Here is a 179,910-nt window from a genome sequence, read left to right as displayed (position 1 = left end):
GCCCCTTGGTCGCTTACGACATCCTGGGGCTGACCGATTGCGACAAGCACCGCGTATGAACGGGCCACAACGGCGACGGCCCGGTTACCTCTTGAGGTCACCGGGCCGACGTTCTTTCCGTTCTTCAGTACGAGGTGTACGAGGTGTACGAGGTCAGCGGACGGGCTGCAGCTCGCGCTCCCCGTCGGCGTCCGGCACCTCGCCGGGCCCGTTGCCGGTCCCCGCGTTGTCGCCGAGCTGCTGGTGCAGCTTCTCGCCCTCGACGTCCACGTTCGGCAGGACCTTGTCGAGCCAGCGCGGCAGCCACCAGGCGCCCTTGCCGAGCAGTGCGAGGACCGCCGGGACGATGGCCATGCGGACCACGAAGGCGTCGAAGAGGACGGCGATCGCGAGGCCGAAGCCCATCATCTTGACCATGTCGTTGTTCTCCATGATGAAGCCGGAGAAGACGCTGGTCATGATGATCGCGGCGGCGGCCACGACCCGGCCGCCGTGCGTGAAGCCGGTGACGACGGCCTCGCCGGGGCGCGCCCCGTGGACGTACGCCTCGCGCATCCGCGTCACGAGGAACACCTCGTAGTCCATGGCCAGGCCGAAGACCACACCGATCATGAAGATCGGCATCATGCTCATGATCGGGCCGGGCTGCTCCACGCCGAACACGTCGGCGAGCCAGCCCCACTGGAAGACCGCGACGACGGCGCCGAGCGCGGCGGCCACCGAGAGCAGGAAGCCGAGCGCCGCCTTGAGCGGCACCAGGACCGAGCGGAACACCAGCATCAGGAGCAGGAAGGCCAGGCCCACGACGAGCAGCAGATACGGGATGAGCGCGTCGTTGAGGGTCTGCGAGAAGTCGATGGTCATGGCCGTCTGGCCGGTGACCAGGATCTCCGCGTCGGTCTTCGCCTCCAGGCCGCCGACGGTCGAGCGGATCTCCTTGACCAGTTCCTCGGTCTTGTGGTCGCTCGGGCCCGTGCTCGGGGTGACGCTGAAGATGGCGGTGTCGCCCGCCTTGTTGGCCTGCGGCGGGGCGACGGCGACGACGCCGTCGACCTTCTTGAGCTCCTTGCCGACCGTGTCGGCCGCACCGGCGGCGTCCTTGCCGTCCACGGTGATGGTGAGCGGTCCGTTGAAGCCCTTGCCGAACGACTCGGACAGCATGTCGTACGCCTTGCGCTGCGTGCTGTCCGGCGCCGAGGTGCCCTCGTCGGGCAGGCCGAGCTCCAGGCTGGTGGCGGGCACGGCGACGGCGCCGAGGCCGACGACGGCGAGCAGCAGGACGGGCAGCGGGCGGCGCAGCACGAAGCGGGCCCAGCGGGTGCCGAGCTTCGGCTTGCCGTGCGTCGCGGCGGCGGCGAAATCGGCCGGGGACTTCTTGCGGTCCTTGCGGCGCAGCACCACGCGGCGCGCGAAGCCGAGCAGCGCGGGGATCATGGTGAGCGCGATGAGGACGGCGACGGCGACCGTGCCGGCGGCGGCCAGGCCCATCTTGGTGAGGATCGGGATGTTGACGATGGCGAGGCCGGAGAGGGCCACGATCACGGTGAGACCGGCGAAGACCACCGCAGAGCCAGCGGTTCCGGTGGCCCGGCCCGCCGCGTCCTCCGGTTCGCGGCCCTCGGCGATCTCCGCGCGGTAGCGGGAGACGATGAAGAGGGCGTAGTCGATGCCGACGGCGAGGCCGATCATCGTCGCGAGGGTGGAGGTGGTGCTGGAGAGCTCCAGGGCGCTGCCGAGGGCGGCGATGCCGGAGACGCCGATGCCGACGCCGATGATCGCGGTCAGCAGCGGCATGCCCGCGGCGACCAGGGAGCCGAAGGTGATGAGGAGGACGACCGCGGAGACGGCGATGCCGATGAGTTCGGCGCTGCCGCCCATCTCCTGCTCGGCCTCGACGGCGTCACCGCCGGCCTCGACTGTGAAGCCCGCCTTGCGGGTGTCGTCGATGGCCTTGGTCTGCGCGTCGTGCGCCTTGTCGGTCAGCTCCATGCCGGGGACCTTGTAGGTCACCGCCGCGTACGCCGTGGAGCCGTCCTTGGAGACCGCGCCCGCCTTGTAGGGGTCCGCGACCGAGGCGACCTGCGGGCCCTTGCCGAGGGCGCCGACCAGCTTCTCGACCTCGGCCTTCTGGGCGGCGGCCGTCAGCTTCTCGCCCTCGGGGGCGCGGATGACGACGCGCGCGCTGGCGCCGTCGGCGCTGGCGGCGGGGAACTTCTTCTCCAGCAGGTCGAACGCCTTCTGCGACTCCGTGCCGGGCATGGAGAAGCTGTCGGCGGGCGGCTTGGGCGCCATCGAGGAGGCGGCGCCGACCCCGACGAGCAGAGCCACCCATATCAGCGCGACGTACCAGCGTCGCCGGAAGGCGAGGCGGCCGAGTTTGTAGAGGAACGTAGCCACGGCGAAAGGGACCCCCGTCGGGAATTGGCAGGCAGGCGTGACCGCCCGGCGCAGGCTGTGCTTGGCGGGCGGTCGAACAAGAATCCCTTACATAATCGCCACTGTTCTGGCCGAGAAAGTCAGCCTCCAAGCTGGACTACGGGCCCGCGTTTGATGTACAGCCGCAGGCGTCGTCTCCTCCTGGGGGAGGAGACGACCCTGGTGCATGTAAGGCGCACTCACCTGCGGCGTTGTCGCGCCGGCGGCCGCTCATGTCCCGTTTGTCCGCAGGCCGCGCTCCCGCCACATGGCCGTGCGACCTCCTTGGTCCGCACCAACTCCTTGACGGCGCCGCACCCCCTCCCTTAAATCAAGTACTGAAGAAAGCGCGGGAGTTGAGCGCTCTCAGCGTTCACGTCTCGACGCCACATTGTCATGCGCACGACCGTCGCCCCCCCCACACGAAGTGACGTGATGACCATGCCCTCCGCTTCCCGCGCGGCCCGCTGCGCACTCGCCCTCGTCGCCTGCGCCGGCGTCCTCACCGCGATACCCGGCGGCGCGACCGCGGCCCCCGCTCCGGCCCCCGCCCCGGCTGCCGACCCCGCCGCCGCCCTCACCGCCGACGCCTTCACGGACACCTTCGACGGACCCGCCGGAGCCGCCGTCGACGGCTCCAAGTGGCAGATCGAGACCGGCGACAACGTCAACAACCACGAGCGGCAGTACTACACGCCCGGCAACGACAACGCCGCCCTCGACGGCCGGGGCAACCTGGTGATCACGGCGCGCAAGGAGAACCCCGGCAACTACCAGTGCTGGTACGGGCGGTGCGAGTACACCTCGGCCCGCCTCAACACGGCGGGCAAGTTCACGCGCGCGTACGGCCATGTCGAGGCGCGCATGAAGGTGCCGCGCGGGCAGGGCATGTGGCCCGCCTTCTGGATGCTCGGCGACGACATCGGCAGCGCGGGCTGGCCGGCCTGCGGCGAGGTCGACATCATGGAGAACGTCGGCTTCGAGCCGAGCACCGTGCACGGCACGCTGCACGGCCCCGGCTACTCCGGCTCGGGCGGCGTCGGCGCCGCCTACACCCTCCCGAACGGACAGCAGTTCGCGGACGACTTCCACACCTTCGCGGTGGACTGGGGCCCCGACTCCGTGAAGTGGTCGGTGGACGGGAACGTCTACCAGACCCGCACCCCGGCCGACGTCAACGGCAAGCAGTGGGTGTTCAACAAGCCGTTCTTCCTGATCCTCAACCTCGCCGTGGGCGGCTACTGGCCCGGCGACCCGGACGGCAGCACGAGCTTCCCGCAACAGCTCGTCGTCGACTACGTCCGGGTGACGACCAACGACGAGGCCGCGCCCAGCAGTTAGCCCTCCGCCGCGGGGCCCGCCTCGACCTGGCGCTCCACCTCCGCCGCCTCCTCGCGCAGCTGCCGCAGGCGCTCCTCCGCCTGGTCGGCCCGCGCCTGGAGGCGGGCGGTGTCGTCCGCGATGACCTGCAGGGCCGCCTCGACGGCGGCGTCCACACGCTGCGGATCGGCACCGTCCGCCTCGGTCAGCTCCTCCAGGGCACTCTTCACGGCGGGAATGCCGCCGCGCGCGTGGATCTCGGTCCAGTACTCGTAGTCCATCCCGGCATCTTCGCGCACACAGGAGCGTGCTCCGAATCCTTCACCCCATCGTCGACGTCTGCCCGGCCGGACGCAGATCCGCCCGTACCTCGATCAGCATCTTCAGGCGGCGGCCGGTCATGCCCTTCCCCGCGGTCACGCCGAACGCGTAGCGGTCGACGGTGGCCGAGGCGCGGGCCGTCAGGCGTCCGTCCGTCACGTCCACCGCGTCGACGGTCACCGTGACGGGGCGGGTCACGCCGCGCACCGTCAACTCGCCCGGCAGTGTGGCGAGTCCGGCCGGCGGGACCGTCGGGCCGCCGCCGGCGAAGGTGATGTCGGGGTACGTCGCCGCGTCGAGGTAGTCCGCGGACTTCACGTGCGCGTCGCGGCGCGCCATCCCCGATGCGAAGGTGTCCGCGCGGAGCGAGACGTCCACCGTCGAGGCCGGGAGCGAGTCGGAGACCGTGATCCGGCCGCCCGCGACGGCGAAGTCGCCCCGCACGGGGACGAGTCCGAGGAACGAGCTCATCCGGAACCGCACCGTCGACGCGGCCGCGTCGATGTCGTACGTGCCGCTCTCCGGCACCGTCCTGTCCCCCGTGACCACTGTCTCCATGAGCCCCGCACCTCCGGGTTCCGCTGCTTGCCTGCTTGCCTTCTTGCCTGTTCGCCTCGGCTTGTCGCGTCTCCCCTCATCGTCGGGGCGCGGGCCCGGGTCCGGCAGATCCACATGTCTCCGTCTCGCCCGTACAAATGTCACGGCCGCTTATGGTGGACAGGTGATCGAACTGCCTCTCTCCGCCCTGGAAGTCGCCATGGTCGAGGCCAGGACAACGGCCTCCGCCGCCCTCCGCAACGCCGAGGAGACCGCCCTCGCGCTCGACCGGCTCGGCTGGCACCGCCTGTGGTTCGCCGAGCACCACCGCTCCCCCTCCATCGGAGCCTTCCCGCCCGCCGTCCTGAGCGCGCACATCGGCTCCGCCACGACCGGACTGCGCGTCGGCTCCGGCGGGGTGCTCGCGCCCAACCACGCCCCGCTGATGGTGGCCGAGCAGTTCACGACGCTCGCCGCCCTCCACCCGGGACGCGTCGACCTCGGCATCGGGCGCGGGCCCGGCACCTTCCACGCGGAGACCGCGCGGGCGCTGCGCCGGGGCGCCGACCCCACCACGGACGAGGAGTACCACCGCGACGTCGCGGCCACGCTGGACTTCCTCGTCGAGGTCGGCTTCGGCGAGCTGCCCGAGCCCTGGCTGCTCGCGTCGAGCGCCACGGGCGCCACGCTGGCCGGTGAGCTCGGCCTGCCGGTCGCGGTGGCCCATCACATCCGGCCCGACAACACCCTTGAGGTGGTGGGGCGTTACCGCGACGCGTTCCGCCCGTCCCGGTGGTGCGCGGAGCCCCGCGTCCTCGTCTGTGTCGAGACCGTGTGCGCGGACACCGAGGAGCGGGCCGTCGAGCTGTCCCGGCCCATGGAGGTGGTGAAGGCAGGGCTGCTCAAGCGGCAGGGCGAACTGCCCTTCCCCAGCCCGGCCGCGGCGGCCGAGCACGTCTTCAGCCCCGAGGACGAGGCGGCACTCGCCGCGTACGGGGCCCAACAGGCCAAGGGCACTCCGGAGTCGGTGGAGGCGGCGCTGCACCGGATCGCGGAGGCGACGGGCGCCGACGAGCTGATGATGATCACGCCGGTGTACGAAGTCGCCGACCGGGTACGGTCGTTCGAGCTCGTGAGCGGGCTGAGGAAGGCGTAGCCTCGCGCGTCCACGCCGTGCCCCGACCCTCGCCTACGGAAAACGCGGTGGCCCGCGCGGCGATCACGGTATCCGTGGTGCCGCGCGGGCCGACTCACCTTTCACACCGGGCCATTGGCCTTCACGGGTTCACCAGATGCGGACGCGCTCCGTCGGGTCGAGCCACAGCCCGTCGCCCTCGGCGGTGCCGAACGCCTCGTGGAACTCGTCGAGGTTGCGCACGATGTTGGCGCGGAACTCCGGCGGCGAGTGCGGGTCGATGGTCAGGTACTGCTGCTCCTGCTCCTTGCGGCGCTTGGTGCGCCACACGTAGGCCCAGTTGAGGAAGAGCCGCTGGGAGCCGGTGAGTCCGTCGCTCTCGGGCAGCGGGGCGCCGTCGAGGGAGATCAGGTAGGCGGTGTGGCCGATGGTGAGGCCGCCGAGGTCGCCGATGTTCTCACCGACGGTGAGGGAGCCGTTGACGAACTCGCCGGGGAGGTTGCGCGGCGAGAACGCGTCGTACTGCTTGACGAGGGCCTTGGACTTGGCCTCGAAGGCGGTCTTGTCGGCGGCGGTCCACCAGTCGTTGAGGTTGCCCGCGCCGTCGTACTGCGCGCCCTGGTCGTCGAAGCCGTGGCCGATCTCGTGGCCGATGACGGCGCCGATGCCGCCGTAGTTCTCGGCCGCGTCGGCGTCGGGCGCGAAGAACGGCTTTTGCAGGATGCCCGCGGGGAAGCAGATCTCGTTGGTGCCCGGGTTGTAGTAGGCGTTGACGGTCTGCGGCAGCATGAACCACTCGTCGCGGTCGACCGGCGCGCCGATCTTGGCGAGCTGCCGGTCGGACTCGAAGGCGGCCGCGGCCTGGGCGTTGCCGAGCAGGTCGCCGGCGCCGGCCTGGAGGGCCGAGTAGTCCCGGAAGGTGTCCGGGTAGCCGATCTTGGGGCGGAAGGTGGCGAGCTTCTCGTACGCCCGCTCCTTCGTCTCGTCGGTCATCCAGTCGAGCCGGGCGATGGACTGCCGGTACGCCTCGAGGAGGTTGGCGACCAGGTCGTCCATCAGCGCCTTGGAGCTCGGCGGGAAGTGCCGGGCCACGTACACCTTGCCGACGGCCTCACCGATGGCGCCCTCGACGAACTGGACCCCGCGCTTCCAGCGGGCGCGCAGCTCCGGCGTGCCGTTCAGGGTGCGGCCGTAGAACTCGAAGTTGTTCTGCACGAACGCGTCGGTGAGGTAGGGCGCGCAGGCCCGCAGGACGCGGGTGAGGGTCCAGTCCCGCCACTGCTCGACGGGGGTCTCGGCGAGGACCGTCGACAGGTGGGCGAGGTAGGAGGGCTGGCGGACGCAGGTCTCGGCGATCGTCGCGTCCGTGCCGCCGAGGCCCTCGACGTAGCCGTGCCAGTCGAACTCGGGGGCGAGGGCGGTGAGTTCGTCGAGCGAGGTGAGGTTGTAGGTCTTCTGCACGTCGCGGGTCTCGGCGCGCTCCCAGTGCCCGGACGCGAGCTTCGTGTCGAGGGCGAGGACCGCGCGGGCGGCCGCCTCGGGCTCCGCGTGCTCGGCGAGGGTGAGGAGCTGGGTGAGGTAGCCGATGTACGCCTCGCGGATCTCGGCGAACTTCTCGTCCCGGTAGTACGACTCGTCGGGCAGGCCGAGGCCGCCCTGGAGGATGTTGAAGAGGTAGCGGTCGGAGTCGCGGTCGTCGGTGTCGATGTACGTGCCGAAGAGGCCGGTGCCGCCGACGCGCTCGAACCGGCCGAGGAAGGCCGCCAGGTCCTTCAGGTCGCGCAGCCCGGCGACCTCCTCGATGAGGGGCACCACCGGGGCGAGGCCGAGGTCGGCGATGCGCTCCTCGTCCATGAAGGAGGCGTACAGGGCGGCGATCTTGCGCGCGTCCTCCGAGTCCGGGCCCGAGGCGTCCGCCGCCAGCTCCTGGATGATCTCCTTGACCTGCTGCTCGGCGGTGTCGGCGAGCTCCACGAAGGGGCCCCAGCTGGAGCGGTCCTCGGGGATCGCGGCGGTGTCCAGCCAGTGGCCGTTCACATGACCGAAGAGGTCGTCCTGGGGTCGGGTCTCGGGGTTCATGCCCGCGCGGGCGTCATCCAGAATGCTCATTCATGCAGCCTATGCGAGCGATCAGCGGGACACGAAGGGGTTGTCCGCGGCTCCGCGCCGGGCCCGGCCGCTCTCCTCTCCGGCCCTGGTCGCACCGAGGTGGCGGCGCACGACGGGCGACTGGCGCGGCAGCGCGGAGAGGTGCGGTCCCTCCACGGGGACGGCCGGGCGCGGCTCGGCGCGCACGGGCTCGGTGCGGCCGATGCGCTCCGTGGTCAGCAGGATCAGTCCGCCCGCCGCGACGACGCCGCAGCCCAGGGCGAGGAGGGTGCCCGTCGTCCCGTACCGGAAGCTCTCGCCGAAGAGGGTGAGGCCGACGACGGCCGCGACCACCGGGTTCACGACGGTCACGACGGCGAGCGGCGCGGCGAGCCCGGCGCCGCGGTAGGACGCCTGCGACAGGAGCAGCCCGCAGGTGGCGAGCACCGCGATGACGGCGAGGCTGGGCAGCTGGCCGAGCAGCGCCGCCGAACTCCAGTCCAGGGCCACGCTCTTGGTGAAGACGGAGGCCATGCCGAAGGCGACCCCGGCGCCGCTCGCGAGGAGCGCGGCGCGCACCACGGGGTGCCGGTGCGCGGCGCGGGCGCACACCATGAGGGCCGCGACGACGGCGAAGGCGGTCAGCGCGACCACGATCCGGTCGGCGCCGCGCAGCGCGGCGGAGTCGGCGGCGCCGGTCAGTGCGAGCAGCCCGGCGAGGCCCACCGTGGCCATGACGGCGCCGCGCCAGGCGGTGGCCCCGGCGGGGCGGCGCAGGAAGAGCGCGGCGAGCGGCAGCGCGAAGACGATGGTGAGGGCGCCGAGCGGCTGGACCAGGCTGAGGGGCCCGCAGGCGAGCGCGGTCACGTGCAGCAGGGCGCCGATCCCGTTGAGCGCCACGGCGATCCACCAGCGCGGGCGGCGGACCGGGGCGTACGCGTGGTCGGCACTGGCCGCGGCCACCTGCTCCTGGAGGAGGGCGCCCGCCGCGTAGGCCACGGCGGAGACGAGGGAGAGCAGCACCGACAGCGCGAGGGCACTCATCGAGAGCTCCTTTCGGGCAGGGGCTGCGCGGTAACCGGACCGTACCCGGCAACCGGGAGGGCGGTCTCAGTTCCTTTCAGCGGTCCGTCAGCACCCGGCCCTGCACAGGCCCCTCAGTAATCGAATGTGAGGCACACGCGCCCGGTTCGCACCTCTTTACGCACCGCCACGGGCTCGTCACTCCCCTCCGGCACGGCGCGCAGCCATCGCGAGGGGCGCGCGGGCGGGGCGGCGTCGTCCCGTTCCGGCGTGCGGCCCTCGCCCTTGAGGACGGACAGGCGCGGGGCGTCGGCGGCGTCGCGGTCACGGAAGGTCGTCATCGCTGCTCCTTGGTCGGCGGCGTGGGGGCGCGCTGTCGCTCGGGGGTGAGCGTGCACGGAGCGTGCTGTCTCGAACACCGTACGGATCCCGTACGGTGTGCGCAATATCGCACGGCGTACATTCCCAAGTTCCCGAAAAAGTGGCTCGTTACGCCTGTGTACGGTCGTCCCCATGTCCCCTCACGACCCCAGCAGCACCGCCGAGTTCGACCTGGACGCCTATCTGGCCAGGGTCGGCCGGCCCGGCGGGCACGGTGCGGACGCCGCCGCCCTGCGCGACCTCAACGGCGCCCACCTGCACGCCATCCCGTTCGAGAACCTCGATCCGATCCGTGGCCGGGCGCCGTCCCTGGCCGTGCCGGACCTGACGGCCAAGCTCGTACGGAGCGCGCGTGGCGGCTACTGCTACGAGCACAACACCTTGTTCGCCACGGCACTTGAGGCCCTCGGCTTCGGCGTGACCCGGCTGACCGCACGCGTCCTGGTCGGGGCGCGCGGGGCGGTGCGGCCGCGTACGCACATGCTGCTCCTCGTCGACGTCCCCGGGGAGGAGCAGCCGTACGTCGCCGATGCCGGCTTCGGCTCGATCGGTTCGATCGTCGAGGCCATGCCGCTGGTCGCGGACGCGGAGGTGCGCGTCGGCGCGCGCCGCCACCGGCTCGTCCGGCGGCCGGACGGCGGGCCGTTGCCGCAGTGGGTGCTGCAGGCGTACGCGATCGAGGCCGAGGGGTCCGGCTGGCAGGATCAGTACGCCTTCACCGTCGAGCCGTTCCTCGCGCCCGACTTCGAGGTCATCAACTGGCACATCGCGACCAACCCCCGCTCCCCCTTCGCCACCGGTCTCCACGCCCAACGGCTGTTCGCCGACCGGCACGTGGCGCTGGCCGGGCGGAGCCTGGTGGAGACCGACATGGACAGCGGCGCGCGCAAGGAGCGGGAGCTGGCCGACGGGGACGAGGTGCGCCGTGTCCTCGCGGCCGAGTTCGGGATCGTGGCCCCGCAGGACACCCCGCTCGGCTAGAAGCTCGCACACGCACAGGCTCACACGGGGGTCGGGAATCCGTACCGGACCTCGGTGCGCCGTTCCGAGATCTCCCACAGGCGGCGGCCGTTCTCCGCGTCGGCCGCCGCCGGGGCGAGACGCACGCGGGTGGGGGCGCCGCGCAGCTCCGCCGGGCCGTCGGGCCCGATGAACTCCCCGCCCAGTACGCCTGGTTCGGTCGCCGCGTAGAGCTGGGGCAGGGCGCCGCGCTCCGGGCGCTGGGCGAGCAGCGGGTTGCCGATGCGGCCGAGGAGCACCCGCCACGGGCCGGTCGGGCCGTTCAGCTGGAGGTTGCTCGCGGTGTAGCCGGGGTGGGCGAGCACGCTGCGCACGGGGCTGGCCGCGGGGGTGAGGCGCCGGTGCAGCTCCTGGCCGAAGACGGCGTTGGCGAGCTTGGACTGGTTGTACGCGGCCATGGGCTTGTAGTGGCGCTCGCCGTCGAGGTCGTCGAAGCGCAGGGCGGCCTGGCGGTGGTTGACGGAACTGATCGTGACCACGCGCGGATCGCGCCCGGCGGCGAGCAGGTCGAGCAGCAGCCCGGTGAGCGCGAAGTGGCCCAGGTGGTTGGTCGCGAACTGCAGCTCGTGGCCCTGTGGGCTCAGCGTGCGGGGCAGGGCCATCACGCCCGCGTTGTTGATGAGCACGTCCAACCGGCCGCGTTCGGTGTGGAGTTGTGCGGCGAAGTCACGTATCGAGTCGAGGTCGGCCAGGTCCAGGCGGCGCACGTCGAGACGGGTGTCGAGGCGCGCGTCCGGCTGCTCGGCGGCGAGGGTCGCGACGGCCCGGCGGCCCTTCGCCTCGTCGCGCACCGCGAGGATCACGTGTCCGCCCGCGCGGGCTAGCTCCCTGGTGGTGGCGAGTCCGAGGCCACTGCTCGCCCCGGTGACCAGGAAGGTCCGGCCGCTCTGGTCCGGGATCTGTTCGGCTGTCCAGCGCTGCTGCTGCGTCATGCGGCACAGATTGCCTTTGGTGGCACTTGGTGTCAAGAAGGTCTTTGAGTGTCGCCAGCGGCATGACGTGTACGATGACGGCGTGACCCCACGCCCGGAAACCGGCCGCTCCCAGAGCAGCCTCGCCCAGCGCAAGCGCCAGCTCGTCTCGGACGAACTGACCGAAGCGGCCCTGCAGTTGATGGCGCTCAAGGGCTTCGACGTCGTCACCGTCGACGAGATCGTGGCCGCCGCCGGGGTCTCCAAGCGGACGTTCTTCCGGTACTTCGCGTCCAAGGAAGAGGTGGTCGTCCAGTTCCTGGCCGACCTGGGCACGGGGATCCCCACCGAGCTGGCCGCACGGCCCGCCGCCGAGCCGCCCTCGGCGGCGCTCCGCCACGCCGTCCAGGTGCCGCTCGCCGCCTGCGCCGCCGACCACTTTGAGCGCGCGCTGCCCGTGGTCCAACTGATCCTGCGCACGCCCGCGCTGCGCGCCCGCTTCCTGGAGCGCCAGGCACAGTGGCGCGACGAGCTGACGGCCGAGCTCGCACGCCGCCTCGGCCTCGATGCGGAGACGGACCTTTACCCCCAACTCGCCGCGGGAATGGCCCTGTCCGCCTTCGACGCCGTGCTCCAGCGGTGGAGCGGCAGCGACGGCGACGCGGACCCGGCCGGGCTCCTCGACCGGGCCTTCGCGGTCATCGCCCCGTCGCTGGACGCCGTCGGCCAGGACGGCACGGGTGGGGCCTAGCTCAACTCCTCGTCGGCCGCCAGGAGTTGGGTGAGGCGGCGCACCGCGAACTCCACCAGGGGACGCACCGGAAGCAGTCGGCACGCCGCGGCCCCGACCATGACCTCCTCGGTCCCCGCCCACTCCTCGAAGGCGCGGCCCACCGCGGGGAAGTGGCGGCCGTTGTCGTTGCCGACGTCGAGGGTCTCGGTCCAGACCCGCTCACCGTGCACGGACAGCGGGAAGCGGCGGACCTTGAGGCGGGGGCGGGGCGTGAGCGTCTCGGCGTAGTGGAGGAAGGTGTTGCGGTCGTGGCCGACACCGACCAGCAGGATGTGGCCGTCGAGGTCGTGCAGGGCGCCGAAGGGCGAGGTGCGGCCGATGGCGAAGCCCAGCGTCTGGCGGGCCACGATCTCGGCGGCCCGGGCGCCCACGGCGGCGACGGACGCCTGCGGGTGGGAGCTGCGCAGGCTCTCCGGCAGGGCGCGCACCAGCTCGGGCACGGCGCCCATGCTGGTGGTCTCCAGGTCCGGGTGGAACAGCGGCACCGCCGCACGCCGCTCGCGCACCCCGGCGTCCGGGACGCCCACGTGCCCGGGGTCGGGGTCGGCGACCTGCCAGGTGAAGGCGGGCGTGACGAGCGTGCCGGTGGGACCGAGCGCGGTGCGCAGGCTGTCGACGACCGTGGCGGCGCCGCCCTCGACGCGGCCGAGGCTCGACAGGGACGAGTGCACGATCAGGTCCATGCCCTCCGTGACCCCGGCCCTGCGCCAGCCCTCCACCAGATCGCCCCTGGTCAGCACGGCGCCCCTCGGCTCGGTCGTTCGCATGCTGAGGTCTCCTCGTTCGGTTCGTCGCGCGCCGCTCGCACGATATGCGGAACGCACCTCCGGACCCCCGTGATCTTCGCCACCGCCCGGGCGGTGGCTCCCGCTCCGCCCCCTTTTGCGCGCCGCCTATTCGATGTCGCCCGCCGGTATTCGATGTCGCCCGCCGGTCCACGGAATTAGCATCCCGGCATGCTCACCTCAGCCCTTGCCTTCGCCGGAGTCGCCGCGCTCATCAACGTCACTCCGGGGCTCGACACGATGCTCGTCCTGCGCACGGCCATCGCGCAGGGGAAAGCCGCGGGGCACGCGGCGGCGCTCGGCATCATCACGGGCTGCTTCGCCTGGGGCGTGGCCGCCGCGGTCGGCATCACCGCACTGCTCACCGCCTCGCACCTGGCGTACGACGCGCTGCGCATCGCCGGTGCGGCGTATCTGCTGTGGCTGGGCGGCTCGGCCCTGTGGCAGGCGCGGAGCCGGAAGGCGTTCGAGACGGCGACGGGCGACAGCGCGAAGGCAGAGGCCACGGCCGTGGCTCCGGCGGCGGGGGCACCCGCGGCGCCGAAGGTCGCGCCGGGGCGCGCGGCCGCCTTCCGGGCCGGGCTCGGCACCAACCTGCTGAACCCCAAGGCGGGCATCTTCTACATGAGCCTGATCCCGCAGTTCATCCCGCGCGGCGAGCCGGTCTTCGGCGCGACCATGCTCCTGACCGTGATCGACGTGGCCGAACTCGCCCTCTGGTACTGGGTGGTGTCCGGCGCCGCCGCCGCGCTCGGAGAGCGGATCCGCCGCCCCGCGTTCCGGCGCCGCATGGAGCAGGTCTGCGGCGTCGCGTTCATCGGCTTCGCGGCGAGCCTGCTGGTGCCGGAACGCCCCTGAGCGAGGCCGCTCCCCCATGCCGGGCGCGCGACCCCATGCCAGGATGAATGGGATAAATCCGGGCGAAATCCTAGAACGCCCGGAACGTCCTGGTGGGAGAGGAGAAGCGTCCATGTCCTCGAAGCGTCGCCGCAAGAAGAAGGCCCGCCGCAAGCACGCGGCCAACCACGGCAAGCGGCCCCAGTCCTGAGCAGCGCCTCCGTGGGGCGCTACGCCCGGTACACGGCCTTCGCCGCCGTGCTGCCACCGGCGGCGGCGGCCCTGGTCCTCGCCCTGGCCGTGTCGCCGTGGTGGTGGATCGCGGCCGCCCCCGCCCTGGCCCTGGCGGCGCTCGGCTGCTGGGACCTGCTCCAGCGCCGCCACTCGATCCTGCGCAACTACCCGCTCCTGGGGCACGCCCGCTTCCTTCTGGAGGACATCCGCCCCGAGCTCCAGCAGTACTTCATCGAGCGCAACCACGACGGCCGCCCCTACGACCGGGACGTCCGTTCCACCGTCTACCAGCGCGCCAAGGGCATCGAGGCGGAGGAGCCCTTCGGCAGCGAGCGCGATCTGTACGAGCGGGGATACGAGTACCTCGTCCCCTCCATCGCGCCCCGCCCCGTCCCCGAGGACCCGCCCACCGTGCGGGTCGGCGGCCCGGACTGCGACCGCCCCTACGACATGGCCCTCCTGAACGTCTCCGCGATGAGCTTCGGCGCGCTCTCCGCCAACGCGATCCTGGCGCTCAACAAGGGCGCGGCGCTCGGCGGTTTCGCGCACGACACCGGGGAGGGCGGGCTCTCCGAGTACCACCTGCGCCACGGCGGCGACCTCATCTGGGAGCTCGGCACGGGCTACTTCGGCTGCCGCACCGACGAGGGCGGCTTCGACGCCGCGCGGTTCGAGGCGAAAGTCGCCGCCCATCCCCAGGTCAAGTGCGTGTCCCTGAAGCTGTCGCAGGGCGCCAAGCCGGGCATCGGCGGAGTCCTGCCGGGGCCGAAGGTGAACGCCGAGATCGCCGCCGTCCGCGGGGTGCCCGAGGGCCGCGCGGTGATCTCACCCCCGTACCACCAGGTCTTCTCCACCCCGCGCGAACTCGTCCTGTTCATCGCCCGCCTGCGCGAACTCGCGGGCGGCAGGCCGGTCGGCATCAAGCTGTGCGTCGGCGCACGCCTGCAGGTCCTCGCGCTGTGCAAGGCCATGCTCGACGAGGGCGTCACCCCCGACTTCGTCGTGGTGGACGGCGCGGAGGGCGGCACCGGGGCGGCGCCCCTCGAGTTCGCCGACATCCTGGGCACGCCGCTCACCGAGGGCCTCATGACCGTGCACAACGCGCTGGTCGGCACCGGGCTGCGCGGACGGATCCGGATCGGCGCGAGCGGCAAGGTCGCCACCGGCTCCGACATCGTCAAACGCCTCACCCAGGGCGCGGACTTCACCAACGCCGCCCGCGCGATGATGTTCGCCGTCGGCTGTGTGCAGGCCCAGTCCTGCCACACCAACACCTGCCCCGTGGGCGTCGCCACCCAGGACCCGCGGCGCGCCCGCGCCCTGGACGTCGCCGACAAGTCGCTGCGCGTGCGCCGCTATCAGGCCGCGACGGTGCGCAGCGCACAGCAGATCATGGCGGCCATGGGCCTCGATGGACCGCAAGGGCTGCGCCCGCACCTGCTGCTGCGCCGCACCGGCGCGGCCGGCCAGGTCCTGTCGTACGCGGAGCTCTACGAGTGGCTGGAGCCGGGGCAGCTGCTGGCCGACCCACCCGCGTCGTGGGCCGCGGACTGGACGGCGGCGGACCCGGACCGCTTCACGGTGTGAGCGGCCGCTTCACGGGGTGAGCGGCCGCCCGGCACCCGCGTTCACCAGCGGCCCAACCGGTGCAGGCGCAGGGCGAGTTGGATCTCCAGGGCGCGCTCCGGGCAGTTCCAGTCGCAGCCGAGGAGCTGCGCGACCCGGTCCAGGCGCTGCACCACCGTGTTCACGTGGACGTGCAGGGTGTCCTTGGCCTGGGCGAGGCTGGCGCCGTGGGCGTAGTAGGCGTCCAGGGTGCGGATGAGGTCGGTGCCGCGCCGACTGTCGTAGTCGAGGACCGGGCCGAGCACCCGTCGCACATAGCTCGTGACGTCGGTGCGGTCCCCGAGGAGTACGCCGAGGAAGCCCAGGTCCTCGGGGCCCGCGCCGTCCCCGGTGCGGCCGAGGGCGTGCAGGGCGTCCAGACAGCGGTGGGCCTCGCGGTGCGTCGCCGGGAGCCGGGCGGCGTCCGTCGCGGGGCCCGCCGAGCCCACGGTCACCGGGCAGCCCACGCTGCGGCCCAGGTCGTGGGCGAGCTCACGGGCGAGGGCGCCGGGGTCGTCGGGGGCCGGGGCGAGCAGGACGACGCGGCTGTCGCGGGTGCCGGCCAGGCCGCCGAGTGCGCGGGCGCGGCGGGCGGTCTCGGCGGCGAGGCGGGGCCTGACGTCGGGGTCGCAGTCGAGGGCGAGGACGAGGTGGGGCCGCCCGAGGTGGACGCCGAGCCGGCGGGCGCGCAGGGCGAGGCTGCCGCTGTCGCGGGAGGCGCCGGGCGGCGCGGGGGTGAGCAGGTCGTCGAGGAGGTCGCCCCGCACCCGGTCCTCGGCCTCGGCGACGGAGCGGCGCAGCAGCAGGAGCAACGCCGCGACCAGACCGGCCCGTTCGAAGAGCCGGCGGTCGGCGGCGGTGAGTTCGGGCCGCCCGGTCAGGGCGAGGCTGCCGAGGAGCTCGGGCCCCGCGAGGACCGCGTACACCCAGGTGTCCCCGGCCTGCACGGCCTGCCCGCTGCGGCGCGAGACGGCGATGCCCTCGGCGCTGGGCGGCACCGCAGCAGTACGAGGGCCGGTACCGGTACTCGTACTACTGCCGCCACTGGTGCCGGCACGCGTCCCGCTGTCGCCGCTGGTACGGGCGAGTTCGGTGCCGTCGGCGTCGTGCAGGGCCAGACCGCCGCCGAGCAGCGCGGCGATCTCGCGCGCCACGTCCTCGACTCCCCCTCCCCGCAGCACGAGTTGGGTGAGCCGGTCGTGGGCGTCGGCGGCGCGGCGCAGGGCCTCGCTGTGGGCGCGGGCGGTGTCGTTGGCCGCGCCCCGCTCGACGAGCGCGGCGCGGGTCTCGTCGAGGAGGCGGGCGCCGTCGATGGCGACGGCGGCGTGGTCGGCGAGCGAGGAGAGCAGGGCGATGGCGTCGGGCGGGAAGTCGCGGTGGGTGCGGTCGGCGGCGAACAGCACCCCGATGACGCGGGGGCCCACGCGCAGCGGCACGCCGAGGATGGCGCGCAGCCCCTCCTCCCCCACCGCCGTGTCGATGGTCCCGGTGTGCTTGAAGCGGGTGTCGGTGCGGTAGTCGGCGGAGGCGTAGGGCCGGGCGGTCTGTGCGACGAGACCGCCGAGCCCCTCACCCATGCCGAGCCGCAGCTGCTGGAAGCGCGCGGACACCGAGCCGTCGGTGACGCTCATGAACGTGTCCTTGGCGACCGGGTCGTTGAGGGTGAGGTAGGCGACGTCGGTGCCCAGGAGCGTGCGGGCGCGATGGACGATGGCGCGCAGCACGGCGTCCAGATCGCTGAGCGCCGCCAGGTCCCCCGCCGTGTCGAACAGGGCGGACAGCTCGGCTTCGCGGCGGCGCCGCTGGGCGAGGGTGCGGCCGAGCTCCAGGGCGACGCGGGTCGCCTCCTCGACGACGGCGAGGTCCGCGGGCGGCGCCCCGTCCGCCCGCGCCTCGGCGGCCACGCGCGCGAACCGCTCGGCGGGCGCCTCCGCCGCCACCAGGTCGAGCAGCGAGCGGAGGGCGGCGACGGCGGGGGCGGGTCTGTCATCGGCGGGGGCCATGGGGACATCTTCTCCGGTGCGGGGGCGGTCAGTTCCGCACGGGATCGGCGCCCTGCCCGTCAACGGCGGCCGCCTCCGGTAGATCCGTGCCCAGGTCGCTGTCGCCGAGGTCGCGGCCCCGGGTCTCCTTGGCGACGACGACCGTGACGGTGGTGACGACCGCGGCCAGGGACACGTACAGGGCGACGGGCAGCGAGGAGTCGTAGTCCTTGAGGAGTTCGACGGCGATGATCGGCGCGAGCGCCCCGGCCACGATCGAGGCGAGCTGGGAGCCCATCGAGGCGCCGGAGTAGCGGACCTTCGTGTCGAACATCTCGGAGATGAAGGCGGCCTGCGGCCCGTACATGGCGCCGTGCAGCAGCAGCCCCACGGTGACCGAGAGCGTGATCACCGGGAAGGACTTGGAGTCGAGCAGCGCGAAGAACGCGAAGGCCCAGCCGGCCATGCCCACCGAGCCGATGAGCGACACGGGCCTGCGCCCGATCCGGTCGGAGAGCGCGCCCCACAGCGGGATGGTCACGAAGTGCACGGCGGAGCCGATGAGTACGGCGTTGAGGGCGGTGCCGCGTGGCAGGTCCAGATGCGTGGTGACGTACACGAGGAGGAAGGAGGTGAGGATGTAGTAGGAGATGTTCTCCCCGAACCGGGTCCCGATGGCGGCGAGCACCTCGCGCCAACTGCGCCGCCACACCTGCACGACGGGCGCTTCCTGCCGCAGCCCGGCGGCCGCCTCGCGCTCGGCCTTCGCCCGGGCCTCGAGAAAGACCGGCGACTCGGACACGGACACCCGGATCCACAGCCCGATGCCGACGAGCACCCCCGACAGCAGGAACGGAATGCGCCACCCCCACGCCTCGAAGGTCTTGTCGCTCTGCACGGCGGCGAGCAGCGCGAGCACACCGGTGGCCAGCAGGTTGCCGCCGGGGGCACCGGCCTGCGGCCAAGAGGCCCAGAAACCACGGTGCTTGGCGCCCCCGTGCTCGGACACGATGAGGACGGCACCGCCCCACTCGCCGCCCAGGGCGAAGCCCTGGATCAGCCGGAGCACGGTCAGCAGGACCGGCGCACCGACGCCGATCGAGTCGTACGTGGGCAGCAGCCCCATCGCGAAGGTGGCACCGCCCATCATCAACAGGCTCACCACCAGCAGCTTCTTGCGCCCGACCCGGTCCCCGAAGTGCCCGAACACCAGCCCGCCGAGCGGCCGGGCGGCGAAGCCGATGGCATAGGTGACGAAGGCGATCAGGGTGCCCGTGAGGGGGTCGCTCGCGGGGAAGAAGAGGGTGTTGAAGACGAGGGCGGCGGCGGAGCCGTAGAGGAAGAAGTCGTACCACTCCACGGTGGTACCGATGAGGCTGGCGCCGACGATGCGGGCGATGCGGCGCGGCGGTGTTTCGGTGGCGGACATGGGCACCACTTCCGGGCGGTTGGCGGGGACGTTGATGTGCCGTCACACCGTAGGAATCCGCTGGTCAGGGGCGTATGTGATGGAGCACCACAGTTACGGGTCGGCTCATGTCGACGGACGCCATGCAGCAGCGTGTTCGACGGCGAGCGTGTGGAGGCAGAACTCTTCGCAGAGACACCGGCGCAGACCGGCCCAACTGAAGGATTGCTCGTGGCCATTGCGGGAAAAGGGCTGACACGGAGCATGGCCGTCCGGCGATGGGACATCGTTCAAGAAATCAAATTGCTCCGGCCTCAATTCCCCATTTAATTCGCCTGATCAGAGCCGCTCGGCACCCCAGGAGGGGAAAAGGAAATCTATCAGAGAAGGGGTTTGTAAACCCTTCCTCTGATTGCGCTTCTTGTGCTTCGCTCTGTTTATGACTTCAAAGAATCCCGCACCGCCTCGGCCTCCACAGGTCGAAGTCCGCATCGGCGGCCTGCACTTGACTGTTCAGCGGGTGCCCGTTTGGCTGCTCACCCTTGTATCCGGCGCCAGTTGCACGGGGGCCGCCTGGTGGACGAGTCGCTAGTCCGTCGGCTTCCCTCCGGATTGCGAGATCCACAACGGGGTCCCGCCTGACGGCGGTCAGGGATCAGGTGGCCGTCCAGCCGCCGTCCAGGGGCAGGGACGTGCCCGTGAGGGAGCCGGAGTGCGGGCCGCACAGCCAGAGCGCCGCCGCGGCCACCTCCTCCGCCTCGAGGAGGCGTTTGACCGGGGAGCGGGTCAGGAGCACGTCGGAGAGGACCGCGTCGCGGGTGATGCCGTGGGCGGTGGCCTGGTCGTGGAGCTGGCCCTCGACGAGGGGGGTGCGGACGTAGCCGGGGCTGACGCAGTTGCTGGTGACGCCGTGCGGGGCACCCTCCACGGCGGCGACCTTGCTGAGCCCTTCGAGGGCGTGCTTGGCGGCGACGTACGCGCTCTTGTAGGCGCTGGCGCGCACGCCGTGGACGCTGGAGATGTTGATGACGCGGCCCCAGCCCGCCGCGTACATGTGCGGCAGGGTGTGGCGCAGGAGCAGGAACGGCGCGGTGACCATCACCCGCTGGATCAGGGTGAAGCGCTCCGGCGGGAAGTCCGTGAGCGGTGCGACGTGCTGGAATCCGGCGTTGTTGACCAAAATGTCGACGGCGGCGGGGAGTTGGCCGATGACGGCGGGGTCGGCGAGGTCGGCGACGTGGGCCTGGCCACCGGTCTCCTCGGCCACCGCCTTGGCCGCCGTCGCGTCCACGTCCACCACGTGCACCGTGGCGCCCGCTTTGGCGAGGGCCGCGGCACAGGCCCGGCCGATGCCGCTGCCGCCGCCGGTCACCAGGGCGGTGCGGCCGGTGAGGAAGCCGGCCTCGGGAAATGCGCTTGTCATGGCGGAAACCGTAGGGACGGCCGTACGCGGGTCCTATGGCACCGGAACCCACAAAGCGCGCCAGGGGTGTGGGGTTCACGCCCACCCCCCGGCACGGCTCTCGCTCGGCGCCGGGCACGCCCCCCTCGGCAGGGGACAGGACCCCGTGATAGAAACTGAGTCATTCGTTCAAGTTTCTCGTGATGCGCCGCGGAGGCCCTCATGCACCACTTCCCGCTGCCCACATTCGACCAGGGGACGGACGATGGCTGACCCCTACCGCCGGCTCTTCGCCGCACCCGGCACCCTCGGCTTCTCCGCCGCCGGTCTGCTCGCCCGGCTGCCGCTGCCGATGACCCACATGGGCATCCTCACGATGCTCTCCGAACTGCGCGGGCAGTACGCGCTCGCGGGCGCCGTCGCCGGGACGTTCACCCTGGCCATGGCGCTGATAGGCCCTCAGATCTCGCGTGTGGTGGACCGGTTGGGCCAAGGGCGGGTGCTGCTTCCCGCCACCGGTGTGAGCGTCGCCGCCCTCGGCGGGCTGCTGCTGTGCGCGTCCTACGACGCCCCCGTGTGGACCCTCTTCGTCTTCGCGTTCCTGGCCGGCTTCATGCCCAGCATGGGCGCGATGGTCAGGGCCCGCTGGACCCATCTGTACCGCGACTCGCCGCAGCTCAACGCCGCGTACTCGCTCGAGTCCGTGGTGGACGAACTCACGTACATCATCGGACCCGCCATCGCCGTGATGCTGGGCACCACCCTGTTCCCGGAGGCGGGGCCGATCGTGGCGATGGTCCTGCTCGCGGTCGGGGTGCTGCTCTTCGTGCCGCAGAAGCGCACCGAACCGCCGGTGCGCACGGACGGGCCCGCCACCGGGCGCTCGGTGATCAGGTCACGGGCCGTCCTGCTGCCCGCCCTCACTCTGATGTTCGGCGGTGCCATCGCCGGGACCGTCGACACGATGGGCCTGGCCTTCGCCGCCGACCAGGGGCAGAAGGGGGCGGCGGGGATCGTCTTCGCCGTGTACGCCGTCGGGTCCGCCCTGTCCGGACTGGCCTTCGGGGCGCTGAAGTTGAGCGTTCCGCTGCCCCGGCTGCTGCTGCTCGGCGTGACCGGCACCGCCCTGACGACGCTGCCGTTCCTCGTCGTGAACAGCATCGCGACCCTGTCCGTGGCGGTCTTCTTCGCGGGTGTGTTCTTCGCGCCCACCATGGTGACCGTCATGGGCATCGTGGCCAAGGTCGCCCCCGCCTCCCAGCTCACCGAGGGGATGACCTGGATGATCGCGGGACTCCAGGTCGGGGTGGCGCTCGGCGCCGCGGCCTCGGGACAGGTCGTCGACTCCTTCGGGACGCGGGCGGGATTCACGGTGGCCGTGACCGTGGGTGCGCTCGCCCTGCTCACGACGCTGCTCGGCCACCGGCACCTCACGACGGAGACCGCGCGCGCCGACGCCCAAGAGGCGGAACCGGCACAGGACACCCTCGCGGTCTGCGGCTGAGGACGAGGCCGAAGCCGTTGCTCCGCGCCGGTGTCACCTGCCCGACAGGTGACACCGGCGTCCGGGTATCGTCGCGGTGAGCACGACCGGACGGGAGATCCACACTGAACGAGCCGATCACCGACGGCCGCCGGGCCAAGGGCGAACGCCGTCGACGCGCACTCATCGAGGCCACCTTGCGCGTGATCGAACGCGACGGCGCCTCGGGCGTCAGCCATCGCACCGTCGGCCGCGAGGCGGGGCTCCCGGTCACCGCGAGCACCTACTACTTCGAGAGCATCGACGCCCTGCTGACCGCGGCCCTCACGACGTGCATGAACGAGGACGCGGAGCGGCTGCGCGCGCTCGCCGAGGCGCCCGCGGACGGCACCGACCGGCGCCGCAAGCTCGCCCTCCTGATGACGGACATCCTGTCGCGCCCCGGGCATCTGCTCGCCGAGTTCGAACTCTGCCTGCTCGCCTCCCGGCGGCCGGACCTGCGCGGCCCGACCCGCCTCTGGCACCGGACGCTCGACGACTTCGCCCGGCTCTTCACCGACGACCCGCTGCGGGCCAGGGTCTTCGTCAACGCCTACGACGGTCTGCTGCTGCAGGCCCTCATGGCCGACGAGCCGCCGACGACCGACGAGTTCGAGGCGATGCTGCGCCAGCTCCTGCCCGACGAACCCCGCACCTGAGCCGGTCCGTCGCTCGCTTGCTCACTCAGCCGGGCAGCGTGCGCAGCAGCGCGTTCCGCAGGCCCGTGCGGCGCACGCTCATGAAGCGGTGCAGGGTGCGTGACCCCAGCGCGACCCGCTGGGCGCTGCGGCGGCGTTCCTTGTCGTAGGCGCGCAGGGCGGCCGGCAGGCCCTCGGGGCCGTGGTCCGCGATCGCGCGCGTGAGCGCCTCCGCGTCGAGGAGCGCCGTGCAGGCGCCCTGGCCGAGGTTGGGGGTCATGGCGTGGGCCGCGTCGCCGACCAGGGCCACCGGGGCGGACGGCTCGGACGGGGAGACGACCGATTCGTACGCGACCTCCTGGACACCGTGTACCCGACGCCCTCCTGACGGTCGGCGGCCCATGGGCGAGTGGTCAGCCGGACGCCGAGACCAGCCCCGACTCGTACGCGATGATGACCAGTTGGACCCGGTCACGGGCCTCCAGCTTGGTGAACAGGCGGGCCACGTGCGCCTTGACCGTGGCGACGGTGATGAACAGCTCCGCGGCGATCTCGGAGTTGGACAGGCCGCGGCCGACGAGGGTCAGCACCTCGCGCTCCCTCTCCGTGACCAGCCCGCCGGGGCCGCCGGGGCCGCCGGGGCCGCGCCGCGGCGGCGCGGGCTCGGGGCGGGCCGCGAACTCCTCGATGAGGCGCCGCGTGACGCTCGGCGCGATGAGGCCGTCCCCGGCGGCGACCACGCGGATCGCGGCGAGGATGTCGTCGAGCGCCATGTCCTTGACGAGGAAGCCGCTGGCCCCGGCGCGCAGCGCCGCGTACACGTACTCGTCGTCGTCGAACGTCGTCAGGACGACGACGCGGGCCGGGGCCGGCCCCTCGGTGACCTGCCGGGTCGCCTCGATGCCGTCCATGCCGGGCATGCGGATGTCCATCACCACGACGTCGGGCGCGGTGTCCCGGACCAGCGCGACCGCCTCGCCGCCGGTCCCGGCCTCGCCCACCACCGTCAGGTCGGGGTGGTCGTTGATGAGCACGCGCAGGCCGTTGCGGACCAGGGGCTGGTCGTCGACGAGGAGGACGCGCACGGGCCGCCCCGCGCCCTCATCGGCCTCCATGTCCCTGCCGCTCATCGCGTCACCTCCACCGGTACGGGCAGCAGCGCCGCCACCCGGAAGCCGCCCTCGGGGCGCGGGCCCGCCGTGAACTCCCCGCCGTGCAGGGCGACTCGCTCGCGCATGCCGACCAGGCCGTAGCCCGAGCCGGAGACGACGCCGCCCCTGCCGTCGTCGGTGATCTCGATGCCGAGCTCCTTCTCCCGCCGGTCGACGGTGACGCGGCAGCGGCCGGTGCCCGCGTGCCGCACCACGTTGGTGACGGCTTCTTGGACGATGCGGTACGCGGACAGGTCCAGTTCCGCGGGGAGTCCGCGCTCCGGTCCGGCGCCCCACAGCCGCACGTCGACCTCGACCCCGGCGTCCCGCGCGGCGGCGACGAGGCGGTCCAGGTCGGCGAGGCCGGGCGTCGGGTCGAGGGGGACGGACTCCGCGCCGCCGCCGTCCGGTTCGGCGCGGCGCAGGGCGCCCAGCATCCGGCGCAGCCCGGACAGGGTGTCGCGGCTGGTGTCCTCGATGACCCGCAGGGAGGCGCGGGCCTCGGCGGGCTGGGTGTCGATGACCCGCCGCCCCACCCCCGCCTGGATCGCGATGATGCCGATGCTGTGCGCGACCATGTCGTGCAACTCCCGGGCGATGCGCAGCCGTTCGGCGGCGACGGCCTGGGCGCGCAGCGTCTCGGCGTGGTCCCGGCGCTGGCGCCGCGCGTCCCCGGCGAACCAGGACGTCGTCACGGCGAGGAGCAGCAACAGGGCGCTGCTGCCCTGCGCGTTGGGCCCATGGGCGTAGACGAGGGCGGTCCCGACCTGGCTCAGAAAGGTCAGGGCGGCCGCGGTGAGGGAGAGCCAGCGGCGCCGGGTGGCGGCGATGTGGGCCACGGCGAGGTCGGCGGCGAGGGCCAGCGGGTACGCGTACCACTCCGTCCGCTCCTGACGGACCATCTCGACCCCGTTGTAGTACGAGGGTTCCGGCACCAGGAGGGTCGCGGCGGCCGCCCCCACGAGCAGCAGGAGCAGGGCGGGCAGCGGGCGGCGGCGCAGCAGCGGGAAGGTCAGCACCGCGGCCAACGCGGGCCCCAGCAGCTGCAGTCCATTGGGGCTGTCCTCGCTGAGAATCGCGGCGAAGCCCGCCAGGACGGGGAAGGCGAGCGCGGCCAGCCAGGCGAGCGCCGTTCTGACGCCCGGTGGCGGCCGCGTGGATATCGGGGGACGGAGCGTGGCGGACATGCGCCGATCGTAGCCAAACCGCTGGTCAGAGGGGATAGACCAGGGGATTAAGCCCGTGGTCGTACGCGACCGCCCTCGGTTGTGGCCGACGGCCCGATGCCCGCGGGCCGCGCCGCGCGACACCGTGGAGCGCGTGATCGACGTCAGGGAACTCACCAAGCGCTACGGCCCGACCACCGCCGTCAGCGGGCTCACCTTCACCGTCCGCCCGGGGCAGGTCACCGGCTTCCTCGGGCCCAACGGGGCGGGCAAGAGCACCACGTTGCGGCTGCTCCTCGGGCTCAACGCGCCCACCGGCGGCTCCGCCACGGTCGACGGCCGCCCGTTCCGGGACCGGCCGCGCGGCCTGCGGCACGTCGGGGCGCTCCTCGACGCGCACGACGCGCACCAGGGACACACCGCGCGGGCCCACCTCACGGCCCTCGCCCGCACCAACGCCCTCCCGCGCCGCCGGGTGGACGAGGTGCTCGACGAGGTGGGGCTCGCCCACGCGGCGCGGCGCCGGATCGGGGGCTTCTCGCTCGGCATGAAGCAGCGGCTCGGGATCGCCGCCGCCCTGCTCGGCGACCCTCCGGTGCTCCTCTTCGACGAACCCGTCAACGGCCTCGACCCGGAAGGGGTGTTGTGGGTGCGCGGCCTGTTCCGGCGCCTCGCCGACGAGGGCCGCACGGTCTTCGTCTCCAGCCACCTCATGGCGGAGATGGAGCACACCGCGGACCGGCTCGTCGTGATCGGGCGCGGCGAGCTGATCGCCGCCGGGACGGTCGCGGAGTTCGCGGCGCGCGCCACGGGCACGCACGTCCTGGTGCGCTCGCCGGAGGCCACGGCCCTCGCGGGGGTGCTGTCCGGCGCGGGCGCGCAGGTGCGGGGCGCGGGCGAGGGGGCGCTGCGGGTGACGGGGCTCGGCGCCGCGCGGATCGGTGAGCTGGCCCTCGAGCACCGCCTGCCGCTGCATGAACTGACCTCTCGTACGGCCTCGTTGGAGGACGCCTTCATGCACCTGACCGCCGGGAGCGTCGAGTACACCGCCGGAGACCACCGATGACCGCCACGTCCGGTCTCACCTCGCCGACCGCCGCCGGCCGCGCCCAGGACTCGCGCCCCCGCTTCCGCGACCTCCTGGCCGCCGAGTGGATCAAGCTGTGGGCGCTGCGTTCGACGCCCTGGAGCCTCGGGCTCACCACCCTCGTGGTCGTCGCCCTCAACGCGAACGCCGGGTACGCCGACTACCTGAACTGGCCCCACTACGAGCCCGCCGTGCGTGCCGACTTCGTGCCGGCCGGGGCGCTGCGGGACGCGTTCACCGACGGGGCGACGGCCGTCCTCATGCTGGTCGCGTGCGGGGTCGGGGCCATGGTGCTGGTCGGCGAGTTCACGCAGGGCCTGGTGCGGACGACGTTCGCGGCGGTGCCCGCGCGCCGCTCGCTGGTCGCCGCGAAGGTCACCGTCGTCGCGGGGGTCATGACGGCGTACGGGGCGGTGTGCTCCTTCGCGTCCTTCTGGGCCACGCAGTCGATCCTCGCGCGGCGGGGCGCGGAGGTCTCGCTCGGCGAACCGGGGGCGCTGCGGGTCGTGCTCGCGTCGGCGCTGCTCGCTCCGGTGTGCGCGCTCGCGGGGCTCGGCGTCGGCTCGGTGGTGCGGCACGGGGCGGGGAGCGTGGCGGTGACGACGCTCGGCCTGATCATGCTGCCGTCGTTCATCGACGACAGGAAGTACCACTGGGCGGCCGTGGTGCGGCACGCGACACCGATGGGCGCCTGGGAGCAACTCGTCGCCGTACCCAACGAGTTCATGCGGCCCGACCCGTATCCGGCGACGATCGCCGGTTCGTGGACGGTGCTCGGGCTGTGGGCGCTCGGGGCGGCGGTCCTGGCGGTGGTGACGGTGGACCGCCGGGACGTGTGACGTCGCGCTCTCAGGCGGGCGGCAGCGGGGGCAGGCCCTCCTCCGGCTGGACTCCCAGCGAGTTCAGCGTGAAGGCGATCAGGTGGTAGTGGCCCACCAGCATGGGGAGTTCGATGAGCTGTTGCTCGGTGAGGAGCTGAGCCAGGCCCCGCCAGGTCCCCTCCGAGATGCGGGCCGCGGTGTGCAGCTCGTCCGCCGCCCGCAGCAGGAGCGCCTGCCGCTCGCTCCAGCCCGGGGCGTCCGGACCGTCCGCGATGCGGGCGATCTCGGCCGCCGAGAGCCCGACCCGCTCGGCGGTCCGCGCGTGGTGGCCCCACTCGTAGGGGGAGGCGCAGTTGTGAGCCGCCCGGAGAATGAGCAACTCGCGGTCGGCGGCGGGCAGTTCGCCGCCGGTCAGCTTCACCCCGAACGGCAGCCACACCTGGAAGAGCTCAGGGTGGCGGGCGAGCGTCGAGAAGATGCGGGCCTCACCGAGCGTGGCGAGGCCCAGGCCGAGCCCGCTGACATCGGCGGTGAGCGTCTCACGCAGCTCCTCGGCCCACTCCTGCGGGGGCTGCGGCGGGATGCGGGGCGTTGCGGGCGTCTCACGCTTCTCGGATGCCATCCGGTCACGCTACGCCGCACCCGTCCGGCGCGGTACGCACGCAACGCCCGTACGGAACCCGTACAGGGAAGGGCGGGCGCGCATACGGAAAAGGGGCCCGCGGCGACGCGGGCCCCTCTCTCGTCTCTCGCCCTTCGGCGCCGGACGCCGCTCAGTCCCCGGCCTCCGCCGCCACGGGCTTGGGGATCAGGAACGACGTGAGCAGGGCGATCAGGAGCAGGACTCCGCCCGCGATCATGCCCGCCGAGTAGCCCCCGACCGACGCCTTGTCCGCGGGCTGGGCCGCCGTCTGCACCGCGTACAGGAGCGCGAAGCTGAGGCCCGCGCCCAGGTTGAAGGCGCCCGCGTTCAGGCCGGGCAGGAAGCCCGGGTTGTCGCGCGGGGAGAGCACGATGCCGAGGCCGTTGAGGACGATGTTGCCGATGCCCGCGTACGTGACGCCGAGCAGCAGCGACGCGGCGAGCAGCAGCGCCCGGGAGTCGCCGTGCAGCATCACGATCATCAGGACCACGGTCGCGACGGAGCCCACGAGCCCCAGGCGCAGGATGCGGCCGTAGCCGTAGGTGGCGGCGAGCCGGCCCGCGAGCGGGCCCATCGCGAGGCCCGCGAGGGCGTACGGGGTGAGGGTCCACCACGCGGACTGCTCGGCGCTCATGCCGAACCCGATCCCGGCGTCCTGGGCGAACGCGGGGATCATGCCGTTCATGACCGCGAAGACACCGGTCATGGTGAGCACCGTGGTCAGGAGCAGTGCCCAGGTGGAGCGCTCGCGCAGGTGGCGGGTGGCGACCAGCGGGTGGCTGCTGCGGTCCTCGGTGCGCCAGAACAGGGCGAAGGCGAGCGCGGCGACCACCAACAGGCCCGCGACGAGCGGCCAGTTGGCCTTGCCGAGCTTGCCCGCCTCGTTGAGGGCGATCAGAGCGGCGCCCACGGAGACGACCAGGAGGGCGACGCCGGGCCAGTCCATGCGGCGCTCGCTCTCGGCGGTGCCGTCGGCGACGGACTCGCGGGTGAGCGTCGCGACGAGGACGGTGGCGAGCGCGGCGACGACGGCCATGACCCAGAACACCGAGTGGAAGCCGTAGTTGTCGGCGAGCTTGCCGCCCGCGATGGAGTCGACGCCCGCGATGCCGCCGTTGACGGCGGTGATGACGCCGAGCAGCGTCCCGTACTTCTTCGGCTCGTGCACCTCGTTGCGGAGCATGATCAGGCAGAGCGGCACGGTCGGCCCGGACACGCCCTGGATGACGCGGCCCGCGAACAGCACCGGCACGCTCTGCGCGAGCGCGGCGACGACGCAGCCGACGACCATCAGGGCGAGCATCCCGGTGAGCACCTTGCGGCGCCCGACGAGGTCGCCGAGGCGCGGCAGGAAGAGGGAGAACAGCGCCGCCGAGGTGAAGAACGCGGTCTGGGTGAGGCCGACTTCGGCGGTGGTGGCGCCGAGGGAGTCCTCGACGTTCTTGAGGGCCGGGCTGAGCATGCTCGCGTTCAGCTGGAAGGCGAAGCAGGCCGCGAGGAGCGCGGTGACCAGGACCCAGACGCGGGTGGGGCGCCCGCCGGTCCGCTGGGCGGGGGCGTCGGCGAGGGAGGCGTTCACGGGCGCACGTCACCGATCCGGACGAGGGCGTCCACGACGAGGTCCCAGAAGCGCTGGTGGTCCAGCTTGACGGCGACCTGGGTGCGGCAGTCGTCGGGGGCGGGCGCGCGGAAGTCGGCGACGGTCATGCCGAGGGTGAGCGTGCCGGTGAGCTCGATGTCGACGGGGGCCTTGCGCACGGTCATGACGGACGGGTCGATGACGTAGGCGACGGCGCACGGGTCGTGCACGGGCGGGGCCGTGAAGCCCTGGTTCTCCAGGTACATCGCGCCGAAGAAGTCGAGCAGTTCGCCCACGAAGACGGCCGGTCCGGTGCCGACCTTCGCGATGCGCTCGGTGACCTCGGGGGTGGCCAGGGCCTGGTGGGTGAGGTCGAGGCCGACCATGGTGACCGGCCAGCGCTCGTTGAAGACGATGTGCGCGGCCTCGGGGTCGATCTTGATGTTGAACTCGGCGACCGGGCTCCAGTTGCCCTCGTGGTAGCCGCCGCCCATGAGGACGACCTCGCGGACCCGCTCGGCGATGCGCGGCTCCTTGCGGACGGCGAGGGCGATGTTGGTGAGCCCGGCGGTGGGGACGATCGTGATCTCGCCGGGCTCGTGGGACATGACCGTGTCGATGATGAGGTCGACGGCGTGCCGGGGGTCGAGGCCGAGGGTCGGCTCGGGCATCACGGGGCCGTCGATGCCGCTCTCGCCGTGGATGTCCGGGGCCGTCTCGACCTCGCGCACGAGGGGCCGGGGGCAGCCCGCCGCGAAGGGGACGCCGGTGATGTTCGCGATGCGCGCCACGGAGAGGGCGTTGCGGGTGACCTTCTCCAGTGTCTGGTTGCCGACCACGGTGGTCACGGCGACCAGCTCGACGTCCGGGTTTCCGTGGGCCAGGAGCATGGCGATCGCGTCGTCATGGCCCGGGTCGCAGTCGAGAATGATCTTTCGGGGCATCGCGGAACCTCTTTGTTCGGCAGGGCGGCTGTGCGGTGGTGCGGTCATGCAGCTGTGCGGCAGCGCCACCCTCGGGAAAACGTTCTCCCGAGACTCTGTGCGCAGGTGCGAATTATGTCAATGGTCCACCGCACACCCGGACAGTGCGACCCGAGTTCTGTCCGTTCAGTACGGATACGCGGAGAAGGCCGCGGGAGAAATCAACCCTGGCCGAGCCCGACAGCCGCTGATAACGTTTGCCGAAACTTACCGAAGGGGTGTCCACCGCGTGGCGGACGTAACGCTCAGAGATGTCGCCCTGGCCTCCGGCTGCTCGGTCGCCACGGTCTCCCGGGTGCTCGCCGGGACCCGCCCCGTCGGCTCCGAGACCGCCGAGCGGGTGCGCGCGGCGGCCGAGCGGCTCGGCTACCGCCCCAACCACGCGGCCCGCGCCCTGCGCTCCAAGGCCACCGGCACGGTCGGCCTGGTCCTGCCGCAGATCACCAACCCCTTCTACCCCGCTCTCGTACGGGAGTTGACACACGCCCTGCACGCCGACGGGCGCGCGGTCCTGCTCGCCGACTGCGACGACGACCCGGCCGCCGAGGCCGAGCACCTCGCCGATCTGCTCGGCCGCCAGGTCGACGCGCTTCTGGTCATCCCGGCCGACGCGCGCCGCAGCCGCGAGGCGGTGGCCCTGGCTGCGGCCCGGGTGCCGCTGGTCCTGATGGACCGCGGCTGCGGCCCGGGCATCGCCGACTCCGTCGCCGTCGACAACGCGGCCGGCATGGCCCTCGTCCTCGACCACCTCGCCGCGGCCGGTCGCCGCCGGGTCTGTTTCCTCGGCGCCGCCGGGACCGCGTCGGCGGCCGCCGAGCGCCGGTCCGCGTACGAGGCGGGCGCGGGCGCGCTCGACCCGCAGGCGCCGGGCCGCATCGTGCTCGGGGACTTCTCCGTGGAGTGGGGCCGGGCCGCCGTCGACGCGGTGTGGCACCACCGGCCCGACGCCGTCGTCTGCGCCAACGACCTCATCGCGGCGGGCGCGCTGCAGCGGCTGCACGAGCTCGGCGCCCGGGTCCCCCACGACATCGCCGTCACAGGCTTCGACGACATCCCGCTCGCGGGCCTCGCGGCCCCCGGTCTCACCACGGTCCGCCAGCCCGTGGCCGAACTCGCCGCAGAGGCCGCCCGGTTGCTCGACCGGCGGCTGGCCGGGGAGGGCGGCACACCGGCGCAGCGGGCGATACGGCTGGCTCCCGAACTTGTCGTACGGGGTTCCAGCGCGCCCCGGCACGCGGCGGCGCCGGACGCGCCGGAGGCTCCGGCGCCCCTCGCCAACTCTCGGACCTCGCAGGACTCAAAGGAAGAAGCAGCAGAGTGATTACGGTCGTAGGAAGCCTCAATCTGGACCTGGTCGCGCCCGTCCCCCACCACCCCGTGCCCGGTGAGACGGTGCTCGGCGGCGACATCGCGCAGCACTCCGGCGGCAAGGGCGCCAACCAGGCCGTGGCGGCGGCCCGGCTCGGCGGCGCCGTCACCCTGGTGGGGCGTGTGGGCGACGACGACGCGGCGGACGTCCTCGTGGAGTCGGCCCGCGGCCAGGGCGTGGACACCACACACCTGCTGCGCACGCGGGACGTGCCCACCGGGCGCGCGCTGATCGCGGTCAACCTGAGCGGCGAGAACTCCATCATCGTCAGCCCGGGCGCCAACTCCCGTCTGACGGCGGCCGATTGCGAGGCGGCCGCGGAGGCGCTGCGCACGGCCCGGGTCACCGTGCTCCAGCAGGAGGTGCCGGACGCCGCCAACCACGCGGCGGCCCGGCTCGCGGGCGGCATGGTCCTCTACAACCCGGCCCCCGCCGTCACCGGCGCCGTGCCCCCGGCCCACGTCGACCTGCTCATCCCCAACCGCACCGAACTCGCCGCCCTCACCGGCTCGGCGGAGCCCGAGACCATCGACGAGGTCACCGCGGCGGCCCGCAAGCTCTCCGGCGCGGACGCCGTCCTGGTGACGCTCGGCGGCGACGGCGTCCTCCTCCTGGAGGGCTCGGCGAGCCTGCACATCCCGGCCTTCCCGGTCCGCCCCACGGACACGACGGGCGCGGGCGACGCCTTCTGCGGCGCCCTCGCGGTGGCCCTGGCCGAGGGCAACTCCCTGGAGCAGGCGGCGCGTTGGGCGTCCGCGGCGGCGGCCATCAGCACGACGCGGACCGGCGCGCAGGGCTCGTCCCCGCACCGGGACGAGGTGGCGGCGCTGCTCGCCGGGCACGCCTGAGGCACCGCGCCCGGCGTCACCGCCTCACGCCCCTGGAGGCGTACTGCGCCGCGGGCTCGCTCCGCCGCACCGCCGACCTGCTGCATCTCCACCACAGCAGCGTCGTCCGCCGCCTCGAACAGCTGGGAAGGGCCCTGGACTTCGAGCTCACCGAGCCGGACGGCCTGCTCCGGGCGCGGCTCGCGCTCACCGCGTGGCGGCTGCTCGACGACTGAGGGATCGTGCGGCGGGCGCGGGCAACCCCGGGCGGGAGCGGGGGATCCTGGGCAGGAGCGGGTGAATCCTGGGCGGGCGCAGGGGCGCTTGGCGCGCTATACACGCCCGGTGCGCCTCCGTACCGTACGAGAGGCAGGACCTACGAGAGACAGGACCGCACGAGAGACAGGACCGTTACGAGAGGCAGGGCCGCCCCGCAGCCACGGGCCGGGCCCTGGGCCCCGACCGACCTCGTCGATGAGGAGCGTGCCGATGCCGCCCGCCCCGCCGCCTTCGGGCTCTCCGCCGCCCCCGGGCTCCCCGCCGCCTTCGGGCTCTCCGCCGCCCCCGGGCTCCCCGCTGCCCGCACTGCTGCAGACCCTGATGTTCCTGGCCGCGCCGGGCGCCGCCACCCGGTCCGCGCGGCGCCGGTACGGTCCGGCCTTCACCGTGCGGCTGCTCGGCTTCCCGCCCGAAGTGATGGTCGCGAGCGCCGAGTTGGCGGAGCGGGTGTACTCCGTGGACGCGGGGACCGGGCGGGCCGGTGAGGTGCGGCGGCGGGTCCTGGAGCCGCTCGTCGGCAAGGGCTCGCTGCTCAGCCTGGACGGCGATCCGTGGTGGCGGCACCGGCGGCTGCTGAGCCCGCCGCTGCACGGCAGGGCCGTCGCGCGGTACCGCGACGAGATCGCCCGGATCGCGGCCGCCGAGATCGAACGCTGGCCGCGCGGGCGGCCGTTCGTGCTGCGCGACGCGATGCAGCACATCACCCTGGAGGTCATCCTCCGCCTCGTCTTCGGCATCCGCGACACCGACCGGCTGGCCCGGCTGCGGACCCTGATCCCCGAGCTGGTGCGGGTCGGCGGCTCGGCGGCGCTGCTCATGACGCCGCCACGGATCGGCGCCTGGCTGCGCGAGTCCCCGCTGCCGCTCCGCCTCGGCTTCCTGCCGACGACGCGCTTCATGCGGCTGCGCGACTCCGTGGACGCGCTTCTCTACGAGGAGATCGGGCGCCGCCGCGCACACCCCGTGCCCGGCGCCACCGACGTCCTGTCCCGGCTGATCGAGACGCGCGACGAGAGCAGCCGCCCGCTCAGCGACCAGGAGCTACGCGACGAACTGATCACCCTCCTGGAGGCCGGGCACGAGACCACCGCCACCGGTCTCGCCTGGGCCTTCGAGCGGCTCCTGCGCAGCCCGGACGTCCTCGCCAAGCTCCGCGCCGAGCTCGAACGCGGCGCGGAGGAGCGCTACTTGGAGGCCGTGGTGAAGGAGGTCCTCCGCGCCCGCCCCGTCGTGTACGACGCGCCGCGCCTCCTCGACGCCCCGCTGAAGCTCGGCCGCTACGAGGTCCCCGCGGGCTGGTACGCGGGACCGCTCATCTCCCTCGTCCACCGCGACCCGACGGCCTACCCCGACCCCGACGCGTTCCGCCCGGAGCGGTTCCTCGGTGCGGAGGCGGCGCGGGCCGGGCGGGCATGGATGCCGTTCGGGGGCGGGCGCCGCTACTGCGTGGGCGCCCAACTGGCCCTGCTGGAGATGAAGGTGATCATCCGTGAGGTGCTGACCCGCACGGATCTGACCGTCCCCGACCCGGCCCCGGAGAGCCCTCGCACCCACCACGTCACGCTGGTCCCCGCCCACGGCACGGTCGTCCTGGCCCGCCCCACCGACTCCCCGCACTCCCCCACGCCCGCCGCGGCCGCGCCCCGGCGCACGGTCACGGTGCGCACGGACATCGACGGCGTCACCCCACAGGCGGCCTGGGCGGCGGTCGCCGATGTGACGCGCATGGGTGAGTGGAGCCCCGAGTGCACGGGCGGCACCTGGCTCGGCGGCGCCACCCGGGCCGTGGCAGGCGCCCGCTTCACCGGCACCAACCGCACCGAGCACGGCCGCTGGACCACCCGCTGCACCATCACCCGCGCCCGCCCCGGCCACACCCTCGCCTGGGAGGTCAACTCCCTGCTCCCCGTGTCCCGTTGGACGTTCACGTTCACCCCGACCGAGCACGGCACCCGCGTCGAGCAGACCTGGCACGACCTGCGCGTGGGGCCTTTCGGGACGCTGCTCGGCCGGGCGTACGAGCGGCTCGGGCGCACGGGGCCGCGGGCGGATCACAACGAACGCACGATGCGGACGACGCTGGCGGCGATGAAGAGGGAGCTGGAGGCGGCGCCGGCCGACACCGTCGGCCCCTGAAGCCACCGTCAGCCAGCCGAAACACCCGTCCTCAGTGCCCGCCCCGCGGCTCCTCGCACCCCGTGCCCTCGACATAGACGCCGTGCGCCTCGACAGTGACCCCGGTGCCGACCGCGCCGTCCACGGAGCCCTCCAGGCAGACCGGGGACAGGTCGACGACATAGCTGACCCGGCCCTCGCCGAAGCCGCCGGTGGTGATCGCGGACGCCCGGTAGCCGAGCTTCTTCAGCGCGGCCCGCACCTGCTCCTGGGTCGCCTCCCGGGTCTGGGCGAGGGGCGCGAGGGCGCCGCGGATCCGCGCGGACTCGGCGAGCCCCGTGCAGCGGCTCTCGCCCTTGAGCTGCACCGTCGAGCGGTAGGCGTGGTTGTCGGCGTAGTTGGGCGGCATGTCGCCGGGGGTGTCGGGGGTGTCCGCGGTCGGGCGCGTGGGGCTCGGCGTGGGCGACGCCGGCTCGCCGGGGCAGGGGGCGTCGGTCGCGTCGGTTCCGGCCCGCTCCGGCGTACGGGCCCCGGGAGCCGCCGACGCCCCGGCGCTCCGGTCGCCGCCCGCCGCGTCCCGGTGCTCGTCGCCGCAGCCCGTGACGGCCAGGGCGAGGGGCAGCGCCACGAGCGCGGCCAGGGCGGTGTGTCTTCGTATGCGGGGGTGCGGGTGCGTGCGCGGAGTCATGCGGTGAGTATCGCCGACGCTCGGCGGGCCGGACCTGAGTAGGAGTACTCAGTGCTTCAGCACGCAGGACAGCGGAACCCGCCGCTCACGACGGCGGAACCCCGTTCGCTCAGGACAGCGGAGCCCCGCCGCTCAGGACAGCGGGGCCCCGTCCGGGACGCGGTCCGCGAGAACACGCCGGAAGTGCGGGCAAGGTGTCGAGGTCCTCGTGGTCGCAGTCCAGGGCGCAGTCGATCAGGTCGAGCGACGCCCGGGCCGCCGCGATGCGCCGCCGCAGGGCCGCCTGTTCCCGGCGGAGGACGGTGCGCCTGGCCTCCGGGTCCGTGGTGGCGAGCAGTTCGCGCAGCGCGGGCAGGCCGAGCCCGGCCTCCTTGCCGCGCAGGATGACGGCGACCCGTGTCAGGTGCGCGGCCCCGTACCGGCGCCGCCCCGCCGCGTCCCGCCCCGGCGTGAGCAGGCCCATCGCCTCCCAGTGCCGCAGTACGTGGGTGGCGAGCCCGAAGCGCTCCGCCAGCGCACCGATGGGAAGGGCCAACTCACCGCCCGGGTACGCTCGTTGAGCGTCTCGCGCGGTCTCCCTTGACTTCATGTCGGCATTAAGTCGCAGGCTCACCGGCATGGTCGACACACCGCACAACAGGACCGGCACCCACACCGGCAGCGACACCCCGGCCCGCCCGGGCGCCGCCGCCGTGGACGCGCTCGTCTCCGTCCTCGACGCCCTCGACACGACCCCCGAAGCGACTCTGCTGCGCCACCACTCGTACGAACTCCTGGGCGCGGGACCGGACTCGGCGGTCCTGGATGTGGGCTGCGGGGCGGGCGTGCCGTCGGGGAGCTCGCCGAGCGGGGCGTGCGGGCGCAGGGCGTCGACCTCGATGAGCGCATGGTCGCGATCGCACGGCGGCGCCGTCCCCGGCTCGCCTTCAGCACCGGCGATGCACTGCATCTCCCCTTCGAGGACGGCTCGTTCGGCGGGTATCGCGCCGACAAGGTCCTGCATGACTGCGCCGACCCCGCCGCCGTCGTGCGCGAGGCACGCCGCGTCCTCGCGCCCGGCGGCCGAGCCGTGCTCATCGGCCGGGACTGGGACGGCCTCCTCGTCGACGCGGACGACGCCGGCCTCACCCGGGCCCTCGTGCACGCCCGCGCCGACCTGGTCAAAGGACCGCGCACCGCCCGCCGTTACCGCGCGCTCCTGCTCGACGCGGGGTTCCGGGACGTCGCCGTGGAGGCCCATCTGGGCGTGTTCACCGATGCGGCCGCGCTGCCCGTGCTCACCGGGGTCGCCGAGGCGGTGCGGGCGGCGGGGCTCGCCGACCCGGACGACTGCCGGGAGTGGATCGGCGAGCAGGAGCGACGGGCCCGCGCGGACCGGCTGTTCCTGGCCGTTCCCCTGGTCGTCGCCCACGGTCAGCGCGGCGGCTGACGGCCCGGCTCCGCTCCCGAGAGCAGCCGCGCCCCCAGCGGAGTCACCGCGTGCCGCACGGAGTTGCGCACCCGGACGCTGGAGATCAGTCCGCCCTCACGCAGCACCGCCGCGTGCTCGCTGGCCGAGGAGACCGACAGGCCCGCCCGCCGGGCCAGCTCCGTGGTCGTCGCGCAGTGTTCGGCGAGGGCTTCGAGGGCCGCGGCCCTGCTGTGCCCGAGCAGTCGCGCGAGCTGCTCCTCGCGCCGTGCAGCAGCGCCCCCGGAAGGGGAGTTGACGCGCGTCGCGCCGAGGGGCGGAGCCGGGTAGACCAGCACCGGCGGCAGCGCCGGATCCGCGAGCATCACGGGGGTGCGGCGGCAGAAGTACGAGGGCGTGAGCAGCAGGCCGCGGCCGCCGAGGTGGACGTCCTTGTCGAACGGATAGTCCACCTCCAGGACCGGCGGGCGCCAGCGCATGGCGGGCCCGAAGCCGCTCAGCATGGCGTCCGCGCCGGACCACAGCTGGGTGTGCGCCCGCAGCGTGCGCTCCGCCTCGACGCGGGCGGCGACGCGCCACCAGGACGGGCGCAGGGCGGCCTCGTGATAGGCGCGCAGGGCGCTCGCGAGGCGGCGCAGCGCGGGCACCTCTCCGTCGGCCAGACCCCTGGTCCAGCCCGGCAGTCCGACCCCGGCGGCGAGCGCGGGCAGCTCCGCGCGCAGCCGCCGCCGGGGCGTCGACAGGACGGCCTCGAGGCCGTGCCCGAGCCCCGCCGCGCCCGCGGACGGCGTCAGGAAGTCCGGGAAGTAGCCGCGCGGCGGGACCAGCGGCAGCAGGACGCGCAGCGGCCCCGGACCGTACCGCGAGGCGTGGTGCCGCCAGGCCGTCAGGGCCGGTTCCGGCCCGCGCTCCTGCAGCCGGTGCAGGCTCAGGACCGTCTCCCAGAGCGGATCGGGGCCCTCACTGACCTTCGTACGGGCCAGGTCGTCGGCCTCGAAATGCACGCGCAGCACCACGTTCTCCCCCGGTTCTCGCCCGCCGCTCCCCCGAACGCCGGCGTCAACGACCTTGGCGCGGCCCACCGGCGGTGGCAACACGTCCGGCGTCCCGCTGGGACGGTGGGACGGCCGAGCGGATGTGAGCTGCTACGTTCAGGCGCAGTGGGACGACACTCGGGGGGTCGAACATGTCGGACGACGATGAACTGGCCGTTCTGTTACAGGCGTTGAAAGAGCGCAGCGGACGCAGCTACACCGCGCTCGCCCGCCGGACCGGACTCAGCCGCTCGTCGGTGCACCGCTACTGCCTGGGCCTCACCGTGCCCGGCAGCTTCGGCACCGTCGAGGCGGTGGCGCAGGCATGCGGAGCCGACCAGCGGGAGCGCGACCGGCTGTACCGGGCCTGGGCGAGAGCCGACGCGCAGCGGGAAGCCGACGCACAGCACGACGGTCCGGGGGCGCCGGACGACCCGGGGGAACCGGAGGGCCAACCCGCCACTTCCGTAACGGAGTCGGTGCCTCCTCCCGCGCCTCCCCGGCCCCGACGCGACCGCCCCTCCCGGCGACTGCTCGGGGCCGGTGTCGCCTTCCTCCTCGTGGTCGCCGCCCTCGCGGGCTCCGTCGCGTACCAGGCCGCGCACGACTCCCAGGGGGACGGCGCCGCCTCCGGGCACGCCACGGACTACTGGGCCGACGATCCCATCCCGGTCCCGGCCGCCTACGTCGGGATGACCATGAACAGCCACACCGGTGCCATGCCCGGGTTCGGTGTGGGCTCCGTGCGGCTGTGGGAGAGCGACACGCGGTGGGCCACCGTGGAGCCCGAGCGCGGCCGCCCGAAGTGGACGTACATGGAGGACCTGGTGACGGGCGCCCGCAAGGCCCGCCTCCCCGTCCTGTTCACCTTCGGAGGGACGCCGCGCTGGGCGGCGCCCGGCGGGCGCCGGTCGGCGTACGGCGACGCGCTGGCCTCGCCGCCGCGCCGGCTGGCCGACTGGGACCGCTTCGTGCGGGAGGTCGCCACCCGCTTCAAGGGGCGCATCGACGCCTACGAGTTGTGGGACAACGTCGCCTCGCCCTCGCACTACGCGGGCAGCCCGCGCACGCTCGCCACGATGGTGCGGCACGCCTCCGGCATCATCAAGACCATCGACCGGGACGCCACTGTGGTGTGTCCGTCGATCGGCAGGCTCTGGGAGGCGGCGGGACAGGACTTCCTGCGGGCGTTCATGCGCGCCGAGGGCTACCGCCACTGCGACGTCGCCGCCTTCAAGCTGCACCCGCACCGCGCGGACGGCCCGCCCGAGGAGATCATCGAACTCGCCGCCCGGGCCCGCAGGATCCTCTACGAGAAGGACCTCGGCATCCCGATCTGGAACACCGGCCCCGGCAAGGACGTCGCCACCGTCGGCCCGCTCGGCGCACGCCGGGCGGCGGACTACGGGGTCCGGTTCTATCTCGCGGGGCTCTACAGCCGCTTCTACGACGTCGAGCGGATGTACTTCTACAGCTGGGGCAGCACGGCCGTGCCCGTCGTGGTGCAGACCCCCGTCGGCCCGCCGACCGAGGCCGCGCGGCGCATCGGGCTGCTGCGGGACTGGCTGGCCGGGGCGGCGGTCACGGACTGCGGCCGCGGCGCGAAGGTGCGGCTGCCGGGGGACGCGTACGAGTGCCGCTTCGAGCGCGGCCAGGAGCGGTTCGCGATCCGGTGGACGGCGTCGGGCGGGAAGGACGCGGCGGCCGCGCCGCTCGGGGCGGGGGCCCGGCGGGTGCGCACCCTCGACGGCGCGGAGCGGGCGGCCCGTCCGGGGGAGCGGCTGCGCTTCGGCGAGGAGCCGGTCCTGGTCACGTACCGGAGGATCGGCAACCGATAGGCGACGGCGGCCCGTTGGGGTGGTCCCGGCTGTGCGCCGGGGCCGTGGCGGGGACGGGAACCCCTTGAGAGACTGCCGTCTCCCCGATCATCGCCACAGCCCCGACGTCGCGGACAGGTGGACCGGACCTGCCCTTCGGAGGAGCCGCCTGAGCGGCCGCGCCGGTCTCCCCTGAGGTCTCGCAGAGAACCTCGTGCCCGGCGCCGCCACGAGGAAGGTCCGCCTCTCGCTGGGCACCCGTCACAGGAACGGAAACGAGAGGCGGTCACGGGACGAACCGCCTCCGCGGGAGAGGAGACGCTCCGTCCGCGGGCCTCGCGGACTGCTCCTACAGTGCTCCGGCGCACGGCTCGGCAGCAGGGGACGAAGGGCCCCGGAAGGGGGCCGTTCGGCCCTCCTCCGTTTTCCCTTACGGGCCCGGCGCCCCGTGCCGTGCGGGCACGACCGTGCCGGGCCCTGCCGTCACCGCGCCGCGAAACCGTGCATGTCCCGCAGATCGGGCAGCGGCGCCGGTACGCGGTTGCAGAAGAACTCGGGCCTGCTGCCCGGCCCGTGGGCGGGCGCGTTGCGGATGGTGTTGTACGTGATGAGGGCGAGGTTGCGGGTGGCCGCCGAGGTGTTGGGGGACGAGCCGTGGACGATGTTGCCGTGGAAGAGGACCACGCTGCCCGCGGGGCCGGTGGCCGTGAACGTGCCGCGGGCGTCGGTGACTTGGGCGCGGGCCCCCTCGGGCAGCGCGTAGGTGAGGCGGGCGGAGACCATGCCCGACCAGCCCCGCCCGTCCGCCGGCTCGCGCCCCGCCCCCTGCCCCGTGGTCGCGAGCCGCCGCTCCTGCTCGCTGGTCACGGCGTGGCTGCCCGGCACCAGGCGCAACGGCCCGTTCTCGTACGTCACGTCGTCGAGGAACAGCGCGGCCGTCAGGACGTCGGGGCGGGCCATGCCGTCCCGCTCGCGCCAGAAGTCGAAGTCGCGGTGCCACTGCCAGCGGTCGCCGGTCCTGGCCGCCTTGGGGTTGAGCTTCCACTGGAAGACGTACATGTCCTCGTCGAGCAGCAGCCGCGCGACGGCGGTGAGCACGGAGTTCTCCGCCGCCTCCCGCCAGGGTCCGTCCTTGCGGTGCAGCCCGTACACGGCGCGCACGGTGCGGCCGTCGTCCTCGTAGAAGCGCTGCGGGCCGTCCTCGGCGAGCACGCGCGGCAACTCGCCGCGCAGGCGGCGCAGCAGACCGACCGGGAGCAGCGACGGCAGGAAGACGAAGCCGTCCCTCTCGTAGCCCTGCGCGAGTCCCGCCACGGCCCCGCCCCCCGCTCGCCCGGCATCGGTGTCGGTCACGGCACATCACCCCTCACGCCGGTCCCGGGGCCGTCATGTGGCGGCCCATGTACCGCGGGTACCCGGCGAGTTGAGCCCTGCCCCCGCAGATGTTCGGCGACTCCACGGCGTACGGCATCGGGCCGAAAACGACCGTGGTGATGTGCCGCTCGCGCTCCGTTCACGGGCCGCGCGGGACGCGGCCCGCGGCGGGCGCTGGCCGGTATCCGCCCCGTCCGGCCCGGGTGCGCCGGGCCGACCGGCCCACCGCGAGGGCCGTTCGACCGGGAACAGGGCCGCTCGGCCCCTGCCACCTCCGGGGCCCGCGGCAGAAGGTGGGGTAAGCCCACACCGGCGGGCGGCGCGCGGCTGTCAGGAATGCCGGAGGGGGACATTCCTGACAGCCGTCGCGCATTCGGGGGACAAGGAGGTAACGGGATGATCAGCACCGTCACCCTGACGCAGGGCCTGCCCGCTCGCCACCGCGCGCGGCTGCTGCGCTTCGCCCGGGACGCCGCGTTCACGCCCGGCACCCGACTGTTCGAGGAGGGGTGCCGTGCCGACCGTTTCTGGGTGCTCAAGTCGGGAACGGTGGCCCTGGACATGCGGATGCCCGGCCGTCGGGCCCCGGTCCTGGAGACCGTCGGCGCGGACGAACTGGTCGGCTGGTCCTGGCTGTTCAGCCCCTATGTGTGGCGGCTCGGCGCGGAAGCTCTCACGCCGGTGCGCGCCCATGAGTTCGACGCGATGGCGGTCCGCCTGATGTGCCAGGACGACCGGGATCTGGGCATGGAGGTGTGGCGCTGGGTCGGCAAGGTCCTCTGCCACCGCCTGGCCGCGACCCGTTCGCTGCTGCTCGATGTGTACGAGCCGTCCGGCGACGCCGAAACCCTGCGCGCCGGCTGACACGGGCGACGGCCCCCGCATCGACGGGGGCCGTTCGGCCCCTGGTGTCCGCCGGCCCCGACCCCGCACGATCTCCGGCAGGACGAGTGGCGTGGAGGCCCGCATGTCAGGCCAACGCGGCGCCTCGACACAGGCGCCCATCAGAGTGTTCCTCCTGGACGACCATGAGGTGGTGCGCCGGGGGGTGCGCGACCTGTTCGACGCCGAACCGGACATCGAGATCGTCGGCGAGGCGTCGACGGGGGGCCAGGCGCTGATCCGCGGTCCCGCGCTGCGGCCCGACGTCGCGGTGCTCGACGTGCGGCTCACGGACACGGACGGCGTCACGCTCTGTCGCGACCTGCGTTCGCTCATGCCGGAGTTGGCGTGTGTGATGCTCACGTCCTTCGATGACGACGACGCCCTGCTCGACGCGATCATGGCGGGCGCGGCCGGGTATGTGCTGAAGCAGATCAAGGGCGCCGACCTGGTCACGGCGGTGCGCACGGTGGCGGGGGGCCGGTCGCTGCTCGACCCGGCGTCGGCGTCGCGGCTGATGGGCAGTCTGCGCACGACCGGAAATGGGAGCGCTCCCGACCCGGACGACCCGCTCGCCGGGCTCACCCGGCGGGAGCGCGAGATCCTGCGGCTGATCGGCCGCGGGCTGACCAACCGGCAGATCGGCAGGCGGCTCGACCTGCCCGAGGAGACGGTCAAGACCGATGTCGGGCGGCTGCTCAGCAAGCTCGGCGTGACCCGGCGCATCCAGGCGGCGGTCCTGGCCACGCACTTCGAACCCCCGCCGGACAAACCCTTTTGAGGCCGACGCCTTCGGATCCGCCGTCATCGGGCGCAGCAGGGCTGCGCACTGGCCCGACGGCGTCACGGTGCCCTAGGGCCTGTCCGGCGGATCTTGCCGCGGTCGCGGGCTGTTCCACGCCGATCTGCGGCGTTGTCGCCCTCCTCCGCCTTGCATCTCGACGCACCACAGCCCGCTCACCAGCGACGGACGGCACAGCTCGGAATCATGCGGCCTGATCCGCCGGACAGGCCCTAGAGGGCTGCTTCCTGAACGGGATCCGGGGACTCCGGGTCCTCTGGATCGGCGGCCGGGGCGGCGGCCCGCAGCGCCGCCTCGACCCGGCGGTTGCTGGTCATGGACGCCGTGATGGCCGTCATCGTCAGGAGGAGGCCGGCTGCGGTGTAGAGCGGGGTGCGGACGTCGTAGGTGGTGGCCAGCCAGCCGCCGAGGAAGGCGCCGAACGGGGCGGCGCACATGGCGAGCATGCGGGAGGTGGAGGCGACCCGGCCCATCAGGTGGCCGGGGACGATCGCCTGCCGGAGGGAGGGGCCGAGCACCATGGTGGCGCCCATGCCCGCTCCGCAGACGGCGAGCGCGAGGCCGGCGACGTACGGGTTCGGGGCGGCGGCGAGCCCCAGGATGGCGAGTCCCTCGACCGTGGCCGTGGAGGTCAGCGCGGCGCCGGTGCCGAGTCGCCGGCCGAGGAAGGAGGCAATGCCCGCGCCGAGCAGTCCGCCGGTGGCCTCCGCCGTGAGGAGCAGGCCGAAGCCGTAGGTGTCGATGCCCAGACGGTCGTGCGCGAAGAGGGCGAGCACGGTCTCCACGGCGAGGAAGGCGATGTTCCCGACCGCCGGTCGCAGCGCGAGGCCGAGCAGCAGCCGGTCCCGGAAGACGTACGAGGCGCCGGCCCGCGCCTGCCGCAGCAGCGACTCGCGGACCTCCGGCACGGGCCGGGGCATGGCGGGCAGCGTCCGTACGAGCAGTGCGGAGAGCGCGAACGACACCGCGTCGGCGAGCAGCGGAACGGCTCGCCCGAGCGCGAGCAGGGCGCTGCCCGCAGGCGGCCCCGCGAAGCCGGACATGGCGGTCTGGGCGCCGCGCAGGCGGGAGTTGGCGCGCTCCAGGAGCGCCGGGTCGCGGCTGAGCAGGTCCGGCAGATAGGCCGTGGCGGCGGTGTCGAAGAAGAGTCCGCCGAGGCCGAGGAGGAAGGCGACGGCCGCGAGCAGCGGAATGCTCAGCACGTCGAGTGCGGCCGCCGCTGCCGGTATCGCGAGCAGCACCGCACGCGCCGTGTCCGCGACCCACATCGTGCGCCGGCGGTCCCAGCGGTCCACCAGCGCACCGCCGAGCACCCCGAAGAGCACCCACGGCAGCGTCCCGGCGGCCGTGACCACGGCGAGCGCCATCGGGTCCCGCGTCAGCGTCAGCGCGAGCAGCGGCAGGGCGGCGTGGGTCACCCCGTCACCGAGCGAGGAGATCGTCTGTGCGGTCCACAGCCGTCCGAACCCGGTCGGCAACTTCCGTATGTCCGAGGTCACTTGGCGTCCCCCTCGGCCGGTACGCGCGCTGCCGGGTGAAACAGCGCGAAGACGAGTGACGCGTCGGGCAGCGACGGGTCGGACAGCGTCCGGTACTCGTCCGCCAGCGCCTGCAGCCGCTCCCCCAGCTCCGCGAACTGCTCCTCGGTGAGCCGCAGATGCGCCATCCGTACGTGCCGCTCGCCGTCGGCCGGCGACGCCTCCAGGTCCGCCACGGCATGCCGCATCAGCACGTCCGGCCCGCCCTCGCCCGGGTCGGGCAGCACGATCGACCGCGCGGCCATCGCGTAGTACCGCTCGGTGACCCCCCGCACCTTCCGCGTCCGCACCACCTTCACCAGGCCGGCCCGCTCCAGGAGGCGCACGTGATAGCTGGAACTCCCCTTCGCGAGGCCCACTCGCGCGGCGATCTGCGTGATCGTGGCGGGCTCGAAGCGGAGGACGGCCATGATCCGGTGCCGCGTCAGATTGGAGACGGCGCGCAGCTGTTCGTCGGTGGTGACGTGAAACGTCTCGGGAAGGTCGTCGGTAGGCATGCGAGCAATGGTCAACGATTCTTGACCATTCAGCAAGAGGTTGAACAAGCAATGGGGCAAGGAAAGTTGAGCCAGGGGCCCCCTCCCGCGGCTCCTGGGGTCCTCGGGCTCTCAGCGCTCGCCGTTCGTCCGGTTCCGCAGCGGCACCGTCCACTCCAGACGGGTGCCGCCGCCGTCGGCCACCGAGAGCGCGAGGGCGCCGTCGAGGCCCGCGGCGCGCTCGGCGAGGTTGCGCAGGCCGCTGCGCGGGCCCTCCTCGGCCACGCCGACGCCGTCGTCGGTGACCGTGACGGTGAGCCGCCCCTCCTTCACGGCGAGGGAGACCTCGGCGGCGTGGGCGCGGGCGTGCCGTGCGGTGTTGGACAGGGCCTCGCCGAGCACCGCCACCACCTCGTCGGCCACGGTGCGCGGCACATCGGTGTCGATGAGCCCCTCCATGCGCAGGCCCGGCGTGAAGCCCAGCACCTGCACATACTCCTCGACGGTCTTGGCGGCGCGCATGCGCAGGCCCGAGCCGCTGTGGCTGCCCTCGTGGTCGCGGAGCCCGAAGACGGTCGACCGGATGATCTTGATGGTGGTGTCCAGGTCGTCGACGGCGCGGCGCAGCCGGTCGGCGGCCTCGGGGTGCTGCACGAACCGCTGGGCGCTCTGCAGGGTCATGCCGGTCGCGAACAGCCGCTGGATGGCGAGGTCGTGGAGGTCGCGGGCGATCCGGTCGCGGTCGGCGAGGACGCTCATGTGCTCGGCGTCGCGGCGCCGGTCGGTGAGTTCGAGCGCCAGGGCGGCCTGTCCGGCGAAACCCACGAGCGGCTCGGTCTCCCAGTCGCTGAACGGCGGCCGGCCCGCCCTGCGGGCGAGCAGCAGCACTCCCCGTACGCCGTCGCGCGTGCCCATCGGCACCGCCACGGCGGGCCCGAACCCCTTGAACCGCTCGGGCGCGTGGGTGACGCGCGGGTCCCGGGAGACGTCCTCGGTGGTGACGAGCGCCCCGGCGCGGATGGCGGCGCCCGCCATCGTGCCCTCCGTGGGCAGTATCCCGCCCCGGTGCGCCTCGGCCCCCTCCCCCAGGGCGAGCACGGCGTGCAGCTCGCCGGTGCTCTCCACCATGAGGTCGACGACGCCGAGTTCGGCCGAGGAGATCTGCCGGGCCTGTTCGACCATGGCTTCCAGGACCTCGGCCTCGGGGGTCCCGGACAGCAGGTCGCCGGTGAACTTGGCGCTCGCCTCGAGCCAGCGCTGGCGCAGCCGGGCCTCCTCGTAGAGGCGGGCGTTCTCGATGGCGACACCCGCGGCGACGGCGAGGGTGGAGAGCACGGACTGGTCCTCGGCGTCGAACTCGCCGCCACCGCGCTTCTCCGTCAGATACAGGTTCCCGAACACGGAGTCCCGCACCCGGATGGGCACCCCGAGGAAGGTGTGCATCGGCGGATGGCCCGGCGGGAAGCCGTAGCTCGCCGGGTGCTCGGAGAGCTCGCGCAGGCGCAGCGGCTCGGGGTGCCGGATCAGCTCCCCCAACAGGCCGTGCCCGGAGGGGAGATCACCGATGCGCCGGTGGACGTCGTCGCTGATCCCCACCGGCAGGAACTCGGAGAGCCGGTCGCCGCCGCCGATCACGCCGAGCGCGCCGTACTCGGCGTCGACCAGCACGACGGCCGACTCGACGATGCCGCGCAGGACTTGGGGGAGGTCGAGGCCGCGGCCCACGGAGAGGACGGCGCCGAGGAGGCGGTGCAGCCGGTCGCGGGTCTTGCGGACCGTCGCGATGCGCACCTGGAGCTCGTCGAGGAGGTCGTCCAGGGGCAGCCGGGCCAGCGGCTCGACTCCTTGCGTCACGTCCCCGCCCATGCCCGCCTCCGACCTGGCCCCCACCGGGAGGGAAGCCCCTCTCTCAGGGTAGCCAGGCACCGCTCTTCATGAGCCGCCCTCGCCTCAACTACGTGCCCCGGCAGGTGAGTTGACGACGCGTCCGGGACTCGCGCCCCGGAACGCGCGGAGCCCCCGGAGCCCTCGGGCGCCCCGGCGGCCCCTCACTCCCCGGGCGCCCCTTCCGCCCCTTCCGTGGCGGCACCGCCTCCGGCCCCCGTCGCCGTGAGCCGTTCGACGACCGCCGCGAGGGTGTCGACGACGTACCGCTCGGCGGCCGCCGCGTCGACGCCCGCCCGGGCGAGGACCCCGGCGCCGTCCTCGTGCTCCAGGAGGGCGAGCAGCAGGTGTTCGGTGCCGACGTAGTTGTGGCCGAGGCGCAGGGCGGCGCGGTAGGTGAGCTCCAGGCACTTGCGGGACGCGGCGTCGTACGGCGCGAGCTCGGGCACGTCCGCGGCCGCCGCCGGCAGCGCTTCGTGCGCCAACTGCCGTACGGAGTCCAGGAGTACGCCCTGCGCGACGATCGCCTGGGCGCCGATGCCGTCCCGGTCGGCGAGGAGCCCGAGCACCAGGTGCTCCGGGCGTACCTCGGCGTTGCGGGCGGCCTGCGCCTCGTTGGTGGCGGCGATCACCGCGTTCTTGGCGCGCTGCGTGAAGCGGCCGAAGCCCTGGCCGGGGTCGAGGTCGGCGAGGCCGCCGGCGGCCCCCTTCGGCACGAACCGCTTCTGGGCGGCCTGCCGGGTGACTCCCATGCTCTTGCCGATGTCCGTCCAGGAGGCGCCGGAGCGGCGGGCCTGGTCGACGAAGTGGCCGATGAGGTGATCGGCCACGTCGCCCAGGTGGTCGGCGGCGATGACGGCGTCGGTGAGCTGGTCGAGGGCGTCGGTGTGGGCGTACTTGATGGCGTCGATGAGGTCGTCCAGGCGGACGGAACGGGTCAAGCCAACTGGATTCGTCATGAGGCAACCTTAGGTTGACAGTCACCGACCGTCAACCATGAGTTGACACCTACGGAAATTCGGTTGCGGTCCCTCCCGGGGGCCCTGGCACCATGACCCGGCGGCCGGACCTCATGACCGGCGACCTGAACTGACGACACGAGTACGGGAGCGAAACGGAATGCGCCGACACCTCGGAACTCCCCAGCGCCCTGACCGGACGACAGTTCCCGAGGTCTCGACCACCCATGCCTTCCACGCCCACCGCACCCACGCTGAACATCGGCGTCCTGGCCCACGTAGACGCCGGTAAGACCAGCCTCACCGAGCGGCTCCTGTTCGACGCCGGCGCCATCGACCGGCTCGGCAGCGTCGACTCCGGCACCACCCGCACCGACACCGGCAGCATCGAACGACGGCGCGGCATCACCATCCGTACCGCCGTGGCGCCCTTCACCGCCCGAGGCGTCCAGATCAACCTGATCGACACCCCCGGGCACTCCGACTTCATCGCCGAAGTGGAGCGCGCGCTCGGCGTGCTCGACGCGGCCGTCCTGGTCCTGTCCGCCGTCGAAGGCGTGCAGGCGCAGACCCGCGTCCTGATGAAGACGCTGCGGCGGCTCGGCCTGCCCGCGCTGATCTTCGTCAACAAGACCGACCGGCCGGGCGCCCGCACCGAGGCCCTCCTCGACGACATCCGCCGCAAGCTCACCCCGTACGCGGCGCCGATGACGGCCGTCCACGACGCGGGCACCCCGGCGGCCCGCACCGTCGCCCTCCCCCTGGCGGACGTCGCCCAACGGCAGCGCCTCGCCGAGGTGTTGGCCGAGACGGACGAGACGGTCCTGGAGCACCTCGTCGAAGGCCGCACACCGACGGCCGGAGAACTGCGACGGCTGCTCTCCGCCGCGACCGCGCGCGGGCAGCTGCACCCGGTCCACTTCGGGTCCGCGCTCAGCGGGGCCGGGGTGGCGGAACTCGTCGACGGGATCGTGGAGTTGAGGCACGGCATGCCCACCCCGCCCCTGCCCGCCTCCCCGGCCCTGTTGGCCTCCCCGGACCTGCCCGCCTCCCCGGACCTCCGCACCTCCCCCGCACCCCACGCCTCCTCCGCGCCCCACGCCTCCCCCGCACCCCACGGCGTCGTCTTCGCCGTCGAGCGCGGACCGGGCGGGGCGAAGACCGCCTACCTCCGCCTGTACGAGGGAAAGTTGGCCGCCCGGCAACGGGTGACGTTCTGGCGGCGCGAGGCCGACGGGACGCGCACGGAGGAGTCGGGGCGGGTCACTGTCCTCGATGTCGTGGGCCGGGACGGGCCGTTGACCCCCGGCAACATCGCGCGGCTGCGCGGCCTGCCCGGCATCCAGGTCGGCGACCGCCTCGGCGGCGCGGGCGAGGGGGGCGAGGCGGGCACGGCGGGCGAGGCACCGGACGCCGCCGAGCCGTACTTCGCCCCGCCCACCCTGGAGACGGTGGTGCACCCCTGCGACCCGGCCCAGGCGGGGCGGCTGCACGCCGCGCTGCTCGCGCTCGCCGACCAGGACCCGCTCATCCACACCAGGACCGTGCCCGGCGGCGCCACCTCGGTGCTGCTCTACGGCGAGGTGCAGAAGGAGATCGTCGCGGACACGCTCGCCGAGGAGTTCGGCGTCGCGGCCCGCTTCGAGCCCAGCCGCACGGTCTGTGTGTCCCGGCCCGCCGGGGTGGGCGAGGCCGTGGAGGAGATGGCGTTCCGCGACCGGGGGCCGAGCGGGTTCTGGGCGACGGTCGGGCTGCGCGTCGATCCGCTCCCACCCGGCTCCGGAGTGGTCTTCCGCTACGAGACCGAACTGGGCGCCCTGCCCTATGCGTTCCACCACGCGATCGAGGAGACCGTGCAGCAGTCCCTCCGGTCGGGCCCGGACGGCTGGGCGGTGACGGACTGTCAAGTCACCCTGACCCGCTCGGCTTTCGTGGGTCCGCTCAGCACGGCCGCCGACTTCCGCGGCCTCACCCCGATCGTCCTCGCCCGCGCCCTGGAGCACGCCGGGACCCAGGTGTACGAGCCCTACCACGCCTTCGAGGTGGAGGCGCCCCTCGACTCCGTCGCCGGGGTCGGCCGGCGTCTCGCCGCGCTCGGGGCCGAGATCAGGGAGAGCTCGGGCGGGCGGGACTCGGGGCTGCTGTCCGGTGAGATCGCGGCCCACCGGGTGCATGAGTTCGAGCAGGCGCTGCCGGGCCTCTCGCACGGGGAGGGGGTGTGGTGGTCGCGGCCGGTGGGCTTCCGCCCGGCGATCGCGCCCCGTTGACGCTCACGTGGTGCGGGCCGGACTCACGTCACCTCACCTCACCTCACGCCACCTCGCCTCACCTGCGCAGCCAGGCGCTCGCCTCGTGCAGCCAGTCGGTGAGCACCCCGGCGTCGCCGTGGGCGGTGAGCGTCTCGCTGTCCGGGGTCCTGCGTCCGTAGAGGAGCAGGACCAGGTCGGCGAGCGGGCCGTGCACGGTGGCGGTGGGGGTGGCGGTGCCGTCGCGGTCCTGCTCGGTGGTGCGGCGCCAGGTGAAGGGGTCGGCGGAGAGGTCGACCAGCCAGTCGGCGGGGGCTTCCGGGGAGGTGTCCGTGGCGTACAGGCGCAGCGTGCGGCCGGGGGCGCGCAGGGCGGTGCGGGCCTCCTCGGAGGCGTACGCCTGCGGCAGCGCGCTGAATCCCAGCCACTCCTCGACCGCGTCGACGCCCACCTCGTCCTCGACGACGTACTCCGCGCCGACGGCCGAGGCCGCGTCCGCCCGGTGCACCAGCGTCTCGTACGTCATGCGGCGGGCCCAGAACAGCGGTGTGCCGCCCGGCGCGACCGTCCACACCGCGACGTCGGGCCCCGCCTCGCGCAAGGCGTCCGCCAGTTGTTCGGCGCCCTCGCCGAGCCAGGCGCCGAGCGCGGCCGCGTCCACGTCGGCGTAGACGGAGGGGTCGTCGATCTGGTCGTGGGCGACGGGTCCGGTCGCGCGGGTGCGCACGATCGTCTCGGTCCAGCGGTGGGCGCCGCCGAGGTGGCGCAGGAGGTGGGCGAGCGTCCAGCCGGGGACGGTGGGGACGGGGGCCGCCGGGTCCGCGCCCTTGATGTGGGCCCTCAACAGCTCGGTCTGCGTGACGATTTCGGAGCAGTAGCGGTCGTGGCTCAGGTGCTTCATGGCCTCACGCTAAACCAGGTGACAGATGGGGAGGGCGGATTAAAGTGCCGCCGTGACCGAATCCCGCGCCTCCCAGGACTCCCCCGCCGCCTCCGGCCCGCGCCCCAAGGGCGACGTCCCCCCGCCCGGCATCAACGCCGACGAGCGGGAGACGCTCCTCGCCTTCCTCAACTACCTTCGCGAAGCCATCATTTCGAAGGCCCAGGGCGTCGACGAGGAGCAGGCCCGCGCCGTCGGTGTGCCGTCCGGCACCAGCCTTCTCGGCCTGATCAAGCACCTCATCGAGGCCGAGTTCAACTGGTTCGTGTGGGCCTTCCGGGGCGCCGACACCGAGATGCGGACGAGCGGCATGGAGCTCGGCCCCGACGACACCGCCGAGTCACTGATCGCCGCCTACCGCGCGGCAGGCGAGCGCACCGACGCGCTGGTGCGGGCCTGCGCCGACCTGGAGACGCTGTGCGTCCGTGACACCGGCGGCACACCGCCGCGGCGCTCGCTGCGCTGGGTCCTGGTGCACACGGTCGAGGAGACCGCACGGCACGCGGGCCACGCCGACATCCTGCGCGAGCACATCGACGGCTCGGTGGGCCGCTGAGCGGGGCGCCCCGCCAGGGCTCGGCCAAGGGTCACGACGACGCCAGGAACTGCGTGGCCGCCAGCTCCCCGTAGAGGGGGTCCCGGGCGACCAGGTCCGCGTGGGTGCCCACCGCGCGGACCCGGCCCGCGTCCATGACCACGATCCGGTCGGCGAGCGTGACCGTGGACAGGCGGTGCGCCACCACGAGGACCGTCACCTCGCGGGCGACCTCGGCGACGACGTCGCGCAGCGCGAGTTCGTTGACCGCGTCGAGCTGGGACGTCGCCTCGTCCAGGAGCAGCAGGCGCGGCCCGCGCAGCAGCGCCCTGGCGATCGCCACCCGCTGCCGCTCGCCGCCCGAGAGCATCGAACCCCGGTGCCCCACCAGGGAGTCGAGGCCGTCCGGCAGCCGCTCCACCAGGCCGTCGAGGCGGGCCTGCTTGAGGACCCGGTGGACGTCGGCGTCGCTCGCGGCGGGCGCGGCGAAGAGGAGGTTGTCGCGCAGGGTGCCCGCCAGGACGGGCGCGTCCTGCTCCACATAGCCGATGGCGGCGCGGAGTCGGGCGAGCGGCCACTCCCGTACGTCCCTGCCGTCGACGAGGACCCGGCCGCCGCTCGCCTCGTAGAACCGCTCGATCAGCCCGAAGACGGTGGTCTTGCCCGCGCCGGACGGGCCCACGAAGGCCGTCATGCCGGGTCCGGGTATCGCGAAGCTCACGCCCCGGTGGACGGCCGACAGGCCCTCGCGGTAGCGGAACGTCACGTCCTCGAAGGCGACCGAGGCGGCTCCCACGGCCTGCGCCGACTCCGCGACTTGGGCAGCCTCTGCGGCGTCGGCAGATTCCACGGCTTCGGCAGACTCCGCGGCTTCGGCAGCTCGCCCGTCCACAGGCTCCTCGACTCGCCCGTCCGCGAGCTCCTCCGTCTCCAGCCGCTCCGCCGCCACGATCCGCGCGAGCGCCGCCGAGCCCACCTGGTACTGCGAGGCCGCCTCGACGAGCCGGGACACGGGGTCGATCAGATAGAAGAGGAACAGCAGGAACGCCACGAGCGTCGACACCGAGATCGCCCCGGACGCCACCCGCGCCCCGCCGATGCCCAGCACCGCGAGGAACGACACCTGCACCGCGAGCCCCACCGAACTCCACGCCACCGCCTGCCACTTCGCCGAGCGCACCCCGTGCCGCCACGCCTCGCGCGCGGCAGCCCGTACCGCCTCGGTCTCGCGCTCCTCGGCGCCGGACGCCTTGAGCGTGCGGAACGCGCCGAACGCCCGCTCCAGGGCGGCCGAGATCGAGCCGACCGCCTCCTGGGCGCGCCGCGTGGCCTGCGCGATCTTCGGCATCACCAGGCCCGTGGCGCCGCCGATCAGGACGATCACACCGAGCGTGACCGCGAGGAGCACCGGGTCCATGAGGCCCATGAACAGGATCGTGCCGAGGAAGGTGAGGCCGCCCGTGACCGCCGACACCACGGACTGCGTGGTGACCGCGCGCAGCAGCGTGGTGTCCGAGGTGATGCGTGACATCAGGTCGCCGGGCTGGGTGCGCTCGACCTCCGAGAGCCGCAGCCGCAGCAGGCGCCCGATGAGGGAGCCCCGGGCCGCGAGCACCACGGACTCGGCGGTGCGCTCCAGGACGTACGCGCCGACCGACTCGATCGCCGTCCCGCACACCACGAGCGCGGTGAGCAACAGCAGCACCCCGGCGATGGGTTCGTCGTCGCCGAGCCGGTCGACGAGGGTCTTCGCGGCGAGCGGCTGCACGAGTCCGCTCAGGGAGCCGATCAGGGTGAGCACGGCGCCGCACACCACGACGCCCCGGTGCGGGCGGAAGTGCCGGTACAGGGCGCGCCAGGTCTCCCCGGCGGACAGCTTCTCGGGGGCGGTCTCGGGGCCGGTATCGGGAACGGCGGGCGGAGCGTGTTCAGTGGTCACAGGGACAAGGACGCCGTCCGGGCTGATCCACCTGCCCGGCGTTCGACCTCACGTCCGCACGTACTGGTGTGCACGGGTTCGCCGCACCGCGTGATTCGCCGGGATCCGCGCGTACCCCGGCGTTCCAGCGGTAGTTAAGGCAGGTGCCGAACCCGCAGCAGAAACAATTCTGCACTGCGGGTGCGGCGCGTAGGGCGTTGGGGCGGGCGGCTTGGCTCGCGGTGGAGCGGGACGCGAGCGGAGTGGGAGATGACGGGTGGGCTCATCGGCCGGGCCGGTGAACTGGCGGCGCTGCGGCGCCTGTTGGCGCAGGGCCGCCTGGTGACGGTGGTGGGTGCGGCGGGCGTCGGCAAGAGCGCGCTCGCCGCGCACGCGGCCGCCGCCGTGAGCGGGCAGCTGCCGGACGGCGTGGTGCGGGTGCGCTGGTGGGACGGGGCTCCGGCGCGCCGGCAGTCCGCCGTGCAGGCGCTCGCGGAGGCGCTCGACGGCGGCACGGCCGAGCGCGCCGAGGATCCGAAGGGCGGCGCTCGACGGCCGGTCGACGGCTCCGATGTCGTGGCCCGTCTCGTCGGCCGCCGCGTCCTGATCCTGCTGGACGACATCGATCCGGTACGCCAGGAGTGCGCACGTCTCGTCCAGGCGGTCCTCCAACAGGCGCCGGGCGTACGGCTCCTGGTCACCGGGCGGCACCCGATGGGCCTGGGCCACGAGTCGGTGCTGCGGCTGCGGCCGCTCGCGACGACGGAGCCGGACGAGAAGGGAGCGGGCGGGCGGGCGGCGGCGCGGGGCCAGGAAGCCGAGGACGTAAGCCCCGGGCCTGCCCAGGATCCCGGGAACTCCGGGCTCGTGCGGGACTCCGGGAACACCGGGCCCGTACAGGACTCCGCGAGCACCGGGCCCGTACAGGACTCCGCGAGCACCGCAACCACACACGACCCCGGAAACCCCGAGCCCGTACAGGACCCCGAGAACTCCAGGCCCCTACAAGACTCCGCGAGCACCACAACCACACCGGGTCCCCGGAGGTCCGGAACTGCCGGGGCCCCGGGGAACACCCTGGACGCGGCGCTCGCCGGAGATGTCGCCGCAGGCCGGGCGGCGGGCGCCGAGTCCGCCGACCCTCCTGCCCCGCGCCCCGGTCCCGCCGTCGCCCTCTTCGTCGCCCGCGCCCTGGCCCTGCGCCGGGACCGGGACGACGCCCATCCCTTCAGCGCCGAGGCCGAGTCGCGCACCGTCCTCGATCTCTGCGCGGCCCTCGAAGGGGTGCCGCTGGCCATCGAACTGGCCGCCACCGAGTCGGCGTCGACGTCGGTGACGCAGGTGGCGGGGCTGCTCGGCCTCGGGCACGGGTGGCTGGGCGCGCCGGACGCGCCCTTGCGCCGGCATCGGTCGGTGCGGGCCGCCGTGGGGGCGAGCTATGCGCTGTGCGACCGGGCCGAGCGCTCGACGTGGGCGCGGCTCAGCGTCTTCGAGGGGGACTTCGATGAGGACGCGGCGACGTATGTGTGCGCGGGCGGCGGGCTCGGGGCGCACGAGGTGCCGTCGTGTCTGGCGCGGCTCGCGCTCGCCTCGGTCCTGGAGACGGTGCGGGGTCCCGGCGGGGTGCTGCCGCCGCGGTACCGGCTGTCCGCGGCGGCCCGGGGGTTCGCGGCCGAGCGCCTGGAGGCGGCCGGTGAGGTGGCCGCCGCCCGCGGCCGCCACCTCGGCTGGTACGCGCAGGTCGCGGCCGGCGCCCACCAGCTGTGGAGCACCGGGCGGCACGAGCGCGCGACCCGTCTCGTACGGGACGAGGAGCGGCAGTTGTACGCGGCCCTGGAGCACGGCCCCGACCACGGCGACCGGGGTGTCGCCGCCCTCGCGATGGTGCGGGACCTGTGGTTCTGGTGGGCCGTGTGCGGCCAACTCACCCGCGGGCGCGAGCAGTTGCGGCGACTGCTGCCGCTGGCGCGCGCGGACACGCGGCTGTGCGGGCAGGCGCTGTGGCTCGCGGGCTGGCTCGCGGTGTGCGCCGGGGACGCCGGGGCGGAGGAGCTGCTGCGGCAGGCGTGGCGGGTGGCGGTGCTGTCCGGGGACGACGCCACGGTGGGGCGGGTCGCGCACGCCGAGGGCACGCTCGCGCTGCGGGCCGGGCAGACCGAGCGGGCCATCGAGCGGCTGCGGGAGGCGGCCGACACGATCCCGGCCCACGCGGTGCACGGCCCGTCGGCGGCGGTCAGCCTCGCGGTGCTCACCGTGGCGCAGGCCGCGGTGCGCCCCGCCGAGGCGCTGCGCAGCGCCCGCCGCGCGACGGCCCGCCCACAGGCCCGCCACGACGCCTGGACGCACGCGATGACGCAGTACGCGCACGCCCTGGTCGAGTTGGCACGGGGGCGCCGCAGCCGGGCCTGGCGCCGCGCCCACCAGGCCCTCGCGGCGGTGACCGAGGTGCCGAGCGCGGCGGGCGCGGCCACCGTGCGGGCGCTGATCGCGGCGATCGAGGGGCGGTCGGGTCAGCGGGCCGGGGGCGAGGGTGGTGGCGGGGGCTGTGCCGCCGCCCGGGCCACGCGGGCCACTTGACGAGCCGAGGCGAGGCGGTAGGGGACGTCGATGACGACGACGCCCTTGGTGAACAGGAGGCGGGTCTTCAGGCGCAGCGCGGACTGGTTGTGCAGGGGCTGCTCCCACCAGTGGCCGACGACGTACTCGGGGATGACCACCGACATCACCATCTCGGGGTCCTCCTCGGTGACGCGGCGCACGTACCGCAGGACGGGCTGGACGACCGAGCGGTAGGGCGAGTCGAGGAGTTCGAGGGGGACCTGGATGCCGTGGGTCTCCCACTCCTCTTGCAGCCGGGCCGCGGCTTCCTGGTCCTCGACCACGGAGACGGCGGTCAGCGAGTGGGGGCGCAGCGCCTTGGCGTACGAAAGGGCGCGCAGGCTGGGCGCGTTGATGTGGGAGACGAGGACGATGACGTGGTGGCGGGCGGGGACGCGCGGGCGGGCGTCGGGGGCGACGGCGACTTCCGCGGCGACGGCGTCGTAGTGGCGGCGCACGCCCTTCATGCCGAGGAAGAGCAGCGGCATGGCGATGACGACGAGCCAGGCGCCGTGCGTGAACTTCGTGATGAGGACGATGACCAGGACGATGCCGGTGAGCACGGCGCCGAAGGCGTTGATGGCCATGGAGCGGTGGATGTGGCCCGAGCGCGCCGCGCCCTCGGGGGTGCGCAGCACCTTCTTCCAGTGCTTGACCATGCCGGCCTGGGAGAGCGTGAAGGAGACGAAGACGCCGAGGATGTAGAGCTGGATGAGGCGGTTGAGGTTGGCGTTGAACGCGACGATGAGGGAGATCGCGGCGAGCGCCAGGAGCAGGATGCCGTTGGAGTAGACGAGCCGGTCGCCGCGGTGGAAGAGCTGGCGCGGGGCGTAGCGGTCGCGGCCGAGGATCGAGGCGAGCATCGGGAAGCCGTTGAAGGCGGTGTTGGCGGCGAGGATGAGGACGCCCGCGGTGACGGCCTGGAGCAGATAGAAGAAGAAGTCCCAGCTGCCGAAGGTGGCCCGGCCGATCTGGGCGAGCGCCGTCGCGGTGGCCGTGCCGGGCGGCAGCCCCAACTCGGTCGGGTCGGCGGCGACATGGACCTGGTAGACCATGGCGAGCACGGTGATGCCGAAGAACATGGTCACCGACAGGGCGCCCATGACGGCGAGGGTGGTCGCGGCGTTGCGGGCCTTGGGCTTCTGGAAGGCGGGGACGCCGTTGCTGATCGCCTCCACCCCGGTGAGGGCCGTACAGCCGGAGGCGAAGGCGCGCATGGCGAGGAGCACGAGGGCCAGTCCGCTGTAGGTGGAGACCTCGCGGATGGGCAGGTCCGCGGACTCGGCGCGGATCGTCGTCCCGGTGGCCAGGCGCACCGCCGCGACGGCGAACATCAGGTACACGCAGCAGATGAACGCATAGGTGGGGACGGCGAAGAAGCGCCCCGACTCGCGTACGCCGCGCAGGTTCATCCAGGCGAGCAGCACCACGAAGAAGACCGCCATGGCGACGGCGTGCCCGTCGAGCCGGGGGACGGCGGAGGTGATCGCGGCGACGCCGGAGACGATGGAGACGGCCACCGTCATGACGTAGTCGATGAGCAGGGCGCTGGCGGCGGTGAGCGCCGCGGTCTGGCCGAGGTTCTCGGCGCTGACGACGTAGGCGCCGCCCCCGCCCGGATAGGCGTGGCAGGTCTGCCGGTAGGAGGCGACGACCACGACGAGCAGGACGACGATGGCGGCGGCCGCGTACCAGGCGAGGTGGAGCACGGCGATGCCGCCGAGCGCCAGGATGAGCAGGATCTCCTCGGTGGCGTAGGCGACCGAGGAGAGCGGGTCGCTGCAGAAGATCGGCAGGGCGAGCCGTTTCGGGAGGAGCTGCTCCCCCAGCCGCCGGGTGTCCAACGGGCGGCCGACCAACGCCCTCTTGAGCAAGTAACCACGCTTCATAAGCGGTGAAACTATGACTTACCGCCACGGCTTACGGGCTGCCACGCCACGGCCCCGCCGCCTTCACGCTCCACCCCCGCCCGCTTGAGCGCATCGGGTCAAGTTCAGGGAAAAACATGGTTTTGTCCGATTAGTTCCTCTCCTCGCCGTCAACAGATGGGGCGTCTGTGACGTGAGCGAAGGGAGAGGGCATGAGTGCGGTGAACCGTGCGATGGGCCGAAGGAGCGCTCTGGGCTGGGGACTTGCGGTGGCGGCGGGCGCGGGGCTCGCCGGGTGCGGGGACCAGGAGCCCGCCGCAGGACCGCCCGGACACGGCGGCGGACACGGCGGCGGCGCCCACCGCCCCGGGCGCCCCGCGCAGCCCGCCCGCAAGCAGCCCCGGCTGATCGGCGACGGCTCCACCTCGTTCACCGGCACCCAGCCGAACCAGCCGGAGCGGCCGCGTCCGCTCGAACCGGGCGAGACGCCACCGCAGTTCGTGGTGTTCTCTTGGGACGGCGCGGGCGAGGTCGGCAACGGTCTCTTCCCGCGCTTCCTCGAACTCGCCGAGAACCACGGCGCGCACATGACCTTCTTCCTCTCCGGGCTCTACCTCCTGCCCGAGTCGAAGAAGCGCCTCTACCGCCCGCCCGACAACCCCGTCGGCGCCTCCGACATCGGCTATCTCACCGACGCGCACATCAAGGAGACCCTCACGTACGTGCGCCGGGCGTGGCTCGCGGGGCACGAGATCGGCACGCACTTCAACGGGCACTTCTGCGCGGGCACCGGCAGCGTCGCCCGCTGGACGCCCGCGCAGTGGCGCGACGAGATCGAGCAGGCCACCGGCTTCGTCACGAAGTGGCGCACCCACACCGGCTTCCACGACCTGCCGTCGCTGCCCTTCGACTACGACAAGGAACTCGTCGGCGGCCGCACGCCCTGCCTGCTCGGCCAGGACAACCTGCTGCCCACCGCCCGCGCGCTCGGCTGGCGCTACGACGCCTCCTCGCCCGGCGGACTGCAGCGCTGGCCGGTCAAACGGCTCGGGATCTGGGACCTGCCGCTGCAGCAGATCCCGTTCCCCGGGCACCGGTTCGAGGTCCTGTCGATGGACTACAACATCCTCGCCAACCAGTCGAAGAACTCCACGCGGGCGCCTTCGTACAACTACCCGGGCTGGCGCGCTCAGGCGACACGGTCCTATCTCGCCGGGTTCCGGCGCGCGTACGAGACGAACCGGGCGCCCTACTTCATCGGCAACCACTTCGAGGAGTGGAACGGCGGCATCTACATGGACGCCGTCGAGGAGACCCTCAAGGCGGTGGCCGGCAAGAAGGACGTACGCCTGGTCTCCTTCCGGCAGTTCGTGGACTGGCTGGACGTGCAGGACCCGGCGGTCCTGGCCCGGCTGCGCACCCTGGGCGTCGGACAGCGGCCGGACGGCGGCTGGCGGCGCCACCTCAGCGCGGCCGGGGCGCCGTCCGCGGTGCGCTGACACCGAGTCCGGGGCGCGGGGCGAGCGCGAGGACACCGACCTTGCCGGTGTGCCGGTTGGTCTGCACGAGCCGGGCCGCCTCGGCGACCTCGGACAGGTCGTACGTCGTGGACAGGGCGGGGCGCAGCCGGCCGAGGTCGAACAGGCGGTGCACGGCGGCCTGCTCCTGGAGGTTGGCGCCGTGGCTGCCGATGACCCGCTTGAGCCGCATCCACAGATAGCGGTTGTCGAACTCGTGCCGGTAGCCGGTGCTCGACCCGCACGTCACCACCGTCCCGCCGCGCCGCACCACGAACACCGAGACCCCGAACGTGGCCCGGCCCACGTGCTCGAAGACGATGTGCGGGTCCTCCCCCACGGCCGCCCTGATGCGCTTGCCCAGCTTCTTGCCGATGACCGTCGGGTCGGCGGGCTCGGCGCCGGTCAGCCCGAGCTCCGTGCGGTCGATGACCGCGTGGCAGCCGAACGCGCGGGCCCGCTCGGCCTTCTCCTCGCCGCTCACCACGCCGACCGCGATGCCCCCGCCATGGCGGACGAGCTGCGCGGCGTACGCCCCGAGGCCGCCGGCCGCGCCCCAGATCAGCACGACGTCGCCCTGCGTCATGCGGGCACCCCGGTCGCTCACCAGCATGCGGTACGCCGTGCCCGCGCACAGCGGGTTGCTGGCGGCCTCCTCCCACGTCAACCCGCCCGGTTTGGACAGGAGTTGGCTGGCGCGGGCCACGCAGTAGTGGGCGAGGCCGCCGAAGTTGGTCTCGAAGCCCCAGGCGAGCTGGGCGTCGCCGAGCATGCCGTCGGCGTGCGTGGCGGGCTCCTCGTCGTCGACGTAGGCGGGCGTCACGACGACCCGGTCGCCCGCCTTCCAGCGACGCACCCCGGCGCCCGCCCGGACGACGACGCCCGCCGCGTCCGAGCCGATCACGTGGTGCGGCTGATCGTGCCGCGCGGCCCAGCCGCCCCTTTTCCCGAAATGGCGCAGGAAGGAAAAGGTGGACATCGGCTCAAACATCGCCGACCACACGGTGTTGTAATTGATGCCGCTCGCCATGACGGCCACCAGGACTTCGTCCGGGGCGAGTTCGGGCATCGGCACCTCGCCCACATGCAGGGATTTACGGACGTCCTTGTCCGCCACTCCGGAAAAGCTGTCGGCGTCCTCCGCCCGTAGATGCGCGGCGGTGAAGTGCGTGGGGACGGGCAGGCGCTCGAGCTCGTCGGCGGCGGCTCCCGCGACGACTGCCTCAGCGAGCACATCCATGACGGTCCTCCCTCGGCACGGCTTGGCCGCGGCCCGGGGGCGGGCCGCGGCGATTGACCCGAGACTGCGGCGGGCCGCCTTCCGCTCACAAGCGGATCGCCGGCATTTCGCCCGGATCGCTAATCGGCGGGAGCCCTTTCATCACTTCTCGACAGCCACCGCAATTCCCCTCTGCCCGCTGTCAGTTCCGTGATGAACGGACGTGCACGCATGCGCCTTCGGTGACTGGAGCCCCCGGCGCGGCCGTCAGTAACGTCCCGGTCGCCCGCACCGAGCGAGGGAAGTGAGCACCGCCATGACCCAGCCGCAGCCCACGACCGCCGACACCGCACCGGGAGCGCCCATGGGCAGAGCCGACCGGATCGTGGTCGGCGTCTTCGTCGGCGTCCCCTTCGTCGCGGTCCTCGCCTCCGTGGTGGTGCTGTGGGGCTGGGGCGTGGGCCTGCACGACCTGGTCATCGGCGCGGTGATGTACGCGGTCGCCGTGCACGGGATCACGGTCGGCTACCACCGTCTGTTCACGCACAAGGCATTCCGGGCCGCCCGCCCCCTGAAGATCGCCCTCGCCGTCGCCGGAACCCTGGCCGTCGAGGGCGACGCGCTCACCTGGTGCGCCGACCACCGCCGCCACCACCGGTTCGCCGACCGGCCGGGCGACCCGCACTCCCCCTGGCGCTTCGGCACCTCCGTGCGGGCGGTGGCCAAGGGCATGGTGTGGGCGCACATCGGCTGGACGCTGCACAACGAGAAGACCGACAAGGAGCGCTACGTTCCCGATCTGCTCGCCGACCGCGACCTGGTGCGCCTCGCCCGTCTGCAGCCCCTGATCGTCCTGTTCTCGTTCGGCGCGCCCGCCGTCGTGGGCGGGCTGTGGGGCGAGGGGGCCTGGGACCCGGGCGCGGCCTGGTCGGCGTTCTTCTGGGCGGGCCTCGTGCGGATCGGCCTGCTCCACCACGTCACGTGGTCGATCAACTCCATCTGCCATCTGACGGGCGCGCGCCCCTTCAGGGCTCGCGACCGCTCCGGCAACGTGTGGTGGCTCGCCCCCTTCTCCGGCGGCGAGTCCTGGCACAACCTCCACCACGCCGACCCCACCTCGGCCCGGCACGGCGTCCTGCCCGGCCAGCTCGACTCCAGCGCCCGCCTCATCCGCCTCTTCGAGCTCGCGGGCTGGGCGACACAGGTGCGCTGGCCGGACGAGCGGCGTCTGGCCGCCCGCCGCCGTCCCACGCCACCGGGGCCTGTCCGGGAGGCGCCATGATCCCGCGTAGACTCGGCGCCTGTGGCGAACACCCAGTACGAAGACCTGTTGCAGCTAGTCCTCACCTCCGGAACCCCCAAGGCCGACCGGACGGGCACCGGCACCCGAAGTGTCTTCGGGCACCAGCTGCGCTACGACCTCTCCGCGGGATTCCCCCTGGTCACCACCAAGAAGGTGCACCTCAGGTCGATCGTGTACGAGCTGCTGTGGTTCCTGAAGGGCGACTCGAACGTCCGCTGGCTGCAGGAGAACAACGTCACCATCTGGGACGAGTGGGCCGACGCCAACGGCGACCTCGGCCCGGTCTACGGCGCCCAGTGGCGCTCCTGGCCCGCCCCGGACGGGCGGCACATCGACCAGCTCAGCGAGGTCCTCGACACGCTGCGCCGCGACCCCGACTCCCGCCGCATGATCGTCTCCGCGTGGAACGTCGCCGAGCTCGACAAGATGGCGCTCGCCCCGTGCCACGCCTTCTTCCAGTTCTACGTCGCCGACGGCAAGCTCTCCTGCCAGCTGTACCAGCGCAGCGCGGACCTGTTCCTCGGCGTCCCGTTCAACATCGCCAGCTACGCCCTGCTCACGCACATGGTGGCGCAGCAGGTCGGCCTGGAGCCGGGTGACTTCATCTGGACCGGCGGCGACTGCCACATCTACGACAACCACGTCCAGCAGGTGACCGAGCAGCTCACCCGCACCCCGTACGCGTTCCCGGAGCTGCGGCTGCGCCGGGCCGACTCCCTCTTCGACTACGCGTACACCGACGTGGAGGTGGTCGGCTACGAGCACCACCCCGCGATCAAGGCCCCGGTCGCCGTATGACCACCGATGACCGCATGCACGCCGATGACCGCATGCACGCCGATGGCCGGATGACCGTCGGGCTGATCTGGGCGCAGAGCCTCGACGGCGTGATCGGCGCGGACAACGGCATCCCGTGGCGGCTGCCCGAGGACATGGCGCACTTCAAGGCCACCACCCACGGCCGTCCCGTGGTGATGGGGCGCAGGACGTGGGATTCGCTGCCCCCGCGCTTCCGGCCCCTGCCCGGCCGGCGCAACATCGTGGTGACCCGCGATGCGCACTGGACGGCCGAGGGCGCGCACCGCGCCGGGTCCATCGCCGCGGCCCTGGAGCGCGCCGCTGAGCCGTCGGGGTCGGGCGCCCCCGCCGAGGTGTGGGTGATGGGCGGCGGCGAGATCTACCGGGCGGCCCTGGAACACGCCACGACGCTCTCGGTGACCGAGGTCGACGCGCCGGTCGACGGCGACACCTACGCCCCGGACATCGACCCGACGTGGACCGTCGCCGAGGACGGCGACTGGCAGACCTCCACGTCGGGCCTGCGCTACCGCATCCGCACGTACACCAGGGCCTAGGGCCTGTCCGGCGGATCAGGCCGCATGATTCCGAGCTGTGCCGTCCGCCGCAGATCGGCGTGCCACAGCCCGCGACCGCGGCAAGATCCGCCGGACAGGTCCTAGCCGGCCCCGCGCAGCACCGCCTCCCGCCACAGATACCGGTCCCCTATCCCGTCGTACGCGATGTGGCCCGTGTCGAGGTCGACGAGGAGCGGCGGGCAGCCCAGGAGCATGTCGCGGGCGTCGCGGGAGGCGAGGTACTGGACCGCGTTGTACGGGACGACGAGGATCTGTCCTCGCCGCGTGATCAGTTCGGCGTCGACCGCCATGAGGGGCTCGCCCTCTTCCCAGCTGTGTGTCAGGAACGTCTGGGCGGCCTCGATGGCTTCAGTGAGCCGCATAGGAACCCCCTTTGCCTACGCAGGTCCCTCCCACTGTGCGCGGGGCCCCGGCGGACGTCCTTAGCAATCCGTGCCGGGTACTTCGCGGCGCGCGCCATCCCGGTAGGCGCGCGGGGAGACCCCGTACGCCGCGTGGAAGGCGCGGGTGAAGTCGCCGGGGCGGCGAAAGCCCGCGTGGGCGGCGATGGCGTGGATCGGGCGATGCGTCTGGAGGGGGTCGGCCAGGTCGCGGCGGCAGCGGTCGAGGCGCTGGGCGCGGATCCACGCGGCGGCGGTGACGCCGTGGGCCTGGCACAGGCGGTGCAGGGTGCGCAGCGAGATGTGGTGGGCGGCCGCCACCGCGGCGGCCGTCAGACCGGGGTCGCCGAGGTGCTCCTGGACGAAGTCCTGGATCTGCAGGAAGAGCGTGTTCTCCCGTGATTCCGGGGGCAGTTGGCCCTCGGCGTCCAGGACGTCCGCGACGAGGCCGCCGAACAGGTCGAGCAGCACCCGGGAGAGCCGCGGCGCGTCCTGCGCGCGGAAGGCGTCGGCGTGGGCGCTGGTGTGGGTGAGGAACTGGGCGAGCAGGGCGCCGAACCCCGCGTCACAGGGGAGGCGGCGGGCCACCAGGCGGTGCACCGCGTCGGGCGGCAGCGGCACCAGGGCCTTGGGGAACTGGGCCACGATCTGCTCGACCGGGGTGTTCCCGCCGTCCGCCGCGACGGCGCCGCCGTGGAACTCGCGCGCCGAGTCGTACAGGAGCAGCTCGCCGGGGACGGAGACCGCGTCGCGGCGGTCCTGGGACAGGGCGTGGCCGCCGCGCACCGTCAGGGACAGCTGGAAGTAGTCGGGGTCCCGTCTTCGGATGTGGCGCGGGGTGCGTGAGACCGTCACGGGCGCGTACGCCAGGGACGTCACCTGGATCCGGCCGAGGTCCAGGACCCGTGCCCGGGCGCGGAAGTCGGCGGCGTGCTCGCTCCCCATGCTGGTGGGGATCAGGGCCTGGGCCGTGAGGTCGTGCCACCACCCGAACCGCTCGGCCGCGGGCAGCTCCTCCGTCGTGTACCGGGTCACCATCATCACGCGTCCCCCTTGTGCGCTCGACCCTCCATGGACCGGGAGTGGTTGACCATTGAACCGGAGAGGCGGCGTTCCGGGGTGGCTTTGGGCGGGCCGTTCCGTGAACCGTTACCGAGCTGCCCGAGCAGAATCCCGCCCAACACCAGTATCAGACCGCCTCCTTGATGGAGCGTCAGAGTGTCGCCCGCGACCACCGTCCCGAGCAGCACCCCGGTCACGGGGTTGAGCAGCCCGACCAGACCGACCGTCGCGGCCGGGAGATGACGCAGTCCCGCGAACCAGGCCGCGAAGGCGAGGGCCGTCGCCACCACGGACACATAGCCGAAGCCGAGGACCGCGGCCCCGTCCAGGGCCGGGGGCGCGCCTTCCACGGCGACGGCGAGCGGCACCAACACCAGTCCGCCGGCGATGAGTTGCCAGGACGTGGAGGCGAGCACGGGCACCTCGCGGCCCCAGCGCTTGGCGAGCACATAGCCGAGCGAGGACAGCAGCATGGCGGCGACGGAGGCGAGCACGCCCAGCGGATCGGCCGCCACGTCCCCGGTCAGGAGCATGAGACAGACGCCCCCGACACCGACCGACGCCCCGGCCAGGAGCGGCAGTCGGGGCCGCTCCCCGAGCAGCGCCCAGGCGATCAGCGCCATGACGAGCGACGAGGTGGCCATCACCGTGGATGCCGCGCTGGTCGACAGGAGCTGGGCCGCGACATAGACGAGCGCGAAGAACCCGCCCATGTTCAGCACGCCCAGGACCAGGGACTTCCACCACCAAGCCCCGTACGGCCGGGCCCGGGCGACCGCGAGGAGCAGCAGCCCGGCGGGCAGCGCCCGGATCGCGGCGCCGTACAGCGGCCGGTCCGGGGGCAGGAATTCATGCGTGACGTAGTAGTTGGTGCCCCAGGCGACCGGGGCTACGGCGGTGATGAGACTCCAGCGCAGCGCACCGTGTCCGCCGCCGAGGCCCGGCGCGGAGCCGGAGCCGGGCCCGGGGGCCGAGCCAATATTAGCTTCCATGGAAGGTATTATGTCTTCCATGGAAGCTGAACGTCTCGACCACGTCGCCCGGATCCAGGCCGAGTGGGCCCAGGAGCGGCCCGACGTGGACGTGCGCCCGCAGGCGGTCATCGGCCGGCTGCACCGGCTGGCCGGGCTGCTCACGGATCAGCTGTGCCTGGTGTACCGGCGCCACGGCCTGAGCGAGGGCGAGTTCGACTGTCTGGCCGCGCTGCGGCGGGCGGGCGAGCCCTTCGAGCGGGCGCCGGGTGAGCTGGCGGCGCACACGATGGTCACCACGGGCGCGATGACCAAGCGGATCGACCGCCTGGAGCGCGCCGGGCTCGTCACGCGCCGCCGCTCGACGGCGGACGGGCGCGGCCGTGTGGTCGCTCTGACGTCCGCGGGCCGCGACCTCATCGACCGGGCCTTCACCGAGCACATGCACAACGAGCGCCGCCTCCTCGACGCTCTGGAGGCCGACGAGGCGCGGGAGTTGGAGCGGCTCCTGACGGCGTGGCTGGCGCGGGTCGAGCCTCCGACGGCTCCCTGAGAGCCGAGCCGGGCCGAGCCGGGCCGTCCCCGGCGGCGGCCCTCACCGACCCTCACCAGCCCTCACCGGCCTCTTTGCGCTCCCTCCAGGCCGAGCCCCGCAGCAAGCACCGGCCACGACGCCTTGAACTCCCGCTGCCAGGACGGCCACGCGTGGGAGCCGCCCTCGTAGAAGTGGACCGTGGCGGGGACGCCCACGCGCTCCAGTTCCCGCGTGAAGTCATGGGCCTGACCCCACAACGTGCCCTCCAGGACGGCGCCTTCGAGGTTGCCGTAGTCGGTGCTGGGGATGCCGCTGCCCTGGCTGACGTACAGCCGGGTGCCTGCGAGGTTCTTCGCCTGGGCGCGGGGGTTGTGCCGGGTCCAGTTCGCGCGGTCGAGGACGGGGCTCCCCCAGAGGCTGAGGGGGAGCTGGAGCTCACGGGCGACGATGGCGCCCACGACGGTCACCATGCCCAGCGCCGTGGTGTCGAGGACTCCGCTGTACGAGGCCGCGGCGCCGAACGAGCCCGGGTGGCGGGCGGCGAGGGCCATGGCCCCGTAGCCGCCGGTCGAGACGCCGGCGACGGCGCGCCGGTCGGCGGCCCGGTAGCGCTCCTTCAACAGGCCCATCAGCTCGTCGACTTGGAAGGTCTCGTAGTCGGGGGTGCCGCGGCCGAGGTTCCACCAGTCGGTGGGGATGCCGGTGGGGCCCGAGGACGGCAGGACGGTGAGGACGTCCTGGTCGGCGAGGAAGTCCTCGGCGTCCGTCTCCCGGGTCCAGGAGGTGTAGTCGTCGTGCGCGCCCTGGAGGAGATAGAGGACGGGCCACTTCCGCCCGGGCTCGGCCTCGTACCGGGCGGGCAGGATGACGCGGACGGGCAGCCGGCTGCCGACGGCGGGCGAGTCCACGGTGAGGTCGAAGGTCCGCTCGCCCACGTGCCGCACGCCCACGAGGCGGGCGGTGCCGTGAGGAGTGGGGGCGGAGGCGGTACGGGAAGGTGTGGCGCCCGGTGCGGCCGGGGCGCCGAGCGCCACGGTGCCGCCCGAGACGGCCAGGGCCGTGGCGGCGGCGAGGCCCACCAGTGGTGTGCGTGATCTCTTGAGACGTGAACTGCGGTGCCGTCCTGTGGACATGGCGGTCCTCTTCTTCCGGAAGGCGGGGGTCACCAGGCGCGCAGGTCGCGGGTGAGGTGCCCGGCGAGGGTGTCGACGACCGGAGGGTCGAGCAGCGACAGGTGGTGGCCCGGGAGCGGGGTGACGGTCAGGTCCGGGCAGTGGGCGTCCCAGCCGAGCGTCGCGTCGTCGCGTTCGTAGCGGGCGTCGCGGACGGTGTGCGGGGCGGGTTCGCTCGCCCGGTACAGGAGGGTGCGGCCGGAGTACCGGCGCGGGATGTGGCGCTCGCCGTCGCGCAGGTCGAGGTAGGAGGTGCGCTGGTGCTCGAGCACGGCGGCGGGCAGCTCGACGGCCTGCTCCAGCAACTTCAGGACCAGGTCGGCCTGTTCGGCGTCGTCGCACCGCGCCAGCTCCTCGTACGGCAGCGGGAGGGGGTGTCCGTAGGTGCGCTCGACGTAGGCGGCGAAGCCCTCGAAGCGCCGCCGGGCCACGTCGAGCGGGGTCTCGTCCGGGGGCGCGGGCAGGGGCAGCACGGAGTCGAACAGGACGAGCGCCCCGACGGTGCCGTGCGCGGCGAGTGCCCGTGCCGCCTCGTGCGCGAGGAGCCCGCCGTACGACCACCCGCCCACCAACCACGGCCCGTCCGGGCACACTGCGCGCACCCGCCGCGCGAACTCGGCGGCCCGGCCGACGACGTCCCCGGGCTCCTCCAGCCGGTCGAACCCGTACACGGGCCGCCGCCCGGCGAGACGCAGCGCGAGCCGCCCGTACACGTCGGAGGAGCCCCCGGCCGCGTGGGCGAGGAAGAGAGGGGCGCCGTCACGCGCGCGTTGCGGGAAACCAGGAGAGCCAGGGGAGTCAGAGGAGCCGGAGGAACCGGAGGAACCGGAGGAACCAGGGGAGTCATCCGGACCGTCACCTCGGGGAAACACCCGCAGCCGGCCCGGAACCGGGACCCCGAACTCCCCCTCCCCCTCGGCCGGTTGAGGCGACCCGTCCGACAGCCGCCCCGCCTCCGCCGCCCGCGCCCCCGTCAACAGCTCCGCGACCCCCGCCACCGTCCCCTGGCGCAGCAGCGCCCCGGACTCCACTCGGACTCCGAACTCCCGCTCCACCGCGCCCTTGATGCGGGCGGCCGTCAGGGAGTCGAGGCCGAGGTCGGTGAGCGGGGTGGCCGGGTCGATGCGTTCGGGGCGGTAGCCCATGACGGCGGCGACGCAGGCGCGGAGGCGGTCCAGGGTGCTCTCGGCGCGCGGGCCGGGCGGTGGCCGCACCCCGACCCGCTCGCCGGTCGTCTCGCCGATCCAGAAGCGGCGGCGGTGCCAGCGCGGGGTGGGCGCGTCGACGATACGGGCGCCGGGGTGCAGGGTCTCGCGCAGGCCCGGTGCCGTGACGCCGTGGACGAGCAGCGTCGCGAGGGCCGAGCGGAAGGCGAGGGCGGCGTCCGTGTCCTTGCGGAGCGTGGGCAGGACGAGGGCCGGGGCGTCGGGGCAGACCCCGCGGAGCGTCTCACTCAGGGGGTGTAACTGCGTGCCGTGCGGGGCGACTTCGACGAACACGCGGTGGCCGTCCTCGGCGGCGGCCCGTACGGCCTGGGTGAAGCGGACCGGACGGCGCAGGTTCGCCACCCAGTAGGCGGTGTCGTACGGGGCGTCGGCGCGCGGGTCGTCGAGGACCGTGGAGTAGCGGCGGCAGCCGGGCGCCGCGTGCCGCAGCGTGCCGAGGTCCCAGGCGAACTCGCCGAGGAGCGGCTCGACCTCGGGCGAGTGCCCGGCGCCCTGGACGGAGAGGGAGCGGGCGAAGCCGCCCTCGCCCGTGACCCTTTCGACGAGGCCCGCCACGTCCTCGGCCGCACCCGTCACGACGCTCTGCACGGGTGAGGCGTGCACCGCCACCGTCAACGAGGGGTATGCGGCGGCCAGTTGGGTGAGCGATTCCGCCGGGCGGTCCACCACCGCCATCGCGCCGCCCCTCAGCCCCGCGAGGAGCCGGGCGCGCACCGCGACGATCCGTGCCCCCGTCGCCGGGTCCAGCGCCTCGGCGGCGACGGCGGCGGCGATCTCCCCGAGGGAGTGGCCGATGACGGCGGCGGGCTGGAACCCGTACGAGCGCCACAGCTCGGCGAGGGCGACCTGGATGCCGTAGAGGGCGGGCATGACGCGCTCGGGGGAGGTCAGGTCGGCGTCGGGGGCCAGGCTCGCGCGCAGGGAGATCCCGGCGTGCGCCCGCAGGACGGGTTCGAGGCGGTCGACGGCGGCCGCGAACACCGGTTCCGTGTCGAGGAGTTCGCGGGCCATGCCGGGCCACTGGGCCCCGTATCCGGAGAAGACCCAGACCGGTCCGGGCCCGCCCGGCGCAAGGCCGCCGGTGATCAGGTGCGGGTCCGGGGCGTGGGCGGCGTGGCGGGCGAGCGCGGTGGCCGCCGTGGCGCGGTCGCGGGTGACGACGGCGGCGCGGTGGCGGCCGCGCCCGGAGCGCCCCGCGAGGGTGCGGGCCAGGTCGGCGGGGCGCACTCCCCTGCTGTCGGGGGAGCCGAGCCAGTCGGCGAGTTCGCCCGCGTGGGCGCGGACCCGGTCGTCGGTGACGCCGTCGAGGAGCAGTACGGAGGGCTGATCACCGTTCCTGCGTTCGCCCGACTGGTCCCTGGACGGCTGGCGTTCAGTGAGAACGGCGTGGGCGTTGGTGCCGCCGAAGCCGAAGGCCGAGACGCCCGCCGTCGCGGTGCCCGAGTAGCGCGGCCACGGCTCGGGCCCGGTGACCACGCGCAGGCCGAGGGCGGGCAGGTCGGCGTGCGGTCCCGGCCGGGTGAAGTGGAGCTGGCCGGGGATCTCGCCGTGGTGCAGGGCCAGGACCGCCTTGATGAACCCGGCGATGCCCGCGGCGGCTTCGAGGTGCCCGATGTTGGTCTTCACCGAGCCGATGAGGAGCGGCTGTTCGGGGGCGCGGCCCACGCCGAGCACCCCGGCGAGCGCCGCCGCCTCGACGGGGTCGCCGAGCGCGGTGCCGGTGCCGTGCGCCTCCACGTAGTCGACGCGCGCCGGGGCGGTGTGGGCGCGGGCGAGCAGAGCGCGCTGGGCGGCGGCGCTGGGCGCGGTGAGGCCGCCGGAGCGGCCGTCGGAGTTCACGGCGGTGGCGTCCACGACGGCGAGGATCCGGTCCCCGTCCCGCTCCGCGTCCGCGAGCCGCTTCAGTACGACGACTCCGCAGCCCTCGCCGCGCACCATCCCGTCGGCGGCGGCGTCGAAGGACTTGCACCGCCCGTCGGCGGCGAGCGCCCCGGCACGCTGGAAGGCGAGGGTGACGGCGGGCGACAGAAGGAGGTTGACGCCCGCGGCGAGCGCCGTGTCGCTCTCGCCGCTGCCGAGGCTGCGCACGGCGTGGTGGACGGCGACCAGCGAGGAGGAGCAGGCCGTGTCGACGGACATGCTGGGTCCGCGCAGGTCCAGGAGGTACGAGAGCCGGCCCGCGGCGATGCTCAGGGCGACCCCGGGCGGGGTGAGGGCGTCGACCGACGACGGGTCGGCGGTCGCGAGGTGGGCGTACTCGTTGCCGCTGATCCCGACGAACACGCCGGTGGCGCTGCCCGCGAGCGCCGGGGCGGGCAGGGCGGCGTGGTCGAGGGCCTCGCGGGCCACTTCGAGGAGGAGGCGCTGCTGGGGGTCCATGGCGGCGGCTTCGTGGGCGCCGATGCCGAAGAACTCGGCATCGAAGCAGGCGATGCCTTCTCCCTCTCCCCCGCTCGCTCCTTCTCCGTCCTCGGCAAGGAAGGCGCCGTGGCGGCTGATGTCGCCCGGGAGCGTCGTGCCGTCGGGCACGAAGGGCGGCCAGCGGTCGGCGGGGACGGTGCCGACGGCGTCGACGCCGTCGCTCAGGAGCCGCCAGAAGTCGGTGGGCGAGGCGACGCCGCCGGGGAAGCGGCAGCCGATGCCGATGACGGCGACGCGCGGGCTGTCGGCTGAACTCCGCTCAGCCACCTGCCTGTTGGGCCCTGCGGGGCGCTCGGCCTCCGGAGCGCCGCGCTCGACCCGGTCGAGGAGCGTGCCGAGCGTGGGCGTCTCCCACAGCAGGGTGGCGGGCAGGTGGCCGCCGGTCAGCTCGGTGAGGTGGGCGGCGAGGGCGACGGAGTCGCGCGAGGTGAGGCCGAGCTCGGCCAGGGGCCGGTCGTCGTCGACGGCGTCCGGGTCCTGGCCGTACCACTCGTGCAGCAGGCCGGTGACGGCGGCGCGCAGCTGCTCCCGGGACGGGCTCGCCGCGCTCATCACGCCTCCTCGCCCACGCCGGTCAGGGCCTCGCCCATGGCGGGCAGGGTGCCGTCGAGGTGGCGGGCGCGGCCCGCAGCCCGGGCGATCTTGCCGCTGGTGGTCCTGGGCAGGGTGCCCGGCGGCACCAGGACCAGCTGGTGCAGGCGCAGTCCGTGCCGCGCCGACACGGCGGCCTTGGCGGTACGGGCGGCGGCGCGGGCGTCGTCGTGGGTCGGCTCGGTGTCGCGCCGGTGTTCGGCGACGACGACCAGCACTTCGTCGCCGAGCGCTGCTTCGCCGAGCGCTGCTTCGCTGAGCGCTGCTTCGCTGAGCACCTCTTCGTTCCCGCCGCTCTCATCCGGTCCGGGCACACTGAACGCCGCGAGGTGGTCGCGGCGGACGAGGGCGAGGGCGGACTGCACGGTCTCCTCGATGTCCTGCGGATAGTGGTTGCGGCCGTCCACGACGATCAGGTCCTTGAGGCGCCCGGTGACCACGAGCCGCCCGCCGACGAGCGCGCCGAGGTCGCCGGTGCGCAGCCAGCCGTCCTCGTCGTCCGCCGCCCCAGGCGCCCGCACACCGAAGACCTCGGCCGTCAGGGCCGCCTTCTTCCAGTAGGCGCGCCCGACGTTGGGCCCGCGCACCTGGATCTCCCCGACGCGGCCCGCCTCCTGGCCGATGCCGGTCGCGGGGTCCGCGATGCGCAGCTCCTGACCGACGGGGCCACCGCAGACCACGAGGCGTGCGACGGGGTCCCCGCCCGGCTCCCGCGGCTCGACGCGCCCTTCGGCCAGAGCTCCCGCGTCGCAGCTGAGGGTGGTGGGGGCGGCGGTGTGGGGGTCGGTGGTGACGAAGACGGTGGCTTCGGCGAGCCCGTAGGCCGGACAGTGCGCCTCGGGGCTCAACCCGGCCTCGGCGAAGGCGTGTTGGAAGCGTTCGACGGTGCCGGGGCGGACGGGTTCGCTGCCGTTCATCAGGACGCGGACGCGGTCGAGACGCAGTTCGGGCCCTTCGTGGAGGGCGCTCTCGGGGACGCGGGAGGCGCAGTAGTCGTACGCGAAGTTGGGCGCGGCGCTGATCGTGCCCGGGTAGGCGCCGAGCAGCCGCAGCCAGCGCACCGGCTGTTCCAGGAAGGCGACCGGGTCCATGAGGACGGCCGGGAACCCGCCGACGACGGGCGCGGCGACGCTGAGCAGCAGCCCCATGTCGTGGAAGAGCGGCAGCCACCCGACGGTGGTGCTGCGCCCGGCCGCCGCGTCGAAGGCGGCGATGGCCTGCCGGGCGTTGGCGACGACGTTGGCGTGAGTGATGACCACGCCGGCGGGGCTGCGGGTGGAGCCGGAGGTGTACTGGAGGTAGGCGATGTCGTCGGGGGCGGGGCGGCGGGAGGGCGGGGGCGCGTCGGTGGGGGCGCCCCCGTCGGCGCGGACCAGCGGCAGCGGCGGCAGCCCCTGCCCGGCGTCGAAGGCGCGCACCGCGGGAGCGGTCGCCGCGTCCGTGAGGACACAGGCAGGCTCACAGTCGGCGAGGACCGCCGCCAACCGGCCGTCGTGGCCCGGTAGTTCGGGGCTGAAGAGCGGTACGGCGACCACGCCCGCGTACAGGCAGCCGAGGAACGCCACCGTGTAGTCGAGCCCCTGCGGCAGCAGCAGCGCCGCCCGGTCTCCGGGGGCGGCCACGTCCGCGATGCGCCCGGCGGCGGCGCGAGCCCGCGCGTCGAGGGCCTGCCAGCCCAGGGTGTGGTGCAGCCCCGCCGACCTCGCGTCCGGGAAGTCGACGTAGGTGACGGCGCGTTCCTGTGCGCGGTGCGCGGCCCAGTGCCGCAGATGGTCGGTCAGCAGGGGGCCTTCGGGTGAGCGGGCGGCTGTCATGGCGGCGGCTCCTGGCGGACGACGGCGGGCGGTGAGCGGCGGGCAGCGAACGGTGAGCGGTGAACCAGGTTCCGCCGCCGCGTGACCGGGTCGAAAGACCGGTCACTGACAGTCGGCGCGCGGGCGGCTGTCACTTCGCTGACAAGGGGCCGTCGTGCGCGGGCACTGACGAGGGCGGGGCGGCGGAATGCCCGCATGCCAGGCCGGCGGCGCTCTGTGGTACCAAGACACCCATGACGGACAAGCCCGCCGCCCGCACCGGATACCACCACGGCGACCTGCCCGCCGCCCTCACCAGGGCGGCGCTCGAGCTCCTCGACGAGCAAGGGCTCGAGCGGGTCACCGTCCGGGAGGTGGCGCGGCGCGCGGGAGTGTCGCCGGGGGCGCCGTTCCGGCACTTCGCCGACCGGCAGGCGCTGTTGACGGCGGTCGCCGACGTGATCATCACGGACTACGAGGCGTGGCAGCTCGCCCAGCCGCTGGAGGAGTACGGGGGTCCGGTGCGCGCCTTCGGCCTGGGCTTCATCCGCTATGCGATCCGCCACCCGCACCGCTTCACGCTGATGCGGACCCGGGTGTTCGGGCCGGCGCAGCCCGACGGGCTCCAGCACCGGCTGATCGGCATCGAGCGGTCCTTCACCGAGATGCTCGTCGAGGGCCAGCGGCTCGGTGAACTGCGCGAGGGGGACCCCGAGGTGATGCGTCTGACCGCGCAGGCCGTGGTCTACGGGCTCTCGCAGATGATCGTCGACGGCTATCTGCCGCCCGACCAGGCGCTGGCCGAGCAGATCCTGGACACCTTCGGCCTGGGCATCGTCAACCTCCCCTGAGACCGGGCTACTTGGCAGTACCGGAAACCTTGACCACCTCTTCGCACCCTGGTGTAATCACCGATTACATCACTGTCGCCAGGAGGCCCCGCCATGCGCCTACCGCACATCCCGCGCTTCCCGGAACCGGCGGCCACCGGCACGGTTCCGGTCCGGGCCTCGCCGCAGCGGGCGTACGACGTCATCAGTGATCCCCCGGTCATGATCCGGCTCGGCGAGGAGGCCCATCGCGCGCGGTGGCTCGGCGGTGCGCGCACGGCGGCCGTGGGCGCGCGCTTTCGCGGGTACAACCGCAACGGCCTGCGCCGCTGGACGACCGAGTGCCGCGTCACCGACGCGGAGCCGGGCCGCCGCTTCGCCTACGAGGTGACCGCGACGCCGCTGCGCCTGCCCATCTCCCGCTGGCAGTACGACATCGAGCCCACCGCCGAGGGGTGCGCGGTCACCGAGACCAACTGGGTGCGCGCGCCGCTCTGGTTCATCCCGCTCGCCATCCTCATCACCGGCGTCGCCGACCGCCCCGCCCACAACTCCCGCAACATCACGACCACGCTCGACCGCCTCGCCGCCCATCTCGCACCCGCCGAGTGACCGGCCGTCCGACCCGCCCTGGAGGCAGCACCATGTTCGCCAAGACCCACCGCGGCTTCACCACGGCGGCCGCCGAGGGGGACCAGGTCGTCCTGCTTCTCGGCATGCGCATCAACCACTTCTGGGCGCCGCACCACTGGATCCCGGTGATGTTCGCGATGTTCCGCATGCTCCACGAACTGGCGAAGGCCCCGGAGCGCGGCCTGCGCGGCAAGCTCCTCCTGACCGCCTCGCCGCGCACGTACTACGTCGTCCAGTACTGGGAGTCCAAGGAGAAGCTGTACGCCTACGCGTCCTCGCCCGACTTCTTCCACCACAGGGTCTGGGGCATCGCCAACCGCAAGCGGCGCGCGGGCAAGCTCCGTGGCCATGTGGGCCTGTGGCACGAGACGTACATCGCCGCGCAGGGCTCGTACGAGTCGATCTACTTCGACATGCCGGCCAGCGGTCTCGCGGCGGCCACCGGGGTCCTGCCCCTGGAACAGCGCGGGCGCACGGCCGCGGCGCGGCTCGCGCACCGGCCGGAGCAGGAGCCGGCGGCGCGCGAGGAGTCGGCGGCGTAGCCGGCGTGGACGGGCCGGTCCGGAGGGGAGCTCAGCCCGTCCACGTCCAGTCCTCCACCTCCGGCAGATCCGTGCCGTGCTCGCGAATCCACGCGCGATGGCGGGTCCGGGCGTCGGCCAGGGTCTGGCGGACGGCGGCGGCGCGCACCGAGAGGCCGGGGACGCGGTCGATGACGTCCATGGCCAGCCGGTAGCGGTCCAGGTCGTTGCGGACGACCGCGTCGAACGGGGTGGTGGCCGTCCCCGGCTCCTTGTAGCCGCGCACGTGCAGATGGGGGTGGCCGGTGCGGCGGTGGGCGAGCCGGTGGATCAGCCAGGGGTACCCGTGGTACGCGAAGATCAGCGGGCGGTCCGGGGTGAAGAGCGCGTCGTACTCGAAGTCGGCCATGCCGTGCGGGTGTTCCTCGTGGGGCAGCAGCCGGGCGAGGTCGACGACGTTGACCACGCGGACGGCGAGGCCGGGCAGGTGGTGGCGGAGCAGGCCCGCCGCGGCCAGGGTCTCCTGGGTGGGGACGTCGCCCGCGCAGGCGAGCACCGCGTCCGGGTCCCGGGAGCCGTCGTCGGTCCCCGCCCAGGCCCAGACCCCGGCGCCGCGGGCGCAGTGGGCGCGGGCGTCGTCGAGGGAGAGCCAGTCGAAGCAGGGCTGTTTCCCGGCGACGACGACATTGACGTGATCGCGTCCGGCCAGGACGTGCTCGGCCACGCACAGCAGCGTGTTGGCGTCCGGCGGCAGATAGACGCGGACGACCTCGGGGCTCTTGTTGAGCGCGTGGTCGACGAAGCCCGGGTCCTGGTGGGAGAAGCCGTTGTGGTCCTGGCGCAGGACGTGCGAGGTCAGCAGGTAGTTGAGGGAGGCGACGGGGGCACGCCAGGGCAGTTCGCGCGCCGTCTGCAGCCACTTGATGTGCTGGTTGACCATCGAGTCGACGATGTGCGCGAACGCCTCGTACGAGCAGAACAGGCCGTGCCGCCCGGTGCGGAGATAGCCCTCCAGCCAGCCCTGGCAGAGGTGTTCGGAGAGGACCTCCATCACCCGGCCGTCGCGGGCGAGGTGTTCGTCGGTGGAGCGCAGGGCGCCCTGCCAGGCCCGGCCGGTGACGTCGAAGAGGGCCCGCAGCCGCTGGGACACGGTCTCGTCGGGGCCGACCACGCGGAAGTCGCGGCGGTCCCGGGTGTCGCCCATGACCTGGGCGAGCAGGGCGCCGAGGACGCGGACGGGCTCGTGCAGGGTGACGCCCGGCTTGTCGACGCGGACGGCGAAGCGCTCCAGGGGCGCGACGGGCAACTCCCGTAGTCGCAGGCCCCCGTTGGCATACGGGCTCGCGCCGAGGCGCCGGTCGCCGTCGGGGACGCAGGAGAGCACCTGCGCGGTGGGGCGGCCGTCCTCGTCGAAGAGCTCCTCGGGGCGGTACGAGCGCAGCCACCTCTCCAGCTGGGCCAGGCGCTCGGGGTTGTCGCGGACGCCGGACAGGGGCACGTGGTGGGCGCGCCAGGCGCCCGCCACGGGGACGCCATCGACCTCCGCGGGGCCGGTCCAGCCCTTGGGGGTGCGCAGCACGAGGAGCGGCCAGCGCGGGCGTTCGGTGGCGTCGTCGGCATGGCCCGGGGGCGTTGCGTGCCCGGCGTCGCGGGCCGTGGCCGCCGGGTGCCGGGCGCGGGCGACGTCCTGGATGCGGGTGATGTCGTCGACGGCCCGGTCCAGGGCGGCCGCGAGGTCCCGGTGCACCTGCTCGGGCTCGTCCCCCGTGACGTGCAGCGGCTCGTGGCCGAACCCCCGCAGCAGCGCGTCGAGTTCGGGCTCCGGGAGGCGGGACAGGACCGTCGGGCCCGCGGTCTTGTAGCCGTTGAGGTGCAGGATCGGCAGGACGGCGCCGTCGTGCACCGGGTCGAGGAAGGTCGTGGAGTGCCAGGACGCGGCGAGCGGCCCCGTCTCGGCCTCCCCGTCCCCGATCACACAGGCGACCAGGAGGCGCGGGTTGTCGAAGGCGGCCCCGTAGGCGTGCGCGAGGGAGTGGCCGAGCTCGCCGCCCTCGTGGATCGAGCCGGGCGTCTGGGGCGCGACGTGGCCGGGCACCCCGCCGGGGAAGGCGAACTGCCGCAGCAGCCGCCGCGCCCCGGCCGCGGTGCGGGGCACGTCGGGGTAGGTCTCGCTGTAACTCCCGTCGAGCCAGGCCCCCGCGAGGACGGCGGGCCCGCCGTGGCCGGGCCCCCAGACGCACAGCACCGCCGACTCCCGTTGTCTGATGAGGCGGTTGAGGTGGGTGTAGAGGAGCGTGAGCCCGGGGACCGTGCCCCAGTGCCCGGGCAGCCGGGGCTTGATGTGCGCGGGCCGCAGCGGTGTGCGCAGCAGGGCGTTGTCCTTGAGGTAGATCTGGCCCGCCGCCAGATAGGTGGCGGCCCGCCAGTGCGCGTCCAGCGCCGCGAGCTCGTCGTCCCCCGGGCCGCCCGCCGCGGCACGGCCGCCGTCTCGCGTCACCGTTCCCATGCGGTCCTCCGTGGATGAGTCCTTCGTACGAGGCGTGCGCGGTGTACGAGGTGTGCGAGGTGTGCGACGGGACCCACGTAGAGGTGTTCCCTCAAGGCGTGCACACGAGCCGTGGCGGCAGCTGGTGGCGCACGGAATCGGCCACGTACGGCGTGGTACGGGAGGTGTGGTGCGGCGCGGGAGGTGTGGTGCGAGCGGCTCGGCGCGGGAGATGTGGTGCGAGCGGTGGGCGCGGGAAGCGCACTGCGGCTCGGCGCGGGAAGCGCGCTGCGGTGCCACGTGACGCCGAAGGACGCCCGCGCGGTCGGGTCCTGACCCCGTCGCGCAGGCGTCCCCGGGGCGGCACAGCGCGCTGGGCGCGCCCAGATGTGCCGCTTCTCCATGGTCTTTCCCCCAGTGTCGCGCGGCCGCGGCTCGCGCGCGAGGGCCGAGTGGTCCCAACCCCCGCCCCCACAGGGCCCGTTCGGCCCTGGTACGGACCGCCCCGCTGAGCGAGGATCAGAGGGAGGGCCGACACCAGGTCATACGGGCAGACACCGGGCGGCCGGCGGACAGGCCAGGGACAGCAGGGACAGGGGCAGGCCCATGACCGCAGCAGCGCGCACTTTCACCACAGGGGACCCGGTCCGGGTCTTCCTCCTCGACGACCACGAAGTGGTCCGCCGCGGCCTCACCGATCTGCTCGGCTCCGAGCCGGACATCGCGGTGGTGGGCGAGGCAGCCACGGCCGAGCAGGCGCTCAGCCGCGGCCCCGCCCTGCGCCCGGACGTGGCCGTCCTCGACATCCGCCTGCCGGACAGCGACGGCATCTCCGTCTGCCGCGAACTGCGCACCCGGCTGCCGGGGCTGGCCTGTCTCATGCTGACGTCGTTCGACGACGACGACGCGCTCCTCGACGCCATCATGGCGGGCGCGTCCGGCTATGTGCTCAAGCAGATCAAGGGCGCCGACCTGGTCTCGGCGGTGCGCACGGTGGCCTCGGGACAGTCGATGCTCGACCCGGCGACCACGGCGCGCCTGATGAGCACGCTGCGCGCCGAACCCGCCCCCGAGGACACCGACCCCCCGGCGCTGCGCGGCCTTTCGTCCCGCGAGCGCGACATCCTCGCCCTCATCGGCGAGGGCCTCACCAACCGCCAGATCGGCAAGCGCCTCTTCCTCTCCGAGAAGACGGTGAAGAACCACATCTCGCGGCTGCTCGGCAAGCTCGGAGTGCAACGCCGCATCCAGGCCGCCGTCATCGCCTCACAACTGGAGCGCCCCCGGTCGTGACCCGAGCGTCCGGGCCGGGTTCAATGGGCTCCCAACAGCTAGGTCCGACAGGGCCGTCGAGGGGGTGACCGGACAGGTGAGCGCGTTCACCGAAGCGCTGCTCGAGCGCCTACGGGAAGCCAGGGCCGCCCTGGCCGAGGCGCTGGAGGCCGAGGACGCCTACGCCGCCGCGGTGGCCCAGAGCGATCTGGACGACGCCCTGTGGCTGGCCCGCCGCCACGGCGTCCCGACCGGCGACCCGGACGAGCAGGCCCCCTGACACCCCCGGCCTGACATCTCGACCTGACGTTTCGACCTGACATCCCGACCTGACGTCTCGACCTGACGCCTCGACGCTCCCTCGGGTGACAGACAAATCGCGGCGGGCCGCCGCGCACTGTCACGCGCGTGACGGGGGACGGCGTCGTGGCTGTCGGGCTCCCCGGGGGACGCGGTACAACGCGGTACGCACCCGAGCGGGTACGCCGCCGTGCCCTGTCCCCTGTGCGGAGGGAGCCGATGTCATGGTGAACGGAGTCCGGACGGCCACGGACGACGCCTCGCAGGAGCGGGCCGAGGACGTCTCGTACGTGGCGTTCAGCGCGTTCCCCGCCGAACTCGCGGGCCTGCTCGAGCCGTTCCTCGACGACGTCACCAACGACGTGGTCGCCGCGATCCGCACCGAGATCCCCGAGTACGCCCGCCCTCGCGACGACACCTATATGCACGTCGTGCGCAAGGGAGTCGAAGGCGCCCTCCAGGACTTCCTGGCCCGCATGGGCAAGCCGGACAAGGACTGGGCGCCGGTCAAGGCGACGTACGAGCGCATCGGCAGGGGCGAGGCAGAGGAGGGCCGCAGCCTGGACACCTTCCAGGCCGCCCTGCGGGTCGGGGCGCGGGTGACCTGGCGGCGGATCAACACCCTGGTGGAGGCGGGCCTGTTGCCCCGGCAGGTGCTCTCCGCCTTCGGTGAGGCGATCTTCGTGCACCTCGACGAGATGGCCGCCGCCACGGCCGCGGGCCACACCGAGGCCCGCCTGTACGCGGCGGGCGAGCTGCAGCGGCGCCGCCACCGCCTGATCGACCTGCTCACCACCGAGCCGCCGGTCTCCCCCGAGGCCATCGGCGACCTCGCGCGCTCCGCGCAGTGGCCGGTCCCCCGCGAACTGGCCGTCGTGGCCGTCGACACCGCCGGCCCCGCCGCGGGACACACCGCGGGGCCCGTCACCGGCCCCGCCGCGGGACCCGGCACTGGACCCGGCACTGGACCAGGCGCTGGACCGGGCGCTGGACCGGGCGGCACCCGGCCCATCGTGCCGCCCGAGTTCCTGGCCCGCTTCGACACCCGGCCCGGCGTGATCGTGGTGCCCGACCCGCAGGGTCCTGGCCGTGCCCGCGCCATCGCCGCGGTCCTGCACGGGATGCGCGCTGCGGTCGGCCCCACGGTCGCCCCGGCCGAGAGCGCGCGCTCGCTGCGCTGGGCCACCGAGGCCCTGGAGCTCGCGCGGCGCGGCGTGCTGGCGGGGCCGGGCCCGCTGCACTGCGCGGACCACCTGGCCACGCTGCTCCTCTTCCACGACGACGCCCTCATCGACGCGCTCGCCCGGCGCCATCTGCTCCCCCTCGACGCGGTGCGCTCGCCCCAACGGGAGCGCCTGGCCGAGACGTTGCTGTGCTGGCTGCGGTGCGGCCACAACGCGAGCGAGGTCGCCACCCGGCTCGCCGTGCACCCCCAGACGGTCCGCTACCGGCTGCGCCAGCTGGACGAGGTCTTCGGGGAACGGCTGCACGACCCGGCGGCCCAGTTCGAGATGCAGCTGGTGCTGCACGCGCTGAGCCTGCGTGCGGGGCGGGCGTAGCCGCGTGCGGGCTGCCCCTGGTGGGCGCGTGACGCCGGCGTCGGCCGGTGCGCGCGGCCGCCGCCCGCTCGCCCTTCTCGGCCTCTTTCCGGTTCCTGTCCGGAATGCCGCACACCACGCGCGCGTTGACTAGCTTCGAGACCGATAAACGACGGGATCGAAGAGGCCGAGGACGGTGTCGTCCTCCGGGTGACCGATCGCCCGACGGGGGCTGAGCGACGCGCACGTTCCTCGCCCGCTTCCGCCGTGGCTTCGATTGACCGTGCTGTGACGATGAGTTGACGGCCTCCACGGAGTCATTACTGGTGACATTACTAGTGACTCGCCAACACCCTCCCAAGGTGATGAATCGGAGGTGCGTCATGTGCGCACACCAGCCCCAGTGCCCGTCCGCCGAGCTGTCCGACCACGATGCCGCGGCGATCGTCGCCGCCCACCCCGAGCAGGGGTGGTACCTGCTGTGCAACGGCACGATCGTGTTCGACGACAGCGGTGAACTCCTGCCGGACGGCCGGGTGGTGCCCCCCAGGGGCACCGAGCTCGCGATGGCGGCATGATCCGCCCGGGCCACCGGGGCCACTTCTGCAGCCCGGCCCACCCGCCTCGCCCGGCACGCGCTAGACCGGCACCTCGGTGACCTTTCCGTCCACCACGTCCAGGCGCCGGTCGACGCGCACCGCATCCAGCAGCCGGCGGTCGTGGCTGACCAGGAGCAGCGTTCCTCGATAGGAGTCGAGCGCGGACTCCAACTGCTCGATGGCGGGCAGGTCGAGGTGGTTGGTCGGCTCGTCGAGGACCAGGAGATTGACCCCGCGGCCCTGCAGCAGGGCCAGCGCGGCCCGCGTCCGCTCACCGGGCGACAGGGTGGCCGCGGGGCGCGGGACATGACCGGCACCGAGGCCGAACTTGGCGAGGAGCGTGCGCACCGCGCCGGGCTCCAGGTCCGGCGCCGCCGCCCGGAAGGCGTCCAGGAGCGGCTCGTCCGCGTGGAAGAGCGCCCGGGCCTGGTCGATCTCCCCGACGCGCACGCCGGAGCCCAACGAGGCGCCGCCCGCGTCCGGTTGGAGGCGGCCGAGGAGCGCACCGAGCAGCGTCGACTTGCCGGAGCCGTTCACGCCGGTGATCGCCACGCGGTCGGCCCAGTCGATCTGCAGGCTGACCGGACCGAGGGTGAAGGAACCCCGGTGCACCTCCGCCTCCCGGAGCGTGGCGACGACCGTGCCGGAGCGCGGCGCGGCGGCGATGTTCAGCCGCAGCTCCCACTCCTTGCGGGGCTCCTCGACGACCTCCAGGCGCTCGATGAGCCGCTCGGCGCGGCGTGCCTTGGCGGCCAGGTTCTCGCTGCCCTCGACCCGGCCCTTACGGATGATCTTGTCGTTGTCGCGCGGGTTCCGGTTGGCGTTTCTGACCCCCTTCTCCGCCCAGACCCGCTGGGTGGTGGCCCGCTCCTCCAGGGCGGCCTTCGTCTCGGCGTACTCCTCGTACGCCTCACGGGCCCGGCGCCGGTCCCGCTCGCGCTCCTCCACGTAGGCCGCGTAGCCGCCGCCGTAGTGGCGCACCTGCCGCTGCGCCAGGTCGAGTTCGAGGACCTGGGTGACGGTGCGGGTGAGGAACTCCCGGTCGTGGCTGACGATCACGGCGCCCGCGCGCAGCCCGCCGACGAACCGCTCCAGGCGTTCGAGCCCCGCCAGGTCGAGGTCGTTGGTGGGCTCGTCCAGGAGGAACACGTCGTACCGCGAGAGCAGCAGGGAAGCGAGGCTCGCGCGGGCGGCCTGGCCGCCGGAGAGCGAGGTCATGGCCTGCTCCAGGCCGACGGTGAGCCCGAGCGAGTCGGCGACCTGCCCGGCCCGCTCGTCCAGGTCGGCGGCGCCGAGGGCGAGCCAGCGGTCCAGGCTCTCGGCGTACGCGTCGTCGGCGCCGGGCACGCCGTCGGCGAGGGCGTGGGTGGCGGCGTCCAGGGCGCGCTGCGCGGCCGCGACTCCGGTGCGCCGGGCCAGGAAGTCGTAGACGCTCTCTCCTTCCCGGCGCTCCGGCTCCTGCGGCAGGAGGCCGACGGTCGCGGTGGCCGGGGCGAGCCGCACCTGGCCCCGCTCCGGCTCGGCGAGCCCGGCGAGGATGCGCAACAGGGTGGACTTTCCTGCGCCGTTGGCCCCGACGAGTCCGACCACCTCGCCGGGCGCCACCGCGAGGTCGAGCTGCTGGAAGAGGGAACGGTCGCCGTGGCCTGCGGCCAGGTTCTTGCCGGTGAGGGTTGCGGTCATGAGGATGCCCATCGCGTCGGTGGTCTTCGGGGGATGCGATGTGTGCGAGCACGACGCGGCGACCATGCGAAGGGGCCTGTCGGTGCAGGCATCGAGGTCGCTTCCACGCACGGCACCGTCGCGGCACGGGGCCGCGGTGACGTGACAGGCGTACGGACAGGGCCGTACGGGGCGTGGTGTTCGCGTACCTCAGATGCGCAAGGTCCACCTCGATCGGAGACGACAGAGCCGTCGGCAACCTTAGACAGGGGTCGACGGCACGGGCAACGCATTTCCTTTCCGTCAGCGGGATTCCGGATTCCCCTGGGGCCGTCCGCGGAATTCCGGATTCCCCTGGGGCCGTCCGCGGAATTCCGGATTCCTCTGGGGCGGTGGGCCGTTGCAGGCGCCACACCACGTGACGCCGCTGCCCGCGGGAGCCGCGGACGGTGCCGCCGGTTCGCGCCCGACTTCCGTGCATCCCAGGCGGCGTGGGATGCCGCTGCTCGCGGCGTCGGCGTCGGCGTCGTGCGTGATCTCCAGGTACGCCACGTCGGGCAGCACGAACATCTCGCACCTCGGTCACCAGGGCGGCCGTCGCCCGCGTGGCGATGCCCTGCCCGGCGGCCGCCGGGTGCGGCCAGTACCTGAGGCGCCAGCCCCGCGGTGCGGCCCAGCGACAGCTCCGGCACCTGCCGACGAGCGTGCCGTCCCGCGCGACGGCGTGGTGGAGGTCCGCCAGGATCTCGGCGATCTCCTCCAGGGCGAAGCCGAGTTCACGGTAGAAGAGGATCTGCTGGAGCCGGGCCAGGTCGGCCTCGCAGTACAGGCTGAAGCCTGACGTGACGTGAGGGTCGAGTCAGGCCCGACCGGGGCTCAGCGGGCGCGACGGGCCTGGCGGGCGCGGTGCAGCGAGGCGGGGGTGCGGCCGATGAGGCGTCCGGCGGTGCGGGTCAGGTGGGCCTGGTCCGCGAAGCCCGCCGCGGTGGCCGCCCCCGCGACACCGCCGCCCGCCACCGGATCGAGGAGCGCCCCGACCGCCGCGCCGAGCCGCCGCCACTGGCGCAGCGCGCTCAGCGGAACACCCGCCTCCGTACGGACCAGGGCACGCAGCCTGACCGGCGAGAGTCCGACCTCGGCGGCCACCTCGCTGAGGAGCCCGCTCCGTGCCGCGGCCGCCACGGCGTACGGGACGCGGGGGTCGACGGCGCGCGGAGGCGGCCCGGTGAGCGCGCGGCCGAGTTCAGCGCGGAAGGCGGCGGGGTCCGGCGCGTCCAGGTCTCCGAGGGCGTCCAACAGGCGCCGCGCCCGGCCGGGTTCGAGGAGCTGCGGCGCCCCGCCGGCGCGCAGCAGCCACGGGTCCAGGAACACCGCCACGAACCCGGACGAGCTCCCGCAGGTGTGCGCGAGTCCCGGCGGCACGACGGCCCCTGTCCCGATCGCCCTGCTTGCCCTGCTCGCCCCGGTCCCCCCGGCCAGTCCGCTCGCCCCGGCCGTCCCGTTCACCGTCACGTGCCCGCCGAGGGGCAGGACCACCTTCCACGCGGGGTGCCGGTGCGCGGCGACCTCGTACGGCTCGGGCTCGGCGAAGACCGTGAGCCCGCCGTCGTCCGCGGCGAACACGGCCCGGCCGTCCACACGCCCGGCCAGGCTCCCGTCCACGCGCCCGTTCACGCGCCTGTCCACACGCCCGTTCACGCCTGGCTCTCCGTCGCCCCCTCCGGCGCCCGCTCATCCTGCACCCTCTCCTCCGGAGACGGGGACAGAGGGGGAGGCGGGGACGTCGACGGCGCAAGCCCGTGCTCCCCGCGCGGCAGGAAGAGCGGCGTCGCGAGGAGCAGCACTCCGGCGGCCGCGATCGCCGGGCGCGGACCCGTGACCGCGGCGAGCAGACCCCACACCCCGGTGAGCGCCGCGATCGTGGCCTTGCTGCTCACCGACCACGCCGACAGGATCCGGGCGACCCGGTCCTGCGGGATCCGTTCGAGGCGGTAGGTGGCGAGCACCGGATTGAAGACGCCACAGGACAGGATCAGGCCGAACTCGACGGCCATGACCAGCACCAGACCGGGGACGCCGGGGCCCACGAAGGCGAGCCCGACCGGCCAGCACGCGCGCAGCGTGCCCGCCGTCAGCAGCACCCGGCGCTGCCCGAACCGGGTCACGAGCGGCTGGGCGAGCCGGGAGCCGATGAGCCCGCCGACGCAGGGCACCGCGAAGGCGAGCCCGTACTGCCAGGGCGCGAAGCCGAGGTCGCCGAGCAGGAGGACGGCAAGCAGCGGCGAGGCCGCCATGATCAGCCCGTTGTTCAGGACGGCGTTGAGGAACAGGGGCCGCAGCGCCCGGTCGGACAGGATGAACCGCCAGCCGTCGAGCAGCTCGCCGCGGCGCATCCGCGGGGCGGCCCGCGCGTGCGCGGGGAGCGGGTCCTTGCCGCCGATCGCCCGGATCCCGAGCGCGGAGAGGAGGAAGCTCACCGCGTCGGCGATCACCGTGAGGACGGGGCCGAACAGGCCGACCGCGGCGCCGCCGAGGGGCGGTCCGACCACGGACGTGGTCCACATCGTGGCCTCGAACCGGCCGTTCGCGACGAGCAGGTCCTTCTTCGGTACGAGTTCCTTCAGATACGCGCCACTGGCCGCGCCGAAGGTGATGTCGGCCGCCCCGACCACCACGGAGACGGCCATGAGCTGGCCGAAGGTGAGCAGGTCGAGGGCGTACGCGGCGGGGACGGTCAGCAGCGCTCCGCACCGGACCAGGTCCATCGCGATCATCACGGGCCGCTTGCGGCGGAACTCCACCCACGGCCCGAGCGGCACCGCCGCCACCGCCCCGACGGCGAGGCCCACGGCCGTGAGCAGGGAGACCTGCGCGACACCGGCGCCGAGGACGAGGATCGCGATGAGGCGGAACGCGTCGAAGGCGAGCCACGTCCCCAGCGTGCTGACCGCATACGCGCCCCACAGCCACCCGAACCGCCACCCGAGCGACCGCCGCTCCCCCACTCCCGCCGCCACCTCTCGCCTCACGTCCACGCGCCGCCGACCGCACGGCGGCCCCCATCAAAGCCGGAACGCCCTCCCGGATCAAACAGCCGAGAGTGCACCCGGCTCCCACCGGGCCACCGAGCGACCGGGCCACCGGACCACCGGGTCACCGGGTCACCGGGTCACCGGGTCACCGGGTCACCGGGTCACCGGGTCACCGGGCCACGCGTCTCAGGCCGCGCGATCGTTCCGTTCAAGACGGCACCCGGGTACGCGCCGCACGCTCACCCCATGACCACGCCCTCGTACGCCTGCGCGGCGACCGCCCTCGCGGCTTTCCTCACCGCCACCGCCCTGGCCCACCTCGCCCTCCCCGCCTACTTCCGCTCGCTGGTACCCGCCTGGCTGCCGGCCCCGGCGGCCCTCGTCGCCGGGAGCGCCGTCGCCGAACTGGCCGTCGCGGGGCTGCTGTTCGCCCCGGGGACCCGTACGGCGGGAGGCTGGGCCGCCGTCGTGCTGCTCTCCGCCTTCCAGGTCAGCCACCTGGACGCGGCCCGGCACACCCGCACCGCCACCCGCTTCCTGGACGGGGTCCCGGGCGTGGCGGCGCGGTTGCTGGTGAACGCGGCGTATCTCGCCTGGGCGGTCTCGGTGGCCCGCGCCGGATGAAAGCCATTGACGCCGGCGGACGTTCGAGGGTCGGATGACACCTCATGACCCCACCGCAGACGCGTCCGGACCAGCACCCCATCGACGACGGCCTGGTGCGGCGGCTCGTCGCCGGGCAGTTCCCGCGGTGGGCGGACCGCCCGGTGCGGCGGTTCCCTTCGGGCGGCACCGTCAACGCCATGTACCGGCTCGGCGAGGACCTGGCCGTACGGCTGCCGCTCACCGCGGGCGGGGCCGGTGACGTGTCGACGGAGCAGGAGTGGCTGCCCCGCCTCGCCCCGCTCCTGCCGGCCGCCGTCCCCGAGGTGCTCGGGACGGGCCGGCCGGCCGAGGGCTTTCCGTGGCCGTGGGCGGTGCAGCGGTGGCAGCCGGGCGCCAACCCCGAGGCGGGCGCCCTGGCCGAACCCGCGCTGCTGGCGAAGGACTTGGCCGAGTTCGTGGCGGCGATGCGGGCCGTCACGCTGCCGGACGCGCCCGACGCCCACCGGGGCGGCCCCCTCACCACGCTCGACACGGGGACCCGGGCGGCGATCGAGCAGCTGCGCGCGCTCCCTCAGGAGGGCGTCGACTGCGACGCGGTGACCGCCGTCTGGGAGGACGGGCTGCGCGCCCCCGCCTGGGACGGGCCGCCGGTGTGGCTGCACGCCGATGTGATGCCGGGCAACCTCCTGGTGGACGGCGCGGGACGGCTCACCGCGGTGATCGACTTCGGCTGCCTGGGCGTGGGCGACCCGGCGTGCGACCTGTTCCCGGCGTGGAACCTGCTGCCGCCCGACGCGCGCGAGGTCTTCCGCGCGGCGCTCGACGTGGACGAGGCGACGTGGCGGCGCGGCCGCGCACGGACCCTGTCGCAGGCGCTGATCGCGCTGCCGCACTACCGCGAGTCGAACCCGGCGATGGCGGGCAACGCCCGGCACGTGATCGGCGCGGTGCTCGCCGAGGTCACCGGGTGACGGCCCGCCCGCCGCACCGGGCGGCCTCGGGAGTCCGGAGCCGCCCCGCACGGGCCGCGCCCCGCGGGGTACCGTCCGGCGGGTGACCTCACTGCAGCCCAGCACCCTGGCCGCGTTCCAGCGCGCCCGCTATGTCAGCCTCACCACGTACCGCAGGGACGGCACCGCCGTGGCCACGCCCGTCTGGCACGCGATGGACGGCGACCGGCTGTACGTCCGCAGCGCGGCCGACGCCTGGAAGGTGAAGCGGCTGCGCCGCGACCCCCGCGCCGAAGTCACCGTCTGCACCGTGCGCGGCCGCATCGCCCCCGACGCCGCCCGGGCCACGGGGACCGGCCGGCTGCTGGACGCCGAGGAGACGAAGAAGGCGGGCGCCCTGCTCCGCCGCAAGTACGTGCTGGCCCGGCTCGGCGACTGGTACTCGGCGCTCACCCGCCGCCACTCCCGGCACCCCGTCATCGGGCTGGAGATCACCTTCTGATCCCGGAGCGGCCGGGCCGGACGCGGGGCGTCACGAACGGCCGCTCCCCCTCACCACGTCACCGGCAGCCGCTCGAGCCCGCACACCCGGCTCCCCGAGCTCCAGTTCAGCTCGGCGGCCGGGACCGCGAGGGCGAGGCCCGGGAGGCGCTGGACCACGGCTTCCAGGGCGACTTGGAGCTCCACGCGCGCGAGGTGGGCGCCCAGGCAGAAGTGCGGGCCGAAGCCGAACGCCAGGTGTCTGTTGTCGGCGCGCCGGATGTCGAAGGCGTCCGGCCGAGGGAAGCGGTCGGGGTCGTGGTTGGCGGCCACCATCGGGGCGAGCACCGCCTCGCCGCGCCCGACCGTCGCACCGGACGGCAGCGCGACGCCCTGGGTCGCCACCCTCAACAGGGCGCCGTGGCCGGGGATTTCGGTGCGCAGGATCTCCTCCGTCGCGCCCGGCAGGAGCGACGGGTCGGCGCGCAGCTCGGCGAGCTGGTCGGGGTGGCGCAGGAGCGCGAGGACGCCGCGGCCGATGATGTTGGCGGTGGTCTCGTGGCCCGCGACGATCAACCCCCGTACCAGCCTGCCCAGTTCCTCCTCGCTGAGCCGGTCGCCCTCGTCGCGCGCGTCGATGAGGTCGTCGATGAGGTCGGTGCCGGGCGTGCGCCGGTGGTCGGCGACGAGCCCGTCGACGTACGCGCCGAAGTCGGCCGCGGCCCGGCCCCGCGCCGCCCCGTCCGCCGGAGTCAGCGAGAGCAGCGTGTCCGACCAGCCCCGGAAGCGTGCGCTGTCGCGTGCGGGCACCCCGAGGAGGCGGCAGATGACCTCGACGGGGAGCGGGAAGGCGAAGGCGGGGACCAGGTCGGCCGGGGCGCCCGCGGCGATCATCCCGGTGAGCAGCCGGTCGGCGACGTCCCGGATCTCCGCGCGCCAGGACTCGGCCCGCCGTGGTGTGAACGCGCCCTGCACGATGCGCCGCAGCCGCGCGTGCTCCGGCGGATCCATGTTGATGATGGCGTACGGGTCGTCGCCGATGCCCGTGTCGTCGGCGACCATGCGGGGCGCGCCGGGGTAGCGCAGATTGCGGGAGAAGGCCGCGCCCGAGTGCACGGCGCGGATGTCGTCGTACCGGGTCGCGAGGAGCGCCTCGTCGCCGCTCGGCAGGGTGACGGGGCTGACCGGACAGGCGCGGCGCCGCTGCGTGTACGCCTCGGGGCAGCCGCCGTGCGGGCCGGGCGGGAAGGGGTACGAGCCGGTGTCGGGCGGGGCCTGGGGGGTCTGCTCTGGCATGGCGAGCGCTCCTCTCGGGGGCCTGGACCCGCAGAGGATGACAGGTGACGCATCGTCATGACAGCGCTGCCGGGCGGCGAATGGCGGGCCGGGGCCGCGTTTCGGCCACCCCCCGGCCCCGCCTCCTCGCCCTCCTCGTCCTCCTCGTCTCTTACGGGGCGGCCTGCTGGACGTAGCCGTGGTCGAGCAGCCACTTCACGTTGAGGCGCTGGCCCTCGCCCGGGTCGAGGAAGACCGGGTCGAGCTTGATCTGCTGGCCGCCGCCGGGCTGCTCGAACCAGGGGGCGATGCTGCCCTGCCAGACGTGGAACGGCTTGCGCACCTGGTAGACCCGGTAGTCGCACGCGGGCGCGCCGTCACGGGTGTTGAGGTTCTGCGGCGGGAGCGCGCGCCGTGCGTACGGGTCTCCGGCAGGGGCGAGGTAGGAGCCGTACTCGGAGCCGAAGCGGTCGAGGACCTCGCCCGGTTCGAGCTGCTCGGGGTGCTTGTCGACGTGGCCGTCGACCGTGCCGAAGCCGTCGTTGGGCGGGTACTTCCAGGTGCCGCTGTCGGCGGGGCCCTCCCAGTACTTCTTGAGGAAGTCCGAGGGCGCGAGCTTGCCGGTGCGCTTCCAGTCCTTCAGGAGCGGGCCGACCGGCGGCTGCCCCTTCTTCGGCAGCCACTTCGGGCCGAGGCGGGCGTCGCCCTGGAACTCGCCCGTGCACGGCGGGTGCGGCGGCGCCCCGGTCGACGCCGACGCGGACGCGGCGGGTGCCGCCGCGACGGCGGTGGCGACGCCGAGTACGGCCACGACGGTTCGTATTCGGGTCACAAGGCTCTGGTCCACTCAACAGCTCCTCGGGTCACTGCACTGCGTCAACTGCCGCCCGGCTGCGGGCTCGCACACCGTATCGACGAGATCGCCGAGCGTGGTCACAAACCAGCCGCCCCCGTGCCGGGGCGTCAACGGCCCCCGAAGGCGGTGAGCGTCCGCTCCAGCACCGGCAGCGCCCGCACCACGCGGCGGGAGCGGATCAACGCGTCCCAGGCGGGCTCGAACTTCTTCCAGCCGCCCGCGTAGGCGAGGTGCCGCAGCCGTTCGTGGCCGCCGGGCTGGGCCGAGGCGCCGCGCCAGATGTTGGACCAGCGGTAGAAGTCCCGGTAGGCGCGCCAGTAGCCGTCCTCCAGCTGACGTGGCGTCATGCCCCGTGGGCGGTACACGACATGGCGGGTGTCGTAGCGGTCCCAGTCGCGGTGGACGATGCGGCCCTCGGCTTCGAGCTGGCGCCACAGACCGGTCGAGGGGTAGGGCGTCATGATGTGGAAGGTGGCCGTTTCGATGCCCTGGGACACCGCCCAGTCCACGGTGCGGTCGAAGACGTCGGGGCCGTCCTGGTCGAGCCCGAAGACGAAGCTGGCGTTGACCATGACGCCGAGGTCGTGGAGGCGGCGCACGGCGGCCGCGTAGTCCTTGCCGATGTTCTGGTTCTTCCTGCGCTCGGCGAGGTTGGCGCCGTTGACCGTCTCGAAACCGACGAACAGGCTGCGCAGGCCCGCCGCGGCCGCCTGCTCCAACAGCCCGGGCTCCAGGACCGACTTGACGGTCCCGGCCGCCTGCCAGATCCGCCCCGACCCCTTCATCCCGGCGAACAGCGCCTCGGCGAAGCGGCGGTTGCCGAGCAGATGGTCGTCGAGGAAGTACAGGTGGCGGCCGGGCAGCCGGTCGATCTCCGCGAGGGCGTCGTCGACGGCCTGGGTGTAGAAGGACTTGCCGCCCTCGAAGAAGGCGTCCTTGTAGCAGAAGTCGCAGTGGTGCGGACAACCACGGGAGACGACCAGGGAGTTGGGGACCAGGTAGAGGTGGCGCTTGATCAGGTCGCGGCGGACCGGCGGCAGTCCGGCGAGGGTGCGGAGCGTCGAGTCGTAGCGGCGGGTGGCGTGGCCGTCGCGGAAGTCCTTCAGGAACAGCGGCCAGGTGTCCTCTCCGGGCCCGGTGAAGATCGTGTCCGCATGGTGCGCGGCCTCCTCCGGGAGCGAGGTGACGTGCAGCCCGCCCATGGCGACGTGCGCGCCGCGGGCCCTGAAGTGATCGGCTATCTCGTAGCTGCGCCGCGCCGAGGTGATGTACGGCTGGAGAACCAGCAGGTCCGGCGTGTCGAGCGCGGCGATGTCGAGGCGCTCCACATGCTCGTCGTACAGCGTCACCTCGTCGCCCGGGTCGAGGTAGCCGGCCAGGGTCGCCAGGCCGAGCGGCGGGAAGAGCGAGTACTTCACGGGCCTGAACAGCGGGCTCGTGGCCTCGGTCAGAGCGGGAAGGATCATCGTCACACGCATGAACACCCAGACTCCGCGGGGTCGGTGGCGGTTCCGCCCCTGCTTCGACGCTGCGCACCGTTGCGCAGAACGCAACCAGTGTTGTGGCTCTTGCCTTGCCGGGCCCGGCCCTGCACTGTGGCTGCCACTGATCGCTCACCCGGAGGGGCAGACATGAGCAGCGGCGCGGCACGACCCGAGACGAGCGGCTGGAACAGGCGGCGCTTCATCGGCGTGCTCGCGGGCGCCGCCACCACGGCCGCCGCCGTGTCGGCCATGCCGGAGCCCCTCGCCTCGGCGGCATCGCCCGCCCGCCGCCCGCGCCGCCAACGCCCCCTCTATCTGGGCACCTACACCTCGCAGCAGGGCGGCGGCCCGGGCATCGGCATCGCCACGTACGACGAGGAGAGCGGCCGCATCACCGGCAGCGGCACCATTCTGGGCGTGCCCGACCCCTCGTATCTCGCGCTGCATCCCAACGGCCGGACCCTGTACGCCGTGGACGAGCGCGAGCAGGGTGGCGTGAGTGCCGTCGCGCTCTCCCCCGACGGCGCGCACTGTGTGCTCGGGACGCGCGACACGGGCGGCGCGGGCCCCTGCCATCTGTCCGTGCACCCGGGCGGGCGCTGGCTGCTGAGCGCCAACTACGGGTCGGGGAGCGTGAGCGTCCACCCCGTCGAGCCGTCCGGCGGCCTCGGCGAGCGCACCGACCTCGTCGCGCACACGAGCCCGCCGCCCGGCCCGGGTCAGGACGGGCCGCACGCTCACCAGTTCAGCACCGCTCCCGACGGCCGCCATCTGCTCGCCGTCGACCTGGGCAACGACACCGTGTACACATACCGCCTCGACGAGAAGGCGGGAAAGCTGAGCCGGGTCTCGGACGCGAGAGTGAAGCCGGGCGCGGGCCCGCGGCATCTCACCTTCCACCCCGCGGGGCGGTTCGCGTATCTGGCCAACGAGGTGGACAACACGGCCGTGGTCTGCGCGTACGACGCGAAGAGCGGCCGCCTCACGCCGGGCGAGCCGCAGTCCACCGGGACGGGCGCGGGCACCAGCTACCCCGCCCAGTTCGTGGTGACGCGCGACGGCGCCTTCGCCTATCTCGCCAACCGGGGCCACAACAGCCTCACCCGGTACGCCGTCGAGGAGGACGGGGCACGGCTGCGGCTGCTGGACACGGTGCCGGTGGAGGGCGACTTCCCGCGCCACATCGCGCTGTCCCCCTCGGGCCGGCTGCTGTTCGCGGCCAACCAGAAGTCGGGTTCGGTGAGCGTCTTCAAGGTCGACGGGAAGAACGGTGAACTGCGGCTCGCGGGCGAGCCGTTCGCGGCGCCGATGGCGGTGTGCGCGCTGCCGCTGTAGCGCACCCACCGCCGTCGCCGGGTCAGCTTCCGGGCGGCACCGTGAACGTGACGTCGCGGGCGAAGGGGACGACCTCGACCTCGTCGCCGAGGGCCCATTCGGCGACGCGGGACACCTGTGCGGCGGGCACGACGTCACTGATGTCCTCGGCGGCCGGGATGTCCTGCGTCGCGTGGCCGTCGTGCGGCAGCACCACGCGGTAGTCGAGTTCGAGGGCGGTGCGCGCGGTGGCCAGGACGCACATCTCCGACATCACTCCGCACACGGCAAGGGACTTCACGCCCGCCTTGTCGAGGCGCTCGGCCAGGTCGGTCTCCTCGAAGCCGTCGTCGACGGTCTTGCGGAGCACGGCCTCGCCCCGGCTCTCGTCGACGGGCAGATGCAGCTCCCAGCCGGGCGTGCCCGTCTCGTCGTCGGTCCCGGCCGCTCCGTCGTTCTGCAGCTGGACGACGAGCGCGCCGCCCTCGCGCGCGGCGGCGACGAGGCCCCGCACCCGGTCGAGCACGCGCTCCGCGTCCGGCACCGCGGTGGCGCCGGAGACGAAGGCGGACTGCATGTCGACGACGATCAGGGCCTGGACGGGTTCCACATGCTCGCTCATGACGCACCATCATGCCTGGCGCCCGGGACGGCTCAGGCGCCGGGTGGGACGGCTCACGCCTCGGGTGGGGTGGCCCGCAGGACGGGGCGGCGCCGGGAGGAGGCCGCGCTGAGCAGGACGTGCATGCGGTCGGTGACCTCGGCGACGTCCTCGACGGGGACATGGAAGGGCAGGCGCACATCGGCCTGGCTCCGCGCGCGTTCCAGACGGAGCGTGAGCCCGAAACGGTCGACGGCGAGAGGGCGGACGCGGACGACGCCCTGGAGGCTCTCGGGAGTGATGAGCCGGGTGAGCTGCTCGACCGCGTCGGCGTGGGCGTCGGCGAGGTGGGTGAGCAGCCGCGACTCGGCCTCGGCGAGCGGGTCGGGGGTGGCGAGGGCGAGCTGCACGAGGTCGATGCCCTCGCGCCCCGACGCGGTCTCGTGGAGCACGGCGCGCACCGGCTTGAGGAGGAAGCAGTCGCCGTCCGGGACGAGTTCGCCGGAGAGCCACAGGCGTGCCCGGACCCGCTCGCGCACCGGCACGGGCGCGACGTCGGCGAACTCCAGGAGGGTGGACGGCTCGCCGCGCGGCGCGCACAGGACGGCGGCAGAGAGCGCGCTGTCCTGCGGGGCGTGCAGACGCAGCGTGCCCTCGGCGGTGACGCTGTGCGCGCCGACGAGTTCGTCCTTTCCGTACTCCGTGGTGACCGAGCAGGACCAGGCGGTGGCGAGCACGGAGCGGGCGCGCTCGGCTGCCGTGGGTTCGGTCGTCGTGGTGCTGGTGGGGCGGACAGCCATCCTCAACCTCCATTAGGTAAGCCTTGCCTAACTTAACGGAGATCGCCGGTCGCCGCCAGCACGCCTCCCGGCCACGTCGCCGCTGCGCCTCTCGGCCGGAGCGCCGCCGCGCGCACGACGAAGGCCCCGCGCGAAATGTCGCGCGGGGCCTTGCCGATGACGTACGGAAGACGGACGTGGTGACGTACGCGATGACATGCGTGATCACGTACGTACGGAGGTCAGTGCCCCCGCGCGATCCACTCCTCCAAGTGCGGTGCCTCGGCGCCGATCGTCGTGCTGTCACCGTGACCGGTGCGCACCTCCGTCTCGGGCGGCAGGGCCAGGAGCCGGTCCCGGATGGAGTCGATGATGGTCGGGAAGTCGCTGAACGTCCGCCCGGTGGCGCCGGGCCCGCCCGCGAAGAGCGTGTCCCCGGTGAAGACGGTGCCGAGTTCCGGCGCGTACAGGCTGACCGCGCCCCGGCAGTGCCCCGGGGTGTGCAGGACCGTCAACCCGGCCCCGGCGACGGTCAGTCGCTGACCGTCGGCGAGCTCCCCGTCCGGGGCCCGGTCGGGGTGGGTGCGCCGCCACAGCTCCAGGTCGTCGGGGTGCAGCAGCACGGGCGCGCCGGTGCGGGCGGCGAGGGCGGGGGCGGCGTCGATGTGGTCGTCATGGGCGTGGGTGCACACGATCGCGACGAGGCGCCGGTCGCCGACCGCCGCGGCGATGGCGTCCGCGTCGTGCGCGGCGTCGATGACGACGGCCTCGCTGTCGTCGCCCACGATCCAGACGTTGTTGTCGACGTCCCAGGTGCCGCCGTCGAGCGAGAACGTGCCCTTGGTGACGAGGTGTTCGATGCGCGCGGCCGCCATCAGAAGACCACCACCGAACGCAGCACGTCGCCGTGGTGCATCCGCTCGAACGCCTTCTCCACGTCGCCGAGCGGGATCGTCTCGGTGACGAACGCGTCCAGGTCGAGCCGCCCCTGGCGGTAGAGGTCGATGAGCATCGGGAAGTCCCGCGAGGGCAGGCAGTCCCCGTACCAGGAGGACTTCAGGGCGCCGCCGCGGCCGAAGACGTCGAGGAGCGGCAGGTCGAGCCGCATCTCCGGGGTGGGCACGCCGACCAGGACGACGGTGCCCGCCAAGTCCCGGGCGTAGAAGGCTTGTTCATACGTCTCCGGGCGGCCGACCGCCTCGATGACGACGTCGGCGCCGAAGCCGCCGGTCAGCTCGCGCACGGCCTCGACGGCGTCGCTCTCGCGGGAGTTGACGACGTGGGTGGCCCCGAGGCCGCGCGCCGTCTCCAGCTTCTTCTCGTCGATGTCCACGGCGATGACCTTCGCGGCCCCGGCGAGGCGCGCGCCGACGACGGCCGCGTTGCCGACGCCGCCGCAGCCGATGACGGCGACCGTGTCACCACGGCCGACCTCGCCGGTGTTGATGGCGGCGCCGAGGCCCGCCATGACACCGCAGCCGAGCAGCCCGGCGGCGGCCGGGGAGGCGGCCGGGTCGACCTTCGTGCACTGCCCCGCCGCGACGAGGGTCTTCTCCGCGAAGGCACCGATGCCGAGGGCGGGCGAGAGCTCGGTGCCGTCGGCGAGCGTCATCTTCTGCTTCGCGTTGTGGGTGTTGAAGCAGTACTGGGGGCGGCCGCGCAGACAGGCGCGGCACTGGCCGCACACCGCACGCCAGTTGAGGATCACGAAGTCTCCGGGAGCGACCTCGCTCACCCCCTCCCCCACCGACTCCACGACCCCCGCCGCCTCATGCCCGAGCAGGAACGGGAAGTCATCGTTGATCCCGCCCTCCCGGTAGTGCAGGTCGGTGTGACAGACCCCGCACGCCTGGATCCGCACCACGGCCTCGCCCGGCCCGGGATCCGGCACGGTGATCGTCTCGATCCGCACCGGCTCGCCCTTGGCCCGTGCGATCACGCCCTGAACTTGCTGCGCCACGACGACCAGCCCCTCTTTCTCTGCGTCTTCCTGGTTCCGCGCTTTCACCTGCGCTTCTGCGTCCTCATCCTCACAGATCGCACACGCCCCGTCGCCACCGCCGCCGGAACTCCCCGACGGCCCCGCGCACTCTCTAGGGTGGCCCTGTGCGTGATCAAGCCGCCCAGGCCCTTCTCCCGGTCAACGGCACCCTCGCGGCCGCCCTCCTCGTCCTCCTGCTCATCGCCGCGACGACGGCCGCGCTGTTCCGCCTCTCCCCCGACGGCTCACGCCACCGGGCCCGCGAGATCGTCACGGCAGGGGTACGGGCGGCGGCGCAGCTGGCGGCCGTGTCCCTCCTGATCGGCTGGGTGGTCCACCACACGTCGGCCCTGTTCGGCTTCCTCCTCCTCATGCTCGCGGTCGCGACGCGCACGGCGGGCCGCCGCATCACCCCGAACGGGACATGGTGGTGGGCGGCGATGCCGATCACGGCCCCGGTCGTCCCGGTGATCGCGTCCCTGATCCTCGCCGGCCTCCTCCCCCTCCGAGGCATCGCACTCATCCCCGTAACGGGCATCCTCATCGGCGGCGCCCTGACCGCGACGGTGCTCGGCGGGCGCCGCGCCCTCGACGAACTCCACTCCCGCTGGGGCGAGTTCGAGGCGGGCCTGGCCCTCGGCCTCACCGACCACGACGCGCGCGTGGAGGTGGTCCGCCCGGCCGCGTCCGACGCCCTCCTCCCCGGCCTCGACCAGACCCGCACCGTAGGTCTGGTCACCCTCCCCGGCGCCTTCGTCGGCATGCTCCTGGGCGGCGCGTCGCCCGTACTCGCCGGGGCGGTGCAGCTCTTCGTGCTGATCGCGCTGATGGCGGTGCAGGCGTTGGCGGTCGCGATCACCGTCGAACTGATCGCCACGGGCCGCCTCCACCGCACACAGCCCCCACCCCCGTAGCACGCACGACCACACCACACCACGTCCGCCCAACGCGTGCGCACACCACAGGAATTGGCGCACCCAGTTTGGTGCCGCGTCTGTATACCCTCGCGCACCCCGCGCGGCTTAGTCTTCACTGTGAAAACCGGCCGCACAGCGGCGGCCGGTCACCCCGGTCCCCGGACCCCGGACGCGCCCTTCACCCTGTCTCCCACACAGAGGTACCGCCGTCACGGGACACCTTCTTCCGACGCCCGTCCAGGGGACCGACGTCCGCCACCACGTTCCCGCACGCCCGCCCGGCGCCGCCCCTGGCCCGGCCCCCCTTCGGCCTGTTCCAAGCCGGGACGCACTCCCGCACGCCCCGGCGCCGAGGGGACCACGCGCGACAACACCGCGAGGGAGCCACGTGCTGTCGCGCAACGGCCGCCACCGGCACCGGCTCACACCGCCGGTGGCGGCCGTCCGGCCCGTGCGACGACCGTCCGCTGGACTGACGTCCCTGCCTAAGAGGCGAGGTCGTCATCCGGCTCCGCGAAGTCCCTGATGAAGGCCGAGCCGTCGCGCGGAGAAGCGGCCGCGTCGTCGGACTCGCCCGAGATCCCCAGGTCACGGCGCATCGCCTCGCGCATCGCGCCGATCAGGGCCCAGAGTCCATGCTGCGCCTCGGCAGCCGACTGCAAGGTCTCACCTGGGCGCGGATTCCCCTGTTCCAGGCGTTTCACCTGTCCATGGACACGGGTCAGAGTGCCGTTCAGCTCGCGAGCCGGAGCGACCACGGCATCAGGGGCGATCATCAGGGCCTCGGACCAGCGGTCACGGTAGGCGCTCTTCGTGTCTTCCAGGACCCGTCTGTCCTCCTCCCCGGCGCTCCGGTCCCGCAGCACGTACAGATGACGACTCAGGGCCGTGGCGAACTGCCGTGCGTCACGGTGCAGTTCGGAGTAGCAGCGCCGCCGCAGCTCACGGTTCTCGCGGGCCTCCTGGATCCGCTGGGCCATCTCCAGCTCGCGTCTCTTGGCCCGGTCGGCGCCCCGTTGCGTGAGGAGCGCGCCCCCGAGCGTGCCCGCCACACCCGTCACAGCGAGCAGCACCGCCCCAACATCCATGGGGGCAAGCGTAGGCTCCGAGCCATGTCTGTTTACGACGCAGTAGAGATCGAAAGCCTCCAGGGCGGCCCCGCGAACCTCGCTCAGTACGAGGGCAAGGCCGTCCTCATTGTCAACGTCGCTTCCAAGTGCGGACTCACGCCGCAGTACGAGGGACTGGAGCGCCTCCACGAGACGTACGCCTCGCGCGGCTTCACCGTCCTCGGTGTCCCCTGCAACCAGTTCATGGGGCAGGAGCCCGGATCCGCCGACGAGATCGCCGAGTTCTGTTCCGCCACGTACGGCGTGACCTTCCCCATGACGGAGAAGGTCGACGTCAACGGGGCCTCCCGGCATCCCCTCTACGCCCGCCTCGTCGAGACGGCGGACGCCGAGGGGCACACCGGGGATGTCCGGTGGAACTTCGAGAAGTTCCTCGTGGACGGCCGCGGTGACGTCGTCGCGCGCTTCTCGCCGCAGACCGAGCCCGATGCCGGCGAGCTCGTCGACGCCGTCGAGAAGGCGCTGCCGTAGTAGCCGGTAGGTCCACGGGAAGGCGTCTCCCGTAGGCCGATCAGGCGCCGACGTAGTCCGCGAGGTGTTCGCCCGTGACCGTGGAGCGGGCCGACGCCAGGTCCGAGGGTGTGCCCTCGTAGACGACGCGGCCGCCGTCGTGGCCCGCGCCGGGGCCGAGGTCGATGATCCAGTCGGCGTGGGCCATGACCGCCTGGTGGTGCTCGATGACGATCACCGACTTGCCGGAGTCGACCAGGCGGTCCAGGAGGCCGAGGAGTTGTTCGACGTCGGCCAGGTGGAGGCCCGTTGTGGGTTCGTCCAGGACGTAGATGCCGCCCTTGTCCGCCATGTGCGTGGCCAGCTTCAGGCGCTGGCGTTCGCCGCCGGAGAGCGTGGTGAGGGGCTGGCCCAGGGTGAGGTAGCCGAGGCCGACGTCCGCCAGGCGTTCAAGGATCTTGTGGGCGGCGGGAGTTCGCGCCTCGCCCTCGGCGAAGTACTCCAGCGCCTCCGCCACCGGCATGGCGAGGACCTCGGAGATGTCGCGGCCGCCGAGGTGGTAGTCGAGGACCGAGGCGTCGAAGCGCTTGCCCTCGCAGTCCTCGCAGGTGCTCGCCACCCCGGCCATCATCGCCAGGTCCGTGTAGATGACGCCGGCGCCGTTGCAGGTGGGGCACGCGCCCTCGGAGTTGGCGCTGAACAGGGCGGGCTTGACGCCGTTGGCCTTGGCGAACGCCTTGCGGATCGGGTCGAGCAGACCCGTGTACGTCGCCGGGTTGCTGCGCCGCGAGCCGCGGATCGGGCTCTGGTCGACCGAGATGACGCCGAGTTCGTCCGGGACCGAGCCGTGCACCAGGGAGCTCTTGCCGGAGCCCGCGACGCCGGTGATCACGGTGAGCACGCCGAGCGGGATGTCGACGTCGACGTCCTGGAGGTTGTTGGCCGAGGCGCCCCGGACCTGAAGGGCGCCGTCCGGCTCGCGCACCGACTTCTTGAGCGAGGCACGGTCGTCGAGGTGGCGCCCGGTGACCGTGTCGCTGGCGCGCAGCCCGTCGACCGAACCCTCGAAGCAGACCGTGCCGCCCGCCGTGCCCGCGCCGGGGCCGAGGTCCACGACGTGGTCGGCGATCTCGATGACCTCCGGCTTGTGCTCCACCACGAGCACCGTGTTGCCCTTGTCGCGCAGGCGCAGCAGCAGGTCGTTCATGCGCTGGATGTCGTGCGGGTGCAGCCCGGCCGTCGGCTCGTCGAAGACGTACGTGACGTCGGTGAGCGAGGAGCCGAGGTGGCGGATCATCTTCACGCGCTGTGCCTCGCCGCCGGACAGCGTGCCCGCGGGCCGGTCCAGGGAGAGGTAGCCGAGGCCGATCTCCACGAAGGAGTCCAGGGTCTGCTGGAGGGACGTCAGCAGCGGGGCGACCGAGGGCTCCTTCAGGCCCCGCACCCAGTCCGCCAGGTCCCTGATCTCCATGGCGCACGCGTCCGCGATCGAGATCTTCTTGATCTTCGAGGTGCGGGCGTGCTCGGCGAGCCGCGTGCCGTCGCAGTCCGGGCAGGAGGTGAAGGTGACCGCGCGCTCCACGAAGGCCCGGATGTGCGACTGCATCGCCTCCTTGTCCTTGGCGAGCATCGACTTCTGGATCCGCGGGACCAGACCCTCGTAGGTCATGTTGATGCCCGCGATCTTCATCCGGGTCGGCTCGCGGTGCAGGAGGTCCTGCAGTTCCTTCTTGGTGAACTTGGCGATCGGCTTGTCCGGGTCGAAGAAGCCGGACTCCGCGTACAGGCGGGTGTTCCAGCCGCCGCCGGTGTAGCCGGGGATGGTGAAGGCGCCCTCGTTGATCGACTTGGTGGCGTCGTAGAGCTGGGTCAGGTCGAGGTCGGAGACCGTGCCGCGGCCCTCGCAGCGCTGACACATGCCGCCGACCTTGTTGAAGGTGACCTTCTCCTTCTTGCCGCCGCCCACCGAGATCGCACCGGACGCGGAGACCGAGGGCACGTTGAAGGCGAACGCCCCGGGCGGGCCGACGTAGGGCTTGCCGAGGCGGCTGAAGAGGATCCGCAGCATCGCGTTGGCGTCGGTGGCGGTGCCGACCGTGGAGCGCGGGTCGGCGCCCATCCGCTGCTGGTCGACGCTGATCGCGGTGGTCAGACCGTCGAGGACGTCGACCTCGGGCCGTGCCCTGTTCGGCATGAAGCCCTGCACGAAGGCGCTGTACGTCTCGTTGATCAGCCGCTGTGACTCGGCCGCGATGGTGTCGAACACCAGCGAGCTCTTGCCCGAGCCGGAGACGCCGGTGAACACGGTGAGGCGCCGCTTGGGGATCTCGACGCTGACGTCCTTGAGGTTGTTCTCGCGCGCGCCGTGCACGCGGATCAGCTCGTGGCTGTCGGCCACGTGCACCTCGGCCCCGGACGCCCGCGGGTCCGCCTTCTTGGCCCTGCTCATCGTGTCTCCATCTCTCGGGCAAAAGCCGTCTTGCTCCGCTTATGGCGTGGTCAGCGTACGTCGGGGGCCGCTCCTGCGACCTCTTCGATGCGCAGCAGGTTGCCCGCGGGATCACGCAGGGCGCCGCCGCGGACTCCCCACGCCTGCTCCCCGGGCTCCTGGACGATCTCGGCGCCCGCGGCGCGCAGCCGCGCGAAGGTGGCGTCGAGGTCGTCGGTGGCCAGCAGGACGCGGGCGTAGGTGCCCTTGGCCATCATCTCGACGACGGTGCGGCGCTCCTCCGGCGTGATGCCGGGGTCGACGGCGGGGGGCTCGAGGACCAGGGAGGTGTCCGGCCGGTCGGCCGGTCCGACGGTGATCCACCGCATGCTGTCGGAGCCGACGTCCTTGCGGACCTCGAAGCCGAGGACGTCGCGATAGAAGGCCAGAGAGGCGTCCGGGTCGGTGTGCGGCAGGAAGCTCGCGTTCAGGTTGAGGTTCATGTCCGTCACGCTAGGCGCGGCCCGGGGCCGGGGGCTTCTCCGATCCTGATCGATGCGTCCGGGGCCCGGCCGGCCGCTATCGCTGTACGCGCCGCAGCCGTGCCGAGAGGTGGTGCTGCAGCGGCCGGCCGACCGCGGCGAGGTCGTGCACGAAGGAGAGGGTGTCGGCGTCGGGCAGGGTGTAGCGGCGGTGGGTGGCCTCGACCTCCTTGGCCGTGGGGGTGCGGGACACCTGCTCCGTGGTGAGCTCGACCGCGCCGTCGGCGGCCTGCCCGACGGCGATCTCGGCGATGCCGGTGGGCTGGGTGATCAGCGCCTCGACGCGGCCGTCGGGCTGCAGCCGCCACCAGCCGCTCTCCCGCGCCGACGGCCGCAGCGGCGCCCCGTCGGCGTCGAGCAGCCAGGCCCGGGCCTCGTACTTCAGGAAGGGCCTGCCGTCGTGGCTGAAGGTGACCTGCTGGGCGTATGCGAAGTCCTCGTCGAGCGTCGGGTACCCGCCCTCGCCCTGCCCGTGCCAGCTGCCGAGGAAGCCGAGCACGGGGGCGAGCAGCGGGTGCGGCGCGGGCTCCTCGTCCGGGTGAAAGGCGTCGGGGTACGGGGGCGCCGGTGCGGGGTCGAACATGGTGGTGCTCCTGGGGTCGGCGGTCAGCGGCGGTGCCGGTGCGGCTCCGGGGGCAGCCTAAGCGGTGGACCAGGGGGTGCGGGCAACTTACCTTTGGTGGCGTCGAGTTGATGAACCTCAGGTCAGGGGGCGTAGATGAGGAAGACCTTGTGTGCTCTGCTCGTGCCGGTGGCGGCCGTCGCCGCGGCGGTCCTGCCGGTGTCCGCGGCACACGCGGCCGACGGGTACGACCGGTGTCCCGACGGCAGTTACTGCATGTTCTCCGGGCTCGACGGCACCGGCGACATGATCGCCCTCAGGGGCAGCACCCCGGACCTCGGGACGGTCGGCATGAACGACCGCGCGAAGTCTGACTGGAACCGGACGGGCTCCACGATCTATCTGTGGTCGGACACCCACTACAGCGGCTGCACGGCCGTCACCTCGGCCGGGCCGACCGGCAAGGGGAACTTCTTCCCGACCTACCGCGACTTCTTCGGCTCGGTACAGTTCGACGGCCCGGGCGGCCCGAGCTGCGGCACCCCGCCGGGCGAGGACGGCTGACCCCGGCGGACGGCTGAGGCGCCGCCGGACGGCCCGCGGGCCACCTTTCGTCCGCGGGCCACCTTTCGGCGTCGGGCCCGCTCTCCGCCTCGGCCTACTTTCGGCCGCGCGCCGTAGACCTTCGGGCGCATCCCCGCCCGCACCCCGCTGCCTAGCGTCGAAGGCATGGCCTCCACGCACCACCGCCCCGCCCGCGTCCCCGCCAGCGCCCGGCGCCTTCTCGCCCCGGTCGTCGCGCTGTTCCTGCTGGCTCCGTTCGTCGGCGAGTTCCTGCTCGGGAACCTGACGGCCGCCGAGCTCGGGCTCGGGGTGGTGCTCGCGCCGCTGTACGGGTGCGGGGCGCTGCTGGTGCGGGAGACGGGGCGGCGGTACGGGGGCGGGTGGCCCGCGATGGTGCTGCTCGCCGCCGCGTACGCGCTGATGGAGGAGGGGCCCGTCGACCAGCTCCTGTGGAACGACGACTACGCGGGGCAGGACCTGCTGCACGGGCCCTCGTTCGTGCCGGGCCTCGGCACGGGTGTCGAGCTGGTCCAGTCGGTGCTCGCGCTGCACACGGTGTGGAGCATCTGCGTGCCCATCGCGCTGGTGGAGGCGTGGTTCCCGGAGCGCGCCCGCACGCCGTGGCTGGGGCGCACCGGGTACGCGGTCACCGCGCTCGTGTACGTGCTCGGCGCGGGCCTCGTGTTCTGGGGCAACTACGCGGACGAGCACTTCATGGCGTCGCCGGTGCAGTTCGCCACGGCGGGCGCCGTCATCGCGGCCCTGGTGGCGCTCGCCTTCCGGGTGCGGACCTGGCGCGCGGGCCCGGTGGCGGGGACCGCGCCGGGTCCGTGGGCCGTGGGCGCGGCGGCGCTGCTCGGCACGAGCGCGTACTGGGGCCCCGCCGTCCTCGTCACCGGCGACGCCTATGAATGGGTGGGCGTGGCCGTGTGGTCGGCGGTCGTCGTCCTCGGCGTCCGGGCCGTGTCGCGCTGGTCGCGGCAGCGCGGGTGGGGCACACGGCATGTGTACGCCCTCGCGGCGGGCGCACTCCTCACCTATGTATGGACGTCGTTCCCGGTACGCCCGGAGAGCGGCGGCTCACTCACCACGGACCTGGTGAGCAACGCGGTGTGCGCGGCGGTGGCGCTGGCGGTGCTGGTGCGCGCGGGACGGGCGGTGTCCCGCTTCGAGGGGCCCGCCGCGACGGGGCGTCAGGAGGGGGTGGCCGGTGTGGAGGTGACGGGGCGGCAGCGGCTGAGGTGACGGGGAGTACGGCGTCCGCGTCAGCGCGCGCCGGTGCGGAACCGGCGGGTGTGCGGCCGGTGGGGCAAGGGGCATACAGCCAGGCGGGCCAAGCCGATCTGCGGACCTCCGGCGCCGCTCCTACGGTGGCTGAATGGTCATCAGGAACCTTCAGCGCCGCCCCTTCCTGGCGCGCCGCTCCCTCCTCGCCTCGTCCGTCCGCACCGCGGCCCTCGCGATCGGGGCCCTGGTCCTCCTGCCCACCCCGGCCGCGGCGGTGCAGGGCCCCGCCGAGCCCGCGCCGCCCCACCCGCTGCCCGCGTACTCCTCCACGCTCCTGGACCGCCCCGGCACCCAGGCCAGACCCGGCCCCGGCGCCCCCGAACTGCCCGCCGACGTCTCCGCGCTGGCGTGGGTGGTGGCCGACGCCGACAGCGGCGAGGTCCTGGCCGCGCACGACGCGCACCGCCCGCTGCCGCCCGCCTCCACCCTCAAGTCCCTGTTCGCCCTGACCGCCCTGCCCCATCTGAGCCCCGACACCCGCCACCGCGTCACCGAGGCGGAGCTCTCCCGGGTGGGCGAGGGCAGCAGCATGGTCGGGGTCGAGGCGGGGCGCAGCTACCGGGTCGCGGATCTGTGGCGCGGGGTCTTCCTCAGCTCCGGCAACGACGCCGTGCACGTGCTCTCCGAGCTCAACGGCGGCTGGCAGCGCACCGTCCGGCAGATGCAGGCCAAGGCCCGCGCGCTCGGCGCCCGGGACACGCACGTCGTCTCGCCCGACGGCTACGACGCGGACGGGCAGGTCTCCTCCGCGTACGACCTCGCGGTCTTCGGCCGGGCGGGGCTCGCCGACCCGGAGTTCGCCCGCTACTGCTCGACGCCGGTCGCCGACTTCCCGAGCACCGGAGCCTCGTATCCGATCCAGAACACCAACCGCCTCCTGACGGGCGCCGACGGCGTCGCCCCGTATCCCGGTCTCGTCGGCGTCAAGAACGGCTATACGAGCCACGCGGGCAACACCCTCATCAGCGCCGCGACCCGCGGCGGCCGCACCCTCGTCGTGACGGTCCTGAACCCGCAGGCGGGCGGCGGCTACACGGTGTACGAGGAGGCCCGGCAGCTGCTCGACTGGGGCTTCGCGGCGGCCGGGCACGTGCGGCCGGTGGGCTCGCTGGTGCCGCGCGCCAAGGCGCACACCGCGCAGGGCCCGGGGCACCCGGCTCGGCAGGCGTCGCTGGTGCCCGCCGCCGGGGACGCCGGCGACTCCGACGTGTGGGCGCTGGTCCTGTCGTCGGTCGGCGGCGCGGTGCTGGTGCTCGCGGGGGGCCTGGTCGTGGCGCGGCGGCGGACGGCTACCGTGGCTGCCCGGCAGGGCGGTGAACAGGACGGCGCGGGAGGGGAGTTCGGGGCGTGAGCGAAGCGGTGGGGGTGGCCGTCCTCGGGGCGGGGCACATGGGCGCCGACCATGTGCGGCGGATCGCGCGGGCCGTGGGCGGGGCGCGTCTGGTGGCGGTCGCCGACCCTGATGTGGCGCGGGCCGAGGCGGCGCTCGACGGCCTGGACGTGGACAGCGGCGCCCGTCTCTACGGGGATCCGCTGGACGCGATCGCCGCGCCGGGCGTCGACGCGGTCCTCGTGGCGTCGCCGGAGAGAGCACACGAGGAAGCTCTCCTCGCGGCCTGCGCGCGCGGCCTGCCGGTGCTGTGCGAGAAGCCCCTGGCCCCGGACTCGACGGCGTCGCTCCGGGTGGTCGAGGCCGAGGTGCGGGCCGGGCGGCGGCTGATCCAGGTGGGGTTCATGCGCCGGTACGACACCGAGTATCAGCGCCTCAAGTCCCTCCTGGACTCGGGTGAGTTGGGCCGTCCGCTGATGCTGCACTGCCGGCACCGCAACGTCTCCTCGCCGCCCCACTTCACCACCCCCATGCTGATCAGCAGCTCGGTCTCGCACGAGATCGACGCGGCGCGCTGGCTGCTGGGCCAGGAGCTGACCGCCGTCACGGTGGCCATGCCCCACCCCTCGGCGAACGCCCCCGAAGGGCTCGGCGACCCTCAGCTGGTGCTCTTCGAGACCGCCAGGGGCGCGCTGGTGGACGTGGAGATCTTCGTCAACAGCGGCTTCGCCTACCAGGTGCGGTGCGAGGCGGTCTGCGAACGCGGCAGCGCCCACATCGGAGCCGAGCACGGACTCGTCACCGAGACCTCGTCGGGTGCCCAACGGGCCCTGGCCCAGGACTACTTGGCGCGCTTCGCCGATGCGTACGACCGGGAGGTGCGCTCCTGGGTCGAGGGGGTGCGCGAGGGGCGGACGACGGGGCCGAGCGCCTGGGACGGCTACCTGGCCGCGCTCGTCGCGGAGGCGGGCGTGCGGGCGCAGCGCGAAGGGGTCCGCGTGGCGGTGCCGGAGCCGGCGCCGCGGCCCGCGCTCTACGCTTGAGCGGCTCCGCGGGAGTCAGCCGCTACACAGACGCCGTGGCGCGCCAGTAACCCAGGGCGTGCACGCGCTCCTTGGGGACGGCGAGCTGCTTGCGGACATACGTGGCGAGGGTCCGGGTCGTCGCCGTGTCACAGGTGATCCAGATGTATGTGTCGTCGGGATCCTCGACCAGGGCGGGGAGTTCGGCCTTGACCTGCCGGACCAGACGGGCACCGGAGTCCTGCCGCTCGACGGTGCGCCGCTCGTGGTGGGCGGGGTTCAGGCGCAGCGGCACATCACGGTCACCGGGGTGCTGAGTCTCCAGCCAGAGGGTCGCGGGCACCGAAGGCATCGACTCCAGAAGGGAGTTGACCGCAGGGAGCGCGGCCGTGTCCCCGACGACCAGGAGCCGGGACGGCAGCGGGTCCGGCACCGCGAAGCCCGTGCCGTGGACGGTCGCCTCGACGGTGTCGCCCGCCCGGGCGGTGCGCGCCCAGCCGCTGGCCGGGCCGTCGTGCAGGGCGAATTCGAGGCTGAAGGTGCCGGCGGCCGGGTCGGGGTCGACGAGGGTGCAGGCCCGCTGGTGCGGCTTGCCCGCCGCGTCGAACCACATCCGCACCCACATCGTCGGGTGCACCCCGGTCGTGGCGAGCATGCCGCCGTCGGTGAGCCGCAGTCGCCGGTAGTGCTCGGTGATCTCCTCGGTCCTGGTGACGGTGAACGTGAAGTCCTTGCCGTTCAGCAGCTTGAGGACGACTCCCTGCCAGCCACGTCCCACCGCGCATCCCCTCCCGAGGCGTCCCGCCCGAACTCGCCGATGAGCTCTCCATGGCCCCATGGCCCCATGGACCCATGGACCCCACGGACTCAACGGACTCAACGGCCTCCATTGAGTTAGGGCAGCCTAACCTAAGAACCGAGGAGGCGGGCAAGACCCCGGTCCAGATCGAGCCGGTCCGCCTCGCCCCCGGACGGCACCACCGCGTACGACCGCTGCAGAAAGCGGCGCAGCACGGCCCGGTCGAACTGCACCAGGGCCAGCCCCGCCGGGGCGTGGAACTCCAGGACGGTGCGCGCCCGCCCGCACGGCCAGATGTGCACGTCACCGCTGCCGGCCGGGGCGCGCAGCCCGTCTTCCAGGAGCCGCCGCCCGAAGATCCAGGTCACCTCGGCGCCGTCGAGGGAGACGTCGGGCGGGAAGACGACCTGGACCGCCAGGGGGTCGGAGTCGGAGTAGCGGAGCGTCACGGGCACGGGGTGCTCGCGGCCCTCGGCGGTGATCAGGCGGGCGCGGGCGGGCTGCTCGAGGGCGACGGTCATGACGGGCTCCACTCTTCTTCGAGTCCTCTTCGAGGGGTGACTCATGTGCCCTTACGAGTCGCGAGCGACGGCCGTGATTACGCGATGCACGGATCAATCCCTGTGACCTACGCCACTCACCCCTTCAAAAGTCGGACATGTCGGACCTAGAGTTTCGAACTCGTCCGAACCCCGAACCCCCCGCAGTGGGACGGGAGAGTGTCCTGCCATGACCGACGGCCCCGCAGCCGCGCCCGCCACCGCCTCGTACGCCCGGATCTACGAGGCGGAGCAGCACCGCCTGCTCGCCTACGCGCGCTCGCTGACCGGCAGCCCCTGGGTCGCCGACGACCTCGTCGCGGAGGCCCACTTCCGCGTGTGGCGCCGCCTGGCCGCCGGGCACGAGATCGAGAACGTACCGGCGTACCTGATGACGACGGTGCGCCACCTCGCGTCGGCGGTGGGGCGCAGCGCGGCCCGCGAGACGCCGCACGACCCGCAGGCGGCCGAGCCCGTCGAGCGGGTCTCGGTGCACGGCCACCACGACGACGCGGCGGACCCGGCGACCCGGCTCGGCTCCGTCGACCTGCTGGCGCGCGTGCTCGACCAGCTGCCCGAGCGGTGGGTGCAGGCCCTGTGGCTCGCGGAGGCCGAGGGCCAGCCGCTGGAAGCGGTGGGGCGGCGGATCGGCGCGGGCCGCGGGGCGACGGCGGTGCTCCTGCACCGGGCCCGCGAGGGCATGCGGCAGGCGTTCCTGCGCGCACACCCCGGCACGCCCGACGACCCCGCGTGCGAGCCGCACTGGGAGCGCATGCCGGGTCACATACGCGGCGAGACCACGGCCGCCCAGTCCGAGCGGCTGGTGACCCACCTGGACGGCTGCGCCGACTGCCGGTCCCGGCTCGCGCTCCTGACCCGCGCGAACAACCGGCTGCCCGCCCTTGCCGGTCCCGCGCTGCTCATTTTCGTGCTCGGCGGGGCGGGGAAGTTCCTGGTGCCGGTGATGGCGGCGGGGGCGGCGGGGGCCGCGGCTTCGGGCTCTGCCGGTTCCACGGGTTCCGCGGGTTCCGCGGGTTCCGCCGGGGCCGCTTCGGCGGGGCACGGTGGTCCGCTGAACGCGGTCGCGCAGGGGGTGCGCGGTGCGCGGCACGGCATACGTCACGTGCTCACCGCCGGGGGCAAGCTCTCCGTCGCGGTGGGCGGGGCGGTCGGCGTCTCGGTCGCGGGGGCGGCGGTCGCGGCGGGGCTCGTGCTCGGTGGGCTGGGGGACGCGGCTCCGGCGTCGTCGGAGCAGGCGTCCGTGGCGGACAGGGGGGCCTCGGAGGAGGGGGATCACTCGTCGCGGGACCAGGGGCAGGACCAGGGGATCCAGGAGCAGGACCAGGACCGGGACCAGAGCCAGGATCAGGGGGACCGGGGGCAGAGCCCGGGGGCGGGGGTGCGGGTTCCCGCCCCGGCGGCCCGGCCCTCACAGCCTGCCGCGAAGCCGGTGGTCCCGGCCCCCGCGCGCCCCGCCGCTCCGGACCCCGCGAACCCGCCCGCGCCGGAACAGCCCGCCCCCCAGCCGGACGCCCCGCAACCGGACGCCCCGACCCCGACACAACAGCCCACAGAACCCGCCCAACCCCCGGCGCCCGCCCCAACTCCCCCGTCGCCCACGCCGGTTGACCCCACACCCGTGGACCCCACACCCGTGGACCCCACACCCGTGGACCCGACACCCGTGGACCCCACACCGGTCGAACCCACGCCCGACCCCGACCCGGGTCAGGGCACCGACCCCGGCACCGATCCCAGCCAGGGCCCCACCTGCGTCTGGCTCGGCCCTGTCGTCATCTGCCACAGCGCCTGACCGGGACGGCCTCCGCCCGGGCCCTCCGCCAGGGACCCCCGACCGGCACCCCCTGACCGGGACAACCCCCACCCGCGCCCGGCACACCCTCCGCCCCGCGACAGCTCCGGACCGAGGAAGGCCCTCCGCCGGGGCACCCGCCAGGCACCCCCCTGACCGGCACCTCCCGACCGGGACACCCCCCCCGCCCACGCCCGGCACACCCCCCGCCCCGCGACAGCTCCGGACCGAGGAACGCCCTCCGCCGGGGCACCGCCGACCGGGACGCCTCACAGGCGGCGCCGCGCCCCCGTACGTTGCACGATGGACGCATGCTCCTCGCTCGGCTCGCCCGTGTGTCCAAGGAGGTCGCCGCCACCTCGGCGCGGTCCCGGAAGATCGCTCTGCTCGCGGAGCTGTTCCGGGACGCGGAGCCGGACGACGCGCCCCTCGTCATCCCCTACCTCGCGGGACGGCTCCCGCAGGGGCGGCTCGGCGTCGGGTGGCGGGTGCTCAGCGAACCGGTGCCGCCCGCGGCCGAGCCGGCCCTGACCGTGCGCGAGGTGGACGCGGCGTTCACGGCGCTCGGCGCGGTGTCCGGGGCCGGCGCGCAGGCCGAACGCAGGCGGCTGGTCGAGGAGTTGATGGGCGCGGCCACCGAGGACGAGCAGCGCTTCCTGTTCGGGCTGCTCACCGGCGAGGTGCGGCAGGGCGCCCTGGACGCGGTCGCCGTGGAGGGGCTCGCCGGGGCGACGGGCGCGGACCCGGCCGAGGTGCGGCGTGCGGTGATGCTCGCGGGAGCCGTGGCCCCGGTGGCGCGGGCCCTGCTCACGGACGGGCCCGGTGCCCTCACCGCGTTCCGGCTGACCGTCGGACGCCCCGTCCTGCCGATGCTCGCGCACAGCGCCGCGTCGGTCACCGAGGGCATCGACAAGCTCGGGCCGTGCGCCGTCGAGGAGAAGCTGGACGGCATCCGCGTGCAGGTGCACAGGGACGGTCCCGACGGCGTGCGGGTGTACACCCGCACCCTCGACGACATCACCGACCGCCTCCCCGAACTCGCCGCCGTGGCACGAGACTTGGCCGGGGACCACTTCATCCTCGACGGCGAGGTCATCGCCCTGGACGGGGCGGGGCGGCCGCGGCCCTTCCAGGAGGTCGCGGGGCGCGTCGGCTCACGCGTCGACGTCGCGCGCGCCGCGGCCGAACTGCCCCTCTCCCCCGTCTTCTTCGACGCCCTGTCGGTCGACGGGCAGGACCTGCTTGACCTGCCGTTCGCCGAGCGGCACGCGCACCTCGCCCGCCTGGTGCCCGAGCCGATGCGGGTGCGCCGCACGCTGGTGGCCGACCCCGCCGACGCGGCGGCCCGGCAGACGGCCGACGCGTTCTTCGCGGACACCCTGCGGCGCGGCCACGAAGGCGTCGTCCTCAAGGCGCTCGACGCCCCGTACAGCGCCGGGCGGCGCGGCGCGTCCTGGCTGAAGGTGAAGCCGGTGCACACCCTCGACCTGGTGGTTCTCGCCGCCGAGTGGGGGCACGGGCGGCGCACCGGCAAGCTGTCCAACCTGCACCTGGGGGCGCGCGGGCCGGACGGCTCGTACGCCATGCTCGGCAAGACGTTCAAGGGCATGACGGACGCGATGCTGGCCTGGCAGACCGAGCGGCTGCAAAAGATCGCGGTCGAGGACGACGGACACGTGGTCACGGTCCGGCCCGAACTCGTCGTGGAGATCGCCTACGACGGCCTGCAGAAGTCCACGCGCTATCCGGCGGGCGTCACGCTGCGGTTCGCGCGCGTGGTGCGCTACCGCGAGGACAAGACACCCACCGAGGCGGACACGGTGGAGACGGTGCTCGCCAACCACCGGGCGGACGACGGCAATTGAGGTGGTCGGCCCGCGGCCGGCTCACCCTTGGTGAGGATCGGCGGGGTGACGGAGGACTGCGAGGGGCAGGAGGCGGCACGAGGGGCAGGAGGCGGCACGAGGGGGCGCGGCCGTCCGACGACGGTCCGCGCCGGGCCCGCCACGCGACAGCCGAAGAATCGCGGGAACCCCACGGGCCCCGCCTCCGACTCCTGATGCGAGCGAAGACCACGCTCTCCTCATCTCGCACCACCCAGGAGATCCCATGCCGTCCGGACGAACCGCCGCCGCGCGCCTGTCCGTTGCCGTCTCGCTGTCCGCAGCCCTCTGTCTGGTGGTGAGCGGCTGCGGGTCGGGCGGGGGCTCCGCCGCGCCCGACGAAGCCTCCCGGGACGGCGGCGGCTATCCGGTCACCGTCACCAACTGCGGCACCACCCACACGTACAAGAAGGCCCCGAGCCGGGTCGTCGTGATGAACGGCGGCTCGGTCGCCGAGGTCTCCTCGCTGCTCGCCCTCGGGCTGGGTGACCGGATCGTCGCCAATGCGCAGTCCTACGGGAGGTCCGAGGTGAAGGGGCGGGCCAAGGCCGTGGCCGCGCTGCCGACCGGCGGCATCAAGCTCAACGAGGCGATGGACATCCCGCGCGAGCCGATGCTCGGGCTGCGGCCGGACTTCGTGATGTCGACGTGGGGCGGCGGCTTCGCCGCGAGCGGCGGGTTCGCGACGCGCGACGACCTGGAGACGGCCGGGGCGGGTGCGTACACGCCGCACCGCAACTGCTCGCCCTCCGGCGACGACGGCACGGACGCGACGGTCGAGGACAGCTATGCGATGCTCCGCGACCTGGGGCGGATCTTCGACGTGCGGCAGCGCGCGGAGCGGATCATCGCCGCGTCGAAGAAGCGGATCGCCGCCGCCAGCAAGGCAGTTGAAGCGACGGGGACGGCAGGGACGACGGGCTCGAAGCGGCGGCCACGGGTCATGGTGACCTTCGCGGGCATGAGCATGGGCACCAACGACTTCAGCTCGGTGGCCGCGCACGGCGTCTACAACGACATCCTCGCCAAGGCGGGCGGCACCAACGCCTTCGCGGACACCTCTCAGACGATGTTCGCCGACCTCAGCAAGGAGCAGGTGGCCGCCGAGCCCGTCGACGCGCTCGTGGTCATCGCCTACCGGTACAAGGATCCGGACGCGTACGCCCGCAAGGTGCTCCGGCAGTTCCCGCAGTGGCCCGCCGCGAAGAAGAAGCGGTACGTCGTGCTCTCCGACTCGATGTATCTGGGCCCCAGTTCGGACCTGGCGGTGGAGCGCATCGCGCGGCTGCTCCACCCCGAGGCGTTCTGAACGCCATGGCGGTCGTCCGTGAACGGCGCGCCTCGCTGCGCCCGCTCCTCGTGTTCGGCGTGCTCTGCGCCCTCCTCGCCGTCGCCGTCCTGGTGTCCATCGGCGTCGGCTCGGTGTCCGTGCCGGCCGGCCAGACGTGGCTGATCATCCGCGACCATCTGGGCCTCGGCTCGTACGCCGGGGATCCGGTGCGGGCGCAGATCGTCTGGGAGTTCCGCATGCCCCGGGTGCTGCTCGCCGCGCTCGCGGGGGCCGGGCTCGCGGTGGCGGGGGTGGTGCTGCAGGCCGTCGTCGCCAACCCTCTCGCCGACCCCTATGTGCTGGGGGTCTCCTCGGGGGCCTCGTTCGGGGCGGTGCTCGTGCTCACCCTGGCCTCGGGCACGCTGGGCGGGCTCGGGGTGTCGTCGGCGGCGTTCGCGGGGGCGGTGGGGGCGGTGGCCCTCGTCTTCCTGCTCGGGCGGCGGGGCGGGCGCCTTGCGCCGACGCGGCTCGTGCTGTCCGGGGTGGCGGTCGGCTATCTGCTCCTGGCCGCGACGAGCTATCTGCAGCTGCGGGCCACACCCAACGAGCTGCGCGCGGTGATGTTCTGGATGCTCGGCAGCGTCGCGGGCGCACAGTGGCGTCAACTCCCCGTTGTCGCCTGCGTGGTGACGGTCTCCACGGCGCTCCTCGTCCTGTACGGGCGGCGCCTGAACGCGCTGCTCGCCGGGGAGGAGTCGGCGACCGCGCTCGGCGTGGATGTACACCGGCTGCGGGCGGTGCTGCTCCTCCTCTCCTCGCTCCTGACGGGCACGGTCATCGCGGTCGCGGGCGGCATCGGCTTCGTCGGCCTGATGGTCCCGCACCTCGTGCGCCTCGCCCTCGGCGCCGACCACCGCCGTCTGCTGCCGCTGTCCGCGGTGTCCGGGGCCCTGTACCTGGTCCTGGTCGACCTCCTCTCCCGGACCGTCGACCGCCCCAACGAACTGCCGCTCGGCATCCTCACGGCACTGTTCGGGGCGCCCTTCTTCCTGTGGCTGCTGCGCCGCAACAAGAGTCTGGACTCGGCATGAAGGACGTACGGGGCACGCATCTGCCCACCGACCACCGCACCACTCTCACGGTCACGGACCTGTGCGTCTCCCTCTCCCGCACCCCGATCCTGCACCATGTGTCGGTGCGCGCGGAGCCCGGCGCGATCGTGGGGATCGTCGGCCCCAACGGCAGTGGAAAGTCCACCCTGTTGAGGTCCGTGTACCGCTCGCTGCGGCCGGACGCGGGCGCGGTCCTGGTGGGCGGCGACGACATCTGGTCGCTCTCCGCCCGCGCGGCCGCCCGGCGCACCGCGGCCGTCCTCCAGGACCCCTCGGGCAGCCCGGCGGGCCTGACCGTCACGGAGGCCGTGGCCCTCGGCCGCACCCCGCACCACGGGCTGCTCGGCCGCGAGGGTGCGCGGGACCGCGCGGCCGTCGACGACGCACTGGACCGGACCGGCGTACGGGAGCTGGCCGACCGCGAGCTGACCACGCTCTCCGGCGGCCAGCGCCAACGGGTGCTGCTCGCCCGTGCGTTGGCGCAGCGCCCCGGCCTCCTCGTCCTCGACGAGCTGACCAACCACCTCGACGTCCGGGCCCGCTTCGAACTGCTCGGCCTGATCCGGTCCACCGGCACGACGACGCTCGCCGTCCTGCACGACCTGGACCTGGCGGCCCGGCTCTGCGACGAGCTGGTGGTGCTGCACGAAGGGCGGGCCACCGCGGCGGGCCCCGCCCTCGACGTGCTCACCCGCGGCCTGCTGCGCGACGTGTTCGGCGTCAACGCCTCGGCGGCACGGGGCGCGGACGGCGTCGTCCGCCTCACGTATGCGGCGGATCCGCTGGCTTTGTAGAGCGGTTGACGTGCGGAGGGAGGACATGCGGCGACGCATGCGCCGCACGCGGGGACGGCGCGCGTCACCGGGTTCCCGGCACTCCACCCCGCAGCCTGCGCCGCGCGCCCTCCACGAGCGCATACGTGGCGGCAGGGGTCCGCCCGAGCATCGCCGCCGCGTCGTCGAGCGCCACCGCGAACAGGTCGTGCAGCAGGAACGCGAGGCGCTCCGGGGCGGGCAGGGTCTCGAGGACGACGAAGAGGGCGAGAACAAAGGAGTCACGACCGGCACCCGCCTCGCGCCCGGAACCCACCTCGGAACCGACCTCGGGCCCAGGCCCCGTCCGGAAACCTGCCTCGGGCCCAGGCCCCGTCCATGGACCCGCCTCAGACCCAAGCCCCGTCCACGGACCCGCCTCAGGCCCCGGGCCCGCCTGGGGCCCCACCTCGGAATCCGCCTCGGCGCCCGCCCCCGGTCCCGGCTCTCTCTGTCCCGCGGCACCCCGCACCCGCAGCCGCCGCACGCACGCTCGCCCCACCTCCGCCGTCAGCCACAGGTCGAGGCCGGTCTCCCGGCCGAGCCTCTCCCGCGCTGTCGTCAGGGCCGCGTCGGCCGCCTCCGGGGAGCCCAGGAAGCGCTGGGCCAGTGCCCGCAGCCGGGGTTCGTCCCGCTCGAACTCCCGTATCCGCCATGGCTGTCTGTCCCGCACCCCGTCCCGCACAGTCCGCTCGTCCACCGGTCACGTCCCCGTCCCTCACGGCGCCGGCACCCGCCTCCGGCAGCCTCCTGCCACGTAGACGCGGCAGCCTCCCCAGATGTGACGTGGCCGTCCCGCGCGGCCGTGTCAGGGAGCGATCCCCTGGGCGCGCGCCGCCGCGAGCCAGCTGGGGAACTCGCCCAGGAGGCTGTCGTACAGCGCGTCGTCGGACAGGGCGCGCGGGTCGCGGCCCGCGTGGAAGAAGCCCGCGTTGTCGACGACGCGCTTCGCGGGGACGGCGAGGTCGTCGAGCTTGTGCAGGAAGCGGAACTCGTTGTCGTCGGGGTCTCCGAAGCCGATGAACTGCCAGAACAGGGGCAGCCGCGCGGCCTTGCACAGATAGCGCTCGGCCGCGGCCCTGCTGGTGGGGCCGCCGTCGGTCTGGAAGACGACCAGAGCGGGGGCCCGGCTCCCCGAGTCGAGGTAGTGGTCCAGGACGGCGTCCATCGCCCAGTGGTAGTTGGTCCGCCCCATGTGCCCGAGGGAGGCGTGCAGCTTCGCGATGCGGTCGCGGTAGTTGGAGAGGTCGAGGTCGGCGGCGCCGTCGACGTCCGTGCTGAAGAAGGTCAGCGGCACGGTGCCGTCGTCGTCCAGGTGCGCGGCCAGGCCCAGGATCTGCTCGGCGAGGTGCTGCACCGTGCCGTCGCGGTAGAACTCGCGCATCGAGCCGGACCGGTCGAGGACCAGGTAGACGGCCGCGCGGGCCCCTTCGAGCGCGTGCTTGCGCAGGCTGACGGCGGCGCTCTTGTAGAGGTTCACCAGGCCCGGAGCCTGGCGCTCCACCTTGGTCAGGCTGATGGCGGGGGCGGAGGCGGGCACGCGGTCGTTCGGAGGCACCCCGCAAGAGTGCCAGGTCGCGGCCCCCGGGGACTACGCCTAACGTGTGACGGGGGCGGCTCGTGCGACCCGGGGGGTCTGGAGGCCACCGATGGACCGAGCGCCCGCGCCCGAACCGGGACAGGAAGGCGTCACCGCCGCCGCCCCGGCCATGACCGGCACGCCCCCCGGCACCGTCGCCCCGCCGCAGTCCACCGGCGGGAAGCACGAGCACCGCTGGCTGATCCTCGCCGTCGTCGGCGTCGCCCAGCTCATGGTCGTCCTCGACGCGACCATCGTGAACATCGCCCTGCCCTCGGCCCAGCGGGACCTCGGGTTCAGCGACGGCAACCGGCAGTGGATCGTCACCGCGTACGCCCTCGCCTTCGGCAGCCTGCTGCTGCTCGGCGGGCGCATCGCCGACCTCGTCGGCCGCAAGGTCGTCTTCATCGCGGGCCTCGCCGGGTTCGCGGCCGCCTCCGCCCTCGGCGGCGCGGCGACCAGCTTCACCATGCTCGTGGTGGCCCGCGCCCTCCAGGGCGTGTTCGGTGCGCTGCTCGCGCCCGCCGCGCTGTCCCTGCTGACCACGACGTTCACCGATCCGCGCGAGCGCGCGAAGGCGTTCGGCATCTACGGCGCCATCGCGGGCGCGGGCGGCGCCGTGGGTCTGCTGCTCGGCGGCGTCCTGACCGAGTATCTGAACTGGCGCTGGTGCCTGTACGTGAACCTGGCGTTCGCCGTCGTCGCGATGATCGGCGGGGCCCGGCTGCTGCACGCGGGCGCCCCCGCAGACCGGCCGAAGCTCGACGTGCCGGGCACGCTGCTCGTGTCGGCGGGGCTCTTCTGCATCGTCTACGGGTTCAGCAACGCCGAGACGCACGCCTGGAGCGACGTACAGACCTGGGGCTTCCTGGTGGTCGGCGCGGTGCTGCTCGTCGCGTTCGCGTGGTGGCAGACGCGGGCCGTGCATCCGCTGCTGCCGCTGCGGGTGGTGCTGGACCGGGACCGGGGCGCCTCGTTCCTGGCGATGTTCATCTCCGGTGCGGGCATGTTCGGCGTCTTCCTCTTCCTCACCTACTACTTGCAGCAGATCCTCGGGTATACGCCGGTCAAGACGGGCCTCGCCTTCCTGCCGATGGTCGCCGTGATGGTGGTGGTCTCGGTGATCACGACCAACAATCTGGTGCCGCGCCTCGGGGCCAAGCCCATCGTGCCGCTCGGCATGGGGCTCGCGGCCGCCTCCATGGTGTGGTTCACCGCCCTTGATCTGACCAGCAGTTACCCGGCGCATGTGCTGCCGCCGCTGCTCGTCGCGGGCGCCGGGCTCGGCCTGGTCTTCGCACCGGGGATGAGCATGGCGACCGCCGGGGTCGCCGCGCACGACGCGGGTGTGGCCTCCGCGATGGTCAACACCAGCCAGCAGGTGGGCGGTTCGATCGGCACGGCCCTGCTCAACACGCTCGCCACCAGCGCGGCCACCAACTACCTCGTGGGCAAGCAGCCGTCGCCGGACCTCCAGGCCCGGGCGGCGATGCAGAGCTACTCGACGGCGTACTGGTGGTCGGCCCTCTTCTTCGCGATCGGCCTCGTCGTCACGGTCGTCCTGTACCGCAGGGGCGCCCCGGCCCACTCGGCCGACGCGGGCGGCGGCGCGGTGCACATGTAGCGAGTGAGTGCGAGGAGACCCGTACACCGAGGAGACCCGTACACCCATGAACTCCGCGGCCGCAGACGTCGGTTCACCGGCCGCCGCCGGGGTGGCCCTCGCCTCCGCGCGCGGCCGCTGGGTGCTGGCCTGCGCGGTCCTCGCCTCGGGCATGGCACTCCTGGACGGCACCGTCATCAACGTCGCGCTGCCCACGCTCGGCCGTGACCTGGACGCCTCGCTGTCGGCGCTGCAGTGGGTGGTCAACGCGTACATGCTCACGCTCTCCGCGCTGCTGCTGCTCGGCGGGGCGCTCGGGGACCGCTTCGGGCGGCGCCGGGTGCTCGTCGTGGGGGTGGTGTGGTTCGCGCTCGCCTCGGCTGCGTGCGGGCTCGCCCAGAACGTGGGCATGCTCATCGCGGCCCGCGCCCTGCAGGGCGTCGGCGGGGCGCTTCTGACCCCGGGCTCCCTCGCGCTCGTACGGTCGTCGTTCCGCCCGCGCGACCAGGCGAAGGCGGTGGGCGCGTGGTCGGGGCTCGGCGGGGTGGCGGGCGCGGTGGGGCCGTTCCTCGGGGGCTGGCTGATCGACGGGCCCGGCTGGCGCTGGATCTTCCTCATCAACATCCCGCTGGCGGCCCTGGTGCTGTTCGGGGCCCGCCATGTCCCGGAGAGCCGCGACGAGTCGGCGGCCGACCGCCCCTTCGACGTGCTCGGCGCGGTCCTCGGTGCGCTCTGCCTCGCGGGCATCAGCTTCGCGCTGGTCGGCGCGTCGGGCGACGCACCCGCAACAGCCGCTGTCCCAGGGGCAGTCGGCCTCCTCTCGGGCATCGCCTTCATCCTGGCGGAGCGCCGCCGCACCAACCCCATGCTGCCCCTGAGCCTGTTCCGCTCCTCGCTCTTCTCCGCCGCGAACCTCATGACGCTCTGCCTGTACGCGGCCATCGGCGGCATCCTGTTCATGCTCCCGGTCCAGCTGCAGACGACCCTCGGCTACGACGCCCTGCGCGCGGGTACGGCGACGCTCCCCATCACGGTCCTGATGCTCCTGCTCTCGGCCCCCGCGGGCGCCCTGGCCACCCGCCTGGGCCCCCGGCTCCCCCTCACTCTCGGCCCGCTCGTCGCCGCGGCCGGCGTCCTGCTCCTGCTCCGCGTCGGCCCCGACTCCTCGTACGTGACGGACGTCCTGCCGGCCGTCGTCGTCCTGGGCCTGGGCATGAGCACCTTCGTGGCGCCGCTGACGGCCACGGTCCTGGCCTCGGTCGACGCGAGCCGCGCGGGCCTGGCCAGCGGCGTCAACAACACGGCGGCCCGCATCGCCCAACTCCTGGTCGTCGCGGCGCTCCCGCTGGCGGTCGGCCTCTCCGGCACGGCGTACGCGGACCCGGTCGCCCTCAACACCTCCTTCCACCGGGCGGCGTTCGGCTGCGCGTCCCTCTTCGCCCTGGCGGCCCTGGCAGCGGCCGTGTTCGTACGCCCCACCCCGGAGCAGTGGCACGGCGACCCGGGCAACGCACCGCAGTGCACGTCCCATCTGGGCGTGCAGGCGCCGCCGTTGGAGCCGGGAGGTGAGCGGGGGTGACGACGGCTTGCGCCCCGTATCGTCGGGTCGGTCGTCGATGCAGTCGTGGACAGGTGGTGACGGGCGTGGTGGCCGGGTGGGAGTGGGACGAGAGTCTGTTCGCGGGGACGGCCGCCTATTACCGGCGTGGGCGGTTGCCCTATGCGCCCGGGCTCGCGGAGGTGCTCGCCGGGGTGCTCGGGCTCGACGGGCGGGGGCGGCTCCTCGACGTGGGGTGCGGGCCCGGCACGGTCGGGCTGACGCTCGTGGACCGCTTCGGTGAGGTCGTCGGCGTGGACCCGGACGCCGGGATGATCGAGGAGGCCGTGCGCGCGGCGGCCGCGCAAGGGGTCGCCGGGAAGACCCGGTGGGTGCGGGCGCGGGCCGAGGAACTGCCCTCTGGGCTCGGCGAGTTCACCGTGGCGACCCTCGCCCAGTCCTTCCACTGGATGGACCGCGCGCTGGTGGCGGCGACCGTACGGGACATGCTGCGGCCCGGTGGTGCCCTGGTACACATCTCCGACGCCAAGGAGGATCCGCCGGCCGCCGGGGGCGCACTGCCGTGGCCGGTGGTTCCGTATGAGGCGGTCCAGGAGCTGGTCGTCCGCCACCTGGGGCCGGTGCGGCGGGCGGGCCGCGGGGTGCTGCCGCAGGGAACGCCCGGCGGCGAGGAGGAGTACTACGCGCGGGCGAGGTTCGCCGGGCCCGAGCGCCATGTCGTCCCCGGCGGGGAGGAGTTGGTGCGCACCGCCGACGACGTCGTGGCGTGGGTGTTCTCCCTGTCGTCCGCGGCCCCGCACCTGTTCGGCGCCGGCCTCCCCGCCTTCGAGTCGGAGCTGCGCCACCTGCTGAGCGATGCCTCACCCGCGGGCCGCTTCTCCGAACGCGGGCCGGGAACCGAGGTCGTCGTCTGGCGGAAGGCCCCGTGACGAGACGCGCGTCACACCCCTCCCCGTGTCACATTCCGGCGAGGTCGTTCCGTCCTAGGTGTGTAGCCAACAGGAACGACCAAGGAGTGGGTCATGGAACCCCGTCTGAACCTCTTCGAGAACGCGGTCATCGGCAAGACCCTCAAGCACTTCATCGCGGCCAACAAGGCGATCGTGGGCTCGGCGCTGCCGACCGCGACGCAGGAGCTGGTGAAGATCCGGGCCAGCCAGATCAACGGCTGCGCCGGCTGCCTCGACATGCACACCAAGGACGCCGTGGCCGCCGGTGAGACCTCCGTGCGGCTCAACCTGGTCGCGGCCTGGCGCGAGGCCAAGGTCTTCACCGACGCCGAGCGCGCCGCCCTGGAGCTGGCCGAGGAGGGCACCCGCATCGCCGACGCGGCGGGCGGCGTCAGCGACGAGGTGTGGGCGAACGCCGCCAAGCACTACGACGAGGACCAGCTCGCCGCCCTGGTGGCGCTCATCGCCCTCATCAACACCTTCAACCGCGTGAACGTCATCACCCAGCAGCCCGCGGGCGACTACCAGCCCGGCATGTTCGACTAGCCGACCGGTCAGCGGGCCAGCCGGCCGGTCGGGGGACAGCCGGGTGGCCGCGCGGTCGGACGTCAGACGGACGCGGACGTGTCGGTTCCGCTCTCCCTCACGAAGAGCGTGACCGACACCGTCTCGCGGAAGCCGTTGCGCCGCATCAGCCCGGCCGACGCGGTGTTGCGCGACTCCACGTCCGTGACGACGGCGGTCGCGCCCGCCTCCGTGAGCGCCGCGACGCACGCCTGGACCAGCCGGGTGGCGATGCCCTGCCCCTGGTACGCGGGGGCGCTGGCGATCCACTCCAGGTTCCCCCAGTCCGTGCGCTGGTCGAACCCCATCGAGCCGAGCACGAACCCGGCCACGCGCTCCCCGTCGAGCGCCACCCGGCACGCCGAGCCCGCACCGTCCATGTGCGCGGCGATCGCGGACAGCGACCAGGACGTGTACGGCTTCACCGTCGTGTCGTACACCTCGTGGCCGAGTTCGAGGACGTCGGCCAGGTGGGCGGCGGTCATCGGGGCGAGGGTGATGGGGCTGGACACCGGGAGCCTCCCAGGCGGCGGGCAGCGGGCGGAGCGAGCGCTCAGGGGCGCGGGCGGGTTCACGGTAAGGGGACTTGGGGGCGCGCGCATTTCGGGGCGGCGGGCCCCCGGTGCCGCACGCCTGCCCTACGACGAGCCGGGCGCCTGTCGTACGGCCGGCCGCAGGGCTTGTCGTACGGTCTGCAATCCCCTTGATCCATACGCCCGTTGACGCCCCACCGGTGTGCAAGTGAATGCGGAGAGCGCGCCCCGGAGGACTTATGGTGGAGCGCATGTCTGCCCCTGAACTGATCCGCATCGTCTCCCGTTCCTCCCCCATGGCGCTGGCCCAGGTGGAGCGGGTGCGGGCCGAACTGGGTGCGCTGCACCCGGGAATCCGTACCGAGGTCGTGCCCGTGACGACGTCCGGTGACCGCTGGATGGGTGACCTCTCGAAGCTCGGCGGCAAGGGCGCCTTCACCAAGGAGGTCGACGCCGCGCTGCTCGCCGGGGAGGCGGACCTCGCGGTGCACTGCGTCAAGGACGTCCCGGCCGACCGGCCGCTGCCCGCGGGCACCACGTTCGCCGCGTTCCTGAAGCGGGACGACATCCGCGACGCGCTCATCCACCCGGGCGGGCTGACCCTGGACGAGCTTCCGGCGGGCACCCGCATCGGCACGTCGTCGGTGCGCCGCATCGCCCAACTCGCCGCCTCCCACCCCGAGTTGGAGTGCGTGCCGATGCGCGGCAACGCGGGCCGCCGGATGGAGAAGCTGGCTGCGGGCGACGCGGACGCGCTGCTCCTCGCCATGTCGGGACTGGAGCGCATCGACCGGCTCGACGTGGTCAGCGAGGTCCTTTCGGTGGAGGCGATGTGCCCGCCGATCGGCGCCGGGGTCCTCGCGCTGCAGTGCCGCGAGGACGACACCGAGACCATCGACGCGGTGACGGGCCTCGGCGACCCGGACGCCTGGCGGGAGGCGACCGCCGAGCGCATGTTCCTGCACGTCCTGCAGGGCCACTGCAACTCCCCCATCGCCGGGTACGCCCGCGCCGAGCGCGGCGGCGACCTCTCGCTGCGGGCCCGCGTGTTCACGCCGGACGGCAAGACGGTCCTCAACGCCCACGAGTGGGCGGGCCCCCTGGACCCGGCGACCCTCGGCACATCGGTGGCGGTCACGCTGCTGCGCCAGGGCGCCCGCGACCTCATCGACGGCATCCCGCACTGAGCGACTGGCCCTCCCGCTGAGCGGCTACCCCTCCTGCCCGGCCCCGTAGATGTCGTGCGCCAGGGCCACCAGGTCCGGGATGGCCGGGTGGCCGACGCCCTCGCGCCAGGCCAGGACGACGGGCACGGTGGGGGCGCCCGCGAGGGGCCGGTAGATCAGCGACGGGTGCGCGTGGTTGCTCGCGGTGGCCGAGGTGGAGACGCCCACGGCCCGGCCCGCCGCGATGGCGATGAGCCACTCGTCGGTGTTGGTCACCTCGAGGGTCGCGGCGGGGCGTGCCGTCGGCGGCCACAGGTCGAGGGTCGTGGTGCCGGACACGGTGTTGATCGCGATGGGGTGCGCCACGAGGTCCGCCAGGGTGACCCGCGGGAGCGCCGCGAGCGGGCTGTCCGCGGCCATGACGACCACCCGCTCCTCGTACAGGAGCGGTTCCGTGCGCAGCCCGGGCGAGGTGACGGCGCCGCGCAGCAGCGCCGCGTCGACCTTCCCGCGGGTGAGCCCGGCCGTGCGGTCGTCGACGCGGAGCAGCTCCAGCGGGGTGCCGGGGCGGGTCTCGTCCCAGCGGCGCAGCAGCGGGACCGTGCGGTCGCCGAACGCCGCCCAGGTGTGGCCGAGCCGCAGCGGCCAGCTCTTGAGGCCCCTGGGGTCGAGGGCCGTCTCCACGGCGGCGAGCGCGGCGGCGGCCTTGTCGCGGAACGTCTCCCCCTCGGCGGTCAGCTCCAGGTGGTGCGTGGAGCGGTCGACGAGCCGGGTGCCCAGGTGGTCCTCGAGCTGGCGCAGGGTGCGGGAGAGCGCGGGCTGGCCCAGGTGGAGGCGGGTGGCGGCGCGGGTGATGGCGCCCTCCTCGGCGATGGCGAGGAAGGCCCGCAGATGACGCAGCTCGATGGTCATGCCTACGGAGCATAACGGCAGTGGAATAGGCATTTCACGCGGCGGGCGTGGGTTCCTAGCGTGGGGGCATGACCTCCACGTCGCACCGCTCGTCCCCGGCGCACAACACCCCTGCGGGACGGACCGCTTCGGCGCCTTCGACCCCTCCAGCCCCTTCGGCCCCGGCACAGTCCGCCGTGGCCCTGGCGGCAACCGCCTCCGCCCCGGCGACGCCCACCGCCGTGCCGACGGGGACGGGCCCCGCCGCCCCGACCGCGACCACCACCGCCCCGGCCGACACCCCCTCCGTCCCGACGAGCACCGGCCCCACCCCCGCCGCAGCCACCCCCGCCGCGGCCACCGCCACCCCGGCGGGCGCCGTCCTGCGGCGCGCCCCCGGCCGCGGCTCCCTCACCGGCGTCGGCCTGGTCCTGGCCGGGACGCTGTCCGTGCAGTTCGGGTCGGCCTTCGCCGCGCTGCTGTTCCCCCGCGCCGGAGCGCTCGGCACGGTCGCGCTGCGCATCGCGTTCGCCGCCGTGCTGCTGCTGGTCGTGGCGCGGCCCCGGCTGCGCGGGTACGCGCGCGCCGACTGGGCCGTGGTCTGCGGCTTCGGTCTCGCGCTCGGGGGCATGAACAGCCTCTTCTACCAGGCGATCGACCGGATCCCGCTGGGTGCGGCCGTCACCTTGGAGGTGCTCGGGCCGCTGCTGCTCTCGGTGGTCACCTCGCGCCGCGCCGCCAGCCTGCTGTGGGCGGGGCTCGCGCTCGCCGGGGTGTATCTGCTCGGCAGTGACGGATTCGGCAGCCTGAACGTGGCGGGGGTGGCCTTCGCCCTCGGCGCCGGGGCGATGTGGGCCGCGTACATCGTGTTCAACTCCCGTGCGGGCGCCCGCTTCCCGCGCCTGGACGGCCTGGCCATCGCGATGTCGGTGGCCGCCCTGGTCACGCTGCCGCTCGGCATCGGCGCGGCGGGCGCCACGCTGCTCGAACCGGCGGTGCTCGGGCTCGGCCTGGCCATCGCCGTGGTGAGTTCGGGGGTGCCCTACACCCTGGAGCTGCTCGCGCTGCGGCGGCTGCCCGCGCCGACGTTCGCGGTCCTGACGTGCCTCGCGCCCGCCGTCGCCGCCCTCGCGGGCTTCCTCGTCCTCGGCCAGGGGCTGACGCTGCCACAGTGCGCGGCGATCGCGATGGTGGTCGCGGCCAGCGCGGGTGCGGTCCGTACGGGCGGACGCTGACGCTGACGCTCACGCCGTAGGGTGGGCGGCCATGCGACGGATCTTGGTGGTGGGTGTCACGGGCGCGGGCAAGTCCACGCTCGCCCGCGCCGTGGGCGAGCGACTGGGCCTGCCGTACCACGAGATGGACGCGCTGTACTTCACCGGGCCCGGCTGGGCGGTGAACGACCGGCTGGCCGAAACGGTGGCACGCCTGACGGCCGAGGACCGCTGGGTCATGGACTCGCTCGGCGCCCCTGAGGTCCGCGACCTGATGTGGGAGCGGGCCAACACCGTCGTCTGGCTCGACTACCCGCGCCGCGTGATCATGCCCCGCGTCCTGCGCCGCTCGCTCCGCCGCACGGCCACCCGCGAGCGCGTCTTCGGCGGCAACCGGGAGACCTGGTCGGAGTGGCTGACCTCCGACCACCCGGCGTGGTCGGCCTGGTCCCAGTACGCGAGCCGCCGCCGCACCCTGGCCGAACGGACCCGCGACCCCCGCTTCGCCCCGCTCACCACCCTGCGCCTCGCCCGCCCCGACGAGACGGCGGCCTGGCTGGCCGCACTGCCCGGCGAGCGCTCCTAGGTCCGTCAAGTCCCTCACATGGTCCGGGAACCACCACTGGCCGCACGGGCCCGGTGCGGGACCGGTCCGGGCCCGGCCCTCTGGGGGATATCCCCCACCGCAGGACGGAGGAAAGCCTCGTTCCGCCGCTGACCTGCGGGTTCTAGCGTGAAAGTGCAGTGACCGGAGCAGGTCAGGGGCACGCACGCAGGGACACGCAGGGAGTTGTGATGATCGAGGCCAAGGGTCTCACCAAGCGGTACGGACCCACCGTCGCCGTCGACGCGCTGAGCTTCGACGTGCGGCCGGGGGCGGTGACGGGGTTCCTCGGCCCGAACGGGTCGGGGAAGTCCACCACGATGCGCATGATCATGGGGCTGGACCGGCCCGACGCCGGGCAGGCCCGGATCAACGGCCGTCGTTACGAGGAGCTGCGCTGGCCCCTGCGGGAGGTCGGCGCGCTCCTCGAAGCCCGTACGTACCACCCCGGGCGCAGCGCCGCCGCGCATCTCGCCGCGCTCGCCGCGGGCGGCGGCATCCCGCGCGCCCGCGTCGACGCCGTCCTGGAGACCGTGGGTCTGACCGCGGCCGCGGGGCGGCGGGCGGGCGGGTTCTCGCTCGGCATGGCGCAGCGGCTCGGCATCGCCGCGGCGCTCCTCGGCGACCCCGGCGTGCTGCTCTTCGACGAGCCGGTCAACGGGCTCGACCCCGAAGGGGTCCGCTGGATCAGGGAGTTGATGAAGTCCCTGGCCGCCGAGGGCCGCACCGTGCTGCTCTCCAGCCATCTGATCAGCGAAATGGCCCTGACCGCCGACCACTTGGTGGTGATCGGCCAGGGGCGGCTGCTCGCCGACACGTCGGTGCGTGAACTCACCTCCCAGGGGCGGTCGTTGGAGGAGGCGTTCTTCGCGCTCACGTCCGGCAGCGCCGACTACCGGGGCAGCGCCGCCCCGGCGAGCGGCTACGCGAACAACCCCGAGAGGAGCGCGCGATGAGCGCCCTGAGTACCCCCGCCACCCTCGGCGCGCCCGCCACCGGGCACCACGGCTTCCGCCAGGCGGCGCGCATGGAGTGGATCAAACTCCGCACCCTGCGCTCCACGTTCTGGGCCCTGTTCCTCGTGGTGGCGGGAATGATCGCCATCGGCGTGGTCACCATGGCCAACACCAAGGCGCCGAGCGCCGACAAGGCCGCCTCGTTCGACCCGACGAACAACGTTCTCGCCGGTGTCGCGCTCGGTCAGCTCCTCATCGGTGTCCTCGGGGTCCTCCTCGTCACCGGGGAGTACTCCTCGGGCTCGATCCGGTCGACGTTCGCCGCGATCCCCGACCGGCGCACGGTGCTCGCCGCGAAGGCCGCCGTGTACGGCGGGATCACGCTCCTCGTCGGCGAGGCCGTCACCTTCGTCACGTTCTTCGCGGGGCGCGCCGCGCTCGGCGACGGGGTGCCCCGGCCCGCCATCGGCGACTCCGGCGTGCTGCGCGCACTGCTCATGTCGGGCGCGTATCTCGCCCTGATCGCACTCATCGGCATCGGCGTCGGCGCGCTCACCCGGCACACCGCGAGCGCCATCGCCGTCCTCGTCGGCATCACCTTCGTGCTGCCCGCGGTCATCGGCGGCGTCTCGGGCCCGGCCGTCGCGCAGTTCTTCCCGACGATGATCGCGGCCAACTCGCTGGCCGTCGCCAAGACCGTGCCCGACATGCTCGCGCCGTGGCCGGGCTTCCTGCTGATGTGCGGGTACGCGGTGGCGGTGCTCGGCGCGGGCGGCCGGCTGCTGGCCCGCAGGGACGCCTGAGGGAAACTGAGCCCATGCAGTCCACGCAATTCATGCAGGTCACACGCGCGGTGCTACGGGCACCCGGCTCCCGCCGGGCCTGGGCCGAGGCCGCCTACTGCCTCATCGGCTTCCCCCTCGCGGTCGCGGGCGGCGTCGTCCTCGCCGTCGTCCTCGCGCTCGGCGCCGGGTTCACGGTCTCGCTCCTCGGGGCTGTCCTCGGGCTCGGCCTGCTGGTCGCCGGGACGCTGCTCGCGCGCGGCCTCGGCGCGGCGCACCGGGGGCTCGCCGCCCGGCTGCTCGGGGAGCGGGTGCCCGCGCCGCCCGCGCCGGTCCCGGCCGGCGGTTTCATGGCGCGCCTCGACACCCGGCTGCGGGACGGCTCGGCGTGGCGCGCGGTCGCGTACGTGATGGCGAAGCTGCCTGTGGGCGCGCTCGGGATGTACGCGGTGCTGTGGTGGGCCACGGGCCTGCTGAACCTGACGGCGCCGCTGCGGTGGCTGCTGTTCGGGCACGGCAGCCCCGAGCACGGCGACGTCGGCGGAACCCCCAACTTCACGCCGTCGTTCGCGGGCGGCACCCCGCAGATCACCACGTTCCCCGGCACCTTCGCCCTGGTCGCCCTCGGCGCCGCGATCCTCCTGATCGCGCCGTGGCTGACCCGCCTCGTCGTGGGCGCCGACCGCTGGCTGCAGCACGCTCTCCTGGGGCCGGGTCAACTCGCGGAGCGCGTACGGGACTTGGAGGAGACCCGGGCGCTCGCGGTGGACGACTCGGTGGCGCTGCTGCGCCGGGTGGAGCGGGATCTGCACGACGGGGCGCAGGTGCGGCTCGTGGCGGTGGCGATGAGCCTGGACATGGTCAAGGAGCGCCTCGCCGAGAAGGACGGGGCACCGCCGCCCGACCTCGCCGGGGTGCGCAGGCTCGTCGACAGCGCCCACCTCAACGCCACCGAGGCGCTCACCGAACTCCGCGACCTGGTCCGGGGCGTGCTGCCCCCGGTCCTCGACGACGGACTGCCCGAGGCCCTCGCCACCCTGGCGTCCCGCAGCTCCGTACCGGTCGAGTACGCGGCGGACATCCCCGAGCGCCCCACCCCGGCGATCGAGACCATCGCCTACTTCTGCGCGGCCGAGCTCCTCACCAACGTCATCAAGCACAGCGGCGCCCGACGGGCCACCCTCACCGTCACCCAGCAGGACGGGGTTCTGCGCCTGCGCGTCACGGACGACGGACACGGCGGCGCCACCCTCGGCGCGGGCAGCGGACTCACCGGACTCGCCCAGCGGGTGCGCACCGTGGACGGCACCCTGGACCTCCGCAGCCCGGAAGGCGGCCCCACGGCGGTCACCGTCGAACTGCCGCCGCACGCGTGAGAACGGGCACGTGAGAGCATGCGTCCCATGCGTGTCGTGATCGCCGAGGATGCCGCCGTACTGCGGGAATTGCTGACCCAGATGCTCACCGAGCGGGGGCACGAGGTGTGCGCGTCGGTCGGCGACGCGGACACGCTGCGGGAGGCGGTGGCCGAACACCGCCCGGACGTCACCGTCGTCGACATCCGGATGCCCCCGACGCACACCGACGAGGGGCTGCGCGCCGCCATCGACATCCGCCGCGCCCACCCCGGCACGGGCGTGCTCCTCTTCTCCCAGTACGTGGAGACGAAGTACGCGACGCGGCTGCTCGCGAGCGGCTCGGCGGGCGTCGGCTATCTGCTCAAGGACCGGGTGGCGAACATCGCGGAGTTCACCGACGCCCTGCAGCGGGTCGCGGCGGGCGGCACCGCGCTCGACCCCGAGGTGGTCACCCAGCTCGCCGGGGCGGGCCGCCGCGCCGCCGAACTCGCCCCCCTCACGGACCGCGAGCGCCAGGTCCTCTCCCTGATGGCCGAGGGCCGCTCGAACGCGGCGATCGCCGAGGCCCTCGTCGTCTCGGCGGGCACGGTGGAGAAGCACGTGGCCGCGGTCTTCGACAAGCTGGGCCTGCCGTCGTCCCACGACCACAACCGCCGTGTGCTCGCGGTGATCCACTACCTGCGGACCTAGGACCTGTCCGGCGGATCTTGCCGCGGTCGCGGGCTGTGGCACGCCGCCCTGCCCGCCCTCCCCACTCTTCGCGCCCGTCCCACCGCCGCGCGCACCGCCCGCCCCCATGGCGAGATCCGGACCCCCACATGGGCCCGGCCTCGAAGGGTACGGCGATATTCCAGCCAACTACCCCTGTACGACGCTGACTTGGGACGCCCTTGCCCGGGCCCGGCGACCGAAGGACAAAGGCATATGCCATAAGCACCACCACATCGGGTGTCGCCAAATCCCTTACGGGGCACTCCAGGCTGTGCAAGAGTCTTTAGCGGTCCCTCTCCCCAACCTGGTCGCACCGCACCCTCATCGGAGCACCTCATGCCGTCCCATGTCTTCGCGGACCGCCCTGGAGGCCAGCCGCCCGAGCCCGGAGCGGTCGACGCCCTCATCACGCAGACGCGCCGGCTCCGCGGCGAGGTCGACGCCGTACGGCGCGGGACCAGCCACGAGCGCGACCCGCACGCCCGCTGGCAGCGCGCCCTGTGCGATCTGGCGGTCCATCAACTCAACGATCTCGACGGGCACTTGGCGCAACTGCGGGACGGTCCCACACCGCAGTCCGCGCCCGCCGCGCCGCCGCAGCCCGCCGCCCCCCTGCCGCCGCAGCGCGGCTCCCTGCTCAGCCGCGTGGGCAGCGCGGAGTGGAACCTGCTCAACGACGAGGCCAGTTGGTCCGGTGAGCTCTATCAGATCCTCGGCCGGGACCCCTCCGCTCCCCCGCTCTCGCTCGACGAACTTCCTTCCCTGGTGCACCCCGACGACCAGCCCCGGCTGACCACGATGGTCACGGACTGCCTGATCGACGGCAAACCGATCGACGGCGAGTTCCGCGTCGTACGGCCCGGCGGCGGCGTACGGCAGGTGCACATGATGGGCGAGCCCGTGCTCGCCGCCGACGGCAGCACCGCCTCCATGTGGGCGGTCCTGCGTGACGTCAGCGAACTGCGCCGCAGCCAGCGGGCGGTGCGCGAGACCCGTGACTCGCTGCAACGCCAACGGCAGATCGCGCAGACCGAGCACCGGCTCGCGGTCGAACTGCAGGAGGCCGTGCTGCCCCCGTGGCGCGGCACCCTGCGGTTCCCGCGCGGCGGCCCCGGCGCCCTCGACCTGGCCGCCCACTACCTCCCCTCCTCGACCAGCGCCCTCATCGGCGGCGACTGGTACGACGCGCTCGAACTACCGGACGGACAGACGCTGTTGAGCGTCGGCGACCTCACCGGGCACGGCGTGAGCGTCACCTCGGGCATGGCGATGCTCCTCGGCGCCCTGCGCGGCATGGCCGTCGCCGGGGCCCGGCCCGGCCAACTCCTCGGCTATCTCAACCAGTTGCTCGACACCTCCGTCCAGCCCGCGCTCGGCAGCGCCGTCTGCGGCCGCTACGACCCCGCACTCCGCACCCTCACCTGGGCCCAGGCCGGCCACCCCGCCCCGCTGCTGTTCCGCGACGGGACGGGGCGCACGCTGACCCCACCGGACGGCGTGCTGCTCGGCGCGACCTCCGGCGCGATGTACGGACAGGCCGAGGAGCAACTCGCCCCCGGTGACCTGTTGTTGCTGCACACCGACGGACTGGTGCCCCGGCGCGCCCGGGACGCCGCGCAGAGCAGGCTGCTCGGCCTCGCCCCCCGCTTCGCCCAGGCGCAGTCCGCGCAGGACTGTGTGCGCATGGCCGTCGAGGAGTTCGGCGAGGCCCCGCGCGAGGACGACGCCTGCCTCATGGTCGTCAGGATCGGTACGTAGAGCAGGAATCGGTACGTAGAGCAGGACCCGATGTCCTGGCGCCTGGACGGCCCGATGTCCTGACGGCGCCTGGACGGCGAGGGCCGGACGAGGGCCTTCCCCTCCTACGTGCTGGAGGCCCTCGTCGCTAGGCCCTCGCGGTCCTCCCCGCCCCCTTGGGCGCCTTCGGCAGCGCCAGCTTGATCTCCTCACGCAGGTCCTGGATCTTCGGGTAGCCCGAGTACTGCGCCGTGAGCCGGTACATCTCCCGCAGCCGGTCCCAGGTGCGATGTGAGGAGTTGGCCCCCATCGACACCAGGGCGAGGCGTGCGTAGCGGTCGGCCTGTTCCGGGTCGTCCGCGATGAAGCACGCCGAGGCGAGCGAGATGTAGTCGAAGATCTGCGACCGGTCGTGTCCCTTGGCGCGCAGCTCGATGGCCTCCTTGGCGTGCCGCTGCGCGAGCCCCGCCACGCTCTCGTCGTGGTCGGCGAGCGTGCGGTACACCAGCGCCTGCATGCCGTGCAGATCCGCCTCGTCGAACATCTGCATCCAACTCGGCGGCGGCACATCGCCCTTGTCGGAGATGAACAGGTCCTCCGCCAGACCCAGGGTGCGGCGGGTGGCCTGGCCCTTGCCCATCGACGCCTGCGCCCACGCCTCGATGGTGTAGAGCATCGCCTGGGTGCGGGGCAGCGCCTCCTCGCCCGCGCCCGACTTGGCGAGCTTCATCAGGTCCAGGGCGTCGTCCGGCTTGCCCAGGTGGACCATCTGGCGGGCGGCCCGGGACAGGGCCTCCCCGGCGCGCGGCCGGTCGCCGCCCTCGCGGGCCGCGTGCGCGGCGATCACGAAGTACTTCTGCGCCGTGGGCTCCAGGCCGACGTCGTGGGACATCCAGCCCGCGAGGACGGCGAGGTTGGCGGCGACGCCCCACAGGCGCCGCTGGAGATGGTCGGGGTGACGGTAGGCGAGCATCCCGCCCACCTCGTTGAGCTGGCCCACCACGGCCTTGCGCTGCAGCCCGCCGCCGCGGGCCGCGTCCCAGGCGCGGAAGACTTCGACCGAGCGTTCCAGTTCCTCGATCTCCTGCGACCCGATGGGGGCGGCCTCGTAGCGGTCGGACCCAGCGGGGTCGGCGTACAGGGGATCGGCGTTCGAGGGGGCGTCGGCCACCAGGGCCGGGTCGGTGTGCAGCCAGTCGTGCATGGCGCTGCTGAGTGCGGAGCCTGCGGCAAGCGCAGCGCCCGCGCCCACCAAGCCGCGTCGGTTGAGCATGAGGTCCATTCCCGTGAATTCGGTGAGGACCGCGGCCGTCCGTTCGGGCGCCCATGGCACGCCGTCGGGGTGTTCCACACCCCCGCCGCCGCGCTGTTTACCCAGGCGCCCGTGCCGGACCAGACCAAGATCCTCAATGGTCACGACACGGCCGAGTCGCTCGGTGAACAGCGCCGCCAGCACCCGGGGCACCGGATCGCGCGGGATCTCTCCCATGTCGATCCAACGCCGCACCCGCGAGGTGTCGGTCGCCAGCTGCGGATGCCCCATGGCGGCCGCCTGCCGGTTGACCAGTCTCGCGAGCTCACCCTTGGACCATCCGGCCAGGCCGAACAGGTCCGACAGGCGGGTGTTGGGTTGTCCGTTCACGTCAAGCCCCCAGGTTCTCGGCTGAGTTGACAGTAGCCCTCTGTCAGTTGCTGAGCGACTATTCGCCAGGGTTCGCCAGGGTGCGCCACATGGTGTGCCACGGGCCGACGGGTGTCAGGTAGGAAAGCGCCACCCCGACCCGGCTGCCGCAGGGCATTCCCCAGGGTGCACCCAGAGCGGCCGGGGCGGGAGGCGCAGCAACTCGCTGGCACACGAAGGGATCTGTATCGCCCATGTACGCAGCATCGTCCTCCGTGTCCGCCCCGCCTCGGCCGCTGCACACCCGACCTCAGGGGAGCGGCCCGTACCTGGAGCCCGCGCGACCCGCGACAGGTCCGCTCGGCGCGGGCCGGACCCGTCGCGCACCGGGCCCGGGTGCCCAACCGCTCAGCGGGAGACTCGACTTGTCAGGCCCCCAGGGGGCGCAGCTGCGCACCGCCATCGCGTCGGTGCACCGCATCTGTCCGGAGTTCAACCCCGTCCAGGTGCTGCGCCGCAGCGGGCGCACCGTGCTCCTGGTCGGGACGACAGGACGCAGCACCGCCGTCGCCAAGTGTTTACTGGACCACTCCTCCGTGTGGGCCGAGCGGATCCGGCACGAAATAGCGGCATACCGGTCGTTCGTGCGGCACCGGCCCCCGGTGCGGGCGCCCCGGCTCATCGCCGCCGACCCGGACGACTGCACGCTGGTGATCGAGCGGATGCCCGGGCGGGTGGCGGCACTTCAGCGGCATCCGACCGAGGCCCCCCCGCGCGCGGATGTGCGGGCGGCGGTCGCGGCGATCTGCCGTCTCGGCCAGTGGCGTCCGCCGGCGGAGATGTTCGGCAGGCCGCTCGACTACGGCCGGCGGATCAACCGCTTCCACGAACTGGGCCTGCTCACCGACCGGGACATGGGCGACCTGCAGAAGCTTCTGCACGGCATCGCGCACTCCGTGGGCCACCAGGGCATGTGGCAGTTCAGCCACGGCGACGCGCTCCTGTCCAACATCCTGCTCTCCCCCGCGGGCCCCGTGTTCGTGGACTGGGAGCACGCGGGCTGGTACCTGCCGGGCTATGACCTGGCGACGCTCTGGTCGGTCCTCGGGGACGCCCCGGTGGCACGGCGTGAGATCAGCCAGCTCGCGCAGTCGGCGGGACCAGCGGCTCGGGACGCCTTCCTGGTGAACCTGATGCTGGTCCTGACCCGGGAGATCCGTACGTACGAAACGGCCGTGCAGCGCACCCTGCGCGACCAGACCCCGGCGGCACCGGGCCAGGCCCACCTCGGTGCTGCGCCGTCCGGCGAGGAACAGCGGCTGTTGCTGAGGCGGCTGCACGACGACTGCCAGCTGGCCCGCCGGGCCGTGCGCGCGGCGGTCGGCACTCGCTGACGGGGATGACGGTCCGCGGTACGCCAGGACAGCGGCGTACCGCGGACCTTCGTATGCCCGGCTTCACATGCTCGGCTTCGTACGCGGGCTTTCGTACGCGGGCTTTCGTACGGGCGACTACGCCCGCCTACGCGTACACGCCTCCCCCGAACAGGTGGACCGGACCACTGGCGGCGGGCGCGCGTCTCACATTCTGTCCCACCGGCGGATCAGCGTTTCTGCTGCTCATTGGTCCATGCCACTGACGCGCCGCAGGCGGGCGGCCGCCCCCGGCGAAAACCGCCGGGGGCCGCCCTGACATGGGAAATCCCTTCTCCTGGGCATGATTGACGGATCGTCGGAGAGCCGGTACCACTGACGCACGCCCGGCCCCCGCACGCCCCATTCACGCTCCATCGTCCCAGGAGGCTGCATTGCGAGGATCCGCCACCGCCCGCCCGCACGCCCCGCGCAGACGCACCATCAGGACGGCGGGCGCCCTCGCGTCGGCCGGGCTGCTGCTGCCGCTGCTCGGCGCCGCCCCGTCGAACAGCGCACCCGCACAGGCGTCCTCGGCCTCGGCCGCCTCGTCCGCACGGCTGCAGGGCGCGTTCGCCGCCGCGGCCGCCGAGTACCGCGTGCCGCAGAGCGTGCTGCTCGGCGTCTCGTATCTGCAGTCGCGCTGGGACGACCACGGCGGGGCGCCCAGCGTCACCGGCGGCTACGGGCCGATGCACCTCACCGACGCCCGCACAGCGCTCGCCCGCTCCGCCGGTGAGCACCACGCCGACGGCGACGAGGACCCGAGGGGCGACGCGTCACGTCCCGCCCGCGCGGCCGAGGCCCCCGACGTGAAGGTGCCGAAGGACAGCCAACTGCCCGCCCGGCTCAAGACGTTGCGGCACGCCGCCGAGGTGAGCGGCATCTCCGCGGAGCGGCTGCGCACCGACTCCACCGCCAATGTGCGCGGCGGCGCGGCGCTGCTCGCGGCCGCCCAGAAGAAGCTCGGCAAGGAGCTCAGCGACGATCCGGCCGACTGGTACGGGGCGGTCGCCGCGTTCTCCGGCGCCGACGACCAGGCGACCGCGGCGACGTACGCGAACGACGTGTTCGCCGTGATCCGCGACGGCCAGTCCCGCACCACGGACGCAGGCCAGCGCGTCGCCCTGCCCGCCGAGCCGGGGCTCGCCGAGCCGGACGAGGCACAGCTCCGGCGGATGGGTCTGCGCAAGGCCGCGAAGGGTGAGGCCGAGTGCCCGTCGAGCGTGTCCTGCGAGTGGATTCCCGCGCCCTACGAGGAGTTCAAGGCCCCGGACGGGACGGACGACTACGGCAACCACGACCTCGCCGACCGGCCGAAGAGCCAGAGCATCGACACGATCGTCATCCATGACACCGAGGGCCGCTGGGACGGTGTCCTGAAGCTGGTGCAGGACCCGACGTACGTGTCGTGGAACTACACGCTGCGCTCGACCGACGGGCACATCGCGCAGCACGTGAAGGCCAAGGACGTCGCCTGGCACGCGGGCAACTGGTACGTGAACTCGAAGTCCGTCGGCCTGGAGCACGAGGGCTTCCTCGCCGCGCCCGACACCTGGTACACGGAGGCGATGTACCGCTCGTCGGCGCGCCTGGTGAAGTACCTCGCCAAGAAGTACGGCATCCCGCTGGACCGGCAGCACATCATCGGCCACGACAATGTCCAGGGCACCACCACCGCCACCATCAAGGGCATGCACACCGACCCGGGCCCCTACTGGGACTGGGCGCACTACTTCGACCTGCTCGGCAAGCCCTTCCACCGCTCGGCGGGCCCGGACGGCGGCCTGGTGACGATCAACCCGAAGTACGCGGCGAACCAGCCGGAGTACACGGGCTGCGTCAAGCCGGGCGAGGTCTGTGTGCCGCACGGTTCGAGCGCGGTGCGCGTCCACACCGAGCCGCGTGACGACGCGCCGCTGATCAAGGACATCGGCAAGCACCCGGACGGCAGCGACTCCACGATCGACGTGAACGACACGTCGGCGCGCCTGACCACCGGCCAGCAGTACGCGGTCGCGGAGCGCAAGGGCGACTGGACGGCCGTCTGGTACCTCGGCCAGAAGGCGTGGTTCAAGAACCCGAAGAAGCAGCCGACCGCCGTGGACGCCGAGGGACTTGTCGTCACGCCGAAGGACGGCAGCGCGGACATCCCGGTGTACGGGCGCGCCTACCCGGAGAAGGAGGCGTACCCGAAGGAGGTGCCGGTGCAGACGGTGTCGCCGCTGCCCTACAAGCTCCTCGCGGGCCAGGAGTACGCGGTCGGCGACAAGGTGCCGGGCGAGTACCTGTACGCGCCGACGTTCGACACGAAGCCGCACCGGGTGGTGCGCGGCAAGGACACCTACTACGTGATCCAGTTCGGCGCCCGGATCGCGTATGTGCGGGCCGCCGATGTGAAGGTGCTGCCTTCGGGCACGTAGGCGGCCGCCCCGAACGGTCGGGCCCGGGTCTGCGTGGGGGCAGGCCCGGGCCCGACGTGCGTCTCCGGGCGGGTCACTCGAAGACGTAGCGGCTGCCCGCCCGCGCCTTGAAGGTCCGCGCGCCGCCGCTCAACAGCGTGCAGCGGACGGTGAGTTGGCGGGTGCGGCTCGCGGTGAGGACGACGCGGGCGGCCCGGCCGTCCCTCCAGTCGATGTCGAGGGTGGCGCCGCCGCGGGCGCGCAGTCCGCGCACGGAACCCTGCGGCCAGCTCGCGGGCAGGGCGGGCAGCACCTCGATGACGTCGTGCTGGCTCTGCAGGAGCATCTCGACGACGCCGGACGTGGCGCCGAAGTTGCCGTCGATCTGGAACGGCGGGTGGGTGTCCCAGAGGTTGGGCAGCGTCGAGGACTTGAGCTGTTCGGCGAGCATCTTGTGCGCGTGGTCGCCGTCGCGCAGGCGCGCCCAGAAGTTGACCTTCCACGCCTTGGACCAGCCGGTGCCGCCGTCGCCGCGCGCGGTCAGGGACACCTTCGCGGCGTCGGCCCACTGGGTGCCCGCCTCGATCCGGCGGCCGGGGTGCAGGGCGTAGAGGTGGGAGACGTGCCGGTGGTCGTCGCCCCGGTCGTCGAGGTCGGCCTTCCACTCCTGGAGCTGGCCCCAGGAGCCGACGCGCAGTCCGGGGTCGAGGCGGCCGAGGGCTTCTTCGAGTTCGGTGCGGAAGGCGGCGGAGTCGCCGAGGGTGGTCGCCGCCTCCAGGGTGTTGGTGAACAGGTCGTGCACGATCTGCTGGGCCATCGCGTCGCCCGCGGTGAAGTCGCCGTGTTCGGGCGAGTAACTCGGCGTCACGACCAGCGTGTTGTCGCGCGGGTCGGTGCGGAGGTTGTCGAGCCAGAACTCGGCGGCACCCTTCATCGCCGGGTACGCGGTGGTGCGCAGGTAGTCGGTGGAGCCGCCGAAGCGGTAGTGCTCGTAGAGCTGCGCGGTGAGCCAGGCGGCGGCCTCGGGGAACCAGAAGGCCGTCGACCAGTCGTGAACTCCCGTGAACCCGAAGGGATTCGTCTCGTTGTGGACCACCCAGCCGCGGGAGCCGAACATCTCCTTCGCGGTGCGCTCGCCGGGGGCGCGCAGGGCGGTGACGAAGCGGTCGTAGGGGGCCGTGGTCTCGGGGAGGTTCGCGGCCTCGGCGAGCCAGTAGTTCATCTGGAGGTTGATGTTGGTGTGGTAGTCGGCGGACCAGGGCGGGGTCGTCGACTGGTTCCACACGCCCTGGAGGTTGGCGGGCAGCGAGCCGGGGCGCGAGGAGGCGATGAGGAGGTAGCGGCCGTACTGGAAGAAGAGAGCCTCCAGGGCGCGGTCGGCGGCGGAGGCCCCGCCCGTGTAGCCCTCGAGCAGCTGATCGGTGGGGGTGGCGGCGGGCAGCGCCTGGCCGATGTCGAGGCGCACGCGGTCGAACAGGGCGTGGTGGTCGCGCAGATGGCGGGCGCGCAGCGCGTCGTGGCCGCGGGTGATGGCGGCGTCGACGGTGCGGGTGACCGTGGCGTGCGGGTCGTCTCCCCGGTAGTCGGGGTAGGTGTCGGCGTAGTCGGTGCCCGCCGCGAGGACGAACCAGAGGTGGTCGGCGCCGGTGACGGTGACGCTGCCGTCGGGGTGCGGGGTGAGCGAGCCGCCGTGCCGGCGGACGCGCACCTGTGCCTCGAACTTCAGGCCGTTGTCGGCGAGTTGACCGCGTACGGTGATGCGGTCGCCGTCGGCCTTCGCGGTGAAGTCGGCGCGGGGCGAGGTGTAGCGCAGGGTGCAGGTGACGGCGCCCGGCCGGTCGGCGGTGAGGTGGCCGACGAGCACACCGTCCGGGTACGAGGCGAAGAACTCCCGCGTGTGGCGGGCCTGTTGATGGGTGTACGTGACGGTGGCGAGGGCGTCGGCGAGGTCCAGGGTGCGGCGGTAGTCGGGCCCGGGGGTGTCCGGGGCGCCCTCGAGGTCGAGGTGGAGGTCGCCGAAGGTCTGGTGGGCGCCGTAGCCGCGCTTGGCCTGGCCGAGGCGGGCCGCCACCGCGTCGGGGTCGAGTCTGACCCGGTCGTCGAGGTCGGCGCGGACGGCGTCGAGGGCCCCGGGGCGCGGGGCGCGCCAGTTGCCGAAGTCGTAGCCGTCCTGGGCGCCGGGGCCGCCGGTCCACAGCGTCTTCTCGTTGAACTGGAGCCGTTCGGAGGCGAGGGTCCCGAAGACCATGGCGCCGAGTGCGCCGTTGCCGAGGGGCAGGGCTTCCCGTTCCCAGTCGGCGGCGGGAGCCCCGTACCAAAGCACGAGGTCATCGGATGAATCAGCCCCTGCACTCTCCTCATGCGGAGCTCCGACGGCCTGCCCCGCCGCCGCTCCCGGTGCGCCCAGCGCCCCCACCGCCAGGGCGCCGGTCGCCGCCACCGCTGTCCGCATCGTCGTCCTGCGCGTGATCCCAGGTCTCATGGCCCGTCACGGTAAAAGTCCGATGACTTGCCTGACAAGGCACATGACAAAGCCACCTCTTGGACAGAGGTGGCCGTCGCTTGGACTTCGGGTGGCGGGGTGGGGCTCGGCCCTGGAGGGTTCAGCCCTGCTGGAAGAGCTCGGCGGGCAGCGGCTTCAGCAGGGCGTACAGGTCGTCGGTGATCGGGCGGTCCCAGGCCGCGATCGTCACCAGCACGTTGTCGCTGCGGTCGAACTGCACGCAGGAGATGCGGCTTTCGGAGAGCTTGAGGCGGCGCACGATGAGGAGGTTGTCGCCCTGCATCACCGGGATGTCCTCGGTGGAGACGACGGAGATCTCCTCGTCGTTCTCCAGCGCCAGCAGCAGCTGGGCCACCTCGAAGGGGACCGCGCCCTCGGGGAGGTCGCGGGCCGGGGAGCCCTCCGGCAGATTGCCGATGATCATCGCCGGGCCGCGGCCGCCGAACAGGTCGTAGCGCAGGAACACGCCCTGGCAGCTGCCGTCGGGCGCGGGCAGCAGCCCCGCGCCGAGGTTGCCGGGCCAGTCACCCGGGTCCATGGCCAGGACGTCGAAGTCCGGGCCCGCGGGAGTGGCGGAGCTGCGGCGGCGGAGGAAGGACATGCGCCAATGGTACGTGGCCCGCGCGGGTCGTCGGCGCGGGGGCGGCACCTCGCCCGGGCCTCTCGCCCGGCCCGCCACGGCCCCCGCCCGACCCGGTCCGGGCATCGCGCTCAGCCCGTCACGGCGCCACCTCCGGCCCTCCCGCAGCTACCCCTCCCCCTCCCCCTCCGCGCGCCAGCACCGAGGCCAGCCCGTTCCGGTCCGTGCCCACCTTTCGGTACACCGATGACAGGAGGCGGGTCACCGTCACCTCGTCCGTGTGCAGGGTCTCGGCGACCTCCGCGGCGGACCGGCCGCGGGCCGTGAGCTCGGCGGCGGTCTGTTCGCCGCGGGTGAGCGTGTCCGTCTCGGGGCCGCGCAGCGGGCGGGGGCGGAGCCCGGCCGCCGCGAGCTCGTCGCGGGCTCGCTCCACGAGTCCGTCGGCGCCGCACTGCACGGCGGTGTCGAGCCCCCGGTACAGCGGTTCCGCGGCGTCCTTCGCGCGGCCCGCGCCGCGCAGTTCGCCGCCCAGGGAGACGAGGGCGCAGGCGAGTTCGTACGCGGCCGGGGACCGCTCCAGGTGGCCGACGGACTCCTCGAGGAGCTTGACGCGGGCCGCGGGCGGGGAGACCTCGGCGGTGATGCGCAGCGCCTGGCCCACCGCCGAGGGAGTGGCGAACCTGCGGGCGCGCTGGACCGCGGCGTGCGCGGTGGCGGTGGCGCGCTCGGGGGCCTCCTGGGCCTCGGCGAGCGCGAGGTGCAGCTGCCAGGGGCACCACGCGGGGTTGCGCATGCCGCGCGGGTCCAGGCGGCGGCCCGCGGCGGCGAGTTCGGCCGCCGCGTCCTTGGCGAGGCCGCGCGCGAGGAGCAGTTCGCCGTGCACGGTCTGCGCGTCGGGGAAGACCACGGCGGCGGGGAAGGGCGCACCGAACCCGTAGGTATCCGCCGTGCGCCGGGCTTCGTCGACACGGCCGCGGGCCAGCAGAACCTCGATGAGGATGCCGACCGCGTACCAGTGCGCGGGGGTGCTGGGCCCCACCCGGCGTGCGAGTCCGAGGCCCGCGCGCACGAAGTCCTCGGCCTCCGCGAGCCGGCCGCGCCGGTAGCGGACATACGCGAGGAGGGTGTACGCGAAGGACAGGTGGGCGCCGCGCCAGCCCTGCCGTTCGAAGTCGGCGATCCCGGCGGCGAAGAGCTCCTCGGCGCGCCCCGGCCGGTCCGCGTACAGGAAGGTCAGGGCGACCAGGACGGGCACCTCGAAGCCGCGGTCCTCCTCCGCCCAGCCGAGCCCGCCCACGAGGGCGCGCTCGGCGTGCCGTACGACGGTGGCGGCGGGCTCGGCGCGCAGCATCGCGTCCCAGGCGCGCAGGCCGATGACGTACCGCTCGGTGAGGTCGCGGCCGAGCAGCCGGTCGGCGAGGCGGGCCAGGCGTCTGGAGCGGGCGGGCGAGTCGGGTTCGTCGGCGCGGAAGGCGTCCCACATGAACTGTTCGGCGTGCATGCGCAGGCGCACCCGGGGGTCGCTGGTGACGCGCAGCTCGCGGGCGAGGGTGTCGGACGCCTCGCCGAGGCGGTCGGCGTGGGCGAGGACCTGGGAGAGCCGGTAGACGATGTGGTGGCGCAACTCCGGGTCCTGGAGCGGCTCTTCGAGGGCGGCGCGCAGATGGTTGACGGTGGTGGCGGGCTCGGTGAGCAGGGACGCGCAGCCCAACTCGTAGAGGACGGCGGCGCGGTCGCTCCAGGGCGGGGGTTCGCGCAGGGCGCGGGCGAGGTAGCGGCGGGCCGCCTCGGGGGCACCGGCACGCACGGTCGCGCGGGCGGCCTCGCGCAGTTGCCGCACCACCCAGGCGTCGCCGTCGGGGTGCACCTCGAGGAGGTGGCGGGCCGCGGCCGGGGCGCCGAGCCCGGCGTTGACGACGGTCCAGGCGGCCTGGCCGTGCAGCGCGACGCGCACGCCGCAGGGGATGCCCTGGTAGACGGCGGTGGCGACCAGCGGGTGGGTGAACTCCAGGGTGTCCGCGTCGGTTTCGGGCCCGGCGAGCACGCGGGCGGAGCGCAGCCGGTCGGCGCAGTCCGCGGCCTCGCGCTCGCCGATGCCCGCGACGGAGGCGGCGTGCGCCGGGGAGATGGCGGTGCCGAGCACGGCGCAGGCCCAGGCGAAGCGGACCGTGCTGGTGCCGAGCCGCTCCAGGCGGGCCGCGAGTCCGTTGCCCTTCACGGCGGCGGCCAGGTCCCGCAGGAGTCCGGCCCCGGCCTCGTTGGGCGGCAGGCCCCGGTCGCGGACCTTCGCGGTCAGTTCGACGGCTTCGAAGGGGTTGCCGCCGGTGACGGCCCAGCACTCGCGGCAGAACGCCTCGTCGGCGTGGGCGCCGAGTCCGGCGCGCACCAGGCGGGCGATGGCCATCGCGCTGAGCGGTTCGAGGGCGATGGGGCGGCGGCCGGAGCGGCCGGGCAGCTCCCTGAACTCCTCGGCGTGCACGGGCAGTTCCTCGGGCCGGTAGGCGACGACGAGGAGCAGCGGCAGGGTCTCGGCGCGCGGCGCGAAGGCGCAGAGCCAGCTGAGGGACTCGGCGTCGGCCCAGTGCGCGTCGTCGACGGTGACGACGAGCGGGGCGCGGCGCACGGCGAGGTCGGTGAGCACCCAGTCGAGGCCGTCGCGCAGCCCCTGCGGGTCGGGCGGCGCGCCACCGGTCGGGGCGCACAGGCCGAGGGCGGGGCCCACGATGGCGTACCAACTGCCCAGCGTGGCACGGAGTTCGGCCTCGGTGATCCCGGCGAGGAGCGGCTGGACGAGCTGGCGGGCGACGTGGAAGGCGACGCGCCGCTCCTGGTCGCCGCCGCGCGCGGCCGCGACCGTGCAGCCCTTGGCGGTGGCGGCGCGGCGCGCCTCGGCGAGGAGCGAGGTCTTGCCGAGGCCCGCACGGCCCTCGAAGGCGAGGAGGGCGCCGCGCGGCCGGTCGGGGACCGGCGGGCCGTCGTGCGGGAGCCCGCACAGATCGCTCAACGCCTCGTTCACCGCGGCGAGTTCACGGTCGCGCTCGAAGAGGGTGCGGCGGTCGCTGGTGCGAGGTCGCGGCTCCAAAGGGCACCCCCTGCCACAGTGGTGCGCCGGGCGCGCGCAGCAGGCCACGGCACGCCCCCCGGCACTTCAGCCTACGCCCGCACGGCCCCCGGAGGACGGCCTCCGCGAAGCTTCAGGACAGGCCACGACAGGTCAGGACCGCTCAGGAGCCCTCGCGCACCCCGCCCGTGTCACCCGTGCCCCGGTGCCGCTGATGGTGCCTGGCCACCCGCGCCCGGTTGCCGCAGGAGGGCTTGCACCACTCCTGGCGCGGGTGTTCCTTGAGGAAGTACCGCACGCAGCGCGGCGCGTGGCAGGCCCGCAGGCGCGGCAGGTCGGGCCCTGCGAGGAAGGCGAGGGCGGCGCGGGCGAGGGCGGCCGCGAGCAGGTCGGGCGAGGGCGCCCCGGCGGCGGTCGCTTCATGTACGAGGGGCGGAACGCTCACGGACCCGCCCTCGGCATCGGGATCGGAATCGGAATCACCCTCGGCCTCCGGCCAGTGCAGGACGGGCACGACCGGGACGCGCGCCGCGGCCGCGTTGAGCCGGTCGACGGCGTCCTGGAGCGGCAGCAGCCGGTGGGCGTCGGCGGGGCTCGGCGCACCGGGGCGGACGGCGCGGGCGAAGAGGGCACGGACGGCCGCGCGGAGCTCGCGAACAACACCGAGCACGGCCTCGTCGGCCACGAACGGGCCGTCGGACAGGGGCAGTCGGGCCGCGCGCTCACGGACCCACGCGGTGAGCCCGGCCGGCGCGTCGAGGTCGTCGGCCACGCCCCCGTTGCCGTCGTGGCGGATGGTGAGGGCGAGGTCCAGAGCGAGCGAGGAGTCGGACATGACCTAATGATAAGGTCGCGGCCATCCATTAGCTGATGCGCAGGTGACGCTCGCACGGGCGCCTGGGCCTCCCGTGGGCGGCCGAGCCACGGCCCGGGCGGCCCGGCCTTGCACGGGAGGCCCGAGCCGCATGGGAGGCGCTAGCTGCGCGGGAAGCCCGAGCCGCGCGGGAAGCCCGACCTCGTACGCGCGGCTCGGCGCCGACCACGCGCACAGCCAGGCCGCAAGGGAGGGGTTCTTCGTGGACGATCTGCGTCAACTGCTGCGCAAGCTCGAGGTGTTCGCCGGGGAGCTGCCGACGTTCAACCCGGGCGAGGCGCCCGACACCCCCGCCGAGCTGTTCGTGGACTGGTTCCACCACGCCGTGCTCGCCGGGGTGCGCGAGCCGCACGCGATGACGCTCGCCACAGCCGGGGCGGGCGGCGATCCCAGCGCCCGCGTGCTGATTCTCAAGGCGGTGAGCGAGGCGGGCTGGCAGTTCGCGGCCGACACCGACGGGCCGAGCACCAAGGCCCGCGACCTCGCCGAGCGCCCGTACGCGGCGCTGACCTTCTACTGGTCGCCGCTGGCCCGCCAGGTGCGGGTGCGCGGGCCCGTGGTGCGGGAGGACGCGGCGAGCGGGGCGGCGGACTTCCGGGCGCGCGGGGCGGGCGCCCGCGCGGAGGCCCTGCTCGGCCGCCAGTCGCAGCCGCTCGCGGATCTCGCCGAACGGGACGCGGCGGTACGGGAGTCGGCGGCCCGGCTCGCCGCCGAACCGGACCTGGTGGCACCCGGCTGGGCGCTGCACACGGTGCGCCCCGAGTCCGTCGAGTTCTGGCAGGGCGACAAGGACCGCCGCCACACCCGCCTCACCTATCTGCGCACGGCGGCCGGGAAGTGGGAGCGCCGGCTGCTGTGGCCGTGAGCGAGGGCCCCGACGGCACCCGCCTCTCGTACTGGCGCGGCGGCCTCACCGAGACGCCCCCGGAGATCTGGGACCACCCGGACGCCCGCGTCCTGATCCTCGCGGACAACGCACTCACCCACGTGCCCGCCCGCATCGCCACCCTGCGCTCCCTGCGCATGCTGGACCTGGGCCACAACCAACTGACCTCCCTGCCCGAGGAATTGACCACCCTCCCCCTGGACGGCTGCCTCTACGTCCACGACAACCACCTCACCGAGCTGCCCGTGACGCTCGGCCGCCTGGACCGGCTGACGTACCTGAACGTCGGCGAGAACCGGCTCCGCGCACTCCCGGACTCCCTCGGCGGAATGTCGGCGCTCGTCGAACTGCGCGCCCAGCACAACGAGTTGACCGCGCTCCCGGGTTCGCTCGGCGCCCTGTCGGCGCTGCGCGAGCTGTGGCTGCGCGGCAACACCCTGACCGAACTGCCGCATTCCGTGGGACGACTGCGGGAGCTGCGCGAACTGGAGCTGCGCGAGAACGCCTTCACGGAAGTGCCGGGAGCGCTGCGCGGGCTGCCGCTGCTGCGCAGGATCGATCTGCGCGGCAATCGGCTGCGCGAACTCCCCCCGTGGATCGTAGAGTTGCCCCACTTGGAGAAGCTGGACCTCCGCTGGAACGAGGTGACCGAGGGCGACGCCGCCGTCCGGAGCCTCCGGGCTCGCGGGTGCGTGGTGCTGGGTACCTGACGGACAGAGGGAGCAGCGATGGAGCAGCTCGTCGTCACCAGCCTCCGCAACATCTTCGGCGGCATGGACCTGGACCGGGTCCTGGCCTCCCGCGAGCAGATCAGCGCCGCCCTGCACGGAATCCTCGCCGAGGCCGCCGGCAAGTGGGGCATCCAGGTCAACCGCGTGGATCTGAAGGCGATCGAGCCGCCCGCCTCCTACCGTGGGCCGGCGAAGCGGCGGGCACCCGCCGAGCCCGCCCAGCCCACCAAGCCCGCCCCGCGAGCCGAACTCCCGCCCCCTCACCGCCCGTTGCACGAAGGCGACCCGCGTCGCATCGACCGCTACCGGCTGACGGCCAGGCTCGGTGAAGGCGGGATGGGCACCGTCTATCTCGGCCACTCGCCGGGCGAGCGCCTGGTCGCGGTCAAGGTGATCCAGCGGGAGCTGGCCGACGACCCCTCGTTCCGGCAGCGCTTCGGCCGCGAGATCAGTTCCGCACGCAAGGTCGGCGGTTTCCACACCGCGTCCGTGGTCGACGCCGACCCGCACGGCGACCCTCCCTGCCTGGTCACCGAGTACATTCCCGGCCCGTCCCTGCACGACGTGCTGAACCTGCCGTCCCGGCTCGTCGACGTCGTCAGCGGCTGCCTCCACCACGACCCCGCGACGCGGCCGGCCCCCGCCGAGGTCATCGAACGGCTCACCCGTCAGCGCCCGTCGGCCGACGACTGGCTGCCGCCTCCCGTGCGCACGCTGATCGAGCTGCACAAGTCCCCGACGGCATCGTCGTATTGACCCGTCCGAGCCTCAAAGAGCATGAGGGCGGGGCTACTTCTTCAGCCCCTCCATCGCCTCGCGCGTGTCCGCCATGAGCATCTTCTCGACCTCGTCCGCCGTCGGCGCCTTGTCCGCGTCGGCCGAGGCACCGCCGTAGTTGCTCCACTGCATGTCCATCGTGAACCCGCCCTCGCGGACCGCGACGACCATGCTCTGGAGCTGCTTCCTGCCCGAGCTGCCGCCCGTCTCCGTCGTCACGAACGCCTCGTCGCCGAGGCCCTTCACGGCCTTCGTGCGGTAGGTGTAGGTGTCCTGCGACTGGTCCTCGCGGGCTTTCTGGTACGAGGAGAACTCGTGCGCCGGGTCGGCCTTCTTGTGCCAGGCGGCCGTCGCGTAGACGTAGGTGGACGCGTACTCGGAGCTCGACTTGGGGTCCATGAGCTTGCGGGTGCACTGGCTCTGGTCGAGGGGCTTCTGCCGCGAGCCCCAGTGGGTGTCCGCCTTGGACTGCGGGTCACGCTCGTAGCGCTTCAGGAGGGCGCTCAGCTTCGTGACGTCGCAGAGGTTCTGCCGGTACGCGTATCCGGCGAGCGACGGCTTGTCGTCGCCACCGCCACCGCCGCTGCTGTCCGAACCGAGGTTCCCGGTGGCGAAGAGGCCGCCCGCCCAGAGCGCGGACGCGAGCACCACGCCGCCCAGTCCCCACACCCAGCCGCCGACCGCCTTGCGGGGGCCGCCCGGCGGCGCGGGCGGGGCCGGCGGGGGGCCACCGGGCATCCCGGCCTGGGGCCCGCCCTGCACCCCGGCCTGGGGCGGCTGTCCGTACGGGCCCGGCTGTCGGCCATAGGGGCCCGGCTGCTGACCGTAGGGCTGGGGCGAACCCGCACCCTGGGGCTGCTGGTAGGGGTTCGGCCCGTACGGGCCCGGCTGCGGGTTCGGTGTCGACATGGGCCGCAATGTACTTCAGGCCACCGCAACCCAGAATGCCCGCCCGGAACGGGGGCGGGACCGGGTGCGCACTCTGCCCCGGTCCCTCCCGCTCCGTCCTGCGACGGGCTCAGCGCCTACGTCAGGTCGAACTCGCCCGCACGCGCCCCGTGCACGAACGCCCCCCACTCGGCGGGCGTGAAGATCAGGGACGGACTCTCGGGACGACCGCTGTTGCGCATCGCGATGAAACCCTCGACGAATGCGATCTCGACGTCTCCGCGCCCCTGGCTGCTCGAGCGCCAGTGGGCCCCGGTGAGGTCGAGCTCCGGCTTGTTCCAACCCGTGAGCGGATGCTGCTGAGTCGTGCTGTCGGCCACGTCCGTGCTCCTCCCGATCCGTCCTGCGCCGTCAGCCTAGCTTTCGCCCCCGGCGCCGCACAGCCCGCGTCCTCAGGATCGGCCCGCTCCTGGCGCGATCATGTGCTCGGCGGCTCCGAACCCACCAGCCACATGGCGAAGAACTGCGAGCCGCCGCCGTATGCGTGGCCCAACGCCCGCCGGGCGCCGTCCACTTGATGTTCACCCGCGAGCCCGCGGACCTGGAGCGCCGCCTCCGCGAAGCGGATCATGCCGGAGGCGCCGATGGGGTTGGTGGAGAGCACCCCGCCGGACATGTTGACCGGCAGGTCGCCGTCGAGTTCGGTGACCCCGGACTCGGTGAGCTTCCAGCCCTCGCCCTCCGCGGCGAAGCCCAGGTTCTCCAGCCACATCGGCTCGTACCAGGAGAAGGGGACGTACATCTCGACCGCGTCGATCTCGCGGCGCGGGTCGGCGATGCCGGCCTGCCGGTAGACGTCGGCCGCGCAGTCCTTGCCCGCCTGCGGGGAGACGAAGTCCTTGCCCGCGAACATGGTCGGCTCGCTGCGCATCGCGCCTCCGTGCATCCAGGCGGGCGGCTTCGGCGAACGGGCCGCGCCCGCCCGGTCGGTGAGGACCATCGCGCACGCGCCGTCCGAGGACGGGCAGGTCTCCGAGTAGCGCACCGGGTCCCACAGCATCGGTGACGCCTGCACCTTCTCCAGCGTGATGTCGTGCTCGTGGAGGTGCGCGTACGGGTTCTTCAGGGCGTTCCTGCGGTCCTTGTACGCGACGAGGGAGCCCACCGTGTCGGGGGCGCCCGTGCGCCGCATGTACGCGCGAACGTGCGGGGCGAAGAAGCCGCCCGCGCCCGCGAGGAGCGGCTGCGTGAACGGGACGGGCAGGGAAAGGCCCCACATCGCGTTGGACTCCGACTGTTTTTCGAAGGCCAGCGTGAGGACCGTGCCGTGGACCCGGGCGGCGACGAGGTTGGCCGCGACCAGCGCCGTGGAGCCGCCGACGGAGCCCGCGGTGTGCACGCGCAGCATCGGCTTGCCGACGGCGCCGAGCGCGTCGGCGAGGTACAGCTCCGGCATCATGACGCCCTCGAAGAAGTCGGGGGCCTTGCCGATGACGACGGCGTCGATGTCGGCCCACGTCAACTGGGCGTCTTCCAGGGCTCTTTGGGCGGCCTCGCGGACGAGTCCGGCGATGGAGACGTCCTTGCGGGCCGCGACGTGCTTGGTCTGCCCGACGCCGACGACGGCCACCGGCTCCTTGCCTGTCGTACCGCTCATCGGGCGTCTCCTTCCAGGACGGCCACCAGGTTCTGCTGGAGACAGGGCCCTGACGTGGCGTGGGCGAGGGCGCGGTCGGAGTCGCCGCGGTGGATCCGGGCGGCCGCCTCGCCGATGCGGAGCAGCCCGGCGGCCATGATCGGGTTGGCGGCGAGCGCGCCTCCGGACGGATTGACGTTCACCTCGTCGCCGAGGCCGAGCGCCTTGCGGAGCACGACTTCCTGGGAGGTGTACGGGGCGTGCAACTCGGCGGTGTCCACGGGGCGTTCGAAGGCGCCCGCGCGTTCGGCGGCGAGCCGGGTGGACGGCGAGTCGGTGAGGTCGCGCACGCCGAGGCTGTGTGCCTCGATGCGGTGGTCCATGCCGCGGATCCAGGCGGGCCGCTCGCACAGTTCGCGGGCCCGGTCACCGGCGGCGAGGATCACGGCGACGGCTCCGTCGCTGACGGGCGGGCAGTCGCCCGTGCGCAGCGGCTGCATCAGATAGTCGCCCTGCGCCACCGAACCCGTCACCTGGGCATGGGAGTTGGCGCTCGCGGACTCCCGGCTGCGCGCGGCGACCTGGGCGAGCGCGGGCTCGTCGGTCTCCCCCGCGTCGATCAGGGCCTGCGCCTGGAGGGCGGCGAGCGCGACCGCGTCGGGCCACAGCGGGGCCACGTAGTAAGGGTCGAGCTGGCGGGTCAGCACGTCGCGCACCGAGCCGGGCGAGGACTTCCCGTACGCGTAGACGAGCGCGGTGTCCACCTCGCCGGTCAGCAGCTTCACCCATGCCTCGTACATGGCCCAGGCACCGTCCATCTCCACGTGCGACTCGGAGATCGGCGGCCAGGCGCCCACCCCGTCGAGGGTCATGGTGAAGGAGAAGGCGCGGCCCGCGAGATAGTCGGAGGAGCCGGAGCAGGTGAAGCCGATGTCGCTGGTCTTCAGGCCCGTCTGCTCGAGTACCTGGTGCAGGACCGGCATCACCATCTCGACCTCGGACAGCTCGTCGGAGCTGCGCACATGGTCGCTCTGCGCGAACGCGACGATCGCTACCTCTCGCATCTACACCAGCTCCTTGTACGTGTCGTAGTCGGCGTCCGGCTCGCCGGTGGGCCGGTAGTGGTCGGGGTAGCGGCCGTCCTCGCTCCACACCGGTTCGACCCGCAGCCCCATCCGGACCTGGTCGTACGGGATGCCCGCGATGCGGCCGTGCAGCGCGAGGTCGGCGCCGTCGAGCGCGATGTGCGCGTAGACGTAGGGCAGTTCGATGTCGAGGTTCTTGGCCTTGACGTTCACGATGCAGAAGGTGGTGACGGTGCCGCGCGGCCCGACCTCCACCCGGTCGGTGGTCGCGACCCCGCAGGTGGGGCAGGCACCGCGGGGCGGGACGTACACCTTCGCGCAGGAGGGGCAGCGCTCGCCGACGGTCTTCCGGTCGGCGAGGGCCTTGATGTACGCGGTCTGGGAGCGGCCCGGGGAGTACGTGTAGTCGAGACGGGCCTCGGCGACGATCCCGGTGACGGCGTCGGTGAACTCTCCGCTGTGCGGGGCGACGTGGCCTTCATTCTGGCCGTCGTACGGCTCGAAGCAGGCGATGTCCGTGATGGCGCCGGCCCGTTCGGCGGCCCACCGGACCCGCACCCGCATCCCGGTGCGCACGGCGTCGGGCCCGGGGACGTCCAGGGCGTGCAGCAGGGCGGTGTCGGCGCCGTCCAGCTTGACCAGGACCCAGGCGAACGGCCCGTCCAGGGGCTGCCCGCGCCGGTGTTCGGGGTTCCAGGCCCAGGTGGTGACGGTCCCGGTGGCGCCGACCTCGACGAGGTCGCGTATCTCCTCGGCGGTGACGGGGTCGTACTCGACGGGCGGGACGAGCACCTTGCCGTCGCTGGTCTTCACGCCCAGGACGGTGCGCTCGCGCAGCCCGGTGAGGAAGGCGGACTGGACGGGGCCGAGGGAGCGGGTGAAGGGGAACTCGACGACGAGAGGCGCACGTAGCACCTCCGGTGCGGGGGTGGGGGCCATGGGCGGGCTCCGTTTCTCTGTGGGTGTCGGGGGTGGGACGCTCTTCGGGAGGCGGAGATTCTGCGGGTCCGCTGTGGCTGGTCGCGCTCACGCGGCGGAGCCGCACATCGACATGGCCCCGCGCCCCTGCGGGCGCTCTTACTCGCGTCGGTACACCGGATCCCGTTTCTCGGCGAACGCCTTCGCCCCCTCCTTCGCGTCAGCGGTGTCGAAGATCGGCCACCCCCGCTTGAGCTCGGCCGCGAGCCCCTCCGACTCGGTCATCTCGGCGGCTTCGTACACCGAAGCCTTGATCGCCTCCACGGCCAGTGGCCCGCACGCGTTGATCTGTTCGGCGATCTGAAGCGCCTTGTCCAGTGCCGTCCCGGACGGGACCACATGCCCGACGAGCCCCACGGCGGCGGCCTCGGCGGCCGTGTAGGGGCGGCCGGTCAGGAGCATCTCCAGGGCGTGGGTGCGGGGGATCTGCCGGGGCAGCCGGACCGTGGAGCCGCCGATGGGGAAGAGGCCGCGCTTGACCTCGAAGAGCCCGAACGTCGCGGACTCCCCCGCCACGCGGATGTCGGTGCCCTGGAGGATCTCCGTGCCGCCCGCGACGCAGTAGCCCTCGACCGCCGCGATCACCGGCTTGCGCGGCCGGTGGTGGCGGAGCATCGCCTTCCAGTGCAGATCGGGGTCGGCCTTCATGCGGTCCCGGTACGCCTGCCCGTCCATGCCCTTGCCCGCGAGGGCCTTGAGGTCCATGCCCGCGCAGAAGTCGCCGCCCGCGCCCGTCAGCACGACCGAGCGGATCGAGTCGTCCGCGTCGGCTTCGAGCCAGCCGTCGTACAGGCCCACGAGCAGCGGAAGCGAGAGCGCGTTCTTCGCCTCCGGCCTGTTCAAAGTGAGCACCAGCGTGGCGCCCTCGCGCCGGACGCTGAGGTGTTCCGTCCCACCCATTGCCGTCCTCCCGTCTCGAGACCTAGAACAGGTTGCAGGAGTGGGGGGTTCACTTCAATAGCTTTCTGACAGTCAGTCAGATTTCTTGTTCCTGACCCCTTCCCACTTGTCGTGGACGGCGCTCTAATGACCGCCGAGTCAGTAGCAGCCGGGGTCAGGAGGAGCGGTGGAGTACAACCTTGCCGACCTGTTCGAGTCGGTCGTCGACGTGGTCCCTGACCGCGAGGCGCTCGTGTACATCGACCACCCCGGGACGGGGGCGGAGCGCCGCCTCACCTACGCCGAACTCGACGCGGCCGCCAACCGCATCGCCCACCACCTGATCGACAGCGGCCTCAAGCCGGGCGAGCACCTGGGCCTGCACCTCTACAACGGCGTCGAGTACCTCCAGACGGTGCTCGCCTGCCTCAAGGCGCGCCTCGTGCCGGTGAACGTCAACTACCGGTACGTGGAAGAGGAGTTGATCTACCTCTACCGGGACGCGGACCTCGCGGCGCTGGTCTTCGACGCGGAGTTCACCGCGCGCGTGGCCGCCGCCCTGCCGCAGACGGAGAAGCTGCGGCACCTCGTGCGGGTGGGGACCCCTCCCGAGGACGCCCCGCCCCTGGACGTCACGCCGTTCAAGGACGCGGAGGCAGCGGGCTCGCCCGCGCGCAGCTTCGGCCCGCGCTCCGCCGACGACCTGTTCATCATCTACACCGGCGGCACCACCGGCATGCCGAAGGGCGTCATGTGGCGCCAGGAGGACCTGTTCTTCGCGGGGCTCTTCGGCGGCGAGCCGACGGGCGACCCGGTGAGCCGGCCCGAGGAACTGGCCGAGCGCGTCGCGAAGAACAGCCCCGGCCTCACCTTCTTCCCCGCTCCCCCGCTGATGCACGGCACCTCGACGCTCACCTCGTTCATCGCCTTCAACTACGGCCAGCGGGTGGTCATCCACCGCAAGTACGTGCCCGAAGAGGTGCTGCGCACGATCGAGAAGGAGAAGGTCTCCAGCATCTCCCTGGTGGGCGACGCCATGCTGCGGCCGCTCATCGACGCGCTGACCGGACCCCTCACGGGCACGGACCTCTCCTCCCTGTTCAGCGTCTCGTCGTCGGGCGCGATCATGTCGGAGTCCGTGCGCGCCCAGTTCCAGGAGCTGGTGCCGAACGTGCTGCTCCTGAACAACTTCGGCTCGTCCGAGTCCGGTTCCAACGGCAAGGCGACGGACGACTCGGGCCCAGAGAAGGGCTTCCGCCTGGAGGTCAACGAGCGCACGATCGTGGTGGACCCGGGCTCGTACGAGCCGGTGCCGGTCGGCGAGGTGGGCCGCATCGCCCAGCGCGGCCATGTGCCGCTCGGCTACTACAACGACCCGAAGAAGACCGCCGAGACCTTCTTCCAGCGCGACGGCGTGCGCTGGGTGCTCCTCGGCGACATGGCCACCGTCGACGACGAGGGCATCGTGACCGTCCTCGGCCGCGGCTCGCAGTGCATCAACACCGGCGGCGAGAAGGTCTATCCGGAAGAGGTCGAGCAGGCCCTCAAGTCGCACCCCGACATCTACGACGCGCTGGTGGCCGGGGTGCCCGACGAGCGCTGGGGCAACCGCGTCGCCGCGGTCGTCCAACTCCGCGACGGCGCGGGCCCCTTGGACCTGACGGCCGTCCAGACGCACTGCCGCACCCGCCTCGCCGGGTACAAGATCCCCCGGGCCGTCGTCTTCACCGACCGCATCCAGCGCTCCCCCAGCGGCAAGGCGGACTACCGCTGGGCGAAGTCGGTGGCGGCGGGAGCGGCAGCGGTGAAGGACTGAGTCACTCCTGACTGCCGGTGACCGTGCACACCGACCGCAGCGAGCGGGCCAGGGCGAGCGCGTGCAGGCCGTCCAGGTGCCGCTCGTGGCGGACGTGCGCGGCACCGGCGGTCAGCAGTCCCGCGCACCACGGCGCGGAGCGCGCGGACCCGGACCGCGCGATGGCGCGCACCAGTTCACCGTTGATCCGGTTGATCTCCTTGCGCACCTCGGCGAGGTCGGGCCGCTCCGTCGGCGCCTGCTCGGGGTGCGCGTCCCACCGCCGGAACAAGCCACGCTGCACGACCTTGCTGGCCTCGATCTGGTCCCGGAAGATCCGCACCGTCACCGCCGGGTCGGCCCCGACCTCCCGCGCCTGCCGCGCCACGTCGTCCAGGACCTGCCGCTCGCGGGCCGGGGCGTCGATGGGGCTGTCCGTGCCGTACTTGGCGGCGGCGACCAGGTCGGAGGTGGCCAGGCGCTGGGCGGAGAGGTCGGCGAGGGTCCTCAGTTCGCCGTACGGACCGCTGTGCGCGGGCGCGGCGACGGTACGGGATCCGGGCGGAGCGGACCCGGCGACGGCCGCGCCTCCCCCCGCGATCAGGGCGCAGACCAGGGCTCCCACGGTCAGGGTGCGGCGGGCGGTGGACGAGGCGGTGTGCTGCACGGGTGTCCCCTTCGCGATCGGTGCGGACCGGCGGCATGCTCTGTGCCGTTGCCAGTGGCTCCTGCCCCGTGCCACATGCCATCACGCGCCCCGCGAACCCGATCCGCACCCCGCGCCGACCAGGCCGAATCGTCACCGCGCGATCTCTTGACGCCCGCCTTCGCTCCTGAATTACTGACCTCGGACGAAGATCGACGAACGAATGATCGGTCGACCCTTCCGGAGGGAGAGGCTCCCCATGACGGCTTCGCTTGACGCGGCGGAACGGCTCGGCCCGGAGGAGCTTCGCACCCTCCAACTGGAGCGCCTCCAGGACACGTTGCTGCACGCGTACGAGAACGTGCCGCACTACCACGCCGCCTTCGACAAGGCGGGCCTGCGCCCCGAGGACTGCCAGTCGCTCGCCGACCTGGCCCGGTTCCCGTTCACCACGAAGGCGGATCTGCGCGCCAACTACCCCTTCGGGATGTTCGCGGTGGAGCAGTCCGAGGTGCGCCGCCTGCACGCGTCGAGCGGCACCACGGGCCAGCCCACCGTCGTCGGCTACACCGAGCAGGACCTCACGATGTGGGCGGACGTGGTGGCCCGCTCGATCCGCGCGGCGGGCGGGCGGCCCGGTGACAAGGTCCATGTGGCGTACGGGTACGGCCTGTTCACGGGCGGTCTCGGCGCGCACTACGGGGCGGAGCGGCTCGGCTGTACGGTCATCCCCGCGTCCGGCGGCATGACCGCGCGACAGGTGCGGCTCATCGAGGACTTCCGCCCCGAGATCATCATGATCACCCCCTCGTACATGCTGACGCTCCTGGAGGAGTTCGAGCGGCAGGGCATCGACCCGCGCACGACGTCGCTGCGGGTCGGCATCTTCGGCGCCGAGCCGTGGACGGAGGGGATGCGGCGCGAGATCGAGGAGCGGTTCGCGATCGACGCGGTCGACATATACGGCCTGTCGGAGGTGATCGGCCCGGGGGTCGCGCAGGAGTGCGTGGAGACCAAGGACGGGCTGCACATCTGGGAGGACCACTTCTACCCGGAGGTCGTGGACCCCATCACGGGCGAGGTGCTGCCGGACGGCGAGCGCGGCGAGCTGGTCCTCACCTCGCTCACCAAGGAGGCCATGCCCGTCATCCGGTACCGGACACGGGACTTGACGCGGCTGCTGCCCGGCACGGCGCGGGTCTTCCGCCGGATGGAGAAGGTCACCGGACGCAGCGACGACATGGTGATCCTGCGCGGCGTCAACCTCTTCCCGACAGCCGTCGAGGAGATCGTGCTGCGCACCCCGGGGGTCTCCCCGCACTTCCAGCTCCGGCTGACCCGCGAGGGCCGCATGGACGCGCTGACCGTCCGCGCGGAGGCCCGCGCCGACACGACACCGGAGCGGCGTCGGGCTGCGGCCCGGGAGATCGCAGCGGCGGTCAAGGACGACATCGGGGTGTCGGTGGCCGTGGAGATCGTCGACCCGGAGACCATCGAGCGCTCGGTGGGCAAGTTCAAGCGGATCGTGGATCTGCGGGACCAGGGCTGAACCGTCGGCGCCTCAGCCGCCTGCCGCGCGCACGGCCGTGAGGGCGATCGTGCGGATCGGCATGGTGAAGGCGCCGCCCATCCCGTCGATGACCTCGCCCACGCCCGCGAGCAGCACCTCCAGCCTGTCGGGCGGGATCTGAGAGGCGTCGCCGCCGGTGCGCAGCTGCTCCAGCCACGCGTCGCGCGGATAGGTCCGCTCCCAGTCGTGGCGCCACTCCTCGGGGGCGCCGAACCGTCCGGCGCCCCCTTCCCGTATGCCCTCCGCCACCTTGGCGAGGACCGGCGCGTAGCCGTCGGCCGTGGTCCGCGCCCAGGGGTTGAACGGCGCGTCGGGCAGGACCCGTTGATGGACCTCGGCGAAGGCCGCGGCCACCTCCGGCGCGGGCAGGAACACATTCCAGAACACGGTCAGACGCCCGCCGGGCCGGAGCAGGCCGGCCGCCCTGGCCGGGCCCGCGACCGGATCGATCCAGTGCCAGGTCTGCCCGGCCACGACGGCGTCGAAGGTGCGGCCCCCGGCGTCCCAGGTCTCGAAGGCCGCCACCTCCACGTCGAGGCCGCGCTCGCGCGCGAAGGCGGCCATGCGCGCGTCCACGTCGACGCCGAGCACCCGCGCCCCCGCGGCCTGGAGCTGGCGGGCGGCGATGCCGGTGCCGCAGCCCACGTCGAGGAGGCCGGGGCGGTCAGGGAGACGGGGGCTGCCAGGGCTGCCGGGGCTGTCAGGCCGGTCAGGTCCCCGGCTCTCCGCGACGATCCGCTCGATCAGGGCGTCGGGGTAGCGGGGCCGGGCGCGGTCGTAGCGGGCCGGGTCCGTGCCGAAGGACTCCGCCATCTCCCGTGCCCGGTGCGGCTCTTGGGCGGGCGGCGGCTCCCGGAGCGGGGCACGCTCCGGCGGTATAGTGGGCATGCGCCCACTATAAGCGGGCACATGCCCACTCGTCGAGACCGAGGAAGTGCTCCAGTGCCGCCGACCGGCGTGGCCATCCGTGACCCGCGCGAGCAGCTCTTCGCCGCCGCCGAACGCGTCCTGCTCCGGGCCGGCCCGAGCGCCCTGACCAGCCGGGCCGTCACGGCCGATGCGGGCTGCGCCAAGGGCGTCCTGCACCGGCACTTCGAAGACTTCGACGCGTTCCTCGCCGAGCTCGTCCGCGACCGGGTCGCCCGGATCGAGGCGCGCTCCGCCGCCCTGTGCGCGGCCGCCGGGACCGGCGATGTCGCGGACCGGCTCGCCGAGGCCCTCGCCGACCTCTTCGAGTCGGTCGCCGTCGCGATCGTCGGCCTCATCACCTCGCGGGACGAACTGCGGGCCCGGCTGCGGCAGTTCACCCCGGTCGGCATCCCCCTCCTGACGGAGGCCACCGCGATGCTCGCCGCCTACCTGGACGCCGAGCGCGCCCTCGGCCGGCTCGCGGCGGACGCCGACGTCGGCACGCTCGCGCCCACCCTGATCGGCGCCGGACACCTCCTCTTCGCCGACCGGCACGCGACGCCGCCGACGACCGATGCCGTACGGAAGGTCGTGACGACGGTCCTCGCGGGCGCCCTCCCCTAGCGCAGGTGCGGCTACCAGGGCAGGGTGCCCCGGGCGTCGACGTAGCCGCCGGTCGGCCCGTCCGCGCCCGCCTGCGCCATCCGCACGATGATCTCGGCGCCCTGCTCGACGGTCTGGACGCCGGTGTTCCCGTTCAGGTCGGTCCTGGTGAAGCCCGGCTCCACCGCGTTGATCCGCATCGCCGGGAACGCCTTCGCGTACTGGACGGTGAGCATGTTGACCGTCGTCTTCGAGGCGGGGTAGGCGACGCCCGGGTAGCCGAAGGCCGGGTTGTCCGGGTCGGTGGCGTGGGCGAGCGAGGCCAGTCCGCTGCTGACGTTGACGACGACCGGGGCCGCCGAGCGGGCGAGGAGCGGCAGGAACGCGTGCAGGACGCGCACCACGCCGAAGACGTTCGTCTCGAAGGTCTCCCGCATCATGTCGGCGGTCAGCGCGGCGGCGCCGATCACGCTGTTGCCCGGGCCGCGCGACTCGATGCCCGCGTTGTTGACGAGGACGTCGAGCCCGCCGTCGGCCTCGACGGTCTTGGCGGCGGCCGCCACCGACGCGTCGTCGGTGACGTCCAACTGGACGAAACGCGCGCCGAGTTGCTCGGCGGCGCGGCGGCCGCGCCCGGCGTCACGGCTGCCGATGCAGACGGTGTGTCCCGCGGCGACGAGTCGGCGGGCGGTCTCGAAGCCGAGACCCTTGTTCGCTCCGGTGATCAGTGTGGTGGTCATGGGTCCAGCGTGCGGCGGCCGGGCGCGGGCAGCCAGGAGTCCGGTCTTCCTGGGACTCGCAGTACCAGGAAGAGCGGCGCGCGACGGTGCACAGTGGGGGCATGGCGACCACGGAGTTCGGGCGGATGGTGCGGCACTGGCGGGACCGGGTCTCCCCGGCTGCGGCCGGGCTCCCGGCGGGCGGGCACCGGCGCGCGGCCGGGCTGCGCCGCGAGGAGCTCGCGATGCTGGCCGGGATCTCCGTCGACTATGTGACCCGTCTGGAACAGGGCCGCGCCGCCAACCCCTCGGAGCAGGTCGTCGAGGCGCTGGGGCGGGCGCTGCGCCTGTCGGGCGCCGAGCGCGAGCAGCTGTTCCACGCCGCCGGGCTCGTACCGCCGGGGCAGGGCACCGTGCCCGCGTACATCACGCCGAGCGTGCACCGGATGCTGGACCGGCTGACCGGGACGCCCGTCGCGGTCTCCGACGCGTCGTGGACGCTGCTGCTGACCAACCCGCTGTACACGGCCCTGATGGGCGAGCGGCACGGCCGGGAGCGCAACGGCGCGTGGCGGACCTTCCTCGGCACCAACGAGCGGGTGCGGCACACCACGCAGTCGCAGGAGGCACTGGAGAGCGCGGTGGTCGGCGATCTGCGCGAGGCCGCGCGCCGCTATCCGGCGGACCAGCGGCTGCGGCGTCTGATCGCCGAACTGCGCGCGCACAGCGAGCGGTTCGCGGGGCTGTGGGACGCGGGGGCCGTCGGCCGCCACGAGGCGTCGCGCAAGACCATCGCGCACCCCGAGGTGGGCGCCCTCACGCTGGACTGCGATGTGCTCACGGTCGCGGGCAGCGACGTGCGCGTCATGGTCTACACGGCCGAGCCCGGCAGCGAGGACGCCGAACGGCTCGCGCTGCTGTCGGTGATCGGCACGCAGTCGCTGGTCGGCTAGGCCCGGCCCCTCCCCCAGGCCCGGCCCCTCCTCCAGGCCCGGCCCCTCCTCGAACGGGCGCTCAGCCCGCGGGCGTGGCGCGCTTCCGGGCCGCGAGCAGGGCGATGTCGTCGTGGGCCCGCCCGTCCGTCAGCTGGGCGAGGACGTCGTCGAGGATCTGCTCCAGGCCGTCCCCGGCGCCGAGCCGCAGGCGGGTCAGTCGGGCGAGCGAGGAGTCGATGTCCTCGCCCCTGCGCTCCACCAGACCGTCGGTGTAGAGCAGCAGGGTGCCGCCGGGCAGGGCGGGCCGCACGACGCTCCCGTAGCCGCCGAGCCCGGTGCCGAGCGGGGGTCCGGCCACTATCGGCAGCAGCTCGGCCTGGCCCTGCGGGGTGAGCCGGAGCGGTGGCAGATGGCCCGCGTTCGCGTACGTCATCGTGCCCGCGGCCGAGTCGCCGAGCGCGAGCAGACAGGTGGCGACGCGGTCGAAGCCGGAGGCCGCGACCATGTGGTCGGCCTGGGCGAGGACCTGGTGCGGCGGCAGTCCGGTGGCGGCGAGGGCGCGCAGCATGGACCGGTAGTGGCTCATGGCCACGGCCGCCTCCACCCCGTGCCCCATCACGTCCCCGATGACCAGGAGGTTGCGCCCCTGCGGCAGGGCGAGCGAGTCGAACCAGTCGCCGCCCACCACGGCGCTGTCGTCGGCGGGCAGATAGCGCGATGCCGTCTCCAGGTTCGGGTGCGGCACGGACGGTTCGCTGAGCAGGGCCCGCTGGAGTTCGAGGGCCATGGTGTGCTCCCGGGCGAACTGCAAGGAGCGCTCGAGCGCCCGCGACGCCCGCTCGGCGAGCTCCTCGGCCACCGCGGTGTCGTCGCGGGTGAAGGCGGGCGCGGGCCAGAGCCGGACCATCGCGAGCGTGCCGATCGTCCGCTCCCCGGTGGCCAGGGGCACGACCAGGACCGAGTGGACGCCCGCGGCGCGGTAGCGGGCGGCCCGCTCCTTGTCGGGGCCGGGCACGGGCCCGGTCATCGACAGGTTCCGCAGCAGGGGCCGCCCGCCCTCCAGACAGCGGCGCACCGGCGAGTCCGGGCCGTGATCGGTGTACTCGCCCCCGGCGCCGTCGTCGCCCCCGTAGATGAGTGGCCGCAGCTTCTCCCGGAACCCCTCCTGCGCGCTCACGGCCGCCCGCCGCAGCCGCGTGACGCCCGCCGGCACCCGGCAGGGCCGCCCCGGCACGTCCTCGACGACCAGCTCGACGGTCGCGCCGGTCGCGAGCCCCGGCACCACGAAGTCGGCGAGCTCCTGGCACGTGGTGTCGGTGTCCAGGGTGGTGCCGATCCGCGCCTCGGCGGTGTGCAGCCGGGTCATGCGCAGATGCGCGCGCTCCAGGTTCCGCAGGTACCGGCGCGGCTGGCTGACCTCCAGGCCGATGCCCACCACCCCGACGACCGCGCCGTCCGGGCCGCACAGCCGGTGGTACGTGCTGCGCCACACCCGGTGCTCGTACGTGGACATGGCCCGGGTGCGGCCCGAGCCGACCAGCTCACGGGGGCGCCCGTCGCGCAGCACCGCGCGCAGGGCCTCCTCGGGCCGGTGCACGTCGGGCACGACATCGGCGAGGGTGCGGCCCAGGTGTGCGGCGGCGGGGAGGCCGTTCATGCGGGCCATGCGCGGGTTGACGTACAGATAGCGGAGGCGGGTGTCGAGGACCGCGACGCCGGCCTGTGTGCCCTCCACGATCTGCCGCAGGATCCGGTACTCGCGGCCCAGTGGTGCGGCCGCGGCGGCCGCCCCCGCGGCCGCGAGCACCGTCTCGGGCGCCACGGACAGCAGGGGCCGCGGCGACGAGGAGTCCAGCTCCACCGGCGTCCTCCCGTCCGTGGCCCTGGCTCGTGCACCGAACCGGTATTCCATGATCCGACGGGGGTGGGCCGACCGCACGTCGCCCGGGCGCGGACCCGCCCGCGGGGGCGCGGACCCGCCCGCGGGCGCTGCCGCGGGGGCTCAGCCGCGCTTGCGGCCGTTGCGGCCCATGCGGTGCCAGGTGTGGCGGCGGCCGCGGATCGCCACCGAGTAGGCGTAGAGGAACTCGGGGTCCATGGCCCCGGCGACGTAGGCGTCGCCGATGTGGTGGGCGTCGACGCCGATCTCCTTGGCGTTCAGGGCGAGTTGGGGCACGAGGTTCTGGTGCGAGCCCTCCTGGCTGGTGCCGATGGTGCCCATGGCGATGGCCCCGGCTGCGTGGATGCCGCGCACGGCCTCGGCGGCGATCTCACGGGTGACGCCGGGCACGGTGCCGGGCAGCGGCACCAGGACGCCGTCGGCCCCGGCCTCGGCGACGGCCGTCATCCCGGCCGCGTCCAGGGGCTCGGAGCGCCCGGCCATGTGCATCTTGCCGGACCAGATCGCCGCGTCGTCGCCGAGCGCGGCGCGCAGCCGCTCACTGGTGCGGGCGATGTCGTCGAGGTCGGCGCCGGTGGCCGGGTTGGCGGTCACGCACAGCAGGGCGGCGCCCTGGTCGACGAGGCGGCGGGCGTTGTCGTCGGTGGCCTTGCGGCCGTCGGGCACGTCGCCCGGTTCGAGGTTGACGCCGATGGGGCGGCCCACGAAGTCGGCGAGGTCCGCGAGGGAGGCGAACTCGCCGAGGACGGGCAGGTTCCAGCGCTCGCCGTCGAAGACCTTCTCCAGCATGTTGAGGATGACGATGTCACCGCCGAAGGCGGCCACCAGCTCGATGTTGGAGACGCCGCCGGTCTCGTGCGCGCTGGCGAGCATCGCCGTGTTCGGCCAGACCTCGCCGACCACGGCGCGGCCCTCACTGGCGGCGACCGAGGCGGTCAGGGCGCGGCCGCGCAGGGCGGCCAGCCGGGTGCTGTCCAGGTCGAGGATGCGGGACATGAGGGGGTCCTTCCGGTCGGAGACGGCTGCCGGGCGGCCTCGGCGCGCTGCGCTGTGCGGCGGTTGCCGCGGTTGCTGCGGTTGCTGCGGTCGTGCTGCGGTGCGGTGCGATGCCGCGGTCCCGGCGTGGCGTGTTCCCCCCTGCCTGCCTCTCCAGATATACCAGAGCCATACCAGATAAAAGTCTGGTCCTCGGCCCCGCACCGACGGACCTTCGCCCCCGTACGACGGAAAGGCGTCCCCCCGATGTCCCCTGCTCCGCGAGCGCCCGGCCCGCCCGGCGCCCCGCGCTTCGACCCCGTCCCGGCGGACGGCGCCCAGCCCCCGTATCTCCTCGCGAAGCAGTCCCTGGCGCACGCCATCGCGACCGGCGCCCTCGCCCCCGGCCAGCGGCTGCCCTCCGAGCGGTATCTGTGCGAACAGCTCGCCGTCAGCCGCGTCACGCTGCGCCGCACCCTGACCGCGCTCAAGGAGGAGGGCCTCGTCGACTCGTCGCCCCGGCGCGGGTGGCGGGTCGCCGACGTCGGCTTCACGCACGCGGCGGACGCCTCGGCCCTCGCCGGGTTCGCGGACGTCAACCGCCGCCTCGGCCGCGCCGTCACCGCCCGCGTCCTGCTCGCCCGGACCCGCAAGGCACGCTCGGAGGAGGCCGAACGGCTCCAACTGCCCACCGGTACGGCCGTGTTCGAGCTGCACCGGCTGCGCTCCCTCGACGGGCTGCCGGTCTGTGTCTCGCACGACCTCGTCCCGGCCGCCGTGGCGCCCGCCCTCGCCGACGCCGACTTCACGAGCGCCTCCCTGTTCGCGCTCCTCGTCGCGGCCGGGCACGCCCCGGCGACCGCCCAGTACACGGCCCGCGCCGCCCTCGCCACCGCCCAGGAGCGGCGCCACCTCGACCTCTCCGCACCGGCGCCGGTCCTGCACACGACCCGCCTCTCCCACGACGCCGACGGCGCCCCGTGCGCCGACAGCCGGGAGACCTACCGGGCCGACCGGTACGAGCTGCGCGTGACTCTCGGCCGGGGGAAGTGAAGGGACAAAGACCCTGCGTCGCCCGCGCGTTCACGCGCTAGCATGTCCGTATGCCCAACGTGCCTTGTCTCTGCTGGTGGCGCTCCCTCTAGGAGCGGCCACCCACAAGGCATACCCCGGGCCGTTCACGCGGACGGTCCGGTCTGTGCTTCTTCCTCACAGCACCTGCCCGTCCGGCGGCGGCCTCCGACCCCGACGGCAGGAGAAGCTCATGAGCACCTCGACCCCTTCGACCGGCGCCACCGGCACGACCGGCGAGACCACCATCACCGGCCAGGCCGGTCCGGCCACCACGACCAGCCCGACCAGCACGGCCGAGCTGGAGGACCGGCTGCGACGCGAGCCAGGTTCCTTCCGCGTGCTGACCGGCGACCGCCCCACCGGCGCCCTCCACCTGGGCCACTACTTCGGCACGCTGCGCAACCGCGTCCGCCTCCAGGACCTGGGCGTGGACACGTACATCCTGGTGGCCGACTACCAGGTGCTGACCGACCGGGACATCGCCGACCACCTCGCCGAACACGTCGAGGACCTGGTCCTGGACTATCTGGCCTGCGGCATCGACCCCGAGCGGTCCACGGTCTTCGCGCACAGCGCCGTGCCCGCGCTCAACCAGCTGATGCTGCCATTCCTCTCGCTGGTCTCCTTCTCCGAACTGGGCCGCAACCCCACCGTCAAGGACGAGATCGCCCACTCCCGTCAGTCGGCGGTGAGCGGCCTGATGTTCACCTATCCGGTCCACCAGGCGTGCGACATCCTCTTCTGCAAGGCCAACGTGGTGCCCGTGGGACAGGACCAGTTGCCGCACCTCGAAGTGAGCCGCACCGTGGCCCGGCGCTTCAACTCCCGTTACGGACAGGTCTTTCCGGAGCCCGACGCGCTGCTCTCGGCCGCGCCGCTGCTGCTCGGCACGGACGGCACGAAGATGAGCAAGTCCCGGGGCAACGCGATCTCCCTGTCCGCGACCGCCGACGAGACCGCGCGGCTCATCAAGGGCGCGAAGACGGATGCGACGCGGCAGATCACATACGACCCGGAGCACCGGCCCGAGGTCTCCAGCCTCGTGCTGCTCGCCGCCCTGTGCCAGGACCGGGACCCGCACGAGGTCGCGAGGGAGATCGGCGACGGCGGCGGCGCCGCGCTCAAGCGGACCGTCACCGAGGCGGTCAACGAGCACCTCGCGCCGCTGCGGGCGCGCAGGGAGGAGTTCGCCGCGGACCGCTCGTACGTACGGAAGGTCCTGCGCACCGGCAACGAGCGGGCCAACGCCGTGGCCGAGGCCACCCTGGACGAGGTCCGGGCCGCGATGGACATGCGCTACTGATGACGGACCCGGCACACCCCCTGAACCCGTCCGCTCCCGCCTCCCCGCAGGTACCGCCGCCGTGGTGGCGGCACGCGCTGAGCGGGCGGCCCCATCCGGTCGACCGTGCCCTTGTGGTGCGCGGCGGGGCGGGCATCCTCGTCCCGCTCGCGGTGGGCCAGGCGACCGGCCATCCGGTGGCGGGCGCGGCCGCGGCGCTCGGTGCCTATGGCGCCGCCCTGGACGACGTCGGCTCCGGCTCCTACCGGGTGCGGGCGCTGTCCCTGTTCCTGCCCCAGCTCGGCGGCGCGGCCGGGCTGGCCCTCGGGCGTCTCACGGGTGGGCAGGCGTGGGCGGCGATCGTGCTGATGGCCGTGGTGGCCGTCGTCTCCGGGCTCATCTCCACGCTGGGGAGGGTCAGTTCGATGGCGGGCCTGGTGCTGCTGCTCGCCTCGATCATGGGCCTGGGCATGCCGCCGACGGGCCCGTGGTGGCAGCAGCCGCTCCTGTTCCTCGCCGGCGGGCTTCCCCTGATGCTGCTGTCCCTGGCCCCGTGGCCGCTGCGCCGCCACCGCGCGGAGCGGACGGCGGTCGCGGAGGCGTACCGGGCGGTGGCGGGGTTGCTGGAGGCGGGGCGGGAACGGGCTGCCGGCGGTACGTCGTCCGCCCCCGCACCCACCCCCTGGCCGCAGGCCCGCCGCGCCGTCACCGGTGCCATGAACCACGCCTACGACCTCCTCGTCGTACGGCGGCTGCGTCCGCCGAGGGACCGCTCCGTCCCGGCCGTCCTCACCGCGCGCCTCGACGCGCTGGTCGAGGTCATCGCCGCCGCGCCCGCCGTCCGGCACGCCGCGAGTCCGCCCCCGCCGGAGTACGTCCAGGCCCTGCGGTCCCTCGCCGACGCCATCGAACAGGGCGCCCCGGAGGCCGAGTTCGGGCGGCTCCCTGCGCCCCGCACCCCGGAGGACCGCGCCCTGCGCGCCGCCCTCGAACACACCGTCCTGGACGAAGCCGTCCCGGACGAAGCCGCCCCGGATGAAGGCGCCCTGGACGAAGGCGTCCGGTCCACCGGCCCGGCTCCGGTCGTCCATCGCCGCCTCGGCCCCCACACCCCCGTCCGCACCCGGCTGCGCACCGCTCTCGGCCGGACCCTGCGCGACCCCGAGTCCTGGCAGTACGCCCTGCGCCTGACCGCCTGCGTCACCGCCGCGCAGACGGTCGCCTCGCTCACCTCGCTCCCCCGGGCGCCCTGGCTCGTGCTCACCGTCGCGCTGATCGTCCGGCCCGACCTGGGCACCGTCACCGGGCGCACCCTGCTGCGCTGCCTGGGCACCGTGGGCGGGCTGCTCATCGGGTACGCGGCGCTCACCGTGCTGCCCGGTGCCTGGCCGCGCATCGCCGCCGTCGTGGTGCTCACCGCCACGCTGCAGGCCGTCGGGCGCCGCAACTACGCGCTCCAGACCATCTGCCTGACCCCCATCATGATCCTGCTGGCCGACCAGATGGGGCACCAGGGAACGACCCTGCTGGGCGCCCGGCTCGCCGACACCCTCGTGGGCTGCGCGATCGCCCTCGTCGTCGGCTATCTCCTCTGGCCCGAGCACCGCGCCCCGCATGTGCCGGACCGGCTCGCCGCCCTCCACCACGACCTCGCCGCCTACGCGGAGCACACCCGCACCCCCGCGCCCGACCCCCTCGACCAGCACCTGCTGCGCCGCCGCATCCACCGCCAACTCGCCGCCCTGCAGGAGGAGTTCCTGCGCGCCCGTACCGACCCCCGGCTCCGCGCCACCCTCGACCGGTACGAGCCGCTGCTCACCGAGGCCGCCGAGAAGGCCGAGCGCATCGCCGCCACGGCGGCCCGGCACCCCGGCCGGGGCACCGCCTCGCACACCACCTCCGACACGACCCCGCGCACGACCCCCCGCACCACCCCGCATCCCTGACGAACTTGTTCGCTACGAACATGTTCGTTATGGTGGACGTGTTCGTTCGCGCACCCGTGCGCGCCTCGCGTTCGCACCAGGAAAGGGGTGGTCGCCATGTCCACCGACACCACAACCGCCACGGCCTCCGCCTCCGGGCAGGCGGCCCCCGCACGGCTGTCCACCAAGGTGATGTGGGCGATCCTCGGCGTGGTCCTCGCGGCCGACGCCATGGACCTGCTCGACTCCACGCTCACCAACATCGCCGCGCCCACGATCGTCAAGGACATCGGCGGCGGCGAGGGCCTCATCAAGTGGCTCGGCTCCAGTTACGCGCTCGCGATGGGCGTGCTCCTGGTGCTCGGCGGGCGCCTCGGCGACAAGTTCGGGCAGCGCCGGGTCTTCCTCGTCGGGCTCGCCGGGTTCACGCTCGCCTCGGCCGCCTGCGGGCTCGCCGCGGACCCGGGCATGATCGTCGTGGCCCGCCTGTTCCAGGGCTCCTTCGGGGCGCTGATGATCCCCCAGGGCATCGCGATCATGACGCGGCACTTCGACCGCGACATGATGCGCAAGGCGTTCAGCATCTTCGGGCCGCTGCTCGGCGTGGCCACGGTCGGCGGGCCCGTGCTCGGCGGCTTCCTCGTGGACGCGGCCGGCTGGCGCTTCATGTTCCTGATCAACATCGTGCTCGGCGCCGCCGCCCTCGTCGCCGCCGTCCGCATCCTGCCCCGGGGCCGGGGCGAGCGGTCCACCGTCATCGACGGGATCGGCTCCGGGCTGCTCGCGCTCACCATGGGCACGCTGATGTTCGGTCTCATCGAGGGCTCCACCGACGGCTGGGGCGTGCTCCCCGTCGGCTGCCTCGTCGTCGGCGCGGTCGCCTTCGGTCTCTTCTGCCTCCGCCAGCGCACCGCCGCCGACCCGCTGCTGCGGCCCACGCTCCTGAAGAACCGGGGCTTCACCTCGGGCCTGATCATGGGCCTCGCGTACTTCGCCGTGGTCAGCGGCCTGATGTATGTGATCTCGCTCTTCCTCCAGGAAGGCATGGGCCGCACCCCGACCGGCGCCGCGCTCTCCCTCAGCCCCATCGCCGTCGGCATCATCATCTCGGCGTTCGCGGTGCGGCCGCTGATGCCGAGGCTCGGCCGGGGTCTCATCCTCGCGGGCCTCGTGCTCACCCTCCTCGGTGGCGCCTGGACCCTCGGGCTCGTCCTCGCGTACGGGACCGGGCTGAACGTGTGGGCGCTCGTCCCGGCGACGCTCCTGATCGGACTCGGCATGGGGTCCTGCTTCGGCACCCTCTTCGACATCGCCCTCGGTGACGTCAGCGCGGAGGAGGCCGGGAGCGCCAGCGGGTCGCTCAGCGCGATCCAGCAGCTGGCGAGCGCGATCGGCTCCGCCGTGATGACGACGGTCTTCTTCCACACGCTCGGCGGCGGCCAGGCGCACGCCATGACGGTCAGTCTGATCGTGATGCTCGCCGTCACCACGGGCTGCCTCGCCCTGGTCCGCCTCCTGCCCAAGGCGGCGCAGCCCGAGGGCGCGCACGCGGCGTGAGCGCACGCGGAGTGAGCGACAACCCCCGTTCGGGGCGAACCAGTTCGCCCCGAACATGTTCGATACGGTGGATCCCATGAGCCCGCGCACCCCCGCCCCCCGCAGCCGCCGCGAGCGGCCCGCCAAGCCCGCCCTCACCTACGACGGCATCGTCGCGACCGCCGTCCGGCTCATGGAGAGCGAGGGCCTGCAGCGCGTCACCATGCGCCGCCTGGCCCAGGAGCTCGACACCGGCCCGGCCTCCCTGTACGTGTACGTGGCGAACACCGCCGAGCTGCACGCCGCGATCCTCGAAGAGCTCCTCGGCGCGGTCGACCTCACCCCGGCCCGGGCGGACGGCGACTGGCGCGACCGGCTCGCCGCGGTCCTCGACTCGTACACGCGCGTCCTGTTCGACAACCCCAGCCTCGCCCACTCCGCCCTGGTCTCCCGCCCCTCGGGCCCCAACTACCTCTCCCTGGTCGAGGCGCTCCTGGCCCTCCTGCACGAGGGCGAGGTGCCCGACGCCCAGGCCGCGTGGGGGATCGACGTGCTGCTCCAGGTGGCCACCGCGACGGCGGCCGAGCACTCCACCCGCTCCCACTCCACGACGGCCGAGGGCGAGGACAACGCGATCGCCGCCGCCGTACGCGACGCCGACCCCGCCACCCACCCCCGCATCGCGGCCCTCGGCTCCGACCTGGTCTCCGGCTCCCCCGAGGAGCGCCTGGCGTGGATCTTCCGGGCGGTCATCAACGGCGCCCGGGTCACGCCCCGCTGAGCCGGTCCCGCAGCTCCCGCTTGAGGATCTTCCCGCTGGCGTTGCGCGGCAGTGCCTCCACGAACACGATGCGCTTGGGCACCTTGAAGTGGGCGAGCTTCTCGCGTGCGTGGGCGAGGAGTTCGGACTCGGAGAGGTCACCGAGGTCCCCCGGGTCCCTCTGGGCTCCCTTGCGGACGACCACCGCCGTCACGGCCTCGATCCAGCGGTCGTCCGGGAGCCCGATCACCGCGGCCTCGGCGACCCCCGGGTGCTGGTACAGGACGTCCTCGACCTGGCGTGAGGCCACCAGGACGCCGCCGGAGTTGATGACGTCCTTCACCCGGTCGACGACGGTGAAATAGCCCTCGGCGTCGCGCACCGCGAGGTCGCCCGAGTGGAACCAGCCGTCGCGGAACGCCCCCTCGGTCTCCGCGGGCTTGTCCCAGTAGCCCTCGCACAACTGCGGGGAGCGGTAGACCACTTCACCCTGCGTGCCGTCGGGCACCTCCTTGCCCGACTCGTCGACGACCCGGGCCTCCACGAACAGCACGGGCCGCCCGCAGGAGTCCATGCGGCCCTCGTGCTCCCCGGGGCCGAGGACCGTGGCGAGGGGGCCGATCTCGCTCTGGCCGAAGCAGTTGTAGAAGGCCAGGTCCGGGAGGCGGGCGCGCAGCCGCTCCAGTACCGGTACCGGCATGATCGACGCCCCGTAGTACGCCTTGCGCAGGGCGCTCAGGTCGCGGGTGGCGAAGTCGGGGTGGTTCGACAGGCCGATCCAGACCGTGGGCGGGGCGAAGAGGCTGTCGGCCCGGCCCGCCGCCACCAGGTCGAAGATCCGGCCGGCGTCGGGGGCGTCCAGGATCGTGTTCTCGGCGCCGACCGCCAGATAGGGCAGCAGGAAGACGTGCATCTGTGCCGAGTGGTACAGCGGCAGCGAGTGCACGGGCCGGTCGGTCTCCCTGAGGTCCAGGGCGTGCAGCGCGCTCACGTATTCGTGGACGAGGGCGCGGTGGGTCATCATCGCGCCCTTGGGGAGGGCCGTCGTGCCCGAGGTGTAGAGGAGTTGGGCCAGGTCCTCGGAAGAGGGCTGCGGGCCGTCGTAGGGAGCGGTCGCGGGGAGGCGGGCGAGGAGGGAGTCGTCGGTGTCGCGCAGCGGGAGGGTGCGCAGGGTGCCCGGGAGGCGGGGGGCGAGGTCCGGGTCGGTGAGGACCAGGGAGCTGCCCGACTGGCCGACGATGTACGCGAGTTCGTCGCCGGTGAGGTTCTGGTTGACCGGGACGTGCACCAGGCCCGCGCGGGCGCAGGCGAGGAAGCCGATCAGGTAGGCGTCCGAGTTGTGGGCGTAGGCGGCGACGCGGTCGCCGGCGGCAAGGCCCTCGTCGCGCAGGGCGCGGGCCGCGCGCGAGACGGCGTCGTCGAGTTCGGCGTAGGTCCAGGAACGGTCGCCGTAGTGGAGCGCCGCCCGCCGTGGCATGCGCCGCGCGCTGCGCCGCAGGACGCCGTCGACCGTGTTGTCGCGTACACCCGTCACACCTGTGAGGCCCGTCATGGCGTGATCCTCGGGGGCGTCGGGGACGCCGGTCAAGGGGGGTGCGGCGGCGCGAAAGACACGGGTCAACACGGTGTACCCACCAGTGACCTACCGCTTAGTATGCGCAACTGCACCTTCCGTCAGACGAGTTGGGAGGCACGAAGAGGCATGATGCGTACCCGCACCAGACGCTTGACGGCCACCGGCATCACCTTGTTGACCGCCGTGGCCCTGCTGCCCGCGTCGGCGCGCGCCGAGCCGGAGGACGGCGCGCGCCGCTCCGGCGGCGGCCTGTCCGCCACGATCCGCTACACCCAGTACGGCATTCCGCACATCGTCGCCAAGGACTACCGGAACCTCGGGTTCGGCACCGGCTGGGCGCAGGCCGCCGACCATGTGTGCACGCTCGCCGAGGGCTATGCGACGGTGCGCGGCGAGCGCTCGCGCTACTTCGGCAAGGACGGGAAGCCCGACGGCTCCCTGTCGTCGGCGACCACGAACCTCTCAAGTGACCTGTACTTCCGGGGCGTTCGGGACGCGGGCACGGTGGAGAAGCTCGTCGGGAAGCCCGCGCCCGCCGGGGCGAGCCGGGACTCGAAGGACCTGATGCGGGGCTTCGCCGCGGGCTACAACGCCTGGCTGCGGCAGAACCGCGTCACCGACCCGAAGTGCAAGGGCGCCGACTGGGTCAAGCGGATCGAGCCGCTGGACGTGGCCCGGATGGGCTTCGCGGTGCAGGTGCTCGGCGGGCAGGGGCGGGCCGTCGACGGCATCGCCGCCGCCACTCCCCCGGCCGCCGCGAGCGAGCGGCACGCGCCCGACCCGGCGAAGACCGGGAAGGCCGCGCGTGAGCTGCTGTCGACGGAGGACGCCGACATGGGTTCCAACGCGGTGGCGTTCAGCGGGAAGACCACGGCGAACGGACGCGGCCTGCTGCTCGGCAATCCGCACTACCCGTGGCACGGCGGCCGCCGCTTCTGGCAGTCACAGCAGACGATCCCCGGTGAACTGAACGTCTCCGGCGGCTCGTTGGTCGGCACGTCGGTCGTCAACATCGGCTTCAACGGCAACGTCGCCTGGAGCCACACCGTCGCGACCGGCACCACCCTGAACCTCCACCAGCTCACCCTCGACCCCGCGGACCCCACCGCGTATCTGGTCGACGGCAAGCCGGAGAAGATGACCCGCCGGACGGTCACGGTGCCCGACAAGAGCGGCACCCCGGTCACCCGCACCCAGTACTGGACCCGGTACGGCCCGGTCGTCGCGGGCCTCGGCGCCGATCTCCCGCTGACCTGGACGAAGACGACGGCGTACGCCCTCAACGACCCCAACGCGGTGAATCTGCGCGGCAACGACACCGACCTCGGCTTCGGCAGGGCCCGCTCCACCGCCGACATCCGGCGCTCCCTGCGCGACACCCAGGGCCTCCCCTGGGTGAACACCGTCGCCGCCGACCGCGCGGGCCACTCCCTGCTCAGCCAGTCGCAGGTGCTGCCGCGCATCACCGACGACCTGGCGGCGCGCTGCTCCACGCCGCTCGGCAAGGTCACCTATCCGCAGGCGGGCCTGGCGATCCTGGACGGTTCGCGCACCGACTGCGCGCTCGGCCGGGACAAGGACGCCCTGCAGCCCGGCATCTTCGGGCCGTCCCGGATGCCGACCCTCAAGGACGCGCCGTACGTCGAGAACTCCAACAACAGCGCCTGGCTCACCAACGCCGACCACCCGCTCACCGGCTACGAGCGGATCTTCGGGGACATCGGTACGCAGCGCTCCCTGCGCACGCGCGGCGCCATCGAGGACGTCTCGGCGATGGCGAAGAAGGGCAGGCTGACCGTCTCCGACCTGCAGAAGCAGCAGTTCGCGGACCGGGTGCCCGCCGGTGACCTGGCCGCCGCGGATGTCGCGCGCGCCTGTGCGGCGCTGCCCGGCGGGACGGCAACGGGCAGTGACGGCAAGCCCGTCGACGTACGCACGGCGTGCGCGGCGCTCGCCTCCTGGGACCACGCGATGACGACGAAGAGCCGGGGTGCACTGCTCTTCGACCGCTTCTGGCGCAGGTTCACGGCCACGGTGCCGAAGGCCGAGCAGTGGAAGGTGCCGTTCTCGGCGGCCGACCCGGTGCGCACCCCGAACACGGTCAACACCGACGCGAAGGGCTTCACGGCCGCCCTCGCCGACACGGTCACGGAGCTGACCGGCGCGGGCATCGCCCTGGACGCCCCGCTCGGCGGGAACCAGTTCGTCACGCGCGGCGGGAAGCGGCTGCCCGTGCACGGCGGCACGGAGGGGCTCGGCGTCTGGAACAAGGTCGAGGCCGACTGGGACGCCCGGGGCGGCGGCTACACCGAGGTCCAGCACGGCTCCAGCCACATCCAGGCCGTCGGCTGGGACAAGGGCCGCTGCCCCGAGGCCCGCACGCTCCTGACCTACTCCCAGTCCCCGAATCCCGGCTCCGCCCACTTCAGGGACCAGACGGAGCTGTTCTCGCAGGGCCGCTGGGTGACGTCGCGGTTCTGCGAGAAGGACATCCTGAGCGACCCGGAGCTGACGGTGCAGCGGGTGCGCGAGCGCCACTGACCGACCACTCGTCCGATACGGGTATCGGCCCGCCCTCTCCCGTACCGAGAGGGCGGGCCGACTCCCGTCAGCCGAGGCCGAGTTGGCGCTGTGCGGCCTCCACCGTCTGGGCGAGGAGCACGGCGATGGTCATGGGCCCGACGCCACCGGGCACGGGCGTGATGAGGCTTGCCCGCTCCCGGGCGGCGTCGAAGTCGACGTCTCCGACATTTCCCGGGTTGTAGCCGGCGTCGATCACGACGGCGCCCGGCTTGATGTCCGCACCGGCGATGAAGCGCGGCCGGCCGACGGCGGCGAGCAGGACGTCGGCCTCGCGCACGATCGCGGAGAGGTCGGTGGTGCGGGAGTGGCAGTACGTGACAGTGGCGTCCCGGCCGAGCAGGAGCAGGCCCGCGGGCTTGCCGAGGATGGCGCTGCGCCCGACGACGACGGCGTGCTTGCCGGTCAGGTCGACGTCGTACGCGTCGAGGAGCCGCATGATCCCGCCGGGCGTGCAGGAGACGAAGCCGGGCAGGCCGAAGCCCATAGCCGCGAAGGAGTGCATGGTGACGCCGTCGACGTCCTTGGCCGGATCGATGGCCTCGAAGGCGGCGCGCTCGTCGATGTGCGGTCCGACGGGGTGCTGGAGCAGGATGCCGTGCACGTCCGGATCCGCCGACAGGGCGCCGATCGTGTCGACCAGCTCGGCGGTGCCGACGGAGGCGGGCAGGGCGACGTGCCGCGAGGTGATGCCCGCCTTCTCGCAGCGGGCGCGCTTCATCCGGACGTACGTCACCGAGGCCGGGTCCTCGCCGACCAGGACGGTCGCCAGACAGGGGGACGTACCGGTACGCCGCCTGATGTCGGCGGCGGCCTCCGCGCTCGACGCGACGATGCTCCGGGCGAGTCCGGTGCCGTCCATGAGCCGGGCCGAGCGCTGATCCGACGGCTGGGCCGACTGCTGTATGCGGGCCATGTGCCACTCCTGAGCCTCATAGGTGAGTCGCCCAGGCGCACGGCATCGGCATGGAGCCGGGCCGCTCCCCGGTGGTGCTCCACCTCAGCGCCAGTCACGGCCCGCGGCCATCGTAGTCGGCCCGGGCAACGGCCCACCCGATGGGACCTTCGCCTCATGCGCAGGACCCCGGGCGACGCGAGAATGACGGAACCGACCAACGACTCCCGGCCGGCGATCCCGGCCGGCGATCCGGCCACGAGCGGAAAGGCAGACCGGTGACCACCCCGGCCAACGGCTACACCCACTACGCGAAGCCCGCGCAGTTCCTCCTCAAGAACGAAGAGGTCCACCTGGGCGGCCACTGGTATCGGGCGAAGCGGGTCACGGTGCTGCGCGACCGGGTCAAGGTCACGTTCGACGGCGGGCACGTCCGCGAGTACGCCCCGCACGAGTCGTTCCCCGTGCGCCGCCCCGCGCAGTGGATCGCGCCGCAGCACACGGGGGTCGCGTGGGGGATGCCGGGCGGGGCGGGCCGGCGGTAGCCGGCGCCGCACTACCGGTCCTCGCCATCGGCCCTCGCCATCGGCCCTCACGGACCGGGGTGAGCCGGGCTCCCTCGCCAGGGGCGGCTCAGACGGCGCGCTCCCGTCCCTCCCAGTACGGGTCCCGCAGCCGCCTCTTGTACAGCTTGCCGTTCGGGTCGCGGGGCATCGTCTCGATGAAGTCGACGCTCTTGGGGCGCTTGTAGCCCGCGAGTTGGCTCTCGCAGTGGGCGAGTATCTCCGCCGCGAGGGCCTCCCCGGCCTCGTGTCCCTCGGCGACCTCGACGACGGCCTTGACCTGCTCGCCCCAGTCGTCGTGCGGGATGCCGAACGCGGCGGCGTCGGCGACGGCGGGGTGGGTCAGGAGTCCGGCCTCGATCTCGGCGGGGTAGATGTTGACGCCGCCCGAGATGATCATGTCGATCTTGCGGTCGCGCAGGAAGAGGTAGCCGTCCTCGTCGAGCACGCCGAGGTCGCCGACCGTGAAGAAGTCGCCGATGCGGTTCTTCTTCGTCTTGGCCTCGTCCTTGTGGTACGAGAATCCGCCGGTCCTCATCTTCATGTAGACCGTGCCCAGTTCACCGGCGGGCAGCTGGTTGCCGTCGTCGTCGTAGACCGCCAACTCGCTGATGGGCCACGCCTTTCCGACCGTGCCCGGCTTCTTCAGCCAGTCCTCGGCCGTCGCGAAGGCGCCGCCGCCCTCGCTGGCCGCGTAGTACTCCTCCACGCAGCTGCCCCACCAGTCGATCATGCCGCGCTTGACGTGGTCGGGGCAGGGCGCGGCGCCGTGGATCGCATGCCGCATCGAGGACACGTCGTAACGGTCCTTGGTCTCCTGCGGGAGGGCGAGGAGGCGGTGGAACTGGGTCGGCACCATGTGTGTGTGCGTGCACTTGTATGTGTCGATGACGCGCAGCATCTCCTCGGGCGTCCACTTGTCCATGAGGACGACGGGGTGCCCGATGTTCAGGGCGGCGCCCGCGAACTGGAGCACGGCCGTGTGGTAGAGCGGCGAGCAGACGAGGTGGACGTTGTCGTCGAACGGCTTGATGCCGAAGATGCCGAGGAAGCCGCCGAGGTACGCCTCCTCGGGGAGCTTGCCCTGCAGCGGCCTGCGGATGCCGCGGGGACGTCCCGTCGTACCGGAGGTGTAATTCATGACCCAGCCGAGGGTCCGGTCTGTGGGCGGCAACCCGCTCTGCCCGTCGAGGAGTTCGGCGTAGGGCCGGAAGGTGTCGACGGAGCCGACGGCGTAGCGGTGCGTCTCGGGCAGCCCGGCCTCGTCGGCGGCGGCCCGCGCCTGCTCGGCGAAGCGCTCGTGCGCGATCAGCACCTTGGCGCCGGAGTCGGAGACGATCCAGGCGATCTCCGGGCCGACCAGGTGGTGGTTGACGGGGACGAGGTAGAACCCGGCCTGGGAGGCGGCGAGATACGCGGCGAAGAACTCGACGCTGTTCGGCAGGACGACGGCGAACACGTCACCCTTCTCGAGACCCGCCGCCCGCAGCCCGTGCACCAGCTGGTTCACGGCGGCGTGCAGCCGTCCCGCGCTCCACTCCTCCCCGTCGGGTGCGGTCAGGACGGTGCGGTCGGGGTCGGCCGTGGCCTGGGCCCAGAAGCCGTTGGGCGGGGTCGAAGTGCTCACCGTGCTCATGCCTTGTCGCTCCTTCCGGCGATGCGGTTGACGCGGTCGATGGCGCGCTCGAAGCCACGCGTCAGGTCGTCGAAGACCGCCTGCACGCTGCGTTCGCTGTTCATCCGGCCGACGATCTGTCCGACGGGGGTGCCGAGCAGGGCGTCCACCTCGTACTTCTGGATCCGGGACACGGCCTCGGCGACGAGCAGGCCCTGCAGGGGCATCGGCAGCGTGCCGGGTCCGGCCGGGTCGTCCCAGGCGTCGGTCCATTCGGTACGCAGCTGCCGCGCGGGCTTGCCCGTGAGGGCGCGCGAGCGGACGGTGTCCCCGGAGCCCGCGGCGATCAACTTCCGGGTCAGGGCGGGCGAGTGGAGGTCGGCCTCGGTCGTGGTCAGCCAGAGCGAGCCGAGCCAGACGCCCTGTGCGCCGAGGGCGAGAGCGGCGGCGATCTGCTGTCCGCTGCCGATGCCCCCGGCGGCGAGGACCGGCAACGGGTCGACGGCCTCGACGGCTTCGGGCGTGAGCACCATGGAGGCGATCTCGCCGGTGTGCCCGCCCGCCTCGTAGCCCTGCGCCACGACGATGTCGATGCCCGCCTCCGCGTGCTTCTGCGCGTGCCGGGCGCTGCCCGCGAGCGCCGCGACGAGGACGCCGTGGTTGTGGGCGCGCTCGATGACGTCGGCGGGCGGTGAACCCAGCGCGTTGGCGAGGAGTTTGATGGGGTAGTCGAAGGCGACGTCGAGCTGGTTGCGGGCGACCTGCTCCATCCAGCCGGTGATGCGCCAGCCGGACGCCTCGCCCTCGGGGAGCTCGGGCACGCCGTGCTTGGCGAGGGTCTCCCGGACGAACTGCCGGTGCCCCTCGGGGATCATCGCCTCGACGTCGGCCTCGGAGACGCCCTCGACCTTCTTGGCGGGCATGACGACGTCGAGACCGTACGGCCTGCCGTCCGCGTGCTCCTGCATCCAGTCGAGGTCGCGGGCCAGGTCGTCGGGCGCCGTGTACCGCACCGCGCCGAGCACACCGAAGCCGCCGGCCCTGCTGATGGCGGCTGCCACGGCGGGGAACGGCGTGAAGCCGAAGATGGCGTGCTCGACTCCCAGTTTCTTGCTCAGCTCCGTCTGCATGGGCGCAGGATGCCGCAGCCGTCCGGACGACGGAAGAGATTTTCTGATGCAGTGTCAGATTCTTTGACCGGGCGGGGAACTGACCGAGCGGTCAGTCTTCTGACCGATCGGTTAGTCTGGGGCGCACGCTCCCAGGGAGGGAAGAGAAATGGAACGTACGACGTGCTGTGTCGTCGGCGGCGGCCCCGCGGGCATGATGCTCGGACTGCTCCTCGCCCGGGCCGAGCTCGACGTCACCGTCCTGGAGAAGCACGGGGACTTCCTGCGCGACTTCCGCGGGGACACCGTGCACCCCTCGACGCTGCGCCTGCTCGACGAACTCGGCCTGGGCGAACGCTTCGCGCGGCTGCCTGCCCGCAGGCTGCACGAGATGCGCATGCACATCGACGACGCCACGGTCGTCGCGGGCGATCTGCGCCGCATCCCCGGCCGGCACAAGTACATCGCGATGGTCCCGCAGTGGGACTTCCTCGACCTGCTCGCGGGCGCGGCCGCCGAGGAGCCGTCCTTCACGCTGCGGATGCGCACGGCCGTGACGGGACTGCGCAGGGACGCCGCCGGGCGCGTGACGGGGGTCCACTACACCGACCACGGCGACGGGGACGGCACGCCCGGGGAGCTCGCCGCGGACCTGACCGTGGCCTGCGACGGGCGGGACTCACTGGTGCGCCGGGAGGCGGGCCTGACGCCCGCCTCCTTCGAAGTCCCCATGGACGTATGGCAGGTTCGGGTGCCCGCGCCGCGCGACGCGGTCAAGGAGGGCCGGGTCTTCCTCAGCATCCGGGACGGCCAGGTCGCCGCCACCATGGACCGCGGCGACTACTACCAGACCTCCTACCTCATCAAGAAGGGCACCGACGCCGAGCTGCGCGCCCAGGGCATCGACCGGTTCCGCGAGCGGCTCGGCTCACTGCTCGGCTGGGACATGGAGGCCATGGCGGAGATCCGCTCCTGGGACGACGTGAAGCTCCTGGAGGTCACCATGGGGCGGCTCGCCCGCTGGCACCGGCCGGGGCTCCTGTGCATCGGGGACGCCGCGCACATCATGTCGCCGGTCGGCGGGGTCGGCGTCAACCTCGCCGTCCAGGACGCCGTCGCCGCCGCGCGCATCCTCGCCGGGCCGCTGCGGAGCGGCTCGGTGCGCGGGCGCGACCTGGAGCGGGTGCAGAAGCGCCGCACACTGCCCACCACCTTCACACAGAAGTCCCAACTGGGCGAGCACGCCATGCTGTTGAGGCCCGCCCTGAAGGGGACGCTGCGGGGTGACCGGCTGCCGTTGCCGCTCCGGCTGCTGCGTGCGGTGCCCGCGCTGCGGACCGTCGCGGGGTACCTGGGTGGGGTGGGCGTACGGCCGGAGCACGCGCCGTCGTTCGCACGCCGCCCGTGACACGGGCACCGCGGCTACTGATGCCGCTCGATCGCGTGGAGCGTGAACGTCACCAGTTCGTCGGCCGCCGCGTCCAGGTCGAGTCCGGGGTGGGCGAGCCAGTGCGCGATCACGCCGTCGATGGCGCCGCCGATCGCCAGGGCCACCGCCCGCGGCTCGAACTCCCGGAAGCCGCCGCCCCGCTGGCCCGCCGCGAGCAGCTCCGCCAGGGCCTGCCGGCGGTCCGCCGTGTCGTGGCCGCCGGGGGTCTTGAGGCGGGTGCCGCCCGCGTCGTCGAGGAGCGTCTCGGTGATCACGCGGACGTGGCGGCGGTGGGCCTGCTGGTAGCCCACCATCGCGCGGACGTAGGCGATGACGGCGGCGCGGGGGTCGGACTCGGCGGCCACCTTCTCGTTCACGTACGCCGTGAACTGCTCCAGGACGTGGGCGAACGCGGCCTGGGTGAGCTGGTCCTTGGAGGAGAAGTGGTAGAGGACCGCGGCCTTGGACAGGCCCGCGCGCTCGGCGATCGCCGCGAGCGACGTCGCGGGCCTGCCCTTGGTGGCGATCAGGTCGATGGTGCACTCGATGAGCTGGGCGCGGCGGGCCTGCTCGGTGAAGGTGGGGGCGGCGCCCCCGCGGCGGGAAGCCATCGCGGCGCCCCCTTTCTGAGCTCCTGAGCCGGGCCCTGTCCTGCGTACGGCCGACCGGGCCGATCGATCGACCGTCGACCCGACCAGGCCGATCGATCGACTGTCGACCGTACACGCCCCCTGCTACTCCCCCAGCACCGCCATCGCCGCGTTGTGCCCCGGCACCCCGCTGACGCCGCCGCCGCGCACCGCGCCCGCCCCGCACAGCAGGACGTTGGCGTGCGCGGTCTCCACGCCCCAACGGCCCGTGCCCTCCTGGGCGTACGGGAAGGCGAGGTCACGGTGGAAGATGTTGCCGCCGGGCAGCCGCAGATCACGCTCCAGATCGAGCGGGGTCTTCGCCTCGATGCAGGGGCGGCCCTCGGCGTCGGTGGCGAGGCAGTCGGCGACCGGCTCGGCCAGGTGCGCGTCGAGCTGCGCGAGGGTCGCCTTGAGCAGCTCCGCGCGGACAGCGTCGTTGTCGTCGGCGAAGAGCCGGGCGGGTGCGTGCAGGCCGAAGAGCGTGAGGGTCTGGTAGCCGCGCTCGACAAGCTCGTCGCCGAGGATCGAGGGGTCCGTGAGGGAGTGGCAGTAGATCTCGGAGGGCGGCGCGGCGGGCAGCCGGCCGGAGGCGGCCTGGGCGTGGGCGGCCGCCAACTCCTCATACCCCTCCGCAATATGGAACGTCCCGGCGAACGCCTCGGCCGGGTCCACGGAGGTGTCGCGCAGGCGCGGCAGCCGGGTCAGGAGCATGTTGACCTTGAGCTGGGCGCCCTCGGCGGGGGCGGGCGGGGCGTCGCCGGTGAGTTCGGCGAGGGCCTGCGGCGAGGCGCCGACCAGGACGTGGCGGGCGGCGACGGTGCCCTCGCCGTCGGCGGTGCGATAGGTGACCTCGGCGGTCTGCCCGTCCGTCTCGATACGGGTCGCCTCGTGGCCGGTGGCGAGGCGGGCGCCCGCCGCCCGGGCCGCGTCCGCGATGGCCGTGGTGAGGGCGCCCATGCCGCCGACGGGCACGTCCCAGGCGCCGGTGCCGCCGCCGATGACGTGGTACAGGAAGCAGCGGTTCTGGCGCAGCGAGGGGTCGTGGGCGTCGGCGAACGTGCCGATCAGCGCGTCGGTGAGGACGACGCCTCGTACGAGGTCGTCGGTGAAGCGCTCCTCGACGGCGACGCCGATGGGCTCTTCGAAGAGGGCGCGCCAGGCGGTCTCGTCGTCGACGCGGCGGCGCAGTTCGTCGCGCGTGGGCAACGGCTCGGTGAGGGTCGGGAAGACGCGCTCGGCGAGCCGCCCGGTCATGCCGTAGAAGCGCCGCCACTCCTCGTACTCCCGCTCGCCGCCGGTCAGCCGCGCGAACGCCTTGCGGGTGCGGGCGTCGCCGCCGCCGACCAGCAGGCCGGTGGGCCGCCCGGCCCGCTCGGTCGGGGTGTACGAGGAGACGGTGCGGGTGCGCACGCGGAAGTCCAGGTCCAGGTCCCGGACGATCTTCCGGGGCAGCAGGCTCACGAGGTACGAGTAGCGGGAGAGCCGTGCGTCGAGCCCGGCGAAGGGGTTGGTGGAGACCGCGGCGCCGCCGGTGCGGGTGAGCCGCTCCAGGAGCAGGACGCTGCGCCCCGCGCGGGCCAGATAGGCGGCGGCGACCAGGCCGTTGTGGCCGCCGCCGACGATGACGGCGTCATAGCGAGTGGGCATGATCCTTCGTAGCACGGAATCGTTCGGGCCCCCTCCCCCCTGCGGGGCCTTTCCCCAATCCCGCCCCTTCCCGAAACGGCGACTCCGTCGCCCCTGAGACGCCCTCCTGGGGGCTGCGCCCCCAGACCCCCATCGGCCTGAACGGCCT

At 73.4% G+C, this 179,910-nt stretch carries 154 protein-coding genes, 2 pseudogenes and 1 riboswitch; of the genes and pseudogenes, 77 read left to right on the top strand and 79 right to left on the bottom strand.

The window, feature by feature from the left end; translation table 11 throughout:
* Positions 1-153: 153 nt before the first annotated feature.
* Positions 154-2,397 carry an MMPL family transporter gene (locus ACFWYM_RS19240; protein ID WP_384838038.1) on the bottom strand — a complete coding sequence of 748 codons (2,244 nt, stop codon included), beginning with the start codon at positions 2,395-2,397 and terminating at the stop codon, positions 154-156.
* 459 nt (positions 2,398-2,856) lie between these two features.
* Between ACFWYM_RS19240 and ACFWYM_RS19235 the strand changes: the two genes are divergently transcribed.
* Entirely contained in the window at positions 2,857-3,756 is a 900-nt protein-coding gene (locus tag ACFWYM_RS19235; RefSeq protein WP_384838036.1) for a family 16 glycosylhydrolase, read from the top strand.
* Here the strand turns inward: ACFWYM_RS19235 and ACFWYM_RS19230 are convergent.
* Entirely contained in the window at positions 3,753-4,016 is a 264-nt protein-coding gene (locus ACFWYM_RS19230) for a hypothetical protein (protein ID WP_384838033.1), read from the bottom strand. The two genes, ACFWYM_RS19235 and ACFWYM_RS19230, sit on opposite strands and share 4 nt — an antisense overlap.
* Positions 4,017-4,056: 40 nt before the next feature.
* Positions 4,057-4,614, bottom strand: a complete 558-nt coding sequence (locus ACFWYM_RS19225) for a YceI family protein (protein WP_384838029.1) — start codon at positions 4,612-4,614, stop codon at positions 4,057-4,059.
* Positions 4,615-4,777: 163 nt separating this feature from the next.
* Here ACFWYM_RS19225 and ACFWYM_RS19220 point away from each other — a divergent pair, with 163 nt between their 5' ends.
* Positions 4,778-5,749 (top strand): MsnO8 family LLM class oxidoreductase, encoded by a 972-nt coding sequence (locus ACFWYM_RS19220; RefSeq protein WP_384838026.1) that lies wholly within the window; start codon positions 4,778-4,780, stop codon positions 5,747-5,749.
* A 129-nt stretch (positions 5,750-5,878) separates the two neighbouring features.
* Here the strand turns inward: ACFWYM_RS19220 and ACFWYM_RS19215 are convergent, their stop codons facing one another.
* From ACFWYM_RS19215 to ACFWYM_RS19205, 3 genes are all read right to left on the bottom strand, one after another.
* The gene (locus ACFWYM_RS19215; RefSeq protein WP_384838023.1) at positions 5,879-7,837 is read right to left on the bottom strand and encodes a M13 family metallopeptidase; all 1,959 of its coding nucleotides are present in this window, start codon (positions 7,835-7,837) and stop codon (positions 5,879-5,881) included.
* Between the two features lie 21 nt (positions 7,838-7,858).
* Positions 7,859-8,860, bottom strand: a complete 1,002-nt coding sequence (locus ACFWYM_RS19210; protein ID WP_384838020.1) for a DMT family transporter — start codon at positions 8,858-8,860, stop codon at positions 7,859-7,861.
* A gap of 113 nt (positions 8,861-8,973) precedes the next feature.
* Complete coding sequence (locus ACFWYM_RS19205; protein ID WP_384838017.1) at positions 8,974-9,180, bottom strand: hypothetical protein; 207 nt, start codon at positions 9,178-9,180, stop codon at positions 8,974-8,976.
* 172 nt (positions 9,181-9,352) lie between these two features.
* On the opposite strand from ACFWYM_RS19205, the gene ACFWYM_RS19200 reads away from it, so the two are divergent.
* A complete protein-coding gene (locus ACFWYM_RS19200) occupies positions 9,353-10,201 on the top strand; it encodes an arylamine N-acetyltransferase (protein WP_384838012.1) in 849 nt (282 codons plus the stop codon).
* Positions 10,202-10,221: 20 nt separating this feature from the next.
* Here ACFWYM_RS19200 and ACFWYM_RS19195 read toward each other — a convergent pair whose 3' ends face one another.
* On the bottom strand, positions 10,222-11,172 hold the full coding sequence (locus tag ACFWYM_RS19195; RefSeq protein ID WP_384838009.1) for an oxidoreductase: 951 nt from the start codon (positions 11,170-11,172) through the stop codon (positions 10,222-10,224).
* A gap of 82 nt (positions 11,173-11,254) precedes the next feature.
* Between ACFWYM_RS19195 and ACFWYM_RS19190 the strand changes: the two genes are divergently transcribed.
* A complete protein-coding gene (locus ACFWYM_RS19190) occupies positions 11,255-11,902 on the top strand; it encodes a TetR family transcriptional regulator (protein ID WP_384838006.1) in 648 nt (215 codons plus the stop codon).
* On the opposite strand, the gene ACFWYM_RS19185 is transcribed toward ACFWYM_RS19190, so the two are convergent.
* On the bottom strand, positions 11,899-12,711 hold the full coding sequence (locus tag ACFWYM_RS19185) for an aminoglycoside N(3)-acetyltransferase (RefSeq protein WP_384838003.1): 813 nt from the start codon (positions 12,709-12,711) through the stop codon (positions 11,899-11,901). The genes ACFWYM_RS19190 and ACFWYM_RS19185 overlap by 4 nt on opposite strands.
* 189 nt (positions 12,712-12,900) lie before the next feature.
* On the opposite strand from ACFWYM_RS19185, the gene ACFWYM_RS19180 reads away from it, so the two are divergent.
* Together ACFWYM_RS19180 and ACFWYM_RS19175 are read left to right on the top strand one after the other, a co-directional pair.
* Positions 12,901-13,587, top strand: coding sequence for a LysE family translocator (locus ACFWYM_RS19180; RefSeq protein WP_384838001.1), 687 nt, complete (start codon positions 12,901-12,903; stop codon positions 13,585-13,587).
* A gap of 237 nt (positions 13,588-13,824) precedes the next feature.
* Complete coding sequence (locus ACFWYM_RS19175; RefSeq protein ID WP_384838079.1) at positions 13,825-15,387, top strand: FMN-binding glutamate synthase family protein; 1,563 nt, start codon at positions 13,825-13,827, stop codon at positions 15,385-15,387.
* A 41-nt stretch (positions 15,388-15,428) separates the two neighbouring features.
* On the opposite strand, the gene ACFWYM_RS19170 is transcribed toward ACFWYM_RS19175, so the two are convergent.
* From ACFWYM_RS19170 to ACFWYM_RS19160, 3 genes are all read right to left on the bottom strand, one after another.
* Positions 15,429-17,408 (bottom strand): helix-turn-helix domain-containing protein, encoded by a 1,980-nt coding sequence (locus tag ACFWYM_RS19170; protein WP_384837998.1) that lies wholly within the window; start codon positions 17,406-17,408, stop codon positions 15,429-15,431.
* Positions 17,409-17,436: 28 nt separating this feature from the next.
* Positions 17,437-18,816, bottom strand: coding sequence for an MFS transporter (locus tag ACFWYM_RS19165; RefSeq protein ID WP_384837995.1), 1,380 nt, complete (start codon positions 18,814-18,816; stop codon positions 17,437-17,439).
* A gap of 634 nt (positions 18,817-19,450) precedes the next feature.
* Positions 19,451-20,218 (bottom strand): 3-hydroxybutyrate dehydrogenase, encoded by a 768-nt coding sequence (locus ACFWYM_RS19160; RefSeq protein ID WP_384837992.1) that lies wholly within the window; start codon positions 20,216-20,218, stop codon positions 19,451-19,453.
* A 244-nt stretch (positions 20,219-20,462) separates the two neighbouring features.
* Here ACFWYM_RS19160 and ACFWYM_RS19155 point away from each other — a divergent pair, with 244 nt between their 5' ends.
* On the top strand, positions 20,463-21,701 hold the full coding sequence (locus tag ACFWYM_RS19155; RefSeq protein ID WP_384837989.1) for an MFS transporter: 1,239 nt from the start codon (positions 20,463-20,465) through the stop codon (positions 21,699-21,701).
* Between the two features lie 182 nt (positions 21,702-21,883).
* Positions 21,884-22,378, top strand: a complete 495-nt coding sequence (locus ACFWYM_RS19150) for a TetR/AcrR family transcriptional regulator (RefSeq protein WP_384838077.1) — start codon at positions 21,884-21,886, stop codon at positions 22,376-22,378.
* Between the two features lie 25 nt (positions 22,379-22,403).
* Here the strand turns inward: ACFWYM_RS19150 and ACFWYM_RS19145 are convergent.
* The 3 genes and pseudogenes from ACFWYM_RS19145 to ACFWYM_RS19135 all read right to left on the bottom strand — a co-directional run.
* Positions 22,404-22,709: pseudogene (locus ACFWYM_RS19145) on the bottom strand (FAD-dependent oxidoreductase); the annotation flags it as partial.
* A 61-nt stretch (positions 22,710-22,770) separates the two neighbouring features.
* Complete coding sequence (locus tag ACFWYM_RS19140; RefSeq protein ID WP_384837986.1) at positions 22,771-23,487, bottom strand: response regulator; 717 nt, start codon at positions 23,485-23,487, stop codon at positions 22,771-22,773.
* Entirely contained in the window at positions 23,484-24,695 is a 1,212-nt protein-coding gene (locus tag ACFWYM_RS19135) for a sensor histidine kinase (protein ID WP_384837983.1), read from the bottom strand. Before ACFWYM_RS19135 ends, ACFWYM_RS19140 begins: the two co-directional genes overlap by 4 nt.
* 133 nt (positions 24,696-24,828) lie before the next feature.
* On the opposite strand from ACFWYM_RS19135, the gene ACFWYM_RS19130 reads away from it, so the two are divergent.
* On the top strand, positions 24,829-25,740 hold the full coding sequence (locus tag ACFWYM_RS19130) for an ABC transporter ATP-binding protein (RefSeq protein ID WP_384837980.1): 912 nt from the start codon (positions 24,829-24,831) through the stop codon (positions 25,738-25,740).
* Positions 25,737-26,600: an ABC transporter permease gene (locus tag ACFWYM_RS19125; protein ID WP_384837978.1), complete on the top strand. Its 864-nt coding sequence runs from the start codon at positions 25,737-25,739 to the stop codon at positions 26,598-26,600. The genes ACFWYM_RS19130 and ACFWYM_RS19125 overlap by 4 nt, the downstream gene beginning before the upstream one ends.
* A 10-nt stretch (positions 26,601-26,610) precedes the next feature.
* On the opposite strand, the gene ACFWYM_RS19120 is transcribed toward ACFWYM_RS19125, so the two are convergent.
* From ACFWYM_RS19120 to ACFWYM_RS19110, 3 genes are all read right to left on the bottom strand, one after another.
* Positions 26,611-27,204: a carboxymuconolactone decarboxylase family protein gene (locus ACFWYM_RS19120; RefSeq protein WP_384837974.1), complete on the bottom strand. Its 594-nt coding sequence runs from the start codon at positions 27,202-27,204 to the stop codon at positions 26,611-26,613.
* A gap of 151 nt (positions 27,205-27,355) precedes the next feature.
* Positions 27,356-28,804, bottom strand: a complete 1,449-nt coding sequence (locus tag ACFWYM_RS19115; protein ID WP_384837971.1) for an MFS transporter — start codon at positions 28,802-28,804, stop codon at positions 27,356-27,358.
* The gene (locus ACFWYM_RS19110) at positions 28,801-29,748 is read right to left on the bottom strand and encodes a nucleoside hydrolase (protein WP_384837968.1); all 948 of its coding nucleotides are present in this window, start codon (positions 29,746-29,748) and stop codon (positions 28,801-28,803) included. The genes ACFWYM_RS19115 and ACFWYM_RS19110 overlap by 4 nt, the downstream gene beginning before the upstream one ends.
* A gap of 268 nt (positions 29,749-30,016) precedes the next feature.
* Between ACFWYM_RS19110 and ACFWYM_RS19105 the strand changes: the two genes are divergently transcribed.
* The 4 genes from ACFWYM_RS19105 (at position 30,017) to ACFWYM_RS19090 (ending at position 34,398) form a co-directional block, all read left to right on the top strand.
* On the top strand, positions 30,017-31,108 hold the full coding sequence (locus ACFWYM_RS19105; protein ID WP_384837965.1) for a LacI family DNA-binding transcriptional regulator: 1,092 nt from the start codon (positions 30,017-30,019) through the stop codon (positions 31,106-31,108).
* Complete coding sequence (gene rbsK / locus ACFWYM_RS19100) at positions 31,105-32,004, top strand: ribokinase (protein WP_384837962.1); 900 nt, start codon at positions 31,105-31,107, stop codon at positions 32,002-32,004. Before ACFWYM_RS19105 ends, rbsK begins: the two co-directional genes overlap by 4 nt.
* The gene (locus ACFWYM_RS19095) at positions 31,902-32,219 is read left to right on the top strand and encodes a helix-turn-helix domain-containing protein (protein WP_384837959.1); all 318 of its coding nucleotides are present in this window, start codon (positions 31,902-31,904) and stop codon (positions 32,217-32,219) included. Before rbsK ends, ACFWYM_RS19095 begins: the two co-directional genes overlap by 103 nt.
* Before the next feature lie 253 nt (positions 32,220-32,472).
* Positions 32,473-34,398, top strand: coding sequence for a cytochrome P450 (locus ACFWYM_RS19090; protein ID WP_384837955.1), 1,926 nt, complete (start codon positions 32,473-32,475; stop codon positions 34,396-34,398).
* 31 nt (positions 34,399-34,429) lie between these two features.
* Here ACFWYM_RS19090 and ACFWYM_RS19085 read toward each other — a convergent pair whose 3' ends face one another.
* Both ACFWYM_RS19085 and ACFWYM_RS19080 read right to left on the bottom strand, forming a co-directional pair.
* Positions 34,430-35,065: a hypothetical protein gene (locus ACFWYM_RS19085; protein ID WP_384837952.1), complete on the bottom strand. Its 636-nt coding sequence runs from the start codon at positions 35,063-35,065 to the stop codon at positions 34,430-34,432.
* A gap of 109 nt (positions 35,066-35,174) precedes the next feature.
* The gene (locus ACFWYM_RS19080; RefSeq protein ID WP_384837949.1) at positions 35,175-35,600 is read right to left on the bottom strand and encodes a MerR family transcriptional regulator; all 426 of its coding nucleotides are present in this window, start codon (positions 35,598-35,600) and stop codon (positions 35,175-35,177) included.
* Positions 35,601-35,918: 318 nt separating this feature from the next.
* Between ACFWYM_RS19080 and ACFWYM_RS19075 the strand changes: the two genes are divergently transcribed.
* Positions 35,919-36,494: a methyltransferase domain-containing protein gene (locus ACFWYM_RS19075; RefSeq protein ID WP_384837946.1), complete on the top strand. Its 576-nt coding sequence runs from the start codon at positions 35,919-35,921 to the stop codon at positions 36,492-36,494.
* On the opposite strand, the gene ACFWYM_RS19070 is transcribed toward ACFWYM_RS19075, so the two are convergent.
* The gene (locus ACFWYM_RS19070) at positions 36,479-37,486 is read right to left on the bottom strand and encodes a winged helix-turn-helix domain-containing protein (RefSeq protein ID WP_384837943.1); all 1,008 of its coding nucleotides are present in this window, start codon (positions 37,484-37,486) and stop codon (positions 36,479-36,481) included. The two genes, ACFWYM_RS19075 and ACFWYM_RS19070, sit on opposite strands and share 16 nt — an antisense overlap.
* A gap of 173 nt (positions 37,487-37,659) precedes the next feature.
* Between ACFWYM_RS19070 and ACFWYM_RS19065 the strand changes: the two genes are divergently transcribed.
* Positions 37,660-39,345, top strand: coding sequence for a helix-turn-helix domain-containing protein (locus ACFWYM_RS19065; protein WP_384837940.1), 1,686 nt, complete (start codon positions 37,660-37,662; stop codon positions 39,343-39,345).
* Positions 39,346-39,807: 462 nt separating this feature from the next.
* Here the strand turns inward: ACFWYM_RS19065 and ACFWYM_RS19060 are convergent, their stop codons facing one another.
* A complete protein-coding gene (locus tag ACFWYM_RS19060; RefSeq protein WP_384837937.1) occupies positions 39,808-40,677 on the bottom strand; it encodes a phytanoyl-CoA dioxygenase family protein in 870 nt (289 codons plus the stop codon).
* A gap of 417 nt (positions 40,678-41,094) precedes the next feature.
* Here ACFWYM_RS19060 and ACFWYM_RS19055 point away from each other — a divergent pair, with 417 nt between their 5' ends.
* Positions 41,095-41,562 carry a cyclic nucleotide-binding domain-containing protein gene (locus tag ACFWYM_RS19055; protein ID WP_384837934.1) on the top strand — a complete coding sequence of 156 codons (468 nt, stop codon included), beginning with the start codon at positions 41,095-41,097 and terminating at the stop codon, positions 41,560-41,562.
* A 103-nt stretch (positions 41,563-41,665) separates the two neighbouring features.
* The gene (locus ACFWYM_RS19050; protein WP_384837931.1) at positions 41,666-42,361 is read left to right on the top strand and encodes a response regulator; all 696 of its coding nucleotides are present in this window, start codon (positions 41,666-41,668) and stop codon (positions 42,359-42,361) included.
* 233 nt (positions 42,362-42,594) lie between these two features.
* On the opposite strand, the gene ACFWYM_RS19045 is transcribed toward ACFWYM_RS19050, so the two are convergent.
* The 4 genes from ACFWYM_RS19045 to ACFWYM_RS19030 form a co-directional block, all read right to left on the bottom strand.
* Positions 42,595-43,881 carry an MFS transporter gene (locus tag ACFWYM_RS19045; RefSeq protein ID WP_384837928.1) on the bottom strand — a complete coding sequence of 429 codons (1,287 nt, stop codon included), beginning with the start codon at positions 43,879-43,881 and terminating at the stop codon, positions 42,595-42,597.
* The gene (locus ACFWYM_RS19040; protein ID WP_384837925.1) at positions 43,878-44,417 is read right to left on the bottom strand and encodes an ArsR/SmtB family transcription factor; all 540 of its coding nucleotides are present in this window, start codon (positions 44,415-44,417) and stop codon (positions 43,878-43,880) included. The genes ACFWYM_RS19045 and ACFWYM_RS19040 overlap by 4 nt, the downstream gene beginning before the upstream one ends.
* A gap of 111 nt (positions 44,418-44,528) precedes the next feature.
* On the bottom strand, positions 44,529-46,262 hold the full coding sequence (locus ACFWYM_RS19035; RefSeq protein ID WP_384838074.1) for a GAF domain-containing protein: 1,734 nt from the start codon (positions 46,260-46,262) through the stop codon (positions 44,529-44,531).
* Positions 46,263-46,444: 182 nt separating this feature from the next.
* The gene (locus ACFWYM_RS19030) at positions 46,445-47,239 is read right to left on the bottom strand and encodes a Clp protease N-terminal domain-containing protein (protein ID WP_384837922.1); all 795 of its coding nucleotides are present in this window, start codon (positions 47,237-47,239) and stop codon (positions 46,445-46,447) included.
* 227 nt (positions 47,240-47,466) lie between these two features.
* Here ACFWYM_RS19030 and ACFWYM_RS19025 point away from each other — a divergent pair, with 227 nt between their 5' ends.
* Positions 47,467-49,506, top strand: a complete 2,040-nt coding sequence (locus ACFWYM_RS19025; protein WP_384837919.1) for a GTP-binding protein — start codon at positions 47,467-47,469, stop codon at positions 49,504-49,506.
* 58 nt (positions 49,507-49,564) lie between these two features.
* On the opposite strand, the gene ACFWYM_RS19020 is transcribed toward ACFWYM_RS19025, so the two are convergent.
* The gene (locus tag ACFWYM_RS19020; RefSeq protein WP_384837916.1) at positions 49,565-50,386 is read right to left on the bottom strand and encodes a maleylpyruvate isomerase family mycothiol-dependent enzyme; all 822 of its coding nucleotides are present in this window, start codon (positions 50,384-50,386) and stop codon (positions 49,565-49,567) included.
* A gap of 52 nt (positions 50,387-50,438) precedes the next feature.
* On the opposite strand from ACFWYM_RS19020, the gene ACFWYM_RS19015 reads away from it, so the two are divergent.
* The gene (locus ACFWYM_RS19015; protein ID WP_384837913.1) at positions 50,439-50,981 is read left to right on the top strand and encodes a DinB family protein; all 543 of its coding nucleotides are present in this window, start codon (positions 50,439-50,441) and stop codon (positions 50,979-50,981) included.
* A gap of 31 nt (positions 50,982-51,012) precedes the next feature.
* Here ACFWYM_RS19015 and ACFWYM_RS19010 read toward each other — a convergent pair whose 3' ends face one another.
* Positions 51,013-52,836 carry an ABC transporter ATP-binding protein gene (locus ACFWYM_RS19010; RefSeq protein ID WP_384838071.1) on the bottom strand — a complete coding sequence of 608 codons (1,824 nt, stop codon included), beginning with the start codon at positions 52,834-52,836 and terminating at the stop codon, positions 51,013-51,015.
* A 312-nt stretch (positions 52,837-53,148) separates the two neighbouring features.
* On the opposite strand from ACFWYM_RS19010, the gene ACFWYM_RS19005 reads away from it, so the two are divergent.
* Positions 53,149-55,455, top strand: coding sequence for an AAA family ATPase (locus ACFWYM_RS19005; protein ID WP_384837910.1), 2,307 nt, complete (start codon positions 53,149-53,151; stop codon positions 55,453-55,455).
* On the opposite strand, the gene ACFWYM_RS19000 is transcribed toward ACFWYM_RS19005, so the two are convergent.
* Entirely contained in the window at positions 55,389-57,365 is a 1,977-nt protein-coding gene (locus ACFWYM_RS19000; RefSeq protein WP_384837907.1) for an APC family permease, read from the bottom strand. The two genes, ACFWYM_RS19005 and ACFWYM_RS19000, sit on opposite strands and share 67 nt — an antisense overlap.
* A 191-nt stretch (positions 57,366-57,556) precedes the next feature.
* Between ACFWYM_RS19000 and ACFWYM_RS18995 the strand changes: the two genes are divergently transcribed.
* Positions 57,557-58,843, top strand: coding sequence for a hypothetical protein (locus ACFWYM_RS18995; RefSeq protein ID WP_384837904.1), 1,287 nt, complete (start codon positions 57,557-57,559; stop codon positions 58,841-58,843).
* On the opposite strand, the gene ccrA is transcribed toward ACFWYM_RS18995, so the two are convergent.
* Positions 58,809-60,101: a crotonyl-CoA carboxylase/reductase gene (gene ccrA, locus ACFWYM_RS18990; protein ID WP_384837901.1), complete on the bottom strand. Its 1,293-nt coding sequence runs from the start codon at positions 60,099-60,101 to the stop codon at positions 58,809-58,811. The two genes, ACFWYM_RS18995 and ccrA, sit on opposite strands and share 35 nt — an antisense overlap.
* A gap of 295 nt (positions 60,102-60,396) precedes the next feature.
* On the opposite strand from ccrA, the gene ACFWYM_RS18985 reads away from it, so the two are divergent.
* From ACFWYM_RS18985 to ACFWYM_RS18975, 3 genes are read left to right on the top strand one after another with little or no spacing between them, the layout of a single operon-like run.
* Positions 60,397-61,362 carry an acyl-CoA desaturase gene (locus ACFWYM_RS18985; protein WP_384837898.1) on the top strand — a complete coding sequence of 322 codons (966 nt, stop codon included), beginning with the start codon at positions 60,397-60,399 and terminating at the stop codon, positions 61,360-61,362.
* Positions 61,363-61,383: 21 nt separating this feature from the next.
* Positions 61,384-62,181, top strand: coding sequence for a thymidylate synthase (locus ACFWYM_RS18980; protein ID WP_384837895.1), 798 nt, complete (start codon positions 61,384-61,386; stop codon positions 62,179-62,181).
* A gap of 50 nt (positions 62,182-62,231) precedes the next feature.
* Positions 62,232-62,738, top strand: coding sequence for a dihydrofolate reductase (locus ACFWYM_RS18975; protein ID WP_384838068.1), 507 nt, complete (start codon positions 62,232-62,234; stop codon positions 62,736-62,738).
* Between the two features lie 101 nt (positions 62,739-62,839).
* On the opposite strand, the gene ACFWYM_RS18970 is transcribed toward ACFWYM_RS18975, so the two are convergent.
* From ACFWYM_RS18970 to ACFWYM_RS18960, 3 genes are read right to left on the bottom strand one after another with little or no spacing between them, the layout of a single operon-like run.
* Positions 62,840-63,121: a YrhB domain-containing protein gene (locus tag ACFWYM_RS18970; protein WP_384837892.1), complete on the bottom strand. Its 282-nt coding sequence runs from the start codon at positions 63,119-63,121 to the stop codon at positions 62,840-62,842.
* Positions 63,122-63,181: 60 nt separating this feature from the next.
* On the bottom strand, positions 63,182-64,180 hold the full coding sequence (locus ACFWYM_RS18965) for a helix-turn-helix domain-containing protein (protein WP_384837889.1): 999 nt from the start codon (positions 64,178-64,180) through the stop codon (positions 63,182-63,184).
* Entirely contained in the window at positions 64,180-65,118 is a 939-nt protein-coding gene (locus ACFWYM_RS18960; RefSeq protein ID WP_384838065.1) for a DMT family transporter, read from the bottom strand. The genes ACFWYM_RS18965 and ACFWYM_RS18960 overlap by 1 nt, the downstream gene beginning before the upstream one ends.
* A gap of 94 nt (positions 65,119-65,212) precedes the next feature.
* On the opposite strand from ACFWYM_RS18960, the gene ACFWYM_RS18955 reads away from it, so the two are divergent.
* Positions 65,213-65,725: a MarR family winged helix-turn-helix transcriptional regulator gene (locus ACFWYM_RS18955; RefSeq protein WP_384837886.1), complete on the top strand. Its 513-nt coding sequence runs from the start codon at positions 65,213-65,215 to the stop codon at positions 65,723-65,725.
* A 62-nt stretch (positions 65,726-65,787) separates the two neighbouring features.
* Here ACFWYM_RS18955 and ACFWYM_RS18950 read toward each other — a convergent pair whose 3' ends face one another.
* The 3 genes from ACFWYM_RS18950 to ACFWYM_RS18940 are packed head-to-tail and all read right to left on the bottom strand — an operon-like array spanning position 65,788 to position 72,931.
* On the bottom strand, positions 65,788-66,840 hold the full coding sequence (locus ACFWYM_RS18950) for an alpha/beta hydrolase (RefSeq protein ID WP_384837883.1): 1,053 nt from the start codon (positions 66,838-66,840) through the stop codon (positions 65,788-65,790).
* 29 nt (positions 66,841-66,869) lie between these two features.
* Positions 66,870-71,078, bottom strand: a complete 4,209-nt coding sequence (locus tag ACFWYM_RS18945) for a beta-ketoacyl synthase N-terminal-like domain-containing protein (protein WP_384837879.1) — start codon at positions 71,076-71,078, stop codon at positions 66,870-66,872.
* Positions 71,078-72,931 carry a fatty acyl-AMP ligase gene (locus ACFWYM_RS18940; RefSeq protein ID WP_384837876.1) on the bottom strand — a complete coding sequence of 618 codons (1,854 nt, stop codon included), beginning with the start codon at positions 72,929-72,931 and terminating at the stop codon, positions 71,078-71,080. The genes ACFWYM_RS18945 and ACFWYM_RS18940 overlap by 1 nt, the downstream gene beginning before the upstream one ends.
* A gap of 233 nt (positions 72,932-73,164) precedes the next feature.
* On the opposite strand from ACFWYM_RS18940, the gene ACFWYM_RS18935 reads away from it, so the two are divergent.
* The 3 genes from ACFWYM_RS18935 to ACFWYM_RS18925 all read left to right on the top strand — a co-directional run bounded on the left by ACFWYM_RS18935 (position 73,165) and on the right by ACFWYM_RS18925 (position 74,915).
* Positions 73,165-73,761 carry a TetR/AcrR family transcriptional regulator gene (locus tag ACFWYM_RS18935; protein WP_384837873.1) on the top strand — a complete coding sequence of 199 codons (597 nt, stop codon included), beginning with the start codon at positions 73,165-73,167 and terminating at the stop codon, positions 73,759-73,761.
* A gap of 93 nt (positions 73,762-73,854) precedes the next feature.
* The gene (locus ACFWYM_RS18930) at positions 73,855-74,352 is read left to right on the top strand and encodes an SRPBCC family protein (protein WP_384837870.1); all 498 of its coding nucleotides are present in this window, start codon (positions 73,855-73,857) and stop codon (positions 74,350-74,352) included.
* A 32-nt stretch (positions 74,353-74,384) separates the two neighbouring features.
* On the top strand, positions 74,385-74,915 hold the full coding sequence (locus ACFWYM_RS18925) for a DUF4188 domain-containing protein (protein WP_384837867.1): 531 nt from the start codon (positions 74,385-74,387) through the stop codon (positions 74,913-74,915).
* Positions 74,916-74,946: 31 nt separating this feature from the next.
* Here ACFWYM_RS18925 and ACFWYM_RS18920 read toward each other — a convergent pair whose 3' ends face one another.
* Positions 74,947-77,400: a phosphoketolase gene (locus ACFWYM_RS18920; protein WP_384837864.1), complete on the bottom strand. Its 2,454-nt coding sequence runs from the start codon at positions 77,398-77,400 to the stop codon at positions 74,947-74,949.
* 585 nt (positions 77,401-77,985) lie between these two features.
* Between ACFWYM_RS18920 and ACFWYM_RS18915 the strand changes: the two genes are divergently transcribed.
* The 4 genes from ACFWYM_RS18915 to ACFWYM_RS18900 all read left to right on the top strand — a co-directional run bounded on the left by ACFWYM_RS18915 (position 77,986) and on the right by ACFWYM_RS18900 (position 81,067).
* Positions 77,986-78,672, top strand: coding sequence for a response regulator (locus ACFWYM_RS18915; RefSeq protein ID WP_384837861.1), 687 nt, complete (start codon positions 77,986-77,988; stop codon positions 78,670-78,672).
* Between the two features lie 76 nt (positions 78,673-78,748).
* A complete protein-coding gene (locus tag ACFWYM_RS18910) occupies positions 78,749-78,931 on the top strand; it encodes a hypothetical protein (RefSeq protein ID WP_384837858.1) in 183 nt (60 codons plus the stop codon).
* 244 nt (positions 78,932-79,175) lie between these two features.
* The gene (locus ACFWYM_RS18905) at positions 79,176-80,510 is read left to right on the top strand and encodes a PucR family transcriptional regulator (RefSeq protein WP_384837855.1); all 1,335 of its coding nucleotides are present in this window, start codon (positions 79,176-79,178) and stop codon (positions 80,508-80,510) included.
* Positions 80,511-80,872: 362 nt separating this feature from the next.
* Positions 80,873-81,067, top strand: coding sequence for a DUF5999 family protein (locus ACFWYM_RS18900; RefSeq protein ID WP_384837852.1), 195 nt, complete (start codon positions 80,873-80,875; stop codon positions 81,065-81,067).
* Positions 81,068-81,127: 60 nt separating this feature from the next.
* On the opposite strand, the gene ACFWYM_RS18895 is transcribed toward ACFWYM_RS18900, so the two are convergent.
* The 4 genes and pseudogenes from ACFWYM_RS18895 to ACFWYM_RS18880 all read right to left on the bottom strand — a co-directional run bounded on the left by ACFWYM_RS18895 (position 81,128) and on the right by ACFWYM_RS18880 (position 85,755).
* Positions 81,128-82,771 (bottom strand): ABC-F family ATP-binding cassette domain-containing protein, encoded by a 1,644-nt coding sequence (locus tag ACFWYM_RS18895; protein ID WP_384837849.1) that lies wholly within the window; start codon positions 82,769-82,771, stop codon positions 81,128-81,130.
* 712 nt (positions 82,772-83,483) lie between these two features.
* A pseudogene (locus tag ACFWYM_RS18890) lies at positions 83,484-83,591 on the bottom strand (MerR family DNA-binding protein); the annotation flags it as partial.
* A gap of 35 nt (positions 83,592-83,626) precedes the next feature.
* A complete protein-coding gene (locus ACFWYM_RS18885; protein ID WP_384837846.1) occupies positions 83,627-84,424 on the bottom strand; it encodes a helix-turn-helix domain-containing protein in 798 nt (265 codons plus the stop codon).
* Between the two features lie 20 nt (positions 84,425-84,444).
* The gene (locus tag ACFWYM_RS18880; protein WP_384838062.1) at positions 84,445-85,755 is read right to left on the bottom strand and encodes an MFS transporter; all 1,311 of its coding nucleotides are present in this window, start codon (positions 85,753-85,755) and stop codon (positions 84,445-84,447) included.
* A gap of 273 nt (positions 85,756-86,028) precedes the next feature.
* On the opposite strand from ACFWYM_RS18880, the gene ACFWYM_RS18875 reads away from it, so the two are divergent.
* From ACFWYM_RS18875 to ACFWYM_RS18865, 3 genes are all read left to right on the top strand, one after another.
* Positions 86,029-86,406, top strand: a complete 378-nt coding sequence (locus tag ACFWYM_RS18875) for a hypothetical protein (RefSeq protein WP_384837843.1) — start codon at positions 86,029-86,031, stop codon at positions 86,404-86,406.
* A 44-nt stretch (positions 86,407-86,450) separates the two neighbouring features.
* Positions 86,451-87,359 carry an aminoglycoside phosphotransferase family protein gene (locus ACFWYM_RS18870; RefSeq protein ID WP_384837840.1) on the top strand — a complete coding sequence of 303 codons (909 nt, stop codon included), beginning with the start codon at positions 86,451-86,453 and terminating at the stop codon, positions 87,357-87,359.
* A 91-nt stretch (positions 87,360-87,450) separates the two neighbouring features.
* Positions 87,451-87,840 (top strand): PPOX class F420-dependent oxidoreductase, encoded by a 390-nt coding sequence (locus ACFWYM_RS18865; protein WP_384838059.1) that lies wholly within the window; start codon positions 87,451-87,453, stop codon positions 87,838-87,840.
* Between the two features lie 50 nt (positions 87,841-87,890).
* On the opposite strand, the gene ACFWYM_RS18860 is transcribed toward ACFWYM_RS18865, so the two are convergent.
* The 3 genes from ACFWYM_RS18860 to ACFWYM_RS18850 all read right to left on the bottom strand — a co-directional run bounded on the left by ACFWYM_RS18860 (position 87,891) and on the right by ACFWYM_RS18850 (position 91,427).
* Positions 87,891-89,114 carry a cytochrome P450 gene (locus tag ACFWYM_RS18860; RefSeq protein WP_384837837.1) on the bottom strand — a complete coding sequence of 408 codons (1,224 nt, stop codon included), beginning with the start codon at positions 89,112-89,114 and terminating at the stop codon, positions 87,891-87,893.
* 151 nt (positions 89,115-89,265) lie between these two features.
* Positions 89,266-89,925: a TNT domain-containing protein gene (locus ACFWYM_RS18855; RefSeq protein WP_384838056.1), complete on the bottom strand. Its 660-nt coding sequence runs from the start codon at positions 89,923-89,925 to the stop codon at positions 89,266-89,268.
* Between the two features lie 131 nt (positions 89,926-90,056).
* The gene (locus tag ACFWYM_RS18850) at positions 90,057-91,427 is read right to left on the bottom strand and encodes a B12-binding domain-containing radical SAM protein (protein ID WP_384837834.1); all 1,371 of its coding nucleotides are present in this window, start codon (positions 91,425-91,427) and stop codon (positions 90,057-90,059) included.
* Between the two features lie 153 nt (positions 91,428-91,580).
* Here ACFWYM_RS18850 and ACFWYM_RS18845 point away from each other — a divergent pair, with 153 nt between their 5' ends.
* Positions 91,581-92,768 (top strand): lactonase family protein, encoded by a 1,188-nt coding sequence (locus ACFWYM_RS18845; protein ID WP_384837831.1) that lies wholly within the window; start codon positions 91,581-91,583, stop codon positions 92,766-92,768.
* Between the two features lie 22 nt (positions 92,769-92,790).
* Here the strand turns inward: ACFWYM_RS18845 and ACFWYM_RS18840 are convergent, their stop codons facing one another.
* The 4 genes from ACFWYM_RS18840 to ACFWYM_RS18825 all read right to left on the bottom strand — a co-directional run bounded on the left by ACFWYM_RS18840 (position 92,791) and on the right by ACFWYM_RS18825 (position 96,087).
* Positions 92,791-93,369 (bottom strand): isochorismatase family protein, encoded by a 579-nt coding sequence (locus tag ACFWYM_RS18840; RefSeq protein WP_384837828.1) that lies wholly within the window; start codon positions 93,367-93,369, stop codon positions 92,791-92,793.
* Positions 93,370-93,422: 53 nt separating this feature from the next.
* Positions 93,423-94,148 carry a DUF2470 domain-containing protein gene (locus tag ACFWYM_RS18835; RefSeq protein ID WP_384837825.1) on the bottom strand — a complete coding sequence of 242 codons (726 nt, stop codon included), beginning with the start codon at positions 94,146-94,148 and terminating at the stop codon, positions 93,423-93,425.
* A 221-nt stretch (positions 94,149-94,369) separates the two neighbouring features.
* On the bottom strand, positions 94,370-95,002 hold the full coding sequence (locus tag ACFWYM_RS18830; RefSeq protein ID WP_384837822.1) for an MBL fold metallo-hydrolase: 633 nt from the start codon (positions 95,000-95,002) through the stop codon (positions 94,370-94,372).
* Entirely contained in the window at positions 95,002-96,087 is a 1,086-nt protein-coding gene (locus tag ACFWYM_RS18825) for an S-(hydroxymethyl)mycothiol dehydrogenase (protein ID WP_384837819.1), read from the bottom strand. Before ACFWYM_RS18825 ends, ACFWYM_RS18830 begins: the two co-directional genes overlap by 1 nt.
* A gap of 146 nt (positions 96,088-96,233) precedes the next feature.
* Here ACFWYM_RS18825 and ACFWYM_RS18820 point away from each other — a divergent pair, with 146 nt between their 5' ends.
* Positions 96,234-97,022: an ABC transporter permease gene (locus ACFWYM_RS18820; RefSeq protein ID WP_384837816.1), complete on the top strand. Its 789-nt coding sequence runs from the start codon at positions 96,234-96,236 to the stop codon at positions 97,020-97,022.
* A gap of 488 nt (positions 97,023-97,510) precedes the next feature.
* Here ACFWYM_RS18820 and ACFWYM_RS18815 read toward each other — a convergent pair whose 3' ends face one another.
* The gene (locus ACFWYM_RS18815) at positions 97,511-98,113 is read right to left on the bottom strand and encodes a hypothetical protein (RefSeq protein WP_384837813.1); all 603 of its coding nucleotides are present in this window, start codon (positions 98,111-98,113) and stop codon (positions 97,511-97,513) included.
* Positions 98,114-98,137: 24 nt separating this feature from the next.
* Here ACFWYM_RS18815 and ACFWYM_RS18810 point away from each other — a divergent pair, with 24 nt between their 5' ends.
* The gene (locus tag ACFWYM_RS18810; protein WP_384837810.1) at positions 98,138-98,626 is read left to right on the top strand and encodes a glutathione peroxidase; all 489 of its coding nucleotides are present in this window, start codon (positions 98,138-98,140) and stop codon (positions 98,624-98,626) included.
* 40 nt (positions 98,627-98,666) lie between these two features.
* Here ACFWYM_RS18810 and ACFWYM_RS18805 read toward each other — a convergent pair whose 3' ends face one another.
* The 3 genes from ACFWYM_RS18805 to ACFWYM_RS18795 all read right to left on the bottom strand — a co-directional run bounded on the left by ACFWYM_RS18805 (position 98,667) and on the right by ACFWYM_RS18795 (position 102,158).
* A complete protein-coding gene (locus ACFWYM_RS18805) occupies positions 98,667-101,054 on the bottom strand; it encodes an ATP-binding cassette domain-containing protein (RefSeq protein WP_384837807.1) in 2,388 nt (795 codons plus the stop codon).
* Between the two features lie 50 nt (positions 101,055-101,104).
* Positions 101,105-101,536, bottom strand: coding sequence for a VOC family protein (locus ACFWYM_RS18800; protein WP_384837804.1), 432 nt, complete (start codon positions 101,534-101,536; stop codon positions 101,105-101,107).
* A gap of 76 nt (positions 101,537-101,612) precedes the next feature.
* Entirely contained in the window at positions 101,613-102,158 is a 546-nt protein-coding gene (locus tag ACFWYM_RS18795; protein ID WP_384837801.1) for an FABP family protein, read from the bottom strand.
* A gap of 135 nt (positions 102,159-102,293) precedes the next feature.
* On the opposite strand from ACFWYM_RS18795, the gene ACFWYM_RS18790 reads away from it, so the two are divergent.
* From ACFWYM_RS18790 to ACFWYM_RS18775, 4 genes are all read left to right on the top strand, one after another.
* On the top strand, positions 102,294-102,701 hold the full coding sequence (locus ACFWYM_RS18790) for a peptidase inhibitor family I36 protein (RefSeq protein WP_384837798.1): 408 nt from the start codon (positions 102,294-102,296) through the stop codon (positions 102,699-102,701).
* A gap of 165 nt (positions 102,702-102,866) precedes the next feature.
* Positions 102,867-103,946: a DUF998 domain-containing protein gene (locus ACFWYM_RS18785; protein ID WP_384837795.1), complete on the top strand. Its 1,080-nt coding sequence runs from the start codon at positions 102,867-102,869 to the stop codon at positions 103,944-103,946.
* 133 nt (positions 103,947-104,079) lie between these two features.
* Positions 104,080-105,339: a D-alanyl-D-alanine carboxypeptidase family protein gene (locus ACFWYM_RS18780; RefSeq protein ID WP_384837792.1), complete on the top strand. Its 1,260-nt coding sequence runs from the start codon at positions 104,080-104,082 to the stop codon at positions 105,337-105,339.
* The gene (locus ACFWYM_RS18775) at positions 105,336-106,361 is read left to right on the top strand and encodes a Gfo/Idh/MocA family protein (RefSeq protein WP_384837789.1); all 1,026 of its coding nucleotides are present in this window, start codon (positions 105,336-105,338) and stop codon (positions 106,359-106,361) included. Before ACFWYM_RS18780 ends, ACFWYM_RS18775 begins: the two co-directional genes overlap by 4 nt.
* 22 nt (positions 106,362-106,383) lie before the next feature.
* On the opposite strand, the gene ACFWYM_RS18770 is transcribed toward ACFWYM_RS18775, so the two are convergent.
* Positions 106,384-107,118, bottom strand: coding sequence for a siderophore-interacting protein (locus ACFWYM_RS18770; protein WP_384837786.1), 735 nt, complete (start codon positions 107,116-107,118; stop codon positions 106,384-106,386).
* Positions 107,119-107,249: 131 nt separating this feature from the next.
* Positions 107,250-107,660, bottom strand: a complete 411-nt coding sequence (locus tag ACFWYM_RS18765) for an SsgA family sporulation/cell division regulator (RefSeq protein WP_384837784.1) — start codon at positions 107,658-107,660, stop codon at positions 107,250-107,252.
* Positions 107,661-107,868: 208 nt separating this feature from the next.
* On the opposite strand from ACFWYM_RS18765, the gene ACFWYM_RS18760 reads away from it, so the two are divergent.
* The 5 genes from ACFWYM_RS18760 to ACFWYM_RS18740 all read left to right on the top strand — a co-directional run bounded on the left by ACFWYM_RS18760 (position 107,869) and on the right by ACFWYM_RS18740 (position 114,550).
* Positions 107,869-109,491, top strand: a complete 1,623-nt coding sequence (locus tag ACFWYM_RS18760) for a sigma factor (RefSeq protein ID WP_384837781.1) — start codon at positions 107,869-107,871, stop codon at positions 109,489-109,491.
* 311 nt (positions 109,492-109,802) lie between these two features.
* Positions 109,803-111,356 carry an ATP-dependent DNA ligase gene (locus tag ACFWYM_RS18755; RefSeq protein ID WP_384837778.1) on the top strand — a complete coding sequence of 518 codons (1,554 nt, stop codon included), beginning with the start codon at positions 109,803-109,805 and terminating at the stop codon, positions 111,354-111,356.
* A 244-nt stretch (positions 111,357-111,600) separates the two neighbouring features.
* Positions 111,601-112,683 carry an ABC transporter substrate-binding protein gene (locus ACFWYM_RS18750; protein WP_384837774.1) on the top strand — a complete coding sequence of 361 codons (1,083 nt, stop codon included), beginning with the start codon at positions 111,601-111,603 and terminating at the stop codon, positions 112,681-112,683.
* A gap of 5 nt (positions 112,684-112,688) precedes the next feature.
* Positions 112,689-113,735 carry a FecCD family ABC transporter permease gene (locus ACFWYM_RS18745; protein ID WP_384837770.1) on the top strand — a complete coding sequence of 349 codons (1,047 nt, stop codon included), beginning with the start codon at positions 112,689-112,691 and terminating at the stop codon, positions 113,733-113,735.
* Entirely contained in the window at positions 113,732-114,550 is an 819-nt protein-coding gene (locus ACFWYM_RS18740; RefSeq protein WP_384837767.1) for an ABC transporter ATP-binding protein, read from the top strand. Before ACFWYM_RS18745 ends, ACFWYM_RS18740 begins: the two co-directional genes overlap by 4 nt.
* A gap of 64 nt (positions 114,551-114,614) precedes the next feature.
* Here ACFWYM_RS18740 and ACFWYM_RS18735 read toward each other — a convergent pair whose 3' ends face one another.
* Positions 114,615-115,268: a hypothetical protein gene (locus tag ACFWYM_RS18735; protein ID WP_384837764.1), complete on the bottom strand. Its 654-nt coding sequence runs from the start codon at positions 115,266-115,268 to the stop codon at positions 114,615-114,617.
* A 108-nt stretch (positions 115,269-115,376) separates the two neighbouring features.
* Positions 115,377-116,126: a vWA domain-containing protein gene (locus ACFWYM_RS18730; RefSeq protein ID WP_384837761.1), complete on the bottom strand. Its 750-nt coding sequence runs from the start codon at positions 116,124-116,126 to the stop codon at positions 115,377-115,379.
* A gap of 91 nt (positions 116,127-116,217) precedes the next feature.
* On the opposite strand from ACFWYM_RS18730, the gene ACFWYM_RS18725 reads away from it, so the two are divergent.
* The 4 genes from ACFWYM_RS18725 (at position 116,218) to ACFWYM_RS18710 (ending at position 120,804) form a co-directional block, all read left to right on the top strand.
* On the top strand, positions 116,218-117,771 hold the full coding sequence (locus ACFWYM_RS18725) for an MFS transporter (protein ID WP_384837758.1): 1,554 nt from the start codon (positions 116,218-116,220) through the stop codon (positions 117,769-117,771).
* A gap of 46 nt (positions 117,772-117,817) precedes the next feature.
* Positions 117,818-119,329, top strand: coding sequence for a DHA2 family efflux MFS transporter permease subunit (locus ACFWYM_RS18720; RefSeq protein ID WP_384837755.1), 1,512 nt, complete (start codon positions 117,818-117,820; stop codon positions 119,327-119,329).
* Positions 119,330-119,394: 65 nt separating this feature from the next.
* Complete coding sequence (locus tag ACFWYM_RS18715; protein WP_384838053.1) at positions 119,395-120,237, top strand: class I SAM-dependent methyltransferase; 843 nt, start codon at positions 119,395-119,397, stop codon at positions 120,235-120,237.
* 93 nt (positions 120,238-120,330) lie between these two features.
* The gene (locus ACFWYM_RS18710) at positions 120,331-120,804 is read left to right on the top strand and encodes a carboxymuconolactone decarboxylase family protein (protein WP_384837752.1); all 474 of its coding nucleotides are present in this window, start codon (positions 120,331-120,333) and stop codon (positions 120,802-120,804) included.
* A 62-nt stretch (positions 120,805-120,866) separates the two neighbouring features.
* Here ACFWYM_RS18710 and ACFWYM_RS18705 read toward each other — a convergent pair whose 3' ends face one another.
* A complete protein-coding gene (locus tag ACFWYM_RS18705) occupies positions 120,867-121,334 on the bottom strand; it encodes a GNAT family N-acetyltransferase (protein ID WP_384837749.1) in 468 nt (155 codons plus the stop codon).
* A 272-nt stretch (positions 121,335-121,606) separates the two neighbouring features.
* Between ACFWYM_RS18705 and hemC the strand changes: the two genes are divergently transcribed.
* Complete coding sequence (hemC, locus tag ACFWYM_RS18700; protein WP_384837746.1) at positions 121,607-122,542, top strand: hydroxymethylbilane synthase; 936 nt, start codon at positions 121,607-121,609, stop codon at positions 122,540-122,542.
* A 24-nt stretch (positions 122,543-122,566) separates the two neighbouring features.
* On the opposite strand, the gene ACFWYM_RS18695 is transcribed toward hemC, so the two are convergent.
* Positions 122,567-123,433, bottom strand: coding sequence for a LysR family transcriptional regulator (locus tag ACFWYM_RS18695; protein WP_384837742.1), 867 nt, complete (start codon positions 123,431-123,433; stop codon positions 122,567-122,569).
* 362 nt (positions 123,434-123,795) lie between these two features.
* Here ACFWYM_RS18695 and ACFWYM_RS18690 point away from each other — a divergent pair, with 362 nt between their 5' ends.
* The 7 genes from ACFWYM_RS18690 (at position 123,796) to ACFWYM_RS18660 (ending at position 130,795) form a co-directional block, all read left to right on the top strand.
* Positions 123,796-124,647 carry a DMT family transporter gene (locus ACFWYM_RS18690; RefSeq protein ID WP_384838050.1) on the top strand — a complete coding sequence of 284 codons (852 nt, stop codon included), beginning with the start codon at positions 123,796-123,798 and terminating at the stop codon, positions 124,645-124,647.
* 31 nt (positions 124,648-124,678) lie between these two features.
* Positions 124,679-125,212, top strand: a complete 534-nt coding sequence (locus tag ACFWYM_RS18685; RefSeq protein WP_384837739.1) for an adenylate kinase — start codon at positions 124,679-124,681, stop codon at positions 125,210-125,212.
* Positions 125,213-125,421: 209 nt separating this feature from the next.
* A complete protein-coding gene (locus ACFWYM_RS18680) occupies positions 125,422-126,186 on the top strand; it encodes an ABC transporter ATP-binding protein (protein WP_384837736.1) in 765 nt (254 codons plus the stop codon).
* Positions 126,183-126,989 carry an ABC transporter permease gene (locus ACFWYM_RS18675; RefSeq protein WP_384837733.1) on the top strand — a complete coding sequence of 269 codons (807 nt, stop codon included), beginning with the start codon at positions 126,183-126,185 and terminating at the stop codon, positions 126,987-126,989. The genes ACFWYM_RS18680 and ACFWYM_RS18675 overlap by 4 nt, the downstream gene beginning before the upstream one ends.
* A 14-nt stretch (positions 126,990-127,003) precedes the next feature.
* Positions 127,004-128,344, top strand: coding sequence for a sensor histidine kinase (locus ACFWYM_RS18670; protein WP_384837730.1), 1,341 nt, complete (start codon positions 127,004-127,006; stop codon positions 128,342-128,344).
* A 27-nt stretch (positions 128,345-128,371) separates the two neighbouring features.
* The gene (locus ACFWYM_RS18665; RefSeq protein ID WP_384837727.1) at positions 128,372-129,016 is read left to right on the top strand and encodes a LuxR C-terminal-related transcriptional regulator; all 645 of its coding nucleotides are present in this window, start codon (positions 128,372-128,374) and stop codon (positions 129,014-129,016) included.
* Between the two features lie 357 nt (positions 129,017-129,373).
* The gene (locus tag ACFWYM_RS18660; protein WP_384837724.1) at positions 129,374-130,795 is read left to right on the top strand and encodes a PP2C family protein-serine/threonine phosphatase; all 1,422 of its coding nucleotides are present in this window, start codon (positions 129,374-129,376) and stop codon (positions 130,793-130,795) included.
* A 127-nt stretch (positions 130,796-130,922) separates the two neighbouring features.
* Here ACFWYM_RS18660 and ACFWYM_RS18655 read toward each other — a convergent pair whose 3' ends face one another.
* Positions 130,923-132,416: a hypothetical protein gene (locus ACFWYM_RS18655; RefSeq protein WP_384837721.1), complete on the bottom strand. Its 1,494-nt coding sequence runs from the start codon at positions 132,414-132,416 to the stop codon at positions 130,923-130,925.
* A gap of 233 nt (positions 132,417-132,649) precedes the next feature.
* On the opposite strand from ACFWYM_RS18655, the gene ACFWYM_RS18650 reads away from it, so the two are divergent.
* Both ACFWYM_RS18650 and ACFWYM_RS18645 read left to right on the top strand, forming a co-directional pair.
* Positions 132,650-133,789 carry an aminoglycoside phosphotransferase family protein gene (locus ACFWYM_RS18650; RefSeq protein ID WP_384837718.1) on the top strand — a complete coding sequence of 380 codons (1,140 nt, stop codon included), beginning with the start codon at positions 132,650-132,652 and terminating at the stop codon, positions 133,787-133,789.
* Between the two features lie 413 nt (positions 133,790-134,202).
* Entirely contained in the window at positions 134,203-136,230 is a 2,028-nt protein-coding gene (locus ACFWYM_RS18645) for an N-acetylmuramoyl-L-alanine amidase (protein WP_384837715.1), read from the top strand.
* Between the two features lie 73 nt (positions 136,231-136,303).
* On the opposite strand, the gene ACFWYM_RS18640 is transcribed toward ACFWYM_RS18645, so the two are convergent.
* The 4 genes from ACFWYM_RS18640 to ACFWYM_RS18625 form a co-directional block, all read right to left on the bottom strand.
* The gene (locus tag ACFWYM_RS18640; RefSeq protein ID WP_384838047.1) at positions 136,304-138,532 is read right to left on the bottom strand and encodes a glycoside hydrolase N-terminal domain-containing protein; all 2,229 of its coding nucleotides are present in this window, start codon (positions 138,530-138,532) and stop codon (positions 136,304-136,306) included.
* 280 nt (positions 138,533-138,812) lie between these two features.
* On the bottom strand, positions 138,813-139,313 hold the full coding sequence (locus ACFWYM_RS18635; protein WP_384837712.1) for a hypothetical protein: 501 nt from the start codon (positions 139,311-139,313) through the stop codon (positions 138,813-138,815).
* A 118-nt stretch (positions 139,314-139,431) separates the two neighbouring features.
* Positions 139,432-142,374 (bottom strand): ATP-binding protein, encoded by a 2,943-nt coding sequence (locus ACFWYM_RS18630; protein WP_384837709.1) that lies wholly within the window; start codon positions 142,372-142,374, stop codon positions 139,432-139,434.
* A 142-nt stretch (positions 142,375-142,516) separates the two neighbouring features.
* Positions 142,517-143,188 (bottom strand): CGNR zinc finger domain-containing protein, encoded by a 672-nt coding sequence (locus ACFWYM_RS18625; protein ID WP_384837706.1) that lies wholly within the window; start codon positions 143,186-143,188, stop codon positions 142,517-142,519.
* A gap of 241 nt (positions 143,189-143,429) precedes the next feature.
* Here ACFWYM_RS18625 and ACFWYM_RS18620 point away from each other — a divergent pair, with 241 nt between their 5' ends.
* From ACFWYM_RS18620 to ACFWYM_RS18610, 3 genes are read left to right on the top strand one after another with little or no spacing between them, the layout of a single operon-like run.
* Complete coding sequence (locus ACFWYM_RS18620) at positions 143,430-144,092, top strand: pyridoxal 5'-phosphate synthase (RefSeq protein ID WP_384838044.1); 663 nt, start codon at positions 143,430-143,432, stop codon at positions 144,090-144,092.
* Positions 144,083-144,823, top strand: a complete 741-nt coding sequence (locus ACFWYM_RS18615; protein WP_384837703.1) for a leucine-rich repeat domain-containing protein — start codon at positions 144,083-144,085, stop codon at positions 144,821-144,823. The genes ACFWYM_RS18620 and ACFWYM_RS18615 overlap by 10 nt, the downstream gene beginning before the upstream one ends.
* An 18-nt stretch (positions 144,824-144,841) precedes the next feature.
* Complete coding sequence (locus tag ACFWYM_RS18610) at positions 144,842-145,600, top strand: SPFH domain-containing protein (protein ID WP_384837700.1); 759 nt, start codon at positions 144,842-144,844, stop codon at positions 145,598-145,600.
* A gap of 33 nt (positions 145,601-145,633) precedes the next feature.
* On the opposite strand, the gene ACFWYM_RS18605 is transcribed toward ACFWYM_RS18610, so the two are convergent.
* The 6 genes from ACFWYM_RS18605 to ACFWYM_RS18580 form a co-directional block, all read right to left on the bottom strand.
* Positions 145,634-146,530 (bottom strand): hypothetical protein, encoded by an 897-nt coding sequence (locus tag ACFWYM_RS18605; RefSeq protein WP_384837697.1) that lies wholly within the window; start codon positions 146,528-146,530, stop codon positions 145,634-145,636.
* A 116-nt stretch (positions 146,531-146,646) separates the two neighbouring features.
* Positions 146,647-146,889, bottom strand: a complete 243-nt coding sequence (locus ACFWYM_RS18600) for a DUF397 domain-containing protein (RefSeq protein WP_384837694.1) — start codon at positions 146,887-146,889, stop codon at positions 146,647-146,649.
* 98 nt (positions 146,890-146,987) lie between these two features.
* Positions 146,988-148,166 carry a thiolase domain-containing protein gene (locus ACFWYM_RS18595; protein ID WP_384837692.1) on the bottom strand — a complete coding sequence of 393 codons (1,179 nt, stop codon included), beginning with the start codon at positions 148,164-148,166 and terminating at the stop codon, positions 146,988-146,990.
* Positions 148,163-149,209 carry a thiolase domain-containing protein gene (locus ACFWYM_RS18590; protein ID WP_384837689.1) on the bottom strand — a complete coding sequence of 349 codons (1,047 nt, stop codon included), beginning with the start codon at positions 149,207-149,209 and terminating at the stop codon, positions 148,163-148,165. Before ACFWYM_RS18590 ends, ACFWYM_RS18595 begins: the two co-directional genes overlap by 4 nt.
* Positions 149,210-150,169: a Zn-ribbon domain-containing OB-fold protein gene (locus ACFWYM_RS18585; protein WP_384837686.1), complete on the bottom strand. Its 960-nt coding sequence runs from the start codon at positions 150,167-150,169 to the stop codon at positions 149,210-149,212.
* Positions 150,170-150,307: 138 nt separating this feature from the next.
* Complete coding sequence (locus ACFWYM_RS18580) at positions 150,308-151,108, bottom strand: crotonase/enoyl-CoA hydratase family protein (protein WP_384837683.1); 801 nt, start codon at positions 151,106-151,108, stop codon at positions 150,308-150,310.
* Between the two features lie 166 nt (positions 151,109-151,274).
* Between ACFWYM_RS18580 and ACFWYM_RS18575 the strand changes: the two genes are divergently transcribed.
* On the top strand, positions 151,275-152,903 hold the full coding sequence (locus tag ACFWYM_RS18575) for an acyl-CoA synthetase (RefSeq protein ID WP_384837680.1): 1,629 nt from the start codon (positions 151,275-151,277) through the stop codon (positions 152,901-152,903).
* Between the two features lies 1 nt (position 152,904).
* On the opposite strand, the gene aroQ is transcribed toward ACFWYM_RS18575, so the two are convergent.
* Entirely contained in the window at positions 152,905-153,549 is a 645-nt protein-coding gene (aroQ, locus tag ACFWYM_RS18570) for a gamma subclass chorismate mutase AroQ (protein WP_384837677.1), read from the bottom strand.
* A gap of 238 nt (positions 153,550-153,787) precedes the next feature.
* Between aroQ and paaK the strand changes: the two genes are divergently transcribed.
* Positions 153,788-155,077: a phenylacetate--CoA ligase PaaK gene (gene paaK, locus ACFWYM_RS18565; protein ID WP_384837673.1), complete on the top strand. Its 1,290-nt coding sequence runs from the start codon at positions 153,788-153,790 to the stop codon at positions 155,075-155,077.
* Between the two features lie 12 nt (positions 155,078-155,089).
* On the opposite strand, the gene ACFWYM_RS18560 is transcribed toward paaK, so the two are convergent.
* A complete protein-coding gene (locus ACFWYM_RS18560; protein WP_384837670.1) occupies positions 155,090-155,986 on the bottom strand; it encodes a class I SAM-dependent methyltransferase in 897 nt (298 codons plus the stop codon).
* A gap of 54 nt (positions 155,987-156,040) precedes the next feature.
* Here ACFWYM_RS18560 and ACFWYM_RS18555 point away from each other — a divergent pair, with 54 nt between their 5' ends.
* Complete coding sequence (locus ACFWYM_RS18555) at positions 156,041-156,631, top strand: TetR/AcrR family transcriptional regulator (protein ID WP_384837667.1); 591 nt, start codon at positions 156,041-156,043, stop codon at positions 156,629-156,631.
* Between the two features lie 11 nt (positions 156,632-156,642).
* Here ACFWYM_RS18555 and ACFWYM_RS18550 read toward each other — a convergent pair whose 3' ends face one another.
* The gene (locus tag ACFWYM_RS18550; protein WP_384837664.1) at positions 156,643-157,350 is read right to left on the bottom strand and encodes an SDR family NAD(P)-dependent oxidoreductase; all 708 of its coding nucleotides are present in this window, start codon (positions 157,348-157,350) and stop codon (positions 156,643-156,645) included.
* 101 nt (positions 157,351-157,451) lie between these two features.
* Here ACFWYM_RS18550 and ACFWYM_RS18545 point away from each other — a divergent pair, with 101 nt between their 5' ends.
* Positions 157,452-158,282, top strand: coding sequence for a helix-turn-helix transcriptional regulator (locus ACFWYM_RS18545; protein ID WP_384837661.1), 831 nt, complete (start codon positions 157,452-157,454; stop codon positions 158,280-158,282).
* Between the two features lie 61 nt (positions 158,283-158,343).
* Here the strand turns inward: ACFWYM_RS18545 and ACFWYM_RS18540 are convergent, their stop codons facing one another.
* Together ACFWYM_RS18540 and ACFWYM_RS18535 are read right to left on the bottom strand one after the other, a co-directional pair.
* A complete protein-coding gene (locus ACFWYM_RS18540) occupies positions 158,344-160,125 on the bottom strand; it encodes a SpoIIE family protein phosphatase (RefSeq protein ID WP_384837658.1) in 1,782 nt (593 codons plus the stop codon).
* Between the two features lie 141 nt (positions 160,126-160,266).
* On the bottom strand, positions 160,267-161,160 hold the full coding sequence (locus ACFWYM_RS18535; RefSeq protein WP_384837655.1) for a hypothetical protein: 894 nt from the start codon (positions 161,158-161,160) through the stop codon (positions 160,267-160,269).
* Positions 161,161-161,406: 246 nt separating this feature from the next.
* Between ACFWYM_RS18535 and ACFWYM_RS18530 the strand changes: the two genes are divergently transcribed.
* The 5 genes from ACFWYM_RS18530 (at position 161,407) to ACFWYM_RS18510 (ending at position 167,737) form a co-directional block, all read left to right on the top strand.
* Positions 161,407-162,192, top strand: a complete 786-nt coding sequence (locus tag ACFWYM_RS18530) for a GntR family transcriptional regulator (protein WP_384837653.1) — start codon at positions 161,407-161,409, stop codon at positions 162,190-162,192.
* 211 nt (positions 162,193-162,403) lie between these two features.
* Positions 162,404-163,516, top strand: a complete 1,113-nt coding sequence (trpS, locus tag ACFWYM_RS18525) for a tryptophan--tRNA ligase (protein WP_384837650.1) — start codon at positions 162,404-162,406, stop codon at positions 163,514-163,516.
* A complete protein-coding gene (locus tag ACFWYM_RS18520; RefSeq protein WP_384837647.1) occupies positions 163,516-165,441 on the top strand; it encodes an FUSC family protein in 1,926 nt (641 codons plus the stop codon). Before trpS ends, ACFWYM_RS18520 begins: the two co-directional genes overlap by 1 nt.
* A 96-nt stretch (positions 165,442-165,537) precedes the next feature.
* Positions 165,538-166,977: an MFS transporter gene (locus ACFWYM_RS18515; RefSeq protein WP_384837645.1), complete on the top strand. Its 1,440-nt coding sequence runs from the start codon at positions 165,538-165,540 to the stop codon at positions 166,975-166,977.
* A 76-nt stretch (positions 166,978-167,053) separates the two neighbouring features.
* Positions 167,054-167,737 carry a TetR/AcrR family transcriptional regulator gene (locus ACFWYM_RS18510; RefSeq protein ID WP_384837642.1) on the top strand — a complete coding sequence of 228 codons (684 nt, stop codon included), beginning with the start codon at positions 167,054-167,056 and terminating at the stop codon, positions 167,735-167,737.
* Here the strand turns inward: ACFWYM_RS18510 and ACFWYM_RS18505 are convergent.
* The gene (locus tag ACFWYM_RS18505) at positions 167,724-169,268 is read right to left on the bottom strand and encodes an acyl-CoA synthetase (RefSeq protein ID WP_384837639.1); all 1,545 of its coding nucleotides are present in this window, start codon (positions 169,266-169,268) and stop codon (positions 167,724-167,726) included. The genes ACFWYM_RS18510 and ACFWYM_RS18505 overlap by 14 nt on opposite strands.
* A 153-nt stretch (positions 169,269-169,421) precedes the next feature.
* On the opposite strand from ACFWYM_RS18505, the gene ACFWYM_RS18500 reads away from it, so the two are divergent.
* Positions 169,422-171,833 carry a penicillin acylase family protein gene (locus ACFWYM_RS18500; protein ID WP_384838041.1) on the top strand — a complete coding sequence of 804 codons (2,412 nt, stop codon included), beginning with the start codon at positions 169,422-169,424 and terminating at the stop codon, positions 171,831-171,833.
* A 67-nt stretch (positions 171,834-171,900) separates the two neighbouring features.
* Here ACFWYM_RS18500 and ACFWYM_RS18495 read toward each other — a convergent pair whose 3' ends face one another.
* The gene (locus tag ACFWYM_RS18495) at positions 171,901-172,788 is read right to left on the bottom strand and encodes a bifunctional 5,10-methylenetetrahydrofolate dehydrogenase/5,10-methenyltetrahydrofolate cyclohydrolase (protein WP_384837637.1); all 888 of its coding nucleotides are present in this window, start codon (positions 172,786-172,788) and stop codon (positions 171,901-171,903) included.
* A 22-nt stretch (positions 172,789-172,810) separates the two neighbouring features.
* A riboswitch (ZMP/ZTP riboswitch) is annotated at positions 172,811-172,896 on the bottom strand.
* Between the two features lie 149 nt (positions 172,897-173,045).
* Between ACFWYM_RS18495 and ACFWYM_RS18490 the strand changes: the two genes are divergently transcribed.
* Positions 173,046-173,312: a hypothetical protein gene (locus ACFWYM_RS18490; protein WP_384837634.1), complete on the top strand. Its 267-nt coding sequence runs from the start codon at positions 173,046-173,048 to the stop codon at positions 173,310-173,312.
* Positions 173,313-173,400: 88 nt separating this feature from the next.
* Here the strand turns inward: ACFWYM_RS18490 and ACFWYM_RS18485 are convergent, their stop codons facing one another.
* Positions 173,401-174,966: an acyl-CoA synthetase gene (locus ACFWYM_RS18485; RefSeq protein WP_384837632.1), complete on the bottom strand. Its 1,566-nt coding sequence runs from the start codon at positions 174,964-174,966 to the stop codon at positions 173,401-173,403.
* Entirely contained in the window at positions 174,963-176,075 is a 1,113-nt protein-coding gene (locus ACFWYM_RS18480; protein WP_384837630.1) for an NAD(P)H-dependent flavin oxidoreductase, read from the bottom strand. Before ACFWYM_RS18480 ends, ACFWYM_RS18485 begins: the two co-directional genes overlap by 4 nt.
* A 148-nt stretch (positions 176,076-176,223) precedes the next feature.
* Here ACFWYM_RS18480 and ACFWYM_RS18475 point away from each other — a divergent pair, with 148 nt between their 5' ends.
* Positions 176,224-177,462, top strand: coding sequence for an FAD-dependent oxidoreductase (locus ACFWYM_RS18475; protein WP_384837627.1), 1,239 nt, complete (start codon positions 176,224-176,226; stop codon positions 177,460-177,462).
* Positions 177,463-177,476: 14 nt separating this feature from the next.
* Here the strand turns inward: ACFWYM_RS18475 and ACFWYM_RS18470 are convergent, their stop codons facing one another.
* A complete protein-coding gene (locus ACFWYM_RS18470; protein ID WP_384837624.1) occupies positions 177,477-178,094 on the bottom strand; it encodes a TetR/AcrR family transcriptional regulator in 618 nt (205 codons plus the stop codon).
* Between the two features lie 123 nt (positions 178,095-178,217).
* On the bottom strand, positions 178,218-179,762 hold the full coding sequence (locus ACFWYM_RS18465; RefSeq protein ID WP_384837621.1) for a phytoene desaturase family protein: 1,545 nt from the start codon (positions 179,760-179,762) through the stop codon (positions 178,218-178,220).
* Positions 179,763-179,910: the final 148 nt, after the last annotated feature.

The organism is Streptomyces sp. NPDC059009, from assembly GCF_042740175.1.
Classification (GTDB): Bacteria; Actinomycetota; Actinomycetes; order Streptomycetales; family Streptomycetaceae; genus Streptomyces.
Note: the sequence above shows the minus strand (reverse complement) of the source record. Positions and strands in the feature narration are given on the sequence as shown.

Bases quoted from the DNA above. Each gene is read 5' to 3' on its own strand.
- ACFWYM_RS19235 (WP_384838036.1), top strand. From the start codon at position 2,857: ATGCCCTCCGCTTCCCGCGCGGCCCGCTGCGCACTCGCCCTCGTCGCC.
- ACFWYM_RS19230 (WP_384838033.1), bottom strand. From the start codon at position 4,016: ATGGACTACGAGTACTGGACCGAGATCCACGCGCGCGGCGGCATTCCC.
- ACFWYM_RS19225 (WP_384838029.1), bottom strand. From the start codon at position 4,614: ATGGAGACAGTGGTCACGGGGGACAGGACGGTGCCGGAGAGCGGCACG.
- ACFWYM_RS19215 (WP_384838023.1), bottom strand. From the start codon at position 7,837: ATGAGCATTCTGGATGACGCCCGCGCGGGCATGAACCCCGAGACCCGA.
- ACFWYM_RS19210 (WP_384838020.1), bottom strand. From the start codon at position 8,860: ATGAGTGCCCTCGCGCTGTCGGTGCTGCTCTCCCTCGTCTCCGCCGTG.
- ACFWYM_RS19205 (WP_384838017.1), bottom strand. From the start codon at position 9,180: ATGACGACCTTCCGTGACCGCGACGCCGCCGACGCCCCGCGCCTGTCC.
- ACFWYM_RS19200 (WP_384838012.1), top strand. From the start codon at position 9,353: ATGTCCCCTCACGACCCCAGCAGCACCGCCGAGTTCGACCTGGACGCC.
- ACFWYM_RS19195 (WP_384838009.1), bottom strand. From the start codon at position 11,172: ATGACGCAGCAGCAGCGCTGGACAGCCGAACAGATCCCGGACCAGAGC.
- ACFWYM_RS19185 (WP_384838003.1), bottom strand. From the start codon at position 12,711: ATGCGAACGACCGAGCCGAGGGGCGCCGTGCTGACCAGGGGCGATCTG.
- ACFWYM_RS19180 (WP_384838001.1), top strand. From the start codon at position 12,901: ATGCTCACCTCAGCCCTTGCCTTCGCCGGAGTCGCCGCGCTCATCAAC.
- ACFWYM_RS19170 (WP_384837998.1), bottom strand. From the start codon at position 17,408: ATGGCCCCCGCCGATGACAGACCCGCCCCCGCCGTCGCCGCCCTCCGC.
- ACFWYM_RS19165 (WP_384837995.1), bottom strand. From the start codon at position 18,816: ATGTCCGCCACCGAAACACCGCCGCGCCGCATCGCCCGCATCGTCGGC.
- ACFWYM_RS19160 (WP_384837992.1), bottom strand. From the start codon at position 20,218: ATGACAAGCGCATTTCCCGAGGCCGGCTTCCTCACCGGCCGCACCGCC.
- ACFWYM_RS19155 (WP_384837989.1), top strand. From the start codon at position 20,463: ATGGCTGACCCCTACCGCCGGCTCTTCGCCGCACCCGGCACCCTCGGC.
- ACFWYM_RS19140 (WP_384837986.1), bottom strand. From the start codon at position 23,487: ATGAGCGGCAGGGACATGGAGGCCGATGAGGGCGCGGGGCGGCCCGTG.
- ACFWYM_RS19135 (WP_384837983.1), bottom strand. From the start codon at position 24,695: ATGTCCGCCACGCTCCGTCCCCCGATATCCACGCGGCCGCCACCGGGC.
- ACFWYM_RS19125 (WP_384837978.1), top strand. From the start codon at position 25,737: ATGACCGCCACGTCCGGTCTCACCTCGCCGACCGCCGCCGGCCGCGCC.
- ACFWYM_RS19120 (WP_384837974.1), bottom strand. From the start codon at position 27,204: ATGGCATCCGAGAAGCGTGAGACGCCCGCAACGCCCCGCATCCCGCCG.
- ACFWYM_RS19110 (WP_384837968.1), bottom strand. From the start codon at position 29,748: ATGCCCCGAAAGATCATTCTCGACTGCGACCCGGGCCATGACGACGCG.
- ACFWYM_RS19090 (WP_384837955.1), top strand. From the start codon at position 32,473: ATGCCGCCCGCCCCGCCGCCTTCGGGCTCTCCGCCGCCCCCGGGCTCC.
- ACFWYM_RS19085 (WP_384837952.1), bottom strand. From the start codon at position 35,065: ATGACTCCGCGCACGCACCCGCACCCCCGCATACGAAGACACACCGCC.
- ACFWYM_RS19065 (WP_384837940.1), top strand. From the start codon at position 37,660: ATGTCGGACGACGATGAACTGGCCGTTCTGTTACAGGCGTTGAAAGAG.
- ACFWYM_RS19055 (WP_384837934.1), top strand. From the start codon at position 41,095: ATGATCAGCACCGTCACCCTGACGCAGGGCCTGCCCGCTCGCCACCGC.
- ACFWYM_RS19050 (WP_384837931.1), top strand. From the start codon at position 41,666: ATGTCAGGCCAACGCGGCGCCTCGACACAGGCGCCCATCAGAGTGTTC.
- ACFWYM_RS19040 (WP_384837925.1), bottom strand. From the start codon at position 44,417: ATGCCTACCGACGACCTTCCCGAGACGTTTCACGTCACCACCGACGAA.
- ACFWYM_RS19035 (WP_384838074.1), bottom strand. From the start codon at position 46,262: ATGGGCGGGGACGTGACGCAAGGAGTCGAGCCGCTGGCCCGGCTGCCC.
- ACFWYM_RS19030 (WP_384837922.1), bottom strand. From the start codon at position 47,239: ATGACGAATCCAGTTGGCTTGACCCGTTCCGTCCGCCTGGACGACCTC.
- ACFWYM_RS19025 (WP_384837919.1), top strand. From the start codon at position 47,467: ATGCCTTCCACGCCCACCGCACCCACGCTGAACATCGGCGTCCTGGCC.
- ACFWYM_RS19020 (WP_384837916.1), bottom strand. From the start codon at position 50,386: ATGAAGCACCTGAGCCACGACCGCTACTGCTCCGAAATCGTCACGCAG.
- ACFWYM_RS19005 (WP_384837910.1), top strand. From the start codon at position 53,149: ATGACGGGTGGGCTCATCGGCCGGGCCGGTGAACTGGCGGCGCTGCGG.
- ACFWYM_RS19000 (WP_384837907.1), bottom strand. From the start codon at position 57,365: ATGAAGCGTGGTTACTTGCTCAAGAGGGCGTTGGTCGGCCGCCCGTTG.
- ACFWYM_RS18995 (WP_384837904.1), top strand. From the start codon at position 57,557: ATGAGTGCGGTGAACCGTGCGATGGGCCGAAGGAGCGCTCTGGGCTGG.
- ccrA (WP_384837901.1), bottom strand. From the start codon at position 60,101: ATGGATGTGCTCGCTGAGGCAGTCGTCGCGGGAGCCGCCGCCGACGAG.
- ACFWYM_RS18985 (WP_384837898.1), top strand. From the start codon at position 60,397: ATGACCCAGCCGCAGCCCACGACCGCCGACACCGCACCGGGAGCGCCC.
- ACFWYM_RS18975 (WP_384838068.1), top strand. From the start codon at position 62,232: ATGACCGTCGGGCTGATCTGGGCGCAGAGCCTCGACGGCGTGATCGGC.
- ACFWYM_RS18970 (WP_384837892.1), bottom strand. From the start codon at position 63,121: ATGCGGCTCACTGAAGCCATCGAGGCCGCCCAGACGTTCCTGACACAC.
- ACFWYM_RS18965 (WP_384837889.1), bottom strand. From the start codon at position 64,180: ATGATGGTGACCCGGTACACGACGGAGGAGCTGCCCGCGGCCGAGCGG.
- ACFWYM_RS18955 (WP_384837886.1), top strand. From the start codon at position 65,213: ATGGAAGCTGAACGTCTCGACCACGTCGCCCGGATCCAGGCCGAGTGG.
- ACFWYM_RS18950 (WP_384837883.1), bottom strand. From the start codon at position 66,840: ATGTCCACAGGACGGCACCGCAGTTCACGTCTCAAGAGATCACGCACA.
- ACFWYM_RS18945 (WP_384837879.1), bottom strand. From the start codon at position 71,078: ATGAGCGCGGCGAGCCCGTCCCGGGAGCAGCTGCGCGCCGCCGTCACC.
- ACFWYM_RS18940 (WP_384837876.1), bottom strand. From the start codon at position 72,931: ATGACAGCCGCCCGCTCACCCGAAGGCCCCCTGCTGACCGACCATCTG.
- ACFWYM_RS18935 (WP_384837873.1), top strand. From the start codon at position 73,165: ATGACGGACAAGCCCGCCGCCCGCACCGGATACCACCACGGCGACCTG.
- ACFWYM_RS18930 (WP_384837870.1), top strand. From the start codon at position 73,855: ATGCGCCTACCGCACATCCCGCGCTTCCCGGAACCGGCGGCCACCGGC.
- ACFWYM_RS18925 (WP_384837867.1), top strand. From the start codon at position 74,385: ATGTTCGCCAAGACCCACCGCGGCTTCACCACGGCGGCCGCCGAGGGG.
- ACFWYM_RS18920 (WP_384837864.1), bottom strand. From the start codon at position 77,400: ATGGGAACGGTGACGCGAGACGGCGGCCGTGCCGCGGCGGGCGGCCCG.
- ACFWYM_RS18915 (WP_384837861.1), top strand. From the start codon at position 77,986: ATGACCGCAGCAGCGCGCACTTTCACCACAGGGGACCCGGTCCGGGTC.
- ACFWYM_RS18905 (WP_384837855.1), top strand. From the start codon at position 79,176: ATGGTGAACGGAGTCCGGACGGCCACGGACGACGCCTCGCAGGAGCGG.
- ACFWYM_RS18900 (WP_384837852.1), top strand. From the start codon at position 80,873: ATGTGCGCACACCAGCCCCAGTGCCCGTCCGCCGAGCTGTCCGACCAC.
- ACFWYM_RS18895 (WP_384837849.1), bottom strand. From the start codon at position 82,771: ATGACCGCAACCCTCACCGGCAAGAACCTGGCCGCAGGCCACGGCGAC.
- ACFWYM_RS18875 (WP_384837843.1), top strand. From the start codon at position 86,029: ATGACCACGCCCTCGTACGCCTGCGCGGCGACCGCCCTCGCGGCTTTC.
- ACFWYM_RS18870 (WP_384837840.1), top strand. From the start codon at position 86,451: ATGACCCCACCGCAGACGCGTCCGGACCAGCACCCCATCGACGACGGC.
- ACFWYM_RS18860 (WP_384837837.1), bottom strand. From the start codon at position 89,114: ATGCCAGAGCAGACCCCCCAGGCCCCGCCCGACACCGGCTCGTACCCC.
- ACFWYM_RS18850 (WP_384837834.1), bottom strand. From the start codon at position 91,427: ATGCGTGTGACGATGATCCTTCCCGCTCTGACCGAGGCCACGAGCCCG.
- ACFWYM_RS18845 (WP_384837831.1), top strand. From the start codon at position 91,581: ATGAGCAGCGGCGCGGCACGACCCGAGACGAGCGGCTGGAACAGGCGG.
- ACFWYM_RS18840 (WP_384837828.1), bottom strand. From the start codon at position 93,369: ATGAGCGAGCATGTGGAACCCGTCCAGGCCCTGATCGTCGTCGACATG.
- ACFWYM_RS18835 (WP_384837825.1), bottom strand. From the start codon at position 94,148: ATGGCTGTCCGCCCCACCAGCACCACGACGACCGAACCCACGGCAGCC.
- ACFWYM_RS18830 (WP_384837822.1), bottom strand. From the start codon at position 95,002: ATGGCGGCCGCGCGCATCGAACACCTCGTCACCAAGGGCACGTTCTCG.
- ACFWYM_RS18815 (WP_384837813.1), bottom strand. From the start codon at position 98,113: ATGGATGTTGGGGCGGTGCTGCTCGCTGTGACGGGTGTGGCGGGCACG.
- ACFWYM_RS18810 (WP_384837810.1), top strand. From the start codon at position 98,138: ATGTCTGTTTACGACGCAGTAGAGATCGAAAGCCTCCAGGGCGGCCCC.
- ACFWYM_RS18805 (WP_384837807.1), bottom strand. From the start codon at position 101,054: ATGAGCAGGGCCAAGAAGGCGGACCCGCGGGCGTCCGGGGCCGAGGTG.
- ACFWYM_RS18800 (WP_384837804.1), bottom strand. From the start codon at position 101,536: ATGAACCTCAACCTGAACGCGAGCTTCCTGCCGCACACCGACCCGGAC.
- ACFWYM_RS18795 (WP_384837801.1), bottom strand. From the start codon at position 102,158: ATGTTCGACCCCGCACCGGCGCCCCCGTACCCCGACGCCTTTCACCCG.
- ACFWYM_RS18790 (WP_384837798.1), top strand. From the start codon at position 102,294: ATGAGGAAGACCTTGTGTGCTCTGCTCGTGCCGGTGGCGGCCGTCGCC.
- ACFWYM_RS18785 (WP_384837795.1), top strand. From the start codon at position 102,867: ATGGCCTCCACGCACCACCGCCCCGCCCGCGTCCCCGCCAGCGCCCGG.
- ACFWYM_RS18780 (WP_384837792.1), top strand. From the start codon at position 104,080: ATGGTCATCAGGAACCTTCAGCGCCGCCCCTTCCTGGCGCGCCGCTCC.
- ACFWYM_RS18765 (WP_384837784.1), bottom strand. From the start codon at position 107,660: ATGACCGTCGCCCTCGAGCAGCCCGCCCGCGCCCGCCTGATCACCGCC.
- ACFWYM_RS18760 (WP_384837781.1), top strand. From the start codon at position 107,869: ATGACCGACGGCCCCGCAGCCGCGCCCGCCACCGCCTCGTACGCCCGG.
- ACFWYM_RS18755 (WP_384837778.1), top strand. From the start codon at position 109,803: ATGCTCCTCGCTCGGCTCGCCCGTGTGTCCAAGGAGGTCGCCGCCACC.
- ACFWYM_RS18750 (WP_384837774.1), top strand. From the start codon at position 111,601: ATGCCGTCCGGACGAACCGCCGCCGCGCGCCTGTCCGTTGCCGTCTCG.
- ACFWYM_RS18745 (WP_384837770.1), top strand. From the start codon at position 112,689: ATGGCGGTCGTCCGTGAACGGCGCGCCTCGCTGCGCCCGCTCCTCGTG.
- ACFWYM_RS18740 (WP_384837767.1), top strand. From the start codon at position 113,732: ATGAAGGACGTACGGGGCACGCATCTGCCCACCGACCACCGCACCACT.
- ACFWYM_RS18725 (WP_384837758.1), top strand. From the start codon at position 116,218: ATGGACCGAGCGCCCGCGCCCGAACCGGGACAGGAAGGCGTCACCGCC.
- ACFWYM_RS18720 (WP_384837755.1), top strand. From the start codon at position 117,818: ATGAACTCCGCGGCCGCAGACGTCGGTTCACCGGCCGCCGCCGGGGTG.
- ACFWYM_RS18710 (WP_384837752.1), top strand. From the start codon at position 120,331: ATGGAACCCCGTCTGAACCTCTTCGAGAACGCGGTCATCGGCAAGACC.
- hemC (WP_384837746.1), top strand. From the start codon at position 121,607: ATGTCTGCCCCTGAACTGATCCGCATCGTCTCCCGTTCCTCCCCCATG.
- ACFWYM_RS18695 (WP_384837742.1), bottom strand. From the start codon at position 123,433: ATGACCATCGAGCTGCGTCATCTGCGGGCCTTCCTCGCCATCGCCGAG.
- ACFWYM_RS18685 (WP_384837739.1), top strand. From the start codon at position 124,679: ATGCGACGGATCTTGGTGGTGGGTGTCACGGGCGCGGGCAAGTCCACG.
- ACFWYM_RS18680 (WP_384837736.1), top strand. From the start codon at position 125,422: ATGATCGAGGCCAAGGGTCTCACCAAGCGGTACGGACCCACCGTCGCC.
- ACFWYM_RS18675 (WP_384837733.1), top strand. From the start codon at position 126,183: ATGAGCGCCCTGAGTACCCCCGCCACCCTCGGCGCGCCCGCCACCGGG.
- ACFWYM_RS18670 (WP_384837730.1), top strand. From the start codon at position 127,004: ATGCAGTCCACGCAATTCATGCAGGTCACACGCGCGGTGCTACGGGCA.
- ACFWYM_RS18665 (WP_384837727.1), top strand. From the start codon at position 128,372: ATGCGTGTCGTGATCGCCGAGGATGCCGCCGTACTGCGGGAATTGCTG.
- ACFWYM_RS18660 (WP_384837724.1), top strand. From the start codon at position 129,374: ATGCCGTCCCATGTCTTCGCGGACCGCCCTGGAGGCCAGCCGCCCGAG.
- ACFWYM_RS18650 (WP_384837718.1), top strand. From the start codon at position 132,650: ATGTACGCAGCATCGTCCTCCGTGTCCGCCCCGCCTCGGCCGCTGCAC.
- ACFWYM_RS18635 (WP_384837712.1), bottom strand. From the start codon at position 139,313: ATGTCCTTCCTCCGCCGCCGCAGCTCCGCCACTCCCGCGGGCCCGGAC.
- ACFWYM_RS18625 (WP_384837706.1), bottom strand. From the start codon at position 143,188: ATGTCCGACTCCTCGCTCGCTCTGGACCTCGCCCTCACCATCCGCCAC.
- ACFWYM_RS18610 (WP_384837700.1), top strand. From the start codon at position 144,842: ATGGAGCAGCTCGTCGTCACCAGCCTCCGCAACATCTTCGGCGGCATG.
- ACFWYM_RS18605 (WP_384837697.1), bottom strand. From the start codon at position 146,530: ATGTCGACACCGAACCCGCAGCCGGGCCCGTACGGGCCGAACCCCTAC.
- ACFWYM_RS18595 (WP_384837692.1), bottom strand. From the start codon at position 148,166: ATGAGCGGTACGACAGGCAAGGAGCCGGTGGCCGTCGTCGGCGTCGGG.
- ACFWYM_RS18590 (WP_384837689.1), bottom strand. From the start codon at position 149,209: ATGCGAGAGGTAGCGATCGTCGCGTTCGCGCAGAGCGACCATGTGCGC.
- ACFWYM_RS18585 (WP_384837686.1), bottom strand. From the start codon at position 150,169: ATGGCCCCCACCCCCGCACCGGAGGTGCTACGTGCGCCTCTCGTCGTC.
- ACFWYM_RS18580 (WP_384837683.1), bottom strand. From the start codon at position 151,108: ATGGGTGGGACGGAACACCTCAGCGTCCGGCGCGAGGGCGCCACGCTG.
- paaK (WP_384837673.1), top strand. From the start codon at position 153,788: ATGACGGCTTCGCTTGACGCGGCGGAACGGCTCGGCCCGGAGGAGCTT.
- ACFWYM_RS18560 (WP_384837670.1), bottom strand. From the start codon at position 155,986: ATGCCCACTATACCGCCGGAGCGTGCCCCGCTCCGGGAGCCGCCGCCC.
- ACFWYM_RS18550 (WP_384837664.1), bottom strand. From the start codon at position 157,350: ATGACCACCACACTGATCACCGGAGCGAACAAGGGTCTCGGCTTCGAG.
- ACFWYM_RS18545 (WP_384837661.1), top strand. From the start codon at position 157,452: ATGGCGACCACGGAGTTCGGGCGGATGGTGCGGCACTGGCGGGACCGG.
- ACFWYM_RS18535 (WP_384837655.1), bottom strand. From the start codon at position 161,160: ATGTCCCGCATCCTCGACCTGGACAGCACCCGGCTGGCCGCCCTGCGC.
- ACFWYM_RS18530 (WP_384837653.1), top strand. From the start codon at position 161,407: ATGTCCCCTGCTCCGCGAGCGCCCGGCCCGCCCGGCGCCCCGCGCTTC.
- trpS (WP_384837650.1), top strand. From the start codon at position 162,404: ATGAGCACCTCGACCCCTTCGACCGGCGCCACCGGCACGACCGGCGAG.
- ACFWYM_RS18520 (WP_384837647.1), top strand. From the start codon at position 163,516: ATGACGGACCCGGCACACCCCCTGAACCCGTCCGCTCCCGCCTCCCCG.
- ACFWYM_RS18515 (WP_384837645.1), top strand. From the start codon at position 165,538: ATGTCCACCGACACCACAACCGCCACGGCCTCCGCCTCCGGGCAGGCG.
- ACFWYM_RS18510 (WP_384837642.1), top strand. From the start codon at position 167,054: ATGAGCCCGCGCACCCCCGCCCCCCGCAGCCGCCGCGAGCGGCCCGCC.
- ACFWYM_RS18505 (WP_384837639.1), bottom strand. From the start codon at position 169,268: ATGACGGGCCTCACAGGTGTGACGGGTGTACGCGACAACACGGTCGAC.
- ACFWYM_RS18500 (WP_384838041.1), top strand. From the start codon at position 169,422: ATGCGTACCCGCACCAGACGCTTGACGGCCACCGGCATCACCTTGTTG.
- ACFWYM_RS18495 (WP_384837637.1), bottom strand. From the start codon at position 172,788: ATGGCCCGCATACAGCAGTCGGCCCAGCCGTCGGATCAGCGCTCGGCC.
- ACFWYM_RS18485 (WP_384837632.1), bottom strand. From the start codon at position 174,966: ATGAGCACGGTGAGCACTTCGACCCCGCCCAACGGCTTCTGGGCCCAG.
- ACFWYM_RS18480 (WP_384837630.1), bottom strand. From the start codon at position 176,075: ATGCAGACGGAGCTGAGCAAGAAACTGGGAGTCGAGCACGCCATCTTC.
- ACFWYM_RS18475 (WP_384837627.1), top strand. From the start codon at position 176,224: ATGGAACGTACGACGTGCTGTGTCGTCGGCGGCGGCCCCGCGGGCATG.
- ACFWYM_RS18470 (WP_384837624.1), bottom strand. From the start codon at position 178,094: ATGGCTTCCCGCCGCGGGGGCGCCGCCCCCACCTTCACCGAGCAGGCC.
- ACFWYM_RS18465 (WP_384837621.1), bottom strand. From the start codon at position 179,762: ATGCCCACTCGCTATGACGCCGTCATCGTCGGCGGCGGCCACAACGGC.